180 protein-coding genes, 1 tRNA gene and 1 rRNA gene are annotated in these 217,590 nt (G+C 73.8%); 86 read left to right on the top strand and 96 right to left on the bottom strand.

The genetic code is table 11. The features are described from left to right. The coding region (locus AB0C87_RS23260; protein WP_360579448.1) for an AAA family ATPase at nucleotides 1-681 on the top strand (681 nt) is incomplete at its 5' end. A gap of 43 nt (nucleotides 682-724) precedes the next feature. Further along, on the top strand, nucleotides 725-1,369 hold the full coding sequence (locus AB0C87_RS23265) for an SDR family oxidoreductase (RefSeq protein WP_345175965.1): 645 nt from the start codon (nucleotides 725-727) through the stop codon (nucleotides 1,367-1,369). A gap of 4 nt (nucleotides 1,370-1,373) precedes the next feature. Here the strand turns inward: AB0C87_RS23265 and AB0C87_RS23270 are convergent, their stop codons facing one another. Next, entirely contained in the window at nucleotides 1,374-1,685 is a 312-nt protein-coding gene (locus AB0C87_RS23270; protein WP_345175967.1) for a metalloregulator ArsR/SmtB family transcription factor, read from the bottom strand. Between the two features lie 260 nt (nucleotides 1,686-1,945). Here AB0C87_RS23270 and AB0C87_RS23275 point away from each other — a divergent pair, with 260 nt between their 5' ends. Next, nucleotides 1,946-3,571 (top strand): AMP-binding protein, encoded by a 1,626-nt coding sequence (locus tag AB0C87_RS23275; protein ID WP_353834293.1) that lies wholly within the window; start codon nucleotides 1,946-1,948, stop codon nucleotides 3,569-3,571. A 100-nt stretch (nucleotides 3,572-3,671) separates the two neighbouring features. Here the strand turns inward: AB0C87_RS23275 and AB0C87_RS23280 are convergent, their stop codons facing one another. The 8 genes from AB0C87_RS23280 to AB0C87_RS23315 are packed head-to-tail and all read right to left on the bottom strand — an operon-like array spanning nucleotide 3,672 to nucleotide 12,713. Continuing rightward, nucleotides 3,672-4,418: an ATP-binding cassette domain-containing protein gene (locus AB0C87_RS23280; RefSeq protein WP_179848675.1), complete on the bottom strand. Its 747-nt coding sequence runs from the start codon at nucleotides 4,416-4,418 to the stop codon at nucleotides 3,672-3,674. Further along, nucleotides 4,415-5,449, bottom strand: a complete 1,035-nt coding sequence (locus AB0C87_RS23285) for an ABC transporter permease (protein ID WP_345175971.1) — start codon at nucleotides 5,447-5,449, stop codon at nucleotides 4,415-4,417. The genes AB0C87_RS23280 and AB0C87_RS23285 overlap by 4 nt, the downstream gene beginning before the upstream one ends. Nucleotides 5,450-5,464: 15 nt before the next feature. Next, nucleotides 5,465-6,598, bottom strand: a complete 1,134-nt coding sequence (locus AB0C87_RS23290) for a sugar ABC transporter substrate-binding protein (protein WP_345175973.1) — start codon at nucleotides 6,596-6,598, stop codon at nucleotides 5,465-5,467. 1 nt (nucleotide 6,599) lies between these two features. Further along, a complete protein-coding gene (locus AB0C87_RS23295) occupies nucleotides 6,600-7,760 on the bottom strand; it encodes an aldose epimerase family protein (RefSeq protein WP_345175975.1) in 1,161 nt (386 codons plus the stop codon). A 45-nt stretch (nucleotides 7,761-7,805) separates the two neighbouring features. After that, nucleotides 7,806-9,299 (bottom strand): L-arabinose isomerase, encoded by a 1,494-nt coding sequence (gene araA / locus AB0C87_RS23300; protein ID WP_345175977.1) that lies wholly within the window; start codon nucleotides 9,297-9,299, stop codon nucleotides 7,806-7,808. Between the two features lie 23 nt (nucleotides 9,300-9,322). Continuing rightward, nucleotides 9,323-9,997, bottom strand: a complete 675-nt coding sequence (locus AB0C87_RS23305) for an L-ribulose-5-phosphate 4-epimerase (RefSeq protein ID WP_360579451.1) — start codon at nucleotides 9,995-9,997, stop codon at nucleotides 9,323-9,325. After that, nucleotides 9,997-11,682, bottom strand: a complete 1,686-nt coding sequence (locus AB0C87_RS23310) for a ribulokinase (RefSeq protein WP_360579453.1) — start codon at nucleotides 11,680-11,682, stop codon at nucleotides 9,997-9,999. The genes AB0C87_RS23305 and AB0C87_RS23310 overlap by 1 nt, the downstream gene beginning before the upstream one ends. An 8-nt stretch (nucleotides 11,683-11,690) precedes the next feature. Beyond that, nucleotides 11,691-12,713 (bottom strand): LacI family DNA-binding transcriptional regulator, encoded by a 1,023-nt coding sequence (locus AB0C87_RS23315; protein WP_360579455.1) that lies wholly within the window; start codon nucleotides 12,711-12,713, stop codon nucleotides 11,691-11,693. Between the two features lie 286 nt (nucleotides 12,714-12,999). On the opposite strand from AB0C87_RS23315, the gene fdhA reads away from it, so the two are divergent. Next, a complete protein-coding gene (gene fdhA, locus AB0C87_RS23320; protein ID WP_345175982.1) occupies nucleotides 13,000-14,214 on the top strand; it encodes a formaldehyde dehydrogenase, glutathione-independent in 1,215 nt (404 codons plus the stop codon). Between the two features lie 178 nt (nucleotides 14,215-14,392). Here fdhA and AB0C87_RS23325 read toward each other — a convergent pair whose 3' ends face one another. From AB0C87_RS23325 to AB0C87_RS23340, 4 genes are all read right to left on the bottom strand, one after another. Continuing rightward, on the bottom strand, nucleotides 14,393-15,202 hold the full coding sequence (locus AB0C87_RS23325) for a tRNA(His) guanylyltransferase Thg1 family protein (protein ID WP_360579458.1): 810 nt from the start codon (nucleotides 15,200-15,202) through the stop codon (nucleotides 14,393-14,395). A 407-nt stretch (nucleotides 15,203-15,609) separates the two neighbouring features. After that, nucleotides 15,610-16,227 (bottom strand): TetR/AcrR family transcriptional regulator, encoded by a 618-nt coding sequence (locus AB0C87_RS23330; RefSeq protein WP_345175987.1) that lies wholly within the window; start codon nucleotides 16,225-16,227, stop codon nucleotides 15,610-15,612. Nucleotides 16,228-16,332: 105 nt separating this feature from the next. Continuing rightward, a complete protein-coding gene (locus AB0C87_RS23335) occupies nucleotides 16,333-17,562 on the bottom strand; it encodes an acyl-CoA dehydrogenase family protein (RefSeq protein ID WP_345175988.1) in 1,230 nt (409 codons plus the stop codon). A gap of 121 nt (nucleotides 17,563-17,683) precedes the next feature. After that, nucleotides 17,684-19,120, bottom strand: a complete 1,437-nt coding sequence (locus tag AB0C87_RS23340; RefSeq protein WP_345175990.1) for a helix-turn-helix domain-containing protein — start codon at nucleotides 19,118-19,120, stop codon at nucleotides 17,684-17,686. A gap of 150 nt (nucleotides 19,121-19,270) precedes the next feature. On the opposite strand from AB0C87_RS23340, the gene aceA reads away from it, so the two are divergent. The 5 genes from aceA to AB0C87_RS23365 all read left to right on the top strand — a co-directional run bounded on the left by aceA (nucleotide 19,271) and on the right by AB0C87_RS23365 (nucleotide 25,007). Further along, entirely contained in the window at nucleotides 19,271-20,554 is a 1,284-nt protein-coding gene (gene aceA / locus AB0C87_RS23345; protein WP_345175993.1) for an isocitrate lyase, read from the top strand. A gap of 238 nt (nucleotides 20,555-20,792) precedes the next feature. Continuing rightward, a complete protein-coding gene (locus tag AB0C87_RS23350) occupies nucleotides 20,793-22,310 on the top strand; it encodes a M1 family metallopeptidase (protein ID WP_360579460.1) in 1,518 nt (505 codons plus the stop codon). Between the two features lie 104 nt (nucleotides 22,311-22,414). Further along, the gene (locus AB0C87_RS23355) at nucleotides 22,415-23,203 is read left to right on the top strand and encodes an ABC-2 family transporter protein (RefSeq protein WP_345175996.1); all 789 of its coding nucleotides are present in this window, start codon (nucleotides 22,415-22,417) and stop codon (nucleotides 23,201-23,203) included. Further along, the gene (locus AB0C87_RS23360; RefSeq protein WP_345175999.1) at nucleotides 23,196-24,014 is read left to right on the top strand and encodes an ABC-2 family transporter protein; all 819 of its coding nucleotides are present in this window, start codon (nucleotides 23,196-23,198) and stop codon (nucleotides 24,012-24,014) included. Before AB0C87_RS23355 ends, AB0C87_RS23360 begins: the two co-directional genes overlap by 8 nt. Nucleotides 24,015-24,026: 12 nt before the next feature. Continuing rightward, nucleotides 24,027-25,007: an ATP-binding cassette domain-containing protein gene (locus AB0C87_RS23365; protein WP_345176355.1), complete on the top strand. Its 981-nt coding sequence runs from the start codon at nucleotides 24,027-24,029 to the stop codon at nucleotides 25,005-25,007. Here AB0C87_RS23365 and AB0C87_RS23370 read toward each other — a convergent pair. Next, the gene (locus AB0C87_RS23370) at nucleotides 24,956-25,621 is read right to left on the bottom strand and encodes a response regulator (protein WP_360579463.1); all 666 of its coding nucleotides are present in this window, start codon (nucleotides 25,619-25,621) and stop codon (nucleotides 24,956-24,958) included. The two genes, AB0C87_RS23365 and AB0C87_RS23370, sit on opposite strands and share 52 nt — an antisense overlap. Further along, on the bottom strand, nucleotides 25,618-27,246 hold the full coding sequence (locus AB0C87_RS23375) for a sensor histidine kinase (protein WP_345176004.1): 1,629 nt from the start codon (nucleotides 27,244-27,246) through the stop codon (nucleotides 25,618-25,620). The genes AB0C87_RS23370 and AB0C87_RS23375 overlap by 4 nt, the downstream gene beginning before the upstream one ends. A gap of 212 nt (nucleotides 27,247-27,458) precedes the next feature. Between AB0C87_RS23375 and AB0C87_RS23380 the strand changes: the two genes are divergently transcribed. The 3 genes from AB0C87_RS23380 to AB0C87_RS23390 all read left to right on the top strand — a co-directional run bounded on the left by AB0C87_RS23380 (nucleotide 27,459) and on the right by AB0C87_RS23390 (nucleotide 30,316). After that, on the top strand, nucleotides 27,459-28,250 hold the full coding sequence (locus AB0C87_RS23380; RefSeq protein ID WP_345176006.1) for an ABC transporter ATP-binding protein: 792 nt from the start codon (nucleotides 27,459-27,461) through the stop codon (nucleotides 28,248-28,250). Continuing rightward, nucleotides 28,240-29,181, top strand: a complete 942-nt coding sequence (locus tag AB0C87_RS23385; RefSeq protein ID WP_345176009.1) for an ABC transporter permease — start codon at nucleotides 28,240-28,242, stop codon at nucleotides 29,179-29,181. The genes AB0C87_RS23380 and AB0C87_RS23385 overlap by 11 nt, the downstream gene beginning before the upstream one ends. 79 nt (nucleotides 29,182-29,260) lie before the next feature. After that, on the top strand, nucleotides 29,261-30,316 hold the full coding sequence (locus AB0C87_RS23390; protein ID WP_345176010.1) for an ABC transporter substrate-binding protein: 1,056 nt from the start codon (nucleotides 29,261-29,263) through the stop codon (nucleotides 30,314-30,316). 65 nt (nucleotides 30,317-30,381) lie between these two features. Here AB0C87_RS23390 and AB0C87_RS23395 read toward each other — a convergent pair whose 3' ends face one another. Continuing rightward, entirely contained in the window at nucleotides 30,382-30,852 is a 471-nt protein-coding gene (locus tag AB0C87_RS23395) for a hypothetical protein (RefSeq protein WP_345176012.1), read from the bottom strand. Nucleotides 30,853-31,033: 181 nt separating this feature from the next. On the opposite strand from AB0C87_RS23395, the gene AB0C87_RS23400 reads away from it, so the two are divergent. Both AB0C87_RS23400 and AB0C87_RS23405 read left to right on the top strand, forming a co-directional pair. Continuing rightward, nucleotides 31,034-31,744 carry a hypothetical protein gene (locus AB0C87_RS23400; protein WP_345176014.1) on the top strand — a complete coding sequence of 237 codons (711 nt, stop codon included), beginning with the start codon at nucleotides 31,034-31,036 and terminating at the stop codon, nucleotides 31,742-31,744. A gap of 4 nt (nucleotides 31,745-31,748) precedes the next feature. Next, nucleotides 31,749-32,414 carry a hypothetical protein gene (locus tag AB0C87_RS23405; RefSeq protein ID WP_345176015.1) on the top strand — a complete coding sequence of 222 codons (666 nt, stop codon included), beginning with the start codon at nucleotides 31,749-31,751 and terminating at the stop codon, nucleotides 32,412-32,414. Between the two features lie 57 nt (nucleotides 32,415-32,471). On the opposite strand, the gene AB0C87_RS23410 is transcribed toward AB0C87_RS23405, so the two are convergent. After that, nucleotides 32,472-33,890, bottom strand: coding sequence for an alpha/beta fold hydrolase (locus AB0C87_RS23410; RefSeq protein WP_360579467.1), 1,419 nt, complete (start codon nucleotides 33,888-33,890; stop codon nucleotides 32,472-32,474). 161 nt (nucleotides 33,891-34,051) lie between these two features. On the opposite strand from AB0C87_RS23410, the gene AB0C87_RS23415 reads away from it, so the two are divergent. The 3 genes from AB0C87_RS23415 (at nucleotide 34,052) to AB0C87_RS23425 (ending at nucleotide 37,198) form a co-directional block, all read left to right on the top strand. Continuing rightward, nucleotides 34,052-35,461, top strand: coding sequence for an aldehyde dehydrogenase family protein (locus tag AB0C87_RS23415; RefSeq protein ID WP_360579469.1), 1,410 nt, complete (start codon nucleotides 34,052-34,054; stop codon nucleotides 35,459-35,461). A gap of 96 nt (nucleotides 35,462-35,557) precedes the next feature. Continuing rightward, nucleotides 35,558-36,307 (top strand): hypothetical protein, encoded by a 750-nt coding sequence (locus AB0C87_RS23420; RefSeq protein WP_345176023.1) that lies wholly within the window; start codon nucleotides 35,558-35,560, stop codon nucleotides 36,305-36,307. A gap of 36 nt (nucleotides 36,308-36,343) precedes the next feature. Then, complete coding sequence (locus tag AB0C87_RS23425; RefSeq protein ID WP_360579471.1) at nucleotides 36,344-37,198, top strand: AraC family transcriptional regulator; 855 nt, start codon at nucleotides 36,344-36,346, stop codon at nucleotides 37,196-37,198. 11 nt (nucleotides 37,199-37,209) lie between these two features. On the opposite strand, the gene AB0C87_RS23430 is transcribed toward AB0C87_RS23425, so the two are convergent. The 3 genes from AB0C87_RS23430 to AB0C87_RS23440 all read right to left on the bottom strand — a co-directional run bounded on the left by AB0C87_RS23430 (nucleotide 37,210) and on the right by AB0C87_RS23440 (nucleotide 39,624). Further along, a complete protein-coding gene (locus tag AB0C87_RS23430) occupies nucleotides 37,210-37,539 on the bottom strand; it encodes a multidrug efflux SMR transporter (protein WP_345176028.1) in 330 nt (109 codons plus the stop codon). Next, on the bottom strand, nucleotides 37,539-38,405 hold the full coding sequence (locus tag AB0C87_RS23435) for an LLM class flavin-dependent oxidoreductase (protein WP_345176031.1): 867 nt from the start codon (nucleotides 38,403-38,405) through the stop codon (nucleotides 37,539-37,541). Before AB0C87_RS23435 ends, AB0C87_RS23430 begins: the two co-directional genes overlap by 1 nt. Nucleotides 38,406-38,475: 70 nt before the next feature. Beyond that, nucleotides 38,476-39,624, bottom strand: coding sequence for a helix-turn-helix domain-containing protein (locus AB0C87_RS23440; protein WP_345176032.1), 1,149 nt, complete (start codon nucleotides 39,622-39,624; stop codon nucleotides 38,476-38,478). A 126-nt stretch (nucleotides 39,625-39,750) separates the two neighbouring features. Here AB0C87_RS23440 and AB0C87_RS23445 point away from each other — a divergent pair, with 126 nt between their 5' ends. Continuing rightward, nucleotides 39,751-40,545 carry a class II aldolase/adducin family protein gene (locus AB0C87_RS23445; protein WP_345176034.1) on the top strand — a complete coding sequence of 265 codons (795 nt, stop codon included), beginning with the start codon at nucleotides 39,751-39,753 and terminating at the stop codon, nucleotides 40,543-40,545. On the opposite strand, the gene AB0C87_RS23450 is transcribed toward AB0C87_RS23445, so the two are convergent. Then, nucleotides 40,514-41,065, bottom strand: a complete 552-nt coding sequence (locus AB0C87_RS23450; RefSeq protein WP_345176037.1) for a MarR family transcriptional regulator — start codon at nucleotides 41,063-41,065, stop codon at nucleotides 40,514-40,516. The genes AB0C87_RS23445 and AB0C87_RS23450 overlap by 32 nt on opposite strands. Nucleotides 41,066-41,120: 55 nt before the next feature. On the opposite strand from AB0C87_RS23450, the gene AB0C87_RS23455 reads away from it, so the two are divergent. Further along, a complete protein-coding gene (locus AB0C87_RS23455; RefSeq protein WP_345176041.1) occupies nucleotides 41,121-41,522 on the top strand; it encodes a VOC family protein in 402 nt (133 codons plus the stop codon). Here AB0C87_RS23455 and AB0C87_RS23460 read toward each other — a convergent pair. Then, complete coding sequence (locus AB0C87_RS23460; RefSeq protein ID WP_345176043.1) at nucleotides 41,516-42,937, bottom strand: ATP-binding protein; 1,422 nt, start codon at nucleotides 42,935-42,937, stop codon at nucleotides 41,516-41,518. The genes AB0C87_RS23455 and AB0C87_RS23460 overlap by 7 nt on opposite strands. After that, nucleotides 42,934-44,583 carry an FAD-dependent oxidoreductase gene (locus tag AB0C87_RS23465; protein WP_345176045.1) on the bottom strand — a complete coding sequence of 550 codons (1,650 nt, stop codon included), beginning with the start codon at nucleotides 44,581-44,583 and terminating at the stop codon, nucleotides 42,934-42,936. Before AB0C87_RS23465 ends, AB0C87_RS23460 begins: the two co-directional genes overlap by 4 nt. A gap of 128 nt (nucleotides 44,584-44,711) precedes the next feature. On the opposite strand from AB0C87_RS23465, the gene AB0C87_RS23470 reads away from it, so the two are divergent. Beyond that, the gene (locus tag AB0C87_RS23470; protein WP_345176048.1) at nucleotides 44,712-45,767 is read left to right on the top strand and encodes a Gfo/Idh/MocA family oxidoreductase; all 1,056 of its coding nucleotides are present in this window, start codon (nucleotides 44,712-44,714) and stop codon (nucleotides 45,765-45,767) included. Nucleotides 45,768-45,792: 25 nt separating this feature from the next. Here AB0C87_RS23470 and AB0C87_RS23475 read toward each other — a convergent pair whose 3' ends face one another. The 7 genes from AB0C87_RS23475 to AB0C87_RS23505 all read right to left on the bottom strand — a co-directional run bounded on the left by AB0C87_RS23475 (nucleotide 45,793) and on the right by AB0C87_RS23505 (nucleotide 53,788). Next, entirely contained in the window at nucleotides 45,793-46,815 is a 1,023-nt protein-coding gene (locus AB0C87_RS23475) for a hypothetical protein (protein WP_345176050.1), read from the bottom strand. A 196-nt stretch (nucleotides 46,816-47,011) separates the two neighbouring features. Continuing rightward, the gene (locus AB0C87_RS23480) at nucleotides 47,012-47,452 is read right to left on the bottom strand and encodes an HNH endonuclease (protein WP_345176053.1); all 441 of its coding nucleotides are present in this window, start codon (nucleotides 47,450-47,452) and stop codon (nucleotides 47,012-47,014) included. 25 nt (nucleotides 47,453-47,477) lie between these two features. Next, nucleotides 47,478-47,548 (bottom strand) — tRNA-Asn (locus AB0C87_RS23485). 92 nt (nucleotides 47,549-47,640) lie between these two features. Further along, nucleotides 47,641-48,642 carry a GNAT family N-acetyltransferase gene (locus AB0C87_RS23490; RefSeq protein WP_360579474.1) on the bottom strand — a complete coding sequence of 334 codons (1,002 nt, stop codon included), beginning with the start codon at nucleotides 48,640-48,642 and terminating at the stop codon, nucleotides 47,641-47,643. Between the two features lie 79 nt (nucleotides 48,643-48,721). After that, nucleotides 48,722-49,708: a methylmalonyl Co-A mutase-associated GTPase MeaB gene (meaB, locus tag AB0C87_RS23495; protein WP_360579476.1), complete on the bottom strand. Its 987-nt coding sequence runs from the start codon at nucleotides 49,706-49,708 to the stop codon at nucleotides 48,722-48,724. A 37-nt stretch (nucleotides 49,709-49,745) separates the two neighbouring features. After that, entirely contained in the window at nucleotides 49,746-51,968 is a 2,223-nt protein-coding gene (gene scpA / locus AB0C87_RS23500) for a methylmalonyl-CoA mutase (protein ID WP_360579478.1), read from the bottom strand. Continuing rightward, a complete protein-coding gene (locus AB0C87_RS23505) occupies nucleotides 51,965-53,788 on the bottom strand; it encodes a methylmalonyl-CoA mutase subunit beta (RefSeq protein WP_360579479.1) in 1,824 nt (607 codons plus the stop codon). Before AB0C87_RS23505 ends, scpA begins: the two co-directional genes overlap by 4 nt. 116 nt (nucleotides 53,789-53,904) lie before the next feature. Between AB0C87_RS23505 and AB0C87_RS23510 the strand changes: the two genes are divergently transcribed. From AB0C87_RS23510 to AB0C87_RS23520, 3 genes are all read left to right on the top strand, one after another. After that, complete coding sequence (locus tag AB0C87_RS23510) at nucleotides 53,905-55,083, top strand: acyl-CoA dehydrogenase family protein (protein WP_360579481.1); 1,179 nt, start codon at nucleotides 53,905-53,907, stop codon at nucleotides 55,081-55,083. Between the two features lie 137 nt (nucleotides 55,084-55,220). After that, nucleotides 55,221-55,430: an HGxxPAAW family protein gene (locus AB0C87_RS23515; RefSeq protein ID WP_345176068.1), complete on the top strand. Its 210-nt coding sequence runs from the start codon at nucleotides 55,221-55,223 to the stop codon at nucleotides 55,428-55,430. A gap of 2 nt (nucleotides 55,431-55,432) precedes the next feature. After that, complete coding sequence (locus tag AB0C87_RS23520) at nucleotides 55,433-55,615, top strand: hypothetical protein (RefSeq protein WP_021600299.1); 183 nt, start codon at nucleotides 55,433-55,435, stop codon at nucleotides 55,613-55,615. Nucleotides 55,616-55,658: 43 nt separating this feature from the next. Here AB0C87_RS23520 and AB0C87_RS23525 read toward each other — a convergent pair whose 3' ends face one another. Next, nucleotides 55,659-55,787: a hypothetical protein gene (locus AB0C87_RS23525; RefSeq protein ID WP_360579484.1), complete on the bottom strand. Its 129-nt coding sequence runs from the start codon at nucleotides 55,785-55,787 to the stop codon at nucleotides 55,659-55,661. A gap of 165 nt (nucleotides 55,788-55,952) precedes the next feature. Here AB0C87_RS23525 and AB0C87_RS23530 point away from each other — a divergent pair, with 165 nt between their 5' ends. Beyond that, nucleotides 55,953-57,041, top strand: coding sequence for a glutamate--cysteine ligase (locus tag AB0C87_RS23530; RefSeq protein ID WP_360579486.1), 1,089 nt, complete (start codon nucleotides 55,953-55,955; stop codon nucleotides 57,039-57,041). Between the two features lie 211 nt (nucleotides 57,042-57,252). Next, on the top strand, nucleotides 57,253-58,227 hold the full coding sequence (locus AB0C87_RS23535) for an anti-sigma factor RsbA family regulatory protein (RefSeq protein ID WP_353834614.1): 975 nt from the start codon (nucleotides 57,253-57,255) through the stop codon (nucleotides 58,225-58,227). Here the strand turns inward: AB0C87_RS23535 and AB0C87_RS23540 are convergent. Together AB0C87_RS23540 and AB0C87_RS23545 are read right to left on the bottom strand one after the other, a co-directional pair. After that, entirely contained in the window at nucleotides 58,220-59,137 is a 918-nt protein-coding gene (locus AB0C87_RS23540; RefSeq protein ID WP_360579488.1) for a phosphotransferase, read from the bottom strand. The two genes, AB0C87_RS23535 and AB0C87_RS23540, sit on opposite strands and share 8 nt — an antisense overlap. After that, nucleotides 59,058-60,005: an EamA family transporter gene (locus AB0C87_RS23545; RefSeq protein WP_353834616.1), complete on the bottom strand. Its 948-nt coding sequence runs from the start codon at nucleotides 60,003-60,005 to the stop codon at nucleotides 59,058-59,060. Before AB0C87_RS23545 ends, AB0C87_RS23540 begins: the two co-directional genes overlap by 80 nt. Nucleotides 60,006-60,080: 75 nt before the next feature. Between AB0C87_RS23545 and AB0C87_RS23550 the strand changes: the two genes are divergently transcribed. Continuing rightward, nucleotides 60,081-61,001, top strand: a complete 921-nt coding sequence (locus AB0C87_RS23550; protein ID WP_345176088.1) for a LysR family transcriptional regulator — start codon at nucleotides 60,081-60,083, stop codon at nucleotides 60,999-61,001. Here the strand turns inward: AB0C87_RS23550 and AB0C87_RS23555 are convergent. Then, complete coding sequence (locus tag AB0C87_RS23555) at nucleotides 60,996-61,526, bottom strand: DUF2269 family protein (RefSeq protein WP_345176091.1); 531 nt, start codon at nucleotides 61,524-61,526, stop codon at nucleotides 60,996-60,998. The two genes, AB0C87_RS23550 and AB0C87_RS23555, sit on opposite strands and share 6 nt — an antisense overlap. Before the next feature lie 268 nt (nucleotides 61,527-61,794). On the opposite strand from AB0C87_RS23555, the gene AB0C87_RS23560 reads away from it, so the two are divergent. The 5 genes from AB0C87_RS23560 (at nucleotide 61,795) to AB0C87_RS23580 (ending at nucleotide 66,798) form a co-directional block, all read left to right on the top strand. Then, nucleotides 61,795-62,238: a hypothetical protein gene (locus AB0C87_RS23560; protein WP_345176092.1), complete on the top strand. Its 444-nt coding sequence runs from the start codon at nucleotides 61,795-61,797 to the stop codon at nucleotides 62,236-62,238. A 64-nt stretch (nucleotides 62,239-62,302) separates the two neighbouring features. Beyond that, nucleotides 62,303-62,932, top strand: coding sequence for a GNAT family N-acetyltransferase (locus tag AB0C87_RS23565; RefSeq protein WP_360579491.1), 630 nt, complete (start codon nucleotides 62,303-62,305; stop codon nucleotides 62,930-62,932). Nucleotides 62,933-63,227: 295 nt separating this feature from the next. Beyond that, on the top strand, nucleotides 63,228-64,010 hold the full coding sequence (locus tag AB0C87_RS23570) for an SAM-dependent methyltransferase (RefSeq protein ID WP_345176095.1): 783 nt from the start codon (nucleotides 63,228-63,230) through the stop codon (nucleotides 64,008-64,010). A 199-nt stretch (nucleotides 64,011-64,209) separates the two neighbouring features. Beyond that, entirely contained in the window at nucleotides 64,210-65,517 is a 1,308-nt protein-coding gene (locus AB0C87_RS23575) for an acyltransferase (protein ID WP_345176098.1), read from the top strand. Between the two features lie 84 nt (nucleotides 65,518-65,601). Beyond that, the gene (locus AB0C87_RS23580; protein WP_345176100.1) at nucleotides 65,602-66,798 is read left to right on the top strand and encodes a helix-turn-helix domain-containing protein; all 1,197 of its coding nucleotides are present in this window, start codon (nucleotides 65,602-65,604) and stop codon (nucleotides 66,796-66,798) included. Nucleotides 66,799-66,805: 7 nt separating this feature from the next. Here the strand turns inward: AB0C87_RS23580 and ligA are convergent, their stop codons facing one another. Genes ligA through AB0C87_RS23595 form a run of 3 tightly spaced genes read right to left on the bottom strand, consistent with a single transcriptional unit; the run spans nucleotide 66,806 to nucleotide 70,764 of the window. Continuing rightward, the gene (gene ligA / locus AB0C87_RS23585; RefSeq protein ID WP_360579493.1) at nucleotides 66,806-68,875 is read right to left on the bottom strand and encodes an NAD-dependent DNA ligase LigA; all 2,070 of its coding nucleotides are present in this window, start codon (nucleotides 68,873-68,875) and stop codon (nucleotides 66,806-66,808) included. Between the two features lie 39 nt (nucleotides 68,876-68,914). Further along, nucleotides 68,915-69,814 (bottom strand): alpha/beta hydrolase-fold protein, encoded by a 900-nt coding sequence (locus AB0C87_RS23590; RefSeq protein WP_360579495.1) that lies wholly within the window; start codon nucleotides 69,812-69,814, stop codon nucleotides 68,915-68,917. A gap of 11 nt (nucleotides 69,815-69,825) precedes the next feature. Continuing rightward, the gene (locus AB0C87_RS23595) at nucleotides 69,826-70,764 is read right to left on the bottom strand and encodes a DMT family transporter (protein ID WP_345176109.1); all 939 of its coding nucleotides are present in this window, start codon (nucleotides 70,762-70,764) and stop codon (nucleotides 69,826-69,828) included. A gap of 136 nt (nucleotides 70,765-70,900) precedes the next feature. On the opposite strand from AB0C87_RS23595, the gene pfkB reads away from it, so the two are divergent. The 7 genes from pfkB to AB0C87_RS23630 all read left to right on the top strand — a co-directional run bounded on the left by pfkB (nucleotide 70,901) and on the right by AB0C87_RS23630 (nucleotide 76,082). Then, nucleotides 70,901-71,839 (top strand): 1-phosphofructokinase, encoded by a 939-nt coding sequence (gene pfkB, locus AB0C87_RS23600; RefSeq protein ID WP_345176111.1) that lies wholly within the window; start codon nucleotides 70,901-70,903, stop codon nucleotides 71,837-71,839. A 45-nt stretch (nucleotides 71,840-71,884) separates the two neighbouring features. Then, nucleotides 71,885-73,093: a PTS mannitol transporter subunit IICB gene (locus AB0C87_RS23605; RefSeq protein ID WP_345176114.1), complete on the top strand. Its 1,209-nt coding sequence runs from the start codon at nucleotides 71,885-71,887 to the stop codon at nucleotides 73,091-73,093. 17 nt (nucleotides 73,094-73,110) lie between these two features. Continuing rightward, nucleotides 73,111-73,410 (top strand): PTS lactose transporter subunit IIB, encoded by a 300-nt coding sequence (locus AB0C87_RS23610; RefSeq protein ID WP_360579497.1) that lies wholly within the window; start codon nucleotides 73,111-73,113, stop codon nucleotides 73,408-73,410. Next, nucleotides 73,394-73,882: a PTS sugar transporter subunit IIA gene (locus AB0C87_RS23615; protein ID WP_360579499.1), complete on the top strand. Its 489-nt coding sequence runs from the start codon at nucleotides 73,394-73,396 to the stop codon at nucleotides 73,880-73,882. The genes AB0C87_RS23610 and AB0C87_RS23615 overlap by 17 nt, the downstream gene beginning before the upstream one ends. Then, nucleotides 73,879-74,919: a zinc-dependent dehydrogenase gene (locus tag AB0C87_RS23620; RefSeq protein ID WP_360579501.1), complete on the top strand. Its 1,041-nt coding sequence runs from the start codon at nucleotides 73,879-73,881 to the stop codon at nucleotides 74,917-74,919. Before AB0C87_RS23615 ends, AB0C87_RS23620 begins: the two co-directional genes overlap by 4 nt. A gap of 9 nt (nucleotides 74,920-74,928) precedes the next feature. Continuing rightward, a complete protein-coding gene (locus AB0C87_RS23625) occupies nucleotides 74,929-75,207 on the top strand; it encodes an HPr family phosphocarrier protein (RefSeq protein ID WP_345176127.1) in 279 nt (92 codons plus the stop codon). A 113-nt stretch (nucleotides 75,208-75,320) separates the two neighbouring features. Continuing rightward, nucleotides 75,321-76,082 carry a DeoR/GlpR family DNA-binding transcription regulator gene (locus AB0C87_RS23630; protein ID WP_345176129.1) on the top strand — a complete coding sequence of 254 codons (762 nt, stop codon included), beginning with the start codon at nucleotides 75,321-75,323 and terminating at the stop codon, nucleotides 76,080-76,082. A 39-nt stretch (nucleotides 76,083-76,121) separates the two neighbouring features. Here AB0C87_RS23630 and AB0C87_RS23635 read toward each other — a convergent pair whose 3' ends face one another. Genes AB0C87_RS23635 through AB0C87_RS23655 form a run of 5 tightly spaced genes read right to left on the bottom strand, consistent with a single transcriptional unit; the run spans nucleotide 76,122 to nucleotide 80,904 of the window. After that, nucleotides 76,122-77,435: an ABC transporter substrate-binding protein gene (locus AB0C87_RS23635; protein WP_345176131.1), complete on the bottom strand. Its 1,314-nt coding sequence runs from the start codon at nucleotides 77,433-77,435 to the stop codon at nucleotides 76,122-76,124. Continuing rightward, nucleotides 77,353-78,543 carry a branched-chain amino acid ABC transporter permease gene (locus tag AB0C87_RS23640; protein ID WP_345176134.1) on the bottom strand — a complete coding sequence of 397 codons (1,191 nt, stop codon included), beginning with the start codon at nucleotides 78,541-78,543 and terminating at the stop codon, nucleotides 77,353-77,355. Before AB0C87_RS23640 ends, AB0C87_RS23635 begins: the two co-directional genes overlap by 83 nt. Nucleotides 78,544-78,546: 3 nt before the next feature. After that, a complete protein-coding gene (locus AB0C87_RS23645; RefSeq protein WP_353835667.1) occupies nucleotides 78,547-79,425 on the bottom strand; it encodes a branched-chain amino acid ABC transporter permease in 879 nt (292 codons plus the stop codon). Further along, nucleotides 79,425-80,132 (bottom strand): ABC transporter ATP-binding protein, encoded by a 708-nt coding sequence (locus AB0C87_RS23650; RefSeq protein WP_360579504.1) that lies wholly within the window; start codon nucleotides 80,130-80,132, stop codon nucleotides 79,425-79,427. Before AB0C87_RS23650 ends, AB0C87_RS23645 begins: the two co-directional genes overlap by 1 nt. Continuing rightward, nucleotides 80,125-80,904 (bottom strand): ABC transporter ATP-binding protein, encoded by a 780-nt coding sequence (locus AB0C87_RS23655; protein ID WP_345176143.1) that lies wholly within the window; start codon nucleotides 80,902-80,904, stop codon nucleotides 80,125-80,127. Before AB0C87_RS23655 ends, AB0C87_RS23650 begins: the two co-directional genes overlap by 8 nt. Nucleotides 80,905-81,140: 236 nt before the next feature. Between AB0C87_RS23655 and AB0C87_RS23660 the strand changes: the two genes are divergently transcribed. Next, on the top strand, nucleotides 81,141-81,743 hold the full coding sequence (locus AB0C87_RS23660; RefSeq protein ID WP_353835670.1) for a TetR family transcriptional regulator: 603 nt from the start codon (nucleotides 81,141-81,143) through the stop codon (nucleotides 81,741-81,743). A gap of 18 nt (nucleotides 81,744-81,761) precedes the next feature. On the opposite strand, the gene AB0C87_RS23665 is transcribed toward AB0C87_RS23660, so the two are convergent. Further along, nucleotides 81,762-83,408 (bottom strand): long-chain fatty acid--CoA ligase, encoded by a 1,647-nt coding sequence (locus AB0C87_RS23665; RefSeq protein ID WP_360359285.1) that lies wholly within the window; start codon nucleotides 83,406-83,408, stop codon nucleotides 81,762-81,764. 555 nt (nucleotides 83,409-83,963) lie between these two features. Between AB0C87_RS23665 and AB0C87_RS23670 the strand changes: the two genes are divergently transcribed. From AB0C87_RS23670 to AB0C87_RS23680, 3 genes are all read left to right on the top strand, one after another. After that, nucleotides 83,964-84,827 carry a PHB depolymerase family esterase gene (locus AB0C87_RS23670; RefSeq protein ID WP_360579507.1) on the top strand — a complete coding sequence of 288 codons (864 nt, stop codon included), beginning with the start codon at nucleotides 83,964-83,966 and terminating at the stop codon, nucleotides 84,825-84,827. 84 nt (nucleotides 84,828-84,911) lie between these two features. Further along, nucleotides 84,912-85,196: a trypco2 family protein gene (locus AB0C87_RS23675; protein WP_353835673.1), complete on the top strand. Its 285-nt coding sequence runs from the start codon at nucleotides 84,912-84,914 to the stop codon at nucleotides 85,194-85,196. Next, nucleotides 85,193-90,202 carry a trypsin-like peptidase domain-containing protein gene (locus tag AB0C87_RS23680; RefSeq protein ID WP_360579509.1) on the top strand — a complete coding sequence of 1,670 codons (5,010 nt, stop codon included), beginning with the start codon at nucleotides 85,193-85,195 and terminating at the stop codon, nucleotides 90,200-90,202. The genes AB0C87_RS23675 and AB0C87_RS23680 overlap by 4 nt, the downstream gene beginning before the upstream one ends. Before the next feature lie 12 nt (nucleotides 90,203-90,214). On the opposite strand, the gene AB0C87_RS23685 is transcribed toward AB0C87_RS23680, so the two are convergent. The 4 genes from AB0C87_RS23685 to AB0C87_RS23700 form a co-directional block, all read right to left on the bottom strand. Further along, nucleotides 90,215-90,424: an MbtH family protein gene (locus AB0C87_RS23685; protein ID WP_345176156.1), complete on the bottom strand. Its 210-nt coding sequence runs from the start codon at nucleotides 90,422-90,424 to the stop codon at nucleotides 90,215-90,217. A 14-nt stretch (nucleotides 90,425-90,438) separates the two neighbouring features. Next, nucleotides 90,439-91,707 carry a lysine N(6)-hydroxylase/L-ornithine N(5)-oxygenase family protein gene (locus tag AB0C87_RS23690; RefSeq protein WP_345176159.1) on the bottom strand — a complete coding sequence of 423 codons (1,269 nt, stop codon included), beginning with the start codon at nucleotides 91,705-91,707 and terminating at the stop codon, nucleotides 90,439-90,441. A gap of 14 nt (nucleotides 91,708-91,721) precedes the next feature. Beyond that, nucleotides 91,722-92,741: an iron-siderophore ABC transporter substrate-binding protein gene (locus tag AB0C87_RS23695; RefSeq protein ID WP_360579511.1), complete on the bottom strand. Its 1,020-nt coding sequence runs from the start codon at nucleotides 92,739-92,741 to the stop codon at nucleotides 91,722-91,724. A gap of 103 nt (nucleotides 92,742-92,844) precedes the next feature. Continuing rightward, the gene (locus tag AB0C87_RS23700) at nucleotides 92,845-104,847 is read right to left on the bottom strand and encodes an amino acid adenylation domain-containing protein (RefSeq protein ID WP_360579513.1); all 12,003 of its coding nucleotides are present in this window, start codon (nucleotides 104,845-104,847) and stop codon (nucleotides 92,845-92,847) included. Nucleotides 104,848-104,965: 118 nt separating this feature from the next. Here AB0C87_RS23700 and AB0C87_RS23705 point away from each other — a divergent pair, with 118 nt between their 5' ends. The 5 genes from AB0C87_RS23705 (at nucleotide 104,966) to AB0C87_RS23725 (ending at nucleotide 111,170) form a co-directional block, all read left to right on the top strand. Further along, nucleotides 104,966-106,276: a salicylate synthase gene (locus tag AB0C87_RS23705; RefSeq protein ID WP_360579515.1), complete on the top strand. Its 1,311-nt coding sequence runs from the start codon at nucleotides 104,966-104,968 to the stop codon at nucleotides 106,274-106,276. Nucleotides 106,277-106,300: 24 nt separating this feature from the next. Next, nucleotides 106,301-107,083, top strand: a complete 783-nt coding sequence (locus AB0C87_RS23710; RefSeq protein ID WP_360579517.1) for a DNA-formamidopyrimidine glycosylase family protein — start codon at nucleotides 106,301-106,303, stop codon at nucleotides 107,081-107,083. Between the two features lie 78 nt (nucleotides 107,084-107,161). Continuing rightward, a complete protein-coding gene (locus AB0C87_RS23715) occupies nucleotides 107,162-107,779 on the top strand; it encodes an exonuclease (RefSeq protein WP_360579519.1) in 618 nt (205 codons plus the stop codon). Between the two features lie 489 nt (nucleotides 107,780-108,268). Then, nucleotides 108,269-109,897: a TROVE domain-containing protein gene (locus tag AB0C87_RS23720; protein WP_360579521.1), complete on the top strand. Its 1,629-nt coding sequence runs from the start codon at nucleotides 108,269-108,271 to the stop codon at nucleotides 109,895-109,897. A 349-nt stretch (nucleotides 109,898-110,246) separates the two neighbouring features. Beyond that, nucleotides 110,247-111,170, top strand: a complete 924-nt coding sequence (locus AB0C87_RS23725; RefSeq protein ID WP_345176176.1) for a hypothetical protein — start codon at nucleotides 110,247-110,249, stop codon at nucleotides 111,168-111,170. Nucleotides 111,171-111,286: 116 nt separating this feature from the next. Here the strand turns inward: AB0C87_RS23725 and AB0C87_RS23730 are convergent, their stop codons facing one another. The 4 genes from AB0C87_RS23730 to panD form a co-directional block, all read right to left on the bottom strand. Further along, nucleotides 111,287-111,916 carry a dihydrofolate reductase family protein gene (locus tag AB0C87_RS23730; protein ID WP_360579523.1) on the bottom strand — a complete coding sequence of 210 codons (630 nt, stop codon included), beginning with the start codon at nucleotides 111,914-111,916 and terminating at the stop codon, nucleotides 111,287-111,289. A 160-nt stretch (nucleotides 111,917-112,076) separates the two neighbouring features. Beyond that, on the bottom strand, nucleotides 112,077-115,622 hold the full coding sequence (locus tag AB0C87_RS23735) for a serine/threonine-protein kinase (protein WP_360579525.1): 3,546 nt from the start codon (nucleotides 115,620-115,622) through the stop codon (nucleotides 112,077-112,079). Between the two features lie 105 nt (nucleotides 115,623-115,727). After that, nucleotides 115,728-117,296, bottom strand: coding sequence for an AMP-binding protein (locus tag AB0C87_RS23740; RefSeq protein ID WP_360579527.1), 1,569 nt, complete (start codon nucleotides 117,294-117,296; stop codon nucleotides 115,728-115,730). A gap of 2 nt (nucleotides 117,297-117,298) precedes the next feature. Then, nucleotides 117,299-117,700, bottom strand: coding sequence for an aspartate 1-decarboxylase (gene panD / locus AB0C87_RS23745; protein ID WP_345176184.1), 402 nt, complete (start codon nucleotides 117,698-117,700; stop codon nucleotides 117,299-117,301). Nucleotides 117,701-117,774: 74 nt separating this feature from the next. On the opposite strand from panD, the gene entS reads away from it, so the two are divergent. Then, entirely contained in the window at nucleotides 117,775-119,022 is a 1,248-nt protein-coding gene (gene entS, locus AB0C87_RS23750) for an enterobactin transporter EntS (RefSeq protein WP_353834088.1), read from the top strand. A gap of 8 nt (nucleotides 119,023-119,030) precedes the next feature. Here entS and AB0C87_RS23755 read toward each other — a convergent pair whose 3' ends face one another. The 3 genes from AB0C87_RS23755 to AB0C87_RS23765 are packed head-to-tail and all read right to left on the bottom strand — an operon-like array spanning nucleotide 119,031 to nucleotide 124,520. Then, complete coding sequence (locus AB0C87_RS23755; RefSeq protein ID WP_360579530.1) at nucleotides 119,031-122,405, bottom strand: amino acid adenylation domain-containing protein; 3,375 nt, start codon at nucleotides 122,403-122,405, stop codon at nucleotides 119,031-119,033. Between the two features lie 52 nt (nucleotides 122,406-122,457). Further along, on the bottom strand, nucleotides 122,458-123,474 hold the full coding sequence (locus AB0C87_RS23760) for an iron chelate uptake ABC transporter family permease subunit (protein ID WP_360355907.1): 1,017 nt from the start codon (nucleotides 123,472-123,474) through the stop codon (nucleotides 122,458-122,460). Then, nucleotides 123,471-124,520 (bottom strand): iron chelate uptake ABC transporter family permease subunit, encoded by a 1,050-nt coding sequence (locus AB0C87_RS23765; RefSeq protein WP_345176193.1) that lies wholly within the window; start codon nucleotides 124,518-124,520, stop codon nucleotides 123,471-123,473. The genes AB0C87_RS23760 and AB0C87_RS23765 overlap by 4 nt, the downstream gene beginning before the upstream one ends. A 126-nt stretch (nucleotides 124,521-124,646) precedes the next feature. On the opposite strand from AB0C87_RS23765, the gene AB0C87_RS23770 reads away from it, so the two are divergent. The 5 genes from AB0C87_RS23770 to AB0C87_RS23790 all read left to right on the top strand — a co-directional run bounded on the left by AB0C87_RS23770 (nucleotide 124,647) and on the right by AB0C87_RS23790 (nucleotide 129,102). Then, nucleotides 124,647-125,321, top strand: coding sequence for a TetR family transcriptional regulator (locus AB0C87_RS23770; protein ID WP_345176195.1), 675 nt, complete (start codon nucleotides 124,647-124,649; stop codon nucleotides 125,319-125,321). Continuing rightward, on the top strand, nucleotides 125,314-126,216 hold the full coding sequence (locus AB0C87_RS23775) for an ABC transporter ATP-binding protein (RefSeq protein ID WP_345176197.1): 903 nt from the start codon (nucleotides 125,314-125,316) through the stop codon (nucleotides 126,214-126,216). The genes AB0C87_RS23770 and AB0C87_RS23775 overlap by 8 nt, the downstream gene beginning before the upstream one ends. Beyond that, nucleotides 126,213-127,850, top strand: coding sequence for an ABC transporter permease (locus AB0C87_RS23780; protein ID WP_345176199.1), 1,638 nt, complete (start codon nucleotides 126,213-126,215; stop codon nucleotides 127,848-127,850). Before AB0C87_RS23775 ends, AB0C87_RS23780 begins: the two co-directional genes overlap by 4 nt. A gap of 112 nt (nucleotides 127,851-127,962) precedes the next feature. After that, nucleotides 127,963-128,358 (top strand): STAS domain-containing protein, encoded by a 396-nt coding sequence (locus AB0C87_RS23785; RefSeq protein WP_345176202.1) that lies wholly within the window; start codon nucleotides 127,963-127,965, stop codon nucleotides 128,356-128,358. Nucleotides 128,359-128,472: 114 nt separating this feature from the next. Next, nucleotides 128,473-129,102, top strand: coding sequence for a TetR family transcriptional regulator (locus AB0C87_RS23790; protein WP_360579533.1), 630 nt, complete (start codon nucleotides 128,473-128,475; stop codon nucleotides 129,100-129,102). 22 nt (nucleotides 129,103-129,124) lie between these two features. Here the strand turns inward: AB0C87_RS23790 and AB0C87_RS23795 are convergent, their stop codons facing one another. The 10 genes from AB0C87_RS23795 to AB0C87_RS23840 form a co-directional block, all read right to left on the bottom strand. Further along, the gene (locus AB0C87_RS23795; protein ID WP_360579535.1) at nucleotides 129,125-130,891 is read right to left on the bottom strand and encodes an ATP-binding protein; all 1,767 of its coding nucleotides are present in this window, start codon (nucleotides 130,889-130,891) and stop codon (nucleotides 129,125-129,127) included. Between the two features lie 301 nt (nucleotides 130,892-131,192). Further along, the gene (locus tag AB0C87_RS23800) at nucleotides 131,193-131,867 is read right to left on the bottom strand and encodes a response regulator transcription factor (protein ID WP_345176208.1); all 675 of its coding nucleotides are present in this window, start codon (nucleotides 131,865-131,867) and stop codon (nucleotides 131,193-131,195) included. Beyond that, complete coding sequence (locus tag AB0C87_RS23805) at nucleotides 131,858-133,675, bottom strand: histidine kinase (RefSeq protein ID WP_360579537.1); 1,818 nt, start codon at nucleotides 133,673-133,675, stop codon at nucleotides 131,858-131,860. The genes AB0C87_RS23800 and AB0C87_RS23805 overlap by 10 nt, the downstream gene beginning before the upstream one ends. 284 nt (nucleotides 133,676-133,959) lie before the next feature. Then, nucleotides 133,960-134,919, bottom strand: coding sequence for an aldo/keto reductase (locus tag AB0C87_RS23810; RefSeq protein WP_360579539.1), 960 nt, complete (start codon nucleotides 134,917-134,919; stop codon nucleotides 133,960-133,962). An 8-nt stretch (nucleotides 134,920-134,927) separates the two neighbouring features. Beyond that, nucleotides 134,928-136,034, bottom strand: coding sequence for a zinc-binding dehydrogenase (locus AB0C87_RS23815; RefSeq protein ID WP_353833879.1), 1,107 nt, complete (start codon nucleotides 136,032-136,034; stop codon nucleotides 134,928-134,930). A 14-nt stretch (nucleotides 136,035-136,048) separates the two neighbouring features. Beyond that, nucleotides 136,049-136,921: a branched-chain amino acid ABC transporter permease gene (locus AB0C87_RS23820; protein ID WP_345176217.1), complete on the bottom strand. Its 873-nt coding sequence runs from the start codon at nucleotides 136,919-136,921 to the stop codon at nucleotides 136,049-136,051. Nucleotides 136,922-136,984: 63 nt separating this feature from the next. Then, entirely contained in the window at nucleotides 136,985-138,139 is a 1,155-nt protein-coding gene (locus AB0C87_RS23825; RefSeq protein WP_345176219.1) for an ABC transporter substrate-binding protein, read from the bottom strand. Nucleotides 138,140-138,189: 50 nt separating this feature from the next. After that, nucleotides 138,190-139,947 (bottom strand): ATP-binding cassette domain-containing protein, encoded by a 1,758-nt coding sequence (locus tag AB0C87_RS23830; RefSeq protein WP_360579542.1) that lies wholly within the window; start codon nucleotides 139,945-139,947, stop codon nucleotides 138,190-138,192. Then, entirely contained in the window at nucleotides 139,944-140,696 is a 753-nt protein-coding gene (locus AB0C87_RS23835) for an ATP-binding cassette domain-containing protein (RefSeq protein ID WP_360579544.1), read from the bottom strand. Before AB0C87_RS23835 ends, AB0C87_RS23830 begins: the two co-directional genes overlap by 4 nt. After that, on the bottom strand, nucleotides 140,696-141,643 hold the full coding sequence (locus AB0C87_RS23840) for an alpha/beta hydrolase (RefSeq protein WP_360579546.1): 948 nt from the start codon (nucleotides 141,641-141,643) through the stop codon (nucleotides 140,696-140,698). The genes AB0C87_RS23835 and AB0C87_RS23840 overlap by 1 nt, the downstream gene beginning before the upstream one ends. Before the next feature lie 117 nt (nucleotides 141,644-141,760). Between AB0C87_RS23840 and AB0C87_RS23845 the strand changes: the two genes are divergently transcribed. Continuing rightward, complete coding sequence (locus tag AB0C87_RS23845; RefSeq protein WP_360579548.1) at nucleotides 141,761-143,134, top strand: amidohydrolase family protein; 1,374 nt, start codon at nucleotides 141,761-141,763, stop codon at nucleotides 143,132-143,134. A gap of 11 nt (nucleotides 143,135-143,145) precedes the next feature. Here the strand turns inward: AB0C87_RS23845 and AB0C87_RS23850 are convergent, their stop codons facing one another. Beyond that, a complete protein-coding gene (locus AB0C87_RS23850; RefSeq protein WP_360579550.1) occupies nucleotides 143,146-144,141 on the bottom strand; it encodes an aldo/keto reductase in 996 nt (331 codons plus the stop codon). Between the two features lie 102 nt (nucleotides 144,142-144,243). On the opposite strand from AB0C87_RS23850, the gene AB0C87_RS23855 reads away from it, so the two are divergent. Then, on the top strand, nucleotides 144,244-145,230 hold the full coding sequence (locus AB0C87_RS23855) for a methyltransferase dimerization domain-containing protein (protein WP_360579552.1): 987 nt from the start codon (nucleotides 144,244-144,246) through the stop codon (nucleotides 145,228-145,230). Then, nucleotides 145,227-145,964, top strand: coding sequence for a glucose 1-dehydrogenase (locus AB0C87_RS23860; protein ID WP_353833873.1), 738 nt, complete (start codon nucleotides 145,227-145,229; stop codon nucleotides 145,962-145,964). Before AB0C87_RS23855 ends, AB0C87_RS23860 begins: the two co-directional genes overlap by 4 nt. Nucleotides 145,965-146,060: 96 nt before the next feature. Here AB0C87_RS23860 and AB0C87_RS23865 read toward each other — a convergent pair whose 3' ends face one another. After that, a complete protein-coding gene (locus AB0C87_RS23865; RefSeq protein WP_345176238.1) occupies nucleotides 146,061-146,741 on the bottom strand; it encodes a GntR family transcriptional regulator in 681 nt (226 codons plus the stop codon). A 52-nt stretch (nucleotides 146,742-146,793) separates the two neighbouring features. Beyond that, the gene (locus AB0C87_RS23870) at nucleotides 146,794-147,525 is read right to left on the bottom strand and encodes an alpha/beta fold hydrolase (RefSeq protein WP_353833872.1); all 732 of its coding nucleotides are present in this window, start codon (nucleotides 147,523-147,525) and stop codon (nucleotides 146,794-146,796) included. Between the two features lie 203 nt (nucleotides 147,526-147,728). Between AB0C87_RS23870 and AB0C87_RS23875 the strand changes: the two genes are divergently transcribed. From AB0C87_RS23875 to hpaD, 4 genes are all read left to right on the top strand, one after another. Beyond that, nucleotides 147,729-149,159, top strand: a complete 1,431-nt coding sequence (locus tag AB0C87_RS23875) for a fumarylacetoacetate hydrolase family protein (RefSeq protein WP_353833871.1) — start codon at nucleotides 147,729-147,731, stop codon at nucleotides 149,157-149,159. A 78-nt stretch (nucleotides 149,160-149,237) separates the two neighbouring features. After that, the gene (dapA, locus tag AB0C87_RS23880) at nucleotides 149,238-150,158 is read left to right on the top strand and encodes a 4-hydroxy-tetrahydrodipicolinate synthase (protein ID WP_353833870.1); all 921 of its coding nucleotides are present in this window, start codon (nucleotides 149,238-149,240) and stop codon (nucleotides 150,156-150,158) included. Nucleotides 150,159-150,200: 42 nt separating this feature from the next. Beyond that, nucleotides 150,201-151,709: a 5-carboxymethyl-2-hydroxymuconate semialdehyde dehydrogenase gene (gene hpaE, locus AB0C87_RS23885; RefSeq protein WP_345176247.1), complete on the top strand. Its 1,509-nt coding sequence runs from the start codon at nucleotides 150,201-150,203 to the stop codon at nucleotides 151,707-151,709. Next, nucleotides 151,706-152,719, top strand: coding sequence for a 3,4-dihydroxyphenylacetate 2,3-dioxygenase (gene hpaD, locus AB0C87_RS23890; protein ID WP_353833869.1), 1,014 nt, complete (start codon nucleotides 151,706-151,708; stop codon nucleotides 152,717-152,719). Before hpaE ends, hpaD begins: the two co-directional genes overlap by 4 nt. A gap of 18 nt (nucleotides 152,720-152,737) precedes the next feature. Here the strand turns inward: hpaD and dinB are convergent, their stop codons facing one another. The 3 genes from dinB to AB0C87_RS23905 all read right to left on the bottom strand — a co-directional run bounded on the left by dinB (nucleotide 152,738) and on the right by AB0C87_RS23905 (nucleotide 158,085). Next, the gene (gene dinB / locus AB0C87_RS23895; RefSeq protein WP_345176252.1) at nucleotides 152,738-153,913 is read right to left on the bottom strand and encodes a DNA polymerase IV; all 1,176 of its coding nucleotides are present in this window, start codon (nucleotides 153,911-153,913) and stop codon (nucleotides 152,738-152,740) included. 102 nt (nucleotides 153,914-154,015) lie between these two features. Beyond that, entirely contained in the window at nucleotides 154,016-156,901 is a 2,886-nt protein-coding gene (locus AB0C87_RS23900) for a glycoside hydrolase family 48 protein (protein ID WP_360579556.1), read from the bottom strand. A 146-nt stretch (nucleotides 156,902-157,047) separates the two neighbouring features. Continuing rightward, nucleotides 157,048-158,085: a LacI family DNA-binding transcriptional regulator gene (locus AB0C87_RS23905; protein WP_345176258.1), complete on the bottom strand. Its 1,038-nt coding sequence runs from the start codon at nucleotides 158,083-158,085 to the stop codon at nucleotides 157,048-157,050. 292 nt (nucleotides 158,086-158,377) lie between these two features. Here AB0C87_RS23905 and AB0C87_RS23910 point away from each other — a divergent pair, with 292 nt between their 5' ends. Then, complete coding sequence (locus tag AB0C87_RS23910; RefSeq protein ID WP_345176259.1) at nucleotides 158,378-159,871, top strand: cellulase family glycosylhydrolase; 1,494 nt, start codon at nucleotides 158,378-158,380, stop codon at nucleotides 159,869-159,871. A gap of 43 nt (nucleotides 159,872-159,914) precedes the next feature. Beyond that, entirely contained in the window at nucleotides 159,915-161,645 is a 1,731-nt protein-coding gene (locus tag AB0C87_RS23915) for a glycoside hydrolase family 6 protein (RefSeq protein WP_345176261.1), read from the top strand. Nucleotides 161,646-161,776: 131 nt separating this feature from the next. On the opposite strand, the gene AB0C87_RS23920 is transcribed toward AB0C87_RS23915, so the two are convergent. The 4 genes from AB0C87_RS23920 to AB0C87_RS23935 form a co-directional block, all read right to left on the bottom strand. Beyond that, nucleotides 161,777-162,844, bottom strand: a complete 1,068-nt coding sequence (locus AB0C87_RS23920) for a lytic polysaccharide monooxygenase (RefSeq protein WP_360579558.1) — start codon at nucleotides 162,842-162,844, stop codon at nucleotides 161,777-161,779. A 122-nt stretch (nucleotides 162,845-162,966) separates the two neighbouring features. Further along, on the bottom strand, nucleotides 162,967-163,794 hold the full coding sequence (locus AB0C87_RS23925) for a carbohydrate ABC transporter permease (RefSeq protein WP_345176264.1): 828 nt from the start codon (nucleotides 163,792-163,794) through the stop codon (nucleotides 162,967-162,969). Beyond that, entirely contained in the window at nucleotides 163,791-164,795 is a 1,005-nt protein-coding gene (locus AB0C87_RS23930) for a sugar ABC transporter permease (protein WP_345176267.1), read from the bottom strand. Before AB0C87_RS23930 ends, AB0C87_RS23925 begins: the two co-directional genes overlap by 4 nt. After that, nucleotides 164,792-166,090: an extracellular solute-binding protein gene (locus AB0C87_RS23935; protein ID WP_360579560.1), complete on the bottom strand. Its 1,299-nt coding sequence runs from the start codon at nucleotides 166,088-166,090 to the stop codon at nucleotides 164,792-164,794. Before AB0C87_RS23935 ends, AB0C87_RS23930 begins: the two co-directional genes overlap by 4 nt. A gap of 265 nt (nucleotides 166,091-166,355) precedes the next feature. Here AB0C87_RS23935 and AB0C87_RS23940 point away from each other — a divergent pair, with 265 nt between their 5' ends. From AB0C87_RS23940 to AB0C87_RS23950, 3 genes are read left to right on the top strand one after another with little or no spacing between them, the layout of a single operon-like run. Continuing rightward, on the top strand, nucleotides 166,356-167,417 hold the full coding sequence (locus AB0C87_RS23940; RefSeq protein WP_345176360.1) for a LacI family DNA-binding transcriptional regulator: 1,062 nt from the start codon (nucleotides 166,356-166,358) through the stop codon (nucleotides 167,415-167,417). Beyond that, nucleotides 167,414-169,735 carry a glycoside hydrolase family 3 N-terminal domain-containing protein gene (locus tag AB0C87_RS23945; protein WP_345176272.1) on the top strand — a complete coding sequence of 774 codons (2,322 nt, stop codon included), beginning with the start codon at nucleotides 167,414-167,416 and terminating at the stop codon, nucleotides 169,733-169,735. Before AB0C87_RS23940 ends, AB0C87_RS23945 begins: the two co-directional genes overlap by 4 nt. Beyond that, nucleotides 169,732-171,255, top strand: a complete 1,524-nt coding sequence (locus AB0C87_RS23950; protein WP_345176274.1) for a glycoside hydrolase family 43 protein — start codon at nucleotides 169,732-169,734, stop codon at nucleotides 171,253-171,255. Before AB0C87_RS23945 ends, AB0C87_RS23950 begins: the two co-directional genes overlap by 4 nt. Here the strand turns inward: AB0C87_RS23950 and AB0C87_RS23955 are convergent. Next, the gene (locus AB0C87_RS23955; RefSeq protein WP_345176276.1) at nucleotides 171,252-172,457 is read right to left on the bottom strand and encodes an ROK family transcriptional regulator; all 1,206 of its coding nucleotides are present in this window, start codon (nucleotides 172,455-172,457) and stop codon (nucleotides 171,252-171,254) included. The two genes, AB0C87_RS23950 and AB0C87_RS23955, sit on opposite strands and share 4 nt — an antisense overlap. 92 nt (nucleotides 172,458-172,549) lie before the next feature. On the opposite strand from AB0C87_RS23955, the gene xylB reads away from it, so the two are divergent. Both xylB and xylA read left to right on the top strand, forming a co-directional pair. Then, nucleotides 172,550-173,932 carry a xylulokinase gene (xylB, locus tag AB0C87_RS23960; protein WP_345176279.1) on the top strand — a complete coding sequence of 461 codons (1,383 nt, stop codon included), beginning with the start codon at nucleotides 172,550-172,552 and terminating at the stop codon, nucleotides 173,930-173,932. A 13-nt stretch (nucleotides 173,933-173,945) separates the two neighbouring features. Then, the gene (gene xylA, locus AB0C87_RS23965) at nucleotides 173,946-175,103 is read left to right on the top strand and encodes a xylose isomerase (protein ID WP_345176281.1); all 1,158 of its coding nucleotides are present in this window, start codon (nucleotides 173,946-173,948) and stop codon (nucleotides 175,101-175,103) included. A gap of 35 nt (nucleotides 175,104-175,138) precedes the next feature. On the opposite strand, the gene AB0C87_RS23970 is transcribed toward xylA, so the two are convergent. From AB0C87_RS23970 to AB0C87_RS23985, 4 genes are read right to left on the bottom strand one after another with little or no spacing between them, the layout of a single operon-like run. Then, a complete protein-coding gene (locus AB0C87_RS23970; RefSeq protein ID WP_360579563.1) occupies nucleotides 175,139-176,347 on the bottom strand; it encodes an ABC transporter permease in 1,209 nt (402 codons plus the stop codon). Further along, nucleotides 176,344-177,030, bottom strand: a complete 687-nt coding sequence (locus AB0C87_RS23975) for an ABC transporter ATP-binding protein (RefSeq protein ID WP_345176286.1) — start codon at nucleotides 177,028-177,030, stop codon at nucleotides 176,344-176,346. Before AB0C87_RS23975 ends, AB0C87_RS23970 begins: the two co-directional genes overlap by 4 nt. Continuing rightward, entirely contained in the window at nucleotides 177,027-178,070 is a 1,044-nt protein-coding gene (locus AB0C87_RS23980) for a peptidoglycan-binding protein (RefSeq protein WP_345176288.1), read from the bottom strand. Before AB0C87_RS23980 ends, AB0C87_RS23975 begins: the two co-directional genes overlap by 4 nt. Next, entirely contained in the window at nucleotides 178,070-178,612 is a 543-nt protein-coding gene (locus AB0C87_RS23985; protein WP_360579564.1) for a hypothetical protein, read from the bottom strand. Before AB0C87_RS23985 ends, AB0C87_RS23980 begins: the two co-directional genes overlap by 1 nt. Nucleotides 178,613-178,792: 180 nt before the next feature. On the opposite strand from AB0C87_RS23985, the gene AB0C87_RS23990 reads away from it, so the two are divergent. Together AB0C87_RS23990 and AB0C87_RS23995 are read left to right on the top strand one after the other, a co-directional pair. Then, nucleotides 178,793-179,449, top strand: a complete 657-nt coding sequence (locus AB0C87_RS23990; RefSeq protein WP_179834554.1) for a response regulator transcription factor — start codon at nucleotides 178,793-178,795, stop codon at nucleotides 179,447-179,449. Beyond that, on the top strand, nucleotides 179,446-180,669 hold the full coding sequence (locus tag AB0C87_RS23995) for a HAMP domain-containing sensor histidine kinase (RefSeq protein ID WP_345176293.1): 1,224 nt from the start codon (nucleotides 179,446-179,448) through the stop codon (nucleotides 180,667-180,669). The genes AB0C87_RS23990 and AB0C87_RS23995 overlap by 4 nt, the downstream gene beginning before the upstream one ends. On the opposite strand, the gene AB0C87_RS24000 is transcribed toward AB0C87_RS23995, so the two are convergent. Together AB0C87_RS24000 and AB0C87_RS24005 are read right to left on the bottom strand one after the other, a co-directional pair. Next, a complete protein-coding gene (locus AB0C87_RS24000) occupies nucleotides 180,652-181,722 on the bottom strand; it encodes a hypothetical protein (RefSeq protein ID WP_360579566.1) in 1,071 nt (356 codons plus the stop codon). The two genes, AB0C87_RS23995 and AB0C87_RS24000, sit on opposite strands and share 18 nt — an antisense overlap. A gap of 68 nt (nucleotides 181,723-181,790) precedes the next feature. Continuing rightward, nucleotides 181,791-182,756, bottom strand: coding sequence for a sensor histidine kinase (locus AB0C87_RS24005; protein WP_345176297.1), 966 nt, complete (start codon nucleotides 182,754-182,756; stop codon nucleotides 181,791-181,793). A gap of 228 nt (nucleotides 182,757-182,984) precedes the next feature. Between AB0C87_RS24005 and AB0C87_RS24010 the strand changes: the two genes are divergently transcribed. Continuing rightward, entirely contained in the window at nucleotides 182,985-183,488 is a 504-nt protein-coding gene (locus tag AB0C87_RS24010) for a DUF664 domain-containing protein (RefSeq protein ID WP_360579568.1), read from the top strand. Here AB0C87_RS24010 and AB0C87_RS24015 read toward each other — a convergent pair. The 5 genes from AB0C87_RS24015 to AB0C87_RS24035 form a co-directional block, all read right to left on the bottom strand. Continuing rightward, entirely contained in the window at nucleotides 183,461-184,795 is a 1,335-nt protein-coding gene (locus tag AB0C87_RS24015) for a glycosyltransferase family 4 protein (protein WP_360579570.1), read from the bottom strand. The genes AB0C87_RS24010 and AB0C87_RS24015 overlap by 28 nt on opposite strands. 60 nt (nucleotides 184,796-184,855) lie before the next feature. Further along, nucleotides 184,856-186,049: an Ig-like domain-containing protein gene (locus AB0C87_RS24020; RefSeq protein WP_345176301.1), complete on the bottom strand. Its 1,194-nt coding sequence runs from the start codon at nucleotides 186,047-186,049 to the stop codon at nucleotides 184,856-184,858. A 193-nt stretch (nucleotides 186,050-186,242) separates the two neighbouring features. Then, nucleotides 186,243-187,385, bottom strand: coding sequence for an Ig-like domain-containing protein (locus tag AB0C87_RS24025; protein ID WP_345176363.1), 1,143 nt, complete (start codon nucleotides 187,383-187,385; stop codon nucleotides 186,243-186,245). A 209-nt stretch (nucleotides 187,386-187,594) separates the two neighbouring features. Further along, nucleotides 187,595-188,302 carry a VC0807 family protein gene (locus AB0C87_RS24030; protein WP_353834489.1) on the bottom strand — a complete coding sequence of 236 codons (708 nt, stop codon included), beginning with the start codon at nucleotides 188,300-188,302 and terminating at the stop codon, nucleotides 187,595-187,597. A gap of 306 nt (nucleotides 188,303-188,608) precedes the next feature. Further along, nucleotides 188,609-189,535 carry a LysR family transcriptional regulator gene (locus AB0C87_RS24035; RefSeq protein ID WP_345176304.1) on the bottom strand — a complete coding sequence of 309 codons (927 nt, stop codon included), beginning with the start codon at nucleotides 189,533-189,535 and terminating at the stop codon, nucleotides 188,609-188,611. Between the two features lie 145 nt (nucleotides 189,536-189,680). Between AB0C87_RS24035 and AB0C87_RS24040 the strand changes: the two genes are divergently transcribed. Then, a complete protein-coding gene (locus AB0C87_RS24040; RefSeq protein ID WP_345176307.1) occupies nucleotides 189,681-191,015 on the top strand; it encodes a pyridoxal phosphate-dependent aminotransferase in 1,335 nt (444 codons plus the stop codon). A gap of 283 nt (nucleotides 191,016-191,298) precedes the next feature. Continuing rightward, nucleotides 191,299-191,871, top strand: a complete 573-nt coding sequence (locus tag AB0C87_RS24045; RefSeq protein WP_345176309.1) for a hypothetical protein — start codon at nucleotides 191,299-191,301, stop codon at nucleotides 191,869-191,871. A gap of 28 nt (nucleotides 191,872-191,899) precedes the next feature. Here AB0C87_RS24045 and AB0C87_RS24050 read toward each other — a convergent pair whose 3' ends face one another. Further along, nucleotides 191,900-193,474: a Na+/H+ antiporter gene (locus tag AB0C87_RS24050; protein ID WP_360579573.1), complete on the bottom strand. Its 1,575-nt coding sequence runs from the start codon at nucleotides 193,472-193,474 to the stop codon at nucleotides 191,900-191,902. 221 nt (nucleotides 193,475-193,695) lie between these two features. Between AB0C87_RS24050 and AB0C87_RS24055 the strand changes: the two genes are divergently transcribed. From AB0C87_RS24055 to AB0C87_RS24080, 6 genes are all read left to right on the top strand, one after another. After that, nucleotides 193,696-194,247, top strand: coding sequence for a CGNR zinc finger domain-containing protein (locus AB0C87_RS24055; protein WP_345176313.1), 552 nt, complete (start codon nucleotides 193,696-193,698; stop codon nucleotides 194,245-194,247). Nucleotides 194,248-194,645: 398 nt separating this feature from the next. After that, the gene (locus tag AB0C87_RS24060) at nucleotides 194,646-195,680 is read left to right on the top strand and encodes a GDP-mannose 4,6-dehydratase (protein ID WP_345176365.1); all 1,035 of its coding nucleotides are present in this window, start codon (nucleotides 194,646-194,648) and stop codon (nucleotides 195,678-195,680) included. A 32-nt stretch (nucleotides 195,681-195,712) separates the two neighbouring features. After that, on the top strand, nucleotides 195,713-195,976 hold the full coding sequence (locus AB0C87_RS24065) for a UBP-type zinc finger domain-containing protein (protein WP_345176315.1): 264 nt from the start codon (nucleotides 195,713-195,715) through the stop codon (nucleotides 195,974-195,976). After that, nucleotides 195,976-197,532 carry an MFS transporter gene (locus AB0C87_RS24070; protein WP_345176317.1) on the top strand — a complete coding sequence of 519 codons (1,557 nt, stop codon included), beginning with the start codon at nucleotides 195,976-195,978 and terminating at the stop codon, nucleotides 197,530-197,532. Before AB0C87_RS24065 ends, AB0C87_RS24070 begins: the two co-directional genes overlap by 1 nt. 81 nt (nucleotides 197,533-197,613) lie before the next feature. Next, complete coding sequence (locus tag AB0C87_RS24075; protein WP_345176319.1) at nucleotides 197,614-198,495, top strand: LysR family transcriptional regulator; 882 nt, start codon at nucleotides 197,614-197,616, stop codon at nucleotides 198,493-198,495. An 82-nt stretch (nucleotides 198,496-198,577) separates the two neighbouring features. Continuing rightward, entirely contained in the window at nucleotides 198,578-200,173 is a 1,596-nt protein-coding gene (locus AB0C87_RS24080) for a Na+/H+ antiporter (protein ID WP_353835000.1), read from the top strand. A gap of 53 nt (nucleotides 200,174-200,226) precedes the next feature. On the opposite strand, the gene AB0C87_RS24085 is transcribed toward AB0C87_RS24080, so the two are convergent. Further along, nucleotides 200,227-201,141 (bottom strand): Lrp/AsnC family transcriptional regulator, encoded by a 915-nt coding sequence (locus tag AB0C87_RS24085; RefSeq protein WP_185024146.1) that lies wholly within the window; start codon nucleotides 201,139-201,141, stop codon nucleotides 200,227-200,229. A 110-nt stretch (nucleotides 201,142-201,251) separates the two neighbouring features. Between AB0C87_RS24085 and AB0C87_RS24090 the strand changes: the two genes are divergently transcribed. From AB0C87_RS24090 to AB0C87_RS24115, 6 genes are all read left to right on the top strand, one after another. Next, nucleotides 201,252-201,503 carry a hypothetical protein gene (locus AB0C87_RS24090; protein WP_345176325.1) on the top strand — a complete coding sequence of 84 codons (252 nt, stop codon included), beginning with the start codon at nucleotides 201,252-201,254 and terminating at the stop codon, nucleotides 201,501-201,503. Between the two features lie 355 nt (nucleotides 201,504-201,858). After that, nucleotides 201,859-203,295 carry a GuaB1 family IMP dehydrogenase-related protein gene (locus tag AB0C87_RS24095; RefSeq protein WP_345176327.1) on the top strand — a complete coding sequence of 479 codons (1,437 nt, stop codon included), beginning with the start codon at nucleotides 201,859-201,861 and terminating at the stop codon, nucleotides 203,293-203,295. 136 nt (nucleotides 203,296-203,431) lie between these two features. Next, nucleotides 203,432-204,064, top strand: coding sequence for a hypothetical protein (locus AB0C87_RS24100; protein ID WP_353834999.1), 633 nt, complete (start codon nucleotides 203,432-203,434; stop codon nucleotides 204,062-204,064). Nucleotides 204,065-204,104: 40 nt separating this feature from the next. Then, a complete protein-coding gene (locus tag AB0C87_RS24105; protein WP_345176333.1) occupies nucleotides 204,105-205,583 on the top strand; it encodes an LCP family protein in 1,479 nt (492 codons plus the stop codon). A 126-nt stretch (nucleotides 205,584-205,709) separates the two neighbouring features. After that, on the top strand, nucleotides 205,710-206,768 hold the full coding sequence (locus AB0C87_RS24110) for an enolase C-terminal domain-like protein (RefSeq protein WP_360361900.1): 1,059 nt from the start codon (nucleotides 205,710-205,712) through the stop codon (nucleotides 206,766-206,768). Next, nucleotides 206,765-207,331, top strand: coding sequence for an AAA family ATPase (locus AB0C87_RS24115; protein ID WP_353834997.1), 567 nt, complete (start codon nucleotides 206,765-206,767; stop codon nucleotides 207,329-207,331). Before AB0C87_RS24110 ends, AB0C87_RS24115 begins: the two co-directional genes overlap by 4 nt. Before the next feature lie 90 nt (nucleotides 207,332-207,421). Here the strand turns inward: AB0C87_RS24115 and AB0C87_RS24120 are convergent, their stop codons facing one another. The 6 genes from AB0C87_RS24120 to AB0C87_RS24145 all read right to left on the bottom strand — a co-directional run bounded on the left by AB0C87_RS24120 (nucleotide 207,422) and on the right by AB0C87_RS24145 (nucleotide 215,389). After that, nucleotides 207,422-207,601, bottom strand: a complete 180-nt coding sequence (locus AB0C87_RS24120) for a hypothetical protein (protein WP_345176340.1) — start codon at nucleotides 207,599-207,601, stop codon at nucleotides 207,422-207,424. Nucleotides 207,602-207,746: 145 nt separating this feature from the next. Continuing rightward, nucleotides 207,747-208,871, bottom strand: a complete 1,125-nt coding sequence (locus AB0C87_RS24125; protein WP_360579577.1) for an RDD family protein — start codon at nucleotides 208,869-208,871, stop codon at nucleotides 207,747-207,749. A 93-nt stretch (nucleotides 208,872-208,964) separates the two neighbouring features. Continuing rightward, a complete protein-coding gene (locus AB0C87_RS24130; protein ID WP_360579579.1) occupies nucleotides 208,965-210,119 on the bottom strand; it encodes an acyl-CoA dehydrogenase in 1,155 nt (384 codons plus the stop codon). Beyond that, on the bottom strand, nucleotides 210,116-212,077 hold the full coding sequence (locus AB0C87_RS24135; RefSeq protein ID WP_360579581.1) for a biotin carboxylase N-terminal domain-containing protein: 1,962 nt from the start codon (nucleotides 212,075-212,077) through the stop codon (nucleotides 210,116-210,118). The genes AB0C87_RS24130 and AB0C87_RS24135 overlap by 4 nt, the downstream gene beginning before the upstream one ends. 10 nt (nucleotides 212,078-212,087) lie before the next feature. Next, entirely contained in the window at nucleotides 212,088-213,620 is a 1,533-nt protein-coding gene (locus tag AB0C87_RS24140) for a carboxyl transferase domain-containing protein (RefSeq protein WP_345176368.1), read from the bottom strand. 56 nt (nucleotides 213,621-213,676) lie between these two features. Further along, nucleotides 213,677-215,389 carry an acyclic terpene utilization AtuA family protein gene (locus tag AB0C87_RS24145; protein WP_360579582.1) on the bottom strand — a complete coding sequence of 571 codons (1,713 nt, stop codon included), beginning with the start codon at nucleotides 215,387-215,389 and terminating at the stop codon, nucleotides 213,677-213,679. A 101-nt stretch (nucleotides 215,390-215,490) separates the two neighbouring features. Here AB0C87_RS24145 and AB0C87_RS24150 point away from each other — a divergent pair, with 101 nt between their 5' ends. Continuing rightward, complete coding sequence (locus AB0C87_RS24150) at nucleotides 215,491-216,099, top strand: TetR/AcrR family transcriptional regulator (protein ID WP_345176371.1); 609 nt, start codon at nucleotides 215,491-215,493, stop codon at nucleotides 216,097-216,099. A 280-nt stretch (nucleotides 216,100-216,379) separates the two neighbouring features. Here AB0C87_RS24150 and AB0C87_RS24155 read toward each other — a convergent pair whose 3' ends face one another. After that, nucleotides 216,380-216,772 (bottom strand): VOC family protein, encoded by a 393-nt coding sequence (locus AB0C87_RS24155; RefSeq protein ID WP_360579584.1) that lies wholly within the window; start codon nucleotides 216,770-216,772, stop codon nucleotides 216,380-216,382. A gap of 123 nt (nucleotides 216,773-216,895) precedes the next feature. Between AB0C87_RS24155 and AB0C87_RS24160 the strand changes: the two genes are divergently transcribed. Further along, nucleotides 216,896-217,210, top strand: a complete 315-nt coding sequence (locus tag AB0C87_RS24160) for a YciI family protein (RefSeq protein WP_345176353.1) — start codon at nucleotides 216,896-216,898, stop codon at nucleotides 217,208-217,210. An 88-nt stretch (nucleotides 217,211-217,298) separates the two neighbouring features. On the opposite strand, the gene rrf is transcribed toward AB0C87_RS24160, so the two are convergent. Then, nucleotides 217,299-217,415 (bottom strand): 5S ribosomal RNA (rrf, locus tag AB0C87_RS24165). Nucleotides 217,416-217,590 lie beyond the last annotated feature (175 nt).

The following is a 217,590-nucleotide window of genomic DNA, read 5'->3' on the forward strand; positions in this document are numbered from 1 at the left end:
CCGTTCTCGGTGGTGCTGTTCGATGAGATCGAGAAGGCCCACCAGGACATCTTCAACTCGCTGCTGCAGATCCTGGAGGACGGTCGTCTGACCGATGCCCAGGGGCGGGTGGTGGACTTCAAGAACACCGTGATCATCATGACGACCAACCTTGGGTCCAAGGACATCTCCAAGGGCGTGTCGATGGGGTTCGCGCGGCAGAACGACGAGCAGGGCTCCTATGAGCGGATGAAGGCCAAGGTGTCGGAGGAGCTCAAGCAGCACTTCCGGCCCGAGTTCCTCAACCGTGTCGATGACACGGTGGTGTTCCACCAGCTCACGCCCAAGGAGATCATCCAGATCGTGGATCTGATGATCGCCAAGGTCGACCAGCGGCTCCACGACCGCGACATGGGCATCGAGCTGCGCCAGGAGGCCAAGGACCTGCTGGCGATCCGGGGCTACGACCCGGTGCTGGGAGCGCGGCCGCTGCGCCGCACCATCCAGCGCGAGATCGAGGACACCCTGTCGGAGAAGATCCTCTACAACGAGCTCAAGCCCGGCCAGATCGTCATCGTCGGCACCGAGGGCTTCGACCCCGACAACACCGACACCGCCGAGAACGCCAAGTTCACCTTCAAGGGCGTGCCCAAGTCCACGTCAGTGCCCGACGCGCCGTCCCCGGGCACGGTCGCGCGTTAGCCGCACGGTGCAGGCACGGGAAGCAGACCCGCGGCGCGCGCTCGTGATCGGAGGGCTGGGCGCGATCGGCGGCGCCGTGGCCCGGCGGTTGGGGGGCGCCGGGTGGGAGTGCCTGGTGGCGTCGCGGTCGCCGCGGGCCGACATCGGCCTCGACATCGAAGACGAGGCCTCGGTCGTCGCGGCGGCGGCGGCGTGCCCCCCGCTGGACGCGCTCGTCGTCGCCACGAACCTGGAGCCGAGCGCCTCGCTCGCCGAGCTGACCGGGCGGCACGCGACGGCGATGTTCGCCACGCATGTCACCGGTCCGCTCCTGTTCATCAGGAGCGCACGTCATCTGCTGGCGAAGGGGTCGAGCATCGTCTTCCTCTCGTCCCCGGCCGCCTACCGCGGAAGCTACGACCCGTGTTACGCGGCGGCGAAAGGGGCCACGATCGCCCTGGTCCGGACGCTGGCGAAGGAACTCGCGCCGGACGTCCGGGTCAACGCCCTGTCCCCCAGCATCGTCGAGGACTCCCCCGTGGCCCGGCGCATGACACCCGACTTCCGGGCCCGCCATCGCGAGGCCTCCCTGCTGGAGCGGACCCTGTCGATGGACGAGTGCGCCGACGCCGTCGTCTTCCTCGTCTCCCATCCGCACGTGACGGGGGCGACCCTGCATCTGAACGGCGGCGAGTTCCTCGGGGCCTGACGGGCTACTTGTCCTCGAACTCGGCTTCCAGCGCGTCCAGATGCTGGGTCCAGAACCCGCGGAAGCGCTCCAGCCACGTGTCGATCTCCCGCAGGGTCGCGGAGTCGACGGCGTAGAGGCGGTGGGCACCCCGCGCCCGGACCGTCGCGAGCCCGCTCTCCCGCAGCACGCGCAGGTGCTGGGACACCCCCGGCTGCGAGATCCCGAACTCGGCCTGGATGACCGCGGCGATGGCGCCGGAGGTCTGCTCGCCGTCGGCGAGCAGCTCCAGGATCCGGCGCCTCACCGGGTCTCCCAGGACATCGAACACGTGCATCACGCTATTATTTCGACGCGACTTATATAAGTCAATGGCTAAACAATGCGGCGGGTCCCGGCACCGGGCCGGAGCCGAGGCCGGTTGCGGCCAGGGCCGCCGGCGCGGGACGCCGCGGCCGGGGCGCCGGTCCACTACCACGGCACGCCCGTCGCGGCTATATTTTTTTGTAGCGCACCCGCTGACCGCGCTCATTCCAGCGCGACGCCTCCGGCGCACCGGCCGGGGCGTTCGCCCGCCGTGGATGGAGAGGTGGCCCGATGGAGCTCAGCGCCTCCGCGCACGTCGACACGTTCTGCCGCGACAACCTGCCTCCCCGCGACGAATGGCCCGACTTCGACTTCACGATCCCGGAGGTCGCCTACCCCGACCGGCTCAACTGCGCGCACGTCCTGCTGGACGAGACGGTGAGGGCGGTGGGCGCCGACCGGCCCTGCCTGCGCACCCCCGGCGGCCTCCTGTGGACCTACGGCGACGTGCTGCGGCGGGCGAACCAGGTGGCCCGCGTGCTGGTCGACGACCTCGGGCTGGTGCCCGGCAACCGCGTGCTGCTGCGCGGGCCGAACAACCCGTGGCTCGCCGCGGCCTGGCTCGGCGTGCTCAAGGCGGGCGGCGTGGTGATCACGACCATGCCGATGCTGCGCGCGCGGGAGCTGACGACCATCGCCGAGCTGGCCGGGCCGAGCCTGGCGCTGTGCGACCACCGCTTCCTGGACGACCTGGCCGCGGCGCGGACTCCCGGGATGCGGACCGTGCCCTACGGCTCGGACGACGCCGGCGACCTGGTGTCCCGGGCGGCGACCAAGGACGGCGTCTTCGAGGACGTCGACACCGCGGCCGACGACGTCGCGCTGCTGGCGTTCACCTCGGGCACCACCGGACGCCCCAAGGCCACGATGCACTTCCACCGCGACGTGCTGGCGATCGCCGACACCTTCTCCCGGCACCTCCTCAAGCCCGTTCCGGACGACGTCTTCGCCGCGTCGCCGCCGCTGGGGTTCACCTACGGGCTGGGCGGGCTGCTGGTGTTCCCGCTCCGGGCGGGCGCCTCGGCCCTGCTGGTCGAGAAGGCGGCCCCGGCCGAGCTCGCCGAGATCACGGCCGGGCACGGCGTGACGGTGCTGTTCACCGCGCCGACGACCTACCGCGCCATCCTGGCCGCCGGGCTGGCCGGGCGGCTGGCCGGGGTGCGGCGCTGCGTCTCGGCGGGCGAGCACCTCCCGGCGGCGGTGTGGAGGGCGTTCCACGAGGAGACGGGCGTGCGGATCATCGACGGGATCGGCTCGACGGAGATGCTGCACATCTTCGTCGCGGCCGCCGACGACGACATCAGGCCCGGCGCGACGGGCGTCCCGGTCCCCGGCTACCGGGCGGCCGTGGTCGACGCCGCCGGCCGGCCGGTGCCGGACGGGACCCCCGGGCAGCTCGCGGTGCGCGGCCCGACCGGCTGCCGCTACCTCGCCGACACCCGGCAGAAGGCCTACGTCCAGGACGGGTGGAACATCACCGGCGACACCTACGTCCGCGACGCCGACGGCTACTTCTGGTACCAGGCCCGCAGCGACGACATGATCATCTCGTCCGGCTACAACATCGCCGGACCCGAGGTCGAGCAGGCGCTGATCGAGCATCCGGACGTGCTCGAATGCGGAGTGGTCGGCGCCCCCGATCCCGACCGCGGCGCCGTGGTGACGGCGTTCGTGGTGCTGCGCGACGGGGTCGAGGGGGACGCGGACAAGGCCGCCGAGCTGCAGGACTTCACCAAGCGGACGATCGCCCCGTACAAGTACCCGAGGTCGGTCCGGTTCGTCGGCGAACTCCCCCGCACCACCACCGGCAAGCTCCAGCGCTTCCCCCTGCGGGAGATCGTCGGAGGCGCCCGGTAGGGGCCGGAGCGGCGGCGCCGGTGCCCGCATCCGGCGGGCGCGGTCGCGCCGGCGGGTCACGCCTCCGGGCCGGGCTCGGCGCGCCCGGCCCGAAGGGCGTCTACAGTCCCCGGCCGCGCCGGTAGTCGGCGACGACCAGGTCGGTCAGCTCCTGCAGGGACGTCTCGGACGTCGGCCTGTCGAAGGAGATCCGGCCGTGCTGCAGCAGGTTGACCCGGTCGCACACGTCGAGGACCTGCGCGTAGTTGTGCGCGATGATGATGATCGACACCTCGCCGCGCTCCTTGAGGTCGCGGACGAGGTCGAGGATCATCGTGCCCTCCTTGGCGCCCATCGCGGCCAGCGGCTCGTCGAGCAGCAGGATGCGGGCGTCGGAGTAGACCGAGCGGGCGACCGCGATCGCCTGCCGCTGGCCGCCGGACAGCTTGGCGACCTCGACGTCCACCGACGGGATCCGCACCCCCATGTCGGCCAGCTGGCGGGCGGCCCGCCGGCGCATCGCGCGGTTGCTGAGCAGCGGCCAGCGCACCAGCTCCCGGTTGAGGAACATGTTGTGGTAGACGCTGAGCTCGTTGACCAGAGCGAGGTCCTGGTAGACGGTGTCGACGCCGAGAGAGCGGGCGTGGTCCACCGAGCGCGGGCTCACCTCCGTCCCGTCGATGAGGATGCGTCCGGAGTCCGGCCGCTGGAAACCGCTGATGATCTTGATGAGGGTGGACTTCCCGGCGCCGTTGTCGCCGATGAGGCCGAGCACCTCGCCCTTGCCGAGGCGCAGCGTGACGTCGGCGAGGGCCTCCACGCCGCCGAAGCGCTTGCTGATGCCCTCCACCCGCAGAGCGTCGCTCATGAGCGCCCCGCCCTTCGCAACCGGGCCAGGTGGACGTTCAGCACCATCGAGATGATGATCGCCGACCCGAGGATGATGTTGAACGGGTTGGCGCTGATCCCGATGAGGTTGAAGCCGTTCTGCATCTCGGCCAGCACCAGCGCGCCGAGCAGCGCGCCGACCACGGTCCCCGAGCCGCCGGCCAGGGCGGTGCCGCCGATGACCGCCGCCGAGACCGCGATGAACATCGCGTTCGACCCGCCCGAGCTCGGATCGATGGAGCCGACCCGGAAGGCCTCCAGGATGCCGGCGAACGCGCCGAGCGCCCCGGTGAGCATGAAGTTGCCGATCTTGATACGGCCGGTGCGGATGCCCGCCTCCGCGGCGCCGAGCGGGTTGCCGCCGGTCGCGACCGTGTGCAGTCCCCACCGGGTGCGGGTGAGCACCAGGTGGAAGAAGACCACGATCACCAGGCACCAGGTCAGCTCCGCCCAGGGGGCGCGCCCGAACCAGCCCGCCAGGCCGTCGGCCGCTTCGGGGATCTGCGCCGGGTAGGCGTGGGAGGTGGTGAGCATGATGCCCTGCACCAGGAACATCGAGCCGAGGGTGGCGACGAACGACGGCACCCTCAGCACAACTGTCACCAGCCCGTTGCCGAGCCCGATGAGCGCCCCGGCGAGGACCGCGAGCACGATCGCGATGATCGGGTAGACGCCGGAGAAGTCGACCATGTAGTGCATGAGGAAGGGCGCCAGCGCGAAGACCATGCCGACCGACAGGTCGATCTCGCCGCTGACGAGCAGGAACACCTCGCCGACCGCGATGATGGCGTAGGGCGCGGTGCCCTGGGAGACGTTGACCAGGTTGTCGTGGCTCAGGAAGACCGACTTGGCGGTCTGGAAGTAGATCAGCAGTCCGAGCGCCACCAGGAGGATGGTCGCCTCCCGGCGGCGCAGGAACGCGTCGGTGGCGAGGCCGGGCAGCCCCCGGGCACGCCGCCGCGGTGGCGTGCCCGGGGCCGCTGCCTGGTCCCGTACGGTGCTCTCGCTCACTCCGTCCTCCTCGTGTCAGACGTGAGCGATGGCGCCGGACCGCGGCACCAGCTGCTGGGCCGGGCTGGACCCCTCGTACCGTGTCTTGGTCGACAGGTACGGGCCGACGGTCTGCTTGTTGACGAAGGTCAGGCCGGTGTTGGTCATCGGGGGGAAGACCAGCCCGCCGGACAGCTTGTAGAACCAGAGGGCCATCACCGGCAGGAATCCCTGCAGGTACGGCTGCTGGTCGATGGTGAAGTCCAGGTCCCCGGACTTGACGGCGGCCAGCGTGCCCGGGGTGAGGTCGAACCCGCCCGCGACCACGCCCTTGCCCTTGAGGCCGTACTTCTGCATGACCTTGCCGATGGCCTCGGTCGAGCCGGCGTCCACCGCGAACATGCCCTTGATGTCCTTGTGGCCCTGGGCGTAGGCGTCGACGGTCGACAGTTCCTTGGGCACCTCGGCGCCGGTGGCCACCGAGGTGAACTTGATCGGCTTGCCGGACGCCTTGATGGCGTCCTGGGCGCCGTCGATGCGCGGCTGGATGTTGAGCGAGCCCGGGGTGGCGATGAAGCCGACCGCGTCTCCCCCGGACATCAGCCCCGCGATCTTGGCGCCGAGCTGGTAGCCGGAGGTGTACAGGTCCTGGCCGATGTAGGAGAGCCGGCTGCTGCCGGGGTCGTCCTTGGCGCCGTCGGCGTTGTAGGACACCACCGGGATCCCGGCCTTCAGCGCGTTGTCCACCGGCTGCCGGAAGGCGGCCTTGTCCACCACGGCGACCGCGAGCCCGTCGGCCTTGCCGGAGATGGCCGCGTTGGTGGCGCTGACCATCTCCGGCACCGCCGAGTTCTGCGAGCCCGTCCATTGGAACGAGCAGCCCAGCAGGGCGCAGGCGTCCTGCGCGCCGTACTGCGTCGGCGTGAAGAACGGGTTCGTGGTGACGTGGTTGACGAACACGAACTTCCAGTTCGGCGTCTTCGGGAAGTGCCCGGGCCCGCCCGCTGCCGAGGACGAGCTCTTGTTGTCCGAGGAGCAGGCGGCCAGCAGCGCCGAAGCGGCCGCCGTCGCGCTGACCAGGCCGGCGCCGCTGAGCAGCCGGCGCCGGGTGGGCTCGCTCAGGCCGAGAGTGTCGACGGCCTCCTCGACCGCCGGATCGATGCGCTCCATGTCAGGCTCCGAACTGGTAGACGGTCGTGGAGTGGTAGGTCTGGCCGGGGTCGAGCTCCGTCGAGGGGAAGCCCGCCTGGTTCGGCGAGTCGGGGAAGTGCTGGGTCTCCAGCGCGAACCCGTCGCCCTGCCGGTAGACGCGGCCGCCGGTGCCGACCAGCGTGCCGTCGAGGAAGTTGCCCGAGTAGAACTGGAGCCCGGGCTGGTCGGTGGAGATGGCCAGGGTGCGGCCGCTGGCGGGATCCTGGACGCGCGCCGCGACCTTCCAGCCGGAGCCGTCGAGGGCGAAGTTGTGGTCGTAGCCCTGGCCGTGGAGGAGCTGGTCGAAGCCGGTCCGGATGCGGGCGCCGATCGCGGTGGGCCGGGTGAAGTCCAGCGGGGTGCCGTGCACCGGGGCGATCCGGCCGGTCGGGATGAGCTCCGCCGAGCCGACGGGGGTGTACCGGGAACCGTTGATCTGGAGCCGGTGGTCGTAGACCGTGCCGCTGCCCTCTCCCGACAGGTTGAAGTAGGAGTGGTTGGTGAGGTTGACGACGGTCGGCTTGTCGGTGGTGGCGCGGTAGTCGAACCGGATGGCGTTGTGCCGCGTGACGGAGATGGTGACGTCGGTCTTGAGGGTGCCGGGGAATCCCTGGTCGCCGTCAGGGCTGGTGTGGGACAGCCGGAGCGCGACGCCGCCGCCGGTCGTGACCGGGATCGCGGACCAGACGCGCTGGTCGAAGCCGGTCGTGCCGCCGTGCAGCGTGTTCCCGTTGTTGTTGGTGGTCAGCTGGTACGCGTGCCCGTCGAGCGTGAACCGGCCCTTGGCGATGCGGTTGCCGTACCGGCCGATGAGCGCCCCGAAGTAGGTGCTGTTCTTGGTGAGGTAGTCGGAGAGGGTCGGGAAGCCCAGGGTGACGTTGGCGAGCCTGCCGTGCCGGTCGGGCGTCTCGATGGTCTGGATGATGCCGCCGTAGGTGATCACCCGGATGCGCATCGAGCCGTTGGTCAGGGTGTAGCGCCAGACCTTGGTGCCGTCGGGCATCGTGCCGAACAGGTCCTTGCCGATCCCGGGCTTGAGGTGGCGGCCGGACGCCGTGGACGAGGGGGCGAATCCGCCGATCGCGGCGCCGGCGAGCACGGCCAGCGCGACCAGCCTTACCGCGAAGCGTGATCTGGTCATGGGACGGGTTTCCTCACAGATCTCGGGGGTGGGGGGTCCTGGCGGCTAGAAGCCTTGCGCCAGGCGGTGGTACGCCTGGTTCCAGCGCATCTCGCGGCGGAACCGGGCGACGTCGGTCTCGCCGTCGATGACGAGCAGTTCCACGCCCGTCATCTCGGCGAGGTCGGTCAGGATCTCGATGGTGACCGCCTGGGACAGCACCGTGTGGTGCGGTCCCCCGGCCGACAGCCACGCCTCGGTCGAGGTGCGGAAGTCCGGGCGGGGCGCCCACACGGCCCGGGCCACCGGCAGCCGTGGCAGCGGCTCGGGGGGTGTCACCAGGTCGATCTCGTTGGCGACCAGCCGGAACCGGTCGCCGAGGTCGGCCAGCCCGACGACGAGACCCGGTCCCGGCGCCGCGTCGAACACGAGCCGGACCGGGTCCTGCCGTCCCCCGATGGACAGCGGGTGCACCTCGCAGGCGGGCACGCCGGCGGCGATGGAGGGGCAGACCTCCAGCATGTGGGCGCCCAGGACGAGCTCCCTGCCCGGCACGAGGTGGTAGGTGTAGTCCTCCATGAAGGAGGTGCCGCCGGGCAGTCCCGCGGCGGCGCTCTTGAGGGCCCGCAGCAGCAGGGCCGTCTTCCAGTCCCCCTCGGCGCCGAAGCCGTGGCCGTCGGCCATCAGGCGCTGCACGGCGATGCCCGGCAGCTGCGTCAGCCCGCCGAGGTCCTCGAAGTTGGTGGTGAACGCCTGGTAGGACCCGGCGGTGAGGAAGTCGCGCAGCCCGAGCTCGATGCGCGCGGCGTCGCGCAGCGCCGGGTGCCGTTCGCCGCCGGACCGCAGTTCCGGGACGACGGCGTACGCCTGCTCGTACTCCTCGGCGAGCTCGCCGACCCGGTGGTCCGGCACCGCGTCGACGGCCGCGACGAGGTCGTTCACGCCGAAGGCGCTGACCGAGGCGCCGAACCGGATCTGCGCTTCGACCTTGTCGCCCTCGGTGACGGCGACGTCCCGCATGTTGTCGCCGAAGCGGGCGAGCCGCAGCGTCCGCAGGTCGGCGCAGCCCCGGGCGGCCCGGACCCACGAGGCGATCCGCGCGCGCACCGCGGGGTCGGTGGTGTGCCCGGCCACCGTGGTGCGCGCCGTGCCGAGCCGGGTCTGGACGTGGGCGTGCTCCCGGTCGCCGTGCGCGGCCTGGTTGAGGTTCATGAAGTCCATGTCGATGCTCGCCCACGGCAGCGCCACGTTCGCCTGGGTGTGCAGGTGCAGCAGCGGCTTGAGCAGGGCGTTCAACCCGGCGATCCACATCTTGGCGGGCGAGAACGTGTGCATCCAGGTGATGACCCCGACGCAGTCGTCGTCCGCGCTCGCCTGGAGCATCGTCCGCCGGATGGCCTCCGCGCCGGTGAGCACCGGGCGCCACCGCACCGCCGCCGGGATGCCCGGATCCTCGTCCAGGGCCCGGGCGATCCGCTGCGACTGCTCGGCGACCTGGCGGAGCGTGTCCTCGCCGTACAAGGACTGGCTTCCGGTGAGGAACCAGATGGTCGGTGCCATCGCTGGGCTGCTCCCTTCGCGGGTCAAGGACGCTGTCCGTAGACGTTCTGGTAGCGGTGGTGCAGGCGGTCGATGTCCTCGGGCCGCAGCGGGACGGGGTCGCCGAGCTGGCGGGCGAGGTGCACCGCGCGCGCCGCGTCCTCGCACATCACCGCGGCCTTGACCGCGGCCCGCGCGTCCGCGCCGATGGTGAAGACGCCGTGGTTGCGCATGATCACCGCTGGGGAGCGGTGGCCCCGGAGCGTGCCGACGACGCCGCGCCCGATCGAGTCGTCGCCGATGGGCGCGAAGGGGCCGAGGGGGATCTCCGCGCCGAACTCGTCGGCCATGGCCGTGAGGACGCAGGGCACCGGCTCCCCGCGCGCGGCCCAGGCGCAGGCGTACGCGGAGTGCGTGTGCACCACCCCGCCGACCTCGGGCATGTGCCGGTAGACGTAGGCGTGCGCGGCGGTGTCGCTCGAAGGCCGCAGTTCGCCCTCGACGACCCCGCCTTCGAGGTCGCAGACCACCATCGCCTCCGGGGACAGGTCGTCGTACGAGACGCCGCTGGGTTTGATCACCATCAGGTCGCGGCCGGGCACCCGGGCGGAGACGTTGCCGGCCGTCCACACGACGAGTCCGTACCTGACGAGTTCGGCGTGCAGATCGCTGACGGTCCGCCGCAGCGCGCGGACCGCCTCGTCGTGCGTGCCGGGCATCACAGGTCCCCTTCCGAGCCGAGCGCGTCGTTGCGCAGCCGGCGCAGCCGGTGCAGGATCTCGCTGCTCCCGCCGCCCCGGGCCGCGAAGTGGTCGTGCAGTTCGCGGTACTCCGCGTAGAGGAGGTCGTAGGCGCGGGACCGGACCGGATCCGGCGCGTAGGCCGCGGTGACCACCCGGCCCATCGCCGCCGAGGCCTCGGGCACGTCCCGGTAGGCGCCCGCCGCGACCGCGGCGTGGATGGCGGCGCCGAGCGCCGGCGCCTGGTCGGAGGCCGCGATGGAGACCGGCCGGCGCAGGACGTCGGCGTAGGTCTGCATCAGCGCCGCGTTGCGTTTCAGCCCGCCGGCGACGACGAACTCCTCGACCGGGACCCCGGCCGCCTCGAAGGCCTCGACGATGACCCGGGTGCCGTAGGCCGTCGCCTCCATGAGCGCGCGGTAGACCTCCTCCGGCCGGGTGGCCAGGGTCATTCCCGCGATCACGCCCGACAGGTGGTGGTCGACCAGGACCGAGCGGTTGCCGCCCATCCAGTCCAGGGCCACCAGCCCGTGCGAGCCGACGGGCGCGTCCGCGGACGCCGCCGCCAGTTCGGCGTGGTCCCGTCCGGTCATGCGGGTCCACCAGGCGAAGACGTCGCCGACCGCGCTCTGCCCGGCCTCGTAGCCGTAGGCCCCGGCGGTGATGCCGCCGTCCACGACGCCGCAGATTCCCGGCACCTCGGCGAGGACCGCGCTGTTGACCACGTGGCAGGTCGACGTCCCCATGATCGCCAGCAGCCTGCCGTCGCCGACCGCGCGGGCGGCCGGCGCGGTCACATGGGCGTCGACGTTCCCGGCGGCCACCGCGACGCCCTCCGGCAGGCCGGTCAGGCGGGCCGCCTCGGCGGTCAGCGTCCCCACCCGCGACCCCAGCGGGGAGAGCGGATGGGCCAGCCGCGTGGCCGCGAAGTCGGCGAAGCCGGGGTGCAGCGCGGCCAGGTAGCCGGCGGAAGGGTAGCCGCCGTCCTGGTAGAGGCCCTTGTAGCCGGCCGTGCAGGCGTTGCGCGTCTCGCAGCCGGCCAGCTGCCAGACGATCCAGTCCGCCGCCTCGACCCAGCGCTCCGTAAGCCGGTAGGTGTCCGGGTCCTCCTCCAGGACTTGCAGCGCCTTGGCGAACTGCCACTCCGAGGAGACCCGCCCTCCGTACCGCGCGATCCACTTCTCCCCGCGCTCGTGCGCCAGCGCGGTGATGCGGTCGGCCTGCGGCTGCGCCGCATGGTGCTTCCACAGCTTCGGCCAGGCGTGCGGCCGGGCGGACGTCTCCGGGAGCTCGCACAGCGGGGTGCCGTCCGACCGGACGGGAAGCACCGTGCAGGACGTGAAGTCGGTGCCGATCCCGATGATGCGCGCCGGGTCCACCCCGGCCTCGGCGACGGCCGCGGGGACGGCGGTGCTGAGCACTGCCCGCCAGTCCGCGGGACTCTGCAGCGCCCAGTCGGGCGGGAGCGGCTCCCCCGTGCCGGGCAGGGCACTCTCGATCACCGCGTCGGCGTAGTCGTGGACGGCGCCGCCGAGCTCGGCGCCGTCGGCGACCCGGACGACGACCGCCCGGCCGGACAGCGTGCCGAAGTCGACGCCGACGACGCAGGCGGCCTGCTCGTTGTTAGCGCTCACAATTTCCTCATCGCTGGAGTACGGGGGCATCGGTCGGGTCAGGGGCGCGGGGCCGGCCGGGCGCTGGACCTCACCACCAGCTCCGGCGGGATCAGCACATTCCCCGGCGGCCCCGGGGAGCCGCCCAGGCGCTGCACCAGCAGCTCCAGCGAACGGCGGCCGAGCTCGCCGAAGTCCTGGCGCACCGTGGACAGCGGCGGGATGAAGTAGGCGGCCTCCGGGATGTCGTCGAAGCCGACCACGCCGACGTCCTCGGGAACCCGGCGGCCGGCCTCGTGCAGGGCGCGCAGGACGCCCAGGGCCATGTGGTCGTTGGCGCAGAACACGGCCGTGACCGCGGGGTCCTCCGCGAGCCGCCGGCCGGCCTCGTAGCCCGACCGGGCGCTCCAGTCACCGGTCAGCGTCTCCGGCACCGCCGCTCCGGCCTCGGTCAGGGTCGCGCGCCAGCCGTCGGCCCGGCCGACCGCGTCGAGCCAGGTCACGGGGCCCGCGACGTGGTGGACGGTGCGGTGCCCGAGATCGAGCAGGTGGCGGGTGGCCGCCACGGCGCCGGCGCGCTGGTCGATGGCCGCCATCGGAACCCCCGCGGTCGGCCCGCACCCGGCCCCCACCAGCGGCACGAGCCGGCCGGCCTGCGCCAGCACGTCGTTGGTCGAGATGTGCGGGGCGATCACCACGACGCCTTCGACGGCCTGCTCCGCCAGCCGTCCGACCGCGTCCAGCAGGGCGCGCTGCGTGATCGCCCGCAGGCTGACGATGCTGACGAAGAAGTCGGCGTTCCGGGCGGCCTGCTCGATGCCGTGCAGCATCGAGGCCGGGCCGTAGAGCGTGGACTCGAAGCTGACCACGCCGAGCGTCCTGGAGCGCCGGGTCACCAGGGTCCGGGCCGCCGAGTTCGGCCGGTAGCCGAGCTCGGCGATGGCCGCCAGCACCCGGGCGCGGGTCCGCGCCGAGACGTTCGGGTGGTCGTTGACCACCCGCGACACCGTCTGGTGCGACACCCCCGCCAGCTGGGCGACGTCGGCCATGATCGGTGGATTCGACGAGCCGTGGTCCGCCACCGTCTCCTCCTCCGCCCTCGCGCCGGCGCCCGGCATCTGATGCGTAGGGCCGATTGTGAGCGTGAACATTTCGTCCGTCAAGACCCAGAACGCAAGCTTTCACCGCCGGGCCCGCGAGGTCCGGGCTCCTGGCGCTCGCGCAAGAAAAACGGACTAAAAGCACGAAACCGGGTACATCTCGGACGTACCCATTGTGGACACCCGTGACGTCCGAGGACGGGGGCGACGAGCACGGGCCGCCGTTCCGGGCGCCTGCGAGCCGACCCTCCACCTGGAAGGAGAGGACGTGGCTGACACCAATCGAGGCGTCGTGTACCAGGGGCCGGGCGAGGTCACGGTCGAGGACCTGGACTTCCCCAAGCTCGAACTGGCCGAACAGGGCGGGCGCAAGCTGCAGCACGGCGTCATCCTGAAGGTCCTGGCGACCAATATCTGCGGCTCCGACCAGCACATGGTGCGCGGCCGGACGACCGCGCCCGCCGGGCTGACGCTCGGCCACGAGATCACCGGCGAGGTGATCGAGACGGGCCGGGACGTCGAGTTCATCAAGGAGGGCGACCTCGTCAGCGTCCCGTTCAACATCGCGTGCGGCCGCTGCCGCAACTGCAAGGAACGCAACACCGGCGTGTGCGAGAACGTCAACCGGGAGCGCCCGGGCGCCGCCTACGGCTACGTCGACATGGGCGGCTGGCACGGCGGCCAGGCCGCGTACGCGGTCGTCCCGTACGCCGACTTCAACCTGCTCAAGTTCCCGGCCGACCGCGACACCGTGATGGAGAAGCTGCCCGACCTGGCGATGCTGTCGGACATCTTCCCCACCGGATACCACGGCGCCTACACCGCCGGCGTCACGACCGGTTCGACCGTGTACGTGGCGGGCGCGGGACCGGTCGGCCTCGCGAGCGCCACCGCCTGCCTGCTGCTCGGCGCCGCCGTCGTCATCGTCGGCGACATGAACGCGCAGCGGCTGGAGCAGGCCCGCGGCTTCGGCTGCGAGACGATCGACCTGTCGGAGCACGGCGACGTCGGCGCGCAGATCGAGCAGATCCTCGGCGTCCCCGAGGTGGACGCCTCCGTCGACTGCGTCGGGTTCGAGGCGCGCGGCCAGGGGCACGAGGGAGCGAGGACGGAGCAGCCGGCGACCGTCCTCAACACGCTCATGGAGGTCACCCGCACCGCCGGCGGGCTCGGCATCCCCGGCCTGTACGTCACCGGGGACCCGGGCGCGTCGGACGAGAACGCGAGGGTGGGCCAGCTCGGGCTGCGGATCGGCCTCGGCTGGGCCAAGTCGCAGTACATCGTCACGGGCCAGTGCCCGGTGATGAAGTACAACCGGCAGCTGATGATGGCGATCCTTCACGACCGGGTGCAGATCGCCCAGAACGTCAACGCGTCGGTCATCCCGCTCGAGCAGGCGCCGCAGGGCTACGCCGAGTTCGACCGGGGCGCGGCGCGCAAGTACATCCTCGACCCGCACGGCCTGGTGGGGGCCGCGGCCTAGCTTCGACGGCGATGCGCGGCACCGCCGCCATGGCGGCGGTGTGCGGATTCACCGCAGAGCGACCCGGCGCCGGGCGACGACCAACCGACGGCCGTCGCCCGGCTCCCGGAGCCTGCCGTCCGCGGCGCGCGTCGGCTGGCGGGACTCGTTCACTCGCCTGGCCTCCAGAAGGTGCGGGTCAGTCCCGGCGCTCCCCGGCCAGCGCGGGAAGCGGCGGGACGGTTTCAGCGAGCCAACCGCCGGCGTCGGCGGTGAAGTGCGGGGCGGCGTCGGTCTCCCACCACGACCGGATCGCCGTGGTCGTCACCTGGTCCCCGGTCCGGCGGTCGGTGTAGGTCACCGGCCGCTCCCCCGTCCGCCGCACCGTGACCCGCCCGCGCTTGCAGCCTGCCGGGTAGTCGTTCCAGTTCACCCCGGCCTCGCTCCACAGCAGCTCCTGCATCTCGCCGGTGCCGATCTTGTGGAGCCGCTTGTGGGAGAAGTGCGCCTGCGCCGCCATCGAGATGCTGTTCCGGACGGCGTCGCGCTGCCGCCACAGGAAGTAGTTCGCGACGTCCACCTGGCCCGGGATCGTGAACACCCGCGCGTCGAACGTCGCCCGGGACGCCGGCGGCGCACCACTCGCGGGCGCGTACGCGTCGTTGAACGCGACCGTCGCCGTCGACGCCGCGACCGAGGCCATCTTCTGGATCACCCCGCCGAACCACGGCTCCGTGCCCGTCCCCGCGAAGTCGCTCAGCAGCACCGAGCACTCGTCGGACTGGGTGAAGGCGAACACCGCACCCGACATGTCCGCGCAGAGGGCCTCGGCGACGGTGTTCATCGCGGCCATGACGGCGTCGTCGAACGGCCGGTCCGCGTGCCGGAGGAACGAATGGAACGACCGGCCGTCGACCCGCACGACCGTGTAGGTGCGGCGCGGCAGGATCGTGCGGGTGGCCTGCTCGTACGCCTTCATCCGGTCACCGAGCGCCGTGGTGTCACTCACCGGCCACTCCAGCGGTGAGGCGGCGGGCCGCCGGGGTCGGTGTTGGACGGCGGGGCGGTGGAGGCGCCGGGATCTTCGGCCATTCTTTGTCCTTTGGCGGCGGCAGGGTCTCATGGGGGTTACGGCTTTTTATCAGCGTTTGCGCCCAGCCCCCAGTCATTCCTCCGGGCTCGACGGCTCGTCCACCGTGCGGGTGGTCGTCGCTTCGGGGCTCTCGGTTTCCGTTCCGGGCGGTCGGCGGGGCGGTAACCAGTACTCGGCGGCTCTGCCCGGCCCGCCGCGGCGGCCTGGGAAGCGGTGCGATTCCTCGTCTGGTTCGCCGACAGCGCAGGCCTGGTCGGCTCGCCGCGCGGGGCGTTCGAGACGTTCTGGGGCCCGGCAGACCGGACGCTTCCGGAGCCGTTGGATCAGGGGTAGTTCTTGGGGCCGTACATGCGCAGGACGAGCGCATGCAGGTTGGTGCGGAACTCTTCGAGCGTCTCGGGCGAGATGGCGGACTCGTCCGGGGCGGCCCGGGCCGGTGAGTGGTCGCTGTGCAGCATCCCGCCGGTGATGAAGCCCGCGACCGACCAGATGATCGTCCAGGTGACGAAGTCGGTCTGGACGTCCTCCGGCGCCATGGGGCCGACCGCGTCGGTGACCATGGTGATGATCGGTCCGCGGTATCGGACGTCGAGTTCGGCGGTGGCCGACGCGTCGCCCATCCAGCGGTGCATCCACAGCATCGAGGTGTGCGGGTTGCTGACGTGGAAGTCCAGGTAGGCGTCCGCCAACTCGGTCAGCCCCGCCGGCGTGCGAGGAGTCGAGGCCAGCGCGGCCTGCACCATTTGCACCTCGGCCTCATGCACTCGCAGCATCACGGTCTTGTACAGCTCGGTCTTGCCGCCCGTGAGCGCCGTGAGCGTGGCGGTGTCCACCCCGGCGGCTTCGGCCACCAGCTCGACCGGGGTCCCGTCGAAGCCAAGCTCGGCGAAGAGCCTGGTAGCGACGTCGACGATCCGCTCCACGGCGAGGTTCTCCTCCACACACCCAACGTAACCGATGAGGTGCGGGGGTGTGGAGCCGGGAAGACGGCCGGGGCGCCTGGGCGTCTTCGAGCAGGCGGCCCGGCCGTCTGTACAGGTCGGCTGCTACCTGACGGGGAGGCCCGTGACGGTGCGGCCGATCACCAGGCGCTGGATCTCCGAGGTGCCCTCGAAGATGGTGAAGATCTTGGAGTCGCGGTGCATGCGCTCGACCGGGTACTCGCGGGTGTAGCCGTTGCCGCCGAGGATCTGGATGGCCTCCTCGGTGACGTGGACCGACATCTCGCTGGCCATCAGCTTGGCCATCGAGCCCTCGGCGTTCTCGAAGTCCTTGCCGGTGCGGGCCATCCAGGCGGCCCGCCACACCATGAGGCGGGCGGCGTCCAGGCGGCACTTCATGTCGGCCAGCTTGAAGGCGACGGCCTGGAAGTCTCCGATCTTCCTGCCGAACTGCTCGCGCTCCCGCGCGTACTCGAGGGCGTAGTCGTAGGCGGCGCGGCCGACGCCGAGGGCCATGGCCCCGACGGCCGGGCGGGTCGTCTCGAAGGTCTTCATCGCGGCCTGGCCCTTGGAGCTCTTGCCCTCGCGGCTGCGCGCGATGCGCTCGTCGAACCGGTCCTTGCCGCCGACGATCAGGTGGGACGGGATCCGGACGTCGTCCAGGATCACCTCGGCGGTGTGGGAGGCGCGGATGCCGTGCTTCTTGAACTTCTGGCCCTGCCGCAGGCCCGGGGTGTTCGGCGGGACGATGAAACTGGCCTGCCCGCGGCTGCCGAGGTCGGGGTGCACCGAGGCGACGATCACGTGGACGTCGGCGATGCCGCCGTTGGTCGCCCAGGTCTTGGTGCCGTTCAGCACCCACTCGTCCTTGGCCTCGTCGAACACGGCGCGGGTGCGGATCGAGCCGACGTCGCTGCCCGCGTCGGGCTCGGAGGCGCAGAACGCGCCGAGCTTGATGTCGTCGGCGCTGCCGAACATCTGCGGCACCCACTCGCTGACCTGCTCCGGGGTGCCCACGGCGGCGACGGACGCGGCGGCGAGGCCGGTTCCCACGATCGACAGGGCGATGCCCGCGTCGCCCCAGAACAGCTCCTCGAACGCCACCGGGATGCCGAGCCCGGTCGGCTCCAGCCACTGGGTGGCGAAGAAGTCGAGCGAGTAGATGCCGACCTTGGACGCCTCCTGGATCAGCGGCCAGGGGGTCTCCTCGCGCTCGTCCCACTCCTCCGCGGCGGGGCGGATGACGTCCTTGGCGAACTCGTGCACCCAGTCCCTGACCTCGCGAACGTCCTCGCTGGGCTCCAGCGAGAACGGCGTCTGCTCCGCGCTCGTCATGATTAATTGACCCTCTCTCCAATATCGCGTGTTACCAACGGTAGCACCATTCGGAGTTACCACGGGTAACACGCGGGCGGGCGCCGCCGTCCGCGCCGGGCCACGGGTCAGGACACGCCTGTCACTCGGCGGCGTGCCGGTCCAGGAACTCGTAGACGTCGGCCTCGTCGACACCGGGGAACGCCCCCGGCGGGAGGACCGAGAGGACGTGCGAGTGGGCGCGCGCCGACGGCCACGCCATCCCCTCCCACCGGTCCGACAGCGCCTTCGGGGGACGCTGGCAGCAGTCGCCGTCCGGGCAGGCCGACCTGACCCGCCGGGTCGTCTCCCGGCCGCGGAACCAGCGGGAGTCCTCGAACCGGACGCCCAGCGTGATCGCGAAGTCGCGCTCGTGACTGGGGTCGATGTGCGACAGGCACCAGTACGTCCCGTTCGGGGTGTCGGTGTACTGGTAGTAGACGGAGAAGCGGTCCGCGGCGCCGAACACGTGCCGCCCGGCCCACTCCCGGCACATCCGCTGGCCCTCGATCGCGCCGTCCTCGTCCTGGGGGAAGGCCAGGCCGTCGTTGGCGTACGCCTTGTAGATCGTGCCGTTCTCGTCGTTCTTGGTGAAGTGCAGCTGGAGGTCGAGGTGGTGGGTCGCGACGTTGGTGAAGCGGTGCGCGGCCATCTCGTAGGAGACGGAGAAGACGTCCGCCAGGTCCTCCACCGACAGCTCCCGGGCGGCCTTGGCCTCCTGCAGGAACGGGACGACACTGCGCTCGGGCATCAGGATCGCGGCGCCGAAGTAGTTGGCCTCGACGCGCTGGCGCAGGAAGTCGGCGAAGTCGCGCGGCTGGTCGTGGTCGAGGGCGATGTGCCCGAGGGTCTGGAGCAGGATCGTCCGCGGCGTGTGCATGCCGAGCTGCTCGCGCTCCAGGTAGATCCGCCGGTTGCGCAGGTCGGTGATCGACCGGACCGAGCGCGGCAGGTCCTGGACGTACTGGAGGCTGAAGCCGAAGTGCCCGACCAGCGTCATCAGCAGCCCCTGCGAGACCGCGCCGCGCCGGTACCCGACCGCGTCGAGGGTCTGGGACGCGACGTGCTCGATGTCGGCGAAGTGGTTGCCGCGCTCGTGCATCTGGCGGCGCAGCTCGGCGTTGGCCTTGCGGGCCTCCTCGGGGCTCGCGGTGGGCTTGGTGCGGCTGCGCCGGAGCTCGCCGTACAGCGCGAGGATGTGCTCGATGACCTCGTTCGGCATGCGCTTGCCGACCTTCAGGTGCGACAGGCCGAGCGTCCGGTACAGCGGGTCGCGCTGCGCCTCCTCCAGCTGGATCTCCAGCTGGGCGCGCCGGCTGGGGGGCTGGCGGCGCAGGAGCTCCTCCACCGGGCATTCCAGCGCGGCGGCGAGGGCCTGCAGCAGCGACAGCTTGGGCTCGCGCCGCCCGTTCTCCAGCAGGGAGAGCTGGGACGGGGCGCGGCCCACGCGCTCGCCGAGCTCCGACAGCGTCAGGCCGCGGGCGCGCCGCAGATGGCGGAGCCGCTGCCCGAACGTGACGAGATCAACGTCGCTCGTCAAGTTGAGAGGTTCTTCTGTCCGCAAGGTCGTCACAGCTTCATCATAGCGGAAATATCGCACTTCTTTCGTTACTCGCCAGTTCATAACGGGCTTGCACCGGGGGCATAGTCGTGAGCAAGCACCCAGGGGACGACACGGAAGGGCGAGAAGATGAGCGACAGTCGCCTCAAGGGCGCAGCCGAGGAGCTGCAGCGGCAGTGGGAGTCCGACCCGCGTTGGAAGGGCGTCGAGCGGACCTACACGGCCGAGGACGTCGTCCGGATCCGCGGATCGGTCCAGGAGGAGCACACTCTCGCGCGTCTCGGCGCCGAGCGGCTCTGGACCCTCCTGCACGAGGAGGACTACGTCCACTCCCTCGGCGCGCTGACCGGGCTGCAGGCCGTCCAGCAGGTCAAGGCCGGCCTGAAGGCCATCTACCTGTCCGGCTGGCAGGTCGCGGCGGACGCCAACCTGGCGGGCCAGACCTACCCGGACCAGAGCATCTACCCGGCGAACTCGGTTCCGGCCGTCGTGCGCCGCATCAACAACGCGCTGCTGCGCGCCGACCAGGTGCAGTGGGCCGAGGGTGAGGGCGACACGCACTTCCTCGCCCCGATCGTGGCCGACGCCGAGGCCGGCTTCGGCGGCGTGCTGAACGCCTTCGAGCTGATGAAGGGCATGATCGCCGCGGGCGCCGCGGGCGTGCACTGGGAGGACCAGCTGGCCTCCGAGAAGAAGTGCGGCCACCTCGGCGGCAAGGTCCTCATCCCGACCTCGCAGCACGTCAAGACCCTCAACACGGCCCGCCTCGCGGCGGACATCTCCAACGTGCCGTCTCTGATCATCGCGCGGACCGACGCCGAGGCCGCGACCCTGATCACGACGGACGTGGACGAGCGCGACCGCGAGTTCACCACCGGCGAGCGCACCGCCGAGGGCTTCTACCGCGTCCGCAACGGCATCGAGCCCTGCATCGCCCGCGCCAAGGCCTACGCGCCGTACTCCGACCTCATCTGGATGGAGACCGGCACCCCGGACCTGGAGCAGGCGCGCCGGTTCGCCGAGGCCGTGAAGGCCGAGTACCCGGACCAGATGCTGGCCTACAACTGCTCGCCCTCCTTCAACTGGAAGGCGCACCTGGACGACGCGACCATCGCCAAGTTCCAGCGCGAGCTCGGCCACATGGGCTTCAAGTTCCAGTTCATCACCCTGGCCGGGTTTCACGCGCTCAACTACGGCATGTTCGACCTGGCGCACGGCTACGCCCGCGAGGGCATGACCGCCTACGTCGACCTCCAGGAGCGCGAGTTCGCGGCGGCCGAGAAGGGCTTCACCGCGGTCAAGCACCAGCGCGAGGCCGGCACCGGCTACTTCGACATGGTCAGCACCGCGATCAACCCGGACTCCTCCACCACCGCGCTGAAGGGCTCGACGGAAGAGGGCCAGTTCCACTGACCCACGCCGGCCGGCGCCGCCGGCCCCGCTCTCCGGCCTGATCCCCAGGACCCCTAAGGCCCCCGCGTTCCTACACCCGCGGGGGCCTTACGGCGTCCCGGCACACCCCCGCGCCGTCCCTCTCACCACCCTCGTGCGTCCCTCACGTTCCGGCCACATTCGGCAACGGATCTCGACAAACGCCGCCGGGCGGGCGCATCGTGAGCCCCGCTAGTCGATCTCTCTGAGAGGACCCCTGATGGCGCGTGACCCCCGGTTCATCCGGTCCCGGGCGATCCCCGGCTGGATGCTTCCGCTCGCCGTCGCCGCGGTGAGCGTCGTCGCGCTCGCGCCCGCCGCCTCCGCGGACGGGCAGGGCCAGTACGGGCGCTTCACCCCCGGCGCCCCCGGCGTCGGCGACTCCTACTTCCCGTTGGAGGGCAACGGCGGCTACGACGTCCGCCACTACTCGCTGGACCTGCGCTACGACCCCGACTACGACCAGCTCGACGGCACCGTGACCGTGACCGCGCGCGCCACCCAGAACCTGTCGCGGTTCGACCTCGACCTGTCCGGGATGGACGTCGACAAGGTCTGGGTCGACCACGGCCAGGCCCGCTACCAGCGGCGCGGCCAGGAGCTGGTCATCACGCCCCGGCACGGGCTGCGCAAGGGCCGGACCTTCACCGCGGTCATCAGGTACGGCGGCGTGCCGCAGACCATCGTGGGCTCGCCGATCGTCTTCGGGTCCCCCTACGGCTTCCTGCACACCCCCGACGGCGCGTTCGTCGGTGGCGAGCCGAACGGCGCCAGCACCTGGTTCCCCGTCAACGACCACCCGAGCGACAAGGCCACCTACGACTACACGATCACGGTGCCGAAGGGCCTGACGGCCGTCGCCAACGGCCGCCCGGCGGGGCACCGCTCCGCCGTCGCGGGCTTCAGCCGCCGCGCGTCCAAGACCCCCGCCGAGGTCTTCAAGTGGCGCGAGGACAGCCCGATGGCCAGCTACCTCACCACGATCGACATCGGCAGGTGGGACGTGAGGCAGGGCCGGACGCCGCGCGGCGTCCCCAACTACACGGCCGTCGACCCCGAGCTGCTCGCCGCCCAGCCGGACGCGGTGAGCTTCTTCTACGACACCACCAGCGAGGTCACCGACCTCTGGTCCAAGACGTTCGGGGAGTACGCGTTCGGCAGCACCGGCGCGATCGCCGACGACGCCCGCTTCAACGGCCAGCCGCTCGGGTTCTCCCTGGAGACGCAGAGCAAGCCCGTGTACTCGGCCGTGCGGAGCACCGGCACGATCGCGCACGAGCTGGCGCACCAGTGGTACGGCGACGCGGTCTCGCCCGCGCGGTGGAAGGACGTCTGGCTGAACGAGAGCTTCGCCACCTGGGCCGCGTGGTACTACACCGAGGTGCGCGGCGGCCGCTCCGTGCACGACGCGGCCCGCGCCACCTACGCCGCCCGCCCGTTCCCCGACGCGGCGGGACGCCCGTACTGGTCGGTGCTGACCGCCGACCCGCAGCGCGACACCATGTTCAACGACCGCGTGTACAGCGGCGGCGGCATGATGCTGCAGTTCCTCCGGGAGAAGATCGGTGACGACAGGTTCTTCACCCTGCTCCGGACGTGGTACGCGCAGCACAAGTACGGCAACGCCAGGACCGAGCAGTTCACGGCGCTGGCGCAGCGGGTCGCCGGGCAGGACCTGAGCGGGTTCTTCAAGGACTGGCTCTACTCCCCCGTCAAGCCCGAGATCCCGCAGGGCTGAGCACGTCCCGCACGTGGACCGGCCCCCGGCGCGACCCGCCGGGGGCCCGTCTATGTGCGAAAGTACGTGGTCGCGGGTGGGGCGCCCGTCTAGGCTTCCGGCAAGTGGGCGTCCTTCCGTGGGTGTGGTGGTACGGGTTCCGCCGTCACACCGCCTATCCGCTCGGGTCCCTGACCGAGTCGCTCACCAACATGATGTTCGGCTTCCTGCGCGCCTACGTTCTGCTGGCGCTGTGGGAGGTCCGGCCGTCGCTCGGCGGGTACACGGCCGCCGACGCCGTGACCTTCTGCTTCGTCACCCAGGCGCTGATCGGGCCGGTGCAGATCTTCGGCGGGATGGAGCTGACCGAGCGCATCCGCAACGGCGACGTCGCGATCGACCTGCACCGCCCCGCCGGGCTGCAGAGCTGGTGGCTGGCCCACGACCTCGGCCGCGCCGCGAGCTCGCTGGTGCTGCGCTCGGGACCGCCGCTGCTGGCGGGCGCCCTGGCGTTCCCGTTCCGCTGGCCGGGTCCGGCGCACCTGGCCGCGTTCGCGGTGGCGCTGGTCCTGGCGACGTTGGTGAGCTTCGGGCTGCGCTACCTGGTGGCGATGGGGATGTTCTGGCTGCACGACGACCGGGGTTTGAGCGCCGTCACGCTCGTGATGTCGCTGTTCTTCTCCGGGATGATCCTGCCGCTCGTCGTGTTCCCCGGGCGGCTCGGCCGGACCGCCGAGCTCCTGCCGTGGGCGGCGCAGATCCAGGTGCCGGCGGACGTGTTCCTCGGCCGGTACGGCGGCGCCGGCCTGGCCGGCGCGCTGGCGTTCCAGGCGGGGTGGGCGGCCGTCCTGCTCGGGGCGGGCGCGCTGGCGACGCGGGCGGCGCGGCGCAGGCTGGTGGTCCACGGTGGCTGACCCCGCGGCGCCCGGCGCGCTGCGCGTGTACGGGCTGCTCGCCTGGACGTGGATCCGGGCGGCGGCGCAGTACCCGGTGTCGATGGTGCTGCTGGGCCTGGCCACGGCGGTCGTCTCCGTCCTGGACGCGGTCGCCATCATGGTGCTGTTCTCGCGGGCGCCGCGCATCGCCGGGTTCGGCGTGTCCGAGGTCCTGTTCCTGTACGGCACGTCGGCCCTGTCCTTCGCGCTCTCCGACATCGTCCTCGGGTCGACCGAGCGGCTCGGGGCGCACGTGCGGGAGGGGACGCTGGACGCGATGCTGGTGCGCCCGGTGAGCCCGCTGGTCCAGATCGCGACGGAGGGGTTCACGCCGCGGCGGCTCGGCAAGCTCGTCCCGGCCGTGCTGGTGCTCGGGTACGCGCTCGGCCGCCTGGACGTCCACTGGACGCCGGGCCGGCTCGCGATGGTCCCGGTCATGGTGCTGTCCGGGGCGGCGATCTTCGGCGGGCTGTGGGTGCTGACGGCCGCGGTCCAGTTCGTGCTCGTCGACAGCCACGGGGCGAGCAAGTCGCTCACCTACGGCGGCGCGTTCCTCACCCAGTACCCGATGACCGTGTTCGCCCGCGACCTGGTCCGCGGGGTGACGTTCGTCGTGCCGCTGGCGTTCGTGAACTGGCAGCCCGCGCTGTACGTCCTGGACCGTCCGGACCCGCTCGGGCTGCCGGGCGCGGCGCGGTTCGCCTCCCCGGCGGTCGCCGCGGCGCTGTGCGCGGCGGCGGCGGCCGCGTGGCGGGCCGGCCTGCGCCACTACCGATCGACAGGGAGCTGATTGCCGGTGCCGATGATCGAGGCCGAGGACGTGGCCAAGGCCTTCACCGTGCGGACACGCTCGGGCGTCCTGCGGCGGGGGCGCAGGACGGTGCGCGCGGTGGACGGGGTGTCGTTCACGGTGGAGCGGGGCGAGTTCGTCGGCTACCTCGGCCCGAACGGGGCGGGGAAGTCGACGACGATCAAGATGCTGACCGGGATCCTCACCGCGTCGTCGGGCACCCTGCGGGTGTGCGGGCTGGACCCGTCGCGGCGCCGCACGACGCTCGCGCGCCGCATCGGGGTGGTGTTCGGGCAGCGGACGACGCTGTGGTGGGACCTGCCGCTGCGCGCCAGCCTGGCGCTCGTCCGCCGGCTCTACCGGGTCGAGGCGGCCGCGCACCGGGAGCGCCTGGCGGAGCTGACCGCGCTGCTGGAGCTGGAGCCGTTCCTGGACACCCCGGTCCGGCAGCTCAGCCTCGGCCAGCGGATGCGGGGCGACCTCGCGGCGGCGCTGCTGCACGACCCGGAACTGCTCGTCCTGGACGAGCCGACGATCGGCCTGGACGTGGTGAGCAAGGCGACCGTCCGCGGATTCCTGGAACGCGTCAACGCCGAGCGCGGCACCACGGTCCTGCTGACCACGCACGATCTCGGCGACATCGAGCGGCTCTGCCGCCGCGTCCTGATCATCGACCACGGCCGGCTCGCCTACGACGGCGGGCTGGAGGAGCTGCGCCGCACCGTGGACGCCGACCGGCTGCTGGTCGTGGAGCTCGCGCGGCCGGCCCCGCCGATCACGCTGGACGGGATCGAGGCGGAGCGGGTCGAGGGGCCGCGGCAGTGGCTCCGGCTGCCGAACGCGGCGAACGCGGCGGCCGTGGTCGCCGCGCTGGCCCGCGACCACGACATCCGCGACATCTCCCTGCGGGAGGCGGGCATCGAGGACGTCCTCGCCGGCCTCTACCGGGGCGACCACGCGTACTGGTGCTCCGGCCGGCCCGTGGCGCCGTAGCGCAGCGTCACCACGACCCGCCCGGCCTCGGCGAGCGCCGCGAGGTAGCGCTGGGCGGTGGCGCGGGAGATGCCGACCTCGTCGGCGATCTCGGCCGCGGACCGCGGCTCCTCCGCCCGCCGCAATGCGTCGCAGACCAGCCGCGTCGTCACCGGCGACCGGCCCTTGGGCGCGGGCGCGCGGGCGTGCAGCGGCGCGTACAGGGCGCGGACCGCGCCGTCGAGGTCCTCCTGGGACAGCTCGCTCCCGCCCGCGAGGGCGTCCCGGTACCGGGCGTAGGCGGTGAGGCGGTCGTTCAGCGCGGCGGCGGTGAACGGCTTGATCAGGTAGTGCAGGGCGCCGTGCCGGAAGGCCTCGCGCACGGCGCGGGGGTCGGCGGCGGCCGTCGCCATGATGACGTCGGCGTCCAGGTCGGGCAGCAGGGTGAGGCCCGAGGCGTCCGGCAGGTAGACGTCCAGCAGGACGAGGGCGGGCCGCAGCTCGGCGGCCATGGACCTGGCCTGGGTGGCGGAGTGCGCGAGCCCGGCGACGGCGAACCCCCGCAGCGCCGCCACGAACCCGGCGTGGACCTGCGCCACGCGGAAGTCGTCGTCCACCACGAGCACGTCGATCATCGCACCGCCTCCGCGCCCAGCACCCCGGGGAGGCGGGCGACCGCCACGGCCCCGCAGCCGCCGGGACCGCCCGTTCCCGCGTCCACGAACGTCACGTCGCCGCCGCGGGCGCGGGCGGTGCGGCGCGCCAGGCCGAGCCCGAGCCCGCGCGAGCGGCCCGCCGCGGCGTCGCGGGTGGAGACGCCGTCGTCGAACACGGCGTCGCGCAGGCCGTCCGGCAGCCCGTCGCCGGAGTCGGTGACGGTGGCGTGCAGGTCGCGGCCGTCGCCGAGCAGCTCGACCTCGACGCGGGCGGGCCGCCGCGGCCCGAGCCGCGCGGCCTCGACGGCGTTGTCGACGAGGTTGCCGACGACGGTCGTCACGTCGAGAGGGTCCGCGACCCGGCCCGGCACGTAGCTGCCGGCGCCGATGTCGAGCCGGACGCCCTTCTCGGCGGCGACGGCGGACTTGGCCGACAGGAACGCCCGCAGGTAGGGGTCCGAGACGGGGTCGGGCAGGTTGTCGGGCGCCGGGGCGCGGCGCGCGGCGTCCTCCATCAGGGTGCCGACGTAGTCGGCGGCCTCCTCGCTGTGGCCGAGCTGGAGCAGGCCCGCGAGGGTGTGCAGCCGGTTGGCGTACTCGTGGCGCTGCGCGCGGAGGGCGTCGAAGAGGGTGCTGACCGAGTCCAGCTCGCGGGCGAGGGTCTCCAGGTCGGTGCGGTCGCGCAGGGTGATGACGGCGCCGAGGTCGCGGCGGTGCCTGCGGACCTCCCGCCGGTTGACGACCAGGACGCGCTCCCCCGCGGTGACGAACAGGTTCGCGGCGTCGCGGCGTCCCGTGAGGACGTCGCGCAGCGTCCCCTCCGCGGCGAGATCCCCGGCGGGGGCGCCGCGCTTGAGGGCGACGCCGAGCAGCCGGGACGCCTCGTCGTTGCAGACCGCGATCCGGCCCGCGGTGTCGACGGCCACGACGCCCTCGCCGACGCCGTGCAGCACCGCCTCCCGCTCGTGGACGAGCTCCACCAGCTCGTAGGGTTCGAGGCCGAGCGTCTGCCGCTTCAGCCGGCGGCCGATCGCGACCGAGGCGACCACGCCGAGCAGGACGGCGCCCGCGACGAACAGCGACATCTCGCGCAGCACGTGGCCGAGCTCCCGGTCGATGGCGCGGGCGTCGAACCCGACGCTGACCTCGCCGAGGATCCGCCCGTCCGGGCCGTACAGCGGCACCTTGCCGCGCGCGGACAGTCCGAGCGTGCCGCGCTCGACGCGGACGACCTCCCGCCCGGCCAGGGCGTCGGAGGGGTCGGTGCTCACGTGCCTGCCGAGCTCCAGCGGGTTCGGGTGGGACATCCGCAGGCCGCGGTTGTCGGTCACCACGACGAACAGCGCCCCCGTCCGGGCCCGGACGCGTTCGGCGCGGTCCTGCACGAGCCCGGCGCGGTCGCCGGCGGCGACCGCCGACGCGATCCGCGGGTCGGCGGCGACGCTGCGCGCCACCGTGAGGGCCCGCTGGCCGTACTGGTCGCGGAGCCGGCCGTCGAGCATCCAGGCGACCAGCCCGTACCCGAGGACCGCCACCACCACGACCACTCCGACCTGCAGGATCAGCACCTGGCGGGCGAAGGTGATGCGGGGCCGGACGGACATGACGTGCACCGTAGACCATGCCGGCCCGGCCGCCCAGCCCCCGGGCGAGCAGAACGAGCAAAACCCTGCGTATCGCGCTTAACGAGGGGATTCGCGGCTTGCGAGCACATCGCGGGCAAGGGTTCCGGTGACGCGCGCCACATCCGTACGGTGCCGCCGTGTCCACATCAGCATCATCCAAGCGAGACGGGGCCGGGCGACCGGCCGGGCCCGTGATCGAACTGCACGGCGCCACCAAGCGCTTCCGGTCGGCGGGCGGCGTCCACACGGCGGTCAGGGACCTGCACATGGCCGTGGGGCCGGGCGAGTTCGTCGCCGTGGTCGGCCCGACCGGCTGCGGGAAGTCGACCACCCTGTCCCTGGTCTCCGGACTGGAGCCGGCGTCCGCCGGCCGGGTCCTGGTCCACGGCAGGCCCGTGGACGGGATCCCCGACGGGGTCGGCTACATGTTCCAGAACGACGCCGTCCTCCCGTGGCGGTCCGTCCTGGACAACGTCGCGGCGGGGCCCCGCTACCGGGGCGCCTCCAAGCGGGAGGCGCGCGACCGCGCCCGGGACTGGGTCGCGCGGGTCGGCCTCGCCGGCTTCGAGGGCTACTACCCCCACCAGCTGTCGGGCGGGATGCGCAAGCGCGTCGCGCTGGCGCAGACCCTCGTCAACGAGCCGTCCGTGCTGCTCATGGACGAGCCCTTCTCCGCCCTGGACGTCCAGACCCGCGGCCTCATGCAGGACGAGCTGCTGCGCCTGTGGTCGGGGTCCGGCGCCGCCGTCGTGTTCGTCACGCACGACCTGGAGGAGGCGCTCGTGCTGTCCGACCGGGTCGTGGTCATGACCGCGGGCCCCGCGACGATCAAGAGCGTGTTCGAGGTGCCGCTGGAGCGGCCGCGCGACGCCGAGGAGGTCCGGCTCACCGGCGGTTTCCTCGACATCTACCGCGAGGTGTGGGACTCGCTGCGCGAAGAGGTCCAGATCACCCGCGAGAGAGGGGCCGGCCATGCGGCGTGAGACGAGGACGCGCGAGGCGGAGACCGCCCCGGCGGCGGAGACCGCCGACCGGCCCGTGCCCGCTCCGGACGACGCCGTTCCGGAGGACCGGAGCGAGCACGGCGACGTGGCCGCGATCGCGCGGCTGCGCACGGCCGGGCTGCGCCGCACCCTCGGCATCACCGCCGTCCGGGTCGCGCTCGTGGTGGTCTGGCTCGGGTCGTGGGAGCTGGCCGCGCGCAACTGGATCGACCCGTTCTACTACTCGATGCCGTCGAAGATCTGGGAGCGGCTCGTCGACTGGTTCACCGAGGGCACCTCGCAGGGGTCGATCTGGGAGCAGATCTCGGTCACGCTCCAGGAGGCGGTCGCGGGCTTCGCGCTCGGCGCCGCGGGCGGCGTCGTGCTCGGCATCGTGCTCGGCCGGAGCCGGTTCCTGTCGGACGTGTGCGCCCCGTTCATCAAGGCCGTCAACGCGATCCCGCGCATCATCCTGGCCTCGCTGTTCATCATCTGGTTCGGCCTCGGCATGCAGTCCAAGATCGCCACGGCGTTCGTGCTGGTGTTCTTCGCGGTCTTCTTCAACGCCTTCCAGGGCGCCCGCGAGGTCGACCGGAACCTCGTCAACAACGCGCGGATCCTCGGCGCGGGGCGGACGCAGGTGCTGTGGACGATCGTGGTGCCGAGCGCCACCTCGTGGATCCTCGCCTCGCTGCACTCGGCGTTCGGATTCGCCATCATCGGCGCGGTCGTCGGCGAGTACACCGGCGCCGACCGGGGCCTCGGCCTGCTCATCAACCACTCCCAGGGCACCTTCGACGCCGCCGGGATCTACGCCGGAATGATCATCATCACGGTGCTGGCGCTGCTCGCCGAGTACCTGCTCACGCTGCTGGAGGGCCGGCTGCTGCGCTGGCGCCCCGCCGCGTCCGGGCACGACGTCCAGATCTGACCCCGCCCGACCCCGCCCGACCTCGCCCGGCCCCGCCCCCGGGCCTTCCCACCCCCATCGCACGACCAGGAGAACCGCCATGCCCACCACCTCCGTCCGGGCCGGCGCAGCCGCGCTCGCCGCCCTCACCGCCCTGTCGTCCCTGTCCGCCTGCCGCGACTCCCGCGCCGGTTCCGGCTCGGACGGCGGCTCCGGCGGCACGGTCAAAATCATGATCGGCGGCATCGACAAGGTCATCTACCTGCCCGCCAAGCTGACCGAGCAGCTCGGCTACTTCAAGGAGCAGGGCCTGGACGTCCAGCTGCTCACCGAGCCCGCCGGGGCGCAGGCCGAGAACGTGCTCATCTCCGGGGACGTCCAGGGCGTCGTCGGCTTCTACGACCACGCCATCCATCTCCAGACCAAGGGCAAGTGCGTGCAGAGCGTCGTGCAGATGGCGGACGTGCCCGGCGAGGCGGAGATGGTCTCGGCGTCCAAGGCGGGCTCCCTGACCTCCCCGGCCGGGTTCAAGGGCAAGAAGCTCGGCGTGACCAGCCCGGGCTCGTCCACCGACTTCATCACCCGCGCGCTGGCCGTGCGCAACGGCGTCAAGACCTCCGACTACACGACGGTGAAGGCGGGCGCGGGCCAGACCTTCATCGCCACGATGGAGAACGGCGGCATCGACGCCGGCATGACGACCGACCCGACCATCGCCAAGCTCGTCAGCACCGGCAAGGCCAAGGTCATGGTCGAGATGCGCACCGAGGAGGGCACCCGCCGGGCGCTCGGCGGCCTGTACCCGTCCAGCTCGCTCTACATGGACTGCGCGTACGTGAAGTCGCACGGCGAGACCGTGCAGAAGCTCGCCAACGCCTTCGTCAAGACGCTCGGCTGGATCAAGCAGCACAAGCCCGCGGAGATCGCGGCGAAGATGCCGAAGGACTACGCGGGCGGCGATCCGGCGCTGTACGAGAAGGCGATCGGCGACTCGATCAGCATGTTCAACGGGGACGGCGTGATGAAGCCGGACGCCGCCGAGAACGTCCTGAAGGTGCTGGCGCAGTTCTCCCCCGAGGTCGCGGAGAAGAAGGGGCAGATCGACCTGGCCGAGACCTACACCACGCGTTTCGTCAGCAACGCGAAGCAGGGCTGATCGTGCCCGTCTGACCCGAACGGACGCGGTGACGCGGGCCGGGCCTCGCGCGGAGGCCCGGCCCGTCAGCGTCCCATGGCGGAGGAGAAGTCCGCGTCGGCGGGATCCTCCCGTCGCCCCGACCCCCAGCGCCGCGGCGCCCAGGCGGGCATCAGCAGCGCGAATCCCATCATCCCGTACACGCCGGACCCGAGCAGCATGCGCAGGCCGAAGTCCATGTCGCCGGCGGGCGGCACCCTTCCGGGCAGGTCGAGGGCGTGGCCGGGGTCGACCAGGAAGTAGGCGGACGCGCCGAGCAGCGCCAGCGCCGGCACCAGCGAGACCAGCGGCGACGCCCACCGCGCGACGATGACGACGCCCGTCACCAGGCCCACGGCGGCGAGCAGGGCGAACGCGCCGTAGATGCGCGTCCGGTCGGTGATCTCCTGCCCGGTGCCGTCGAAGGACTGCCCGGCCTGGACGTACCCCCAGGCCGCCCCGTACACCAGCGCGGGGGTGAGCAGGACGCCGAGGACGAGGCCGAACGCGTGGCGCACCGCGCATCACATCCATTCGAACGCGCCCGCCGCGGGGCGCGGGGTTCCGGTAGCGCCCCAATCACAACACGCGCGCCGGTGACGCCGCAGGAAATCCGTACCGTTTTATGGTGGTTCGTTTTGAACGCCTTTGGCTGGGCATCGCCGTCTCATTCGATCCGACAGCACGTTGGAGGAAACAATGTCGACCGCGATTTGGGTCGTCGTCGCCCTGGTGGTCGTCGCCGTTCTCGCCGCGGCCGGGTACCTCGCCACGACCCGGTCACGCACGGCGCGGCTCAGGCGGCGGTTCGGTCCCGAGTACGACCGGGTCCTGGAGCGCGAGGGCGGCCGCGCGGCCGCCGAGCGGGAGCTGCGCTCCCGCGAGCAGCGCCACCAGGAGCTGGAGCTGCGCGACCTCGACCCCCGGCGCCGCGAGGAGTACCGCGAGCAGTGGGTCCGCGTCCAGGAACGCTTCGTCGACGCCCCCGAGGCGGCGGTCGAGCAGGCCGACCAGCTCGTCACGGTGGTGATGGGCGAGCGCGGCTACCCCACGCACGGCTTCGAGGAGAAGGTCGCCCACCTGTCGGTCGAGCACGGCCGCACGCTGGACCACTACCGGCGGGCCCACACCATCAGCGGGAAGGCCGCGACCAAGGAGGCCTCCACCGAGGACCTGCGCCAGGCGATGGTCCACTACCGCGCCCTGTTCGAGGAGCTGCTCGCCCCGCACGGCGAGGGCCACCACGGCAAGGGCGAGGAGCACACCCCGGGGAACCCCGCGAAGCACGCCGCTCCGCACGCCGAGCAGCACGCCGCGGAGCGCACCGACGACCACGCCGGCAAGCACGCCGCCGCCCCCGCCGGCCCTGCCGCCGGGCAGCGCGGCGACGACCGAACCATGAGGAGCTGACCCGATGGAGCACAGGCGACCCGAGACCGGAACGCCCGCGGCCGCCGGGCCGCTCACCGGCGAGCGCGCAGGCGCCGCGGGAACGGCGGAACCCGGGACGACCGACGACCGGCACGTCGCCGGACCCGCACCGACCGCCCCCGGCGGGCAGGCGCCCGAGACCGTGCCGGACACGGTCCCGGACCAGGTGCCGGCCCACCGCGGCACGGACCGCGCCAGGACCCCCGTCAGGGACGCGGGCGCGATCAAGACCCCGAGCCAGGAGGCCAACCAGGTCAAGGCGTCCAGCCGGGACACCGACCCGATCGGGACCCCCGTCCAGAACGGCGAGCCCAAGCACGCCGCTCCCCAGCGGCCGGGCGCCGTCCCCGGCGCCCCGGGCACCGCGTCCGGCGGCGTTCAGGAGAAGCTGATCGACCCGGCCGAGGCCGAGCGGTTCCGGGAGCGGTGGCACGAGGTCCAGGCCGCCTTCGTCGACGACCCGGGCGAGTCGGTGCGCAAGGCGGACGGCCTGGCCTCCGAGGCCGTCGACGCCCTCGGGCGCGCGCTGGCCGCGCACCGGCGCTCGCTCACCGCGGCGCTGGACGGCGGCGAGGCCGCCGACACCGAGCGCCTCCGGCTGGCGCTGCGCGGCTACCGCGACCTCATGGACCGCATCTTCGCCGCCTGACGCGGCGAAAAGGGCGCCCCCGCGGAATCGCGGGGGCGCCCTTTTCGCCTTTCGGGATCAGCCGTTCAGGAACCGGTAGACCGCCTCGCGGCCCTGGGTCCCGCGCTCGCGGTTCTGGATGGAGTGGGAGGCGCCCTTCACCACGACGAGCGTGCCGCGCGGGGCGTAGCGCAGTTCTTCGCGCGCCCACTCCAGCGGCGTGGACAGGTCGCGGTCGCCGTTCACCAGCAGGACCGGGACCGACAGCCCGGCGCGGCGCGGTTCGGCCGTGTGCCGCGCCCACGGCCAGTGCAGGCACTCCTGGACGAACCCGCCGCCGACCGCCGTGTCCGCGGTGAACGGCCAGGTCGCCCGGGCCGGCAGGTGCCTGCGCGCCCGCTCCAGCGCGGCCTTCCGCACGCCCGGCGGCGTCTCGGACGTCCCCCACGGGAACCGGCCGTCCCCGCAGATCGTCGCGATGTGCAGGCCCGAGCTGTACTCGGCCGGGTCCTCGCCGCCGGAGTCGAGCGCCCGGAGCAGGCGGTCCAGGTGCGCGGCGTCGCCGTGGCGGGCGTCGTGGACCGCCGAGACGACGTCCCCCAGCCCGCCAAGGGCGCCGGCGTCCCGGTAGGTGGGGTCGAGGAACTCGTAGGTCACCAGCATGTCCCAGATCCGCACGGCGTCCTGGCGGTGCCGTGCGAGCCAGGCCAGGTCGCGGGCGGGGTCGAAGCCGCAGGCGGGCGCGGCGGCGCAGGCCTCGCGCAGGACGCGCGCGGTGGCCCGCAGCCCGGTGAGGTAGAGCATGTCGTCGCCCTGCGGGTCGACGAACGGGAGCACCGAGTCGAGGACGAGCTTTCTGACGCCGGCCGGATGGGACGCGGCGTAGGCGGCGCCGGTCATGGTCCCGTAGGACACGCCGTCCACGGTCCAGCTCCGCACGCCGAGCGCGCGGCGCAGCAGGTCGAGGTCGCCGACCGTCTGCTCGGTGGTGAAGTAGTGCCGCCGGCCGCCGAGGACGCCGGCGCACTCCCTCACCGCGCCGGGCGTGGGCGGCTCGATGTCACTGCCGCCCACCTGCGCCTGGAGCCGCGGGCAGTCGACGGCGCCGAACTCCCCCGTGCCGCGCTGGTCGATCATGACGAACCGGTAGTTCCTCGCCAGCTCCGGCAGGCGCTTGGAGATGCCGGAGACGAAGGGAACGCCGGGCTGCCCCGGGCCACCGGTCAGGAACATCAGGACGCCCTTGGGCGCGCGCGCCTCGTCCGCCGCCGCGACCTGGAGCCTCAGGGTCCGGCCGCCCGCGGGGTGGCGGTGGTCGAGGGGCACGGTCAGGAACGAGCAGGTGAAGCCGGGCTGCCCGGCGCAGGGCCTGGAGTCGGTCAGCCGGGGCGCGGCCGGCCGGGCGGGGGGCGCTTGGGGTGCCGCGGACGCCGTCGCCCCGCCCGCTCCGAGGAGCGCGAGGGTGAGGGCTAACACCGCTGAGCAACGTGGTCGCATGGGGGGATCCTCCCTCCGGACTCCCGCGCTCGCCGGGATGTCGCCGGATCCGGTCATGTCGCCGCCCGCCACCCGGCGCCGCGCCCCGGCGGCTCTCGTCAGGACGGCGGCGAGGGTGAATACTGAATCCCGTTCGGTAAATCCGTGAGCGGAGGACCCAGGTGTCCGAGAACTTCTCGATGACCATCGACGGCCGGGCCGTGACGGCGCCCGGCGCCTTCGGCGTGATCGATCCGGCGACCGGCGAGGTCGCCGAGCAGGCCCCCGACGCGTCCCGGGAGCAGCTCGACGCGGCGATGGCCGCGGCGCAGGCCGCCTACGCCGGGTGGCGCCGCGACGAGGCCGCGCGCCGCGAGGCGCTGCTCGCCGCGGCCGAGGTCATGTTCGCCAGGTCCGAGGAGATCGGCCGGATCCTCACGCTGGAGCAGGGCAAGCCCCTGGCCGACGCGACCATGGAGGTCGTCGGCGCGGGCGTGTGGCTGAAGTACTTCGCCGGCCTGGAGATGCCCCGCGAGGTCATCCAGGACGACGCCGGCGCGCGGGTGGAGGTCGTGCGCCGCCCGATGGGCGTGGTCGCCGCGATCACCCCGTGGAACTACCCGCTGCTCCTGGCCGTCTGGAAGCTCGCCCCGGCGCTGCTCGCGGGCAACACGATGGTCCTCAAGCCGTCCCCCTTCACGCCGCTGTCGAGCCTGAAGCTCGGCGAGGTGCTGCGCGACGTCCTGCCGCCCGGCGTGCTGAACGTCGTCACCGGCGGCGACGAGCTCGGCGCCTGGATGACCGGCCACGAGGTGCCCCGCAAGATCAGTTTCACCGGCAGCGTCGCGACCGGCAAGCGCGTCGCGGCCGCGGCGGCGCCCGACCTGAAGCGCGTCACGCTGGAGCTCGGCGGCAACGACCCGGCGATCCTGCTCGACGACGCCGACCCGGCCGCGGTCGCCGACCGGCTGTTCGGCGCCGCGTTCCAGAACAACGGCCAGGTCTGCTCGGCGATCAAGCGCGTGTACGTCCCGGAGGCCCTCTACGGGGACGTGGTGGACGCGCTCGCCGAGCGGGCGAAGGCCGCACGGGTCGGCAACGGGATGGACGAGGGCGTCCAGTACGGGCCGATCAACAACCGGCCGCAGTACGAGCGGGTCGGCGAGCTGGTCGCCGACGCGCTCGCGGGCGGCGCCCGCGCGGCGGCGGGCGGCGGGCCGATCGACGGGCCCGGCTACTTCTTCGAGCCGACGATCCTCGCCGACGTCTCCGACGGCGCCCGGATCGTGGACGAGGAGCAGTTCGGCCCCGCACTGCCGGTCATCAAGTACACCGACCTGGAGGACGCCGTCGCGCGCGCCAACGGCACCCACTTCGGGCTGTCCGGATCGGTGTGGGGAACCGACGCCGACCGGGCCGCCGAGGTCGCCGGGCGGCTGGAGTGCGGCACCGCGTGGGTCAACACCCACCTGGCCCTCGCCCCCCACCAGCCGTTCGGCGGCTTCAAGTGGAGCGGCGTCGGCGTGGAGAACGGCCCGTGGGGCCTGTACGGGTTCACCGAGCTCCAGGTGATCCACCGCTCGAAGGGCTGAGCGCCCCGGGCGGGGCCCGGCGGCCGGGCCCCGCCCGGCGTGGCACACTTTCCGGACGGGGAGCGTGGATCACCGCACCGACCCTGGAGGACCCGGATGCACACCTGGGACGTCATGCGGCAGGACGACCTCGGCAACGTCTTCCGCGTCGCGGCGCACGACTCCCGCATCTCCGCGCTGGCCCAGGCCATGGTCCTGGAGAGCGGCGTCCGGCACCGGCAGATGTACTGGGTGGACGGCCCGCCCGGCCCCGCCGTGCGCACCAACCGCGACCTGTACCTGGTGTTCCTCCATCTCGGGCAGGAGGCGAGGGCGGCCTCGTGGTCGCTGTCGGCGTTCCTGCGCTCGCTGTGGAAGGTCGGCGCCGTGCTCGCCGACCAGGCGCGGCTGGAGCCCGACGACGTGGCGGCGATGTTCGCGGCGGCCGCCGTCACGCCGCCCGCCTCCTTCGACCCCGCCTGGAGCGGCAAGGACCTGTCGCTGCCCGGAGACGAGCCGGAGGGGTACGCCGACTGGGAGCGCGTCCTGCTCTCCCAGATCGCCGATCTGGAGGACTTCCTGGCCGCTCCTCCGGGCCCGCAGGCCCGGTTCGGCGTGGAGGCCCCCCGCCCTCCGGGTTCTGGGGCCCGCGCCACCCCGGCCCGCTGGTACAACTTCGACCCGGCGACCTACCTCGAGTGCGCCGTGGCGGGCAGCCTCGGCGGATGGGACGCGGCCGACGGCGCCCGCGTGCCGCTGCCGGCCGGCCCCGGCGAGCCGCCGGCGCGCTCCTACGTCCGCGCGCTCACCACGATGAGCTGGAGCGATCTGGCCCGCATCGCGGTCTGCGGGCAGATGTACGAGTAGCCCGCCCTGTCGCCCCCGCGTGGTAGGACTGGCCTCATGAGCGAGCGGCCGGTCGAGTTCGGCGACCGGGGCGGCTGGTGCCTGGCGAGGGGCCGCCCCCACCCGGCGCTGCGCCCGTTCCTGCGCTCCTACGACGGCTACTGGGAGACGGAGTCCGTGCCGTCCCGGATGCGGACCCTGCCCACCCGCACCACCGTGGTGATCCTCAACCTGGGCCCGCCGCTCCACCTGGAGGTCCCCGACCCGGGGGTGCGCGAGCGCGCGTACGGGTCGTTCGTCGCGGGGATGCACGACGGCCACGGCATGTACCTCAGCCCAGGCGGGCAGCGCGGCATCCAGCTCGACGTGACCCCGCTCGGCGCCTACACGCTGCTCGGCGTCCCGATGGCGCGGCTCACCAACGCCGCCGCCGAGCTGCCCGACCTGCTGGGCCGGGAGGCGCGGACGCTGGTCGAGCGGCTCGCCGACGCGCGCACCTGGGGCGCCCGGTTCGCCGTCCTGGACGCCTTCCTGCTGCGCCGCCTCGACGCCGGTCCCGTCCCCGACCGGGAGGTGGCCCGGGCGTGGCGGCTGCTGGACGGGGACCCCTCCCTGCCGGTCGCCGACCTCGCCGCCGACGTCGGCTGGAGCCGCAAGCACCTCACCCACCGGTTCCGGGAGCAGGCCGGGCTGCCGCCCAAGGTGATGGCGCGGGTGCTGCGCTTCCAGCGCGCCGTCGGGCTGCTCCGAGGCGGCGCCGGGCCCGCCGAGGCCGCGTTCGCGTGCGGCTACTACGACCAGGCCCATCTCAACCGCGACTTTCGCGCCCTGGCGGGCTGCACGCCCACCGAACTGGTCGGCGGCCCGCCGGAGCCGCGGAGCGTCTCCGCGCCGGCCGGGGCCTCCGCCTGAGCCGGCCGGGGTCAGCTCTGGTGGACGCCGCCGCCCAGGTTCATCACGATGACGCCGAGCACGATGATGACGGCGCCGGCGATGGTCAGCGGTCTGACCGGCTCGTCGAACAGCACGACGCCGCCCGCGAACGCGCCGATCGTGCCGAGCGCGGACCAGATGGCGTAGACGGGCCCGACGTTCAGCGACGTCAGCGCCCTGGCCATGAGGACGAAGGAGATCAGGTACCCGGCCACCACGATCAGCGAGGGCCCCAGCCGGGTGAAGCCTTCGGAGGCGCGCATCGCCAGCGTCGCCGTGACCTCGAAGGCGATCGCGAGGCCGAGCAGGACGAAGGGCATCAGCGGGCCTCGCCGTGCTCGGCGGCGATCGCCTCGAAGACCTTCATGTCCGCCGCGAACGGCGAGCCGGGGCGGGGCCAGTGCAGCGCGATCTCGGTGATGCCGAGTTCGGCGTAGCGGCCGGCCAGGTCGGCGAACGCGCCGGTCGACTCCAGCCAGGGCTCCTCGTTGAAGCCGGTCAGCAGGACGAGGTCGTCGAGGCGGCGGCCCTCGGCGTCGCACGCGGCGCGCAGGGCCTCCAGCCGGGAGCGGACGATGCCGTACGGCTCGTCCCCCTCGCCGTGGGCGCTGGTCACCCAGCCCGTGCCGTACCGGGCGGCGAGCCGCATCCCGCGCGGCCCGTCCCCCGCGATGACGAACGGCACGCGGGGGCGCTGGACGCAGCCGGGCTCCTGCACGACCTCGCGCGCGGTGTAGTACTCCCCGGCGAACGAGGTCTCGGGGCCGGTCAGCAGGCGGTCCAGCAGTTCCACCCACTCGGCGAAGCGGGAGGCGCGCTCGCCCGGGCTCCAGTCGTCGCCGAGGATCCCGGCGTCGGACGCGCGGCGCGTGCCGCCCGCCCCGACGCCGACGGTCAGGCGCCCGCCGCTCACGTGGTCGATCGTCTTGATCGCGTGCGCGGTCGGCACGGGATGCCGGAAGTTCGGCGAGGTCACCAGCGTGCCGATCCGGACGCGGGAGGTGACCGCCGCGGCGGCGGCGAGCGTGGTGTAGGCGTCGTACCAGGGCGTCGTGCCGCGCCAGGCGATGTGGTCGTACACCCACGCGTGCCGGAACCCGAGGTCCTCGGCACGCCGCCACGGCTCCCCGGCCTCCGGCCAGGACAGCATGGGCCACATCACGGCGCCGATCCTCGGTGCGGTCACCGGCTCCTCCGTTCTCTCCGGCGCCCCCCGCGGAACGCCAACACCAATAGATACATGCCATCGCCGCGGTTCACGCACCGGACCGCGCAAGCCACCGGTGCAGGGCCCACCACCAGTTCGCGGTCCGGGAGACCGCCGCGCCCGCACCGGGGTCGAGCAGGGGCCGCCCGGCCAGCTCCTGGAAGCGGCGGATCCGGTACTTCACGGTGTTCCCGTGGACGTGCAGCGCCGCGGCCGTCGGCTCGATCCGGCCGCCGTGGTCGAGGTAGGCCAGCGCGGTCTCGGCCAGTTCCCGGTGGAACGGCTCGGCGGGGTCGAGGCCCGGCAGCAGCGCGCCGGCGAGCAGGCCGCCGAGTTCCGGCTCGGCCTCGGTGGCGGTGAGCAGCGCGAGGTCGGCCAGCTCCCGCATCCCGGTGAGCCCGGCGGCGGCGCCCGCGCGCAGCGCCCGCCGTCCGAGCGCGTACATCGGCGCGACCTCGCCGGGACGGGCGGGCGGGGCGGCCACCAGCAGCGGGCCGGAAGGCCCGGCGACCGGGTCCCGCGGTCCGGGCAGCCGGGCGACGAGGGCCGCGAGCCGCCCGTCGACGAGCCCGCACAGGCTCGGCCCGCCGGCGGTGAGCGCCGCCTCCAGCCGTCCCGCCACGGCGGGGTCGCTGACGTCGGAGACCACGCAGTGGTAGGCGGCGCGGGCGTCGAGCGGGGCGAGCACGGGGACGGACTCGCCGTGCAGCAGCTGCCGGAGCATCTGGAGGCGCCCCTCGCGGACGGTCCGCGCCATCTCCAGCTCGGCGACCCGGTGCGCGTGGACCATCCGCTGCACCAGCGCGGTGGTGATCTCGTCGATGCGGGTCACGCCGTCCAGCAGCGCCGCGTCCGGGACGCCCCTGCGGCGGCCGTCGGCGACGAGGGCCCGGACGAGGTGGGCGCGGCCCGCCTGGAAGCCGTCCAGGAACGCCGCGACGGGCACGCCCTGCCGGGCCCGGTCCGAGCCGAGCCGCTCCGCCGCCGCGAGCGCCTCCTCGCTCGGCTCGCCGTCCTCCAGCGCGGTGAGCACGCCGTGCACCAGGGCGCGGGTGTGCCGCCTGGTCTCCTCCTCCGGCAGCGCCGCCACCAGCTCCGACCGGCCGCGGGCGGCGCGGACCGTCGCCTCCAGCAGCACCGGATCGTCGGTGTGCTCGATCAGCAACCGCAGGAACCGGTCGCCTGCGCTGGGCTCCATCCCTCCATTGTGCGGCCCGGTTGTCCGTTCCGGACAACCGGGCGTGCGGGCGTTGGGCGCCGCCGGTCTAGCCGGGAGGGCCGGCCATGGTGTTCGGTGGTCGGGAGACGAGCCAAGGAGTGCGCGATGTCCGACGAGGAAGAGTTCCTGGAGAAGCTGCCGACCGACCTGATCTTCCGGCTGCCGCCCACCTTCGACGACGTCGCGGACGAGCGCCGGCACCGCAAGGAGAGGCTCGCCGCCGCGCTGCGCGTCTTCGGCAAGTTCGGCTTCGAGGAGGGCGTGGCCGGGCACATCACCGCCCGCGACCCGGAGCGCACCGACCATTTCTGGGTGAACCCGTTCGGCATGTCGTTCAAGCACATCCGGGTCAGCGACCTGATCCTGGTGAACCACGAGGGCAAGGTCGTCGAGGGGCGCTACCCGGTCAACGAGGCGGCGTTCGCGATCCACTCGCAGGTGCACCAGGCGCGCCCGGACGTGGTGGCGGCCGCGCACAGCCACTCCACCCACGGGCGGGCGATCTCCGCTCTCGGGCAGAAGCTGGAGCCCATCACGCAGGACGTGTGCGCGTTCTACCAGGACCACGGCCTGTTCGACGACTACACCGGCGTCGTCACCGACCTGGAGGAGGGCAAGCGCATCGCCGCCGCCCTCGGCGGCCACAAGGCCGTCATCCTGCGCAACCACGGCCTGCTCACCGTCGGCGACACCGTGGACGCCGCCGCGTGGTGGTTCATCACGATGGAGCGCTCCTGCCAGGTGCAGCTGCTGGCCAAGGCGGCGGGGCAGGTCGTCCCGATCGAGCACGACAACGCCGTCCTGACCCACGAGCAGATCGGCAACGACCTGGTCGGCTGGATCAACTACCAGCCCCTCTACGACCAGATCACCCGCGAGCAGCCCGACCTGTTCGAGTAGGCGGCCCCTCCCCCGGCCCCGGCCCCGGCGCGCTCGGCGGCGCCGGGGCCTTCGCGTCCGCCGGCCGCGCCCGCGGGTCGTGGTGGGCGAGCAGGACGCGGGCGATGCGCTCCAGGGCGGCCCGGTCGTCCGGGGTGAGCGGCGCCAGCAGCTCGTCGTCCAGCCCGGCCGCGCGGCGGGTGACCTCGTCCAGCTCGGCGCGGCCCTCGGCGGTCGGCTCGACCACGTAGCGGCGGCGGTCGGCCGGGTCGCGCTCGCGGCGGACGAGCCCGGCCTCCTCCAGCCGGCCCACGACCTCGACGAGGTCGCTCGGGTCGATGCGCAGCCGGACGGCCAGGTCGCGCTGCGAGGCGGGCGCGGCGTCGTCCAGCGCGGACAGGACGGCGAAGTGCCAGAGGCCGAGGCCGTGCTCGTCCAACATGCGGCCCATCCGCGCCCGTCCGGCCCGCCCGACCTGGGCGAGCACGAACGCGGTGATCCCGAGCAGGCGGGGCGGCAGGGGCCCGGCGGTCTCGTCCATCCGCCTATTGTAGGGTTTCCCCAATCATTGGTGAGCACCCACGATTGGGGACGGCATGGACGCGCTGTATCCGCGCCTTCTGGTGGACGACTTCCGAGCCTGCGCGGCCTTCTACGAGGCGGCGCTGCGCGCGCTGCTCGGGATCGAGCCGGTCAAGCTGATCCCGGAGGCCGAGTACGCGAACTGGGACCTGCGGGGCGAGGCCGCGCTGGTCGTGATGGGGCGCGCGCGGATGGCCGAGGCCGTCGGCACCGCGGACCTGCCCGCGCCGTCCGGGCAGGACGGCTCGATGCTGGTGCTGCGCGTGGACGACGTCGGCGCGGCGGCCGGGACGCTCCGCGGGCTCGGCGCCGTCCAGGTCGCCGGGCCGCGGGACCGCCCCGAGTGGGGGCCGGGGCTGCGCACCGCCCATCTGCGCGACCCCGGCGGGAACCTGCTGGAGCTCCAGTCCTACTGAGCGGGCTCCTCGGCGGGCTCGGTGAGCGGGAGCAGGACCTGGAACCGGGTGTCGCCGGGCAGCGACTCCACCCGGATGTCGCCGCCGTGCCGGCCCGCGACGATGCGCCAGGAGATGTCGAGGCCGAGCCCCGTGCCCTGCCCCACCGGCTTGGTGGTGAAGAACGGCGTGAAGATGCGGTCGAGGTCCTCCTCGGGGATGCCGATCCCCGTGTCGGCGATCTCCACCAGCGCGTAGTCGTCCTCGCGGGCGGTGCGGATCGTCAGCGTGCCGCTGCCCTGCATCGCCTGCAGCGCGTTGACGATCAGGTTGGTCCACACCTGGTTCAGCTCGGCCGCGTAGACCGGGACGGGCGGCAAGGTCTCGTCGTAGACGGTCTTGACCGTCACGCCGTCGCCGAACTTGCGCTTGAGCATGGTGAGCGTGCTGTCCAGCAGCTCGCGCAGGTCGGTGCGCCGGTAGGGCGCGCGGTCGAGCTGGGAGTACTGCCGGGCCGAGTCCAGCAGCGCGGTGATGCGGCCCATCGCCTCGGAGATCTCCGCCTGGAGCTGGGTCACCTCCATCACCTCGGCCAGCCAGCGGATCGCGGCGGGCAGGTGGCCGCCCGCCGCCCGCTCGACCTCCTCGGCCTGCTCGATGCCGATCCCGGCGGCCACCAGGCCCGGCGCGAGGTCCCAGGCGTCCTCGACGCCGTGCTCCTCCAGCCAGTCGCCGAGCTCGTCCTCGGCGTCGCTGACCTCCAGCGGGCTGCGTCGCCCGCCGGGCGCGGCCGGCAGCGCCGGGCGCAGCGACACCAGCGCGCTCAGATGGGTGCAGTCGACGCCCTGCGCGGCGAGGTCGGCGAGGCTCTTCTGCGCGCCGATCAGCCGGTCGCCGAGCTCGGCGCTGGCCCGCGCCGCGGCGGCGGCCGGGTTGTTCAGCTCGTGGGTGAGGCCCGCGGTGATGGTGCCGAGCGCGGTGAGGCGCTCGCGCTGGTCGACGACCCGCCGCGCGTTGGTCATCCCGAAGAAGACGCCCTCCAGCAGGTGCGTGGCCATCGGGAACCACTTGCGGACCATCTTGGCGAACTTGTACGCCGGCAGCACGAAGACCCGTGTGGGGCGCGTCGCGCGCAGCGAGTGCTGGTACCTCTGCTCGATCTTGTCGCCCAGGTACGCCTGCACCGCCCCGCCGTAGGTGCCGGGCCGGTCGGTCCGGCTGACCTGCGCCACGTGGCCCCGGACGTTCTGGGTCATCACCATCTCGCCGTCGAGCAGCACGTAGAGGAACTCCGCGGCGTCGCCCTGGGCGCAGATGATCCCGTCCCGCGGGTAGTCCGCGACCGTCCCGCAGGCCGACAGCCAGCCGAGCTTCTCGTCGTCGAGGTCCTCGAAGAGGAACAGCTCCCGCAGCTGCTCCGGTGACGCGGTGTTCATGCCTGCTCCAGGTAACGGTGGACCAACGCGACGGCCATCGCGCCGTCGCCGACCGCGGACGCCACCCGCTTCATCGACTCCGCGCGGACGTCGCCCGCCGCGAACACCCCGGGGACGCTGGTCTCCAGGTGGTAGGGCTGGCGGGCGAGCGGCCACCCGGCGGGGCGGCGGCCCCCGCCGACGAGGTCGGGCCCGGTCAGGACGTATCCGCGCGCGTCGCGCTCGACGAAGCCGTCCAGCCACTGCGTGCCCGGCTCCGCGCCGATGAACACGAACAGCCAGTGCGCGTCGATGGTCTTCTTCCCGCCCGGCCACGCGAACGTGAGGCGTTCCAGCCGGTCGGCGCCCTCCGCCGCGCACACCGTCTTGCCGGTGTGCACCTCGATGTTGGGCGTCGCCGCGATCTGCTCGACCAGGTAGTGCGACATCGACTTCTCCAGGCCCTCGGCCCGGACGATGATGTGCACCTTCCTGGCGTACTTGGCCAGGTGCACGGCCGCCTGGCCCGCGGAGTTGGCGCCGCCGACGACGGCGACCTCCTCGTCCGCGCAGGACGGCGCCTCGGTGAGCGCGGCGCCGTAGTACACGCCGCGCCCGACGAAGTCGTCCACGCCCTGCGCGTTGAGGCGCCGGTAGGAGACGCCGGTGGCGAGGATGACGGCGTGCGCGGCGATCTCCGTCCCGTCCGACAGCCGCGCCACCCGGGCCGTGCCCCGCGCCTCCAGGGAGGTGACCTCGCCGGCCTGCAGCAGCTCGGCGCCGAACCGGTCGGCCTGGCGGCGGGCCCGGTCGGCGAGCTGCGCGCCGCTCACCCCGTCGGGGAAGCCGAGGTAGTTCTCGATGCGGGAGCTCTGCCCGGCCTGGCCGCCGAGGGCGCGGCGCTCCACGACCACCGTCCTCAGGCCCTCGGACGCCCCGTACACGGCCGCGCCGAGGCCGGACGGGCCGCCGCCGACGACGATCAGGTCGTAGAAGCCGGTGGACGGGGTGCTCGGCAGGCCGACCGCGGCGGCCAGCTCGGCGTCGGACGGGGCCGACAGCGTCTTTCCGTCCGCGGTGACGATCAGCGGCAGCTCCGGGCACGCCGCCGCCGTGACCAGCTGGGCGCCCTCGGGGTCGCCGTCCATCAGCCAGGTGTAGGGCACCTGGTGGCGGGCCAGGAAGTCGCGGACCTCGTAGCAGCGGGACGACCAGCGGTGCCCCACCACCCGCAGCTCGCCCGGCGGGCGCCGGTCGACGCGCGCCCAGGCGTCGAGCTGCTCGTCGATCACCGGGTAGAACTTCTCCTCCGGCGGGTTCCACGGCTTCAGCATGTAGTGGTCGAGGTCGACGTCGTTGATAGCGCGGATCGCCGCGTCGGTGTCGGCGTAGGCGGTGAGCAGGATCCGGCGCGCGAACGGGAACAGGTCCATGGCGCGTTCCAGGAACTCCACGCCGTCCATCCCGGGCATCCGGTAGTCGGCGAGCAGCACGGCCGTGTCGTCGCCGCGCAGCCGCAGTTCGCCCAGCGCCTCCAGCGCCTGCCCGCCCGACTCGGCGCGCACGATCCGGTACCCCTCGGCGTACCGGCGGCGCAGGTCCCGCGCCACGGCCCGGGACACGCCCGGGTCGTCGTCGACCGTCAGCAGCACTGGTTTGGACAACATGTCCCCCTCGTTCCGACACAACCCCGTACGAAAGCCTACGTGGATCCGGCGCCTGGCGCGCGGGCCCCGCACCGCCGATCGGGGCCCCGCCGCCCCGCCGCCGCCGCGACATCGGTCATGATCGGCACATGGACCTGCGCGTTGCTCTGATCGGATACGGCACCGGCGGCTCGGTGTTCCACGCCCCGCTGATCTCGTCCGTCCCGGGGATGCGGCTGGCCGCGGTCGTCACCGGCGCCCCGGAGCGGCAGCGGGCCGTGCGCGAGCGGTACCCGGAGGCCGAGGTCCTCGACAGCGTGGACCGGCTGTGGGGGGCCTCGGGCGCCTGCGACCTGGTGGTGGTCACCGCCCCCAACCGGCAGCACGTGCCGCTGGCCCGGACGGCGCTGACCTCGGGCCTGCCCGTCGTCGTGGACAAGCCCGTCGCGGCCACCTCGGCCGACGCCCGCTCCCTCGCCGCGCTGAGCGCCGTCCGGGGCCTGCCGGTCTTCCCCTTCCACAACCGCCGCTGGGACGGCGACTTCCAGACGGTGCGGCGGCTGGCCTCCTCCGGCGCCCTCGGCGACGTCCGGCGCCTGGAGTCCCGCTTCGAGCGCTGGCGGCCGCAGGTCAGGGAGAGCTGGAAGGAGAGCGCCGACCCCCGCGACGCGGGCGGCATCCTGTTCGACCTCGGCTCCCACCTCGTCGACCAGGCCATCGCGCTGCTCGGCCCCCCGGACCGGGTCTACGCCGAGATCGACACCCGCCGCCCCGGAGCCACGGCCGCCGACGACGTGTTCGTGGCCCTGACCCACCCGGGCGGCGCCCGGTCGCACCTCTGGATGAGCGCCACCGCGGCCAGCCCCGGGCCGCGCTTCCGGGTCCTCGGCAGCGACGCGGCGTACGCGGTCTCGGGCATGGACGTCCAGGAGGAGCAGCTCCGCGCGGGCCTCACCCCCAAGGACCCCGGCTACGGCATCGCTCCGCCCGGGTCCAGCGGCATGCTCGGCGTCCCCGGGCACGAGGCGCCGGAGCCCACGGCCGCCGGGGCCTACCACGACTTCTACGCCGGCGTCCTGCGCACCCTGCGGGACGGCGCGCCGCCCCCGGTCACGCTCGCCGAGGCGATCACCGGGCTGGAGGTCATCGAGGCCGCCGCCCGCTCCGCCCGCGAGTCCGCCGTCGTCGAACCCGGCGACCGGTGAGAAGCCGGGGAGGGGCGCGGACCCGTCAGAGCACGGAGACGTGGACGTGGTCGAAGTGGTTCTGGGTGACGCTGCCGCGGTCCTCCATCTGGCTCCAGCCGCCGCTGCCGCGCATGTCGTAGATGCGCTGCTTCCAGATGACGTACTTGATGCCGAGGCGGGACGCGTTGTCGATCACGTACTGGGCGACCCGGTCGCCGTGCGCCTGGGCGGACGCGCTCGGCATCCTGCCGCCGGTGCTCTCCATGAAGTCGCATGCCCGGCCCGAGCCGTGGTCCTGCGGGTCGCCGGGCCGCGCGCAGCCGATGGTGGGGAAGGCGCCGAACTTCCCGTCGATCTCCAGCAGCACGGTGCGCATCCGCGCGGTCATGGAGTTGCCGACGATCGGGGACTTCGCGCCGCTCGCCCCGTCCGGGCGGCCGCCGCCGGCGGGGGCGGTGGTGCGGGTCGTCTCCGGCTTGTACTTGGCGAGGAGCTTCTTGACGCGGGCGCGCTGGCCCTCCAGGTCGTCGATCTCCTTCTTGACCGCGTCCAGCTTCTTCCTGGCCGTCGCCTGCGACTGGACCGCCTTGGCGCTCAGCGTCTCCAGGTTCTGGATGCGGCGGCCGTTGTTGCGCGTGATGTGCTCGATCACGGCGGCGTCGCGGACGGCGGCGCCCGGCTCGGCCGAGGAGATCATCGGGATCACGTCGAGGCGGCCGGTCATGTAGGTGGTGGACGCCAGGCGGGCGATGTCGACGCGGGCGGCGTCGTACTCGCGGCCGGCCCGGGTCGCGTCCGCGCCCGCGCGCTCGGCGGCCTTCTTCGCCTCTTCGAGGGAGACCAGCTCGCCCCGGTACTCCTTGGAGAGCTTCTCCGAGCGCGCCTTGAGCTTGGCGTACTCCTTCTTCAGGTCCTTCGGCTGCTGCGGGAGAGCCGCCGCGCTGCCCGAAACCGGCGGCAGCGCCGCCGAGACGCCCGCCGCGAGCGCCAGCGCCGCCAGGCGCTTCGCCGTTCCTCGCCCGCGCGGGGGGCGGGGAGTCCTGCCGGGGGGATCGAGGGCCGCCACAGATCTCTCCTAGATAACAAAGCTCAAGATTGGCGGCACATTACCACAATCGCCCTATTTACCTCACAAGCTTCACAAAACACACACCGTCACGCGCGGACTACCGGACGGCGCCGCGCCGGGAGGCCGAGGGCCGGACCACCCGGTGCGGTCCGGCCCCTCCCCCGGGCACGCCGGGCGGACCCAGCGCCCCCCGTCACGGCCCGACGAGCTCCTCCCAGCGCGGCACCCGCGGCGACGACAGCAGCCGCAGCCCGGCCTCGGCGAGCGTCCGGTCGCCCTTGCGGTTGTTGCACCTGCCGCACGCCAGGACGGTGTTCTCCCAGGTGTCCGCGCCGCCGCGGGACTGCGGGTGGACGTGGTCGATCGTGTTGCCGCGCTTCCCGCAGTAGCAGCAGCGGCCCCCGTCGCGCAGATACACGCCGCGCTTGGTCCAGGGCGGGCGCCTGCCGTGCCTCCAGCGCATCGCGACGTAGCGGACGAGCCGCAGGACCCGCGGAACCGGGAAGCGGCCGAAGGTGCGGCCCTCCTCCGCCTCCTCGACCACGGCCACCTCGCGCACCAGCATGCGGATGGCGTGCCGCAGATCGACCCTCTGCATGGGTTCGTACGACGCGTTCAGGACGAGCACGTTCACCGCGTCACCTCCCTGGCCCGTGCCGCTCCCCCGCCAGGATTCGAACCTGGATATCCGCATTAACAGTGCGGCGTTCTGCCGTTGAACTACGAGGAAATGCTTCGGCAATTCTCCGCCTTCCGGGCATTTCCCGGAAGACCTCCCTGAGAATGCCCAGCGGCGGGCCGCGGGGGCAACGTGTTTTCCGGTCAGCGACCGGAGGCGGGGAGGTCGGACACGGCCGCCTGGTACTCCAGGGACTCGCGCTCCAGCCGGAAGCCGAGCTCCTCGTTCACGGCGAGCATGTGAGCGTTGTCGCCGGAATTGTCCGTTTCGATCTCCCGCACGCCGGGGCACTCCTCCCCCAGCCAGCGCAGCATCGCCGCCTTCACCCAGATGCCGAGCCGCCTGCCGCGGTGCTCGGGCAGCACCGCCGTGTCGTACTGCGCCGCGCGCCCGGCGCACCCGGCCGGCACCACGACCTCGGTGAACCCGGCGATGACGCCTCCCGACAGCGCCGCGACCGTGTAGAGGTCGTCGCCGCGCTTGGCGACGATCTCGGCCATCTCGCGGACGCGGTGCGCGTCCCAGGGCGTCCCCTCGTACTCGGCGAAGTCGGCCATGGCGTGCTTGGCGCGGGCGAGGGCGTCGGCGTGCTCGTCCGGCACCACGCCCCGCCAGCGCGCGAGCCGGTACCCGGCGGGCGCCGCGGCCAGCAGCCGCGCCACGCGCTCGGCGGGCACGTCGTCCAGCCGCAGCAACATGCCGCGCAGGGTCAGCACGCACTCGAAGCCGTGCGACTCCAGGAACGGGACGGCCGGGGTGCCCGCGAGGACCTGCGCGATCACGCTGGAGCGGCCGTCGGCGCGCAGACCCTCCGCGGCCGCGGCGAGGAGCCGGGCGCCGAGGCCGCGGCGCCGGTACTCGGGGCGGACCTGGATGTCGACCTCGCCGGGACGATCGGCGCCCGGCTCGCCGGGCAGCCGGAGCGCCGCCACCGCGGCCAGGGGCGCCTCCGCCCCGGGTCCGCCGGCGACCGCCGCCCACAGCCGCTGCCGCGCGGCGGTCTCCGCGCCGAGCAGCAGCCGCGCCGTGCGCTCCGGGTCGGGCGCGGGTTCGCCGTCCGGTTCGGCGGCGTGAACGGCGGCCAGCACCGAGTGCCACCCCCGGATCTGCGCGTCCGTCGGATCATCGAGCGCGATGACGTCCATCCGACTTTTGTACCTGATCCCCGCGCGCCGTGACCGGGACCTGGGACAACCCAAGGTTTCGGACATACGGGAACCCCGTTCAGCGGTCCCGCGAGAACGCCTCCAGGATGCGCTCGGCGGCCAGCGCGGGCGTCAGCGTCCCCTCCGCGACGTCCCGCTCCAGGCCGGGTGCGGCCTCCCGGACGCCGGGGTGCCCGCGCAGGTCGGACAGCAGCCGGTCGCGGACCAGGGCCCACATCCAGCCCACCTGCTGGCGGCGCCGCCGGGCCTCCAGCTCGCCGGACTCACGGAGCCGGTCCTGGTGCCGGACGATGGCGTCCCACACCTCGTCCAGCCCGGTCCCCTCCTTGGCGCTGCACGTCAGGACCGGGGTGGCGCGGACGCGCTCGTCGCTGCGCAGCAGCCGCAGCGCGCCCGCCAGTTCGCGGGCGGCGCGCTCGGCCTCTGTCCTGTGCTCGCCGTCGGCCTTGTTCACCGCGATGACGTCGGCCAGCTCCAGGACGCCCTTCTTGATCCCCTGGAGCTGGTCGCCGGTGCGGGCGAGGGTGAGGAACAGGAAGGAGTCGACCATCTCGGCGACGGCCGTCTCGGACTGCCCGACGCCGACCGTCTCGACCAGGACGACGTCGTACCCGGCGGCCTCCATGACCACCATCGCCTCGCGGGTGGCCTTCGCGACGCCCCCGAGCGTCCCGGCGGTGGGCGAGGGGCGGATGAACGCGGACGGGTCGGTGGCGAGGCGGTGCATGCGGGTCTTGTCGCCGAGGATGCTGCCGCCCGTCCGGGTGGAGGACGGGTCCACGGCGAGGACCGCGACTTTCCCGCCCTCCCCCGTCAGCCGGGTGCCGAGCGCGTCGATGAACGTGGACTTGCCGACCCCGGGCACGCCGGTGATCCCGACGCGGCGGGCGCCCCCGGCGTGCGGGGTCAGCTCGACCAGCAGTTTCTGCGCCAGCTCCCGGTGGTCCGGGCGGGCCGACTCCACGAGCGTGATCGCCCGCGCGATCCACGCCCGCGACCCGTCCAGCACCCCGGCCGCGTAGTCGTCGAGGCCCGGCGCGCTCACGGCGCGCCCCCTTCTCCCGTCACTTCCGCGCCGCCCCTCAGGCGCGCTCGGGCGCGGCGTGCCCGAGCGCGGCGGTGAGCTGCTCCAGCAGGCCGATCGCCGCGTCCGCCAGGACGGTGCCGGGCCCGAAGATCGCCGAGGCGCCGGCCGCGCGCAGCTCCTCGAAGTCGCCGGGCGGGATGACGCCGCCGACGACGATCATGATGTCGTCGCGGCCCAGCGCGGCGAGCTCCTCGCGCAGCGCGGGGACCAGCGTCAGGTGGCCCGCGGCGAGCGAGTTGACCCCGACGATGTGCACGTCGGCCTCGACGGCCTGCAGCGCCACCTCGGCGGGGGTCTGGAACAGCGGGCCCACGTCGACGTCGAAGCCGAGGTCGGCGAACCCGGTCGCGATCACCTTCTGCCCGCGGTCGTGGCCGTCCTGCCCCATCTTGGCCACGAGGATGCGGGGGCGGCGGCCCTCGGCCTCCTCGAACGCGGCCGTCGCGGCCCGCGCCCGCTCGATGCCCGTCACCTGGCCCGCCTCCTCCCGGTACACACCGGAGATCGTACGGATCTGCGCCGCGTGCCGCCCGTAGGCCCGCTCCAGGGCGTCGGAGATCTCGCCGACGGTCGCCTTGGCCCGGGCGGCGTCGATGGCGAGCGCGAGCAGGTTGTGCTCCAGGCCCCGCGGGCGGGTGCCCTCCTCGGCGGCCTCGGCGGCGCGGGTGAGGGCCTCCAGCGCGGCCCGCGCCGCGGTCTCGTCACGCTCCTCGCGCAGCCGGCGCAGCTTGTCGATCTGCTGCGCGCGCACGGAGGCGTTGTCGACCTTCAGGACCTCGATCTCCTGCTCGACGTCGGGCCGGTACTTGTTGACGCCGATGACGGGCTGCCGGCCCGAGTCGATGCGGGCCTGGGTGCGGGCGGCGGCCTCCTCGATGCGCAGCTTGGGAAGCCCCTCGTCGATCGCCTTGGCCATGCCGCCGGCCTGCTCGACCTCGGTGATGTGTCCCCAGGCGCGGCGGGCGAGGTCGTAGGTGAGGCGCTCCACGTAGGCGCTGCCGCCCCAGGGGTCGATGGTCCGGGTGGTCCCGGACTCCTGCTGCAGGACGAGCTGGGTGTTGCGGGCGATCCGGGCCGAGAAGTCGGTCGGCAGCGCGAGGGCCTCGTCCAGCGCGTTGGTGTGCAGGGACTGGGTGTGGCCCTGGGTGGCGGCCATGGCCTCGATGCAGGTGCGGGCGACGTTGTTGAACACGTCCTGCGCGGTCAGCGACCACCCGGACGTCTGCGAGTGCGTCCGGAGCGACAGCGACTTGGGGTTGCGCGGCTCGAACGTCTTCACCAGCCGCGCCCACAGCAGCCGCGCGGCGCGCAGCTTGGCGACCTCCATGAAGAAGTTCATCCCGATCGCCCAGAAGAACGACAGGCGCGGCGCGAACGCGTCGATGTCGAGGCCCGCCTCGCGCCCGGCGCGGATGTACTCGACGCCGTCGGCGAGCGTGTAGGCGAGCTCCAGGTCGGCGGTCGCCCCGGCCTCCTGGATGTGGTAGCCGGAGATCGAGATGGAGTTGTACTTCGGCATCCGCCGCGAGGTGTACTCGAAGATGTCGGAGATGATCCGCATGGACGGCTGCGGCGGGTAGATGTAGGTGTTGCGGACCATGAACTCCTTGAGGATGTCGTTCTGGATGGTCCCCGCGAGCGCCTCCGGCTCCACCCCCTGCTCCTGCGCGGCGGCGATGTAGAGCGCGAGGACGGGCAGGACGGCGCCGTTCATGGTCATCGACACGCTCATCCGGTCCAGCGGGATGCCGTCGAAGAGCTGCCGCATGTCGTAGATGGAGTCGATCGCCACCCCGGCCATGCCGACGTCGCCGGCCACGCGCGGGTGGTCGGAGTCGTAGCCGCGGTGCGTGGCCAGGTCGAAGGCCACCGACAGGCCCTTCTGCCCGGCCGCGAGGTTGCGGCGGTAGAAGGCGTTGGACTCCTCGGCGGTGGAGAAGCCGGCGTACTGCCGGATCGTCCACGGCTGGGTCGCGTACATCGCCGGGTAGGGGCCGCGCAGGAACGGCGCGATGCCCGGGTAGGTGCCGAGGAAGTCGAGCCCGGCCAGGTCGTCGCCGGTGTAGAGGGGCTTGACGCCGATGCCCTCCGGCGTGTCCCAGGTCTGGGCCTCGGGGTCGGCTCCGGTGGCGTCGGCGACCGCGGCGCGCCACCGCTTGGCGGCCTCGTCGGCGGGGGGCGCCGTCCCGAGGTCGACCTCGGTGAAGTCGGGGATCATTCGTTCACTCCCAGATCGTGGAGGGTGGTCTCCAGCACCTCGACCGCGTCGCATCCCGCGTGCACGCGGGCGTCGACCCCCTCGTAGGTTCCCTTACCCGCCAGCCAGACCTTCACAGCACCCGCGTCGCGCAGGATCCGGGCCGCCTCCACGGCCCTCTCCTCGTAGAGGGCGTCGCTGGAGCAGATGCAGGCGACCGCGGCGCCGGACGCCCCGAACTCCTCGGGGGCGCCGGTGACCGTCTCGATCCCGCCCGCCTGGAAGAGGTTGGCGGCGAACGACGCGCGCGCCGTGTGGACGGCGATCGGCCCGAGCGTCGCGAGGAAGACCTTCGGACGGGCGCCGGTCGCCTCCGCGTGGGCGTCGGAGCGGTCGCGAAGGGCCTCGAAGTCCTGCGCGTACGCGACGACCGGGAGGCCGCCGCCGGGCGCCCGGGGCGCGGGGTCGCGCCGGGGCGGCGTCTCGGCGAGGTCGGGGAACTCGCTGACGCCGGTGATCGGCGCCTTGCGGCGGGCGATGTCCTCGCGGCGCCGCTCCCAGGTGGCGGCGAGGCGGCGGGCGACGAGGCCCGAGTCGAGGGCGGCGGCCAGGCCCCCGGCCTTCTCGATCTCGGTGAACCAGGCCCAGGCCGCCTGGGCGAGGCCCTCGGTGAGGCTCTCGGCGTACCAGGAGCCGCCCGCCGGGTCGACGACGCGGGCGAGGCTCGACTCCTCCAGCAGCAGCGTCTGGGTGTTGCGGGCGATGCGGCGGGCGAAGCCGTCGGGCAGGCCGAGGCGGGCGTCGAACGGCTGGACGGTGACCGCGTCCGCGCCGCCGACCCCGGCGGCGAACGTCGCGATGGTGGTGCGCAGCATGTTCACCCACGGGTCGCGGCGCGTCATCATCGCCGAGGAGGTGACCGCGTGGACGCGCGCGGCGGTGCCCTCGGCGGCGCCGCTGACCTCCGCCACCCGCGCCCACAGGCGGCGCGCGGCGCGGAGCTTGGCGATCGAGGAGAACTGGTCGGCGCTGACGGCGAGGCGGAACTCGATCTGCCCGAACGCCTCGTCCACGCTCAGCCCGGCGCCGGTCAGGGCGCGCAGGTACGCGACGCCGGCGGCGACGGCGGCGCCCAGTTCCTCGGCGTCGCCGCCGCCCGCGTCGTGGTACGGGGTCCCGTCGGCGACGACCGCGCGCAGCCGGGGGAACTCGCGGGCGCAGCGGACGGCGAGCGCGGCGGCCTCGTCCAGCGACCCCGGCGCGCCGGTTCGCGCCGCGAGGCCGAGCGGGTCGGCGCCGAGGTTGCCGGACGCCTCGGCCGCGTTCCCGCGCTCGGCGACCAGGGCCAGGAACGCCCGCGCGGCCTCGCCCGCCGACGCTCCCGCGTCCAGCACCACCGGGGCCAGGTCGAGCAGGACGCCGCGCAGCGCCTCGGGCAGCGCGGCCACCGGCAGGCCGCCCTCGCCGAGCCGCAGCCAGACGGAGGTGGCGCCGTTCTCCAGGTCGGCGAGGATCGCCTCGCGGGTGACGGCCGGGTCGGGGTGGGCGTGCCGCTGCCGGACGTCCCACCCGGCGATGCCCTCGCCGTCGGGGCGCACCTCGCGCACGTAGGGGGCCAGCCCGGGACGTCCCGGCGGCGCGTCGTCGCGCGTGTAGAGCGCGGCGATCGGCACCCCGTCGTAGGAGTCGCGGGTCAGCAGGCCCTCGATCTCGTCGAGGGGGGTGTCCTCGCTCGCCGCGCCGGACCTGCGCAGCACCCCCTTCACCATCTCCCGCCACCGGTCGCGGTCGGCCGCGGGGAAGGCGGCGGCCAGTTCGAGTTCTTCAGGCGGCACCGTCATGTCCTGGATGGTAGGTGAGCGGCCGAATCCGGCTCGGGACCGGGTCCCGCTGACCAGTACGCGGCGCGCGCCGCGGGCCCGGGTTAGCGGTGCGCCGTCCGGGAAGAGGGGTGGTCATGACCCTGGAGACACTCCCCGGCGACCTGTACCACATGCAGGAACTCCTCGACGGACGGGAGAAGGAGATCCTCGGGCGGGTGCGCGGCTTTCTGGAGGCGAAGGTCGCGCCGATCGCGAACGACTGCTGGGCGCGGGCGGAGTTCCCCTTCGACCTGATCCCGCAGTATGGAGAGCTCGGCATCGCGGGCCTGGCCTACGACGAGTGCCCGGGCGACAAGCCGAGCAGCCTGCTCACCGGGTTCCTCGCGATGGACATGGCCCGGGTGGACCCGTCCATGGCGACGTTCTTCGGGGTGCACGCCGGGCTCGCGATGGGCAGCATCGGGCGGTGCGGCTCCCCGGAGCAGCGCGAGCGGTGGCTGCCCGCGATGGGGCGGATGGAGAGGATCGGCGCGTTCGCGCTCACCGAGCCGGACGGCGGCTCGGACGTCGCGCTGGGCCTGCGGACCACCGCGCGGCGCGACGGCGACCACTGGGTCCTGAACGGCGCGAAGCGCTGGATCGGCAACGCCACCTTCGCCGACCACACCGTCGTGTGGGCCAGGGACGAGGCCGACGACCAGGTGAAGGGGTTCGTCGTCGCGAAGGGCACGCCCGGGTTCACCGCGACCCGGATCGAGAACAAGATCGCTCTGCGGACCGTGCAGAACGCCGACATCCTCCTGGAGGACTGCCGGGTCCCCGAGTCCGACCGGCTGGCCGGGGCGAACGGCTTCCGGGACACCGCCGCGATCCTGCGCCAGACCCGCAGCGGCGTCGCCTGGCAGGCCGTCGGGGTGATGCTCGCCGCGTACGAGATCGCCCGCGACTACGCGGTGGGACGCGAGCAGTTCGGGCGGCCGATCGCCAAGTTCCAGCTCGTCCAGGACCTTCTGGTCGGGATGCTCGGCAACGCCACCGCCTCGCTCGGCATGGTGGTACGGCTCGCCCAGCTCCAGGACGAGGGCCTCTACCGCGACGAGCACTCCGCGCTCGCCAAGGCGTACTGCACCAGCCGCATGCGCGAGGCGGTCGGCTGGGCGCGCGAGCTGATGGCGGGCAACGGGATCGTGCTGGACTACGGCATCGGCCGGTTCGTCGCCGACGCCGAGGCGCTCTACTCCTACGAGGGCACCCGGGAGATCAACACTCTGATCGTCGGCCGCGCGGCGACCGGTCTGGGGGCGTTCGTCTGATCCGTCCGTCCCGGCGGCGGCCCCTCCCCGGCCACGGCTGATCTTCAGGTACCCCCGAAGGCCCCGTGGCTAGGGGCGTTGCTAGAGTTCGGCGTCGTAGCCCCCAGCCCCCGAACCGTGCAAGGGAAGACGAACGCATGTCGACTGGCAGCCACGCCGGGCGTCCCAAGTCCTGGGTCGCCGTGGCCATCATCTTCACCGGTTTCGCCGTCGGCGGCGTCGGCGTCACCCTGGGCCCCGACTGGGTCGTGTTCGGGGTGGGCGCCGCGCTCGTCGCGATCGGCGGCGTCATCGCCCTGGCCGTCGACATCATGACCGACGTCGTCGTCGACGAGCCCCGGGCGTAGCAGTGTTCGGCCGGCCTCCGATCGAGGAGCGGATCGCCGCGCGGCAGCGCGAGCGCGGGCCGCTCAAGCCGGGGACCGTCTTCCCGCACGGCCCCGCCAAGATGCTGTTCTTCTTCGGCATCGGCGTGGTCGTCGTCACGCACCTCATCGCGCTGTCGATGTACTTCGTGGACCCCGGCCCCTGAGGGGCGGACAGGGTCCGCGCGCGGCACGCGCCGACGGCCCGTCTCAGCGGCCCCGATCCGAGCCGTTGGGCGGGCCGTTGCGCTTGTCGCCTAGGTAGAACAGCCCCGCCAGGACGAACACGGCGGCGGCCACCAGGATGACGAGCATGCCGATCGGAGTCGAGCCAGGCACCGGATCTCACCTCTTCCCTTCCGCTGCGTCTCCCCGGACGGTGCCCGCTGAGCGGCGGGTCAAAAGAGGGTCAAGAAGATCCCTTACTACCCATTCGGGCCGTCCGGCAGGTGCGCGAGGCGCGGCGGCGACGTAGCTTCGAAGGCCCGAGCCAGAGGTGGTGGGATGGCCCTGCGATTCGGAATCGAGGAAGAGTACTTCGTCGTCGATCCCGTCTCCCGGAAGCTCGTCCCCCGTGCCGCCGCGGTGGTGCGCCGGGCGGGCGCGGCGCTGGGCGAGCGCGCCTCCACCGAACTCGTCGCCTACCTCGCCGAGGCCAAGACCTCGCCGTGCGACGACCTGGACAAGCTCGGCGAGCAGATCCGCTCGATGCGGGCGGTGATGGCCGCCGCCGCGGCGGCCGAGGGCGTCCGCCTCGCCGCGACCGGGACGCCCGTGCTGGGGGAGCTCGTGCCCGCCCCGATCACGCGCGGCGCCCGCTACGCCGAGAGCCTCGCCTTCTACCGCGGCCTGGACGACGAGCAGAGCATCTGCTCGTGCCACGTCCACGTGGAGATGCCGGACCGCGAGCGCGCCGTCCAGGTCAGCAACCATCTGCGCCCCTGGCTGCCGACGCTGCTGGCCCTGGCGGCGAACTCGCCGTACTGGGCCGGACGCGACACCGGCCACGCCTGCTGGCGGGCGTTGGCCTGGGCGCGGTGGCCGGTGGCGGGGCCGCCGCCCTACTTCGCGTCCGCGGGCCACTACGACGACCTCGTCGGGGCGCTGCTCGAATGCGGGGCCCTGATGGACTCCGGGACGATCTTCTGGGACGTCCGGCCGTCGGCCCGGCTGCCCACGATCGAGGTCCGGCTCGCGGACGTCGCCCCGACGGCCGGGGAGGCGGCGGTGTTCGCCGCGCTGGTCCGGGCGCTGGTGCAGGTGTCGTCCGACCTGGTGGACGCCGGCGAGCGGGCGCCCGACCCGCCCCCGGAGACGCTGCGCGCCGCCTACTGGCTGGCGGCGCGGCACGGTCCGGCCGGGCGGGGGCTGGACGTGCGCACGGGCCGGCCCGCGACGTTCGGCGAGCAGGCCGGGGACCTGCTCGCGCACGTGCGGCCCGCGCTGCGCGGCGCCGGCGACCTCGACGCCGTCGCCCGCGGGGTGCGGCGCCTGGTCGCCGGCGGGACGGGCGCGGAGTTGCAGCGCGGCGCCCACCGCAGGCGCGGGCGGCTGACCGACGTCGTCGACGCGGTCATGCTGCCCGGTCAATGACCCCCCGGTCATGGGGCTGCCGGGGGCCTCGGTCGTCATTGGTCCGGATATTGTCTGTTTTCGGAGGGCGCCTCGCGGGTACCGCTGGATCGGAACATCAGATCGGCTGACCTCGGGGGATGTCCGCATGGCCCTGCTCGTACGGCTTCCCTCCTGCGCGTATTCTCGATCGAATGCACGAGACAGCGGCACCGGACGGAGCGACCGAACGATGAGCCTCAGCCCCGGCGGAACGGGCGTGGCACGCGAGGACGCGTTCATCCACCCCGCGCTCTTCTACCGCGGCGACGAGGAGTACCTCGCCGGAACCGTGCCGTTCATCCGCGCCGGGCTCGACGCGGGAGAGCCGGTGGCCGTGGCGGTGCCCGCCGTCCGCATGGCGCAGCTGGGCGACGCCCTCGGCGCGGCCGCCGACCGGGTGAGCTGGATCGACATGGCGAAGGCGGGCCGCAATCCCGGCCGCATCATCCCGGGAGTGCTGCGGCACTTCGCCGACCGGCACGCCGGTGGCCGGGTGCGGATCATCGGCGAGCCGATCTGGCCCGGCCGCTCGGCGACCGAGTACCCCGCCTGCGCGCAGCACGAGGCCCTGATCAACCTTGCTTTCGCGGGGCGCGAGGCCACCATCCTGTGCCCCTACGACGAGGCCCGGCTGGACCCGGTGGCGCTCACCGACGCCCGCGCCACCCATCCGGTCGTGATCGACCGGTCCGGGACGCACCCGAGCGCCGACTACGCGCCGCACCGCGTCATCGGCGACTACAACCTGCCGCTGCCCGAGCCGGCCGAGGCCGCCGGGGCGGTCGCGATGAGCTTCGACATCGACGCGCTCCCCCTCGTCCGCGAGTTCGCCTGCCGCTGGGGGGCGAAGTTCGGCCTCGGCACCGGCGCGGTCGGCGACCTGGAGCTCGCCGTGAACGAGCTGGCCGCCAACTCCTGCCTGCACGGCGGGGGCACGGGCACGGCGCGCCTCTGGGTCGAGGACGAGCACGTGGTCTGCGAGGTCAGCGACGCCGGGACGATCAGCGACCCGCTCGCGGGCCGCCGCCCGGCGGACATGAGCCCGAACGGCGGCCGCGGCATCCTCATGGTCAACCACCTCGCCGACCTGGTCCGCGTCCACACCGGACCGGAGGGCACCACGATCCGCGTCTACATGCGCACCGTGAGCCCCGGCCTCAGCTGAGCGCCCGGCCGATCCCCGCGAGCGTCTCGGCGAGCAGCGCGTCCCGCCCGGTGGACGCCGCGTACTCGGCCAGCGTCGCCGTGAGGTTCAGCGCCAAGGCGCGCGCGGCGGTTTCCTGCTCCGGCGGCACCGTCCCGTACTCCGCGAGGAGCGCCTCCCGCGCGGCGCCGCCGAACCCCGCGTAGGCCAGCGACAGGTCCACGGCGGGCGCGCCGAGGCAGACGTCCCCCCAGTCGATCACTCCCGCCGCACGGCCTGCGGGGGTGAGCAGGAGGTGCCGGACGTGCAGGTCCCCGTGGACGACCACCGGGTCGCCGCCCGGCGCGTCCCAGCCCTCGGCCGCGGCCAGGAACTCCTCGACGGCCGGATCCGGCCTCCACACCCCTCGGGCGGCGATCGCGTCGAGGCGGCCGCGGGTCCGCGCCGCGCGCCCGGCGGGGTCGGCGCGTCCCATCGGGTCGACCGGCAGCCCCTCCCCCGCCTCTCGGACCAGGGCCGGGTCGTGCAGGGCCCGCAGGAAGGCGCCGGTCTCGGCGGCGAGGGCGACCCGGTCCTCGTCCGGCGGCCTCACCTCGGCGAGTTCGCGCCCGGGGATGCGCCGCGCGCCCCAGAACGGCCAGGGGAAGTCGTCCGCCGGCTCCCCGAGGAAGCGCGGCACGGGCACCGGCAGCGGCAGCCGGGGCGCGAGGACGGGCAGCACGGCGGTCTCGCGCTCGACCCCCGCCAGGGCCATCCGCCGGCGCGGGAAGCGGAACACCCAGTCGCCGCCGACGAGCAGGACGGTGTTGTCCCAGCCCGTGGCGAGGCGCTCCACCGGGGCGCCGCGGAGCTCAGGGAACCTCCGCCCGATCAGCGTGCTCGCCAGTTCGGGCGTCACCTCGTGCTCGGGAGCCCACTCCGGAGTCGTCACGCGGAGGAACGCTACCCCTGCCGGCCAGCCAGAGCGCGGCGACGACGAGGCCGCAGCCGGCGAGCTGCGCGGGACCGGGCCGCTCGCCGAGGACCATCGCGCCGAGGGCGACCGCCAGCACCGGCTGGAGCAGCAGGAGGGCCCCGGCGACGTCGGCGCCCAGCCGGGGCAGCGCCGCGCCGATCAGCACCCACCCGCACACCTGCCCCGTCATCGACAGCGCGGCGAGCCAGCCGAGAGCGGGCCATCCCGGCGCGAGGTCGATCCCCTGCCAGGGGCCTCCGATAGCGGCGGAGGCCGCCCCCGCGCCCAGCGTCGACAGCAGGACCGGCTGCGCCCGGTGCTCCTGGCCGCGACCGGCGAGACGGGTGAGGAAGAGGTAGCCGCCGTAGGCGAGCCCGGCGCCCGCGCCGAACAGCGACCCGAGCACCGGGTCCGTCCCGTCCGTGCCGTGCCCCGCGACGCCGGCGGCCAGCGCGACGCCGCCCATCAGCGCCGGCACGGCCGCCGCGAAGGCCCGCGAGGGCCGCTCTCCGAACACCGCGAACGCCAGCAGCGGGACCACGACGACCTGGACGTTCACCAGCACGGTCGCGATGCCCGCGCCGACGCCGTCGATCGACGCGCCCCACAGCACGAAGTCGGCGCCGAGCACCAGCCCCGCGAGGACGTCGAGCCCGGCGCGGCGCCGCGGCCCCGCCCCGCGCCGCTCCCAGCGCGCCAGGAGCGCCAGCACCGGCAGCGCGAGCGCGCACCGGAAGAACGCCGCCGTCCCGGGCGAGACGCCGGACAGCCGGAACAGGATCGCCGACGCCGAGATGAACGCGGCGCCGGAGGTCAGAAGCAGCCGCGGATCGATCCGTCGCATGCGCACCACGCTGCCGTCCAGCGACTGATTAGCACAAGCGAATATTGCTTAGCGAAAAACAGTAGTATCGCTACCGTGACGCTGAATGTGGAACGCCTGCGCGCCCTGCACGCCGTGGCCGTGCACGGTTCGATCGCGGCCGCCGCCGCGGCCATGCACGTGACGCCCTCGGGGGTGTCCCAGCAGCTCTCCAAGCTGGAGCGCGAGACGGGCCACACCCTGCTCGAACCGCGGGGCCGGGGCGTCCGGCTCACCCGGGCCGGGCACGTCCTGGCCGGGCACGCCGAGCGGGTGATGGCCCAGCTGGCCGCCGCCGCGGCCGAGCTCGACGGGCTCCGCGAGGCCGCCGTCGGGCCGCTGCGGCTCGGGGCGTTCGTGACCGCGGCGCGCTCGGTGCTGCCCGCCGCGCTCACCGCCCTGCGCGAGCGGCATCCCGACCTCGTCCCGACCCTGCTGGAGGCGAACACCGACGAGATCCTGCCCGCGCTCACCCGCGGCGACGTCGACGTCGCCGTCGTCGAGAGCTGGGACACCCTGGTCACGCCGTTCCCCGCGTCGGTGGCCCACGTCCTGCTGTCCTCCGACGTCATCGACCTCGCGCTGCCGGCCGGGCACCCGCTGGCCCGGCGCCGCGCGGTCGCCCTGAGCGAGCTGCGCGGGATGCGCTGGGCCTCGTGGACGGCGGGCGGCAGCTGCGACCAGCAGCTCGTGCAGACGCTCCGCGAGCACAACGTGGAGCCCGACATCGCCTGCAACGTCGCCGACTACCCCACCCAGCTGGCCTTCGTGGCGGCCGACCTCGCCGCCGCGCTCATCCCCCGGCTCGGCCGCGACCCGATCCCGCGCGGGGTCCGCGTCGTCGCGACCAGGCCCGCCGTGCACCGCAAGATCTACGCGGCGTGGCGGGCCGGGGCGGACCGGCCGGCGGTCCGGGCGTGCGTGGAGGCGCTGCAGGCCGTCGCCGAGCGCCTGCCGGACGGCCGGCCCGGCTCATGACCGGGCGCGCCGCCGCCCGACGCGGCCGCGGGGCTTGAACACCGAGAGGGCGGTGGCGGAGAGCAGCATCGCCAGCTGGCAGGAGACCACCGCCACCTGCTCCCACTGCCGCCCGGCGGCGGGGGCCGCCCCGCCGGCGGTCGCGTCCGCCATCGCCTCGGGCGTGAACAGCAGCATCCCGGCGAGGATCACCAGGACCAGCAGCACCAGCTTGGCGAGCACCCAGTAGTGCCGTGCCAGCCCCCACGGGCTGCCGGTGGCGAGCGCGACGCCGCTGGCCAGGGCGGTGAGGCTGAGCGGAATGCCTCCCCCGAACACCAGCACGCTCATCAGGCGGTAGGCGGAGTTCGCGAGCACGGGGTCCGCGGTCAGCGCGGCGGTGAGGTTGAGCAGCACGAGGCCCCACACCTCCCCCAGCAGCGCGACGGAGGCGACGACGTGCACGACGGTGACGGTCTTGCGGACCGAGGGTCCCGGCCGCCACCACTGCCCGGCGGCCTCCGGCCGCGACTGGAAGGTCGACATCCGAGCGCTCCCGGTTCTCTCGACGACGCTCCGATCGTGCGACGGCGGCACCGGAGGCGTCGTCGGCCGTGCGGAGGCTTCCGCCCTGCCACGCCCGGGGCAGTCGCCCGCGGGGGCCTGCTCCACGCGCGGTATCCCCTCGGCGCCCCATCCCTCTCGGAGCCCCATCCCGCGCCGGAAGGCCGAGACTTGACCCGGCGATCAGTTGCGGAGGCGAATCGGCGGGAATGATGCCCTTCGCCCGACTTCCGATCGCTTTGGGGACACGATGCGTCTTCTTGCTCGCGCTCACCAGATGCCCGTCCGGCTGGCCGTCGGCGCGTTCGTCCTGAACTCGGGCCTGTCGAAGCTCCAGGGACTGGACGCGGCGGCCGACGAGATCCACGGGACGGCGAAGACCGCCTACCCGTTCCTGGAGTCGCAGGACCCGCGGGACTTCACCCGCGCGCTCGGCAGGGCGGAGGTCGCCCTCGGCGCAGCGCTGCTCGTGCCGCTGGTGCCCTCGCTCGTCGCGGGCGCGGCGCTCACCGCGTTCTCGGCCGGGTTGACCGGCCTGTACCTGCGGCTGCCCGGCATGCGCCAGGAGGGCGGGCTGCGCCCCTCTCCGCAGGGGATCCCGCTCGCCAAGGACACCTGGCTGGTCGGGGTCGGCGCCTCGCTCGTCCTGGAGGAGCTGGTGAGGCCGCGCTCCGAGCGCCGCCGCCGCCGATGACCCTCCTTGACGCGGGGCCGCGCCCGCGGTGAGGATCGGCGCGTCCCCCCGAGGAGGCCGCGCCATGACGTCCGAGCCCCGCCCGTCCCCTCTCGTCCGCGTGGCGGACGGCACCGACGCCGCACCGATCGCGGCCGTCCTCGGGCGCGCCTTCGACGACGACCCGGTCTGGCGCTGGCTCCTGCCCGACGACGCCTCCCGCGTGCGGCGGATGACCGCGCTGTTCGGCATCCTGCTGCGGCAGGTGCACCTCCCCCACGGGGCGACCGAGACCACCGGGCGCCGGGACGGGGCCGAGGCCGCCGCCCTGTGGGACCCACCCGGCCTGTGGAGCGTGCCGCTGCGTCTGCAGGCGGCCTACGCCGTGCCGCTGCTGCGCATCCTGGGCGCCAGGACGCCCGCCACCCTCCGCGCGCTCAGCGCGATCGAGAAGCACCACCCGCGCGAGCCGCACTGGTATCTGGCGGTGCTCGGCACCGACCCCCCGGCGCAGGGCAACGGCCTGGGCGCGGCCCTGCTGCGATCACGGCTCGACCGCTGCGACGCCGAGGGCCTGCCCGCCTACCTGGAGTCCTCGAAAGAGCAGAACGTGCCCTACTACGAGCGGTTCGGCTTCCAGGTGACGCGCGAGCTGCCGCTGCCGGGCAAGGGGTGCCCGCCGGTCTGGCTCATGTGGCGCGCCCCCGGAGGGTGACTCCGCAGGGTCCTCCACCGCGAATCGACATCTTCGGTTAAGTGCCTGTCATGGCCGGAAAAGGCCAGTCGCGCGACCGCGCCCGCGCCCGGACGCGCCCGCACGCCGATCGTTCGCCGCAGCACCGGACGATGATGCGCCAAACCCCGCTGACCCGATGCGGCCACGTGCCCGGCGGGTTTCGGACGGTCCATCGGATGCGGCCGCCTCCGGACCCGCCGCGGCCGCCTACCGTCGTAAGCGAGCCATTGCACCGATCCCCTCTGGTGAAGGCGACAGGTGAAGCACCATGCCCATGGCCGGCACGAGGGCGCCGGAGAACACCCCTCTCGCCCTGCACAGGCCGGGTCCGGCGCGCGTCCAGGACTACCTCCTCGGCGGCAAGGACAACTACGCGTCCGACCGCGACCTCGCCCAGCGGATCCTGCGGGTCCTGCCGCAGGCCGCGGCGGCCGCCCGCGCCGCCCGCCGCTTCCTCGCCGGCTCCGTCGCGCAGCTCGCCGGACGCGGCGTGCGGCAGTTCGTCGACCTCGGCTGCGGCCTGCCGAGGACGGACAACCTGCACCAGATGGCCGCGGGCCGCGCCGGCGGCGCCCGCGTCGTCTACGTCGACCACGACCCGCTCGTCATCGCCCACGCCCGCGCGCTGCTCATCGACGGCGGCAACGTCGCGGCGCTGCGGGCCGACATCCGCGACCCGGCCGCCGTCATGGGCAGCCCCGAGGTGCGGCGGCTCATCGACCCGGCCGAACCGGTCGCGCTGGTGTTCTCCAGCGTCCTGCACTTCGTGGACGGCGCCGCCGACCTCGTCGCCGACCTCGCGGCGTCCACGGCCCCCGGCAGCGCGCTGGTCGTCTCGCACGCCACCGCCGACTTCGCCCCCGGCGCCGTCACGGAGGCCGCGCGGCTCTACGGCGAGGCGACGTCGGTCCCGGTGCGTCCGCGCGGCGGCGCGGAGATCGCGCGGCTGCTCGGGCCGTTCCGCCCGCTGCCCCCCGGGCTGACGCCGCTCACCCCCGAGGGACCCACCGGCCCCCGCGACGAACCGGTCCTCTACGGCGCCGTCGGCGTCCGCTGACAGCGATGTGGTGTTGATCACATTTTTCGGATAAGCCCGGCGCGGACGGCGCGCTCCGGCTGGCCGCGACCGCCCTGCTCTCGCCGCGCCTCCGGCGTCCGCGCCCCGTGACACAGCGTCAGCCGACGGATGCCCCGATTAAGAGAAATCTCATTTGCCCGTTAGAAACGGTAACGGTTCGGCCCCTATCGTGGCCCGGATGCCGACGAACACCCTGACTCCGCATGACACGACGATCGGCGCTCCCCCCGCGAAGGCACCGCGCATGGGCTGGCTGGACGCGCTGCGCGGCCTCGCGGCCCTGGTGGTGGTGTTCGAGCACTCCCTGGACGTGCTCCTGCCCGAGGTCCGCCGGGCGACCGGCCCGTGGTTCGACTTCGGCCGGTACGGGGTCTTCGTGTTCTTCCTCGTCAGCGGCTACGTGGTGCCGTTCTCCCTGGAGCGGCGCGGCAGCGTCCGGCAGTTCTGGACCGGACGGCTCTTCCGCCTGTACCCGGCGTGGGGCGTGTCGGTGGTGCTGGCGCTGCTGCTCAGCGCGGCCGGCCTCTCCTACGGCCTGCCCGCGGCGATCGGCGACCGGCCCTGGGCGTCCGCGCTGGCGCACCTGACGATGCTGCAGGACCTCCTGGGCGTCCCGAACGTCGTCAACGTCTTCTGGACGCTGTCCTACGAGATGGTCTTCTACCTCCTCGTGACGGCGATGTTCGTCGCCGGCGTGCACCGCGCCAGCGCCCGGGTCGCCCTAGGCTTCGGCGTGGGCGCGGCCATCCTCGGCGTCGCGCTGCCGTCCGGGCTGCTGGCCTCCCGGTGGCCGGGCGGGACGGTCCTCGCCGCCGCGCTGATGCTCGCCGGCGGCCTGGCCGCCATGGTCAGCCGGCACCGCGGGCTGCGGCGGGCGGGCGTCGCGGTGGTGGCCGCGCTGGCCCTCGTCCTGCTCGTGCTGAACAGCCGCATCGGCGCCATCGAGAGCCTGTGCATCATCGCCACCATGTTCGCCGGGACCGCGATCCGCGGCATCCAGGACGGGCGGCTCCGGCTCGGGCCCGCCGCGGCGATGGTGGCGATCGTCCCGGCCCTGACGCTGGCGGCGGGCATGCGCACGCCGACCAGCTGGGCGCTGCACGCCAACCCGAACCCCCTCGGCCCGGACTGGTCCATCGCCGTGGGCGCCGCGTGGCTGACGTTCCTGGCCGGGCTCGCCCTGCGGAACCGCTCCATGCCGCGCGTGCTCGTGTGGCTGGGGCTGGTCAGCTACTCGGTCTACCTGCTGCACCCGCTGGTCATCCAGGCGGTCTGGCACGCCGCCGGACGCGACACCTGGGGGCTGTCGGCACCGGTCCGGGCGGTCTGGGGCGTGGTGCTGCTGGCGACCGTCCTCACCTCGGCGGCGCTGGCGCACCGCTACGTCGAGCGGCCCGCGCAGAACCTCGGCCGCCGCCTGACGGCACGGCGACGCTCCCCCGTGGCGCCCGCCGCCGCCTCCGCACCGCAGCCCGCCCACCCCTGACCGTCCCCTCCGGCGGGTGATGACAGCGTTCGCTTTCTTGCCTAGGGTGATTCGCCCGAGCCCACCCCGCCGATCGGACAACGGATGACCGAAGGGCCGATGCCCGCCGAGCTGCCCGACGTGCTGCGGCAGCATCTCCAGGCCGCCGTGGACGAGATGGAGCGGGAGATCCGCGACCAGGTCCCCGAGTACGCGGGCGCCGACGGCGGCGAGTACGCCCGGAAGGTGGAGCGGACGGTCAGCGACACCGTCGCGTTCTTCGTGGACTCCGTCGACCATCCCACCGCGGACGCACGCAAGATCACCGAGCTGTACATGCGGCTCGGCGAGGAGGAGGCGCGGCAGGGCAGGAGCCTGGCCGCGCTGCAGAACGCGATGCGGGTGAGCAGCCAGGTCGCCTGCCGCCGGTTCATCAAGGACGCCTACCGGCTCGGCTGGTCGCGCGAGACGCTCGGCCGGCTCACGGACTCGCTGTTCATGCTGCTGGCGCGGGCCGCGGACGCCGCCGCGCAGGGCTACGCCCGCGCGCAGGGCCAGCTGGCGACCGAGCGGGAGCGCCGCCGCGACCGGCTCCGCGACCTGCTGGTCGCCGAGCCCCCGCCCGGGCACGAGACGATCGCCGAGCTGGCGGTCGCGGCCCGCTGGGAGCTGCCGAAGAGCATCGCGCTCGTGGCGCTGCCGGCGGGCGCGCCCGCCGGCGCCCGGATCCTGCCGCCCGCGGTGCTGGCCGACTGGGAGGCGCCCGTCCCGTTCCTCGTGGTGCCCGACCCGGAGGGCCCCGGCCAGGACCGGCTGTGGCCGGCGCTGCGCAGGCTCGGCACCTCGGCGCTCGGCCCGACCGTCCCGATCGGGCAGGGCGCGCTCTCGCTGCGCTGGGCCCGGCACGCCCTGACCCTGGCGGAACGGGGGCTGCTGCCGGACGAGGGCCCCGTCCGGTGCGTCGACCACATCGCGTCGCTGGCCACGCTCGCGGCGGACGAACTGGTCGGCGCGACCGCCGAAGCCGCCCTCGGGCCGCTGCTGGAGCTGCCTCCGCCGCGCCGGCAGCCGCTCGCCGAGACCCTGCTGACCTACCTGCAGTGCGGCGACAACGCGGTGACCGCCGCGGAGCGGCTGCACATCCACGAGCAGACCGTCCGGTACCGGCTGCGGCGCATCACCGAGCTGACCGGCGGCCGCTTCACCGAGCCGGACGGACGGCTCGACCTCATGCTGATGCTGAGCTGGCTGGTGCGGACGGGCCGCGCCGACCGGACGGGCCGGGCCGAGCCGACGGCGTAGCCGCGGCTCACAGGAACGCGGCGACGCGGGCGGCGAGCTCCTCCGGCGTGACGATCTCGATGCCGAGCCGCTCGGCCTTGGCCCTCTTCGACCCCGCCTTCTCCCCCGCGACCACCAGGGACGTGCGGGCCGACACTGACGAGGACGCCGTGCCTCCGGCGCGCTCGACCAGCTCGTTCACCTGGTCGCGCGACAGGCCGCCGAGCGGCCCGGACATCGCGCCGGTGACGACGACCGACATCCCGGCGAGGGGCAGGTCCGGAGCGCCCGCCCCGGCCTCCCGCCCGGCCGGGCCCGCGGCGCCCGGCTCGGTCATGGTGACCCCGGCGGCGGCGAGCTTGTCGATCAGCGGGGCCAGCTCGGCGATCTCGGCCACCAGGACCGCGGCGCGCTCCGGCCCGACGCCCTCGACCTCCTGGAGGGCCTCGGCGTCCGCGGCGCGGATCGCGTCCATCGTGCCGAAGTGGCGGGCGATGCGGCGCGACATCGACCGGCCGGTGCCGCGCACGCCGAGCGCGCAGAAGACCTTGCTCAGCGGCTTGGCCTTCGCGCCCTCGATCGCGGCGAGTAGGGCCGTGGTGCTGGTCTCGCCCATCCGCTCCAGGGCGATGACCTGGTCGTAGGTGAGGGTGAACAGGTCGGCGAAGTCGGTGATCAGCCCCTCGCGGATGAGCTGGTCGATGCGGCCCTCGCCGAGGCCCTCGATGTCGAACTGGTCGCGGGCCACCGCGTAGCGGACCGACACGACGGCGTGGCAGGCGCGGCCCCGCACGCACCGCCAGCGCTGCTGGGAGGCGTCGATCCCGTCGCCGCAGCGCGGGCAGGCCGCGGGGATCTCGACGGGCCGCTCCCGCCCGGTGCGCAGGTGGACGACGGGGGCCTCCACGCGCGGGATGACGTCGCCCGCCTTGTAGACGGTGACGTGATCGCCGATCATCAGTCCGCGCCGCTCGATGTCGGCGGCGTTGTGCAGGGTCGCGTAGGTGACGGTGGAGCCGTCCACCTCGACGGGCTCCAGGACGGCGCGGGGCGCGATGACCCCGGTGCGGCCGACGTTCCACTCCACGTCCAGCAGCCGGGTGATCTTCTCGACCGCGGGAAGCTTGTAGGCGATCGCCCAGCGCGGGGCGCGCGAGGACAGGCCGGCGTCGGCCTGGTCGGCCGCCGCGTCCGCCTTGACCACGATGCCGTCGATGCCGAAGTCGAGCTCGGCGCGCAGCGCGGCGATCTCCTCGATCCGCTCCAGCACCCGCTCGATCGACGTCGCGGTGATCCCCGGGGCGGACGTCGCGGCCGTGGTGTTCGCGCCGAGGCCGGCGACCAGCTCCATGACCCGGCTGTGCGGCAGGTCGCGCAGGCGCGCGGCCGTCTCGCCGTCGGTGCCGTCCGCCGGCAGCGCGCCGTAGGTGAAGAAGGTCATCTCGACCTCGTAGGGGTGGTCCCTGGTGCGCAGGGTTCCGGCGGCGGCGCTGCGCGGGTTGGCGAACGTCGTTCCCACGGCGGCGGTGCGGGCGGCGTTGGCGGCCTCGAACTGGGCCCGCGTCATCAGCACCTCGCCGCGCAGCTCGACGGTGAGCGGCCGCGAGAGGCGCCCCGGCAGGCCGAGGATCATGCCGGTGCAGTGGGAGACGTCGTCGCCCGCGGCGCCGTCGCCCCGCGTCACCAGCCGGACGAGCCGCCCGTCGCGGTACCGGGCGGAGATCGCCATGCCGTCCAGCTTCGGCTCGACGCTCCACGCCGCGACCTCGCGGCCGAGCCGGCGGGCCAGGCGCGCCGCCCACGTCCGCAGGCCCTCTTCGGAGAACACGTTGTCCAGGCTCAGCATCGGGACGGTGTGCGGGACGTCGCCGACCACCGCTCCCCCGGCGACCTTGCCCGTCGGGGACTCGGGCAGCACCTCGTCCGGATGCTCGGCCTCGTAGGCGGCGATGCCGCGCACCAGCCGGTCGAAGGCGTCGTCGTCGAGCGGCGAGTCGCCCTCGCCGTAGTAGGCGGCGGAGGCGGCGACGGCGGTCTGGACGGCGGCGGCGTAGGCCGCCCGGTCACCGATCTCGGTGCGGGCCGGGGTGTCGCTCATGACGCCATCATGCCCGGTCCCCCCGAGATCTCCAGGCGGTCAGCGGGGGCTCAGACGGTGCCCGAGAAACGCCAGTTCGCGGCGGAGCTGCCGACGCCAGAAGGCCGCGTCGTGGCATCCGCCCTCCAGCCCGCCCTCGGGGCGGACCCGGTCGCGGAAATCGCGCACCCGGTCGGCGAACGGGTCGCTGGTCCCGCAGTCGACGCGCAGCGGGACGCCCTTCAGCTCTTCGAGCGCGGCGAAGACGTCGTGGCGCTGGTAGTCCGCCGCGCCGTCGAACGAGCGGCGGTTCGTGGCGACCGCGTCCTCGTAGGAGGCGAACAGGGCCGGGGACGCGGCGACCACGGCGGCCGTGCGGGCGCGGCCGAGGCGGCGGGCCAGCACGAGGGCTCCGTAGCCGCCCATCGACCAGCCGATGGCGCCCACGCGGTCGGTGCGGGCGCCGCGGTCCCGCAGCCGCGGCAGCAGCTCGTCCACGATCATGCCGAGGGGGTCGTCGCCGGAGGCGCGCGGATGCCAGTAGGTGTCCCGGCCGCCGTCCACGCTCACGAGGGTGAACGGGGGGACGCCGCCGTTGGCGACCGCGTCGGGCAGGTAGTGGTCCAGGGCCAGGTTCCGCACGAGGGAGGAGCCGTCCTCGCCGGTGCCGTGCAGGGCGACGACCACCGGCAGGCCGCGCGGCGACCGGTTCGCGGCGGGCGGGACGACGGTCGCGGTGACGGTCGTGCGGCGGTGCGCGGAACGCCAGGTCATCGTCTCGACCCGGACGGACGCGGGGGGCGGCGCCGGCACGTCCCCGCACCTGCCGAGCGCGCGGTCCAGCCGGACCTTGCCGGGCAGGGCCCCGCTCTCCACCAGCGCGTAGCCGGCGCCGCCCGTGGCCGCGGCGGCGCCGAGGCCGCCGAGCCCGCCGAGGACGAGGGCGCGTCGGGTAAGCAAAGAGGGTCCTTTCAGGAGGCTCCGGGCACCGTATCGCCCTCGCGGGACGCGTGGGCCGACCGCGACAGCAGCGCGACTCCCCCGGTGAGCAGGAGCACGCTGAACGACAGGGCCGTGAGCGCCGCGGCCGTCCGGGGCGGCAGCGTCTGGAAGGCGAAGGCGGCCACGAGGTAGGACGCGATGGGGTTCGTCATCGTCATCGCGGTCATGGCGGCGGGCAGCGATCCGGCCGCGAACGCCCGCTGCTCGATGACCAGGCCGAGCAGCGTGCTGCCGGCCAGCGCGTAGCCGGGCCAGTCCACCGCGGTGGCCGCGACCCCGCGGTCGACCAGGTCGGCGGTGGTGAGTTTGATCAGCACGGCGGTCGCCGCGAAGCACAGGCCGGCGCAGACGCCGAGCAGCGCGGCCCGCACCGGCCCCCTGCGCAGCCATGCCGCCCGCGACAGGACGAGGATGACCGGCGCGGCGACGAGCCCGGCGAGCAGGATCCGCGGCCGGGACGGCTCGCCCTGGGGCGGGATCGCGCCCGGGACCGTGAACAGGACGGCGAGGCCCGCGGTGACGGCGATGCCTCCGAACAGGTCGAGCCGCGCGGGCCGGCGTCCCGTGCCGATCGTGCCGAGCACGATCGTGAAGACCAGCTGGGTGACCAGCAGCGGCTGGACGACGGCCGTCGAGCCGAAGTGCAGGGCGACGGCCTGCGCGCAGAACCCGCCGAGGTTGACCCCCCACCCGGTGAGCCACACGGGGTCGCGGACCAGCCGGCGGATCAGCCCGTGGGCGGCGGACGCGTCCGAGACGCCGTGCACGGCACGCCGCGCGGCCCGGTACTGCAGGGCCGCCGCCGCGGCGAACAGGAACGCCGCGAGCAGGCTGAAGCAGACCGACCAGGCCATCAGCCCGTCCCGCTCCGGCTCACAGTGCCCCTCCCGCCTCGCGCATCCCGCCACAGATCATCCTTCCCGCCGCCGGACGGGACGACCACGGGGGCCCGTCCGCTCTTGACCCGGACGCAAAACGGATCTAAAACAAGAGAAACAAACTCAAACAGAAGGGAAGCCACATGGAGCCGGGAGCGGTCGGCGCATGATCGTGACGGTGACGCTCAACCCGAGCCTCGACCGCACGATCGAGGTGGACGTGCTGACCCGCGGCGCGGTCATCAGGGCCAGGTCCGCGCGGCTGGACCCGGGCGGCAAGGGCGTCAACGTGTCCCGGGCGCTGCTGGCCAACGACGTCGCGTCCGCCGCCGTGGTCGCGGTGGGCGGCGCCGACGGCGACCAGCTGCGCCGCCTGCTGGAGACCGAGGGCCTGCGCGTGCACGCCGTCCGCGCCCGCGGGCGGACCCGGTCCAACGTCACGATCGTCGAGCCCGGCGGCGTCGTCACCAAGCTGAACGAGCCCGGCGGCCCGCTGTCGCCCGGGGAGCTGGACGAGGTCGGCGCCGCGGTGGCCGCCGCGGCCGGCTCCGCCCGCTGGGTGGTCGGCTGCGGCAGCCTGCCGCCCGGCGTCCCTGACGGCACCTACGCGCGGATGTGCCGCCGGTTCTCGGCGGGCGGCGTCCGCGTCGCGGTCGACACCAGCGGCCCGGCGCTGCGCGCCGCCGTCGCCGCCGCGCCCGACCTCGTCAAACCGAACCGGGAGGAGCTCGCGGAGGCCGCGGGCGGCCCGGTCGACACCGTGGCCGACGCGGTCGAGGCGGCCGGGCGGCTGCGGGCGTGGGGGGCCCGCGCCGTCCTGGTCAGCCTGGGCGCGCAGGGCGCGGTGCTCGTCGACGACGACGGCGTCCTCACCGGCGAGGCGCCCGTCGCCCACCCGCGCAGCACCGTCGGGGCCGGCGACGCCCTGCTCGCCGGGTTCCTCGCCGCGGGCGCCCGCGGGCCCCGCGCGCTCGCCGAGGGCCTCGCCTGGGGCGCGGCGGCCGTGCGGCTGCCCGCCAGCCGGATGCCCGGCTCCGCCGACGTGCGGCGCGACATCGTCCGCATCCACCCGCACCCCGACCTCGCCCGCCCCCTCCTCGCCTGACCCCGCGAAACACCCACCCCCACCCCCGAACGACAGGAGGCCGAGATGGCCACCGCCTACACCCCGGAGCCCGCCGGGCGCGGGATCCGCGCGAACGTCCAGCGGCTCGGCGGCCGGATGGCCGCGATGGTGATGCCGAACATCGGCGCGTTCATCGCCTGGGGCCTGATCACCGCCCTGTTCATCCCGACCGGCTGGCTGCCGAACAAGGAGCTCGGCGAGCTGGTCGACCCGATGATCAAGTTTCTGCTGCCGCTGCTGATCGGCTACACCGGCGGCCGGATGGTGCACGGCCAGCGCGGCGCCGTCGTCGGCGCGGTCGCCACCGTGGGCATCGTCGTCGGCGCCGAGGTGCCGATGTTCCTCGGCGCGATGATCACCGGCCCGCTCGCCGCGTACCTGCTGCGGCTGTTCGACGGCCTCGTGCGGGACCGCGTCCGGACCGGGTTCGAGATGCTGGTCGACAACTTCTCCGCCGGGATCGTCGGCGCCGCGATGGCCGTCGCGGGCAACCGGCTCATCGGCCCGGTCATGAACACCTTCACCGAATGGGCCGGGGACGGCGTGGGGTGGCTGGTCGACCACGACCTGCTGCCGCTCACGTCCCTGCTCATCGAACCGGCGAAGGTGCTGTTCCTCAACAACGCCGTCAACCACGGGGTGCTCGGTCCGCTCGGCGTCCAGCAGGCCGCCGAGCACGGCAGGTCCGTGCTGTTCATGCTGGAGTCCAATCCGGGGCCGGGCCTCGGCGTCCTGCTCGCCTACTGGTTCTTCGGGCCGCGGCGGCTGCGCCCGAGCGTCCCGGCGGCCGCCGTCATCCACTTCTTCGGCGGCATCCACGAGATCTACTTCCCCTACGTCCTGATGAAGCCGCGGATGATCCTCGCCGCGATGGCGGGCGGCGTGACCGGAGTGGCGATCTTCGTGGCCACGGGCGCCGGGCTCGTGGCGACCCCCTCGCCCGGCAGCATCTTCGCCTACCTGGCGCAGACGCCCCGCGGCGCCGGCAACTGGATCGGCGTCTACTCCGGCCTGATCGCCTCCGCGGCCGTCTCCTTCGGCGTCGGCGCCGCGCTGCTCGGCTTCGGCAGGCTGGCCGAGTCCGACCCCGAGGGCGGGGACGCGGCCGGGGAGGCGGACGGCGCCACCGAAGCGGGCGCCGCCGAGGAGACCACCACCGAGCCGAGCACCGCCGGGCAGGCGCCCCCGAAGGAGCCCGCCGACGGCGCCGCGCGGGAAACGACCGCCCACTGACGGAAGGCGCACCAACGATGAACGGCAAGGACATCCGCAAACTCGTCATCGCCTGCGACGCGGGCATGGGCAGCAGCGTCATGCTCGCCGGGCAGCTCCGCAAGGCACTGCGCAAGCAGGACGTCGCGGTCGAGCACACGCCCGTCGACGCGATCCCCGGCGACGCCGACGTGGTCGTCTGCCACAGCGGGCTCGCGGCCCGCGCCCGGCGCGGCGCCGGCGGCGCACCGGTGATCCCGTTCGAGGTCTACCTCGGCGACCCGGCCGTCGACCGGCTGGTCAAGGCGATCAAGGACGGCGGTGAGGTCGGTGCCTGACGGCGCCGCCGGCCTGCTGGCCCCGGACGCGATCCGGCTGGACGCGCGGGCCCGCGACCGCGACGACGCCGTCCGGGTCTGCGGGCGGGTGCTCGTGGACGCGGGCGCCGTCGAGCCCGGCTACATCGACGCGATGCTGGAGCGGGAACGCTCCATCTCCACCTACCTCGGCGAGGGCGTGGCGATCCCGCACGGCACGTCCGGGGGCCGCGGCCTCATCCGCCGCGACGCCCTCGCCGTCGTCCGCTTCCCCGACGGGACGGACTGGAACGGCGAGACCGTCACCGTCTGCGTCGCGATCGCGGCGCGCGGCGACGGCCACATGGAGATCCTCGCCGAGCTGGCCCAGGTCCTCATGGACCCGGGCCGGGCCCGCACGCTGCGCGAGGCCACCGCCGCCGAGCAGGTCCTCGCCCTGCTCGCCCCGCCGGCCGAGGACGAGCAACCGACACGACAGGGACACACCGCATGAAGGTCGCCCGCTTCTACGCCCCCGCCGACATCCGCCTGGAGGACGCCCCCGAACCCGAGCCCGGCCCGGGCGAGCTGAAGATCCGCGTCCGCGGCTGCTCGACCTGCGGCACCGACGTCAAGATCTCCCGGTTCGGGCACCACCACATCGCCCCGCCGCGGGTGATGGGCCACGAGATCGCCGGCGAGGTCGTGGAGGCCGGGGCCGGCGCCGGGGACTGGGCCCCGGGCGACCGCGTGCAGGTGATCGCGGCGATCCCGTGCGGGCGGTGCGCCGAGTGCCGCCGCGGCCGGATGACGGTCTGCGCCGCGCAGGAGTCGATGGGATACCACTACGACGGCGGGTTCGCCGAGTACACGATCGTCCCGGCGAAGGTGCTCGCGGTCGGCGGGGTGAACCGGATCCCCGACGGCGTCTCGTTCGCCGAGGCGTCGGTGGCCGAACCGCTCGCCTGCGTGCTGAACGGCCAGGAGCTCGCCCGGGTCGGCGAGGGCGACGACGTCGTGGTGTTCGGGTCGGGCCCGGTCGGCTGCCTGCACGTGCGGGTCGCGCGGGCCCGCGGCGCCGCCCGCGTGTTCCTCGTGGAGGTCAACGCCGAGCGGCTGCACCGGGCCGCCGCGCTCGTCAAGCCGGACGCCGCGCTCGACGCGGGCGCGGGCGACGTCGTCGAGGAGATCCTCGAACGCACCGGCGGGCGCGGCGCCGACGTGGCGATCACCGCCGCCGCGTCGGCCGCCGCGCAGGGCCTGGCGCAGCGGCTCGTCGCGCCCGGCGGCCGGGTCAGCCTGTTCGGCGGCCTGCCCAAGGACGACCCGGTCGTCCCCGTCGACGCCAACCGCGTCCACTACCGGGAGCTGTCCCTGGTCGGCGCGAACGGGTCGAGCCCCGCGCACAACGCCCGCGCGCTGGAGATGATCGGGTCCGGACGGGTCCCCGTCGAGGACCTCATCACCCACCGGCTCCCGCTGGACGCCCTGCACGACGCCCTCGACCTGGTCACCCGGGGCGCCGCGATCAAAGTCACCATCGAACCCTGAGGAGACGCCATGCCCGAACGGAGCGTCGTCGTCGCCGCGGCGCAGGGGCTGCACGCCCGCCCGGCGCAGTTGTTCGTCCAGGCGGCGGCGCGGCAGCCGGTGCCGGTGTCCATCCGGGTCGGGGACGGCGCGCCCGTCCCCGCGAGCAGCATCCTCGGCGTGCTGTCGCTCGGCGCGCGGCACGGTACGGAGGTGACGCTGTCCGCCGAGGGGGACGGGGCCGGGGGCGCGCTGGAGGAGCTCGCCGGCCTGCTCGCCCGCGACCTGGACGCCGAGCAGCCCGCCTGACCGGTCCCGCGGACCCGGCGCGGCGGACCGGCGGGATCGGCACGGCTCGGCACGGCGGACTCGGCACAATGGGGACGCACCGCGACGCAGACGGAACGGGTGGGACGACGGTCATGTACGCCGAGGAACGGCAGCAGGCGATCCTTGCGCTGGCGCGCTCGAAGGGCCGGGTGGACGTGGTCGCGCTCGCCGAGGAGTTCTCGGTCACGACCGAGACGATCCGCCGCGACCTGACGGTGCTGGAGCGGGCCGGGACGGTCCGGCGCGTGCACGGCGGCGCGATGCCCGTCGAGCGGCTCGGCTTCGAGCCGGAGCTGGCGGCGCGGGACGCGGTGATGACGGAGGAGAAGCAGCGCATCGCCAAGGCGGCGCTGGAGGAGCTGCCCGCCGACGGGTCGGTCATCGTGGACGCCGGGACGACCACCGCGCGGTTCGTCCAGCTGCTGCCGACCGACCGCGAGCTGACCGTGATCGTGAACTCGCCGCCGCACGCGGCGGTGCTGGCGACCCGCCCGAACCTCACCGTGATCATCCTCGGCGGGCGGGTGCGCGGCCGCACGCTCGCCACGGTGGACGACTGGGTGCTGCGCCCGCTCGCCGACCTGTGGGTGGACGTGGCGTTCATGGCCACCAACGGCTGCTCGGTCGAGCGCGGGCTGACCACCTCCGACCAGGCCGAGGCCGCGGTGAAGCGGGCGATGATCGCCTCGTCCCGGCGGCGGGTGCTGCTCGCCGACCGCACCAAGATCGGGCACGACCACCTCGTGCGGTTCGGCGGCCTCTCCGACATCGACGTGCTGATCACCGACACCGGGCTGGACACCGACCTCGCCGCCGACCTCGCGGCCGCGGGCCCGGAGGTCGTCCGGGCCTGACGCCGCCCCGCGCCGCGACGCGCGGGGCGGCGGGGCCGGTCAGCCCGCGGCGGGGATGCCGTTGGCGGGCGCCTGCGGCTGCGGGGTCGTGTAGGGCTGGATCGGCCCGTCGCCGTCGTCGGTGGTCAGCGGCTGCCCCTGGGGCACGACGTTCTGCCCCTTGACCGTGCCGATGACCGCCCCGGTGTACCCGGCGTGCGAGTCCGCGCCGTAGGCGAACGGGACGACGCCCGGCCCAGTGAAGCGCGACTTCTCCAGCGCCTCCACGACGCCCTTGCGGGTCGGGTTCTTCCCGGCCGCCTGGAGCGCCTGCACGAAGGTGTAGGCGACCGACATCCCGTAGACGATGTTGCCGTTGAACGGCAGCTTCGGGATGTACCGGTCGTGGATCTTCTTGAACAGCGCCGTCCAGCTGTTGGAGGCGTCGCCCGGCGCGGCGAGGTAGCCGTCGGTCACCATGCCCTGGATGAGCGGGCTGCCCTCGACCTCGCTGCCGCCCTTCTTGGCGAAGCTCTCCAGCAGCCCCGTGAGGGTGATCGGGTCGGATCCGACGTTGCTGACGACGAACGTCGGCTTGTAGTTCAGCTTCAGCGCGGCGAGCCGGAACAGCGCCGTGTAGGTGGGGATGCTGAACAGCACGACGACGTCGGCCTTGGACTGCGCGATCGCCTGCGCCTGCGCGCCGATGTCGGTGCTGCCCGGCTGGTAGGACTGCCGGGACACGACCTGGTCCTTGGGGATGTACTTGTCGAGGCCCTTCACCCCGTCCTGCCCGAAGTCGTCGTTCTGGAAGAAGTAGGCGACCTTCTTGCCCGCGTAGGCCTTCTTGACGTGGTCGCCGAGGATCTTGCCTTCGCGGATGTAGTCGACCTGCCAGCCGAACGTCTGCGGGTGCTTGTCCGGCTGGTCCCAGCAGCCGCATCCGGACGCGACGAACAGGTCGGGGACGCGCTGGGCGTTCAGGTAGTCGACCACCTTGGAGTGCGTGGGCGTGCCGAGCCCGTTGAAGATCGCGAAGACCCTGTCCTGCAGGACGAGCTTCTGCGTCACGCTCACGGTCTGCGTCGGGTTGTAGGCGTCGTCCGCGTACTTGTAGACGATCTTGCGTCCGTGCACGCCGCCGTTCGCGTTCACGTAGTCGAAGAACGCCTTGGACGCCGCGGAGTTGGCGCTGTAGCCGGGCGCGGCCGGCCCGGTCAGCGGCTGGTGGCTGCCGATCGTGACGGTGGTGGCGGTCACTCCGGGCGCCGCCGACCCGCCGCCCCCTCCGTCACCGCCGCAGCCGCTCGCCGCGACCGCCAGCGTCGCCGCGGTCGTCAGGGCGAGCGCCCGCATCGTCCGGGGTCGCTTCATCTGCTCCTCCTGGGTGCGTTGTGGTGGGCCCCGATGTGTCGCTCGGCGCCGGACCGCGCGGCCCGGGAGCCCGGCCGCGCGTCCCGCGCACCCGGCGCCGGACGGCGCCGCCGATGCCGCGCAGCCCTCCCTGGACGCCGCGCGGGAAGGCCAGCGTCACCGCGATGAGGACGAGGCCGTACACGGCGAGGGGCAGGTTCGACGCGATGTTGTGCGAGAGGCCGGACGAGGACGACAGGTCCGCCGCCCAGGTCGGCACGTAGACCAGGATCAGCGCGCCCCACACCGCGCCCGGCAGGCTGCCGAGCCCGCCGATGACGATCGCGGCGATGAGCTGGAGGGACAGCGTGAGCGGGAACGCGCCCGGCGCGGCCAGCGTGGCGACCACGGCGAGCAGCCCGCCGGCGAGCCCGGCGCAGGCCGCCGAGACGACGGTGGCGGCGATCCGCAGCCGGGCGACCCGGACGCCGCTCAGCGCGGCGGCGATCTCGTCGTCGCGGCTGGCGCGCAGCGTCCGCCCGAACCGGCCGCGGGTCAGGTTGGCGAGCAGGAACAGGGTGACGACGGCGCCGAGGCAGCAGATCCACGCCTGCCAGCGCTCCAGCGGGAACGTCTCGCCGAGCGCGGCGGGCGGGACCGGCGGGACGATCGTCAGCCCGTTCTGGCCGCCGAGCGCTCCGGTGAGGGGCTCGTAGTTGGCGAGGCCGGGCAGCCCGACGGCGAAGGCGAGGGTGGCGCCGGCCAGGTAGGGGCCGTGCAGCCGGGCGGCGACGGCGCCGACCGCCGCCCCCGCGAGGGCGGTGGCCCCGGCCGCCGCCGGCAGGACCGCCGCGAGCGGCCAGCCCCAGTGCCCGATGACCAGCGCGGCCGTGTAGGCGCCGACCGCCATGAACGCGCCGTGCCCGAGGGAGATCTGCCCGCCGAGCCCGGTCAGCACCGTCAGGCCGGCGGCCGCGCAGGTGAGGTAGGCGGCCTGCGCGATCTGCAGGTCCCGGTAGGGGGCGGCGGCCGTGGTCAGGACGTACAGGGCGGCGAGCGCGAGGGCGGCGCCGGCCGCGTGCCGGGTCAGGGTGGAGCGGCTCAGGGCGCTTCGCACGGAGGCGGCCACGGGTCACACCCTCCGTCCGGGGCTCGTCGCGAACAGGCCGTTCGGTCTGATCATCAGGACGGTGATGAGGGCGGCGAGCGCCCCGAGGGCGACCAGCTCCGAGCCGAGGTAGCCGGACACGTAGCTGAGGGCGCAGCCGAGCAGCAGCCCGCCGGTGACGGCGCCCGCCGGGCTGTCCAGCCCGCCGATCACGGCGGCGGTGAACCCGAAGACCAGCATCGCGTCGAACTGGGCGGGCCCGACGAACACCGACGGGGCGATCAGCACCCCGGCGAGGGACCCGACGAGCGCGGCGAGCGCCCAGCCGAGGGTCAGCATCCGGCCGACGCGGACGCCCTGGAGCCGGGCGATCTCGGGCGCGAACGCCGAGGCGCGCAGCCGCAGCCCGAGGTCGGTGCGGACGAACAGCAGTGTCAGCAGCACCATGACCGCGGCGACGGCGCCGATGACGAACAGGTCGAACGGCGACAGCAGCAGCCGCGTCCCGCCGGCGGACAGGCCCTTGATGGTGAAGGCGGGCGGATAGGAGTGCGGGGTGTCCCCCCAGATCATGCCCGCGGCCGCCTGCAGCAGAACCAGCAGCCCGAGGGTGACGATCACCGCGTTCAGCGGCGGCTTGTCCTCGACGGGCCGCACCACGACCCGCTCGACGACCGCGCCCAGCACCAGCCCGGACGCCAGGGCGGCGCCGAGCGCGAGCCAGTAGGAGCCGCCCGCGTCGATGACGCTCCAGGCGAGGAACGTCGTGAACATCAGCATGCCGCCCTGCGCGAAGTTCACGACGCGGGTGGAGCGCCAGATCAGCACCAGGGCGAGGGCGACCGCCGCGAACACCGCCCCGGAGGTGATCCCGGCGAGGGTGAGATTGAGGAAGCGCACCATCAGAACCCCAGGTAGGCGTGGCGGAGGCGGTCGTCGGCGGCGATGGCGGAGGCCGTCTCGTCCGCTACGACGGAGCCGAGGTCCAGGACGACGGCGCGGTCGGCGACCGACAGCGCGCTGCGCGCGTTCTGCTCGACGAGCAGCACGGTCCGGCCGTCCTCGTCGCACAGCCGCCGCAGCACGGCCATCAGCTGGGCGACCACCCGAGGCGCGAGGCCGAGGGACGGCTCGTCCACCAGCAGCAGCCGCGGCGCGCCGGTCAGCGCCCGGGCCAGCGCGAGCATCTGCCGCTCGCCGCCGGACAGGGTGGCGGCGGCGCGGAACCGGCGCTCGGCGAGCGCCGGGAACAGCGCGTACATGTCGGCGACGCGGCGCGCGAGGGCCGCGCGGTCGCGCCGCCACAGCCCGCCGAGCCGCAGGTTGTCCTGCACGGTCAGCTCGGTGATGACGCCGCCGCTCTGCGGGACGTGCGCGACGCCGAGCCGGACGATCTCCTCGACCGCCGTCCGGGTGATGTCCGCGCCGTCGAGCTCGACGCGTCCCGAGCGGGGGCGCAGGAGGCCGGAGACGGCGCGCAGCAGCGTGGTCTTCCCCGCGCCGTTCGCACCGAGCACGGCGGTCAGCGAGCCCTCGTCCACCCTGAGGCCGACGCCGTCGAGCGCCCGCACCGCGCCGTAGGAGACCGTGAGGTCCTTCACCTCAAGCACCGCCGACCTCCTCGCCGAGGTAGGCGTCGAGGACGGCCGGGTCGTCGCGCACGCGCTCCGGCGGGCCGCTCGCGATGACCCTGCCGAAGTCCAGCACGACGACCTGGTCGCAGACGCCCATGACGAGGTCCATGTGGTGCTCGACGAGGACGACGGCGGGCCCGCCGCGCAGCCCGCGGATCAGCCCGGCCAGCTCGTCCATCTCGGTCGCGGACAGTCCGGCGGCGGGCTCGTCCAGCAGCAGCAGGTCGGGCTCGGCAACGAGCGCGCGGGCCAGCGCGACCCGCTTCTGCACGCCGTAGGGCAGTTCCCCCGGCAGCCGTGCGGCCTCGCCGGCGACGCCCAGCTCCGCGAGCCGGGCCGTGGCCCGCTCGCGCAGCGCCGCCTCGTCGCGGTCGGCGCGCGGAAGCGCGAGGAGGCCGGACCAGAACCCGGCCCTGGCGTGCGGGTCGGCGCCGACCATCACGTTCTCCAGCACGGTCAGCCCCGGGAACAGCCCGAGGCCCTGGAGGGTGCGGGCGATGCCGAGCCGCGTCAGGTCGTGCGGCCGATGCCGGCCGAGGACCCGGCCCCGCCAGCGCACCTCGCCCGCTTCCGGCCGGACGAACCCGCACACGACGTTGAAGAGGGTCGTCTTGCCCGCGCCGTTCGGGCCGATCACCCCGGTGACCCGGCCCTGGGGCGCCGTGAGCGACACCCCGTCCAATGCGACCAGTCCGGCGAAGCGGACGGTCACCGTTCGAAGTTCCAGAGTCGCGGAGGAGCCGGACATGTCGCCTCACCTCGCCGATAATTCAGCGCGAATCCCCCGAGGCCCAAATGCACATACCGACTGGTCGGATTCACCGAAGATAGAATCAGCGGGCGCTCCGGTCAACAGCCGATTCGGGCGGTCCCGGCGCACGCCGCGGCGGATCCCCGCCGGGCGGTAGGCTGATCGGCGATCTGCGGGCGGCCGCGCCGGGGCGGCACGAGACCCCGGGGCGCTCCCGGACGGAGGTGGTGTCGATGGCGCAGGCGCCCGCGGGCCGGACCGCCGGCACCCTGCCGCTGCCCGACCGGCTGCTGGCCGTGGCGACCCGGATGTTCGCCGAGAAGGGCTTCGAGAACACCTCGGTCCAGGAGATCGTGAACGCCGCCGGGGTGACCAAGGGGGCCATGTACCACTACTTCGGCTCCAAGGACGACCTGCTCTACGAGATCTACCACCGGCTCCTCGGCCTGCAGACCTCCCGGCTGGAGCAGATCGCCAGCGGTCCCGGCACGGCCGCCGAGCGGCTCCGCGCCGCCGCCGTCGACGTCCTCAACACCTCGTTCCTCTACCTGGACGACTTCACCGTCTTCTTCCGCTCGACGCACCTGCTCTCCCGCGACCGCCGGGAGGCCGTGCGGGCCGAGCGGCGCCGCTACCACGAGCGCTTCCGCGCCCTGGTCGAGGAGGGCCAGCGCGAGGGCACGTTCCGCACCGAGACGCCCGCCGACATCGCCGTCCACTTCTTCTTCGGCACCGTCCACCAGATCGGCGCCTGGTACCGCCCGGGCGGCCGCCTCAAGACGGCCGCCATCAGCGAGCACTACGTGGACCTGTTCCTGCACGGCCTGGAGAAGTAGCGGACGGCCCGCCGGCCGTCAGCGCTCCACGTGCTCGATCTCGAGCGCCGCGTCCCGGTGCCGGGCGCGCAGGGGCTTCTTGTCGAACTTCCCGACCGTGGTCTTCGGGATCTCCTCCAGGAACGTCCAGTACTCGGGGACCTGCCAGCGGGCGACCTTGTCCGCGAGGAACGACGCCAGCTCACCGGGGGTGGCGGACGCGTCCGAGCGCAGGACGACGCAGGCGAGGGGGCGCTCGTCCCAGCGGGGGTCGGGGACGCCGATGACGGCGGCCTCCGCCACGGCGGGATGGGCCATGAGGTGGTTCTCCAGCTCCACCGAGGAGATCCACTCGCCGCCCGACTTGATGACGTCCTTCGCGCGGTCGGTGATCTGGTAGAAGCCTCGGTCGTCGATGGTGCCGATGTCGCCGGTGCGCAGCCAGCCGTCGTCGAACTTCTCCGGCGCGGGGTCGCGGTGGTAGGCGCCGGTGATCCACGGACCGCGCACCTCGATCTCGCCGACGGACTCGCCGTCCCACGGCAGCTCGGCGCCGGAGTCGTCCACGATGCGCATCTCGACGCCGGCGGCGACGCGGCCGGACTTCAGCCGCCAGTACATGTCCTCGTCGGTGCCGGGCTCGACGCCGGGCGGCGGGAACGCCATGCCGCCGAGCGGGCTCGTCTCGGTCATCCCCCAGCCCTGGATGATGCGCAGCCCGTACCTTCGCTCGAAGCGCTCCAGCAGGACGCGGGGCGCGGCGGCGCCGCCGGAGGTGCCCGCCCGCAGCGACGACAGGTCGATCTCCTCCCGCTCCCCGAGGGCCAGGATCCCGTTCCAGATCGTCGGGACGGCGGAGGCGAGCGTGCTGCGCTCGGCGGCGACGAACCTCACGAGGTGCTCCGGCTGCATGAACGGCCCCGGCATGTGCAGCGTCGCCCCGGACAGGAACGCCCCGTACGGCAGGCCCCAGGCGTTGACGTGGAACATCGGCACGATCGTCAGGACGCGGTCGGCCTCGGTGATGCCCACCAGCGACGCCGACTGCACGGCCATCGCGTGCAGGAACGTGGAGCGGTGCGAGTACACCACGCCCTTCGGGTCGCCCGTGGTGCCGCTGGTGTAGCACATCGACGCGGCGGAGCGCTCGTCCACCTCCGGCCACGCGTACCCGGGCTCCTCCGCGGCGAGCAGCTCGTGGTAGCGCAGGACGGGGGCCCCGTTGCCGTTGGCCTCCAGGGCCGACGCGTCGCCGTCCCCGACGACGACGAACGCCTCGACGGCGGGCAGCTCGCGCACGACGCGCGCCAGGAGCGGGACGAGGCTGTCGTCGACGATGACGACCTGGTCGTCGGCGTGGTTGATGATGTGCGAGAGCTGCTCGGGGAACAGCCGGATGTTCAGCGTGTGCAGGACCGCCCCCATGGCGGGCACCGCGAAGTACGCCTCCAGGTGCTCCTGGTTGTTCCAGCAGAACGTCGCCACCCGGTCGCCGGGACGGACGCCCAGCCTGGCCAGGGCGGACGCGAGCCGCTCGGCGTTGCCGGCGATCCGCGCGAAGGTGGCGCGCCGGGGCTCGCCGCCGCCCGTCCAGGTCACGCACTCGCTGCGCCCGTAGACGCGCGCCCCGTGCCGCAGGATCGCGGCGACCGACAGCGGAAAGTCCTGCATCGTGCTGAGGATCATGGCTTTTCTCCGAGAGGCCCGCGGCGGCGACAGGAACGGTCGACCGCACGCAATTTCGCACATACCGACCGGTCGGTTCACCATATTTTCGACAACGCCCCGCCGTCAACGATCCCTCGCGGGACGCCCCGCCCGGCGCCGCCTTCCGCGCGTGGACGGGCTCCCGCCGCCGCGGCCCGGCCCTGAACGCGGGAGGGCCGGGCGGTCCCGCGTGCGTCCGCCCCGGCGCCGCGGAACCGCCCGGCCCTCCGTCCTGCCACCGGTGAGTGCGGCTGACGCGCGGGCTCCCCTCCTCGCAGCCCGCCGGCACCGCCGTGCCCCGGTTCCCACCTCCCACAGCGCCCGCGTCCCACGGCATGTCACACATGTCAGCGCCGCGCTGGTCCACCTGGGACGACGCCGCACGACCTCCCTCGACGGACCAGTTCCAGCCGCCGCCGCGGCGTGACCCGCCCCGCGCGGGAGCTTCCGTGCGCGCCCGCCGCCAAAAAGGGCCGGACTTTTCTGCGCGCCGGTGCGTAGCCCGGCGAGGCGCGGCGGGCGTTAGATCACGCTATGAAGATCGCCGTGCGGGCGGCGATGATCGTGGCGCTCCTCGCGACGCTCATCGCCCACCCCCTGCCCGCCGGAGCGTCCGAGGACGCCCCGGGAACGTCGAAGCACACCATTCCCATGGGCGACTGGAACCGCCCCTACCTGCTGCACGTCCCGCCCGGAAGCGAGGCCGGGGGGCCGCTGCCGCTGATCGTCGCGCTGCACGGCGGTCTGAACGACGCCGAGTACGTCCGCAGGCAGAGCGGGCTCGACGGGGTCGCCGACCGCCACGGCTACGCCGTCGCCTACCCCGACGGGCTCCTCGGCACCTGGAACGCCGGGGCCTGCTGCTGGTTCGCCCGCTGGACCGGCGTCGACGACGTCGCGTTCCTCGACAAGCTGATCGACACGCTGGTGCGGCAGGGCGTCGCCGACCCCCGCCGCGTCTTCGTGACCGGTTTCTCCAACGGCGGCGGCATGGCGTACCGGTACGCGTGCGAACGGTCGGACAGGATCGCCGGGATCGCCGTGGTCTCCGGCGCGCTCGCGATCGGCTGCACGCCCGGAGAGCCGGTGTCGGTGCTGGCCTTCCACGGGACGTGGGACCCGTCCGTCCCCTATGACGGCGGCGGGAACATGGACGCGGACGTCCATTTCCCCTTCATCCCCGTCAGGTTCCTCATGGAGTTCTGGAGATGGGTGGACAAGCTGCCCGCGCTCTCGCGGCCGGTGCCGGACGGGCCGGACGACTGCGTCGGCACGGGCCCGGGCCCCGTCGTCGTCGCGCTGTGCACCAGGCAGCGCGGTGGCCACGAATGGCCGGATTACGCCAGCGAGCTCATGGCCAGGTTCTTCGCGGACAGGCCGTCCCTGCCGAAGACGTGACCTCCGTTGAATTCCAGTCGTGCCGCTACTAAGCGCTAAACTCTCCCCACTTACGAGTAATGGGGAGCAATGCAGGAAATCGGCTTGGCAGAGGCAGTCAAAGCGATCCGCGACGACCTGGCGCGGGCTCAGCTTGAGGGCGCCGACGAGGAGATCCGCTTCAGCGTGGGGCCGGTCGAGGTCGAGTTCGAGGTCGCCGTGGTCCGGGAGGGCGGCGCCAACGGCAAGGTGAAGGTCTGGGTGGTCGAGGTCGGCGCCTCGGGCAAGCTCGCGCAGACCACCACGCACCGGGTGGCGGTCACGCTCAATCCGCACGTCGACGGCAAGCCGATCGAGGTGGGTGACCGGCTCCGCAAGCCCGGCCGGTGATCCCTGACGAACCACGCTGGCGCACCGTCGAGGTGCTCGTCGGGGAGGGCGAGGAGGGCTACGGCACCGGCTACCGGATCTCCTCCGGGCTGGTGCTCACCTGCCGGCACGTGGTGGCCGCCCCCGGGCCGGTGGCGGTCCGGCTCGCCACGCCGGACGAGTCGGTCTCCGTCGCCGCCGAGCGGATCTGGACCGCCGAGGGCGCCGAGGTCGACCTGGCGCTGCTGCGGGTGGCGGACGGCCCGCTGCCCGCGGTGGCCCCTGCGGTGCTGGCGGACGTCGACCCCTGGAGCACCGGGCGCGCCCGGTTCGTCTCGTGGGGCTTCCCCGCCTCCCACGACCGCGAGAGCGAGCTCGGCGGCGTCCGCGACGTCGACCAGGTGGACGGCGACGTCCTCCTCGGCGCCAACGTCAAGACGGGCCTGCTCGACCTGCACCGCGACGACGCCCCGCTGCGCGCCGGCCGCCGGTACCGGGGGCTGTCCGGAGGCCCCGTCCTGGTCGGCGGCAAGCTGGTCGGCGTCGTGCGCTGGGCCGAGCCCGACGGGCCGCTGACCGCCTCCCGCGTCTTCAGCGCCGCCGGACCGCACCGGCCGCGGACCGCCGGCGAGTTCGTCGAGCCCCAGCCGAGCCGGGAGAGGCTGAACGCGCTCCTCGACGGTGAGGGCGTGCGGCTGGACCCGGGGCCCGCGGGGCCGTCGGCGCCCCTGCGCCGGTCCCGGTACTGGTCGACCATCACCAAGCTCCGGGCCCGCTGCCCCGACCCCGCCGACCGGGACGCCGAGCTCGGCCGGCTCCAGGAGTTCGCCACGAGCGGCACGCCCTACCTGTGGCTGGTGGGCGAGCCCTGGGCCGGCAAGACGACGCTCGCCGCCGCCTTCGCCGGGGACCCCGCCCCCGACGTCGTCACGGTCGCGTTCTTCGTGTCCCGGTCGGCCGGCTCGCGGCTGGCCGACTACCGGGCCGCGCTCGCCGACCAGCTGGCCCCGCTGGTCGGCGAGACGCCCACACCCGGCGTCGTGCCGACCGCGTTCGACCTGGACGACCTGTGGCAGCGCGCGGTCGAGCGGGTCACCGCCGACGGCCGCCACCTCATGCTCATCGTGGACGGGCTCGACGAGGACGACCACGTGCGGCACCGCGAGAGCAGCGTCGCGGCCCAGCTCCCCGAGTACGTGCCGCCCGGCAGCCATGTGCTGGTGACCAGCAGGCACTTCCCCGAGGTGCCCGCCGACGTCCCGGACGGCCATCCGCTGCGCGGGTGCGAGCGCCGCACGCTCGCCGCCAACGAAGCCTCGCGGGCCTCGCGCAACGCCGCCGAGCGCGACCTGCAGCAGCACCTGCGCGACCGGACGAGCCGCGAGGTGCTCGGGCTGCTGGCGGCGTCCGGCGGCGGGCTGGCCGACGAGGACATCGCCCGGCTCACCGGCCTGGACCTCTACGACGTCCGGGAACTGGTCGAGCAGACCATCGCCCGCCTGGTCGAGCGCCGGGAGGACGACGGCGGGGGCCGCTACTCCTTCGCCCACGACCTGATCCGGGAGACCACCACCGAGCGCCTCGGCGCCGAGGCGATGGCGGGCTTCTGGGCGCGGGTGCTCGACTGGGCCGAGACCTACCGGGCCGGCGGCTGGCCCGCCGACACCCCTCTGTACCTCCTGGACCGGTTCCCGCAGGCGCTGGCCGACGACGGGGACCTGGAGCGCCTGCTGCGGCTCAACGAGCCCGACCGCTGGAGCCGCCTGCTGGAGCGGACGGGGACGGTGGAGCCGGCCGTGCTGACGCTGACCGACTCGATCCGGCTGCTCCTCGCGGCGGACTCGCCCGACCTCGCCGTGGTCTACGTGCTGGCCCTGTGGCGCGACCAGCTGCGCCTGCCCGTGCGCGTCCACCCCGAGGTCATCGCGGTGGCCTGGACCGAGCTCGGCGAGCTGGAGCGCGCCGAGCGGATGGCCCGCGACATCACCGTCGCCTCGATCAAGGCCAACATCCTGATCTCCATGGCGGAGGCGGCGGGACGGGCGGGCGCCGAGACCGAGGCGGCGCTGTGGCTCCAGGAGGCGGAGCTGCTGGCGGGCGGAATCCTGAGCGGGGTGCGCAGGGCCCGGACCCTGGCCCGGATCGCGCTGGCCCTCGGCCCCGGCTTCACCCGCGCCGAGACCCTCCTGGACGAGGCCACCCGGCTCTTCACCTCCGTGGTTCCGTCCCGGCACCGGCGCCGGGAGCTGATGACGGACATGGCCTGCGACGCCGCCCGCGCCGGGCTGTGCGACTCGGTGGAGCGGATCGCCCGCTCGTTCGCCGACCGCAAGTACCAGTGGCCGATCATCGCGGCCGCCGCCCGCGCCGCCGCCGAGCAGGGCCTGCGGGAGGACGCCGAGCGCCTCGCGGAGCTCCTCGGGCCCGACGACCTGCGGTGGGACACGTTCGCCGAGCTCGTGCGGCTGCTGGCCGACCGGGGCGAGTTCACGGCGGCGCTGGAGCTGGTGGGGACGTCGGTCAACGGGGCGCGGGCGCTCGCCCGGGCGCTCGGCGGCATCGCGCGGGCGCGGGCGCTGCGCGGCGATCGGGCCGCCGCGCGGGCGGTGCTCGCGACCGCGATCGAGACGGTCGCGGCCAAGGGCGGCGCGTCCCGCCAGGCGGCGCTCGGCGAGCTGCTCGACTCCGCCGTGGAGGCGGGGCTGCTCGACGAGGCCGAGAGGCTCATGGCGCTGCTGGAAGGCCATCGCCGGGCACTCGGCGCGGCCCGCACCGCGATCGGCGCCCTCGACGCCGGCGACCCGGACACCGCGGTCCGGCTGATGAGGACGGCCGCCGACCTCGCCGGGCTCCAGCCGCGGCGCCAGTGGGCGCCCCTGGTCGAGGCGGCCCCCGGCGCCGCGGCGGAGGGCGACCCGGAATCGGCGCGCGGCCTGCTGACCCTCGCGCTGACCGTGGCCGAGGGGACGTCCCCCAAGGCGGCGCGGGCGGTCAACCTGCTGATCAAGTCGCATGTCGCCGAGCTCCAGGGAGCCTCCGGCGTGCTGGAGGCGGGCATCGACGCGGCGCTGCGCCTCCCCTCCCAGCAGGACCTGCCGGCGGAGACGGCGAGGATCGCCGCGGAGCTCGGCCTCACGGAGGAGGCCGTCCGGGCGGCGCTCTTCGTCGTCGACGTGCACGAGCGCAACACCCTGCTCGGGACGGTCGCGGAGCGGGCCGCGCGGGACGGCCGCCTGGAGGTCGTCCACCGCGCGCTGGCGGGCATGAGCCGCACCCGCAAGCAGCTGTTCGCGAGCGTCAACGCCGCAGGGGAACTGGCCAAGGCGGGCCGGATCGGCGACGCCGAAGACCTGGTCGGACGGGTCCGGAACGGCTTCCGCCGGGCCACCGGCCTGGCCCGGCTCGCCCGGATCGTCGCGGCCCGGGGCGACCGCGACCAGGCCGTCTCCTACCTCCTGGCGGCCGAGCAGCTCGCGCCCGCGGGCTCGGTGCGGCACCTGACCCGGTTCGAGATCACGGCCGCCGCCGTGGCCGCGGCCCGGCGGGGCCGCTACGGGGAGGCGGAGCGGATCGCCGCCGTCGTCGACAGCCCCCGGCGGCAGGCCTCGGCGCTGGCCGAACTCGCCGAGACCGCCTACCGCGCGGGTGCCTACCCCCGCGTGGCGCGGTTCCTGAGCGCAGCCGAGGAGCTGCTCGGCGACATGGACGACGACTCCCGCGACGCCGTCGCGACGGAGCTGGCGGCGGCCGCGGCCCGGGTCACCGACCTCGACGCGGCGCGGCGGCTGGTCGCGCTCGTCTCGGATCCGGCCATGAGGCTGTCCGCGCTGACCGAGGTCGCGCGCGCCGCCCACGGCTTCGGGAACGCCGCCGAGGCGGGGCGGCTGCTGGCCGAGGCGGAGAAGCGGCTCGCCGGGTTCGACGCCGACTCCAGCGAGGGGGTGGCGACCGAGCTGGCGGCGGCGGCCGTGGAGATCGGCGACCTGGAGCTGGCGGAGCGGCTCGCGAGCGGCCTGGCCGACCCGCGGCTGCGGGTGGAGGTCCTGCTGGCGGTCTGCCGGGCGAGCGCCGAGCGGTTGCGGGCCCTGCGCCGCCGGGTCGTCCGCGAGGCGCGCGGGGTGCGCAACATGCGGATCCGCGGCGAGCTGATCGGCCGGCTGGCCGCCGCCGTCGCGGCGACGGGCAACGCGAACCTGGCGGGCAGGACGATGGACGACGCCGAGACGGCCGTCCGGACCATCGCGATCACCAATGCCGAGCCGCGGTGCCGCGGGCTCGTGGAGCTGGCCCTGCTCGCCGACGCGATCGGCGACGCCGAACGCGCGCGGCGCCTGCTGCGCGAGGCCGAGCAGCTCGCCGCCACCTACGTGGACGAACAGCGCCACCAGCGGGCCCTGTCGCACATCGCCGGCGCCGCCGCGCAGCTCGGGCTGCTGGACGAGGCGGAGCGGGTGACGGAGATCATGCGGGCGTCGCGGCTGCCGTTCCCCGCGTGGCCCACCATGACGGCCGTCGCGGAGCGGGCCGCGGCCCTGGGCGACACCGCCCGCGCCGTCCGGCTCATCGAGGGGGCGCTGCGGATCGCCCGCAGCGTGCGCGACCCCAAGGTCCGCGGCGCGACCTTCGCCGGCGTCGCCGCCGCCGCGCTGCGGGCGGGACTGCCCGAGCAGGCCCGGGGCATCCTCGGCGAGGAGCCGCAGCACCACCACCGGCAGAGCCCGATCCTGCGGGACATCGCGCTGGCCACCGCGGCGGCGGGACGGCTGCCGGAGGCCGAGCTGATGGTCGCCCAGATCCGGTCGCCCGCCCGCCGCCGGGAGGCGTTCGAGGGCGTCATCGCCCACCTGGTGGAGCGCGGCGACCGCGCCGAGGCCGAGCGCCTCATCGTCCAGGGCATCCGGGAGGACGGCTGGCTGCCGCCCCCCGCCGTCATGATGGCGGCCCTGCCGGAGGTGGTCCCGCCGCTCGGCAACGTCCTGCCCCGCATGGCCGCGTTCGAGGAGGCGGCCAGGGCCGAGCGGGCGTGACCGCCGGCGGGCTCACGGCGTCTCGGCGGCCAGGCTCCGCGGGCGGATGTCCTTCCAGTTATCCATGACGTACCCGATGCAGCCGGACCGGGACTCGGGGCCGTGGACCGTCGTCCAGCCGGCGGGGACGTCGGCGAACGCCGGCCACAGGGAGTGCTGGCCCTCGGCGTTGGCGAGGACCAGGAACGTGCCGTCGGGGTCGTCGAACGGGTTGGTCGTCATGCTCTTTCCTTCCTCTAGACGCCGGGGGTGACGCGGGCGGACCGCCGCGCCATGGACCGCACGATCTCCCCGGTGCGCACGGCGGTCATGGACAGCAGCGAGGAGGCGATCCCGTGGCTGTGCTCGGTCGCCCCCTGCAGGTAGACGCCCCATTCGGGGCCGGGCTCGGTGGCGATGCGGTAGTCGCGCTCGACGACCGGGCGCCCGTCCGGGCCGGTGCGGCAGTGCGCGCCCGCCTCGCCGAGCAGGTCGAACGGGTCGCGTTCGCGGTACCCGGTGGCGTAGACGACGGCGTCGGCCTCCAGGTCGGCTACCTCGCCGGTCGGCAGGAACGCGACCCGGACCCGCGTCCCGCCGGAGCCGCCGTCGGCGACGTCCAGGACGCGGGAGACGTTGAGGATGCGCAGCCGCTCGGCGCCCGCGACCTTCTCGGCGTAGGCGCGCCGGTACAGCTCGTCGATGAGGTCGAGGTCCACCACGGAGTAGTTGGTGTTGCGCGAGTACTCGAACAGCATGCGCTTCACGTCGCCGGGCGCGGCGTAGTAGTGGTCGACGGCCTCGGGGTCGAAGATGCGGTTGGCGAACGCGCTGTCGTCGGCGGGCGAGTACCCGTACCGCGCGAAGACCGCGCACACCTCGGCGCGGGTGAAGGTGCGGTGCAGGTACTCGACGGCCTCGGCGGCGCTCTGCCCGGCGCCGACCACGACGATGCGGCGCGGGTCCCAGTCGCCGCGCTCGGCGAGCCGGGTCAGCAGGTCCTCGGTGTGCCAGATCCGCTCCCCCGCCTGGACCCCCTGCGGCAGGACGGGTTCGAGCCCCGCGCCGATGACGACGTTGCGGGCGAGGTGCGTCTCCAGTTCGTCGCCGCGGCGCACGACGACCTCCAGGACCTCGTCGTCGTGCGGGCGGAGCGCGACGACCTCCGTCCCGTAGCGGACACGGTCCTCGAACGCGGCGGCGGCCCATTCGAGGTAGTCGTGGAACTCCAGCCGCGTCGGGAACATCGTCTTGTGGTTGACGAAGTCGACCAGGCGGCCCCGGGCGTGCAGGTAGGCCAGGAACGAGTACGGGCTCGCGGGGTTCCGCAGCGACGCCAGGTCCTTGAGGAAGTGGACCTGCATGGTGGCGCCGTCGATCAGCATGCCGCGGTGCCAGCCGAACCCGGGCTGCTTCTCGAAGAACACCGCGTCCGCGCCGCCGTGCTCCTCCTCCAGCGCGACGGCGAGCGCCAGGTTGGACGGGCCGAACCCGATGCCGACGACGTCGCGGACGGGGGTGTGCATGCGCTCCTCCGGCATCAGGCGGGCCCGGCCGCGCTCGCGGCCTTGGCGATCTGCGGGACGACCTGGTCGATCACGTAGGGGACGGCGAGCGGGGTGGGGGTGCGCAGCGGCCAGAACGACTTCAGGTCCAGCGCCACGTAGGAGCCGCGCCTGACGGCGCCGAGCCCGGCGAACAGCTTGTTGCCCTCGATCTTCTTCTGCGTGGCGGGGTCGTCGTTGTAGTGGCTGAGCAGGACGTCCACGTCCAGGACGGAGACCTTCTCCATGCTCAGCTCGGCGGCGAACCCGTCGCCGGGCAGCTTCTCCAGCGACTCGGGGAGCGTCATGCCGAACTGCTGGAGCAGCTTCACGCTCGTGTCGTCGCCGGACTTCATCACGCCGATGTTGCCGTTGGGGAAGACGCTGGTGAACGCGAACTCCTTGCCGGCCAGCTCGGGGTGCTTCGCCTTCACTCCCGCGATCTTCGTCTCGACGTCGGCGACGAGCTTCCGGCCGTCCTCGGGGCGGCCGATCGCGGCGGCGACCTGCCGGGTGATCTGCTGCCAGGAGTCCTCGGCGGGGCCGTTCTGGTAGGCGAGCGTCGGCGCGAGCTTGGAGAGCTTGTCGTACTCCTTGTCGATGGCGAAGTCGCCGGCGGCGAGGATCAGGTCGGGCCGCAGCGCGGCGACCTCCTCCAGGTTGAAGCCCGCCTCGCCCTGCTTGAGCAGCTTCGGCCTGTCCCCGGTCAGCTTCGGCGCGCTCCAGGGGGTCAGGCCGTCGGGCTGGACGCCGGTGAGCTCGGCCATGCCGACGGGGGCGACGCCGAGGGCGAGCAGTGCGTCCTGGTCGACCTCGCCGAGCGCGACGATCCGCTTCGGGGCGGACTTCACCGTCGCGGAGCCGAGCTTGTGGGCGACGGTGACCGGGAACGCCCCGGCCGCGGCGCCGGAGCCGCCGGAGCCGCCGGCCGGCTCGTCGTCGCCGCAGGCGGCGGCCGCGGCGAGTCCCAGGACGAGCGCGGCGGCGGCGGTCAGGCGCCGCATCGTGGTGCGCATAGCGGACCTTCCATGTTCGGGGGCGGGAAGCCGGAGAGTGTTGATCAGGAATATTAGGTTAGCCTTACCTAACTAGGCAATGGCCGGACGGGTATGAGCCGCCTCACTCCCGCGGTGCCGTCCCGCCGGCGGGCGCGAGCCGGGCGAGCAGGCCCGCCACGGTGGGCGCGGCCATCAGGGTCGAGATCCTCAGGTCCGCGCAGCCGGGCTCCCGCCGCACGCGCCGCACCAGCCTCATCGCGAGCAGCGAGTGCCCGCCGAGGTCGAAGAAGTCGTCGTCCGGGCCGACCTCGGGGACCCCGAGCTCCTCGGCGAAGATCCGGCACAGGGACGCCTCCCGGTCGTCGTCCCGGCGCGCCGCCTCCGGGGGCGCCTCGGCGGTCACGGCGCGGGCGGTCAGGACCGCCGGCAGCGCGCCGACCCTGACGCCGGGATCGTCGGCGACGGCCGCGAGCAGCGCGATCAGGCCGTCCGCCAGCGCGGCGACCGTGGCGCGGTCGAACAGGTCGGCGGAGTAGTCGACGACGAGCCGGAGCCCGTCAGGGCCCTCCCGGAAGATGAAGTCCAGGTCGAACTTCGCGGCGCCCGGCCCGAACAGCGCCTCCCGCTGCTCCAGGCCGGGGAACCGCACGTCGCCGACCCCCTGGTTCTCGTAGCCGACCATCACCTGGAACAGCGGGTTGCGGCCCGGCACGCGGCGCGGGCGCAGCGCCTCCACGACCGCCTCGAACGGCAGGTCCTGGTGGGCGAGCCCGGCGAGGACGGCCTCCCGGACGCGGGCGAGCAGCTCCGCGAACGCCGGGTCGCCGGACACGTCGGCGCGCAGGACCAGCGTGTTCACGAAGAAGCCGACGAGGTCTCGCGCGGCCTCCTCGGTGCGTCCCGCGACGGGGCTGCCGAGGGGGATGTCGTCGCCCGCGCCCGTGCGGTGCAGCAGCGCCGCCACGGCGGCCTGGCAGACCATGAACATGCTGGCGTTCGCGTCCCGGGCGACACGCCCGAGCCGGCCGGTGAGGCCGGGCGGCAGGTCGGCGGTCAGGGTGCCGCCGCGCTGCCCGACGGTGCCGGGGCGCGGCCGGTCCACCGGCAGCGGGATCTCCTCGGGCAGGTCCGCCAGGGCCCGCGCCCAGTGGTCGAGCTGCCGGGCGTGGACGCTGCCGGGATCGGACGGGTCGCCGAGCAGCTCCCGCTGCCACAGGGCATGGTCGGCGTACTGCACGGGCGGCGGCTCCCAAGACGGCTCCTTGCCCTCCAGCCGCGCCGCGTACGCCTCCGCCACGTCGCGGGCGAACGGCCCGAACGACCATTCGTCGAACGCGATGTGGTGGAAGACGGCGAGCAGCAGGTGCTCCCGCTCGCCCTCCGGGAAGACCGCGACCCGCAGGGGGATCTCCTTGGAGAGGTCGAACGGCCTGGCGATGACGTCCTCGGGGGCGCAGGTCGCCGTCTCCAGGACGGGCCGCGCCTCGTCCGGGGCGAGGATCCGCTGGTAGGGCACCCCGCCGTGCTCGGCGAAGACCGTCCGGAGGCTCTCGTGCCGGGCGGTGACGTCGCCGATCGCCGCCTCCAGGGCCGCGAGGTCGAGGTCGCCTCGCAGGCGGACCGCGAGCGGCAGATGGTAGGCGTCGCGGGGCCCGTCGTCCTCGCGGAGCATCTGGTCCAGCATCCACAGCCGCCGCTGTGCGGACGACAGCGGCACGCGCTCGGGCCGCTCCCGCGGTTCCAGGACGGGCCGGGCCCGCGCCTCGGCGCCGCGGTGAAGGCGTCCGGCCAGTTCCGCGACGGTCGGCGCCTCGAACAGGTCGCGGATGGCGAGCTCGGCGCCGAGCACCGCCCGCGCCCTGCCGACGAGCCTCGTCGCGAGCAGCGAGTGGCCGCCGAGGTCGAAGAAGTCGTCGTCGATCCCGGCGCCGGGCGCGTCCAGGACCTCGGCGAACAGCGTGCACAGCAGGCGCTCGACGGGCGTGCGCGGGGCCCGGCCCGCGCGGCGCGCGCCGTCCCGCCCGGGATCGGGCAGGGCGCGCCGGTCGAGCTTGCCGTTCACCGTGAGCGGCAGCGCGTCCAGCGTCATGATCGCGCTCGGCACCATGTATCCGGGCAGGCGCGCCTTGAGGCTCTCGCGGACCCGCGCGGCCAGCACGCCGTGGTCGCGTGCGGCGACCGGATCGTTCGCGTACGAGGCGGGCGCGCGTCCGGGCTCGGCGGGCGGGCACGCCGCTCCCCCGCCGAACACGGCGTCATAGCGGCCGGGCCGGTCGGACGGCGTGAGCACGACGTCCGGGAACAGCGCGTGCAGCGTCTCGGGCTCGATCCCCTCCGGGGCCGAGGCCAGCGCCGCGCGCGCCTCGTCCGCCGGGGCCCCTTCGCGCAGCGCCCGCAGCGCCGCGACCTCGCCCGACGACCTCGGGTCGGGGACGCCCCGGACCCGCAGCGGCCCCGCGGGCCTGGCGCGGAGGTCGTCGAGGGTGGTCCAGTCGACGGCCGGGGTCGGCGGGGCCGGGGGCGCGTCCTTGTGCAGGACGACGTCGTAGCGGTGGCGGGTCAGTTCGTTGTGGTGGGCGCCGCGCTTGACGAGGACGTCCACGCGGGACGGGCCGTCCAGCGCGGTGAAGAAGGCGGGGTCGAGGAGGAGCTCCTTCTCCAGGCGGACGGCGCGCTCGATCGCGTCGAGGTCGCCGCCGCCGCCGCGTCCGAGCTGGACCGCGGCGTGCAGGCAGCGGACCGTGCGCAGGTCGCGGACGTCCCCGACGAAGAGCGCGCCGCCCGGGGCGAGCAGGCGCATCGCCTTGGCGACGACGTCCTCCAGGTAGGCGGCGCCGGGGAAGTACTGCACCACCGAGTTGATCACGATGGTGTCGAAGTGGCCTTCGGGCAGGCCTCCGGTGTCGTGCGCGGGCCGGCAGCTGAGGCGGACGGGCGAACCGGGGCCGACGGCCTGCCAGTCCCGGGACGCGGGCTCCACGGGGCCGCCGAGGTCCGCGCGGAGCTTGGCGATGACCGGCTCGGAGAAGTCGGTGCCCCAGTACTCCTCGCTGCCGGGCGCGAGGCGGGTGAGGAGGAGGCCGGCGCCGACGCCGATCTCCAGGACGCGGCGCGGGCCGAGCGCGCGGATGCGCTCGACGGTGGTCGCGCGCCACTCGCGCATGTCGTCCAGCGGGATGGGGGCGCCGTCGTAGCTGCTGTCCCAGCCCGCGAACTCCTCGGCGTGCACGACCGTCCCGACCTCGGTGTACTCGGTGTCGTAGATCTGCCGCCACTCGGCGAGCTGTTCTTCGGCCGCGCCGTCGCGGGAGCCGTCCGGGACGACGTAGCCGACCAGGCGCTTCACCCCGGGGACGTCAGTCTCGACCGCGACGACGGCGGCCTGGCCGACGCCGGGCTCGGCGGCGAGGGCGGTCTCGATCTCCTCCAGCTCGACCCGGTAGCCGCGGATCTTCACCTGGTCGTCGGTGCGGCCGAGGAAGTCGATGTTGCCGTCGGCGCGGACGCGCACGAGGTCGCCCGTCCGGTACATCCGGGATCCGGGCGGGCCGGAGGGGTCGGCGACGAAGCGCTCGGCGGTCAGGTCGGCGCGGCCGAGGTAGCCGCGCGCCAGCCCGGCGCCCGCGATGTACAGCTCGCCCGGCGCGCCCGGCGGGACGGGGCGCAGCCAGGCGTCCAGGACGTACCCGCGGGTGTTCCAGATCGGCTTGCCGACCGTCGGTGTCGCGCTGTCCCCCGTCCCGCCGCCGAGGGTGTTGATCGTGTACTCGGTCGGGCCGTAGAGGTTGTAGCCGAGGACGCCGTCGGCGCGCGCGAGCCGCTCCCACACCGACGCCGGGACGGCCTCGCCGCCGAGGAGGACGAGGGGCGGCCGGTGCCCGCCGTCGAGGAGCCCCTCCTCCAGGAGCTGCTGGGCGTAGGTCGGCGTCACGTTGATGACGTCGATCTCGTGCTGCCGCAGGTAGGCGGTGAGGGCTTGGGCGTCGCGGCGGAGGTCCTCGTCGCAGACGTGCACCTCGTGGCCTTCGACGAGCCAGAGCAGCTCCTCCCACGACATGTCGAAGGAGAAGGAGACGGTGTGGGCGATGCGGAGGCGGCGCCCCGCCGACGCGACCACCGGGTCGAAGATGTTGGCGCGGTGGTTGAACTGCATGTTGGTGAGGCCCCGGTAGGGCGTCACCACGCCCTTGGGCCGCCCGGTGGAGCCCGACGTGTAGATGACGTAGGCGGGGTGGTCGAGCCTGCGGGGCGTGCCGGGCGCGAAGCCGGGGACCTCGTCCGGTTCCAGGTCGTGGCCGGGCTGCGCCGCGAGGGCCTGGGCGGTCGCCGGGTCGTCCAGCGCGAGGGTGGCCCCGGAGTGCGCGAGGCCGGCGGCGATGTCGCGGTGCGAGACCAGGCAGACGGGCGCCGCGTCCTTGAGCATGAAGTCGAGCCGGTCGGCCGGGTAGTCCAGTTCCAGCGGCAGGTAGGCGGCGCCCGTGCGCAGGACGGCGAACAGGGCGACGACCATCCGCGCCGAGCGCGGCAGGGCGAGCGCGACGACCTTCTCGGGACCGGCGCCGTTGGCCAGCAGGAGCCGCGCGAGCCGGTTCACCTCGGCGTTCAGCTCGCCGTAGGTGAGGCGGACGTCCGGGAGGGACACGAGCGCGGGGTCGCCGGGCCGCTCGGCGGCGCGCTCGGCGAGCAGCTCCGCGACCGTCAGCTCGGGCACGGGGTGCCGCGCCTCGTCCCAGTCGCGCCGGAGCCGGTCGTGCTCCGGCGGGAGGAGGGGGTCGAGCCGGTGGCACGAGGTCTCGGGCGCTTCGGCGAGGCGCCTCAGGACCCGCACGTAGCGGTCGGTGACGCGTTCGGCCTCGGCTTCGGTGAACGCGTCGCCCCGGTACATGACGCGCAGACCGGCGTCCGGCTCGACGACCATGGTGATCGGGTAGTGGGTGGCGTCGCGGACCGCGCGGCCGAGGACCCGCAGGTCACCGTCCGGTCCGAAGGCGCGGCCGGTCGGCATCCCCGGGAAGTTCTGGAAGACGAACAGCGTGTCGAAGAGGGTGCCGAGCCCGGTGGCGCGCTGGACGTCGGCGAGGGCGACGAAGGAGTGGTCGAACAGCTCGGACTGCGCGGCCTGGACCCGGTCGAGGACGGTGGCGAGGGCGTCCGCCGGGCCCGCCTGCACGCGGACGGGGACGGTGTTGAACAGCAGGCCGACCATCGACTCGACGCCGTCCACGTCGGGGTGGCGTCCGGAGACCGAGGCGCCGAAGACGACGTCGTCGCGCCCGGTCAGGCCCATGAGGACCAGGCCCCACGCGGTCTGGAAGAGGGTTCCGGGCGTGACGCCCCGCTCCCGTGCGACCTCGTCCAGGCGCTCGGCGAGGCCGGCGGGCAGCGCGCGGTGCACCTCTCCGGCGCCCGCGAGGTCGGCGGGCGCGTCGACCAGGCCCGGCCGGACGAGGGCGGGCTCGTCGAAGCCGTCGAGCGCGCGGCGCCAGGCGTCCGCCGCGGCGGTCCTGTCGCGGCCGTTCACCCAGTCGAGGAACGCGCGGAAGGGCGGGACGGGGCGGCGGGCCTCGGAGGCGGCGTCGGTGTAGGCGCCGAGCAGCGAGGTGACGAGCAGGCCGCCGGACCAGCCGTCCAGCAGGATCAGCTCGGAGGTGAGGACCAGCCGGTGGTCGTCCTCGGCCAGGCGGGCGATGGCGAAGCGGATCAGCGGCGGCGCGGCGGGGTCGAACGGCGCGGCGCGCTGGGCGTCGACGAACGCCTCCAGGTCCTGCGGGGCCACGTCGGCGTGCGTCCACGGGGTCTCGAAGTCGTCCGGGACGAACTGGACCGCGCGGTCGCCGTCGGTCCGGAACCCGGCGCGGAGATTCGGGAACTTCTCCAGCGTGGCACGCACGGCCCGCGCCATCCGCTCGGGGTCGACCGGTCCTGACAGCGTCACCACGGCCTGCTGGACGTAGATGTCGCGGTCCTCACCGGCCAGCATCAGGTGGTAGAGCAGGCCCTCCTGGAGCGGCGATAGCGGAAGCTCACCGGCCGGGTCCCCCGTCCGGGCGGGCTTGGTCTCCTCGGAGGGCGCGGCGGCCCGGGCGAGGGCCTCGACGGTCCGCAGCCGGAAGACGTCCCGGACGGTGAACGACAGGCCGGCGCGGCGTGCGCGGGCGACGAGGAGCGCCGCGCTGATGCTGTCGCCCCCGGTGCGGAAGAAGTCGTCGTCGGCGCCCACGGAGTCGCGGCCGAGGACGGTCGCGGCGAGGCGGGCGAGGACGCGTTCGGGCCCGGTGGCCGGGGCCCGCCCGCCCGCCGGGCGTCCGGGCTCGAGCAGGGCGCGCCGGTCGACCTTCCCGTTCGGGTTGAGGGGAAGCTCGTCCAGGACGACCAGTTCGGCGGGGACGAGATAGTCGGGCAGCACCGCTCGCAGCGCGGTGTCGAGCGCCCCCGGTTCGACGTCGCCCGTGACGTAGCCGACGAGGCGGGATCCGTGCGCGGCGACGGCGGCGCGCCGCACCCCGGGCAGGGCGGCGAGCGCGGACTCCACCTCCCCCGGCTCGATCCGGAAGCCGCGGATCGTGAGCTGCTCGTCGGCGCGGCCGAGGAAGTCCAGCCCGCCGTCCGGGCGGCGCCGGACGCGGTCCCCGGTGCGGTAGAGGCGGGAGCCGGGCGGGCCGAACGGGTTCGCGACGAAGCGCTCGGCCGTGCGGGCGGGGTCGCCGAGGTATCCGCGCGCCAGGCCGTCGCCCGCGAGGTACAGCTCCCCGACGGGCACCTCGCGGAGCGCGGCGTCCAGCACGTGAGCGCGGGTGTTGGCGATGGGCCGCAGCCCGCCCGCCTCGGCGATGAGACTGTCCCCGGCGGCCTCCGAGCATCCGTACAGGTTGACCAGCCGTCCCGGGACCTGCTCGGCGAGCGCGCTGGGGAGCGCCTCGCCGCTGCTGATCCAGGTGGTGACCGAGGGCGGCAGGCCGTTGTCCGCGAGGACCGCCAAGAGGCTCGGGACGAGCGTGACGAGGCCGACGCCGTGGCGGTCGACGAAGTCGCCGAGCGCGACGGCGTCGGCGGCCGTCTCGGCGTCGGCGATGACGACCGTGTCGCCCGCGACCAGGCCGCCGAGCAGTTCGGTCGTCCCGTCGATGAACGCGGGCGAGCTCTTGGCGGCGCGGACGCCGGGCGCGGCGAGGCCGGCGCCCCAGGCGAGGCGGTTGGCGAGGGCGCGCTGGGTGCCGGCGACGGCCTTGGGCGTCCCGGTGGAGCCGGAGGTGAAGACGACGTAGGACGTGTGGTCGGGGCGGACGTCGGGGCGTTCGCGGCGGGGTGCGTCCCGCGGCGGCTCGTCGCGTCCGAGCACCAGCAGCGGCCGGACGGCGTCGAGCATCGCGGCGACGCGGGCGGGCGGGTACGACAGGTCGATCGGCAGGTAGGCGGCCCCCGTCTTCAGCACCGCGTACAGGGCGACGGCGAACTCGTCGGAGCGGGGCAGCGCGAGCGCGACGACCCGCTCGGGGCCCGCCCCGGCGGCGGCGAGGCGGTCGGCGAGCGCCTCGGCGCGGCGGTCGAGGTCGGCGTAGGTGAGGGCGGTGTCGCCGAAGACCACGGCGGTCCTGTGCGGGGTCCGCTCCACCTGCGCCTCGATAAGCCCGGCGGCCGTCCGGACGGGGAACTCCCGCGCGGTGTCGGGGTGCTCGACGGGCGCGCCGAGGGAGGACAGCCGCCGGCCGGGGTCCGCGGTGACCTGGGCGAGCAGTGCGCCGAGGTCGTCGGTCAACCGCTCGACGGTCGAAGCGTCAAACAGGTCGGCGGCGAACGCGGCGAACCCCTCGATCTCGTCGTCGCCCTCCGCGAAGTACAGGTCGAGGTCGAACTTCACGCCGCCGGTCTCCGGCAGGAACGGCTCGGCGCGCACGCCGGGCAGCGCGAGCCGCACGTCCTCCAGCCTCTGGTGGACGATCATCACCTGGAACAGGGGGCTGCGGGCGAGGGAGCGTTCGGGCGCGAGCCGCTCGACGACCCGCTCGAAGGGGACGTCGGCGCGGGAGAACGCGGCGAGGTCGGCGGCCCGGACGCGCCGGAGCAGCTCGGCGAAGGTCGGATCGCCGGACAGGTCGGTACGCAGCACCAGCGGGTTGACGAAGACGCCGACCAGGTCGGCGAGGTCGTCGTCGGCGCGCCCGGCGATCGGGGAGCCGACGGCGACGTCGTCGCCCGCGCCGGACCGCTGGAGCAGCGCGGCGACGGCGGCGTGCAGCACCATGAACACGCTGGCGCCGGTGTCGCGCGCGAGGCGCCGCGCCCCCTCCGCCGGGAGCCGGAACGGCACCAGCCCGCCGCGGCGGCTCGCCTCGGCCGGGCGGGGCCGGTCGAACGGCAGGACCGTCTCCTCGGGAAGCCCGGAGAGCGCGTCCGCCCAGAAGTCGAGCTGCGGCGCCGTGCCGGGGGACACCTCGCGCTGCCAGGCCGCGTAGTCGGCGTACTGGACGGGCAGCGGCTCCCAGCCGGGGGCCCGTCCGTCCCGGCGGGCCTCGTAGGCGCGGGCCAGGTCGGCCAGCAACGGTGTGAACGACCATTCGTCGGCGGCGGCGTGGTGCAGGAGGAGGATCAGCGACCAGCCGGCGTCGCCCGTCCGGACGAGGGTGCCGCGGACGGGGAGGTCGCGCCCGATGTCGAAGACGTGCGCGGTGGCGGCCTTCTCGATGGCCGCGAGCCCTTCCGGCGTCTCGTCCCGCGCGTCGACGACGGCGAGGCCGGCGGGGACGTCCGGGTCGAGGACGCGCTGGACGGGCAGGCCGTCCGGTCCCTCGACGAGGAGCGTGCGCAGCGCCTCGTGGCGGGCCACGACATCGCCGAACGCCCGGTCGAGGGCGTCCTCGTCGACCGGGCCGTGCAGGCGGATCCCGAGCGGCAGCGAGTAGGACGCCGACGGGCCGCGGAGCCGCTCCTCCAGCCAGAGGCCGCGCTGCGCCGCCGACGCGGGGACGATCTCGGGCCGCGCGACGTCGCGGACGCGGACGGCGCCGGTCGCGACCAGGCGGGGCGCGAGCGCGGCGACGGTCGGCGCCTCGAACACGTCCGCGATCGACGGCTCGGCGCCGAGGACGGTCCGGGCCCTGGCGGCGAGGCGCGCCGCGAGCAGCGAGTGCCCGCCGAGCGCGAAGAAGTCGTCGTCGATGCCGACGCCCTCGACGCCGAGCAGCTCGGCGAAGATCGCGCACAGGGCGGCCTCGCGGGCGTCGCGCGGCGCCCGTCCCGACACCTCGGCCTCGGGCGCGGGCAGCGCGGCGCGGTCGAGCTTGCCGTTGACCGTGCGGGGCAGTTCCTCCAGGGCGATCAGGGCGGACGGCACCATGTACTCGGGCAGCGCGCCGGCGAGCGCGTCGCGCAGGGCTGCTCCGTCCGGTCCCTCGGCGGGGACGTAGTAGCCGACCAGACGGGGATCGCCGGGGCGGTCCTCGCGGACGACGACCGCGGCCTGCGCGACGCCCGGCTGCGCGGCGAGCACGGCCTGCGCCTCGGCGGGCTCGATCCGGAACCCGCGGATCTTCACCTGGTCGTCGGTGCGGCCGAGGTACTCGACGGACCCGTCGCGGGCGCGCCGCGCGAGGTCGCCCGTCCGGTACATCCGGGATCCGGGCGGGCCGGACGGGTCGGCGACGAAGCGCTCCGCGGTCAGGTCGGGGCGGCCGGCGTAGCCGCGGGCGAGCTGCGCGCCCGCCAGGTACAGCTCGCCGGGGACACCCGGCGGGACCGGGCGGAGGCCCGCGTCCAGGATGTGGGCGCGGGTGTTCCAGAAGGGCGTGCCGATGCCGTCCGCGGGAAGGTCCGCGGACGTCGCCCAGATCGTCGCCTCGGTCGGCCCGTACATGTTGGTGGCGAGCGGGGCCGACTCCGCGAGCGACGCCGCGAGGGCGGGCGGCAGCGCCTCACCGCCGACCAGGACGCGCAGCCCCTTCAACGCTTGCGGGTCGAGCGTGCCGAGCAGCGACGGGGTGCCCTGGACGATCGTCGCGTCCGCCAGGAGCCCGGCGAGAGCGGCCGGGTCGCGGACCGTGTCACGGCCCGCGAGGACGACCGTCGCGCCGCTGATCAGCGGGACGAACAGTTCCAGGGCGGCGATGTCGAAGGCGACGGTCGTGACGGCGACGAGCCGGTCGCCGGCGCCGAGGTCCAGCCGGGCACGGGTGGTGAGCAGGAAGTTCGTGAGCGCGCCGTGCGGGATCGCCACGCCCTTGGGGCGGCCGGTGGAGCCGGAGGTGTAGATGACGTAGGCGAGGTCGTCCGGACGCGGAGGTGCCGTGCGGGTGTTTCTGCCATCGCGGAGGTTGGTGCCGAGCACCAGGAGTTCGGTGGCTCCAGGGAGCAGCGGCGCGGTGTCGCGGGTGACGATCGCGCAGAGGGGCCCGGCGTCGTCCAGCATGTAGGCGAGCCGGTCGGCGGGATGGTCGAGGTCCAGCGGCAGGTAGGCGGCGCCCGCCTTCAGGACCCCGAGGAGGGCGACGACGAGATCGGGCGTGCGCGGCAGCGCGAGCGCGACGACGCTCTCCGGCCCGGCGCCCCGGGCGCGCAGCTCGGCCGCGAGCGCGGACGCCCGCTCGTCCATCTCGGCGTAGGTGAGAGCCGCGCCGCCCGCCTCGATCGCCGTGGCCTCCGGAGTGCGGGCCGCCTGCTCCTCGAACAGGGCGACGACGTCGGTCGCGGGCAGGGCCCGGTCGGTGGCGTTCGCCGCGCCGATCAGGGCGCGCTCGTCCGCGCTCATGACCTCCAGCGCGCCGATGGGCCTGTCGGGGCCGGCCAGCGCGTCGCGGAGAAGCGTCTCCAGGTGGGCCAGCAGCGCGTCGATGCGCTCGTCCTCGAACAGCTCGCGCCGGAACGTCGCCTCGACCGTCATCCCCTGCGGCCGGACGAACGCCTCCAGCGACAGGTCGAAGTGCGTCGTGCCGTTGTGGACGTGCGTCCAGCTCGACGTGATGCCGGGCAGGTCCAGCTCGCCGATCTCCTGGGCGAGGAACAGCAGCATCGTGTCGAAGAACGCCGAGCGCCCCCGTCCGCGCGCCGGCCTCAGCTCCTGGACGAGCCTGTCGTAGGGCGCCGCCTGGTGCGCGAAGGCCTCGGCGACCGTGCGGCCCACCCGGCGCAGCGCCTCCCGGAACGTCGGCGTCCCGCTCAGGTCGGCGCGCAGCACGAGCGTGTTGCCGAAGTTCCCGACGAGCCGCTCGACCTCGGCGTGCTCGCGGTTCATCACCGACGAACCGATCGCCACGTCCACCGAGCCGGTGTAGCGGTGCAGCAGGACCGCGTACGCGGCCGTCATCACCATGTACGGGGTGAGGTTCTCCTCCGCGGCGAGCTTGCGCATGCCCTCGGTCACGTCGTCCTCGAAGCGGCGCGCCCGCCGTCCACCGCGCTCGGACACGACCGCGCTCCGCGGACGGTCCGCGGGCAGGTCGAGCGGGGCCGGGGGCGGATCGAGGCGTTCCCGCCAGTACGCGAGATCGTCCTCGGCGACGGGCCGCCGCTGCTCCCACTCGGCGTAGTCGGCGTACTGGACGTCCAGCGAGGGCAGCCCGTCCGGGGCCCCGGTGACGGCCGCGCGGTAGAGCGCTGAGAGGTCGCGCGAGAGCGAACCCCAGGTCATGCCGTCCCAGGCGATGTGATGCACGACGAGCACCAGCGCGTGCTCGTGTTCACCCAGCCGAAGCAGTTCCAGCCGGATCGGCCGCTCGGCCCGCAGGTCGAAGGGCAGCGCCGCCAGCTCCGCCGCCCGCGCCCCGGCGTCCGCGCACCGGACCGGCGGCAGGTCGAGCGAGTCGTCCTCCGTGACGATCTGCACCGCCCGCTGATCGGGGCCCTCCGCGTAGACGGTGCGGAGCACGGCGTGCCGCCGGACCAGCGCCCGCAGCGCCTCGCGGAGGGCCCCGGCGTCGAGCGGGCCGGACATGCGGATCAGCAGGCAGACGTTGTAGGCGGGGCTCTCCGGGAAGGCGCGGTGGTGCAGCCACATGCTCTGCTGCGCGTGGGACAGGGGGGCCGGTCCGTCCGAGCCCCGGGGGGCGAGCCGGGCGGTGTCCGTGCCCAGCCCGGCCTCGGCCATCATCCGCCGCATCAGTTCGCGCCGCCGCGCCGCCGTCGTCTGCTCCACGCTCAACTCTTCCGTCGTCGGGCTTCGCCACCGCGAGTTAGGTTAGCCTTGCCTATAAAAATCATGCAAGGTTAGCCTTACCTAAGTTTGACCTTCCGGCCGCGAAGAGGGAGCTGCCTTGTCCACTGGTCTGCGCACCGATGCGAACCCCGCCGAGCTGGTCGTCGAGCATCCCTCGGCGCCGCTCGCCCTCATGGCCCGCCTGGCCGGATCGGGCCTGTTCGGCGACTACGTCGTCTACGAGCGGCCCGGCTCCTGGACGTTCGCGGGAGGCATGCTCGCCGAGATCGTCCTCGACGCCGGCGCCGTCCACGCCCGCTGGCCGGGCCACGCTCCCCTCACCCGCCCCTGGACGGGCCGCCCTGCCGACGCCCTCCGCGACACGTTCGCCGCCGCGCCCCTGCCCGTCTGGAACGCCTACGGCTGGATCGCGTTCGAGTGCGCCGCCGCCCGCCCCTCCGGACGGCTCGCCCACCTGATCGTCCCCCGCACGGAGGTGCGGGCCGAGAACGGCCGCGTCACCGTCACTAGCACGGACGAAGCGGACATAGAGCAGGTCACCAAGCTCCTGGCCAGGCCGAACGGCCACCCGGTCGGCGAGCCTTCGCCCGTCGACGTCAGCGCCGGCGGAGCCCCCTACCGCGATCGCGTCGCCGAGGCCGTGGCCGAGATCCACGCGGGCCGCTACCAGAAGGTCATCGTGTCGCGCCGCCTGGACGTCCCCCACCCGGTCGACGTCGTCTCGACCTACGTCCGCGGCCGGGAGGCCAACACCCCGGCCCGCTCCTTCCTGCTCGACCTGGGCGGATTCCAGGCCACCGGGTTCAGCCCCGAGGTGCTCGCGAGCGTCGACTCCGCAGGGCACGTCATGACCCAGCCCCTCGCAGGCACCCGCGCCTTCGGCCTCGGCGCCGACACCGACGCCCGCACCCGCCACGACCTGGAGACCGATCCCAAGGAGATCTACGAGCACGCCGTCTCGGTCAGGACGTCCCAGGAAGAGCTCTACCGGGTCTGCGACCCGGAGACCGTCCGCGTGACCGGCTTCATGACGGTGAAGGAACGCGGCAGCGTCCAGCACCTGGGCTCCAGCGTCAGCGGCACCCTCTCCCCCGGCCGCACCGCATGGGACGCCCTGGACGCGCTCTTCCCGGGCGTCACCGCGTCCGGCATCCCGAAACCCGAGGCGATCGAGGCCATCACCCGCCTGGAGGAGCGCCGCGGCCTGTACTCGGGCGCCGTCGTCACCGTCTCCCACGACGGCGCGCTGGACTCCGCCCTCGTCCTCCGCGCCCTCTACGCCGAGAACGGCCAGGCGTGGCTGCGCGCCGGCGCGGGCATCGTCAGCGCCTCGACCCCCGACCGCGAATACGAGGAGACCTGCGAGAAGCTCTCCAGCATCGCGCCGCACGTCGTCCCGCAGACCTGACCCGCCAGCGGGTAGGGACCCGCCATGCCGGAACTTCCCGACGTCGAAGGCTTCCGCCGGGTGCTCGCCGAGCACACCGGCGAGCCGATCGCCTCAGTGTCGGTGCTCGACCCCGGCGTCCTGCGCGGAGTCACCGCCCGGCGCCTGAGCACCGCGCTGCGCGGCCACCGCTTCGAGGAACCGCACCGCCACGGCAAGTGGCTGCTGGCCCCGGCGCAGGGCCCGGTCGTCCTGCTCCACTTCGGCATGACGGGCTCGCTCACCTGGCACCACCCGGACGAGCCGCGCCACCGCCACGACCGCGTCATCTGGAGGCTCCCCGACGGCGAACTCCGCTTCCGCGACATGCGCAAACTCCAGGGCGTCCACCTGGCCGCCGACGACAGGCAGGCAGACGAGACCCTCGGAAACCTCGGCCCGGACGCCCTGGACCTCTCCCGCGACGACCTGGCCGCCACCCTCGGCGCCCACCGAGGCCGCCTGAAGACCACCCTCACGGACCAGACGGTCACCGCCGGCCTGGGCAACCTCCTGGCCGACGAGATCTGCTGGCGAGCCCGCATCAACCCCCTGCGCCCCGCCCGCGCCCTGACCGCCTCAGAAGTCACCACCCTCCACAGAGCGATGCGCCGCGTCCTCCGCGCCTCCATCAAGGCCGAACGGGTCCCACCCCGAAGAACCTGGCTGACCGGAGCCCGAGACACCCCGGCCCCCACCTGCCCCCGCTGCGGCACCTCTCTGGAGAGCCGCCGCCTCTCCGGCCGCAGAACCGTCTGGTGCCCCACCTGCCAACCCCGTGAACCGTGACAAGCCGATTGACGTCTCAACCGCGATGACGCTGGGCCTGACGCGGGATCATGTTCGGAGCTGTCAAGGAGGTCGAGGATGGGCAAGCCTGAGGTGTACATCTCGGTTGACGTTGAGGCCGACGGGCCGATTCCTGGGCCTTACTCCATGCTGAGCTTTGGCATGAGCGCCTGCGGGACCTTTGACGGGCGCGCGTTCAAGCCGGCCGATCCTGCCGAGACCACGTTCTACGCGGAACTGAAACCGATCAGCGACGCCTACGTCCCTGAGGCGCTGGCCGTCAGCGGCCTGGACCGCGACCACCTCGCGATCGAGGGCCGTGATCCGGGTGAGGCGATGAACGCGGCGACCGCCTGGGTGACCGCGGTGGCCAGCGCGGCGGATGCCTCGCCGGTGTTCGTGGCCTATCCGCTCGGCTTCGACTGGATGTTCCTGTACTGGTACTGGACGCGGTTCACCGACGCGGGATCTCCGTTCGGCCACTCCCGGCACCTGGATCTCAAGAGCATGTACGCCGCCAAGGCCGGCACTCCGATCACCCGCTCGACCAAACGCCAGATGCCCGCCGAGCTGCTGTCCGACCGACCGCACACGCACAATGCGCTGGATGACGCCATCGAGCAGGCGGAGCTGTTCCACAATTTGGTCCGCTGGGCCGGGCCCCCGCGTCGGCCAAGCGAGGACCTTCCGGAGTGACGCGCGATCAGCGGGCGGCTACGCGCGGGGTGTCGAGTGCATGGCCTGGACCATGACCGCCTCACCGTCGGAACCGGGCGATATTCGGATGCGAGCCGTTTCGGAGCGGGCTACCTTTTGATCAGCGCGTCGGGTCCGGTGCGCGCACGGGTCGAAGACCGTCGGTTATCTCTTTCGAATAGACGCAATCCGGTGGTCGTTCCCACATCCGTGCGTGTACCCGGCCCTACGGGCCGAGCGACGCACAGGGGAAGGGCGGGTCGAAGCCCGTCGGTTATCGGATCCAACGGTCGCAGGTTCGAATCCTGCCCACCCGGCAATGCCGGGTGGTAGCTCAGCCAGGAAGAGCATTGGACTTAAAACCCCGGTGGACGCCACCACATCCGCCCTCCCCTGTGCGCTTGCTCCTCCCCCACATCCGCCCCTGAGGCGGGTCGAATTCCTTGGAGGCCCTTGATGGCCCGTGACCCTCTTGCTTCGGTTTCCACCGTGCAGACGCCGCAGAGCCGGCCGATTCCCGGCCGTGAGACCGAGCAGGTCCGCAACAACGCCGGCGGCTACGGGTTCGCCAAGGACCTGTGGACGCGGCTGGAGGACTTCCTCATCCTCGGCACCACCGGCGGCACGTACTACGTCGGCGAAGACAGGCTCACTGCGGACAACGCGCAGGTCGTGTTCGACGCCATCGCCGCGGACGGCGTCCGGGTCGTCGACCTCGCGACGGCGATCTCTGCGGCGCGTCCGCCGCGTGCTCCGAAGAACCGTCCCGCGCTTTTCGTCATGGCCGCCGCCGCGGCGCGCGGCGACGCCGGCACCCGGCAGGCCGTGAAGGCATCGCTGGCGCAGGTCGCGCGGACCACGGACCATCTCGCGTCGTTCTTCGGCTACTGGAAGAACCTCGGCGGCAAGGCCACCGGCAGCGGCACGGCGCCTGTGATCGGGCGGGCGATGCGGACCGCGCTCGCGTCGTGGTTCCTCAACGGCGACGTCGACCAGGTCGCGTGGCGAGTGTGCAAGGCTCGACAGCGCAGGACCCCGGCCGGGGAGGCGTTCGCGCTGCGGGACGCGCTCCGCATCGCGCACCCCAAGGCCGACTCGCCGGCGCGGCGTGCGCTGTTCGGATGGATCGCCGGGAACGTCTCCGACGATGACGTCCGCGCGCGGGTGCCCGCAGTGGACGCGTTCCTCGCCGCGCAGGCCGTCACCGGCCCGGTCGACGCGATCGACGTGGTGCGGTCCCGGGGCGTGCCGTGGGAGTTCCTCCCGGACGCGGTTCTCACCGAGCCGGGCGTGTGGGACGAGCTCGTCGACACGATCGGGATGACCGCGCTGCTTCGGAACCTGTCCCGGATGACTCGGATCGGGACGCTGACGCCAATGGGTGACGCGACCCGGCGCGCCGCGGACCGGCTCACCGACGCCGGCGCGCTCGCGAAGGCCCGGATCCACCCGATGGACCTGTTCCTCGCCCTGCGCGTGTACGGGAGCGGTCGCGCACAGCCGCACCCGCGCGCGGACGTGCAGCACTGGTCGCCGGTCCCGGCCATCCTGGACGCGCTCGAAGAGGCGTACGAGCTGTCGTTCGGGCACATGGAGCCGTCCGGTCGGCGCCTGCTGGTGGCGGTGGACTCCTCCGGGTCCATGAGCTTCCGCAACATCACCTCGGGCGGTGCGCCGCTCGGGTCCTGCTACGAGGTCGCGAACGCGATGGCGGTCATCCTGAACCGGATCGAGCGCGGCAACTGCCACGTCATCGACGTCGACACCCAGGTCCGCGCGTCCCAGGTGACGGCGCGCACGAACCTGCGGGAGATCTCCCGTTGGCGTCCGTCGGGCGGCGGCACGGATCTGTCGCAGCCGTTCCAGTGGGCGCAGCATCAGCGTCTTGAGGTGGACGGGATGGTGCTGTTCACCGACAACGAGACGTGGGCTGGACGGCAGCACGCGTCGCAGGCTCTGGACGCCTACCGCCAGACCGTGAACGGCGACGTTCGGGTCCTGCTCGCGGCGATGGCCGCGAACGGGCACACCATTGGCGACCCCCGCGACGAAGGCGTGCTGCACATGGCGGGCCTGGACGCGTCGCTGCCGATGGTCGTGAACGGCTACATTCGTTGAATTTCCGGGGTAGACGGCGGTCTGCCCCGGATATGAATTCGAAGGCATCTCGCGAGCACCATTCTCAATTCTCGGCTCGATATTCACCGTCTATCCGCGAATTCAGCTCTGGTAGACTAACGTTGCGACCATAAAACTGAAGAGCCTTCCCGGCTCTTGAGTTGCTCCGCATAGCGGGCGCGACCAGGACCGGGAGAACGTCCCGAGATCCTCCTGGCGCGCCCCACAAACCAAAGGGGATCTCGTGAATTGCAAGAGAGAGCGCCGGCGAGGCTCGCTCGCGGCGTTTCGCAGGTGTTGGCGGTCGCTGACAAGCGACCTCCACGGCGCGGACAGAAAGGCGCTCACGATGGCGGTATTCGCCAATTCAGTGGGTGCTCTCAACGGCTGTCTCCTGGTAGCCATCGGCGTTACCAAGCATGTCGGACCGGTGACGGCGGCGCTTGTCTCCGTCATCTTCGGGACGGCGGTCTTCTGGTACTTCTTTCGGCCGTCGTTGTGGTGCCGTTGGGCCGTCTGGAAGCAGGCCCTTCTGCTGGGCGCCGCTCTGGGAGCGAACAACATGTCGTTCCAGTTCGTTCTTCGATGGGTTCGGCTGGAGGTCATGCAACCGCTGTCGTTCTTGTTCACCGTGGTCTTCACGCTCGGCGGCGATGTCTACCAGGACATCCGGCAGAAGACCTACTCGACCGCCTTGTGGCCGGTTCTCGCGGTACTGGGGACATGGGCCCTCACAAGGGATACCGTCGGCGGCTCGGGCGGGAACTTCTTTTCGGACGCCGCACCGGGGGTCCATGTCCTGGGCCAGCAGATTCCCAGCTGGATTCCGGGTATCGGCGTCCTGACCGCCACGGCGGCCACGTACGCCTACTCCCAGAAGCGGCTGGAGATGCTCGATGGGGAGATCAAGGCAAAGGCCAACACCCTTTGCGGATTTCCCGCCCTCGGCATCCTCGCGGTGGGCGCGTGGACTCTGGAAGGCGGCTGGGAGGGCATGACCGCCGGCCGTTGGCCGTACTTGCTGCTCTGTGCGGTCAGCGCGGTCTTCGGTGCGCTGTTCAGCGGCGTCGTTCTGGTGAAGGCCTATGAGCACGGTCTCCTGGCGTCCACCAACGCGATGCTCCTACCGCTGCGGAACCTTCTGGGAACCGCGGTGGGCATGCTCGTGGCACAAACCGTTCCCGGCCTCTTGGGGCTGGGGGCGATCGTCCTGATCCTCATCGCCTCCTGCGGGGCGACGAAGATCCAGATCCGGAAGTCCGGGTCTGCGTGATCTGACGGCGGGGAGGTCCACCTCCCCGCCGTTCGGCGAGACGGAGCTCTCGGCCTCCGCTGCGATCGACGGCGACGGCGAGAGCGCCCACCACCCCCGACGGGCGAGGAGGCGGCTCAGACCCCGCGGTCGGGGACGGTCATGTCGCCCGTCTCGGGCGTCCCGTCGGCCAGGCCGTAGCGCAGGTACACGGTGCCGTTCGGGGCGGCTGCCGGCGGTTCGAGGAGGGTGACGTTCATGAGTACCGCCCCACCGTCGAAGACCTTCTTCCCGACGCCGAGCACGATCGGGTACACCCAGAGGTCGAGGCGGTCGAAGAGCTTCTCGCGCAGAAGGGTCTGCACCAGGTTCAGGCTCCCGACGACCTTCACGTGCTCGTGCCGGTCACGGATCTCGCGGACCGCGCCGGCCAGGTCCGGGCCGAGCTGCGTGGAGTCGGCCCAGGAGAGGTCCGGCCTGCCTCGGGAGGCCACGTACTTCGGGACGCTGTTGAAGAGCGCGGCGATCTCGTTGTCCTCGCCTCTCTGGTGCGGCCAGTAGGCGGCGAAGATCTCGTACGTCCGCCGACCGAGCAGGAGGGCGTCCGTGCCCTCGTACGCGGCGACGACCTGTGCGCCGGCGGCCTCGTCCATCAAGGGCGCCTGCCACCCGCCGAACGGGAACCCCACCGGATCCTCGTCGGGGCCGCCGGGTGACTGGGCAACGAGGTCGAGCGTTGCGAACAGCTCTATGTGGATGAGGCCCATGTTCCGCTCCCGTAGATCGGTTGGTTGTGGGGTCGGGAGGTAGACCTGCTTCAACTCCGTACCCGCACGTCCGGCTCCAGGAACAGCACATGCCGAACCGTCTTGAGGGGGGCCGGCGATCAGGGGGCGGTGCAGCCACCGCCCTCTGATCATTTGGCCCTCAGCGGGGGCAGGTGGGGCGGTAGTCGAGGGTGGGGAGGTTCTGTTTCCACTCCTTCTTTGTCAGGCCGCCGGAGGTGTTCCGGCAGAGGGCCGCCCTGGTCAGGGCGGGGGCCAGGTCGTGGGTGAGGACGGTGCCGGCTTCGGCGGCGCTCGTGAGGGTCCTGCCGTCCGAGGAGAAGGCCAGGGCGCCGATCTCCGTCTGGTGGCCGGTCAGGGGCAGGGCGTAGGGGCGGCCGGATTCGATCTCCCACAAGCGGATCTGGCCCAGTTCGTCGCCGGTGGCGAGAAGGGTGCCGTCCGGGGAGATCGCGGCGGTCGTGACGTAGCTCTTGTGGCCGCGCAGGATCAGGCCGCGTGAACGGAGTGTCCTGCCGTCGGTGAGGAGGACTTTCTGGTCCGCCTCGGTTCCCTCGGCGCTCACGATCGTCCGGCCGTCGCGGCTCATGGTGAGAAGGGTGTTGAAGAAGGTGTCCTCGGTTCTGGCCAGGACGCGGCCGGACGGGTACTCGATCATGCCGGACTTGCCGTCCGTCATGAGGGCCTTGCCGTCCGGGCGGAAGACGATGCGTTTGACGAAGGTGTCGGCTGAGGACGCCAGCGCGCGGATCAGCCGGAACGTCTTCGCGTCCCAGAACTGGAGTTCTCCCGCAGTGCCGCGGCGGACCAGGAGGGCCAGGCCGCGGCCGTCCGGGGACATGGCCATGGCCTGGATCCTGTCGGCGGGCCGGGGCAGCGTCACATCGCCGAGCTTCGCGAACTTCTCGGCGTCGGTGACGGTGACCGTGCGGGCGTTCTTGTAGACGGCGAGTCGCCTCCCATCGGCGCTGAGGGCGAGGTCGTTGCCGTTCCCGGAGTACAGGTAGTCGGACGAGAGGTTGAATCCCCGGTCGACGGCACGCCTGCGCCGGACGTCCCAGAAGTGCACCGAGCCTCCGCCGCGGTACGCCATGGTCGAGGCGTCCGCGGAGATGGTCGCGTTCTGGACCAGACTGCCTCCCTGGACGACCTGGGTGCTCAGGAAGGTGCTGATGTCGAGGGACGAGACCTGGCCGGTCGCCGGTTCGATGCAGCGCAGCGCCCGCTTCTCCACGATCCGGACCAGGGCGCAGTCCGCGTTCGGCGCGTACCGGATCATGGGTGCGGACGGGGCGACGCCGCCGCCCTTGAGCCGCCACATGGTCCTGGCCTGCGCCAGGTATCCGCCGTCCTCGCTGAAGGCCAGGGAGGAGTAGGAGTTCGCGGGTCCGAGCCTCAGGTACTGCTCGTCCGCGCCCAGCTTCCAGAGCAGGATCTCTGTCTTCCTGCCCGTGGCCGGGGCGGCGGCGACGGCGAGCAGCGAGCCGTCCGGGCTCAGTTTGGCCGCGCTGGCGTATCTCCCCTTGAGCGCCTTGTTGAGGCGGGGCAGCGCGATCGTCGCCTTGGCCGCCAGCTGGTCGACGTGCACCGCGCCCTGCGGCGTGACGCCCGCGACGAGCTGGTCGCCCGCGTCGGCCGTGAGGATCTCGGCGCCGTCCTTCGGGCGCGTCCAGCTCAGCGGGACCTGCCGGAGGGTCCGCAGGTCCCAGACGGTGCGGGCGTCGCGGTTGCCGGCGAGCAGGAGGTGCCCGGACGGGCTCAGGTCGATCCCGTCGAAGATCTTCGCGTCGGTGCCGGCCCGGCCGACGGGGAGCCTGCCGCGTTCCTTGCCGGACGTGGTGTCCCAGACGCGGGCCGTCCCGTCGCCCGCCCAGGTGATCATGGTGCGCGCGTCGTCGGTGACGACGAGATCAAGGGTGTCGGCGCCGGTGATGGTGAAGGCGTGCAGTCTGGCGTGGGTGTCGATGTTCCAGACACTGGCCTTTCCGCCGTCCACGACGGCGAGGACGCGGCCGCCCGGCGACGGCTGGCGCCGGGTCGTGGCGCTCACGCCGGGCGGGATGAAGACGTCGCTCTCCCACTGGTAGCGAAGAGCGACCAGCGCCTCCCTGGTCTCCTTGGTGTTGGAGAGGGCGCCGGCGGCGATGGCCAGGCGGCGGGCGGTTCTCGGGGCGCTCTTGCGGGTGGCCATCGCCACGGCCGCGAGGCGGCGGGCCTCCGCGTCGTCGCGCTGCCGTGCGACGGTGCGGCTCTGCTGGAAGACGGCCACGCCCGCGACGAGCGTCGCCAGCAACAGGACGGCGAGGACGCCGGAGACCGCCGTCCGCAGCGTGGAGCGGCGGCGGACGGACGCGCGCCCGGCGTCCAGGAAAGCCTGCTCCAGCGTGTTCGGGCGCAGGGCGCGGCCGCCGCCGACGGCCCAGGTCATCGCGCGTTCGAGCCGGGTCCCCTGGAGGACGTCGCCGGACTTGCGTCCGTGCGCGTCCCACAGCCGCGCTCCCTCGGCGAGTTCCTGGTGGACCTCCAGGCCCGGCCGTTCGGCGGCGGCCCAGTCGCGCAGCCGCGGCCATGCGCGCAGCAGCGCCGGGGAGGCGAGGGTGACGCGCTGCCCGTCCCAGGCGAGCAGCCCCGCCTGGGTGAACGCCGAAAGGACGGCGTCGATGACCGGCTCCGGCGTGCGGCCGTCGCCGAACTCGGCGCGGGCCGCCGGGCGGACGAGGTCGTCTTCGGCCGCCGCCATCCGCAGCAGGAGCTGCGGGACGGCCTGCTGCGCCTCCGGGCCGAGGCTCCGCATCACCTCTTCGGCGCGCTCGCCCAGCGGCGGAGACGCGGCCTTGGGCATGCGGACGGCGCGGGCCTCCCGCTCGCCCTGCTCCAGGAGGTCCGCGTCGGGGCGCCCGCCGAGCAGGTCGAGCAGGAGGCCCGGGGCGTCGGGACGCCGTTCCGGGTCCTTGGCCAGCGCGGCCTCGACCATGGGCCTCAGCCGCTCGGGGACCGCCGCGGTGTCCGGTTCGGTGGTCAGCACGGAGTGCATCAGCTTGGGCAGGGACTCGCCGCTGAACGGGGTGCGGCCGGACGCCGCGAACAGGATCGTGGCGCCCCAGGCCCAGACGTCGACGGCGGGCCCGGGACTCTTCCCCTGGAACACCTCGGGCGCCATGTACCGGGGCGTCCCCTTCATTCCGGTCGCGCTCTGGGACATGTCCTCGGTGCGGGCGATGCCGAAGTCGATGACGCGGGGACCGTCCGGTCCCAGCAGCACGTTCGCGGGTTTCAGGTCGCGGTGGACGACGCCCGCCCGGTGCACGGTGGTCAGCGCGGTCGCGATCCCGACCGCCAGCCTGTAGAGGTCGTCGGGCTTGTAGGGGCCGTCCTCGTCGACCGCCTGCTGGAGGGTCGGGCCCGCGACGTACTCGCTGACGACGTAGGGGACGGCGTTGTCCAGGTCGACGGCGAGGACGCGCGCCGTGCAGAACTGCGCGACGCGCCGCACCGCCTCGACCTCGCGGACGAACAGGTCGCGGTGCCGTGCGGAGTAGTCGCCGTGGAGCGTCTTGACCGCGACCCGCGCGCCGTCCGGCCCGTACGCCTCGTACACGACGCCCTGGCCGCCGGCGCCGAGACGCCCCGCGAGGAGGTAGTCACCGAGCCTCGTCGGATCACCGGGTCCCAGCGGATCGGGTGCCACAGACGTCTCCCAAGTCTAATAGACATAATTGTCTATTAGGATGCCGAGACCTCCGGCGGTGTTCGCGGGAAACGGTGAACGCCGGGCGGCGAACCGGTGGCGGTCTCATCGGAGGCGGGCGGCGAGCGCCTTCTTGCTGATCTTGCCGACCGGCGTCCGGGGGAACACGGCGGCCGTCTCCAGGCGGTCGGGGTGCTTGTAGGCGGCGACGCCCCGCACGCGGAGGAAGTCCTTCACCTCGCGCAGGCCGGGCGCCCTCTCCCCCTCCCTGATGATCAGGAAGGCGCAGGTGCGCTCTCCCATGACCGGGTCGGGGACGCCGACCACGGCCGCGTCGTGGACCGCCGAGTGGGCCAGGAGGTGGCTCTCCAGCTCCTCGGCGGAGACCTTGTCGCCGCCCCGGTTGATCTGGTCCTTCTCACGGCCTTCGACGATGAGGTGCCCGGAGGGCAGCTCTCTGACCAGGTCGCCCGTGCGGTAGAAGCCGTCCGGGGTGAAGGAGCGGGCGTTGTGCTCCGGGGCGCGGTAGTAGCCGCGCAGGGTGTACGGGCCCCGGGTGAGGAGTTCGCCCACTTCGCCCGGAGCCACCCGCTTGCCGTCCTCGTCCACGACGCGGATCTCGTCCGCCGGGGAGAGGGGGCGGCCCTGCGTCCGTTCGACCAGGTCGCGCGGGTCGTCCAGGCGGGTGTAGTTGAGGAGGCCCTCGGCCATGCCGAAGACCTGCTGGACCTGGCAGCCCAGGGCGTCCGGGATCTCGGCGGCGCGCTCCGCGGCGAGCTTGGCGCCGCCCACCTGGAGCAGGCGCAGGGACGAGACGTCCTCGTCCGACCAGGTCACGGCGTCCAGCCAGAGGAGGGCGATCGGGGGGACGACCGCGCAGACGGTGGCGCGCTCGCGCTCGATGAGGGGGAACGCCTCGTCCGGGGACCCGGAGGGCGACAGGACGACCGTGCCGCCCGTGGCGAAGACGCCGAGGATTCCGGGGCAGGCCAGGGCGAAGTTGTGCGCGGCCGGGAGCACGACCAGGTAGACGGTGCCGCGGTCGAAGCCGCACAGGTCGGCGCTGGCCTCCAGGTTGTAGACGTAGTCGCGGTGCGTCCGGGGGATCAGTTTCGGGAGGCCGGTGGTGCCGCCCGAAAGGAGGAAGACGCCCACGTCGGACGGATCGGGGACGGGGGCCGCCACCGGATCGGCGTCGACGGAGGCCAGAGGGGTGAACTCCTCGGCGTCGCCCTCGACGACGACGTGCTCCACGGGGAGCGTTCGCGCCAGCTCGCGGTAGTCGAAGTCGCCGTCGCGGTCGGCGCAGACGTAGGCGCGGGCCTCGGAGAGCTCGCAGAGGTAGCGGATCTCGCTCTCGCGGTGCGCGGGGAGCGCCAGCACGGGCGCGGCGCCGATGCGGACGAGGGCGAGGAACGCGACGACGAAGCCCGCGGTGTTCGGGAGCTGGACGACCACGCGGTCGCCGCGGCGGAGGCCGAGGGCGAGGAGGCCGGCGGCGGTGCGGGCGGCACGGGCGTCCAGGTCGGCGTAGGTGAGGCGGTCGTCGCCTGCGACGAGGGCGGTGGCGGACGGGTCGCCGCGCAGGACGTCGCCGAGGAGGCGGTCGGTCCAGTAGCCCTCGGCCTTGTAGCGGGCTTCGAGGTCGGCGGGCCAGGGGGTGAGGCCGTCCATGGTCACCGCCCGGCGAGCTGGGCGGGGGCGCCGGGGACCGGCTCGGACGGGTCGGAGCCGAGGGCGACGACGCGGTTCGCGGCGTCGACATGGACGACGCGGGGCTCGTGCCGGGAGGGGTCCTCCACGCCGGCGTAGGTGATGATGATCACCATGTCGCCGGGCTGGACGAGGCGGGCCGCCGCGCCGTTGACGCCGATGACCCCGCTGCCGGCCTCGCCGGTGATGGCGTAGGTGACCAGGCGGGCGCCGTTGTCGATGTCGACGAGGTGGACCTGCTCGCCCTCCACGATGTCGGCCGCGGCCATCAGGTCGGCGTCGATCGTCAGCGAGCCCACGTAGTGCAGGTCCGCCTGGGTGACGGTCGCCCGGTGGATCTTCCCGTTCATCAGCGTCCGCTGCACGGCTCCTCTTTCCTCACGATCAACTAAGGCTAGGCTAACCTTAGTCACTCGATCGGCAGAGGAGAAGCCCGAGGATGCTCCGGCGACTGGTCATCGACGTCGGGCCGCTGCGCGACAGCAGGCCGTTCCGCAACGTGTTCATCGCCCGCACCGTCTCGGTCTTCGGGATCGGCATGCTGGCCGTGGCCCTCCCGGTGCAGGTGTACGACCTCACCGGGTCCACCGTGCACGTGGGCGGGGTCTCGGCCGCCGAGGGGTTCGCGCTCCTCGCCGGGTTCCTGTGGGGCGGGGTCCTGGCCGACCGGCACGACCGGCGGCGCCTGATGCTGCGGGCGCGCGCGGCGGCCGGGATCGGGTTCGTCCTGCTGGCGCTCAACGCGTTCCTGCCCTCCCCCTCGCTGGCGGCCCTGTACGCGCTGGCGGCATGGGACGGGCTGATGACCGGCGTCAGCATCACCGCGCTGCTGGCCGCGACGCCCGCGCTGGTCGCGCCCGACAAGCTCGTCGCGGCGGGGGCGCTCAACGCGCTGACCGTCCGGCTCGGGTCGATGGCGTCCCCCGCGCTCGGCGGGCTCGTGGTGTCGGCGTTCGGCGTGGGCTGGAACTACGCGGCCGCGGCCGCGGGGACGCTCGGCACGCTCGCGCTGCTGACCGGGCTGCCGCGCCTCCAGCCCGCCGCGCAGGAGCAGGCGGACGCCAATCCGCTGAAGGCCGTCTGGGACGGGTTCCGCTTCGTCGCCTCGCATCGGGTCGTCGGCTCGCTGATGCTCCTCGGCCTGCTGTTCATGGTCGCGGGCGGCATCCCCGTCCTGATGCCGGCGTTCGCGACCCGGAGCCTGGACGGAGGCGCGACCACGGTCGGGCTGCTGTTCGCGGCGCCCGCGTGCGGCGCGGTGCTGGCGTCCCTGACGAGCGGCTGGGTCGGACAGGCCAGGGCACCCGGCCTGGCGCTGCTCGTCGCGTCCGTCTCCGGCTTCGCCGCGCTCGCGTGTCTCGGTCTGGCCCGTCACCCGGCGCTCGCCGTCGCGATCCTGTTCGGGTACGGGTTCGTCCAGTCGATCGAGGAGATCCTGCGGTACGGGCTGATCCAGTCCCACACACCCGACTCGCACCTCGGACGGGTGAACGCGCTGTGGTCGGCGCAGGAGACGGGCGGCGGCGCGATCGGCTCGCTCGGCGCCGGGGCGCTCGGCCGCTACCTCGCCCCGGGCGCCGCCATCGTCCTGTACGGGACGGTCAGCGCCGTCCTCGCCCTGGCGCTGGCGCTGACCCTCACCGGGCTCCGGACCGCGACGCTGCGGCCGGAGCCCGAGCCCGGCTGACCCGCGGCTCACCCGAGGCGCGCGGTCAGCTCCTCCTCGGTCATGGCCTCGACCTCCAGCCAGATGGCGGCGACGGACTCCAGCCGTCCCGGCGTCTCCTCCAGCTCGGTGAACCGGCGGCAGATCCGCGCGACCGTCCGCTCGGCGAACAGGACGCGGACGGGCAGCGCCGTCGTGTCGAGCGCCTCCCGCAGCCGCGCGAGCACGGTGGTGGCGAGGACGGAGTCGCCGCCGAGGGCGAAGAAGTCGGCGTCCGCGCCGACGCGCTCCCTCCCCAGCACCTCGGCGACGATCCGGGCCAGCACCTTCTCCAGTGACGTCGCGGGCTCGGCGTAGGGCGCGGCCGCCTCACCGGCCTCGGCGGCGGCCAGGGCCGCGAGCGCCTTGCGGTCGACCTTGCCGTTCGCGGTGAGCGGCAGCTCGTCCACGCGCACGAGCAGTTCCGGGACCATGTGGGGGGGCAGCAGGTCGCGGGCGCGGGCGAGCACGGCGTCCCGGTCGGTCCCGCCGGGCGCCGCCACGGCGGCGGCGAGGCGGCCGCCGGCGAGGAGCGCGACGGCGCGCTCCACGGCGGGGTGGCCGCGCAGCGCGGCCTCGACCTCGCCGAGCTCGATCCGGAATCCGCGCACCTTGACCTGGTGGTCGCGGCGGCCGAGGAACTCGATGGTCCCGTCGGGGCGGTAGCGGGCCAGGTCGCCGGTCCGGTACCAGCGCGTGCCCTCCCAGAGGACGAACCGGTCGGCGGTCCGGGCCGGGTCGCCGACGTAGCCGTCCGCGACGCCGGCGCCGCCGATCCACAGCTCTCCGGTGGCCCAGTCGGGGCGGTCGCGGCCCCGCTCGTCCACCACCCGGCACGCGACCCCGCGCAGCGGCACCCCGTAGGGGACGGCGTGCCAGTCGGCGGGGACGTCGCCCGCGACCTCCTGCACTGTCGAGTGGATCGCCGTCTCGGTCGTGCCGCCGAGCGCCACGAAGCGGCAGCCGGGGGCGCGCTCCCGGAGCAGGCCGGGAAGGTGCGTCCCCACCCAGTCGCCGCCGAGCAGGACGAGCCGCAGGCTCTCCGCCCGCCCCGCGCGCAGCAGCATCTCCAGGACGGACGGGACGCAGTTCAGCACGGTCACCGACCAGCGCCGCACCAGTCCGCTCCACCGGGCGGCGTCGCGCCGCTCGTCCTCGTCCGGGACGACGACCGCGCCGCCCGCGTGCCAGGCGGCGAACAGGTCGAACACCGACAGGTCGAAGTCGAGCGCCGACACGGCGAACGTGACGTCGTCCCGCCCGATGGCGAACCGCTCGACGAGGTCGCCGATGGTGTTCATCGCCGCGCCGTGCGAGACCTCCACGCCCTTGGGCTCGCCCGTCGAACCGGAGGTGAACAGCACGTAGGCGGCCTGGTCGGGGCGCACCGCGACCGGTCCGGGCAGCGGATCGGCCTCGGCGACGCCGTCCGGCGTGAGCGAGGCGGCGACGCCGGCGCTCGCGCGGATCCTCGCCCGCCGCGCCTCCGGCTGCTCCGGGCCGATCGGGACGTAGGCGGCGCCGGCCGCGAGCACCCCGAGCGCGGCGGCGGCCTGGCCGGGCCCCTTCGGAAGCTCGATGGAGACGCGGTCGCCGGGGCGGACTCCTCCGGCCGCCAGCGCCGACGCGATCCGCAGGGCGCGGCCGGCGAGCTCGCCGTAGGTCATCGTCCCGCCGTCGCCCCAGTGCAGGGCCGGGGCGTCCGGGCGGCGCGCGGCGTGCGCGAAGAAGCCCTCGGTCAGCGTGCGCGGCGGCGGCGCGGGCGTGGCGTTCAGCCCGTGCCGGACGCGGAGCCGGTCGGGCGCGGCGGCGACGGCGAGGGGCGCGTCCCAGTCGGCGCCGGGCGCGCCGAGCCGGGTGACCGCGGCGGTGTAGGCGTCGAACATCGCCTCCGCGACGCCGTCCGGGAACGCGGGCAGGCGCACGTCCCAGTTCAGCAGCAGGCCGCCGGACACCTCGGTCACCTGCGCGTCCAGCAGCACCTGCGGCCCCTGCGAGATGATCCATCCGGGTTCGCCGAACAGCTCGCGGACGCGGTCGCCGAACAGCTCGCCGAGGTTGAGGGCGCTGGTGTAGACGATCGGGGCGAGCACCTGCTCCCCGCGCAGCCGCGACAGGTCCCGCAGCACCTCCAGCCCCGAGTAGTCGCTGTGCGCGCCGGCCGTGTGCAGGTTCGCCTGGAGCGCGCGGGCCCGCCCGGCGAACGGGAGGTCCTCGGTGAGGTCGGCCTCCAGCATGATGGATCCGGTGAAGTCGCCGACGACCTTGTCGACGTCGGGGTGGACGGGCTCGCGGTGGAACAGCGGCAGGTTGAGCAGGAACCGCGGCGTCGCCGACCAGGCGCCGATCACCTCGGCGAACACCGCCGCGAGCGCCATGGCGGGGGTGACGCCCTCGGCGTGGGCGCGGGCGATGAAGCGGTCCTTGGCGTCCGGCGGCAGCCAGTGGTGCCTGCGCTCGACGCGGTCCCCCGGCTCCGCGACGACCGGCAGCTCGGGCGGGCCGGGAAGGTCGGCGAGGCGGCCGGCCCACCAGCGGCGGTCGGCGGCGCGGGCCTGCGCGCGGGGGTCCTCGGCGAGGTAGCGGGCGTAGCCGTAGCGGATCGGCGCGAGGGTCTCGCCCTCGTACAGGGCGGCGAGGTCGGCCAGCATGACGCGGTAGCTCATCGCGTCGGCGGCGACCATGTCGACGTCCAGGTGGAGGCGCGCCGCGCCGCCCGGGAGGAGGCTGAGCCGGGCGTCGAAGACGCGGCCGTCCTCGATGGGGAGCCGCTGCCGCGACATCTCGTCCCGGACGCGCTCCAGCTCGGCGTCCGGGTCGTCCGACGAGCGCAGGTCGTGGACGGTGACGAGCGGACCGGGACGTTCGGGCAGGATCTGCTGCGTCCCGTCGTCGCGGACGGCCGCGCGCAGCATCGGATGGCGCCGCACCAGGGCGCCCACGGCCGACTCGAAGCGGGACGGGTCGATCGCGCGCCCGTCCAGTTCGACGTACAGGTGGGCGGCGACGGACCCGAGCTCCTGCCCGGAGTCGCGGCCGATCCAGTACGCGTGCTGCATCAGCGCCAGCGCGAAGGGCTCGTCGGGTTCGACGGCGGCCTCGACGGCGTCCGCGCCTGCTTCGAGGGCGGGCCCTGCCGACGCCTCCACCTGGCCCTTCTCGGCGAGCAGTTCCCACCAACCGGAGAGCGTCGGGCGTTCGGCCAGCTCGGCGAAGCGGATCTCGACGCCGCGGCGCCGGAGCCGGCCGGTGAGCTGCATGAGCCGGATCGAGTCCATGCCCAGCTCGATGAGGTTGTCGTCCGCCTCCGCGCGCTCGCCCAGCACCTCGGCCAGCGCGGCGTGGAGCTCATCCCAGGTCAGCACGGAACTCCTCTCAACTTAGGTAAGGCTAACCTAATTGCGATGATCGGCTCCGTCAACGCCGCCCGGACACCGACAGCAGCCAAGCCAGGTACACGCCGCCGAGGACGCCGGTGACGACGCCGACCGGCACCGCGACCGGCAGGTGCAGCGCGATGAGGTCCGCGCTCGCCAGCAGCGCCGCGCCGGTCAGCGCGGCGGGCAGCAGCTGCGCGCCGGGCCGCCGGGTCAGCCGCCGCGCGAGCTGCGGGGCGGCGAGCGCCACGAACGGGACGGGCCCGGCCGCCGCGGTCGCCGCCGCGACGAGGCCCACCCCGGCGACCGTCAGCAGCGCCCGCGTGCGCTGCACGGGCACGCCGAGCGCCCGTGCGGCGTCGTCGCCGAGCTCTCCCATGCCGAGGGGCCGGGCGAGCAGCAGCGCCGCGGGGACGAGCACGGCCAGCGCGAGCGCGAGCGGGACGGCCTGGTCCCAGTCCCGCCCGTTCAGGCTGCCGGTCAGCCAGAACGCGGCCTCGTAGGCGTCGCGCAGTTCGGCGCGGGTGATGAGGTAGGAGTTGAGCGCCTCCAGCATCGCGGCCGCCGCGACGCCGATCAGCACCAGCCGGACGCCGTGCACGCCCCCGCCCCGCCGGTAGGCGACCAGGTACACCGCGAGCGCCGTCAGCACCGCGCCCGCGACCGAGCTGGCGGTGATCGCGACGGCGCCGCCGCCGAGCACCAGGATCTGCAGCAGCGCGCCGGTCGCCGAGCCGGTGGTGAAGCCGATGAGGTCGGGGCTGCCGAGCGGGTTGCGGGAGATGCTCTGGAAGACGGCCCCGGAAAGGCCGAGCGCCAGACCGGCGAGCAGGCCGGTGACGGCGCGGGGCAGGCGCAGGGTCGTGACGATGAACTCGGTGGCGGGGTCGCCCCTGCCGAGCAGGACGCGCACCACGTCCGGCGGCGCGACGGGGAACTCCCCCGAGCCGACGACGAGGACGGCGGCGCACGCCGCGACCGCCGCCAGCGCTCCGCACACCGCCGCCGAGCGCGGCTCCCACCGCAGCGACGCCCCGGCCGCCCGGATGACTCTCATAGGTCGCGCGTCCTCCCCCTCCGGACCATCACCGCGAACAGCGGCGCCCCGAGGAACGCGGTGACGATGCCGGTCTCCAGCTCTCCGGGCGCGACGACGCGGCCGAGGATGTCCGCGCCGAGCAGCAGGACGGGCGCCAGCAGCAGCGAGTAGGGCAGGACGAGCCGCTGGTCCGGGCCCACCGCCGTCCGGACGATGAAGGGGACGGCCAGCCCGAGGAAGGTGATGGGCCCGGCCGCCGCCGTGGCCGCCCCGCACAGCAGCACCACCGCGAGCGCCCCGAGCGCCCTGGTCCTGCCGGGACGGGAGCCGAGGGCGCGGCCCGCGTCCTCGCCCAGGCCGAGGGCGTTCAGCGGGCGGGCGAGCGCCAGCGCGAGCAGCGTGCCGGCGACGATGAACGGCAGGACGCGCAGGAAGACCGGCACGTCGCGGCCGCCGAGCGTGCCGACCTGCCAGAACCGGAATCCGCCGAAGGTGCGCGGGGTGAACAGCATCACGCCGGCCGTCACCGCGCTGAAGACGGCGTTGACGGCCGCCCCGGCGAGCACCAGCCGCGCCGGGGAGGCGCCGCCGCGCCCCCGGGCGCCGATCAGGTGGACCAGGGCCGCCGCGCCCGCCGCTCCCAGGAAGGCCGCCCACACGTAGACGAGCAGGTCGTCCACGCGGAACGCGCCGATCACGAGGACGACCGCGAGGGCCGCGCCGCCGTTCACGCCGAGCAGGCCCGGCTCGGCGAGCGGGTTGCGGGTGAGCGCCTGCATCACGGCGCCCGCCAGCCCGAGCGCCATGCCGACGACGACGCCGAGGAGCGTGCGGGGCAGCCGCAGCTCGTGGACGATCAGCTGCGCCCGGGAGCCGTCGTCCGGGGAGAGCACGCCGGGAAGCACGTCCGCGAGCGGGACGTCCCCGGCGCCGATCGCGAGGCTCGCCCCGGCCGTCAGCAGCAGCACCGCCGCCAGCAGGCCGAGCCACCACGGATGCGCGATGCGCGACGGCCCCCGCCGTTCGGGGGCTTTCGGCGGGCGTTCTCGCACGGGGGGAGGCACGCAGGTAAGGCTAGCCTAAGCTAACTCGCCCCCTCAATGTCCGGTTCCGCCGCTCACTCCCATTGACAATACAGGCGTATGGTATACGTTCGTATTGGAAGTTGAACGTTCGTATTGGAGGCGGGGATGGCGAGATCCGGCCGGGCCGCGGGCCCGGCGCCCGAGGACCTGACGGCGCGGGCCAAGATCCGGGACGCGGCGCTGCTCCAGTTCGCCGAGCACGGCACGAAGGGCGCGACGTTCCGCGGCATCGCCGAGGCCGCCGGGGTGTCGGTGGGCCTCGTCCAGCACCACTTCGGATCGAAGGAGGAACTGCGCGAGGCGTGCGACGCCTACGCGCTCGACACGGTCCGCGAGCTGAGCTCGACGGTCTCCGGCGAGGCGATGGGCGACCCCGGCTTCCTGGCCGCGACCGTCCGGACCGACCTGCCCGTCCGGCGCTACCTGGCCCGCGCGCTCGTCGACGGCTCGGCGGCGGCGGCGCGCATGTTCGACGACCTGGTCGCGGTCACCGAGCGGTACATGACCGACCCGCCGCCCGGAACCGCGCCGCCCACCACGCGCGACGCGCGGGCCTACGCCGCCGCGATCGTCGCGATGACGACGGGGATCGAGGTGCTGCACCAGCACCTCAGCCGGGTCCTCGGCACCGACACCTTCACCCCCGGGGGATCGCTGCGGCTGCGCCGCGCGGTCCTGGAGATCTTCGACGACCGGTTGCTCGACCGGGAGACCGTCGCGCGCGCCCACGCGGCGATGGACCGGTACGAGGCCGGCCTCAAGGGAGACGACGATGACTGACGTGGTCCGGGCCGCGGGCCTGGTCAAGACGTTCGGCCCGACGCGCGCGCTCGACGGCCTCGACCTGCGCGTGGCGCCCGGCGAGGTGCACGGCTTCCTCGGCCCGAACGGCGCCGGGAAGTCCACGGCCATCCGCGTCCTGCTCGGGCTGATGCGCGCCGACTCCGGCACCGCGAGCCTGCTCGGCGGCGACCCGTGGCGCGACGCCACCGCTCTGCATCGCCGCATCGCCTACGTCCCGGGCGACGTCACGCTGTGGCCGAACCTGTCCGGCGGCGAGGTCATCGACCTGCTCGGACGGCTGCGCGGCGGGCTCGACGGGAACCGGCGCGACGAGCTGCTCGGCCGCTTCGAGCTCGACCCGAAGAAGAAGGGCCGCGCCTACTCCAAGGGGAACCGGCAGAAGGTCGCCCTCGTCGCCGCGTTCGCGTCCGACGCGGAGCTGCTCATCCTGGACGAGCCCACCTCCGGCCTCGACCCGCTCATGGAGGAGGTCTTCCAGGAGTGCGTCCGCGAGGAGAGGCGCGCCGGGCGCACCGTCCTGCTGTCGAGCCACATCCTCAGCGAGGTCGAGGCGCTCTGCGACCGCGTCACCATCATCCGCAAGGGCCGGACGGTCGAGACCGGCACCCTCGACGAGCTGCGGCACCTGACCCGCACGTCGATCCACGCCGAGCTCGCCGCCGCCCCGGACGGCGTCCCGCTGCCGGGGGCGCACGACGTCCGCATCGACGGCACCACCATCGCGTTCGAGGTCGACACCCCCGAGCTGGACGCCGCGCTCAAGGAGCTCACCCGGATCGGCGTGCGCACCCTGACGAGCCGGCCGCCCACGCTCGAAGAGCTGTTCCTGCGCCACTACGAGGACGACCTCGCCGGAGGGACCGCGTCATGACCGCCACGACCCTGCACGCCCCGGCGCGGGCCGCCAGCCGCGACGGCGGCCTCGCGGGCACCGGCATGCTGATGAAGATCTGGCTGCGCCGCGACCGCGTCATGGCGCCCGCCTGGATCTACGGGCTGACCGCGCTCGTCTCCGGCACCGTCTACAGCTTCAAGCACGAGTACGACACGCCCGCGGCGCTCGCGAGCTTCGCGCGCGGCATCAACGACAACCCCTCCACGCGGGCGCTCTACGGGCCCGTCCTGAACGACGGCGGCTTCGCGGGGCTCAGCGCGTGGCGGATCGGCGCCACCGGCGCCGCGCTCACCTGCGTCATGTGCGTCCTGCTGGTCGTCCGGCACACCCGCGCCGAGGAGGAGGCCGGGCGGCTGGAGCTGGTCGGCGCGGCGGCGGTCGGGCGCCGCGCGCCGCTCACCGCGGCGCTGCTGACCGCCGTGACCGCCGCCGGCGCGCTGGCGGCGGTGGCCGCGCTCGTCATGATCCTCTTCGGGATGCCGGCGGCCGGATCGGTCGCGTTCGGCCTGTCGTGGTTCGGCGCGGGCCTCGTGTTCTCCGGCGTCGCGGCGCTCACCGCCCAGCTCGCCGAGACCTCCCGGCTGGCCAACGGCCTGGCGTTCGCCGTCCTCGGCGCGTCCTACCTGCTGCGCGGCGTGGCCGACGCGGGCTCGGCGCACTGGCTGTCGTGGCTGTCGCCGATCGGCTGGGCGCAGCGCGTCCGGCCGTGCGCGGACGAGCAGTGGGCCGTCCTGCTGCTTCCCCTCGCCGCGTTCGCGCTGCTGACCACCGCCGCCTACGTGCTGACCGAGCGGCGCGACCTCGGCGCCGGGGTCCTCGCCCCCTCCCTCGGCCCCGCGCACGCCCCGCCGTCCCTGCGCGGCCCCTTCACCCTGTGGTGGCGGCTGCAGCGCGGCACGCTGCTCGGCTGGACCGCCGGGTTCCTGGTGTACGGCCTGGCCATCGGCGGCGTCGCGGACGGCGTCGGCGACCTGGTCAACGGCAGTGACGCCGTGCTGGACGACATCCGCAAGATGGGCGGCCAGCAGGACATCGCGGACGCGTTCCTCGCCACGGCCATGGGACTCATGGCGCTGTTCACCGCGGCCTACGCGGTGCAGAGCGTCCTGCGGCTGCGCGCCGAGGAGAGCGGCGGGCGCCTGGAGCCGGTGCTCGCGACCGCCGTCGGCCGCACCCGCTGGGCCGTGGCCGGCCTGGCGAACACCGTCGCGGGGACGGTGGTCATGCTCGCCGCCACCGGCCTGTCCGTGGGACTGGTCCACGGCGCCCGCTCCGGCGACCTGACCGGTCAGATCCCGCGCCAGCTCGGCGCGGCGCTGGCCCAGCTCCCGGCGGTCTGGGTCGTCGCCGCCACCGCGATGCTGCTGTTCGGCGCCCTCCCGCGCGCGGCGTCCGCAGGATGGGGGATCCTCGCCGTCTTCCTGCTCCTCGGCCAGGTGGGACCGCTGCTGGGACTCCCGCAGGCGGTGATGGACCTGTCCCCCTTCACCCACACCCCGAAGCTGCCCGGGGGTGACGCCGACCTGCTCCCCCTCCTCGCGCTCACCGCGGCGGCGGCCGCCCTGACCGCGGCCGGACTGGCCGCCTTCCGCCGCCGCGACGTCGCCTGAGGCCCGCCCGGCCGGGGTTCCCGGGCGGGCGCCGGCAGGCCCGCCCGGGAATCGGCATGACCTCCCCTTTCACGGGTACTCCGCAACCTTGCGACTACGGGAGGTGATCGTCATGTCCATCGGAGCCGGCCAGACGCCGGAGGGGACCCCCATCGATCCGCTGCGGCTCCGCAGCGACGTCCGCGGCCCCTGCCTGCTCGTCGAGGCGGAGGGGGAGCTCACGATCCTCACGGCCGACGCGCTGCGCGAGCACGTCCTGGCCGACATGCGGGCCCTGGGCGGGCCGCCGCTGATCGTCCTGGACGTCGGCGAGGTGACCTTCTGCGACTCCTCGGGACTGAACGCGATGATCACTCTCTGGAAGGCCGCCCACGCGGCCGGGGGCGAGTTCGTCCTCGCCCGCCCGGAGCGCCGGTTCCGCACGATCATCGAACGCAGCGGCCTGGACCGGCACCTCATCGCCCACCCGACCACCGAGCAGGCCCTCGACGCGCTGTCCGCACGCTGAACCCGCGGGCGGCTCGCCCACGCCGCGACCCCACCCCCGCTGCTCCTCTCCCCCTCGCCGCCCGCGCCCTCCGCTCGGACGGGCGGAGGCGCGGCGGCTAGAGTCGGCCGCACGATGACGAGCGACGACGAACTCCTGCGGAACCTGCTCACCGGCGGCCCCGAGAGCGAGCCGCAGACCGACCGCATCCTCGACGCCGCCCTGCGGTCCTTCGAGACCTACGGGCCGCGCCGCACCACCATGGACGACGTCGCGCGCGAGTCCGGCCTCGGCCGCGCCACGATCTACCGCCGCTTCCCCACCAAGAACGACCTCGTCACCGGCGTCCTGCTCCGGGAGGCGCGGCGCTTCTTCGCCGAGCTGGACGAGGCCGTCGCGGCGCTGCCCACCCTGGAGGAGCGCCTCGTCGAGGGCTTCGCCGTCACCCTGCGCATCAGCCGGGAGCAGCGGCTCATGACGCGCCTCATGGTCGTCGAACCCGAACTGTTCCTGCCGCACTCCACGATCAAGGCCGGGCCCCTGCTCGCCGCCGCCCGCGGCTACCTCGCCGGCCGGCTGCGCACCGCGCAGCGCCTCGGCGCCGCCCCGGCGGACGTCGACCCCGAGGTCGTCGCGGAGATCCTGGTCCGCCTCACGCACTCCCTCGTCCTCACCCCGGACGGCCACATCCCCCTCGACGACGCGGGCGCCCGCGACTTCGCCCGCCGCTACCTCCTGCCGATCGTCCGCAACACCCCCTCCTGACCGGCGCCGGGCCACGGCGGGGTCAGGCGCCCTCTCCGGACGGCAGGACGATGCGGACCGCGGTGCCCCCACCGGGCGGGCTCTCGACGGTGACGCTCCCCCGCAGCGCGCGGACGCGGTCGGTGAGGCCCGCCAGGCCGCCGCCCGGGTCCGGGGCGGCGCCGCCGACACCGTCGTCGCGGACCTCGGCGGCGATCCCGTCCGGCCCCGGGCGGACCGTCAGGTGGATCGCGTCGGCCCGGGCGTGCTTGACGGCGTTGGTGAGGGCCTCGCAGAGCGCGAAGTAGAGCGTCGACTCGATCTCGGGCGGGAACCGGCCCGCGGGCATGTCGAGATGGACGGGCACGGGCGTGCGGGTGGCGACCAGCTCCATCGCCGGGGCCAGCCCGGCGTCGGCGAGGATCGCCGGGTGCATGCCGCGGGCCAGGGCCTCCAGCTCGGCGACCGCCTCGGCCAGCTCGCCGCGGCAGGTCCGGGCCTGCTCGCGGGCCCGCGGGTCGGCCGCCGCGGCCTCCAGCCGGGCGAGCATCTCCTCCAGGGCGTGGAGCCGCTGCTGCGCGCTGTACTTCAGGTCGGCGGCGAGCCGCTCGCGCTCGGCCGCCTGGATCCGCACCAGACGCTCGCGCGCCTCGCGCGCCCGCTCCAGGTTGGCCTGCGCGGCGGCCTGGAGACGGACGGTCTCCAGCGCGCGGCCACCCGCGACCAGCGCCGCCTCGACGAGCGGCTCGTGGTCGCGGAGCGCGGCGGCGAGGTCGACGGTGGCGAGGGGCTCGCCGCCGGACGTGCGGACCCGGTGCCGCCAGCGCCCCGCCGCGCCTCCGGGCGCGTCGCGCATGCGGCGGCCGTCCACGTCGACGTAGCCGCCGTCCGCCCACATCCACAGGTCCAGGGTGCCGTCGCCCAGGACGGCGCGGAGCGCGTCGCGGACGCGCGCCACCGACACGGGGCCTGCGAGCAGGCGCTGCATCCGCTCGGCGACGGTCAGCTCGGCCAGCCGGGCGCGCAGCGCGGTGCCGAGGAACGCCAGCGGCAGCACCGTCGCGAAGACGCCCTGGAAGAGGTAGACGTCCAGCACGTCCGCGAGGTCGGCGTCGCTGCCGATGAGCGTGCTCTGGACCACCAGGGCGCCGCTGACGCCGAACGTCACGGCGACCGCGACGGGAACGGTGAGCGCGCGGTCCAGCCGCCCCGTGCGCGGCAGGCGGGCCACCAGGATCACCACGAGCGCGCCGGCCAGCACCGTCATCGCGCCCGCCATGGCCTGCTGGACGCCGTGGAACACCCCGTGCTCGGGACGCAGCGCCGGCCAGGTCGCCGAGGCCGCGAAGCCGTTCCAGGCCGGACGGGAGACGGCGCACAGCAGCGCCTGCCCGCCGATCATGATCACGACGGCGGCGGCGGTCCAGAGCCTCGCGGCGGCGCCCTCCAGCCGCCCGGCCGGGTACAGCAGCACGCCGATGCCGACGGCCAGGAAGAACACCGACTGGGCGAACACCGACACCAGCGGAGCCGCGCCCGTGTTCCAGGCCGCCGCCCAGGTGACGGCCCACGAGGCGGCCGCGACGACGAACGCCGCGCCGGTGCGCCGGGCGGTCCGCCCCGCCGCGAACAGCCCGCCCGCGACGGCGAACCCGCCGCAGCAGACCAGGGTGACGGCGGCGGCGACGGGCTGGGCCCACCAGTGCGGCCAGCCGAAGGCCAGCGCCGCGGCCGCGACCGCCGCGCCCGAGGCCAGGGCGCGGCGCACCCGCGCGCCGAGCCACGGCGGCCACCGGGAGACGCGCCTCACCGCGATCCTTCCGTGTCGTCCCGGGAAACCACCGTCCGGGACGGGGGTTTTCCCGGATGCGCGCCCAGAGCGGCGCCGGGATTATGGGAGCGTGCCGGGAACGGCCGCGTCACGCGCCCGCTTTCGGGGGCGTGGCGCCTCGCGGTGGCGTGCGGGGGCCACCACCGGGGTCACCTGACGCGACCGGACTCGCACGGACAGTTTTCCCCACCGCCGCCGTGCGGCGCGAGGGGCCGTTACCCGATCGATGCGCGGGCGCGGGCGCACGCGACGACCGTCGCCCCCGGGTGCCGGGTCGCGGTCAGCGGATCTCGGCGGCGCGCAGCCAGGTCAGGACGGCGAGCACCCGCTTGTTGCTGTCCTGGGGGCCGGGCGCCCCGCCGGGCGTGGTGATCTTGAGCTTGGCGAAGATGGCCCGCACGTGGTCCTCGACCGTCCGGGCGGACAGGTGCAGCCGCTTGCCGATGCCGGCGTTGGAGTGCCCCTCCGCCATCAGCGCCAGGACCTCCCGCTCGCGTCCCGACAACCGGGACAGCTCCTGCTCGCGGTGCCGCGCCTCGACCAGCCGGGTCACCACGTCGGGGTCGATGACGACCTCGCCGCGGCCGACCCGCTCCAGCGCCGAACGCAGGTTCTCCACGTCCGTGACGTGGTCCTTCAGCAGGTATCCGACGCCGCGCGGCCGGCCGCGGAACAGCTCCATCGCCTGCGGGGTCTCGTTGAAGGCCGACAGGACCAGGACGCCGAGGCCGGGGTGGCGCTCCAGGAGCCGGCGCGCGGCGACGACGCCTTCGTCGGTGAACGTGGGCGGCATGTGCAGGTCGAGGATGGCGACGTCGGGCGGGTCGTCCGCGACGCGGGCCAGCAGCTCCTCGCCCGACCCGGCGGACGCCACCACGTCGATCCCGACGGTGGTGAGGAGGGTGACCAGAGCCTGCCGGAAGATCCCGCTGTCCTCCGCCACGGCTACTCGCATGGGAGGTCCATCCTTACCGTCAGGCCCGCGCGGGGGCCGCCGCCGATTTCCATCTCACCGCGCAGCGCCCTGATCCGGCCGGACGGACCGGCCAGGTCGGCGACGGGATCGGCGGCGGGGCCTCCGGGGCGGGCGCCGTCGAGCCCGACCTCGGCGACCACACGTCCGCCCTCCTCGCCGACCCGCACGAGGACCCGGGTGGCACGCGCGCCCTCGACAGCGTACGACAGCGTCTCGCACAGCGCGGAGTAAAGCGTGGACTCGATCTCGCGGGAGAACCGGCGCGGGGTGACGTCGAGCGCGACCCGGGTGCCGAGCCGCTCGGCGACGACCTCCAGCGCCGGGCCGAGACCGTCCTGGACGAGCAGCGCCGGCTGCACCTCCCGGGCCAGCGCCCGCAGCTGGGCGAGGGCCTCCTTCAGCTCGGCGCGGCAGGCGCGGGCGTGCTCCTTGACGGCCGGGTCGCCGGTGACGGCCTCCAGCGTGCCGAGCATCGCGCCGAGCGCGAGCAGCCGCTGCTGCGCGCCGTCGTGCAGGTCGCGGGCGAGCCGCTCGCGCTCGGCGGCCTCGGCCCGCACGAGGCGCCGGTAGGCCGCCCTGACCTGTTCGAGGCCCGCCTGGACGCCGGCCTGCAGCCGCGCGGTCTCCAGCGCCCGGCCGCCCGCGGCGAGCGCGGCCTCGACGAGGGAGCCGTGGTCGCGCAGCGCGCCGCCGAGCTCGACGACGGCGAGCGGCTCCCCGGACGCGCCGCGCACGCGGTGCCGCCAGCGCCCTCCCTCCCCGGCGGGATCGCCCCGCGCCTCGTCGGCCGCGCCGTCCGTCTCCGGGCCCAGGTCGACGGGGCGCCCGGCGGTGTCGACGTAGCCGCCCTCGGTCGGCGCCCAGAACCACAGCTCCAGGGTCGGGTCGTGCAGGACGTCGCGCAGCGCGTCGCGGATCCTCTCCACCGACACCGGAGCGGTCAGCCGGAGCATGCGGCCCGCGACGGCCAGCTCCGCGATGCGGACCCGCAGCCCGGACGCCAGCAGCGTCAGCGGCACGAGCACGACGACCGCGCCCTGCACCACGTAGACGTGCAGCAGGTCGTCCAGCGGGATCGACGCCTCCATGATCGGCTTCTGGGTGAACGCGGCCGAGACGCCGACGAACCCGATCGCGACCGTCACGGGCAGAGCGACCAGGCGCCGCAGCCGGCCCATCCGCGGCAGCCGCAGCAGGAGGACGACGGCGAACGACAGGGCGAGCAGGAGGTACAGCGCGGCGGACACCTGGAGGACGACCTTGAAGACCTCCAGGTCGGGGTAGAGGGCGGGCCACCACACCGACTCTCCCCGGAACGCCGCCCATTCCGGCTCGGAGGTGACCCACAGCGCCGTGGGGCAGCCCCACAGGACGAGGCACGCCGCGCCCGTCCAGATCCGGTCCGCCAGGTACTCCAGGCGCCCGCCCGGGTAGAGCAGGACGCCGACGGCGAGCGCGAGGTAGAAGTCGGCCTGGGCGTAGGGCGACATGATGGGCCCGATGGTCGCGTCCCAGCTCGCGGCCCAGTTGACCGCCCAGCACACCGACGCGGCCGCGAACAGCAGCCCGGTGCGGCGGGTGCGGGGCCCGGTCGCGAGCAGCACGCCCACCAGCGCGATGGCGGCGCAGCTGGCCGCCGTGATCGCGGCGGCGGCCGGATGGCCGCGCCAGTACGGCCAGCCCGCGAGGAGCGCCAGCCCCGCGACCGCCGCCCCGGCGACGAGGGCGCGCCTCGTCTCCGTCCCGAACCACGGAGGCGACCTGCGCCTGCGTGGCGCGGAAATCACCACGACCATCCTTTCCATGCTGGGTCCTCGGGCCGCGTCCCGCCACCGCGAACCCACGGGACGCGGGCCCGTGCTTCCCCGGGCCCGTGCTTCCCCGGGCCCGTGCTTCTCCAGGACCGCGGGCCCCGCCGGCGGGCGCACCGGCATCCTCCCCGACGCGGGGCCCGTCCCCGGGGCGGCGTTACCCGATCGATGCGCGAGGCGTGCCGGCGATCACCGGGGCGTCAGGCGGCGCGCGTCCGGACCGCCCCCCGCCGGTCCGGACGCGGCTCACCGCCCGCGGCTCACGGGCCTTCGGGGTCCACGACGTCGCGGTCCGCCCAGAAGGGCTCCATCAGGGCCCGCAGACGCTCCGCGCCGACGCGCTCGAGCACGTCCAGCGCCGCGATGTTGTCGGTCAGCTGCCGCATGCCGCTGGCGCCGAAGAGGACGGTCGCGGTCGCGGGATGCGTGAGCGTGAAGGCGATGCACAACTGCGCCGGCGTGGCGTCCAGCTCGGCGCCGAGCGCGGCGATGCCCCCGGCGGCCTCCTGGATGCGGGAGCGGATCCCGCCCGGGTCCCGTCCGATCTGCCGGGACGGCTCGATGTTCCCGGCGAGGATGCCGCCCTCCAGGACGTCCGACGCCTGCATGGCCACGCCCTCGGCGAAGACGGCGGCGAACGGCTCGCCGTCGGGGATGGATCGCCGGCACGGGCTGTACTTCAGCTGAGCGAGCTGCGGGCCCGGGGAGCCCGCGGCGAGGGCGTGCCCGCGGATCGTCCGGATGGCCGTTGCGGACCAGTTGTTGACGCCCCAGCAGCCGATTAGCCCCTCCTTCTCCAGCGCGGCGAGGTCCTCGGCGAGCCGCCGCAGGTCGATGTCGTCGCGGCGGATGTCGCCGAGGACGGCCACGTCCGCGTGGTCGGCGCCGACGCGGAACAGCGCCCCCGTGAGCTGGTCGCGCAGCGTCCGCCCGGGGTACCCCTCCAGCCACAGCTTGGTGGACAGCAGGTAGTCGTCACGGGCGATCCCGGCGGCGCGCACGATCGCGGAGAACAGCACGTCGGTGAACACCGGCGGGTGGCCGGGCATCCCGTAGACGGCGACGTCGAAGAGGTCGAGGCCGGAGTCGACGGCGTGGCGGACCATGGCGACGGAGTCGGCGAAGTCCATCCGGTCGTAGGTGTGCCAGGAGCCGAGGGACAGCACGGACGCCTCGGGCCCGGCGGCGCCGAGCCGGCGGCGGGGAATCTGCGTGGGCACGGGGTTTCCTATCGGTTGGGATTGATGACGGCCTTGACCTGCTCCTGCCGCGCCATCGCCGCGAGCGCGCCGGACGCGTCGCCGAGGCCGCCGGGGGCGCCGAACAGGTCGTCCCAGGCGAAGCGGTCCTGGAACCTGCGCAGGAACTCGACGGAGCGGTGCAGGTCGCCGACGTCGCCGTTCAGCGAGCCGAGCACGTCCAGCTCCTTACCCATGATCGCGCCGAGGGCGAGCGGCTCGGGCCGCGGGCCGGTGCTGCCGACGACGACGAACCGGCCGCCGAACGCGGCCATGCCGACCGCCTCGGCGCCGACGCCGGGCGCCCCGGCGAGGTCGAGGACCAGCTCGGCGCCGCGGCCCTGGGTGGCCTCCATGACGGCCGCGACGCGGGAGTCGGCGTCGCCGTCCAGCCCGACGGTCAGGTCGGCCCCGAAGCGGCGGGCCAGCTCCAGGCGCGCGTCGGGCGCGCCGATCGTGATGACCCGGCCGGCGCCGGACACGCTCGCCACGGCCGTGGCGACGATCCCGAGCGCGCCCGCGCCCTGGACGGCGACGGTCGATCCGGGCCGCACTCCCCCGGCGCGGTCGAAGGCGTGCAGGACGGTCTTGACCGCGCAGCCGGCCGAGGCCGCCCAGGTGTCCTTCACGTCGTCGGGCAGGACGAGCTTGAGCGCTCCGGGCGTCACGTAGTTGTGGCCCGCGAGCCCGCCGGTGGCGTAGGGGAACCGGTCGGCGCGCAGGAGGAAGCCGTAGCCGCGCTCGGCGCAGGCGACGGGGTTGCGCAGCACGGTGCAGCCGTAGCAGTGGCCGCAGACCGACTCCGACCAGCCGATGCGGTCGCCGACCCTGACGTCGCGGCCGAGGGCGTCGCGGGTGCCGGTCCCGACGGCGCAGACGGTGCCCGTCATCTCGTGGCCGAGGACGATCGGCAGCATCTCCGGGAACGTCATGGCGCCGGACCACAGGTGCACGTCCGTCGCGCACAGGGTGGCGCAGTCGACCCGGACGACCGCGGCGCCGGGCTCGCACTCGGCGGGCAGCGGCAGTTCCTCGAGGCTCAGTTCGGCGCCGTGCTCGCGGAGCACGGCGGCCCGGGTGGAGGCCGGTTGTGGCATCTTCGCTCGTTTCTCTATCGGCTGTGCGCGGTGTCCCAGACCTCGCGGCGGCTGCGCCACCACAGGAGCACGAGGATCACCAGGAAGGGCACGACGCCCTGGTACTTCTGGATGGAGCTGAGGGAGGACGACAGGCCCTCCAGGCAGCCCAGGACGAGACCGCCGACGAGCGTCAGCGGCAGGCTGCGGAACGCGCCGACCATCGCGACGGCCAGCGCCGTGCTGATCAGCCCGGCCAGGGTGGCGTAGTCGCCGCCGAGCCGGGGCGCGACGAGCACGATGACCAGCATCGTGATCGCCCCGACGCCGGACCAGACCCCCACGGCGAGCAGCGGGGCGGGGATGCCGACGACCTCGGCGGTGCTCGGCCGCTCGGACAGGGCCTGCAGCTTCAGCCCGAGCCGCGTGCGGGTCAGCATGAGCCCGACGGCGAGCGTGATGAGCAGCGCGAACCCCAGCGACACCAGCACCGACTGCGGGACGACCACGCCGCCGACCGTGAAGACCGGGTCGGCGAACGGGGACGGGAAGCGGTGCGCGCCGGTGCTGTTGCCGCCGAACAGGCGCAGCCCGATCGCGGTGAGCGCCACGTAGAGCGCGACGGTGACGGCGGCCTTGGTCCGCTCGCGGTGCCCGGCGAACCAGCGGACGAGCGCGGCGCCGAGCAGCCCGGACAGCAGCGCGGCGGTGACGGCGCCGGCGAGCAGGGCCGGCCAGACGTTCAGGCCCTTGTCGGTGAGCGACACCATCACGAAGGCGCCCATGGCGCCGACCGCCGTCATCGCGAAGTTGACCACCGCGACGAGCCGGTAGGTCAGCACGACGCACAGGCCGAGCAGGGCGTAACCGCCGCCGCTGGTCAGCCCGGCGATCACAGAGTTCACCATCGGATACCTCCGGGTGGGGCCGGGCGCGCGCGGGAGTGCCGCGCGCGCCCGGCGGCGGGACGGCTACTTCTTGGTCGGGACGGTGAAGCCGCCGGGCAGCACCTTCCAGCCGCCCTTGTCCGCCTTGACGAACTGGCTGCCCTTGATGGGGCTGTGCTCGCCGCCTGGCCCGAACACCCACGGGCTCCCGGCCATCGGGTAGTCGATCGGCTTCATCTCCTTGAACGCCTTGGTGACCGACTCGCGGGTGATGTCGCCCTTGATGCCCTTGAGGACCTGAACGAACACGTCCGCGGCCATGACGGCGCCCTGGCTGAACGCCGTCTTCTGGATGCCGTTCCGGTCGACGAGCCTGGACCAGCGCTCGTTGCCCGGCAGGGTCGGGTCGGTGTAGGGCTGCCACTCGGTGCCCGCGTAGGCGTTCATGTCCGCCGGGATCACCTTGGCGTTGGCGTCGGTGTAGCTGTTGGCCGCGAGGATGAAGTCGACGTTCTGCATGCCCTGGGTCCTGGCCTGCGCGAACCAGGGCCCGACGGTCGCGTTGTAGAGGACCGCCTGGCAGCCGGCGTTCTTGTCCGCCACGAGGTAGCGGGTCGGGTCGCCCTGCCCGACGGCGAGGTTCTTGTGGGCGAGGGACTTGCCGGTGAGGTCGCTCCACGCCTTGATGGCGTTCTCGATGCCGCCGCCGCTTCCGGGCAGGACGGTGTAGTCGATGCAGACCTTGTCGTGCTTGAGCGTCTCGGACGCGTAGTACAGCATCGCCGTGGTCAGCGCGTAGGGGCCGGGGTTCACGGGGGCGATGTTGGGGCTGGTGAAGCAGGACGGGTCGACGCCGACCGCGGGGATCGAGACGATCTTCTCCTTGCTGTAGGTGGCGCGGTTGAGGCCGCAGTCCACGGCGCTGGACGAGCCGGCCAGGGCGACCACGCCCTCGGACTTGATCAGCTCGCGGGCGGCCTGGCCAGCGCGCGCCGGGTCCATCGCGTCGTCCTTGGCGACCAGCCGCAGCTTGCGGCCGTTGATGCCACCCGCGGCGTTGACCTCGTCGAACACCGCCTTGACGGCCTTGGGGACCTCCGGGGTCTGGAACAGCCCGGTGATGCCGTTGATCGAACCGACCTTGATCGGGCCGTCGGACCCGCCGGAGGACCGGCATCCGGCGGCGGTGAGTGAGAGGGCGAGCGCGGCCGCGGCCGCCGTCGTGAAAGTGCGCTTCATCGCTGAGGCCCTTGCTTCGCGGGGAGGGGTGGGTGAGGGGTACGGGACGGTCAGGACGCCGGGACGTCGGCGGCGCCGAGGTAGGCGGCCCGGACGGCGGGGTCCTCCAGGACCTCGCCGGTGGGGCCGGAGGCGATGACGTGGCCGAAGTCCAGGACCGTGACCTGCTCGCAGGTGGCCTGGACGAGCTCCATGTCGTGCTCGACGAGCAGGACCGAGACCCCGAACGCCGCGGGCACGGCCGCCAGGCGCCTGGCGAGGCGCAGCGACTCGGCGGCGGACTGGCCGGCGGCGGGCTCGTCCAGCAGCGCGACCTTCGGCCGCGCCGCGACCGCGGCGGCGACGTCCAGGAGGCGCCGGGTGCCGGCGTCGACGATCGACACCGGGACCTGGCCGGGCGGGCAGCCGAAGAACTCCAGCAGCTCGTCGGCCTCGGCCCGCGGCAGCCGCCGGCCGGCGCCGATCGTCAGGTAGTCGTACAGGCTGAGCTCGGGCGCGATCGCGGTGGTCTGGAAGGTGCGGCGAAGGCCGAGCACGGCGCGGCGGCTCGGCCCGAGTCCGTCCAGCCGCCGCCCGGCCAGCTCGACCGCGCCCCCGTAGCCCGCGACGAAACCGCTGACCGCCGCGATGAACGTCGACTTTCCGGCGCCGTTCGGGCCGATGAGCCCGACGACCGCGCCCTCGGGGACGGTCAGGTCGACGGCGTCCAGCGCCACGACCTCGCCGAACTTGACGGTGAGCCCCTGAACCGCCAGCACCGGTGCGCGGTCGCCGGTGGGCCCGGGCGCGGGCGCCGGGAGGGATCCGGCCTCCTTGGCGGCGGGCGCGTCCTCGGGGGCGGGCGCGTCCTCGGCCTCCTTGAGGATCTTCCGGGCGTCGCGCTCCCGCCTGCGCATCCGGGTCAGGTCGGTCTGGCTGAGCCCGCTGCGCAGCGCGAGCAGGGCGCCGGCGCCGAACAGCACGCCGCCGAAGTCCTGCGGCAGCGAGACCTTCTCCATGATCGTCGCCATCACCGCGCCGAAGATCCCGCCGAGCACGGCGCCCTCCGGGTGGTGCGGGCCGATCATGATGGCGACGGCGAACAGCGCGAGGGACTGGCCCATCGCGAAGTTCTGCGGGACCACCAGGCTCAGCTGGCCGACCAGCAGCCCGCCGCCGATCCCGGCGACGAACGCGCTGATCGCGAACGCGGCGAGCTTGCCGCGCGCCACCGAGACGCCGTGCGCCGCGGCGGACCGCTCGGAGTGCCGCAGCTCGTACCAGGACAGCCCGAGCCGGGTCCGGCCGATGATCCCGAGGGCGACGGCCAGCACGGTGAACACGATCACCGTGAAGACGAAGTAGCCGCCGTCGGTGTCGAAGGGGGCGGGCCGCTCCAGCATCGTCAGGTCGGCCGCGCCGGGGAACGGGTTGACGTTCAGCACGATGTCGGTGCTGACCGCGAACCCGAAGGTGACGACGGCGAGGTTGACGCCGCGGATGCGCAGCGCGGGCAGTCCGATGGCGACGCCGACGGGGACGGCGGCCAGGCCGCCGAGGAGCAGCCACAGGTAGAAGCCGCCCGGCGCGTCCGCCACGTTCAGCCGCAGCACCACCCAGGCGCCGATCGCGGCGAACGACATCTGGCACAGCGACATGACGCCGGCCCGTCCGACGATCACCCCGAAGCTCTGCATGATCACCGCGCTGATCACGGCGCTGATCGCCAGGTAGATCCAGTACGGCGGCAGGACCAGCGGGAGCAGCGCGCAGGCGAGCACCGCGATGCCGAGACCGGTGCCGAGGCCGCGCTTGTCGACCAGGTTCATCGAGGCCCGCCCTCCGCCGCCCCGGCGCCCGCGCCGGCGGCGCCGACCGGCGGCCCGCCGAAGTAGAGCCGGTGCAGGCGCCGCTCGTCGCCGCGCAGCTCGCCGCACGGCCCGGAGAAGACCCCGCGTCCCTTGCGCAGGACGTGGGCGTGGGTGCCGACGTCCAGCGCGAGGTTCGCGAACTGCTCGATCAGCACGACCGCGATGCCCATCCCGGCCAGCTCGCCGACCGTGGACATCAGCCGGCGCACCACCAGCGGGGCGAGGCCGAGCGACATCTCGTCGATCAGCACGACCTTGGGAGCCGAGACCAGGGCCCGGCCGAGCACGACCATCTGCTGCTCGCCGCCGGACAGATACCCGGCCTGCAGGCTCCGCCTCTTCTCCAGCTCCGGGAAGAGCCGGTAGACGGTGCCGAGGTCGCCGTCGCCCCGCTGGGAGACGATGAGGTTCTGCTCGACGGTGAGCGTGCGGAACGTGGTGCGGGCCTGCTCGACGTAGCCGAGGCCGGCGCGGGCCCGCTTGTAGGGGGCGAGTCTCTCGATGGCGGCGCCGTCCAGCCGGATGGTGCCGGACCTGACGGGGGCCAGGCCGGCGATGCCGTCCATCAGCGTCGTCTTGCCGGCGCCGTTCGCGCCGAGGATCACGGTGACCGCGCCCGGCGCGGCGTCGAGCGTGACCTCGTGCACGACCGGGACCTCGGCCCGGTCCACGCCGACGCCGTCGAGGGCGAGAGCCGGAGCGGTCATCACTCGCCGTCCGTGCTGAAGGCCGAGCGCAGGGCGGCGGCCGTCCGGGCCTGGGCGTCCTTCGCCACCGACAGCTCGGTGGCGAGCGGGCCGAAGAACGCGTGGATCATGCCGTCGTAGCGGACGAGGTCGGTCTGGACGCCCGCGTCCTTGAGCCGCACCGCGTACTCCTCGCCCTCGTCGCGGAGCACGTCGCACTCGGCTTCGAGGACGAGCGCCCGGCACAGCCCGGCAAAGCTCTTGGCCCGCAGGGGCAGCAGGTAGGGGTCCTCCAGGTCGCGCTCGTCCTTGGGGTAGGTGGTGAAGAACCAGTCCATGCTGGCCTTGGAGAGGAAGTAGCCCTCGGCGTACTCGCGGTAGGAGGCGCGCCCCTCGTCGGGGTGGCCGAGGACCGGGGAGACGAGCACCTGCAGAGCCAGCTCCGGCCCGCCGAGGTCGCGCGCCTTGAGCGCGACGACGGCGGCGAGGTTGCCGCCCGCGCTCTCGCCGCCCACGGCGACGCGGGAGGGGTCGGCGCCGATGCGCTCGCCGTGCTCGGCGACCCAGCGGACGGCGGCGTAGGCGTCGTCGGCCGCGGCCGGGAACGGGTTCTCGGGGGCCAGCCGGTAGTCGACGGACATCACCACGACGCCCGCGGCGGCGCAGACGGCGCGGCAGGAGTACTCGTTCTCGTCGAGGCCGCCGATCGTCCACCCGCCCCCGTGGAACCAGACGAACGCCGGGAAGGGGCCCTCCCCCTCGGGGGTGTAGACCCGGACGGGGATGTCTCCGGCCGGACCGGGGATCGCGGTGTCGGCCACGGAGCCCACGGGCGGGAGGTCGTCCGGCACCGCCCACATCCGGCGGAACCCCTCCCGCATGGCCGCCGCGTCCAGCGGGGCGCCGCCGCTCGGGTCCTCGGCGGGGGTGCGGTCGATGATCCGCTGCGCCTCGGGATCCAGGGGCATCGTTTACCTCCGAAGGCCCGGTGTGCCCGCGCCTCCCGGCCGGGCACTCCAAAATCGTATCTGATTCCGTGTACGTTAATTGCAGCCCATCGACGGTGTCCAGAGTTGGAGCAGGATATGCCGGATGTTTCCGCCGCCGACCTCGTCCTGACCGGTGGCCGGGTCCACACGGTCGACGCCCGCGACCGCATCGCGCAGGCGGTCGCCGTGCGCGGCGGCCGCATCGCCCGCGTGGGCACGGCGGGCGAGGTCGCGCCCCTGATCGGCCCCCGGACCCGCGTCGTCCGGCTGGACGGCCGCTCGGTGCTGCCGGGCATCAACGACTCGCACCTGCACGGAGTGTGGCTCGGCGCCATGTGGCCGAACCTGCTGATGGACCAGCTGGCCGCCTCCGGCGGGCACGCGCACGAGGCGCCGTCCCGGCTGGAGACCGCCGGGGACCGGCGCCGCGCGATCCTGCGCACCGCCGACCTGCTGGCCTCGCTCGGGATCACCAGCTACACCGAGCCCGGCCTCGGCCCGGGCGAGGACGGCGGCCCGAGCGGCTGCTTCGGCTCGGACGCCCTGCACGACTACGCCGACCTGGCCGCCGAGGGCCGGCTGAAGGCCCGCGTCACCGCGCTGATGCTGTTCGGGGAGCTGGACGGCCGCAGCACAACGGAGGATCTGCTGGGGGGCCTGCGCGACTTCAGGCCGCCCGCCGGCGTCCCGGGCCGGTTCCGGGTCGCGGGCGTGAAGATCTTCGCCGACGGCATCCCCCCGATGCGCAGCGCCTGGACCGACCGCCCCTACACCGACGGCTCGCACGGCGCCCTGCTGGTCGACGGCGGCTCCGACGCCGAGCGGGAGGCGGCCCTGCGGACGATGATCGACGCGGCGCACGACGCCGGGCACCAGATCGGCGTGCACGCCACGGGCGACCGCGCGACGCGCGTCGTGGCGGACGCGCTCGCGGCGGCCCTGGCCCGGGACGGCCGGGACGCCCGGCACTACGTCATCCACGGCGACCTGCTCTCCCCCGCGACGCTGACCGTCCTCGCCTCGAACCGGATCGGGCTGAACACCCAGGCGGGCATCCCGGTGGCCACCGAGCCGATGCTCGCGGCGGCGCTCGGGCAGGACGCCCTGCGGGACGCCTGGCCGCTGCGGGACGCGCTCGACGCGGGCGTCCCGCTGTGCCTCAGCTCCGACTCCCCCGTCCTCACCCCGGACTGGCGCGCGGGGATGGCCGCGGCGGTCACCCGCCGCGGCCTCGACGGCTCCGTGCGGGGCGCGGCGCAGCGGCTCGCGGTGGCCGAGGCGCTGCGGGCGTACACCGCCGCGCCCGCCCGGCAGGACGGGGAGGAGGACGTCAAGGGCTCCGTCGAGCCGGGCAAGGCCGCCGACCTGTGCGTGCTCGGCGGCGACCTGTTCGGCGTGGAGCCCCGGGACCTGCCCTCGCTGCCGGTGACGATGACCGTCCTCGACGGCGAGGTCGTCTACGAGGCCTAGGGCGCGCGGCGTCAGGCGCGAACGGGAGCGTCGGCGCCCCACGACGCCGACGGGTCGACCACGTCCTTGTCCAGCCACAGCCCGGCGAGGGCGGCGCGCAGCTCGTCGCCGCGCCGGGCGCACAGGGCCAGGGCGGCGAGGTTGTCCTCCAGCTGCGCCGCCCTCGTGACCCCGACCAGGACGTTCGCCACCGCGGGGTTGGCCAGGCAGTAGGCGATGGAGAGCTGCGCGGGCGTGGCGCCGAACCGGTCGGCGATCCTCCGGACCTCGGGCACGACGGCGCGGATCCGGTCGCGGATCCCTCCCGGGTCGGCGCCGATCTTGCGCTCGGGGTGCGGCTTCCCGGCGAGGATGCCGCCCTCCAGGACGTCCGACGCCTGCAGGGCGAGGCCCTCGCCGGTGAACAGCCCGCCGAAGGGCGCCCCCTCGGGCACCGAGCGGCGGACCAGGCTGTACTTCAGCTGGGCGAACGAGGGCGGCACGAGGCCCTCGGAGGCGGCGAAACGGCAGGCGAACAGCACGTCACCGGCAGACCAGTTGTTGACGCCCCAGTGCGCGAACCTGCCCGCGCGGACCTGCTCCGCCACGTCCGTCACCACGGCGCGCAGGTCGGGGCGCTCCGCGAAGTCGCCGACCACGACCATGTCGGCGCGGTCGACGCCGATCCGGCCGAGGGAGACCTCCATCTGTTCGGCGAACGAGGACGCGGGGTACTCCCAGAGCCAGAGCTTGCCGCACAGCAGATAGTCCTCGCGCGCGAGCCCGGCGTCGCGGACGGCCTGCCCGAACAGCACGTCCGTCTGGGCGTTCTCCGCGTGCGGGCCGAAGTCGTAGTGGGCGACGTCGAACAGGTCGACGCCGCGGTCGACGGCGAGGCGCAGCAGCTCGGCCGCGTCGTCGCGGTCCATGCGGTCCCAGGTGTTCCAGGAGCCGAGCGCCAGGAGCGGGACCTCCGGTCCGCCCACGCCGAGGCGCCTGCGCGGCGCCCGTTCTGCGAACTCCATCATGACCTCCGATGAGGAAGATCGGCCGTGGGCCGGGTCCCCTGGCCGCTGATGCAACGATCGTATAGCATCTGGCATATTCTTACCGCGAAGGAGACCACTTCCATGGCGCATTCCTCACCGGACCCCTCGGGCATCCTCGGCGTCGCCACCGGCTACATGGCCGCCAAGCAGCTGTTCGCGGCGAGCGAGGCGGGCGTGTTCGCCGCGCTCGCGGGCGGGCCGGCCACCGCGGCCGAGCTGGCCGGCCGGGCGGGGATGCCGGAGCGCACCGCCCGGATCCTCGGCGACGCGCTCGCCGGCCTCGGACTGCTGGCGCGGGAGAGCGGCCGCTACGCCAACTCCCCCGCCGCCGCGGCCTACCTGTCCGGCGAGGGCGACGGCGTCGACCTGCGCCCCTTCCTGGCCTTCCTGGACGCGATCAGCTACCCGCACTGGCTCGGCTTCGGCGCCACCGCGGCCAGCGCCGAGCCGCGGCCCCTGGACCTCGCCGGCGACCGGATGCAGACGTTCATGAACGGCGTGATGACCTACAACGCGCTGCACGCCAGGATGCTCGCGGAGAACTTCGACTTCACCCGGTACTCCCGGATCCTGGACTACGGCGGCCTGTCCGCCGCGTTCCTCGTCGAGGCGCTCCGCTCGGCCCGGCAGGCGCACGGGACGTTCCTCGCGCCCGGCCAGTTCACCGAGTTCGCCCGCAAGGCCCTGCTCGACGCCGGGCTCGGCGGGCGCAGCGAGGTCGTGGAAGCCGACCCGCTCACCGGCGACGTCCCCGAGGGGTTCGACCTCGTCCTGCTGGAGCACGTCGTCCACCGCTTCGACGCCGAGCGGAACCAGGAGATGATCCGGCGGGCCCGGCGCGCCGCGGCCCCCGGCGGCATGCTCGTCCTGCTCGACTTCTTCCTGGACGACGACCCCGACCAGCGGGTCATCGACGCGCTGCACGCGGGCGAGTACCTCGTCATCGACGGCACCGTCGTCTATCCCGAGGCCGAGGTGCGCGGCTGGCTGACCGCCGCGGGCTGGGAGCCGGTCGAGACCCGTGCCCTGCCCGCCAGCCCCCGGGTCATCATCGCGGAGGCCCGGTGAGCGCCGGGCGCGCCGTCCTCGTCACCGGCGGCGCCAGCGGCATCGGCCGCGCCGTCGCCGCCGCGTTCGCCGCGGCCGGCGACCGGGTGGCGATCGCCGACCGGGACACCGGAGCCGCCGCGCGCGCCGCCGGGGAACTGGGCGTCCGCGCCGTCGCCATGGACGTCACCGACGCCGGCTCCGTCTCCGCCGGGGTCGCCGAGGCGACCGGGGCGCTCGGCCCGATCGAGGTGCTGGTCAACAACGCCGGCGTGGTGGCGGGCGGCGGCCCGCTGACCTCCCTGCCCCTGGAGGTGTTCGACACGGTCGTCGCGGTCAACCTGCGCGGCACGTTCACCGTCACCCAGGTGGTCGCCGGCCAGATGATCCAGAACGGCACGCGCGGCCGCATCGTCAACATCAGCTCGATCGGCGCCCGCCAGCCCACCGCGGGCCTCGGCCACTACGAGGCCACCAAGGCGGCCGTGGACGCCCTCACCCGCACCGCCGCCCTGGAGCTCGCCGGCCACGGCATCCGGGTCAACGGCGTCGCGCCGGGGCCCGTCCACACGCCGATGACGGCCGGGCTGATGGACGACCCGCAGGCCCGCGCCGCCTGGGAGTCCCGCATTCCGCTCGGCAGGATCGCCACGACCGGCGACATCGCCCCGCTGGTGCTGTTCCTCGCCTCCGGCCAGGCCGACCACATCACCGGCGCGGTGATCCAGGTGGACGGCGGCCAGTTGCTCGTGTAGCCGCGCGGAAGCACGCCGGCCCGCACCGGCGTCCGGGACCCGAACGCGCCGTTCCCCATCACTCGCCCGGTGGGAACGGCGCGTTCGGCTCTCAGGTCACTTGTGCGGGACGGGGTGCGCGCTGTGGAGGGCGTCGGCGGTGGCGTTCTTGTGCGCGCAGGCGATGCGCTCGATCTCGGCCGGGTCGCCGCCGCCGGCGATGAGGTCGAGGATCTGCCCGTGCTCGACCACGGAGCGGCGGGCGCGGCCGGGGACGTAGCTGAAGGTCGAGCGGCGCATGTGGTCCAGCCGCGTCCACTCGGCCTCGAGCAGGGAGCGCAGGTGCGCGTCCGGGCAGTGCTCGTAGATCGAGAAGTGGAACTCGCGGTTGAGCGCGGTGAACGCGGTCGGGTCGAACTCCTCCAGCGCCTCCACCATCCGGTCGTTGATCTTGCGGGAGGCGTCGATGTGCGCGGCCGTCATGAGCGGCGCGGAGATCGCGGTGGCGTAGCCCTCCAGCCGGGCGAGGATCTGCAGCGTGTGCTCGACCTGCTCGGCGTCGAAGACCGCGACGCGGGCGCCGACGTTGCGCACCACCTCCACGAGCCCGTCGGACTGCAGCCGGCGCAGCGCCTCGCGCAGCGGGATCGTGCTGACCCCGGTCTCCTGGGCGAGCTGGTTGATCACCAGCCGGTATCCGGGCACGTAGGTGCCTTCGAGGATGCGCGACCGCAGCAGCTCGTAGCAGAACTCGGCCTTGCTCTCCTTGGTCTGGTCCTGCTTCTTCGCGGCACTCACCCGGTTCTCCTCATCCTCGGCCCGCGCCCCCCGGACGTGTTCGCCGGCCCGGTCACCGCGACAGCGCGTCCAGGACGGCCACACGCCAGTGCGGCCCGCCCAGCACCTCGTGGTGGGCGCCGGGCACGGTGACCAGTTCCGCCTCGCCGAGCTCCTCGGCGAGCCGGCCGATTCCTCGTGTCAGCTCATCATTCTCTCCGACGACGAAGACGGGAAGAACCTTCGCGTTCCACGGACCGCCCTCGAACGGCGTCGCGCGCAGGCCCTCGACGCAGAGCGCGAGCCCGGCGGCGCGGTCGCCCTGCGCCCTGACCATGGCCGCGATGGCGCCGGTGAACGGGTCGTCGCACTCCGCGCCCTCCCGGACGGCGCGGCGGAACGCGTCGATGTCGACGGCGCTGAAGGGCTCGACAGGGCTCAACCCGCCGAGGACAGAGCGTTCCACCCGTCCCGGGGCGGCCGACGGCAGCTCCCACGCGATCCTGGCGCCCAGGGAGTAGCCGACCACGTCGAACGTCCCGGCCCCCGCCCGGTCCACGGCGGACACCAGGGCGGCGGCGACCGCGGGCGCGGCGGCCGCGTCCGGCGAGGCCGGCGCCGGGCTCTCGCCGTGGCCGGGCAGGTCCGGGACGAGGACGGTCCGCCCGACGGCGGTCAGGGCGCCGACCATCCCGGTCTCGATCCAGTCGGCCCGCCCGTCGGAGCCGAAGCCGTGGACGAGCAGCACGGGCGGGGCGTCCGCCGGGCTGTCCGGCGTGAACGTGCGAACGGCGAGGTCGCGCATCCGTCAAGCACCTCCTAGAGGATTTCGCATACGATTTTCGATCATACTGCACGGGGACTTCGTCTCCCGTCGCGTCCGGCCCTCGATTGGAACGATCGAAGTCAGGACGGCCCTACCCTCGTCATCGTGCATGACTTCATATACGATTTCCTTGTGACCTCGTCCGCGGGGTCCGGCCCCGTCCCGTCACAGGAGAGAGCCCCGTGCCGCACCCCCTGGGCAACCGGCCCTCGAAGATCATCGCCGTGCACCTCAACTTCCCCTCCCGGGCGAGGGAGCGCGGCCGGATCCCCGCCGAGCCGTCCTACTTCCTCAAGCCGCCGTCCTCGCTCGCCGGGACGGGCGACCCGCTGAACCGCCCCGCGGGATGCGAGCTGATGACCTTCGAGGGCGAGATCGCCCTGGTCGTCGGGCGGCGCGCGCACCGCGTGGCGCCGGCGGACGCCTGGGAGCACGTCGGCTGGGTGACGGCCGCCAACGACGCCGGCGTCCACGACCTGCGCTACGCCGACCGGGGCTCCAACCTGCGCTCCAAGGGCTCGGACGGCTTCACCCCCATCGGCCCGCGGCTCCTCGACGCGCGGGACCTGGACCCGCGCGCGCTGCGCGTCCGCACCTGGGTGAACGGAGAGGTCGTCCAGGACGACACCAGCGACACCCTTCTGTTCCCCTTCGCCGACCTGGTCGCCGACCTCTCCCGGCTCGTCACCCTCGAAGCCGGGGACGTCATCCTCACCGGCACGCCCGCCGGCGCCTCGGTCGCCTCCCCCGGCGACGTCGTCGAGGTCGAGGTGACCGCAGGATCCGCCACCACCGGACGCCTGTCCAACCCGGTCGTGGACGCGGATCCGCTCCCCCAGTGGGGCGCCATGCCGAAGGTGGACGACGCCGTCCGGGCCGACGCCTGGGGCCCGGCCTACGTGCGCGAGCCCGTCCTGGACAAGGCGACCGCGACCGCGCTGCGGAGCCTGTCGACCGCCACGCTCAGTGCCCAGATGCGCAAGCGCGGCCTGCAGCACATGTCCGTCGACGGCGTCCACCCGGCCGGCGGGGACGCGGTGAAGATGGTCGGGATCGCGCACACACTGCGCTACCTGCCGCTCCGCGAGGACCTGTTCGAGCGGTACGGCGGCGGCATGAACGCCCAGAAGCGGGCCGTGGAGGAACTGCGTCCGGGCCAGGTGCTGGTCATGGACGCGCGCCGCGACGCCTCCTCCGGGACGATCGGCGACATCCTCGCGCTGCGGGCCCTGCGGCGCGGCGCGGCCGGGGTCGTCACCGACGGCGGGCTCCGCGACAGCGCCGCCGTGGCCGGACTGGACCTGCCGGTCTTCCACGCGGGCGCGCACCCGGCCGTGCTCGGGCGGCGCCACGTCCCCTGGGACACCGGGCTGCCGATCGCCTGCGGCGGCGCGCTCGTCCAGCCGGGCGACGTCCTGGTCGGCGACGCCGACGGCGTCGTCGTCATCCCGCCGGACCTCGTGCGCGGGCTCGCCGAGGACGCCGCCGAGCAGGAGGCGCAGGAGCGCTTCATCGCCGAGCGCGTCGCCGCCGGCGAGCCCGTCGAGGGCCTGTACCCGCTCGGTCCGCGCTGGCGGGAGGCCTACCTGGCCTGGCGCCGCGACGGGCGCTGACCCGCCCCCACAGCAGTACCCGCCTCACAGCAGTACCCGACTCACAGCCGAACCGCCCGCCAACCGAGGAGCGATGAGTTGAAGTTCCGCACCGATCCGGCCGCGATCCGCGGGTCGATCGCGCCCGTCGTCACACCGTTCACCGCGGAGGGCGGCGTCGACCACGACGCGCTGCGCGGGCTGATCCGCTGGCAGCTGGAGTCCGGCTCGCACGGGATCTCGCTGGGCGGCTCCACCGGGGAGCCGAGCAGCCAGACCGCCGCCGAGCGGATCGCGGCGATCCGCACCGCCGCCGGCGAGGTCGCGGACCGCGTCCCGTTCCTGCCCGGCACCGGCTCGGCCAGGCTGGAGGAGACGCTGGAGATCACCGCCGCGGCCCGCGACGCCGGCGCCGACGCCGCCCTGGTGATCACCCCGTACTACGCGCGGCCCACCCAGCAGGCCCTGTACGACTGGTACGCGGCCGTGGCGCGGGAGTTCCCCGACCTGCCACTGGTGATCTACAACGTGCCGTCCCGGACGGCCGTGGACATCGCGCCCGAGACCGTCCGCCGGCTGTTCGCCGACTTCGACAACGTCGTCGGGATCAAGGAGACGACCAAGGACTTCGAGCACTTCTCCCGCGTCCTGCACGCCTGCGGGCCCGAGCTGCTCGTCTGGTCCGGCATCGAGCTGCTGTGCCTGCCGCTGCTCGCCCTCGGCGGCGCCGGGTTCGTCAGCGCCGTCGCCAACCTCGCGCCCGCCGCGGTCGCCCGCATGTACGAGCTGTGGACGGCCGGCGACCACGCCGCCGCCCGCGACCTGCACTACCGGCTGCACCCCCTCGTGGACCTGCTGTTCGTCGAGACGAACCCGGCCCCCGCCAAGTGGGTGCTGGAGCGGCGGGGCCGCCTCCCCTCCGGGCACGTCCGGCCGCCGCTCGCCCCGCCCTCCGCCGAGGCGCAGGCGCGCATCCGCGCGCTGCTCGACCAGGGCGGCGACCTCACCGCGGGGATCTGACCCCGCCGCCCAGCCTCCCGCACCGAACCGGAAGAGAGCACGATGCCCCTCCCCTCCTCCCCCGCCCGCCCGGCCGGGCTGCCGGACCGCATCCGGCACTGGATCGGCGGCGCCTTCGCCGACAGCGCCGACGGCGCGGTCTTCGACGTCGCCGACCCCGTGACCAACACCCCCTACGCCACCGCCGCGGCGGGCGGGGCCGCCGACGTCGACCGGGCCGTGGCCGCGGCCCGCGCGGCGTTCCCCGGCTGGGCCGCGCTCGGCAACCGCGAGCGCGCCTCGATCCTCGTCCGCGTCGCCGACGCCGTCGAGGCGCGCGAGGACCGGCTCGCCGAGCTGGAGTCCTTCGACTCCGGACTGCCGATCACCCAGGCCCGCGGCCAGGCCCGGCGCGCCGCCGAGAACTTCCGCTACTTCGCCGACGTGATCGTCGCGCTCGGCGAGGAGGCCTACCGGGTCGGCGACACCCAGCTCAACTACGTCGTCCGGACGCCCGCGGGCGTCGCCGGGCTGATCACCCCGTGGAACACCCCGTTCATGCTGGAGAGCTGGAAACTCGCCCCGGCGCTGGCGTCCGGCTGCACGCTCGTGCTGAAGCCCGCCGAGTGGACGCCGCTGTCGGCGGGCCTGTGGCCGGAGATCCTCACCGAGGCGGGCGTGCCCGCCGGGGTGGTCAACATCGTGCACGGCGTCGGCGAGGCCGCCGGGCAGGCGCTCGTCGACCACCCGGACGTGCCGCTGCTGTCGTTCACCGGCTCCACCGAGACCGGACGGCACATCATGCGGTGCTCCGCCGACGGCCTGAAAGCGCTGTCCATGGAGCTCGGCGGCAAGTCCCCCGTCGTCGTGTTCGCCGACGCCGACCTGGACGCCGCGCTCGACTCGGTCGTGTTCGGCGTCTTCTCGCTCAACGGGGAGCGCTGCACGGCCGGGTCCCGCGTGCTCGTGGAACGCCCCGTCTACGAGGAGTTCACCCGGCGGCTCGCCGAGCGCGCCGAGAAGGTGCGGGTCGGGCCGCCGTCCGACCCCGCCACCGAGGTCGGCGCCCTCGTCCACCCCGAGCACTACGCGCGGGTGCTGGAGTACGTCGAGGTCGGCCGGCGGGAGGGCCGGCTGATCGCGGGCGGCGGCCGCCCGGGGCACCTGCCGGAGGGCAACTACCTGCAGCCCGCCGTGTTCGCCGACGTCCCGCGGGACGCCCGGATCTTCCAGGAGGAGATCTTCGGCCCGGTCGTGGCCGTCGCGCCCTTCGACGACGAGGCCGAGGCGGTGGAGCTGGCCAACGCCACCCGCTACGGGCTCGCCGCCTACGTGTGGACCGACGACCTGCGCCGCGGCCACCGCATCGCCCACGGGGTCGCCTCGGGTATGGTCTGGATCAACTCGCACAACGTCCGTGACCTGCGCACTCCCTTCGGAGGGGTGAAGGACTCCGGGCTCGGCCGTGAGGGCGGCGCGCACAGCATCGACTTCTTCTCCGAATCCAAGATCGTGCACGTCATGCTCGGCGAGGTGCACACGCCCCGCTTCGGCGCCCAGGAGCCACGATGACCACACCCCCCGACGTGATCCGCTCCGCGTACGCGCAACTGGCCGTCACGGACCTGGCCGCCGCCCGCTGGTTCTGGGTCGACATGCTGGGCCTGCACGTCCAGCACGAGGACGCCGGCGCGCTGTACCTGCGCGGCACCGACGAGCTGACCCACCACTCCCTCGTCCTGCGTTCCGGGCCCGTCGCCGCCCTGGACCACATCGCCTACCGGGTCCGGACGCCCGAGGACGTCGACCGGGCCGAGCGGTTCTTCGCCTCCCTCGGCCGGCCCGTCCGGCGGGTCCCCGCCGGGGCCGGGACCCACGGGGTCGGGGACGCCGTCCGCGTCGTCGACCCGCTCGGCTTCACCGTGGAGTTCTTCCACGACATCGCGCGCGGGGAGCGCCTCATCCAGCGCTACGACCTGCACCGCGGCGCGCAGATCGCGCGCCTGGACCACTTCAACATCTGCACGCCCGACATCCCCGCCGCCTACGAGCACTACAAGTCCCTCGGCTTCGGCTGCTCGGAGACGATCGAGGGCGACGAGCACGAGCTCTACGCGGCGTGGATGTACCGCAAGCAGACCGTGCACGACGTCGCGTTCACCGGCGGCGCCGGCCCCCGGCTGCACCACGTCGGGATGGCGACGCACGAGTCCCACCAGGTGCTGCGCACCGCCGACGTGTTCGGCTCGCTGCGCAAGGAGCACCACATCGAGCGCGGCCCCGGGCGGCACGGCGTGTCCAACGCCTTCTACGTGTACCTCCGCGACCCCGACGGGCACCGGGTCGAGATCTACACCTCGGACTACTACACGGGCGACCCGGACCACGAGACGTTCCGGTGGAACGTGCACGACGACCGCCGCCGCGACTTCTGGGGCAACGCGGTGATCGAGTCCTGGTACAAGGAGGCCAGCCCCGTCCTCGACCTGGACGGCCGCCTCCAGCCGATCGCGGAGTCGGCGCTGGACGAGTCCGCCGTCCAGGTCGGCGCGGACGGCCTCGGGATCGTCGAGCCGTCCTGACCGCGGGGGCGCGCCGTCTCAGTCGGGAAGCAGCGGCACCGGGTCGCCCTGGTCCCGGCCGAGGAGCACGGCGCGGGTGATGGCGGACTGGCCGAACCGGTCGCGGACGCCGTCGACCGCGCCGTCCACCGCCATCGCCTGGTCGAACGGCAGGGTGAGCTGGACGGCGCCGTCGTCGTGCAGGTTGCCCAGCGAGAGGCCGATCAGCGTCAGGCCGCGCTCGTCGATCATCGGGCGGGCGGCGGCGAGCAGGCCCCGCGCCGCCGCCAGGAGCACGGGGGTCTCGGCGGTGGCCTGGGCCAGCGTGTGCGAGCGCGTGGCCCGGGCGTAGTCGCCGAACCGCAGCCGGAGGGTGACCGTCCGGCAGACGCGGCGGGCCTTGCGCAGCCGCCCGCCGAGCCGGTCGGCCAGCCCGACGAGCATCGCGTCCAGCTCCGCCGCCGACCGGGCACGGCGGCCGAGCGCCCGCTGCGCCCCCATCGACCGCCGCCGCACGCCCGTCCGCACGGGGCGCGGGTCGCGGTTGTGCGCCAGCGCGTACAGGTGGCGGCCCGCCCCCGGGCCGAGCATCGACACCAGCGTGGACTCCGGCATCGCGGCCACGTCCCCGACCGTCGTCACGCCGAACCCGGCGAGCTTGGCCGCCGTCGCGGGCCCCACGCCCCACAGCCGCCGCACCGGCAGCGGGCGCAGGAACTCCAGTTCGCCGTCCGGCGGCACCACCAGCAGCCCGTCGGGCTTGGCGACGCCGCTGGCGACCTTGGCGAGGAACTTGGTGCGCGCGACCCCGACCGTGATCGGCAGCCCGACCTCCTCGGCGATCTCGCGCCGCAGCCGGACGGCCACCTCCGGCGGGGGGCGGCGCAGCCCGTCGGCGTCGAGGAACGCCTCGTCGATCGACAGGCCCTCCACCAGCGGCGTCGTGGCCCGGAACACCGCGAAGACCGCCTTGCTCGCCGCGCTGTAGGCGCTCATGCGCGGCCGGACGACGACCGCCCGCGGGCACAGCCGGCGGGCCTGCCCGCCGCTCATCGCCGTCCGCACGCCGCACGCCCTGGCCTCGTAGCTCGCCGCCAGGACCACGCCCGTCCCGACGATCACCGGCCGCCCCCGCAGGGCGGGATCGTCCCGCTGCTCGACCGACGCGTAGAACGCGTCCAGGTCGGCATGCAGGATCGTCGCACCGGCGGACACGAACATATGTTCGCATACACGGGCGTCGCGCCTGGTGGCGGGCCCCTTGGACGAGCGGAGAGCCCGTCGCGACAGGCGTCGCGACGGGCCCTCGCGCGTTGGTCACCCGAGGAGGCGGCCGTAGTCGGCCATGGCCAGGGCTATGTCCGCCTGGGCCCAGAAGCGGTGGTAGGTGAACACCGGCGCCGTCGAACTCTGGCCGCTGGCGTACGCCCACGCGCGCGCGTAGTCGGGGTCGCTCTTGTAGAAGGAACGGATGGACATGAAGGTCGAGCTGGAGTTGATCGGGTCGCCGTTCGGCATCTTGCCGCTCCAGCCGGAGGGGACGTAGACCGGGTCGGCGAGGCGCTTGTAGTCGGACCTGGTCTCCTGGACGGAGACGCCCTTGGCGTCGGTGTGCTTCCAGATGGCGTCGAGCAGGTCCTTGGCGGCCTGCTTGGCGGCGGCGTCACCGGACTTGGCGGCGTAGTACGTCAGCGTCTTGGCGTACGCGGCGGCCACGCCGACGTCGTCGGTGTAGTCCTGCACCGAGACGTGCAGCCCGGTGTTGGCGGGCGGCATCCCGGTGGCGGTCGACCAGTTCGCGTCCGGCTGCCCCGTCCACTTGAGGGTGGAAGGGATCTTGATCCCGCCCGTGGACGGGTCGACCGTCGTCTGCGACAGCGCCCAGGCGACCCACTTGTCGAGAACCGCCTTGGCGGACGCGTCGCCGGAGACCTGGTAGTACTCGGCCACGCGCTCCATCGACCACGCCTGGAAGCCGAACCACTGGTTGCTCGGCGGGTCGTGGTAGACGGGCTGCCAGTCGTAGGCCATGCCGAAGAACTCGGTCAGTCCGGTCGGCGGCGTGCTGTAGCTGCCCTCCCAGCTGTTGGTGACGCCTCCGGCGATCGCGCCCTCGGCGGACTGGAGCCACTTGTAGAGCTGGAGCTGCCGGGTGAGGCTCTTGCTCCAGTCGGCCTTGGCCGTCGCGCCCTTGGGCGCGAGCGCGGCGTCGTTCACCAGCGCGTAGGCGGCCAGGGGGTTCTGGTAGCCGAAGTGCGAGGCGCCGTCGCCGATGCGCCAGGCCCAGCCGGCGTTCGTGTCGTTCGCGCCGCCCCACGCGTAGTACCAGGACAGCAGGTAGTGCTCGCTGTCCTTGCCCGACCCGGCCGGGCAGGACGAGGGCGAGTGGCAGTCGCCGATCTTCTTGAAGTACTTGTCGAAGAACGAGTAGCGCAGGTAGTCGCCCATCTTGCCCGCCTTGGCCACGGTGGCCGAGACGTCGCCCGACTTGCCCTGGTCCTTGGCCCAGGCGTTCGCCCAGTACGCGGCCTGAATGGCGCGCGCGTCGGCGTCCGGCGCGTCGGTGAACTTCCACTGCTTGGCGTAGGAGGAGTCCTTGATGAACAGGTCGAGGTACCCGTTGGGGCCGCCGAAGGCGAACTTGTCGCACGTCGGCTGCGGAACGGTCTCGAACACCGACTCCTGCGAACCGCGCTGGTAGGTGTTGATGTAGGAGGGGCCGTCCGCGCTCGGGCCCTGCTCGCAGCCGCCGCCGGGGGTGTTGCCGTACCCGTAGACGTTGTCCACGTCCTGCAGCCAGTGCATGCCGTAGATGTCGTCGGTGCCGTAGGCGGACTTCAGCTCGCTCGCGATCGGGTCCTGGCCGACCGGGACGTTGCCGTCGATCAGCGACGGGTAGTCGCTCACCGCGGGATGCTCGGCGGCGTAGGTGGCGGGCTTGGAGGCGTTGTAGAAGGAGTTCGTCGGCTGGTCCGCGTGCGTCGGGATCATGTACTTCTCCATCAGCGCCCAGGAGGCGTTGAAGGGGGCCCAGTTCTGCGTGACCTTGCCGTACATGGCCTCCAGCCAGATGAGGTAGCTGTAGGCCTCCGACGTCGTCTCGTGACCGTGGTCGGGGGCCTCGACCATGAACGTCTCCACCGAGTGGTACGGGATGCCCTCGGGGCTGAAGTAGCCGTTCGCCGGGTCCTTGATCTTGTTGTACTGGTCGAGGAACCGCTGGGTGTAGGCGTCGCCGGAGGTCGACACCTCGGTGGCGGTGACCTTGGCGGCCGTGTAGCCGGACGCGGCGGAGGTGAACGTCGCCTGGCCCGTCCCGGAGGCGTCCGCGGTGATCGTCACGTTCTGGGCGGTGGACCAGTTCTGCGGCGTGAAGGTCAGCGTCCCGCCGCCGGTCACCGACAGGCCGGAGTTGCCCGCCGTCCGGGTCGTCGTCACGGTGACCGAGCCGGAGGGGGCCTCCGACAGCTTCACCGCGTAGGCGGCCTTCGCGCCCTGCGCGACGGTCAGCGCGGTGGGGCTCGCCACGACGCTCGCCGCCGCCGTCACCGTGACGCCCACCGGCGCGGACTCGGCCGTCGCGCCGGTGCTGTCGGTGACCCTGGCGTAGAGCGAGTACGAGCCGGCCGCCGCGGGCGTCCAGTTCAGCCCGTACGGGGCCGTGGTGTCGGCCGCGCCGAGGGACCCGTCCTGGTCGAAGAACTCGACCTTGGAGACGGTCGCGCCGGAGCCGGCCGCCGCGGTGGCGGCGATCGGCACCGAGGCGCCCACCGAGTACGTCGCGCCGGCGGACGGGCTCGTCAGCGCCACCGTCGGGGCGGACGAGCTCTGGTTGCACGGCGTGCCGTTGAGGCTGAACGCGGTGGGGTCGGTGTTCGTCCCGCTGTAGGTGAACTGCGCGCCGACGTTCACCGAGGCGCCGGAGGCGAGCGCCCTGTTCCAGCTCTCGTTCTCGGCGGTGACCTGCTGGCCCGACTGCGACCACTTCGCCGACCAGCCGCTCGCCAGCTTCTGGTTCCCCGAGTAGGAGTAGGTCAGCTTCCAACCGTCCAGCGCGTCACCCTGGTTGGTGATGTCGATGCTCGCGGTGAAGCCGCTCCCCCAGTCGTTCTTCTTGTAGACGACCTTGCACGCGACCGCGGCGGCGTGGGCCGGGGCCATCACGCCCAGTCCGCCGCAGAGCAGGGCAAGCACCGCGCCCACGGCCGTTAACCCGCGCCATCTTTGCTGTCTTCTCACCTGTGTTCCTTCCTGTCGCGCCCGGTGTCCGGGCATGGCGGTCTCCACCGCCGGCGGAGCACGGCGGTGGTGGTGCCGGGGAGGGCGGGGGCCGCGCCGGCCCCGGTCCGTCAGCCGGACTCCCGGATGATCAACTTGGTGCGCAGCACGACGCCGCGCTCGGTGTTCGGCCGGCCTCCGGTGCAGGCGCGCAGTTCGCGCGCCAGGCGGGCGCCGAGGTCCTCGGCCGGCTGCCGGACGGTCGTCAGCCGGGGGCGGACCTGCTGGGCCACCGGAGCGTCGTCGAACCCGACGACCGCGACGTCGTCGGGGACGCGGCGGCCCGCCCGGCGCAGCGCGCTCAGCGCGCCGACCGCCATCTGGTCGGACGCGGCGAGCACGGCGTCGACGTCCGGCCGGCGCTCCAGCAGGCGGCGCATCGCCCGCTCGCCGGACAGCCGGCCGAAGTCGCCCTGGCAGACCAGCCCGTTGACGCCGATCCCGGCCTCGCGCGCCGCGAGCCGGTAGCCGGCCAGGCGGTCCACGGCGGCGCCCATGTCGGCCGGCCCGGCGATGGTGCCGATCCGGCGGCGGCCCGAGGCGAGGAGGTGCCGGACGGCGGCGTGCGCGCCGCCCTGGTTGTCGACGTCGACGTACGGCAGCGCCACCTCGTCGAGCGGGCGCCCGGCGAGCACCACGGGAGCGCCGGCGGCGGCCTGCACGAGGGGGGCGACCTGGTCGCGGCGGGCGCCGACGAGCAGCACGCCCTCGGCCCGGCCGCCGCGCAGGTAGCCGGTGGTCGCCCGCCACTCGTCGGCCCGGCCGGCCATGAGGACGACGAGCGGCGCGCGGCCGCCGAGCTCGCGGCGCACGCCCCACAGCAGGCGCGCGAAGAACGGGTCGCCGAGGACGCGGCAGCCGTCCTCGCAGACGACGGCGGCGACGGTGCCGGAGGACTCCCGGTCGGGAGGGCCGCTGCGGCGCCGGACGTAGCCGAGCCGCTCGACCGCCGCCTCGACCTGGAGGCGGGCCGCCCTGCTGACGCGCGCGGACCCGTTCAGCACGCGGGACGCGGTGGCCGGCGACACGCCGGCGAGCTGCGCGACGTGGGCGAGGGTGGGCGGTCGGTCGGGGAGGGCGGGATCGTGCGGGGGGTGGGTGACGGTCACGCTTTCGGCACTCCCTTCGGGGGTTCCCGGCCTTTCGAGGGGGTGGACCGGGTCGGGAGTAGTGGGAGCGCTCCCAAGAATCTGATCGGACGCGCATCGTGTCAAGGGTCGCGAGGAAACCGAATTCGGGGCCGCCCGCACCCGCCGCTCACCGCGCGCGCAAGGCGCCGTGAAAGTTCGTGAAAGGAATGGAACAAGGCTTCCCTCCCGCGTCCGGGGCGTTCTACGTTCACCGCAGTCCAGGAGTGGGAGCGCTCCCAAGCTCAATCGTCCGACGTGAAGGCGGAGATCCATGAGATCGCTTTCCCCGCGCACCGCGGCGGTGGCCGCGCTGACCGGCGCGATCTGCGCGGCGGGCTCGCTCGTCGCGGGAACCGGGACCGTGCTCGGCGCGCGGCCGGCCCGCGCCGCGGTCGCCTGCGAGGTCGGCTACACCACCAACGACTGGGGCACCGGATTCACCGCCGCCGTCACGATCACCAACCGGGGCCCGGCCGTGACCGGCTGGACGCTGACCTACTCCTACACCGGGAACCAGCGCCTCACCGGCGGCTGGAACGGCCGGTGGACGCAGTCGGGCACGACCGTCACCGTCGCCAACGAGAGCTGGAACGCGGCCCTCGCCACGGGCGCGACCGTGCAGGCCGGGGCGCAGTTCTCCTACAGCGGCGCGAACGCCGCGCCGACCGCCTTCGCGCTCAACGGGACGGCCTGCAACGGCGACGGCGAGCCCACCACCGAACCCCCGACGACTCCCCCGCCCGGCGGTCCCGCGCCCAAGCTGAAGGTCTCCGGCAACACGTTCGTGAACGCCGCCGGCGCCGCGGTTCGCCTCCGCGGGGTGAACCGGTCCGGCGGCGAGTTCGCCTGCGTCCAGGGCAACGGGATATGGGACGGCCCGATGGACGCGGCCTCCGTCGCCGCGATCAGGAAGTGGAATGTCAACGCGGTCCGGGTGCCGCTCAACTCCGACTGCTGGCTGGGCTTGGACAACGTCGAGCCCGCCTACCGCGGAACCGCCTACCAGAACGCCGTCAGGAATTACGTGGGGCTGCTCGAAGAGAACGGCATCACGCCCATCCTGGAACTGCACTGGAGCCGCGGATTGTGGACGGGCTATGACAGCCATTGCCAGACCGCAGCCGCGGAATGCCAGAAACCGATGCCGGACGCCCAGTACGCACCGGAATTCTGGAAGCAACTCGCCACCGCCTACAAGGGCGACACGGCGGTCGTGTTCGACCTGTTCAACGAGCCGTACCCGAACAACCTCCAGGTCATGGACTACGCCCAGTCATGGAGGTGCTGGCGCGACGGCGGCTCGGCCTGCACGGGCCTGACCTACGAGGCGGCCGGGATGCAGGACCTCCTCGACGCCGTCCGCTCCACCGGCGCGCAGAACGTCGTCATGGTCGCGGGCAGCAGCTACTCCAACGACCTCGGCCAGTGGCTCGCGCAGAAGCCGTCCGACCCCACCGGGAACCTGGCGGCCGCGTGGCACTCCTACAACTTCAACTACTGCAAGGACGCGTCCTGCTGGGACCAGCAGATCGCGCCCGTCGCCGCGCAGGTCCCGCTCGTCGCCGGCGAGATCGGCGAGAACACCTGCGGCCACTCCTACGTCGACGCGCTCATGTCCTGGCTGGACGCGCGCGGAGCGTCCTACCTCGGCTGGACGTGGAACACCTGGGACTGCTCCGGCGGCCCGTCGCTGATCAGCTCCTACGACGGCACCCCGACCGCGTACGGCGCCGGACTGCGCGACCGCCTGCGCTCCGCCCCCTGACCCACTGCAAGAGAGCCCACCCCAACCAGATGGAGGAATCCGGATGAAACACCCCTCCGCGCGCGGCGGCCGCGGCGCCCTGCGCCGCGGCACGGCGGCCGCCTCGGCGGCCCTGCTGCTCGCCTCAGGCACGGTCGCGCTGGCCCAGGCCCAGGCCAGCGCGGCCGCCGGCTGCAAGGTCGACTACACGACGAACGACTGGGGCACGGGCTTCACCGCCTCCGTGACGGTCACCAACCTCGGCGACCCGATCAGCGGCGGCTGGACGCTGGAGTGGGACTTCGCCGGCAACCAGCAGGTGACCTCGGGCTGGAACGGGACGTTCGCCCAGTCCGGCAAGCACGTCACCGTGAAGAGCCCGAGCTGGGCCCAGACGCTGGCGACCAACGCGACGGCCAACCCCGGCTTCCAGGGCACCTACTCCGGCGCCAACCAGGCGCCCGCCCAGTTCAAGCTGAACGGGACCGTCTGCACCGGGTCGGCGGGACCGACCGACCCGCCCACGGACCCGCCCACCGATCCGCCTCCGGGCAACCGCGTCGACAACCCCTACGCCGGGGTGAAGGCGTACGTGAACCCCGAGTGGTCGGCCAAGGCCGCGGCCGAGCCGGGCGGCAGCGCGGTCTCCGGCCAGCCGACCGGCGTGTGGCTGGACAGGATCGCCGCGATCCAGGGGGCGAACGGCTCCATGGGCCTGCGCGCCCACCTCGACAAGGCCCTCGACCAGGGCGCCGGTGTGGTCCAGCTCGTCGTCTACGACCTGCCCGGGCGTGACTGCTCCGCGCTGGCCTCCAACGGCGAACTCGGGCCGAACGACCTCGACAAGTACAAGACGCAGTTCATCGACCCGATCGCGCAGATCCTCGGCGACGCGAAGTACGCGGGCCTGCGGATCGTCACGGTCGTGGAGATCGACTCGCTGCCGAACCTCATCACCAACGCCGGTGGCCGGCCGACGGCCACCCCCGCCTGCGACACGATGAAGGCCAACGGCAACTACGAGAAGGGCATCGCCTACGCGCTGCAGAAGCTCGGCGCCATCTCCAACGTCTACAACTACCTCGACGTGGGCCACCACGGCTGGATCGGCTGGGACGACAACTTCGGCCCGACCGCGCAGCTGCTCGCGACCGTCGCGCAGGCGTCCGGCTCCAAGAACAACGTCGCCGGGTTCATCACCAACACCGCCAACTACGGGGCCCTGCAGGAGCCCTACTTCACCATCAACGACACCGTGAACGGCACGTCCGTCCGGCAGTCCAAGTGGGTCGACTGGAACCGGTACGTCGACGAGCTCTCCTACGCGCAGGCGTTCCGGCAGGAACTCGTCAAGGACGGGTTCGACTCGGGCATCGGCATGCTCATCGACACGAGCCGCAACGGCTGGGGCGGCGCGAACCGCCCGACCGGTCCCGGCCCGAAGACCAGCGTGGACGCCTACGTGGACGGCAGCCGGACCGACCGGCGCATCCACCTCGGCAACTGGTGCAACCAGGCGGGCGCGGGCCTCGGCGAGCGGCCCAAGGCGGCCCCCGCCGCGGGCATCGACGCCTACGTGTGGATGAAGCCCCCGGGTGAGTCGGACGGCGCCAGCAAGGAGATCCCGAACGACGAGGGCAAGGGCTTCGACCGGATGTGCGACCCCACGTACACCGGCAACCCGCGCAACAACAACAACATGAGCGGCGCGCTGGCGGACGCCCCGCTCTCCGGGCACTGGTTCTCCGCCCAGTTCCAGGAGCTGCTCAAGAACGCCAACCCGCCCGTCCGGTAACCGGCCACCACGGAAACGGCCCCGTGACCCGCTCCGGTCACGGGGCCTCTTCCGTCCTGGAGGCGGGCCCCGAAAGGGAACGGCCCGCGGCGTCCCCTGTCGGACGCCGCGGGCCGCGTTCTGCCCGGGCCTCAGGAAGTCATGCAGTGCGGTTCGAGCGCGGTCGGTGAGCCCGGCGCCTTCACCGTGAACCCGAACGTGGTCGACGCCCCCACGGCGAGAGCGCCGTTGTAGTTCGCGTTCTTGACCATGACGTCTGGACCGGACTGCGTGAAGCCGCCGTTCCAGAGGCTGTCGACGGTCTCGCCGTTGGCGAAGGTGAAGTGGGCCATCCAGCCGCCCAGCGGGAGCGTGCCGGTGTTGGTGACGGTGATCTCGCCCTGGTAGCCGCCGTTCCAGCTGCCGACGGAGCGGTACCCGGCCTTGCAGACCTTGCCCGGGTCGCCGGGCGGGTCGGTCGGCGGGTCGGTCGGGCCGCCGCCGTCCTCGCCGACGCCCGTCACCTCGCCGTTGCCTCCGTCGAAGACCACGTCGGAGCAGCCGTAGAACGTCTCGTTGCTGTCCGAGCGCTGCCACACGGTGTACAGGAGGTGGCGGCCGCTCTTGCCGGACGGCAGCCTCGCGTTCCAGTGGTAGTAGGCGTCCTCGCTGCCGGGCGAGCCGACGCTCGGCGGGTCGGTGACGCTGTAGAACGGCTGGTCCTCCAGGTCGTCCCAGCTGAGGGGCCTGGTCGGGCTCCAGCTGTCCTTCGTGACGTAGGTGCGGAACGTTCCGGGATGGGCCGCCCACTTGTTGTACCGGAACTCGATGTCGGCGCCGGAGGTCAGGTGCGTGACCGGCCAGTCGTCGCGGGCGAGGTCGTAGCCGCCGAAGTCGTAGACGACCGCGCCCCCGCTGCACAGCTTCCCGTCGGGGATGAAGCCGCGGGTGCGGCCCGCCCCGTCCGAGCGCAGGACGGCGAACCAGTTGTAGAGCGAGTTGGGGCCGCTCTGCGCGACCGCCGCCGCGCAGGCCGGGTTGTGCGGGACGATCTGCCCGGTCGGGCTCAGGCCGTCCTTCCAGCACAGGTAGGTGCGGCTGCCGGGCACCATCATCGCGCCGTGCGCGGACGCCGGCGCGGCCGTCAGCAGCGCGCCGGCGATCATCGCGGGGCCGAGCACCGCCCCCGCGGCCAGTGCCCTTCGTCTTCGCTTGCCCATGTTCCTCCCGTCACCGGGCCAGAGAGTGCTGTCCAGCGGACGCTAACTCCGCCTCGCAGGGCTCGTGAACGGGCCTTTCAGGCTTTCATCGGCCGCCGGGGGCGCGGGCGCGGAGGCGGGGCTCAGCCCTTCGTCGCGCCCGCGGTGAGCCCTCCGATCAGCTGGCGCTCGGCCACCGCGTAGAAGGCGATGGCGGGCGCCATCGCCAGCACGATGTAGGCGATGACGAGCGCGTAGTTCGTCGAGTACTGCCCCTGGAACTGCTGGATGCCCACGGGGATCGTCTGCCATTTCGGATCGGCCAGCACCAGCAGCGGGAGGAAGAAGTTGTTCCAGCTCGTCACGATGGCCAGGACCGACACGGTGCCGAGGGCGGGCCTCGCCATCGGCAGCAGGATGCGCCAGAAGAACCCGAACCGGGTGCAGCCGTCCATGATCGCCGCCTCCTCCAGCTCCGCCGGGATCGTCCGGAAGAACGAGCGCAGGATGATGATCGTGATGGGCAGCGCGAACGCGGCCTGCGGCAGGATGACGCCGAGCGGGTTGTCCAGCAGCCCGAACGAGCGCAGCAGGACGAACAGCGGCAGCACCGCCACCGCCGGCGGGAACATCAGGCCGGCCGCGAACAGCGTGAAGAAGAACTCGCGGCCCCGGAAGGCGTAGCGGGCGAACGCGAAGGCCGCGAGCGCCGCCGCCGCGACCGTGAGCAGCGTGGTGGCGACGGCGATCATCACGCTGTTGCCGAGCTGCCGCCAGAAGTCGCCGGACGACAGGATGCCGGTGTAGTTCGACGTCTTCCAGGGCGAGGGCAGCCCGACCGGATCCGTGGTGAGGTCGCCCGTGGTCTTGAAGCCGGAGACGACCGCGTACAGCAGCGGCACGACGATGAAGGAGCCGAGCACCCACACCAGGGTGTGCCGGGACGCGCTGCGCGCGAGGCCCGCCCTCATGGGCGGCCTCCCGCGGAGGTGACGGCGCCCTGCAGGTCGCGGCGCAGCGCATAGCGCTGGTAGAGCAGGGAGAAGACCATGCTGATGAGGAACATGGCCACGCTGATCGCGCTCGCGTAGCCCATCTGGTACCGCTTGAACCCGAACTGGAACATGGTGACGGCCATCGTCTCCGTGGAATGCGTCGGCCCGCCGGTCGTGATGACCCACACGAGGTCGAACAACTGGATCGAGCCGATGACGGACAGGAACACGCTGATCCGCAGCGTCGGCGCGAGCAGCGGCAGCGTGACGCCGCGGAACCGCCGCCACGGCCCGGCCCCGTCGATCGAGGCCGCCTCCAGCACCTCGGCGGGGACGCCCTGCAGCCCGGCGAGGTAGATCATCATGTGGAAGCCGAAGTACTTCCAGGTCATGACGGCGAACAGGGTGGGCAGCGCGGTGTCCGGGTCGGAGAACCACCGGCCGGCGAGGCCGCCGACGAGGGGCAGGTCCCCGACGAGCGTGTCGGCGAGCCCGGTGCCCGGCAGGAAGATGATGCCGAACAGCACTCCGGCGATCACCTCGGACAGGATGTAGGGCGCGAAGAAGACCGCCCGGTAGACCGCGCGGCCGCGCATCCGCTGGTTGAGCAGGACGGCCGTGCCGAGCGCGATCGGCAGCTGGACGGCGATCGACAGGATGACCATGACCAGGCCGCGCCACAGGTCGCCGCGGAAGACGGGGTCGCCGGCCAGCTTCCGGTAGTTGTCCAGGCCGGCGAAGTCCTCCGGCCGGCCGAAGCCGCCCCAGGTGAAGAAGCTCGTGTAGAACGCGACGAAGATCGGGATCAGCACGAAGAAGAGGAACAGCAGCAGCGCCGGGAGGAGGAACCAGGTGGCGGACATCCAGCCGCGCAGCCGCCGCCCCGTCGGCGCGCCGCGGGCCCGCCCCCGCGGGGCCCGCACGGCGGGCCGCGGCCGGTCGCCGGTCGTGGCGGAGCCCCGGATCGTGTGGGTCATTGGCTCTTGGCCGCCTTGGTCACCTGCTGGGCGACCTCTTCCGGGGTCCCCTTGCCGCCGACGAGGGCCGCGACGCTGTCGTTGACCTGCTGCCCGACGGCGGGCGGGAAGGCCTGGTCCAGGTAGAGCTGGAACCCGCTGGAGCCGTCCAGCGCCTGCGCGACCTGCTTGCGGTTCGGGTCGTCCAGCGCGCTCTCGGCTCCCTTGACGACCGGCATGAAGGCGCCCGAGGAGACGAGCTTGCGCTCGTTCTCGCCGTTCATCAGGAACGTCAGGAAGTCCAGCGCCTCCTTGGGGGCGTCCTTGCTGAGCGCGTGGCCGTTGCCGCCGCCGAACACGTCGGTGACGGCTCCCTGGCCTCCGTCGACGGTCGGGAAGGGGAACCAGCCGAGGTCGTCGCCGATGCCCTTGCCGGAGGCGTCCTTCTCCACCGAGGGCGCCCACTGCCCCATCAGCTCCATGCCGGCCTTCCCCGCGCCCATGGTGGCGGCCTGGCCGCCCGGCGCGTCATAGCCGGCGTTCTGGAAGCCGCTCTGGAAGGGCTGGAGGTCGACCAGTTCCTTGAGGTGCTGCCCGGCCTGGACGAACGCCGGGCCGGTGAAGTCGTTCGACTTGGCGGCCTGCTCCAGCGCGGTCATGCCGCCGACGCGCATCGCGAGGTAGGCCCAGTAGTAGTGGCCGGGCCACTTGTCCTTCCCGGCCAGCGCGATGGGGGCGACACCGGCGCCCTTGAGCTTGCGGACGGCGTCCAGGAGCTCCGCCCAGGTCTTGGGGGTGCCCTTGATCCCGGCCTTGGCGAAGTGCCGCTTGTTGTACCAGAAGCCCACCATGCCCATGTCGTACGGGACGGCGTAGGTCTTGCCGTCGAACTGGTACGCCTTCTGCGACACCGGGGTGATGGTGCCGAGCAGGCTCGCCCCGTCCGAGGTGAGGTCCTTCACCAGCCCCGCGTCGATCTGCTGCTTGAGCACGCCGCCGCCCCAGGTCACGAAGACGTCCGGCAGCTTCCCCGAGGCGACCAGCGCGGTCATCTTCGACTTGTAGGCCTCGTTCTCCAGGTTGGTGAGCTTGATCCTGACGTTCGGGTGCGACGCCTCGTAGGCCTTGGCGATCTGCGGATAGAGCGACTTGGACGGTTCGGTGGTCGCGATGTCCATCCACTCGACGGTCACCTTCCCTCCCGACTCGGAACCGCCGTCGCCGCAGGCGGCGACCAGGGGCGCGGCGGCGGCCAGCACGGCGCCCGCGGAGACTGCGGTGAGGAGGGAACGGCGCGACAGCGGTGGGATGCCCATGATGGCCTCCTGGATCGGGGGTGGCTCGGCCTGGAGCGGCGGGGCGGGACCGCTCTTCGAAACATTTCGAAAATCTTCGGGCTTGCCGTTGCCGTGGAACTCTAAGAAAGGGCCCCCTCACGGTCAAGGCTTCTGCGGCGAGTGACCGAAATCGAACGTCCGAGAAGGCGTGGACGGGGGCTAGGAGAGCGCGAAACATTGCGATACTGTTCGCAATCGTTTCCTCGGGGAGGAGAGAAGCGTGCCCGTGCGCACCACCGACGAGATGCCGGACCCCCCGTCCCGGCCGACCCTGGCGCTGATCGCCTCCGAGGCGGGGGTGTCCCCCGCCACGGTCTCCAAGGTCCTCAACGGCCGCACCGACGTGGCCGCCGCGACCCGCGAGCGCGTGGAGGCGCTGCTGCGCACCCACAACTATCCGGGGCCCGGCGGGTCCCGGCGCGCCCGCAGGTCCGGGCTGATCGACCTGGTCCTGGCCGGTCTGGACAGCCCGTGGGCGGTGGAGATCCTGCGCGGGGTGGAGGCCGAGTGCGCCGAGCACGGCACCGGCGTCGTCGTCTCGCTGGTGCGCGAGGACGACGCCCGCCCGCCGAGCTGGCAGAACCTGCCCGCGCTGCACCACAGCGACGGGGTGATCCTGGTGACGTCCCGGATGACGCGGCGCCAGCGCGAGCAGCTGGAGCGGGCCGGCGTCGGGCTCGTCCTGGTCGACCCGGTGAACCTGCCGGACACCGAGATCGCCAGCGTCGGCGCCACCAACTGGGCCGGCGGGCTCGCCGCGACCGAGCACCTGATCGGGCTCGGCCACCGCCGCATCGCGATGATCGGCGGGCCCGCCGACATGCTCTGCACGCAGGCCCGGGTCGACGGCTACCGGACGGCCCTGGAGCGGGCCGGGATCGAGGTCGACCGGGAGCTCGTCCGGTACGGCGACTTCCACCACCAGGGCGGGTACGCCCGCACCCGCGAGCTGCTCGCGCTGCCCGAGCCGCCCACCGCGGTCTTCGCGGGCAGCGACGAGCAGGCCATGGGCGCCTACCAGGCGGCCCGGCTCGCCGGGCTGCGCATCCCCGAGGACCTGAGCGTCGTCGGCTTCGACGACCTGCCGACCTGCGAGTGGCTGTCTCCGCCGCTGACGACCGTCCGTCAGCCGCTGGAGGAGATGGGCCGCGTCGCGGCCCGCACCCTGCTCCAGCTGCTGGACGGGCGGCCGCCGCTGACCCCCCGCGTGGAGCTGGCCACCGACCTGCGCGTGCGCGCCTCCACCGCGCCGCCGCCCTCCGCCCCGCCGTCCCGCACACCGCCGTCCCCCACGGAGGAGCGATGACCGAAGCCGTCCCGGCCCCGAGCGCGATCCGCGGGCCCTGGCAGGATCCCGGGCTGCCGGTCGCCGAGCGGGTCGCCGGCCTGCTGGCCCGGATGACCCCCGAGGAGAAGGCGGGGCAGCTCGCCGGCTTCTGGGCGATGCCGGCCGAGCCGGGCGAGCCGGTGGCGCCGATGGAGGACGACTCCCACGAGACCGCCCCGCGCCTGGAGGAGATCCTGGACTGCGGTCTCGGCCAGCTCACCCGTGTGTTCGGCACCCTCCCGGTCGCGGCCGCCGAGGGCGCCGCCCGGCTCCGCGAGCTGCAGGGCCGGGTGGCCGCCGCCAACCGGTTCGGCCTCCCGGCGATCGCGCACGAGGAGTGCCTCAACGGCTTCATGACGTGGGGCGCCACCGTGTTCCCCAGCCCGCCCGCGTGGGGCGCCACCTTCGACCCCGACCTGGTCGGCGAGATGGCCGCGGCGATCGGCGCGAGCCTGCGGGCGGCGGGCGTCCACCAGGGCCTCGCGCCGGTGCTCGACGTCGTCCGCGACGCCCGCTGGGGCCGCACGGAGGAGTGCATCGGCGAGGACCCGTACCTCGTCGGGGTCCTCGGCACGGCCTACGTGAGGGCCTTGGAACGATCCGGCATCGTCACCACGCTCAAGCACTTCGCCGGCTACTCCGCCTCCCGCGCCGGCCGGAACATGGCGCCGACGCCGATCGGCCCGCGCGAGTTCGCCGACGTCGTGCTGGAGCCGTTCGTGATGGCGCTGCGCGACGGCGGCGCCCGCTCGGTCATGCACTCCTACACCGACGTGGACGGGATGCCCGCCGCGGCCGACGAGCGCCTGCTGACCGGCCTGCTGCGCGAGCGGCTGGGTTTCGCGGGCGTCGTCGTCGCCGACTACTTCGGCATCTCGTTCCTGGAGAGCCGGCACCGGGTGGCCGGATCCCGGGGCGAGGCCGCCGCGCTGGCGCTGCGCGCCGGGATCGACATGGAGCTGCCGACCGTCCGCTGCTACGGCGCACCGCTGATCGAGATGGTCCGGCGGGGCGACGTGCCCGAGGAACTGCTCGACCGCGCCGCCGGTCGCGTCCTGGCGCTGAAGGCCGAACTCGGCCTGCTGGACGGCGCGCCCGTCCCGGACGAGGGAGCGGAGCTCGACTTCGACCCTCCGGAGCACAGGGCGCTGGCGCGGCGGCTGGCCGAGGAGTCGGTCGTCCTGCTGGCGAACGACGGCGTGCTTCCGCTGCGCTCCGGCGAGGGGGTGGTGCTGGCGGGGCCGCTGGCGGACGACCCGTTCGCGATGCTGGGCTGCTACACGTTCCCGAGCCACGTCGGCCGCCGGCATCCGGAGATGCCGCTCGGCGTGCGGATCCCGACGCTGGCGGACGCGCTGCGCGCCGAGCTGCCCGGCGTGCGGGTCGCGGGCTCGGGCGACGTGTTCGTCGCCGAGGACGCCGACATCGAGGCCGCGGTCGCGGCGGCGCGCGAGGCCGAGGTGTGCGTGCTCGCCCTCGGCGACCGGGCGGGGCTCTTCGGCCGCGGCACGTCCGGCGAGGGCTGCGACGCCGAGACGCTCGCGCTGCCGGGACGGCAGGCCGAGCTGGCCGCCGCCGTCCTGGACACCGGCACGCCCACGGTCATCGTGATGCTGACCGGGCGCCCCTACGCGATCGAGGCCCTCGCCGACCGGGCCGCCGCCGTCGTGCAGGCGTTCTTCCCCGGCGAGGAGGGCGGCGGGGCCGTCGCGGGGATCCTGTCGGGCCGCGTCGAGCCGTCGGGGCGGATGCCGATCAGCGTGCCCCGGCGCGCGTCCGGCCCGCCGGTCACCTACCTGCGGTCGCTGATGGACGGCGGGCACGACTGGAGCGCGGTCGACCCCGTCCCCCTCTACCCGTTCGGCCACGGCCTGACCTGGACGTCGTTCGAGTACGAGGACCTGCGCGTGGACGAACGGGCGGCGACCGACGGGACGGTGACGGTCAGCGCGGTCGTCCGGAACACCGGGGGGCGCGCCGGGACGGAGGTGGCGCAGCTGTACCTGTCCGACCCGGTGGCCTCGGTGGTGCGGCCCGCCCGCTGGCTCGCCGGATGGGCCAGGGTCCGGCTGGAGCCGGGCGAGGCCGCGCGGGTCGCGTTCCGGGTGCACGCCGACCGGACCTCCTTCACCGGCCCGGACCTGCGGCGCATCGTCGAGCCCGGCGTCGTCGAGGTCTGCGTGGGACGGTCGAGCGCCGACCTGCCGCTGCGCGGCGCGTTCACGCTCGACGGGCCCGTCCGCGAGCTCGGCCCGGACCGGGTCCTCACCGTCCCGGTGGAGGTGACGCCGCTGTGATCGCTTTCGACAACCCGATCCTGCCAGGCTGCCATCCCGACCCGACGGTCTGCCGCGTGGGCGACGACTTCTACCTCGTGACGTCCACCTTCGAGTGGTTCCCCGGACTGCCGGTCTTCCACAGCCGCGATCTCGTGCACTGGCGTCAGATCGGGCACGCGCTGGACCGGGCCGGGCAGCTGCCGCTGGACGGCGTCCCGGCGTCGGGCGGCCTGTACGCGCCGACGCTGCGCCATCACAACGGCACCTTCTACCTGGTCTGCACGCTGGTGGACGGGACGCGCTGGTCCGGGCACTTCGTGATGACGGCGTCCGATCCCGCCGGGCCGTGGTCGGACGCGCACCGCCTGGACGGCGACGGCATCGACCCGTCCCTGTTCTTCGACGACGACGGCCGCGCGTGGTGCACCGGCACCCGGCCGACCGGACGCTACGAGGGCCACACCGAGATCTGGCTGCGCGAGTTCGACCCGTCCGCCCTCGCCCTGACCGGCGAGGAGCACGTGATCTGGGACGGCGCGGTGAAGGGGGCGATCTGGTCCGAGGGCTCCCACCTCTACAAGATCGGCGGCCGGTACGTGCTGCTCACGGCCGAGGGCGGCACCGCCCGCGACCACGCCGTGATGGTCGCCCGCGCCGACGACGTCACGGGCCCCTACGAGGGGAACCCGCGCAACCCGGTGCTGACGCACCGCGACCTCGGCGCCGGGCATCCGATCGTCGGGGCCGGGCACGCCGACCTCGTGGACACGCCCGACGGCGAATGGTGGATGGTGCTGCTCGCGATGCGCCCGCACCACCGCGACCGGTGCGCCCTCGGCCGGGAGACGTTCCTGACCCGGGTCACCTGGGAGGACGGCTGGCCGGTCACCGGCGGGCGCATCGAGCCGCGCCACGCCGCCCCGATGCTGGCGCCGCAGCCGTGGCCGGCCGCCCCGGCGTGCGACCACTTCGACGAGCCCGAACTGGGCCCTGCCTGGAACATGCTGCGGACGCCCCGGGAACGCTGGTGGAGCCTGACGGAGCGCCCCGGGCACCTGCGGTTGCGCGCCCGTCCGGAGACCCTCGCGGACGCGGCCAACCCGTCGTTCCTCGGACGCCGCCAGCAGCACCACGCCTTCGCCGCGTTCACCTCGCTCGACTTCGCCCCGGCCGGTGAGGAGCGGGCCGGGCTCGCCCTCGTGCAGAACAGCGACTTCCACGTCCTGCTCGTGTCCACGAGCCAGGGGCTGCGCCTGGTCGGACGAGAGCGCGGGAACGAGACCGTGCTCGCCGCGGGTCCTCGCGTCTCGGGGCCCGTCCGGCTGGGCTTCGAGGCGCACGGACGCTGGTACCAGGCGTACTACGGCGCGGCGCCGGGCGAGTGGACTCCGTTCGGTCCCCTGGTGGACGGCGACGACCTCAGCAGCCAGGTCGCAGGCGGTTTCACCGGCGCCTACATCGGCCTCTACGCCACGTCCAACGGCCGGACGGGCGGCGGCCACGCCGACTTCGCCTGGTTCGAGTACCGCCCGCTCTAGAGGAGCAGCGCGGGGTCGGCGATCACGCGTTCCACGACGAGGCCCGCGGCGCCGAGGACCGCGGCGCCCTCCGCCAGGCCGGACACCTCGACCGGAGGCACGCCGCGCCGCAGCGAGCCCGGCCCCTCCGCGAGGACGCCCTCCAGCGGGGGCCGGATCCAGGCGGCCAGCGGGGAGAACACCCCGCCGAGCACGATGGTGTCCGGGTCGATCAGGTTGACGGCCGAGGCCAGCGCGCCACCGAGCGCGCGGCCCGCCCGGGCCACCGCGTCGAGCGCCGCCGCGTCGCCGCCGCTCAGCCGGTCGACCAGCCGGCCCACCGAGCCCTCGGGCCCGGCGGCCGGCCGCGTCACCGGCAGGCCCGCCGCGCGCAGCATCGCCTCCTGCCCGGCGATCTGCTCCAGGCAGCCGCGCCCGCCGCAGGAGCAGGCGGGGCCGGACGGGTCGGCGACCAGATGCCCGAGCTCGCCCGCGAAGCCGTGCGCGCCGCGGAAGACCCGCCCGTCCACGACGATGCCGGCGCCGATCCCGATCTCGCCCGAGACGTGCACGAAGTCGCCGAACCGGGCGCCGCCGCCGAACCACAGCTCGCCCAGGGCGGCGAGGTTGGCCTCGTTGTCGTACTCGGCGGGCAGCGCCGTGGCGAGGCCGGGGGCGCCGGTGACGGGGACGTCCGTCCAGCCGAGGTTCGGGGCGTGCCGCACCACCCCGTTCTCGCGGTCGAGCAGGCCGGGCAGGGCGACCGCGGCGCCGGCGACGGTCAGGCCCTGCCCGGCGGCCGCGGCGACCGCCTCGCCCGCCAGCGCGGACAGCGCGGCGAGCACGGCGCCGGGCTCGCGCCCGCGGTTGTCGGAGCTGACGACGTGCCGGTAGCGGACCTGCTTGGCGAGGTCGAGGACGCAGGCGGCGAGGTAGTCGACGTTGACCTCCAGGCCGAGCCCGGCCGCGCCGTCGCCGTGGACGGACACGCCCACGCCGGGACGTCCGCGCTCCCCCTCGCGCACCGGCGCGCCGTCCCGCACCAGGCCCGCGCCCTCCAGCAGGGAGACGAGGTTGGACACCGTCGTCTTGGTGAAGCCGGTGAGCTCGGCCAGGCGCGCCCGCGTCACCGGCTGGTGGCGGGCCACGTGCTCCAGGACGACGGCGAGGTTCCGCTCCCGCATCGTCGCGTGCCGGACGGGGGCGTTGGCGGACTTCGTCATGGAAGAACCCTAAATGAAGCACGTGTATAGGCAGGGCAGAGGCCCTCTGCTAGGTTATTTAGTCCAAGCTCTTTACGAAAGGCGGGACCCGGATGCCCGAGAGCCTGGTCGCGGGCGTCGACTCCTCGACGCAGTCGACGAAGGCCGTGCTGTGCCGCGCCGCGGACGGCGCCGTGGTCGCGGCCGCCTCCGCCCCGCATCCGGACGGCACCGAATGCCACCCCGACCACTGGTGGCGCGCGCTGGGCCAGGTCAGGGAACTGCTCGAACGCGCCGACGCGGTGGCGGTCGCCGCGCAGCAGCACGGCATGGTCGCGCTCGACGGCGCCGGCGAGCCCGTCCGGCCCGCCCTGCTCTGGAACGACACGCGCTCGGCGCCGCAGGCCCGCGCCCTCGTCGAGGAGCTCGGCGGCGCGAAGGCCTGGGCGGAGCGGACCGGCAGCGTGCCGCTCGCGTCGTTCACGGTGACCAAGCTGCGCTGGATGGCCGAGCACGAGCCCGGCCACGCGCGCCGCACCGAGCAGGTCATGCTCCCGCACGACTGGCTGACGCTGCGGCTCGGCGCGTCCGAGCCGGTGACCGACCGGGGGGACGCGTCCGGGACCGGCTACTGGTCCCCCGCGACCGGCGCGTACCTGCCGGACCTGCTGCGCGCGGCGCTCGGGCACGAGGCCCGGACGCCCCGCGTCGCCGCTCCCGGCGAGCGCGTCGGCGAGACGGCCTGGGGCGCGGCGCTCGGCCCCGGCACCGGCGACAACATGGGCGCCGCGCTCGGGCTCGGGCTGGAGCCCGGCGACGTCGTCGTGTCGATCGGCACCTCCGGCACGGCGTTCGCGGTCGCCTCGGAGCCCGCGGCCGACGCCTCCGGGCTGGTCGCCGGGTTCGCCGACGCCACCGGCCGGTACCTGCCCCTGGTCTGCACGCTGAACGCCGCGCGGATCCTGTCGGCCGCCGCCGCGATGACCGGGGCCTCGCTGGAGGAGCTGTCCGCGCTGGCCCTCGCCGCCGAGCCCGGCGCGGGCGGCCTGACGCTGCTCCCCTACCTGGACGGCGAGCGCACCCCCGACCGGCCGGACGCCAGCGGCGTGCTCGCGGGGCTCACCACCGCCAACGCCACGCGGGAGAACCTCGCGCGGGCCGCCGTGGAGGCGCTGCTGTGCTCGCTCGCCGACGCCGTCGACCACCTCGCCGCGCAGGGCGTCCGGCCGCGCCGCGTCCTGCTGATCGGGGGCGGCGCCCGCGCCGAGGCCGTCCGCGCCCTCGCCCCCGCGATCTTCGGGACGCCGGTGACCGTCCCCGAGCCCGCCGAGTACGTCGCGCTCGGCGCCGCACGCCAGGCGGCCTGGGCCCTGGCCGGGACGCCCCGGCCGCCCGCCTGGCCGGCGCCGCCCGCGACCGAGCACACCGCCGACCGCACCGACGCCGGGGTCCGCGCACGCTACGCGGCGCTGCGCGACACCGCCCCGCAGATCTGAGGGAGAGAACCCCATGAGCGACTACACGCCCACGCCCGAGGACCGCTTCTCGTTCGGCGTCTGGACCGTCGGCTGGCAGGGCGTCGACGTGTTCGGCCCCGGCACCCGGCCGCCGATGCCCGCCGACCGCGCCGTCCGCGAGCTGGCCGCGATCGGCGCCTACGGCGTGAACTTCCACGACAACGACGTGTTCGACTTCGACGCCTCGCCCGCCGAGCGGCAGGGCGCGATCGACGCGTTCCGCAAGGCCCTCGACGAGACCGGCCTGGTCGTCACCACCGCCACCACGAACCTGTTCGGCCACCCGATCTTCAAGGACGGCGCGTTCACCGCCAACGACCGCGACGTCCGCCGCTTCGCGCTGCGCAAGGTCATGGACAACCTGGACCTGGCCGCCGAGCTGGGCGCCCGGACCTATGTCTGCTGGGGCGGGCGGGAGGGCGCCGAGTCCGGGGCCGCCAAGGACGTCCGGGCCGCGCTGGACCGCTACAAGGAGGCGTTCGACGTCCTCGGCGCCTACGTCGCCGACCAGGGCTACGACCTGCGCTTCGCGATCGAGCCGAAGCCGAACGAGCCGCGCGGCGACATCCTGCTCCCCACGATCGGCCACGCGCTCGCGTTCATCCAGACCCTGGAGCGCCCCGACACCGTCGGCCTGAACCCCGAGGTCGGGCACGAGGAGATGGCCGGGCTGAACTACGCGCACGGCCTGGCCCAGGCGCTGTGGCAGGGCAAGCTGTTCCACATCGACCTCAACGGGCAGCACGGCCCCCGCTACGACCAGGACCTGCGGTTCGGCGCCGGGAACGCGCGCGGCGCGTTCTGGGTCGTCGACCTGATCGACCAGAGCGACTACGACGGCCCGGTCCACTTCGACTTCAAGCCGCCGCGCACCGAGGACGACCGGGGCGTGTGGGAGTCGGCGGCCGCGTGCATGCGCAACTGGCTGATCCTGCGCGAGAAGGTCCGCGCGTTCCGCGCCGACCCCGACGTCCAGGACGCCCTGCGCGAGGCCAAGCTGGACGAGCTCGCCCAGCCCACGCTGGCCGACGGCGAGGACTGGCGCTCCGTCCGCGACGCCACCGCCGACGCCGAGGCCCTCGGCGCCCGCCGCACCGCCTTCGAGCACCTCGACCAGCTCGCCCTGGAGCACCTCTACGGCGTGCGCTGATTTCTCAGGGGCAGCGGCCCCGTGGCACGTCGTGGTCACGGGGCCGCCAGTGCTTCCGTGGGGGCCAGGCGGGCTGCGCGTAGTGCGGGGTAGAGACCCGCGACGCCACCGATGACGAGGGTGGCGAAGATGCCGCCGGCCATCGCCCACACCGGGACGACGGTCGGCCAGCCCTGCGTCACGGCGAAGACGGCGGTGACCACGATGCCCGCGGCCACGCCCCCCACGCCGCCCAGCACGGCCAGCATCTGCGACTCGGCGAGGAACTGGAGCCGGATCTGGCCCCGGGTCGCGCCGAGGCTGCGGCGCAGGCCGATCTCGGCGCGGCGCTCCAGCACGGAGATCACCATCGTGTTGGCGACGCCGACGCCGCCGACCAGCAGCGCGACGCCGCCGAGGCCGAGGAGCAGCCCGGTGAACGCCCGGTCGCCGGCCTGCTGCGCGGCCAGCGCGTCCGAGGGCCGGCTGACCTCGACCTCGTTCGGGGCCTGCGGGTTCGCGGTCGCCGCGAGCAGGTCCCGCACCTTCTCCACGGCGTCCTCGCGGGCCCGCGTGTAGACGGTGGTCGGGTGGCCGTCGAAGCCGAGGCGGGACGCGGCGGCGTCCCAGCCGACGAGCGCGGCCGAGTCCAGCTCCGGCGCCAGCCCGTTCGGCTCCAGGACGCCGACGACGGTGAACCACTGGGAGCCGAGCCACACCTGCGTGTTCGGCGTCGAGACGCCGAGCCGGTCGGCCGCCGCCGACCCGAGGACGACGGCGGGGTACTGCGCCGTCCCCGCGTTGAGCCAGGTGCCGGCGGCCATGGTGAGGCCGACGGTCCGCGGCAGGTCGAGGCGGGCCGCCAGGACGCTGATGCCGCCGCTCTCCCCTTCCGGGATGTGGTCGTTGCGGTAGACGGAGGTGTCCTCCAGCTTCGCCGTCGCCGACGCCGACCGCACGTCCGGCATCCGCGCCACCATGCCGACCGACTCCTCGGGCAGCGCGGCGTCCCCGCCGAACAGGTCGCGGCCCGGGCCGACCGTGAGCAGGTTCGTGCCGAGCCGGTCGAGGGTGGCCTGCAGCTGCGCCCGGCTGGACGTCGAGATGCCGACCACGCCGATCATCGCGGCGATGCCGATCGCGATGCCGAGGGCGGACAGGAACACCCGCGTCGGCCGGGACCTGAGGCCGGCGGCGCCGACGCGCAGCACGTCGCCGGGGCCGAGCCTCGCCGGGGCGTCCCCGGAGGCGGTCCTCCCGCTCACGGCGCCCCCACCCGTGCGTCGTCGTGCACGATCCTGCCGTCGCGCATCCGCACCTGCCGGGGCAGCAGCGCCGCGATGTCCCGGTCGTGCGTGATCAGGACGACGGTGGTCCCGCCGCCGGACAGCTCGCGCAGCAGGTCCAGGACGCCCGCGCCCGACGCCGAGTCCAGCGCGCCGGTCGGTTCGTCGGCCAGCAGCAGCGCGGGCTCCCCCACCACGGCGCGGGCGATCGCGACCCGCTGCCTCTCGCCGCCCGACAGCTGGTGCGGCCGGTGGCCGAGCCGGTGGCCGAGCCCGACGCGCTCCAGCGCGTGGCGGGCCCGGCGGCGCCGCTGCGGCTGCGGAACGCCCGCGTACAGGAGCCCGTCGGCGACGTTGTCGAGCGCGCTCACGCCCGCGGCGAGGTGGAACTGCTGGAACACGAAGCCGATCCGCCGGGCGCGCAGCGCGGACAGGCGCCGGTCCGTGAGCCGCGACACGTCCCCGCCCTCGACGAGGACGGTGCCGGCGCTCGGCCGGTCGAGCGTGCCGAGCAGGTGCAGCATCGTCGACTTCCCCGATCCGGACGGCCCGACGATCGCGAGGAGCTCGCGCTCCGCGACGGTCAGCGACACCGCGTCGAGCGCGGTGACCCCGCCCGGATAGGTCTTGGTGACCTCCCTGAGCTCCACGACCGGGCTCATGCCGGCACCCCGACCTTCATGGCCTCCGCGAGGCCCGGTCCGGAGATCTCGACCCGGCCCCCGGCGAACACCCCGGTCTCGACGGGCACCGTGCGGACCCGCCCGTCCTGGACGACCTGGACGGCGTAGCCGCCGTCGCCCCGGGCGATCAGCGCGCCGACCGGCACGGCGAGGACGCCGGGATGCCGGTTCGCGGTGAGGTGCACCTCGACGGGCGCCTTGTCGTAGGAGCCGAGCTTCGCGCGGCCGGCGACCGCGATCTCGACCTCCACGGTGGTCGGCTGGTCCTGCGCCCCCTCCTTGGCGACCTTCCCGACCGAGGAGATCCGCCCCGTGACGGTGTCTCCGGACGGCAGTTCGATCTCCACTTCCGCGCCCTTCCTCGCGAGCCGCTGGTACTCGACGTCCAGGTCGACGGACACGACCCGGGTCGTGCCGGTGTAGGTGAGGACGGGCCCGCCGACGCGGTCGCCGACGTTCGCCTTGCGCTCGGCGATCCGGATCCGGCCGGACGCGACGACGGCCGCGCCGGGGGCGACCCGGCCGGTCTCGCCGACGCCGAGGGCGTCCTGCCAGCGCCGCACGGCCGCCGCGGTGGCGGCGTCGTAGGTCCTGTCGACGGTGAACCCTGTGTAGCCGAGTGCCCGCAGGTTCCGTTCGAGCTGCAGGACGTCGGAGCCCTTCGTCCCCTCGGCGAGCGTCCTGTACAGCGGCAGCCTGCCGTACAGCAGCGGCACCGGCCTGTCGTCGACCCGGTACACCGCCCTGCCCCTGGAGACGACCGAGCCGGGACCCGCCAGCCACGTGAGGGTCCCGCGCCCGGCGCCGGCGACGGTGCGGGTCCCGCCGTAGCCGAGCGTGCCGTCCACGTCCTGCGTCTCGGTGAGCGTGGTGCGCTCGATCGCCGCCGTCGCGGGCGGGAGGGCGCTGCGGGCGGCGGCGGTGTCGCCGCCGCCGCCGAGGCCGACCGTCGCGAGCCCCGCGCCGCCGGCCACGACCGCCCCGGCCGCGCCGAGGACGATGGTGCGCGTCCTGGCCACTAGTCGCCGCCCCGGCTCGTCACGGGTCCCTTGCCGCCGTCGGGCGAGAACTTGGCGCAGACCTTCTGCGCGTTCTTGAACTTCTGGCTCTCGGGGTTCACCCCCGTGCCCTTCCCGGCCTGGATCTTGATGCCGCCGTCCGGCTCGGGGTCGGGGAACGCGCCGATGCCGTTGTCGCGCATGCACTTGGCGAACGCGCGCATCTTCGCCAGTTCCTCGGGCTTCGGCTTGGGCGGCTTGCCGCCGTTCGGCATCAGGTGCGCGCACTTCTTCTGCGCCGCCTGGATCTTGCCGTCGGTCTCCGGCCCGCCGCCCTTGCGGGGGCCGCCCGGCCTGGCGGACGCCCGGATCTCGATCCGTCCGTTCTTCGGGTCGGGCATGTCCACCCCGTTGGCGCGCATGCACCGGGCGAACTCGCGCATCTTCTGGTCGTCGCTTGCGGCCTTGGCGGTGCCGCCCCCGCCGTCCCCGCCCCCGCAGCCCTGCGCGCCGATGGCCAGGGCGGGGGCGAGCGCCAGCGCGGCGAGCATACGTCGTCGCATCGGGTCGTCTCCTCGTCGTCTCCGCCGGGCGGTGCGCCGGCGGCGACCGCAAGTCCAGCCTCCGGCCGGTAACCCCGGCGTAACCGGATCGCGTTATGCCGGCGTTACGCCCGCTGCCCGAAGCTGGGGCGGCGGGACGCGCCGGGGGGCGGGTCCGAAGGAGCGGCAGGGGTGGCGGACGTGCGGGTACTGATCGCCGAGGACGAGCGGATGCTCGCCGACTCGATCGCCGAGGGGTTGCGGGCGGAGGCCCTCGCCGTGGACGTGGTCTACGACGGGGACGCCGCGCTGGAGCGGCTCGGCGTGCACGACTACGACGTGCTCGTCCTCGACCGGGACCTGCCGGTCGTGCACGGCGACGACGTGTGCCGCGCGGTGGTGGAGTCCGGCGCGCTCGTGCGGGTGCTGATGCTCACCGCCGCCGTCACCGTCCCGGCCCGGGTCGACGGGCTGCGCATCGGCGCCGACGACTACCTCACCAAGCCGTTCGCGTTCGAGGAGCTGGTGGCGCGGATCCTCGCGCTCGGCCGGCGGGCCCGCCCGGCGGCCCCGCCGGCGCTGGAGCGCGCCGGGATCCGGGTCGACCCGTCCCGCCAGGAGGTGTACCGCGACGGCCGGTACGTCCACCTGGCGCGCAAGGAGTTCGGGCTGCTGGCCGAGCTGCTGCGCGCCGACGGGACGATCGTGTCCGCCGAGCGGCTGCTGGAGAAGGTGTGGGACGAGCACACCGACCCGTTCACCAACACCGTCCGGGTGACGCTGATGAAGCTGCGCCGCAAGCTCGGCGATCCCCCGGTCATCGAGACCGTCCCGGGAGTGGGGTACCGGATCCCATGAGCGCCGCGAGCACCGCGGGGTTCGCCGGCCGACTGCGGCCGACGATCCGCCTGCGGCTGACCATCCTCTACACGGGCCTGTTCCTCGGCGCGGGCATCGTGCTGCTCGGCCTGACCTACCTTCTCGTCCAGAACAGTCTCCAGAGGCAGGGGGAACCCGCGCAGGACCGCGTCTTCACGGCCGCGGGACCCGCGGCCGTGAAGGAGGCCGCTCCGATGCCCGGGAAGGAGTCGGACCTCACCGTGCGGCGCGTGCAGGGCGCCCTGATCAAGGGGCGTGCGGACTACCAGCGGGAAACTCTCAACGCGCTGCTCACCCAGGGCGGGATCGCGCTCGGCCTGGTGGGCGCGGCGGGGCTCGGCTTCGGCTGGCTTCTCGCCGACCGGGCCCTGCGCCCCGTGCACGCGATCACCGAGACGGCCCGCCGCGTCGCGCGCAGCCACGACCTCACCGAGCGGATCGCCTACGAGGGCCCGCGCGACGACGTCAAGGAGCTGGCCGACACCTTCGACACCATGCTCGGCCGGCTGGCGCGGGCGTTCGACGGGCAGCGCCGGTTCGTCGCGAACGCCTCCCACGAGCTGCGCACCCCCCTCGCCATCAACCGGACGCTGGTCGACGTGGCGGTGCGGCGCCCGGACGCCACCGACGACGTCAAGCGGCTCGGCGAGTCGCTGCTGGTCGTCAACGGCAGGCACGAGCGGCTCATCGACGGGCTGCTCACCCTCGCCGGGACCGAGAACGTCGTGGTCGACGCCGGGCCGCTCGACCTCGCGGACGTCGCCGGGCACGTCCTGCGGCAGGCCGCCGCCGAGGCGGAGGGCCGCGGCGTGACAGCGGACCGCCTGCTCGGCCCGGCTCCCGCCTCCGGCGATCCGGTGCTGGTGGAGCGGCTCGTGCAGAACCTGGTGGAGAACGCGATCCGGCACAACCGCGACGGCGGCGAGGTGCACGTCGCCACCCGGGTCCGCGACGGCTGGGCCGAGCTCACGGTCGCCAACACCGGCCCGACGGTCCCCGCCTACGAGATCGAGACGATCTTCGAGCCGTTCCGGAGGCTCGGCAACGACCGGGTGCGCTCCGACCGCGGCTCGGGCCTCGGACTGTCGATCGTCCGGGCGACCGCGACGGCCCACGGCGGCACGGTGACCGCGTCGCCGCGCCCCGGGGGCGGCCTCGTCGTGACCGTCCGGCTGCCGGCGTCAAGCCCTCCGGGCTGAGGCGGCCCCCTCGGCCGGGGCGGTCGTCCGCGGGCGCAGCGCGGACACGGCCAGGGCGACGACCGCCCCGGCGAGCGCCCACCCTGCCAGCACCCAAAGCGCGTGCGCCGTGGCGTTGCCTGAGAAGTAGACGGTGTTGCGGACGGCGGTGGTGGCCGCGCCGGTAGGAAGCCACCCGCCGATCGAGCGCCAGAACGGCGGCAGGAGCGCGACCGGGTAGGCGCCGCCGGCGCTGGGATTGCCGAGGACGACGAACAGCAGGATCGCCAGGCCGATCCCGACGAGCCCGAACAGCGTCTGGAGCGCGGCGGTGGCGGCCGCCGCGGCGAAGACCACGAGCGCCCCGATCCCCCAGAGCGGGAAGAAGTGGCCCGGAAGGGCACCGAGGAGTGGACCGGCGATGAGGGCGCCGCCGAGCCCCGACACGACCGCGTACAGGGCGAGCGCCCCCATCCGGATGACCGTGCGGCGCGCGTTGGCCGGGCGGGCGCCGCCCGCGACCGCGAGGATCGCCGCCGCCAGGTAGCCGCCCACGACCCAGCCGATGACGAGGTAGAAGGAGGACAGGCCCCGGCCGTCCTTGGGGCCGGGCGGCCGGATGTCGACGACCGTCACCTGCCGGCCCTGGGCGGTCTCCAGCCGGTGCGCCACGTCGGTCGCGGTACCGGCGAGCGCCGGGCCGGCGGCGGAGGCGACCAGGAGCGTGTCGGTGCCGCCGCGCGGGTTCACGATGATCGCCGCGTCGACGTCCCGGTGCAGGATGTCGCGGCGGGCCTGCTGCGCGCCGGGCGCCGTGCGGGCCTTCAGCGGTGCGCCCTCCAGCGCGTTCACCCGCGCGACGACCTGGCCCGCCACGGCCGGCGGCGCGACCACCGCGACGGGGACGCGGTGCGGAGCCGGCGAATGGAACGCGCCGATGTAGGACAGGATGAACCCGAACTGCAGCAGCAGGACCCCGCTGATCAGGGCGAACGCGCGGAGCGTCACCGCGTCGCGCAGTTCTGCCGCGAACCCGCGGTCGGGCGGGCGCCGGTCGGGCGCGGGAGTGCTCATGCCGGTCGCCTACCCATTCGGTGGCCCGCCAACTGCGCGGACGCCCGGCTCAGGCACCGGGACCCGGGTCAGGCACCGGCGCCGCCGCAGGTGTCGGTGTCGGTGTCGCGCAGGGTCGGGGTGTGCAGCCGGACCGTGGTGCCGCTCGGCCCGGACCGCACGTCGAGGTGGTCGCAGATCTGCCGGGCGAGCCAGATGCCGTCGCCCGGCCGCGGATCGAGCGTCGGCGGGTGGAGGCCGATGAAGGGATCGAGGGACGCGGTGGCGGGCAGGTCGACGTCGCAGACGACCTCCCCGGGCCGGCCCCACAGCGCGACGCTCGGGCGGCGGCCCCCGGCGCCGGGCACGCCGGTGAGCATCTCGCCGACCGCCGCCGCGAAGATCATTAAGCGCTCACCGGACAGCCCGAGCAGCGCCGTCTCCAGCACGACGGTGTGCCGCATCCGGGCCAGGTCGCCGGTGAACGGCACGGTGACGGCGTCGTCCGGGCGGGCGGCCAGCGGCGCCGCCCGGTCGCGGACGAAGGCGACCGGCTCGGTGTACCCCGGGCTCGCGGCCACGTCGGTGCCGTCCACCATGTGCGGGTGGGTGCGCAGGGCGTTGCCGACGATCTCCGGTTCGAGGGTGCGGGCGTCGTAGGGGCAGACCATGTGGATGCCGGTGCCGGCCAGGACCGCGTTGAGGGCGGAGTCCATGCACTCCCACGCCTCGACCTGCCGGGCCGACCGTCCGGCCCACACGGGCTCGGCGAGGATGCGGACGCGCGCGGCGCCGGGATGCCGGTGCCGGTAGCCGGTGAACGCGGCGACGCGCTGCGGCGGGCGTCGTCCGAAGGACGCGGACTCGGCGTAGTCGACGTTGCGGGCGTGCCGGCCGAGGGCGGTCCGCACCAGGCCGAGATTGACGGGCGTGGTGGTCACCAGCACCGGCTCCTCCCGCCGGAGCCCCTCGTCGATGAACGGGACCGCCATCCGTAAGAATTCGTCGTCGCTGGAGTAGACGCAGCCTTGGTGCACGAACGCGGAGCCGTTCACCCCCGGTCCCCCTTCCAACGGCACGGGTGCGCGCCGTCACGCCGTGGTCCGCGGGCGCGCCCCGGCGGGCGGGTCGTCGCCGCGGCAGATGACCTCCCGATCGACTACAGTCAGGATCGTATCGATCACAAGGAGTATCAAGCGGAACGCCGAAATCCCGCTCCCGACGCGTCCGGATGCGGGGGCCGGAGCCTGGAGGCCTGGCCGGGCCACGGTAGCGTCGGACCAATGACCAGTGCTGAACTGCTCACCGACGCGTTCGACCGGATCCGGCAGGTCGTCCACGGGGCGGTCGGAGGCCTCAGCGGGCCGCAGCTCGCCCGCCGCCCCGCCGAGGACGCCAACTCGATCGCGTGGCTCGTCTGGCACCTCACCCGTATCCAGGACGACCACGTCGCCGGGGTCGCCGGCACCGACCAGGTGTGGACGCGGGACGGCTGGGCCGACCGTTTCGCCCTTCCGTTCGACGCCTCCGACACCGGATACGGCCACACTCCGGACGACGTCGCCGCCGTCCGGGTGGAGGCCGACCTGCTCACGGGCTATCACGACGCCGTCCACGCCCGGACCGTCCGATACGTGTCCGCGCTGACCGACGCCGACCTCCCCCGGATCGTCGACCGGGCGTGGGATCCGCCGGTCACGCTGGCGGTCCGGCTGGTCAGCGTGGTCTCCGACGACCTCCAGCACGCGGGCCAGGCCGCCTACGTGCGCGGCCTGCTCAGGGGCTGACGCCGGCCCGCCGGGCCCGCCGCGGGCGGGGCGGCGGGGACGAGCTCGCGGATCAGGCGGGACCACCGGGGGCCGATCCGGTCCAGGTGGTGGGCCCGCGCGGACCGCAGGGCCGCCTCGCCCAGGCGGTCCCGCAGGCCGGAGTCCGTGATCACCGCGCGGAGCGCCGCGGTCAGGGCGTCCACGTCCCCCGCGGGGACGAGCAGCCCGTCCCGGCCGTGGACGATCATCTCGGCCGGCCCGGTCGGGCAGTCGAACGCCACGACCGCCAGCCCCATCCCCATGGCCTCGATGACGACCATGGGCATGCCCTCGCGGCGCGACGACAGCGCGTAGACCGCCGCCCGCCCCATCTCCCCGTGCAGGTCCCGGGTGCGGGGGCACAGCTCGGCCCGCCCGCCGAGGCCGAGGTCGTCGATCAGCGCGCGGAGCCGGTCGCGCCGGGGCCCGCCCCCGAAGACCCGCAGGGTCCAGTCCGGGTGCTCGGCGGCGATCGGCACGAACGCGCGCAGGAGCACGTCGAAACCCTTGGCGTGGACGAGCCTCCCGGCCGCCACGACGACCTTGTGCACGCGCTGCGACGGCCGCTCCGGCAGCGCGGGCGCGGCGTTCGGGATGCGGACGACGCGCACGGGGGACCCCGCGAGCGCCGCCTCGTACTCGGCGCGGTCGGCCTCGGTGAGCGTGGTGACGACGTCGAGCCGGCGGTAGGCGCGGACGATCTGCCGCCGGAGGACGGGCCGGTAGGCGCCGAGGTGCATGTGGTCCTGGCCGATCGTCGCCACCCCGGCCGGCGCCAGCTCGGCCGCCAGGAGGTTGAGGGACGGCCTGGTCCCGATGAGCACGTCGGGCGGGGCCGCGCGCCAGACGGCGCGGCGCAGCAGGCACACGTCCGTCCAGAGGCTCATGTGGCGGAACGACGCCTCGTCCGCCGGCGTCAGGAGGCTCGGCAGCCTGGACAGCAGGCGGGCCGAACGCCCCTTGGGCCCCAGGAGGTCGTCGGCGTAGGTGACCGTGACCCCGGCGGGGAGCGGGAAGAAGGGCCTCCGGCTCCGCTTCAGCACGCTGACGATCTCGACGTCGTGGTCGCGGGCCAGGTGGCCGCACAGGTTCAGCACCGTGCGGATCGTCCCGCCCGTCCCGTGGGCGTTCTGCAGCAGGACGCGCACGCGGAGCCGGTCACCGGGCGGCGGCTGGCGCCTTCGCCGCAGCGGGCGCAGCGTCCAGAGCGCCGCGCGGCGCAGGACGCGGTGCGCCCTGCGCCGGAGGCGGCGCCGCAGTCGCAGCGGGTGCGCTGGCTGGTTCACCGGGTCCCCGATCGCCGACGGCCGTGTCCGGGCCGTTCCCGGGGCGGGGCCCGGCCATGGTCAGCCGGTGGTCACGGTTCGGTCGAGGGCGCTGCCCTTCACCCACCGGTCCCACGACATCTGGTAGTAGCTCCAGCCGTTCATCGGGTCCAGCTTGCGCTTGGTGCCGGTGATGATCACCGGGTCGCCGCGGTAGGACCACTGGTAGTACCAGCGGGCGGCGGCGGGCGGGGAGTTGAGGCAGCCATGGCTGACGTTCTGGCGGCCCTGCGCCCAGGTCGTGGCGGCCATCGAGTGGATGTACTCGCCGCTGTTGGAGATCCGCACCGCGTGCGGGATGACCTCCTTGTAGCCGCCGTTGGCCTTGTCGTCGGGCTTGACCCCCATCCACTCCGACGTCATGATCGCCGGATTCTCCTTGCCCATGGTCAGGTGGATGCCGCTGGTGGTGAGGTAGGTGTCGACGCCGTTGACGACGCGGCCGCCGCGGCCGGCGCTGATCCCCCAGCTGCGGATCTTCTTGCCGTTCTTGGTGGCGACGAGCTTGTGCGTCTTGGTGCTGACCTTGACCATGTGCTCGTCGCCGATGCGGAACCCGCGGGTGTAGTCCGTCAAGCCGTAGGTCCTCTTGCCCGACCTCACCCCGGCCAGCTTGGCGGTGAACGTCACCTGCTGGTTGGGCGCCCACCAGGTCCCGTTCTTCGTACGGAAGATCACCGTGGTGTCGTTCAGCCAGTACCAGGCGCCGGTGGCGGGCGTGGTCGACTTGACCTCGAGAGCGCTCTCGACGGCCTTCTTGTCGGCCACCGGCCGGTTGAAGACCACCTGGATCGGCATGCCGACGCCGACCTTCTCGTTCTTGCTCGGCGTGATGTCGACGATGCTGAGCTCGCCGGCGGCCCTGAGCGTGGCGAACACGGCGTTGACGGTGGCCGTCTTGCCCTTGGGGCTCTTGGCGACCGCGGTGACCTGGTACTTGGCACCGGGGCGCAGCGTGCGCGACTTCCAGTTGGTCTTGTCGGCGGCCATCGTGCCGTCCACGGGCTTGCCCTTGAGCGTGACCGAGACCTGTTCGAGCGTCCCGCCCGCGGCGGTGACGACGACACCGTCCTCGGGCCTGGCCTTGGTGTTGCCGTTGCCCGGGTTGATCGTCACCTGCGGGACGCTCGCGTCGCCCTTCTCTCCGACGGTGACGCCGGAGTCCTTCTCTCCTCCGCTGCAGGCCGTCGTGAAGAGGAGGACGACCCCCGCCATTCCCGCGCCAGCCCGAACCCCTGCGGAAAGCCTCCGCTGCACCGTTGACCTCCAGAACCCCGCCGTCTACCAGAGCGACATTAGCGACAAAATTCGACGATCATGCCATGTCCCAGGGTTTTTGCGGGTGGCTGAGATCAAAGCGTTGCAAGACGGAGGTTTCGTCGCCCCTCCCCCGCCCCCGGCAGCCGTCTCAGCGGAGCGCGCTGCCCTCCCGCCACTTGTCGAAGGAGAGCTGCCAGACGCTCCAGCCGTTGTCCCACTCGACCTCGCGGTCGGTCCCGGTCAGCTTGATCACATCGCCGCGCTGCATGACGTCGTAGAACCACTTGGCGTTGGCGGGGCTGACGTTCAGGCAGCCGTGGCTGACGTTCGCCGAGCCCTGGGAGCCGACCGACCACGGCGCGGAGTGCACGTACTCGCCGCTGTTGGAGAAGCGGACCGCGTAGTTCACGACGGTCTTGTAGTAGCCCGCGTCCCCCTCCTTGCGTCCGGGGGACGTCATCGTGACCGGGTTGCCCTTCTCCATCAGGAGGTGGACGCCGCTGGTGGTGGTGAACTCCCGCGTCTGGCCGTTGCCGGCGCTGAACGGCACGGTGCGCAGCTTCTCGCCGTCCCGCGTCACCGTCATGTGGTGGTCGCCGATGTCGCCGGTGGTGATCTGCGCGGCGCCGATGGTGATGGTCGCCCGCGCGTCCTTGGCCCCGTACACGCCGCCGCCCGCGTTGACCCCGGCGAGGTCGGCCTGGAAGCGGACCGTCTGGTGCGGCTGCCAGTACGTCTTGGTCCGGTAGATGACCTGGTCGGAGCCGACCCAGCGCCAGGCGCCCTCGACCGGCTTCTCCGGGCTGACGCGCAGCGTCCGCTCCACCGCGGCCTTGTCGGCGACCGGCCGGTTGAACCGGACGAAGATCGGCATGCCGACGCCGACCTTCTCCCCGGCGAGGTTCGGGGTGATGTCCGCGATCGACAGCGTCTGGGCGGGCTTCAGCGTCGTGAACGAGCTGGTGACCGTGCGGGCCTTGCCGCCCTCGCCGGCCTGGGCCGTGACCGTGTAGGACGTCCCGGGGGTCAGGGTGCGGGTGGAACGCCACGTCTTGCGGCCGTCCCCGTAGCTCCCCGAGATCGCGGCGCCCCCGCCCTGGACGGTGACGTTGCTCAGCTTCGAGCCCGAGGCCTTGACCTCGATCGTGCCGTCCGGCTTGACCTGGGCGGTCCCGTTCGCCGGCGTGATCGTCACGGTCGTGTCCGACCCGCCCGAGGCGAGCTTGCCCTCGCCCCCGATCGAGCAGCCGGTCACGAGCAGCGCCAGCGCTCCCGTCCCGCCGGCCACCACAGGCCCCAACCGACCCTTTGTCACCACTGACTCCCCCAACCTCAAACATTCACCCCGTGTAGGTGAAATCTATCTAAGGATGGAGACGCCCTGAATCACGCCCAGGTTCGGACATCAGCGGAGATTCGCTGCTCAGAGAGGGGCAGAGCACGGTCAGAGCAGGGTGAGAGGAGGACAGAAGGGACGAACGGGGGCCGAAGACGGCGCGGTCAGGCGCCGGCCGCGGGGGCGATCGCGGGGGCGGCCGCCGCAGCGGGCTCGCGGTTGACGTGGCGCACCACGCGCTTGAAGCCCCAGACCGAGATCGCGATGCCGACCGCTCCCAGGCCCGCGACGATGCCGGTGCGGAACCACAGGTACATGCTGATCGACTCGTTGAAGAGCATCCAGAGGCTGACGCCCACGTTCGTGAGCAGCACCGCCGACCAGAGCAGCGAGATCCGCAGGAAGAACTGGTGGACCCGGGCGTTCTTGTAGAACGCGTCGGGGATCGGCGCCATGTCCTTGGCGAGTTTCATCGCGAGCGGCCGCCGGAGCGGCACCGAGGCGAGGAAGGCCATGCTGACGGCGAGCGTGCCGAGGGTCGGCTGGAGGAAGTAGACGACGGCGCTGTGCGTCGCGGCGGCGAGGGCGGCGCGGACGGTCACGCCGACCGCGGCGAGCATGAGCATCCCCGACACCGGGTGCCCGCGCACGTACCGGTAGACGATCCCGCCGTACACCCAGGCGACGGCGGCGACGAGCGCGCCGTTCAGGCCGAGGACCACGAGGGCGGCGTAGAAGACCGCGACGGGGGCGATGACCCCCTCGACGAAGCGCGGGAGCGCGTGCATCAGCAGCGCGGTCACCCGCGGCAGTTCGAAGATGTGGTGGCCACCCGCGGCCCCCTGGCCGTCCTGCGGCTTCGGTGCCCGCACCAGGCCTGGTGGTTCTTCCGCTGTCATGGTCGCCGGTCGTTCCATCGAGCGCTGCGCTCCCCGATCGGTGTGCATGGTCTCGGATGTGCTCACGATTCGCCCCACCGTACGTGATGATCCGCGCGCGTCCGTCCGGTTTCGACGGATCCGTCCCCGCGCAGCCGTTTCCCCTGTTAGTTCGGCCTCGACGCCCCCTTGGTGCGAATCAAGGCCGGATGCGGCCAGGTCCGAACCCGCCTCCCCGGCTTATTTCCGCGTTCCGGCAGAGGTCACGAGGGACTTCTTCCGGGTATCCCCAAACCCTTTTCAGGACTCGGGCGCGGTGATCTGGACCTCTTTCGCGGCCGCGTAGATCGCCCGCAGGGTGACCGCCACGGACGGCCTGCGCACGCTGGCGGTGCGGGTCACGGCGTAGACCTCTCGGGCCAGCCTGCATTCGGGGATGCGCCGGACCGCCACGCCCTGGTCGCCGGCGGCGAGCGCCAGCGCCGGCACCGCGGTGATACCGATGCCGCGGGCCACGAGGCTCAGGATCGTGTGGAGGCCTTCGAACTCCCACGGTACAGGGCGGGCGCCGCCGACCGTGTCCAGAAGCCGCTCGACGGCCTGCCGCGACGGCTCCCCGGCCGGCGCCGCCATCCACGGCTCGTCCCGCAGCCGCTGCAGTTCGACCGGCCGGTCCGGACGGGCCATGGGATGGGTGTCCGGGACGACCAGGACGAGGGGGTCGCGGCGCAGGTGGAAGAACTCCAGCGCCGCGGGCGACTGGTCGGGGACCTTCCCCGTCCAGTCGTCGATCAGCGCGATGTCGACCTCGCCGTTCTGCACCTGGCGGATGCCGGTGCCGGGCGCGGTCTGCCGGAGCACGAACGTGAGCCCGGGATGGTCGCCGAGGCTCTGCGCCAGTGCGGGGGCGAACGCGACGGCCGCGGTCGGGAAGGCGGTGACCACGACCCGGCCCATGGGCGCGTCGGCCTGGGCGGACAGCTCCGCCTCGGCCGTCTCCACGAGGCCGAGGATCTCCTCGGCGCGCTCGGCGAGGCGGCGGCCGGCGTCGGTCAGCTCCGCGCTGCGCGCCGTCCGGTCGAGCAGCGGGACGCGGGCCTCCCGTTCGAGGGCGGCCAGCTGCTGGGAGACCGCCGAGGGCGTGTAGCCCAGGGCGGCGGCGGTGGCGGCGATGCTGCCGCGGCGGGAGAACTCGGCGAGAAGCCGCAGGCGGCGCAGCTCTAGCATCAGCCCATCTTACGGTCAGCATCGGCGAGACTCGCTTGTAATGATGCTCGTTGAGGGCAAGAGTTAGTCGAACCCGGCCGGGTCGCAACACACGGGGATTCCACGATTACCCTCCGTGAATCTGTCATGCCCTAATGGAGTGCTCATGCCCCAGAACCTGCCCTCAGCCGTCCGGCCGCTGTCGTTCGAGCCGCGCCCGGTCCCCCTGTCCGCCACGCTCGCGGTCAACGAGGCGCTCGCCAGCAAGCGCAGGAGGGGGGAGCGCGTGCTTCCCCTCGGCTTCGGAGAAGCCGGGATACCGATACATCCGGCCCTGACCCGCGAGCTCGGCGCCGCCGCGGGCCAGGGGGGTTACGGCCCGGTGGCCGGGAGTGCCGCGCTGCGCGCCGCCGCGGCCGGATACTGGGCCCGCCGCGGGCTGCCCACCGACCCCGCCGCGGTCGTCGCGGGCCCCGGCAGCAAGCCGCTGCTGTTCGCCCTGCTGACCGCGCTGGGCGGCGACGTCGTCGTGGCGGCCCCGAGCTGGGTGAGCTACGCGGCGCAGGCGTCGCTGGCGGGTGTGGAGCCGATCCGGGTGGCGACGCCTCCCGGCGAGGGCGGCGTCCCGAGCCCGGCGCTGCTGGCCGACGCGGTGGTGCGGGCCCGCGCCCGGGGCCGCGACGTGCGGGCCGTCGTGGTGACGCTCCCGGACAACCCGACCGGGACCATCGCCTCCGAGGCCACCGTGCGGCGGCTGTGCGCGGTCGCGCGCGAACAGGACCTGGTCGTCATCTCCGACGAGATCTACCGCGACCTGGTGCACGTGCCCGGCACGACGGTGCCGAGCCCGGCGCGGTACGCCCCCGAGCGGACCGTCGTGACGACCGCGCTGAGCAAGAGCCTGGCGGCCGGCGGATGGCGGATCGGGGTGGCGCGGCTGCCGGACGGGCCGTTCGGCCGGGCGCTGCGCGACAGCCTGCTCGGGGTGGCCAGCGAGATCTGGTCCAGCGCTCCGGCCCCGATGCAGCACGCCGCCGCGTTCGCGTTCGCCGAGCCGCCGGAGCTGGTCGAGCACGTCGACCGCAGCAGGCGCCTGCACGGCGCCGTCGCCGGCGCGGTCGCCGACCGGTTCGCCGCGGCCGGCGCGCGGGTCGTGCGTCCGGAAGCGGCCTTCTACCTCTATCCCGACTTCGGCCCGATGCGGGACAAGCTGGAGGCCGACCACGGCATCCGGACGGGCGCGGACCTCACGCACCTTCTCCTGGAACGGTACGGAATGGGCGTCCTGCCCGGCAGCTCGTTCGGGGACGCCCCGGCGGCGCTGCGCATGCGGGTGGCGCCGAGCCTGCTCTACGGAGAGGACGACGAGCAGCGCCTCGCGGCCCTGGCCTCGCCCGCCCCGGCGTCCCTGCCGTGGATCGCGGCGGCCCTGGACCGTCTGAGCGAGGTGCTCGACGACCTGTCGGCGAGCGTCACGGTGGGTGAGCCGGCGCTCGTCTGAGGGGGGAGCACGGTCCGCGGGCCGCCCGGTCGCCGGGCGGCCCGCGGACCGCTGCGTGAGGCCCCGGGCGCGCACCGTCACGGCGCCGCGAGCAGGGCGGGAGAGGGATCAGCGCCCGGCCCGACCGGCGCGTATAAGCGTGGTGTAAGGTCCAACGACGCACGGGGCGAACGTCGCGAATCGACCGGCGACAGACCATCGGGGGTCCTGTCCGCCCCGCCCGTGGTAAACCCAGGACGAGCGCGAAGTCACGCGGTGATGGAAGAAGGCGAGGGGGCCCGCCATGAGGCATGCACGGGACGGGGCTGCCGCGGCGATGAGCGCCGCTTCCAGGATTCTGGTCGCGCGAGGCAAGAACGAGCCCCAGGAGATGGAGAACCCCGACGTCGCCTGGGGACAGCGCGCCCGTGACGGAGTGTGGGTGCCGACCCGGGACGGGCAGCGGATCCACCTCGGGATCGACGTCGCCGCGGCCGACACCGTCGCCCAGGTGCTGCGCCCGAGCCTGCGGGTCTTCGTCGGAGTGGACGTCGACACCGACATCGTCGCGCAGACGACGGCCGGCGGGGTGCGCCTGCTCACGGTGATCCACGGCCCCGACGCGCCCACGGAGTTCCGGTTCGCGATCTCCCTCGCCGACGGGCTCGCGCTGGAGTCGATGCCGTCCGGCGGCTACGACGTCGTGCACCTGCGGTACGGCGCCACGGTGGGGCGGCTCTACAACCCGTGGGCGAGCGACTCGATGTTCCGCCAGGTGAAGGCCGACTACGCCCTGGACGGCTCGGCCGTCACGATGCGCATCCAGCACACCGACGCCTACTACCCCGTCGTCGCCGACCCCCACTACGAGCGCTGACGCCCCGGCCACGGCGGCGGGACCGGGTTCAGGAGGGCGGCCGCCTCACCGCCACGGGGTCCTCGAAGTCGAGCTCCCGCCCGATCTCGCGGAGCGTCTCGGCGCCGATCCGGCCCTTGCGGTAGAGCGCCTGGAGCCTGGCGCGCTGCGCCATGACCAGCTCGGTGCGGACGCGGCTGCTGTCCGGCGGGCGTGGCCCCTCGGCGCCCTCCCGGTCCAGGAAGTACCGGACGCGTTCGAGGCGCAGTTCGAGCATCTGCCGGAAGGCCTCGGCCGTCTGGTCGTCGACCTCGCCCTCCTCGGCGAGCTCGTCCAGCCGGGCCAGGGCCGCCTGGAGCCCCGCCTTGCGGGCGAGCATCGACTCCGTGCGCCGCCGTTCCGGCTCGATCAGCCCGAGCCGGCGCAGCAGGAGCGGCAGGAGCGGCGCCTGCCCGACCAGCGTGACCAGCACGACGAGCGCGGCGAGCAGGACCAGCAGCCCGCGCTCGCCGCCGAGGCCGATGGGCAGCGACAGCGCGATGGCCAGTGAGATCGCTCCGCGCATGCCGCCGAGGCCGATGACGAGCCGCTCCCGCAGGCCGAGGTCGGCCTGGCTGCGCCGGCCGCCGGGCACCAGCCGGGCGAGCGGCCCGTTGCCGAGCTGCCAGAGCAGCCGGACGCCGATGGCCACGGCCGACACCGCGAGCGCGACCGCCACCACCGTCCCCCAGGTCCGGCCGCCCGGGGCGCGCACGATCTCCCGGATCTCCAGGCCGAGCAGGACGAACAGCGCCGACTCCAGCAGGAAGGTGAGGATCCGCCAGAAGGTGGTGCCGGCCAGGCGCGAGGCGGGCTGCAGGAAACCCTCCCCGTGCGTGCCGATGGAGAACCCCGCGACGACCGTCGCGAGCACTCCGGACGCTCCGAACCGGTCCGCGGGGATGAAGGCGACGTAGGGCGTGACGAGGGAGACGATGATCTGGCTGACGGGATCGCTGATCCAGCGCCGGATCCGGCGGATGACGACGCCGACGAACAGCCCGTAGGCCACGCCGCCGAGCACGATCTGGGCCACCCGGGCCGCACCGTGCGCCACGGTGAAGTCGGTGCCGAGCGCCTCGACCGCCAGACCGAAGATCGTCAGCGCGGCGCCGTCGTTGATCAGGCTCTCGCCCTCCAGGATGGTGACCATCCGCGGCGGCGCGCCCAGCCGCTGCATCACCGCCGTCGCCGCCACCGGGTCGGTGGGCGACACCGCGGCGCCGAACGCCAGCGCGGCGGTCCAGCCGACGTCCGGCAGCAGGACGTGCAGCGTCGCGGCCACCGCGACGGTCGTGACGGTGGTCAGGCCGAAGGCCAGCGCGAAGATGGGCACGGCATCGGCGCGGGCCTCGCGCGGGGCGGTGAAGAACGCCGCGTGGTAGAGCAGCGGCGGCAGGAACCCGAGCAGCACCACCTCGGGCGGGACGACGACCGCGGGCAGCGCCGGCACGAACCCGGCCGCCAGGCCGAGCAGGACGAGCACGATGGCGTCCGGCACGCGCAGCCGCCCGGCCAGCCCGCGAGCCAGCAGGACCACGACGGCGACGGCCAGGAAGACGACGAAGAGCCGGTCCTCCTCCACGGCGATGGTCCTTGCCGGAAAGCGGCGGGGTAGTCGCGGGGGCCGGCCACGGGATGGAACGTTCCGTTCGGATGCCGGCGCCGTGGGCGCCAGCGTGTCCTGGCGGGGTGGGCGCCGACGTGCGCGGTTCCCGTCATAGGGTGGGGGCCACGGGCCGCGTCCCGGCCCCGGCGACGACGCCGGGCGCCCGACCGCCCGGGTCCCCCGAGACTGGAGTCATCGTGATCTTCACTCATGACACCGAGCACGCGCTCGCCGTCGTCGTCGACCTGATCAACACGAGCGCGGCGGCGTCCGGTGCGGAGGAGCTCGGCGGGCTGCCCGGGCTGCGGGAGTTCGTGGACCGCAACGCCTTCAGCGACGTGGGCGAGCTCACCGCCGCCGACCTGGCCCGCGTGCTGGAGCTGCGAAGCCGCTTCCACGCGGTGTTCCGCTCCGGGGACGTCCCCTCCGCCGTCCGGCGGATCAACGAGATCGTCGGCGAGGTCCGCACCACGCCGCATCTGACCGACCACGACGGCTACCACTGGCACGTGCACTTCTTCGCGCCGGGCGCGCCTCTCGGCGAGCACCTGGCCGCCGACTGCGGCATGGCGCTCGCCTACGTGGTCGCCGCGGGCGAACTGGACCGGCTGCGCACCTGCGAGGCCCCGGACTGCTCGCGCGTCCTGGTGGACCTGTCCCGCAACCGCTGCCGCCGGTACTGCGACAGCCGCACCTGCGGCAACCGCATGCACGTCGCCGCCTACCGCGCCCGCCAGCGCGCGGTCTGATCGCAGTGTTCTGGCGCCGGGCGCCTGGGGGCGCCCGACACCAGAACACTGCGGGCGATCACTGCATCGCTCCGGCTCGCCCAGAGGCTCGCTGCGCGATCGGTTTCTCGCAGGCTCGAAACTGCCTTCGGACGCGATCGCAACCGTCCAGGCGCGGCCACGGTGGCGGCTCCGGGCTTGTCCGCGGGGTGGCCTAGAGTCTGCCGACGGCGTCCTTGTTGGACGCTGTGACCAGTACCGGGCGGCCGGGGGCGGGCGAACCAGAAGGGAATTCGGTTCAAACGGTGCCCTCCCTCGTCATGGACGTGGCCTGGTCGGTAACCTCATAAATCACGCTCGCGGCGGGTTTGGGCCCGCGGCGGGCCCGCGTCGGACCTATTTCAGCCATGGAGGATCCGCTGTCCAGGCGAGCACTCATCACCGGCATCACCGGACAGGACGGCTCGTATCTGGCCGAGCATCTGCTTGAGCTGGGATACGAGGTCTGGGGCCTGGTGCGGGGGCAGGCGAACCCCCATGTGTCGCGGCTCCGCAAGCACATCGGCGACGTGCAGATCACCACCGGGGACCTGCTGGACCAGGGCAGCCTGATCTCGGCGGTGGAGCGGGTCCGGCCCGACGAGGTCTACAACCTGGGCGCGATCTCCTACGTGCCGATGTCGTGGCAGCAGGCGGAGCTGACCGCCGAGGTCACCGGGATGGGCGTGCTGCGCATGCTGGAGGCCATCCGGGTGGTGTCGGGGATCAGCCCGTCCCGCACGCCGGGCGACGGGCAGATCCGCTTCTACCAGGCGTCGTCCTCGGAGATGTTCGGGATGGTGCGCGAGACGCCGCAGAACGAGAAGACCCCGTTCCACCCGCGCAGCCCCTACGGGGTGGCGAAGAGCTACGGCCACTACATCACGCAGAACTACCGCGAGTCCTACGGCATGTTCGCGGTGAGCGGGATCCTGTTCAACCACGAGTCGCCGCGCCGGGGCGCGGAGTTCGTCACGCGGAAGGTGTCGCTGGGCGCCGCTCGCATCAAGCTGGGCCTGGCGACCGAGCTGCGTCTCGGCAACCTGGAGGCCCGCCGCGACTGGGGCTACGCGGGCGACTACGCCCGAGCGATGCGGATGATGCTGGCGCAGGACTCCCCGGAGGACTACGTCATCGGGACGGGCCAGACCCAGTCGGTGCGCGAGCTGGTGGAGTTCGCCTTCCGCACCGCGGGCCTGGACTGGCAGGACCACGTCGTCCTGGACGCCAAGTACACGCGTCCGGCCGAGGTCGACCTGCTGTGCGCCGACCCGAAGAAGGCCCGCGAGCAGCTCGGCTGGGAGCCCGAGGTGACCTTCGAGGGGCTGGTGACCATGATGGTCGAGTCGGACCTGCGGCTGCTGTCGCGGTCCGCGCGCCCCGAGGACGAGCCGTTCAGCCCCGACCATTGGTAATCCGGTTACCACGGCCGTGGCACGATTCAGGTATGGCCACCTGTGAGCACGTGCAGTCCCTTCCGATCGAGGATCCGTCCCCGAACACACCCCAGGGATGCGAGGACTGCCTCAGAGAGGGAACACGCTGGGTCCACCTGCGGCTCTGCCTGAGCTGCGGCCATGTCGGATGCTGCGATTCCTCGCCCATGCGGCACGCCAGCGGGCACTTCCACAAGGAGGGGCACCCGATCGTCCGCTCGTTCGAGCCGGGCGAGGACTGGCGCTGGTGCTTCGTCGACGAACTGATCGTCTGATGCCGGACGTCCGGCTGGGCACCGGGCCGGGACGCTGGATCCTGCTGGCGACGGTGCTCGGATCGAGCGTGGCGTTCCTCGACTCCACCGTCGTGAACGTGGCGCTGCCCAGGCTGGCCCGCGACCTGAACGCCGACATGGCCGGGCTCCAGTGGACGGTGAACGCCTACACGCTCACGCTCGCGGGCTTCATCCTGCTGGGCGGCTCCCTCGGGGACCGGTTCGGACGCCGCCGGATCTTCCTCATCGGCACGGTGTGGTTCGCGGTCGCCTCGGTGCTGTGCGGCGTGGCGCCGAACGTCGAGACGCTGGTCATGGCGCGGGCGCTGCAGGGCGTGGGCGGAGCGCTGCTCACCCCGGGCTCGCTGGCGATCATCCAGGCGTCGTTCACGGCCGACGACCGCCCCCGCGCGGTCGGCGCCTGGTCGGGCCTCGGCGGCGTCGCCGGCGCGATCGGCCCGTTCCTGGGCGGCTGGCTCGTGGAGGCGGCCGGATGGCGGTGGGTGTTCCTGCTGAACGTTCCGCTCGCCGCCGTCGTGGTGCTGGTCGCGGTCCGGCACGTCCCCGAGAGCGTCGACCCGCAGGCCCACGGGCGCTTCGACGTGCTCGGCGCGGCCCTGGCGGCGCTGGCCCTGGCGGGGACGACGTACGCGCTGACGGAGGCGCCCGGCGGGGGCGCGTCCCCGCCGGTCATCGCCGCCGCCGCGATCGCCGGGCTGGCGGCGGCCGTCGCGTTCGTGCTGCTCGAACGTCTCCGCGGGCGGCCGCGCAGACGGGCGGACCGCGAGGCGCCACAGCCGATGCTGCCGCTGGACGTGTTCTCCTCGCGGCAGTTCTCAGCCGTCAACGTCGTCACGTTCATCATGTACGGCGGGATGGGCGTGATGTTCTTCCTGTTCGTCCTGAACCTCCAGGTCGTCACCGGGTTCTCGCCCATCGCGGCCGGGACGGCGCTGCTGCCGGTCACCGTGCTGATGCTGCTGCTGTCGGCCCGAGCGGGCGCGCTCGCGCAGAAGATCGGCCCTCGGCTGCCGATGACCGTCGGCCTGGTCGTGGCGGCCCTCGGGATGCTCCTGGTGGGCCGGATCGGCGCGGACGCCTCCTACGTCCGGGACGTCCTGCCGGCCGTGGTGGTGTTCGGGCTGGGGCTGGCGGCGGTGGTCGCGCCGCTGACCGCCACGGTCCTGGCGACCGCCGACGTCCGCCACGCGGGGGTGGCCAGCGGCGTCAACAACGCGGTGGCGCGGGCCGCCGGCCTGCTGGCGGTGGCGGCGATCCCGCCCCTGGCGGGGCTGACGGGCGACGCCTTCAAGAACCCGGTGGACTTCTCGCACGGGTACCGGCTGGCGATGATCACATGCGCCGGTCTCCTGGCGGCGGGGGCCGTGCTGTCCTTCCTCACCGTCGGCGACGACGCGCTGCGGACGCCGTCCGGGGAACCGGTCCAGCCGGAATGCCGGCGCCAGTGCGGGGTGGGCGCGCCGCAGCTGCAGCCCGAGCCGGAGACCGTCCCGGCCGGGCGCGCCGGGAGCACCCCGCCCGGACCCGGGGGCTGATCGCCGGACCGGTCCGCTGATTCCCGGTCCTAATCCGGCTATGTCCAGGACCGGAGCGGTTCGTTGGCATACGGTCAGTGCATGAATCTGCGGCAGCTGCGCTATGTCGTGGCGACCGCCGACCATGGCACGATGACGTCGGCGGCCCAAGCCCTCTACGTGGCCCAGCCCGCGCTGTCGCGGGCGGTACGCGAACTGGAGCGCGAGCTCGGCCTGGAGCTGTTCGCGCGGTCCGGGCGCGGGGTCGTCCTCACGCCCGCCGGGGAGCAGGTCGTCCGGCAGGCCCGGGTCGCCCTGGACGCCGTCGACGCGATCGAGGGACTGGCGGTCACGCGCGCCGACGGGCGCGGCGCGGAGCTGCGCATCGCGGTCACCGCGTCGCTGGAGCCGGAGCTGACCGGCGGCCTCATCCCCCGCTTCGCGCGCGACCAGCCCGCCGTGCGGGTCCGGGTGGTGCGCTGCGCGGACCGCGACCAGATCGCGGCGGTGCTGCGCGGGGGCCGCGCCGACCTGGCGCTGACCGACCTCCCCGTCCCCGGCGACATGACCGCGCACCCGTTCGAGCAGCGCGAGGTGGTGCTGATCTCCCCGCGCGCGCTGAAGGTCCGCGAACCGGTGCCGCCCGCCGCGCTGGACGGCATGCGGCTCGTCCTGCCCGCCCGCGGCGGCGCCCGCCGCGCGGAGATCGACACGATGCTGCGGCGGATCGGCGCGCGGCCGGTCGCCGCGGTGGAGTCCGACGAGCGCGGCGCGTGGCTCGGCTGGGTCCGCGCCGGGCGGGGCTCCTTACTCTGGTACCGCAACCAGATCGACGACACCGAAGGGGTGACGGTCCGCTCCTTCATGCCGCCGCTCACCCGCATGATCGGCCTCGTGCACGCGCACCGCCGGCTGCCGCCCGCCGCCCGCGACTTCCTGACCTTCGCCAAGCAGGCGCCGCACCGCGACGACCAGGCCCGCTGACCGCGCCCCGGCCCGGTTCCTCCCGGTCCGGCCGGGCCGCCCGCGCGACGCCGGTACCACCCGGTCATGCCATGATTCGGCGGTGGGAACGACGCACGCACTCTGGCTGCTGGCCGTACCGGTCGGCGCCCTGATGGTGGCCGCGGCCGCGCGGCGCCTCGGCCTGTCGGCGCCGCTGGTCCTGGTGATCGCGGGGCTCGCCTTCTCCTTCGTCCCGGGGGTCCCGGAATTCGAGCTCGAACCCGAGTTCGTGCTGTTCGTGTTCCTGCCGCCGCTGCTGTTCTCCGCGGCGTGGAACAGCTCGTTCACCAACCTTCGGCAGAACGTCTGGTCCATCGGCCTGCTGTCGGTGGGGCTGGTGCTGTTCACGACCTTCGCCGTGGGCTACGTGGCGCATCTGATCGTTCCCGACCTGCCGCTGGCGGCGGCGTTCGTGCTCGGCGCGATCGTGGCGCCGCCGGACGCGGTGGCCGCGGTGAGCATCGCGCAGCGCCTCGGCCTGCCCCGCCGGACGGTCACGGTCCTCGTCGGGGAGAGCCTGTTCAACGACGCGACGGCCCTGACCGCGTTCCGGGTGGCGCTGATCGCGGCGACGGGCGCCGGGTTCACCCTCCTGGACGGCGTCGGACGCTTCCTGTTCGCCGCCGTCGTGGGCGCGGCGGTCGGGCTGATGCTCGGGCCGCCGCTGCACTGGCTGCGGACCCGGCTGAACGATCCGCTGGTCGAGAACGGCGTCGCGCTGGTGGCCCCCTTCGCCGCCTACCTCCTCGCCGAGACCGCGCACGCCTCCGGAGTGATCGCCGTGGTGGTCAGCGGCCTGTACCTGGGCAACCGGGAGACCCAGTCCGCGGCGGTGACCCGCCTGATCGGGCACTCCTTCTGGAAGGTCATGGTCTTCCTCCTGGAGTCGGTGGTCTTCCTGCTCATCGGCCTGCAGCTGCCCCCGATCGTCCACGAGATGTCGGGACGGAGCTGGCAGGAGCTGGCCTGGTGGTCGACCGCGGTGTTCGCCGTCACGGTCGCGGCCCGGTTCGTGTGGGTGTTCCCCGCCTCGCAGGTCCCGCGGCTGCTGTCGCGGCGGGAGCGGGCGGTGCCGAGCGTGGGCTGGCGCGGCCTGGTCGTGGTGTCGTGGGCCGGGATGCGCGGGGTGGTCTCGCTCGCCGCCGCGTTCGCGATCCCGTTCGTCGCCTCGGGCGACACGCCGTTCCCGGGGCGCGACCTGATCCTGTTCCTGACGTTCACCACCGTCCTCGGGACGCTGCTGGTGCAGGGGCTGACGTTCCCCGCGCTGATCCGCGCGCTCGGCATCGGCGGGGACCGGGAGCGCTACGCCGACACCGTCGCTCTGGCGGGCGCGCAGCACGCCGCCGCGCAGGCCGCGCTGGAGCGGCTGGAGGAGCTGAACGCCGAGGAGCGGCTCGACGCGTCGGTCGTGGAGCGGCTGCGGCAGCTCGCCGAGCACCGGCAGCTGCGCGCCTGGGAGCGGCTCGGGGGCGGGACGGGCCCGGAGGGCGAGGAGGTGCCGACGGCGACGTACCGGCGCCTGCGGCGGGAGATGCTGATGGCCGAGCGCCGGGTCTTCGTGCGGATGCGGGACGAGCGCCGCATCGACGACGAGGTCCTGGCCCGCGTCATGCACGAGCTGGACCTGGAGGAGGTCGCCCTCAGCCGCGACTAGCGGGGGCCCTCGGCCCGGCCACGGTCGCGCCGTGGCCGGGCCGAGGGCCGCGCTCAGACCGCCCCGTTGAGGGGCTGCTCGGGCAGTTGGACGGCGTAGGACTCCTTCACCACGTCGAGGTGGTGCCAGGACTCCCGTACCGTCACCCCGGACACCGACCGGATGGCGTCGAACACGGCCACCAGCTCGGCGCGCGAGGCCGCTTCGACCTGCCCGACGATGTCGTAGCGGCCGAAGCCGGTCGCCAGGTAGCGGACGCCGTCCTGGGCGGCGACCGCGTCGGCGACCTTGCGGAGCCCGCCCGTCACCACCAGCCCGAACCCGCCGAGCTCCGCGGCGCCGAGCGCCAGGGGGTCGGCGAGGCCGGTCACCTGGATGACGCCGGTGCGCATGAGCCTGACCACCCGGGCCCGGGTGGCGGCCTGCGAGAGGCCGATGACGTGCGCGAGCCGGGTGTAGGGGGCGCGGCCGTCGCGCTGCAGCTCGTGCAGCAGCCGCCAGTCGATGTCGTCGAGGGTGACCTCGCCGAGCTCGCGCACCACCGCGTGCGTGTCGCGCACGGTGGACACCGACCGGAACACCTCGGCCGCGCGGACGCCGGCGACGGACCTGATGTGGTCCACCTCGGCCGCGAGCGCGGCGTCGTCGCGGGTGCGCACCTGGGCGACCAGGTCGTACGGGCCCGCGGTCAGCGCGGTGAAGCTGACCGCGGCGCGCTCGGCGACGGTCTCGGCCACCTCCCTCGCCGAGCCGGCCACGGTGACCGACACGTGCCCGATCGCCTCCGCGCCGACGACGGCGGCGTGCACGATGCCGACGACGCGGACGACCTGGGTTTCGAGAAGGTGCTGCACCCGTGCCCGCACCGCCGTGCGGGAAAGCCCGACGCGATCGGCCAGCGCCTGGAACGTCGCCCTGCCATCCCGCTGGAGCTCGCGGACGAGCACGGCGTCGACCGCATCCAGCACGGCTCTCCTCCTCGACATGTGATGAATCGTTTTGCCAGCAACTGCAAGATCATTCCATTTCAGGACGGTATGACGTCAAATATTGATCTTGCTCGTGTTCGCCCTGCCCGATGGCCGTCGAAGCGTCGGTGACCGGTTCCGGGCGGCGACGTTTTAAATGCCGCAGAAACCGGTACGAAAGCGCAACGCTGCCGAGCCCGCGCCGCTCGCACGGCGCGACGCCGCCCGGGCGGTGGACGCGCCGGACGGCCGTGGCCGCTCCGGCGATCGCGGCCCGGTCGGGGCGGCCGGCGGCGCGGGCGGGCATGGCCGACCGGGACGACGTGCGTGACCTGCATGCGCTTCTCCCGGTGTTCTTCTGACCCACCCCCTACGGCGGATCCGCCGTCCGCGCGAGGCACATGTAAGAAAAGTGCATCGGGGGCGCAGTTACGTCAAGAGGTAACTTTACAGAGAGCCAAGCCTCACGTTGCACCGTTTTGCATCAGGTGCACGGGCCCACTTTCGTTATCCCTGCAAGGAGGGGGGAAGACGGGCTGAGACGACACTCGACGCCCTCCCGGGACACAGTGTCATCACCCCTGGTCACGGGCTTTGCCCGCGGTCCGGGGCGGTCCGGGGCGTCCGGCCGCCGGCCTCGGCGGGAGCACGGCCGGGTATCGCCGAGAATGTACGGTGGCCCAGCCACTGCGAACGCGATTGGTGTGTAGTACTGCCGTGCGCCTGCTGAACGATGAGCGTTCCGCTCACGATCTCACCTACAACGACGTCTTCATGGTCCCCCGCCGCTCCTCCGTCGGGTCGCGCCTGGAGGTCGACCTGGCCACCTCGGACGGCAGCGGGACCACCATCCCGCTCGTGGTGGCCAACATGACGGCCGTGTCCGGCCGCCGGATGGCCGAGACCGCCGCCCGGCGCGGCGGCGTCGCGGTCCTCCCCCAGGACATCCCGGTCGACGTCGTCGCCGAGGTCATCGAGTGGGTCAAGGGTCGCGACCTGGTGGTGGACACCGCGATCCGGCTGGACCCCTCCAGCACGGCCGGCGACGCGCTGGCGCTGCTGCCGAAACGGGCGCACAACGCCGTGATCGTCGTCGAGGACGACCGTCCGGTGGGCGTCGTCACCGAGGCCGACTGCATGGGCGTGGACCGGTTCGCCCAGCTCCGCGACATCATGTCCCGCGACCTGGTCACGCTGCCCGCCGGCGTCGACCCGCGGGAGGCGTTCAACCGGCTGCACGAGCGCGGCCACCGGCTCGCCCCCGTCGTGGACGCCGAGGGCCGCCTCGCCGGCGTCCTCACCCGCACCGGCGCGCTGCGCGCCACGCTCTACCGGCCGGCCGTGGACGCCGCCGGCCGGCTGCGCGTCGCCGCGGCGGTGGGCGTGAACGGCGACGTCGCCGGCAAGGCCAAGGCGCTGCTGGAGGCGGGCGCCGACCTGATCGTCGTCGACACCGCGCACGGCCACCAGGACAAGATGATCAGCGCGCTCGCCGCGGTCCGGGCGCTGGACCCCGCCGTCCCGGTCGTCGCCGGGAACGTGGTGACCGCCGAGGGCACCCGCGAGCTGATCGAGGCGGGCGCCGACATCGTCAAGGTCGGCGTCGGCCCCGGCGCGATGTGCACCACCCGGATGATGACGGGCGTCGGCCGCCCGCAGTTCTCCGCGGTGCTGGAGTGCGCCGCCGAGGCGCGCCGGCTCGGCCGCCACGTGTGGGCGGACGGCGGCGTCCGGCACCCGCGCGACGTCGCGCTGGCACTCGCCGCGGGCGCCGCGAACGTGATGGTGGGCTCGTGGTTCGCCGGCACCTACGAGTCGCCGGGCGACCTGCAGCGGGCCGCCGACGGGCGGCTCTACAAGGAGAGCTTCGGCATGGCCTCCGCCCGGGCGGTGCGGCTGCGCACCGCCGAGGACTCCCCCTTCGACCGGGCCCGCAAGGCCCTGTTCGAGGAGGGCATCTCCACCTCCCGGATGTTCCTGGACCCGCAGCGGCCCGGCGTCGAGGACCTGATCGACTCGATCGTGGCGGGGCTGCGCAGCTCGTGCACCTACGCGGGCGCGCGGACCCTGGAGGAGTTCCACGAGCGCGCCGTGGTCGGGATCCAGAGCCCGTCCGGCTACGCCGAGGGCAAGCCGCTGTCCAGCAGCTGGTAAAGGGCGCCCCCGCGGATCGCCGGGCGTCCCCGCATTTCGCGACACGCCGCCGCCTTCGCGCCCCGATCAGCTCGCTGACCTGCACTCTCTTACGTCAGGAACGGAGAGGGGTCTCCGTCCCTGGAGGGGGCGCAGCATGGTCGACGGCGGGTCGGTCGGAGCCGGGGCGCGGCCGCTGCCGCAGGAGGGGCGGGGCCCGGCGGCCCGGGACCGCGAGCGGGGGCGCCGGGCGCGGGAGGCGGCGCTGCGGGAGCTGGCCGAGGCGCTGGTGATCGCCGCGGTCTCCCCCGCCCTGCCGGGCATCGCGCACCTGCGGGCCGGGCGCGTCCGGCTCGGCGCGGCGCTGCTGACCGTCCAGGCGCTGGCGCTGACCGCGGCGGCCCTCGCCGCCGGGCACGGCCGCCCGCTCCTGCTGCACGCGGCGGCGAGGCCCGCGTGGCTGGCGGCGCTGACGGCCGGCTGCGTGGTCGTCGCGGCCCTGTGGGCGGGGCTGATCGTCCATTCCTACGCGGTGCTGCTCCCGGCCGGGCTGTCGCCGCTGTGGCGGCTCGCGGGCGGCACGACGGTGGCGGTCCTGTGCCTGCTGGTGATCGTCCCGCCGCTGACGGCCGCCCACGCGCTGGCGCCCTGCCCACTACGTGATCATCCGTACGGGTCCCCGAACGGCGGCGGATTCACTATCCTGACGATCTGCACCAAAGGCCACACCCGCTCGCATGCGATCGACTCTTACGCAACCTTTGCCCGGTTCGACGCGTCCATAATGTGAGCCGAGGCTTAATTCACTGTGGGTGGGAATCGGAGCGTACATGGGTCGGTCGCCAAGTGGGCGTGCCCGGAACAGGGACGATGAGGGTGCCTCCGGCGGAGCCGGGGGCCTCCCCCGCGCGCTGGCACTGACGCTCGCGTCCGCCCTGGTCTGGGGCGTCGCGCATTTCGTCACGGGCCGCCGGATCGCCGGCGGGATACTGCTCGCGCTGTACGTGGCGATCGTCGCCGCCCTCGCGGGCGCCGCCACGTTCTACCGCTCCGATCTGGTGCACTACGCCGTCCAGCCCGCGGTGCTGCAGCGGACCTCCGCCGCGATCATCGCGCTCGGCGTGCTGTGGATCCTCGTCGTCGTCCGCTCCTACCTGCTGCTGCGCCCGACCCGCCTCGCCGCGGGCGCCCGGACGCTCGGCGCGGCCGCCGTCGCGGTGATGTGCGCCGCCGTCGCGGTGCCGGTGGCGTGGTCGGCGCACAGCACCTACGTGTACCGCGACGCGCTGACCAGCATCTTCCGCACCGGAAGCGAGAACGGCAAGCCGGTCGACACCGCGGACCCGTTCAACGGCCAGCCGCGCGTCAACATCCTGCTGCTCGGCGGCGACTCCGCCGCCGACCGCACCGGCGTGCGCACCGACAGCGTGACCCTCGCCAGCGTCGACACCAAGACGGGCGACACGGTGCTGCTGAGCCTGCCGCGGAACCTGGAGCGGTTCCCGATGCCGCCCGGCCCGGCCCGCGACCGGTTCCCCTACGGCTTCACCGGTGACGGCCCGCAGAACCCGGGCCTGCTCAACGAGGTCTACGAGTACGCCGAGAACCACCCCGACGTGGTGCCCGGCGTCGCCAAGAAGCGCCGCGGCCCCGAGCTGCTGAAGGCCACCGTCGCCGGAGTCCTCGGCCTGCGCGTGGACTACTACATCCTCGTCGACATGTTCGGCTTCGCCGACATCGTCGACGCCATGGGCGGCGTCAAGCTCAAGATCACCGAGCCGATCCCGTACGGCCTGCAGGGGGGCGTCCTGCAGCCCGGCTACCGGACGCTGAAGGGCAAGGAGGCCCTCTGGTACGGGCGGTCCCGCACCAACAGCAGCGACTACGTGCGGATGAGCCGGCAGAAGTGCCTGATGCGGGCGATCGCCGAGCAGGCCGACCCGCAGACCGTGCTCACCAGCTTCGACAAGCTCGCCGCGGCGGCCAAGCGGACGCTGTCGACCGACATCCCGCAGGAACTGCTGCCCGCGCTGATGAAGCTGTCGAACCGGGTCAAGAACGGCGCGCAGATCAGGAGCCTGCAGTTCGTCCCGCCGCTGATCTACACGGGGAACCCGGACTTCGAGAAGATCCGCACCCTGGCGGCCGACGCCGTCAACAGCGAGCCGCGCCAGGTCAGCGCCAAGCCGAGCGGCACGCCCACGGCCTCGCCGACGGCTTCGCCCACCGCCTCGCCCGACGGGCAGGACGGCGGCGAGCCGGCCAAGCCGAGCTCCAAGCCGGTGTCGCTGGAGAGCAGCTGCCCGTGACCGGACGGCCCGGCCCGCGGCCGGCGCCCGTCCCGCCGCGGCGGTCCTGACCCGCGTGGATTGTCCTTCCTGGTCCGGGGAGGAGGGATCATTGAGGAACGACCCCTACTTCGAAGGGCTGGTGCGGTGCCTCGGATCCACGGCTGCGACGCCTTCCGCGTGGCGATGCCGCGCGGGCGGCGGCCGGAGAGCGTCCTCGTCCGCCTGGCCGGCGACGACGCCGTCGGCTGGGGCGAGATGGCCGTCCGGGACGGAGCCGGGGACCCCGGCGCGGCATGGGCGGACATCGAGACGCGCATGGGGCCGGCCCTGATCGGGCTCGACTGGGACCGCCCCGAGGACGTGTCCGCCGCCGCCGACCTCGGCGCGCGGGAGGCCGCGGCGGCCGTCGACACGGCCTGCTGGGACCTGTGGTGCCGGACCCGCGGGCTGCCGCTCGCGCACGCGCTCGGCGGCACCCGCACCTCGATCGTCACAGGCGCGCGGATCACCCCCGAGCCGGCGATCGACACCGTCACGGCCCGGGTCAACAGGGCCGTTGGAGCGGGCCACACCCGCGTCACGCTGGACGTCAGGCCGGGGTGGGACATCGAGCCCGTCCGCGCGATCCGGCAGGCGTACCCGGCCCTGGCGCTCGTCGCCGACGCGGGACACGCCTATACCGAGTCGCCGGAGCACCTGGCGGCGCTGGAGGCGCTGGACGCCTACGGCCTGGCGGCGATCGAGCGCCCCTTCGCCGGCGGCGACCTCGCCGCGCACGCCCGGCTCCAGGCGCGGGTGGGCACCGCCGTGGCCCCGGACGTGGGCGATCTGGAGACGCTGGACGCGGCCCTGTCGCTGGAGGCGGGCCGTGCGCTGCACCTGCGCCTCGACCGGCTCGGCGGGCTGACCGCGGCCCGCAGCGCCCACGACCTCGCCTACGCGGCGGGATGGGACGTGTGGTGCAGCGGCTGCGGCGCGTTCGGCATCGGGCAGGCCGCCGCGGTGGCGCTCGCGGCCCTGCCGGGGTGCACGCTGCCGAGCGACGTGTCCGACCCGGCAGGCGGCCCGGTGTTCGTGACGCCGCCGGTGCGCTCGTCCGGCGGCGTCGTCGGCGTCCCGCTCACGCAGCCGGGCCTCGGCCACGAGATCGACGAGGCGCGCATCGAGCGGCTGGCGACCCGCCGGCTGCGCCTGTCGACGTGACGCCCGCCCCGGCCTGGGTGGTGGCGGGGCCGCCCGGCTCCGGCAAGACCACGGTCTCGGACCTGCTGCTGCGGCGGCTGCGCCCCGTCCCGGCGCTGCTGGACAAGGACACGATGTTCGGGCCGTTCGTGGAGGCGACCCTCGCGACCTTCTCCCGCGATCCGGGCGAGCGCGAGGGCCCCTGGTACGACGAACACGTCAAGCCGCACGAGTACGCGGGGATGACCGCCACCGCGCGGGAGATCCGGTCGCACGGCTGCCCGGTGCTGCTGAGCGGCCCGTTCACCGGCCACATCCGGGACGCGGCGCGCTGGAGCGCGTGGGTGGCGTCCCTCGGCGGGCCGCCGGTGAGGCTGGTCTGGATCCGGACGGACGCCGCGACCCTCCGGCACCGGCTGGAGCGGCGGGGCTCGCCCCGCGACGCCGGCAAGCTGGCGGCGTTCGACGCGTTCGTCGCCCGGATGCTGCCGGGGACGCCGCCTCCGGTGCCCCACACGGCCGTGGACAACCGCCTCGGCGCGCCCGTGCCGCTGGAGGCGCAACTGGACGCCCTGGCGGAGTGAAGCGGCGGAGTGACGATCTGGCGGAGACCGTGCGGTCTCCGCCAGATGGCCGCCCGCCGGAAGGACCGCCGGGCGGGAACGGCCGTCGCGTCAGCCGTTGATGTTGATGTTGATGTTCTTGTTGACGTTGTGCTCACAGCAGCAGTGGTGGTCGTGGCCCTTCATCGGCTCGCCGGACGCCGTGGCGGCCGACGCCGTCGCGGACAGGCCGGTCATCCCGGCCATCGTCGTCCCGGCGGCGAGAACCAGAACCGCAAGACACCTCTTCATGATCATCCCTTTCGCTCCGGCATCCGGTACTTGCGTTGCGATCGTCCCCGACACATGCTCTATGTAACGTAATGACTACTAAGAGTGAGCAAAGGTCGAGGTGGGGTGATTCAGTAGGACTTCGACGGTTCCGAATCCCGGGCGACTACTGCTGGGGCGGCGGCATGTACTGCTGCGGCGGCTCGTGCTGCCCCGGCTGGCCGTACCCGGGCTGGCCGTACCCGGGCTGCGCGTAGGGGCCGGGCTGCGCGTAGGGGTCGTAGTGGGGCGCGGGCGGCGGGAGGGCGGGCTGCTCCGGCTGCGGGGGCAGCGGCTGCCGCCGGGCGGACCGGCGATCCTGGTAGGCGTTCCGGAGCCGGCCCCCGACGCGCTTGCCCGCCTGGCCGACCTGCTGCGCCCGTTCGCTCTGCACCGCGTCCTGCATCCGGGCGGCGGACCTCCGGCCCAGATCCTGCATCTGCCGGGCGCGCTCGGACTGCAGGGCGCGCTGCATCGATTCGGCCTGGGCGAGGCGGGCGGCGTTCTCACGAACAGCCTGCCCCGCGACCTGGCCCGCCGCCTGCGTGCCGTCCCAGGCGATGACGGCGCCCTGCCGCGCGGCCTGGGCCGCGCGGCGGTAGCCGTCCGCGCGGACGAGGGACGTCCCCGCCAGCAGGTCGGCGAGGCCCCGGCGGCGGGCGCCGACGAGGGTCGGCGCGCTGTTGGCCAGGAACACCGCGACGGCGACCAGCCAGGTGACGAGGGACAGGAAGAAGAGCCCGTGCAGGAGGAGGATCCACGCGGTGCAGTACAGGCCGGTGCCGCCCGCCGTGGTCACCAGGGACCGGCGCAGCGCCCGGGACTTGGCGGACCTGGCGTTCTCCACGCGCAGGTCGAGCACGGCCTTGCCGACGGTCCGGCCGGCGAAGGCCTGCCCCGCGAACTGGTGCAGGAACTCGATCAGGATGAGCAGGAGCAGCGCCTGCTCGACGGCGCTGACGGCCGTGTTCCAGATGCTCGTCCCGAAGTTCTCGGCGGCCTGCCGGACGTCGCCGCCGGACAGCAGGAGCCCGCCCGCCGCGGACAGGGCGTCGCCCCAGAGCCCGTCCCCGAGGAGTCCGTTCAGCCGTCCCCACGTCATCGTGCCGAGGAGGCCCGCGGCGCAGGCGAGCAGGGCGGTGTCGATGCTCCAGGCCGCCAGGCGGCGGCCGCGCGGGGCCGCGGCGGGAGGCGGCGGCGCGTGCGGGACGGGCTCGGCGGCGGGCGGCGGAACGGGTGGCGGACCGTACACGTGAGTCCCTCAGGTCGCGATCTTCATTTTTGATCAAAGCGCGGGAACGGCAGGAGTCTAGGCCGCCCGGCCCCGCCGCCGCCACCGAAGCGGTCAGTAGGACTTGGGCAGCCCCAGGGAGTGCTGTGCGACGTAGTTGAGGATCATCTCGCGGCTGACCGGGGCGATGCGCATGAGCCGGACGACGCCGGCGAGCATCCCGACGCCGTACTCGGTGGTGAGGCCGTTGCCGCCGTGGGTCTGGATGGCCTGGTCGACGCAGTGGATCGCGGCCTCGGCGGTGGCGTACTTGGCCATGTTCGCCGCCTCGCAGGCGCCGGCGTCGTCGCCCTCGTCGTAGAGCCACGCGGCCTTCTGCCCCATCAGCCGGGCCAGCTCCAGCTCGATCTTGGCGGCGGCGAGCGGGTGCGCGATGCCCTGGTGCGCGCCGATCGGCGTTCTGAACACCTGCCGCGACGCGGCGTAGGCGGTCGCCTTGCCGAGCGCGAGGCGGCCGATCCCGGCGCCCATCGCGGCGGCCATGATGCGCTCGGGGTTGAGGCCGGCGAACAGCTGCAGCAGGCCGCCGTCCTCGTCGCCGACGAGCGCGTCGTAGGGCAGCCGGACGTCGTCGAGGTGGCAGACGAACTGCTTCTCCGGCGACACGATCTCCATGTCGATCGGGGTGAAGGTGAACCCGGGCGCGGTGGTCGGGACGATGAACAGCGACGGCCGCAGGTTGCCCTTCTGGTCCTGCGTGCGGGAGACGAACAGCACGGCGTCCGACTCGTCCACGCCGGAGATGAACGTCTTCTGCCCGTTCAGCACCCACCCGTCGCCGTCGCGGCGCGCCGTGGTGGTGATGCGGTGCGCGTTGGAGCCGGCGTCGGGCTCGGTGATCGCGAACGCCATCTTCACCGAACCGTCGGCGAAGCGCGGCAGCCAGTGCTTCCTCTGGTCCTCGGTGCCGGACCGGGCGATGATCGTCGCGCAGATCGCCGGGGAGACGACCATGAGCAGCAGCGGGCAGCCCGCGGCCGCCAGCTCCTCGCACACGGCGGCGAGGTCGCCGATGCCTCCGCCTCCGCCGCCGTACTCCTCCGGCACGTTGACGCCGAGGTAGCCGAGGCGCCCGGCCTCGGCCCACAGCTCGTCGGTCTTCTGTCCGGATCTGGCCTTCTCCACGTAGTAGGAGGAGCCGTACTCGCCGCCCAGTTCGGCGACCGCGGCGCGCAGGGCCCGCCGCTCCTCGGTCTCGACGAAGCTCATTCGGGGGTCCCTTCGATGACGGCGAGGACGGCGCCGGACTCGACCTGCTGCCCCGCGGTGACGTTCAGTTCGGCGACGGTCCCGGCGGACGGCGCGGCGATGCGGTGCTCCATCTTCATCGCCTCCAGGACGACGAGGGTCTGCCCTTCGGCGACGTCCGCGCCCGGTTCGGTCTCGACGCGGACGACGGTGCCGGGCATGGGGGCCAGGAGGGAGCCCGGGGCGATCCGGCCGCTCGGGTCGGCGAACCGCGGAACGGCGACGAGGGCGACCGGGCCGAGGCGCGAGTCGACGTGCACCGCGTCCCCGGCGGCGGTCACGGCGAAGGCCTCGCGGAGGCCGTCGCGGTCGAGGACGACGCGGTCCGGAGCGGCGGACACCAGCGACGTGCCCGGGCACAGCTCGGAGGTCAGACCGTCCCTGTCCAGCCGGTAGTCGACGTCCACCGGGCCGCCGGGCCCCTGGAACGTCCTGCGCTGCGGCTGGGACCGCACGTTGCGCCAGCCCGACGGGAGGCCGCCGAGCACCGCGGCGCCCTCCCGGCTCGCGGCCGCCTGGGCGAGCGCGGCGGCCAGCGCGCACATCCGGACCGCGGCCTCGTCCGCGAGGGGCGCGGCCAGGGTGTCCAGGCCGACGCGGTCGAGGTAGCCGGTGTCGGTGGCGCCGTCCAGGAACCCCGGCTCCTCCAGGATCCGGACGAGCAGGTCGCGGTTGGTGGTGAGGCCGTGGATGCGGGCGCCGCGCAGCGCCGCCGCCAGCCGGCGCGCGGCGGCGGCCCGGGACGGCGCCCACGCGATCACCTTGGCGAGCATCGGGTCGTAGTGGACGCCGACCTCGGCGCCGCTCTCCACGCCGCTGTCGAGCCGCAGCCCGTACGCCGCCGGCACGGCGAACTCGGCGTCCGCCCCCGGCACCTCGAAGGTGTGCAGCGTGCCGCTGGCGGGCCGCCAGTCGTGCGCGGGGTCCTCGGCGTAGAGGCGCACCTCGATGGCGTGACCGCGCGCCTCCGGCGGCGCGGCCGGAAGGCGGGCGCCCTCGGCGACCTCGATCTGCAGCCGGACGAGGTCCACCCCGTACACGCACTCGGTGACCGGGTGCTCGACCTGGAGCCGGGTGTTGACCTCCAGGAAGGAGAAGCCTCCGTCGCGCGCCAGCATGAACTCGACCGTGCCCGCGCCGGTGTACCCGATGGCGCGCGCCGCGCTCGCCGCCGCCCCGCACAGCCGCGCGCGCAGCTCGGGACCGACCGCCGGGGACGGCGCCTCCTCGATGATCTTCTGGTGGCGGCGCTGGATGGAGCACTCGCGCTCGCCGAGCGTCCAGACCGTCCCGTGCGCGTCGGCGAGGATCTGCACCTCGATGTGGCGGGCGTCCTCCAGCAGCGGCTCGCAGAACACGGTCGGGTCGCCGAACGCCGACTCCGCCTCCCTGCGCGCCCCCGCGACGGCGCTCTCCAGCTCCTCGAGCGTCCTGACGACGCGCATGCCGCGCCCGCCGCCGCCCGCGGACGCCTTGACCAGCAGCGGCAGGTCCGCGTCGCCGACCCGGACGGGGTCGAGCTCGGGCAGCACCGGGACGCCCGCCGCGGCCATCAGCTTCTTGGCCTCGATCTTGGAGCCCATCGCGGCGATCGCCTCGGGAGGCGGGCCGATCCAGGTCAGGCCGGCGTCGACGACCGCCCGCGCGAAGTCCGCGTTCTCCGACAGGAACCCGTAGCCCGGGTGGACGGCGTCGGCCCCGGCGCGCTCCGCCACGGCGAGGAGCCGCTCCACCGACAGGTAGGTCTCCGACGGGGACGCGCCGGGCAGCCGCCCGGCCACGTCCGCCTCCCGGACGTGCGGCGCGGCGGCGTCGGGGTCGGAGTGGACGGCGACCGTCCCGACGCCGAGGTCCCGGCAGGCGCGCAGGACGCGGCGGGCGATCTCGCCGCGGTTGGCGACCAGCACTCTTTTGATCATTGTTCGACACTCACATCCGGAAGACGCCGAAGCCCTCGGCGCCGCGCACGGGGGCGTTGTGGACGACGGACAGGCACAGGCCGAGGACGGTCCGGGTGTCGCGGGGATCGATCACCCCGTCGTCGTAGAGCCGCCCGGACAGGAAGAACGGCAGCGACTCGGCCTCGATCTGCGCCTCGACCATCTCCCGCATCGCGCGGTCCTGGTCCTCGTCGTAGGCCTGCCCGCGCGCCTGCGCCGCCTGGCGCGCCACGATGGACAGGACGCCCGCGAGCTGCTGCGGCCCCATCACCGCCGACTTGGCGCTCGGCCAGGCGAACAGGAACCGCGGGTCGTACGCGCGGCCGCACATGCCGTAGTTGCCCGCCCCGTACGAGGCGCCCATGATGATCGAGATGTGCGGGACCCTGCTGTTGGCCACCGCGTTGATCATCAGGGCGCCGTGCTTGATGATCCCGGCCTGCTCGTACTCCCTGCCGACCATGTAGCCGGTCGTGTTGTGCAAGAACAGCAGCGGGGTGTCGCGCTGGTTCGCGAGCTGGATGAACTGCGCCGCCTTCTGCGCCTCGTCCCCGAACAGCACGCCCTGCGCGTTCGCGAGGATCCCGATCGGGTAGCCGTGGACGCGCGTCCAGCCGGTGACCAGGCTCGTCCCGTACAGCGGCTTGAACTCGTCGAACCGCGACCCGTCGGCGATCCGCGCGATGACCTCGCGCGGATCGAAGGGGACCTTCAGGTCCTCGGGGACGATCCCGGCCAGTTCCTCGGCGTCGTAGAGCGGCTCCTCGACCGGGCCCGGCGCGGGTCCGAGCTTGCGGTGGTTGAGGTTCGCGACGATCCGGCGTCCGAGGCGCAGCGCGTCCTCCTCGTCCGCCGCCATGTAGTCGGCGAGCCCGGAGGCGCGCGCGTGCATCTCGGCGCCGCCGAGCTCCTCGTCGTCGGCCTCCTCGCCGGTCGCCATCTTCACCAGCGGCGGCCCGCCGAGGAACACCTTCGCGCGCTCCCTGACCATGACGACGTGGTCGCACATGCCCGGGATGTAGGCGCCGCCCGCCGTGGAGTTGCCGAACACGAGCGCGATCGTGGGGATCCCCGCGGCCGACAGCCGGGTGAGGTCGCGGAACATGCGGCCGCCCGGGATGAAGATCTCCTTCTGCGTCGGCAGGTCCGCGCCGCCCGACTCGACCAGGTTGATGACGGGCAGCCGGTTCTCCAGCGCGATGTCGGACGCCCGGAAGCTCTTCTTCACCGTCCACGGGTTGCTGGCCCCGCCCCGCACCGTCGGGTCGTTCGCCACGATCATGCACTCGACGCCCTCGACGACGCCGATGCCGGTGACGACGCTCGCGCCGACCGGGAAGTCGCTCCCCCACGCGGCGAGGGGGCTCAGTTCGAGGAACGGCGAGTCGGGGTCGAGCAGCAGCTCGATGCGCTCGCGGGCGAGGAGCTTGCCGCGCCCGCGGTGCCGCTCGACGTACTTGCGGCCGCCTCCTTCCAGGGCCTTGGCGTGCTCGGCGTCCAGGGCCGCCAGCTTCTCCAGCATGGCCGCGCGGCGCTCCCGGAACTCCGGGCTCCGCGCGTCCAGGGTGCTCTTGAGGGTCACAGAACTGCCTCCGGGATGTCGACGAGGCGGGACCGCAGCCACTCCCCCAGGGCCTTGCCCTGAGGGTCGAACCGGGTCGAGGCGGACACGCCCTCCTGCAGCAGCCCTTCGACCACGAAGTTCACCGCACGGAGGTTGGGCAGCACATGCCGGCGGACGGTGTGCTCGCGGGTCTCCGGCAGCAGCTCGCGGAGCCTTTCCGTGGTCAGGAAGGGCTCCAGCCAGCGCCACTGCGCGTCGGTGCGGGCCCACACGCCGATGTTGGCGTCCCCGCCCTTGTCTCCGCTCCGCGCCCCGGCGACACGGCCGAGCGGCGCCCGGACGGCGGCTCCCGGTGGGACGCCTCCGGCGGGCGGGGCCTCGGCGGGGGCTTCGAGGTCGCGCACGTGCGGAGCCGCGGCGATGGCGATGCGCTCGCCCTCGTGGGTCACCGCGACATGCTCGACGGCCTCGTTCGGGACGTAGGCGGGCGTGTAGACGCCGTAAGGGCCGCCCTTTCCCGGCGGGGAGGTCATGGTGAAGCCCGGATAGCCGGCGAGGGCGAGTTCCACGACGGCGCCGCTGAACGCGCGGCCGACCTTCTCCGGGTCCGGGTCGAGGACGGCGCAGCGGAGCAGGGCGGTGGCCTCCCCCTGCGTGGCCGGGTCCGGCCCGGGGGCGCCGATGAGCGTCCATTCGACGCGAGACGGCCGGCCCTTCGTGAAGGCGGCCTCCAGTTGCGCCTTTACGAGCTCGGCCTTGGCCTCGATGTCCAGGCCGGTGAGGACGAAGGTCATCTCGTTGCGGTGCCCGCCCAGGTGGTTCAGGCACACCTTGGTGGTCGGCGGCGGCGGAAGGCCCCGGACGCCGCTGATCCGCACCCGGTCGGGCCCGTCCTGCGCCGGGGCGATCGTGTCGAACCGCGTCGTCACGTCCGGGCCGGCGTAGGCGGGCGCGCCGATCTCGTACAGGAGCTGGGCCGTGACGGTCTCGACCGTGACGGCGCCGCCCGTCCCGTCGTGCTTGGTGATCACGCTGGACCCGTCGGGATGGATCTCGGCGATCGGAAAGCCCGGCGCCTTTACATTGTAGATTTCTTGGAAGAAGGCGTAGTTGCCGCCGGTCGCCTGCGCGCCGCACTCCAGGACGTGCCCGGCGACCGTCGCGCCCGCGAGCGCGTCCCAGTCGTCGCGCGCCCAGCCGAAGTGCGCGGCGGCCGGGCCCACGACCAGGGACGCGTCGGTGACGCGTCCGGTCACCACCACGTCCGCGCCGGCCCGCAGGCACTCGGCGATCCCCCAGGCGCCCAGGTAGGCGTTGGCGGTGAGCGGCCGCCCGCGGCGGGCGTCCGCCAGGCCGAGCTCATCCGCCCGGGGCAGCAGGTCGTCGCCCTCCACATGGGCGATCCGCACGTCGATCCCGAGCCGGGCGGCCAGCTCGCGCAGCCGGGCCGCCAGCCCCCGCGGGTTGAGCCCGCCGGCGTTCGCGACGATCGTGGTGCCGCGCTCCGCGGCCAGGCCGAGGGACTCCTCCATCTGCCGCAGGAACGTCGCGGCGTACCCGGCGTCCGGGTCCTTCATCTTCCCGCGCCCGAGGATCAGCATCGTCAGCTCGGCCAGGTAGTCGCCGGTGAGGACGTCCAGCGGCCCGCCCTCCAGCATCTCCCGCACCGCGGAGAAGCGGTCGCCGTAGAAGCCCGAGGCGTTCCCGACCCGCAGCGGTTGGCTCATGGCCAGAACCCTGCCAGCCCGCCTCTAAAAAATCAATCACGCATGATTGTTTCTCCGCCTGATCGTTTGGTTGACTGGAGGCCACCGACTTCGAGGACTCCATGACCGCCCAGGCACTCCCCCGCGAACCGCAGCAGGACCGCAGCCGTGCCACGCGGCGGCGCCTCCTGGAGGCCGCCATCGGCTGCCTCGCCTCCGTGGGCTGGGCGGGCACGACGGTGGCGGTGGTCGCCGAGCGCGCGGGCGTCTCCCGCGGCGCCGCCCAGCACCACTTCCCCACCCGCGAGGAACTGGTGACGGCGGCGGTCGAGTACGGCTCGGACGTGCGGATGGCGCAGATGCGCGAGCGCCTCGACGCGCTCGCCGACCGCCGTCCCTCCACGCTGGACGTCGTCACGCTCCTCGGCGAGATGTACACGACCCCACTCTTCCGCGCCGCGCTCCAGCTGTGGGTCGCGGCCAGTTCGGACGAGCAGCTCCGCGCGCAGGTCGTCCCCCTGGAGGCGCGGGTCGGGCGCGAGGCGCACCGCCTCACCGTGGAGGCGCTGGGCGCGGACGAGTCGGTCCCCGGCGTCCGGGAGACGGTTCAGGCGACCCTCGACCTGGTCCGCGGCCTCGGCTTGGCCGACCTGCTCACCGACGACTCGGCACGCCGCACCCGCCTGCTGCACCAGTGGGCCACCACGCTCGACCAGGCGCTCGGCCGCTGATCCTCGGACAGCGCACGGTCCAAGGGAGACCGCCCACAGCGGGTCTCGCCGCCGACTGGGGCCCACCGAGGTGAGGACCGCCGCGATGCGCGGAAGGTCCTCGTACGGGGGTTCAGCGGGGCCGCTGGCCGGGCGGAGGCGGCGGGCCCGAGGGTCTGAGCGCCGGCCCGCCACGCCTCAAAGCCCGCATCGATCTGGTCGAAGGCGTCCCTGGTTCTGCCGGTGCCAGTCAAGCCTGGCTGACGAACCGCTCAGTCCAGGCGATCGCCAAACGCGCAGCCTAACGGTGGCAGACGATCTCCAAAGTGACGCCGTCGTGACCTTCCCAGAAGGTGGCGTAGTAGGTGGGGCCGTACTGCGGGAACTCCTGGGGCTCGTAGAGCACGTTCGCGCCCCGCTTGACCGCCCATTCATGCAGACGGTCGACCTCCTCCCGAGTCTTCACCATGAAAGCGAGGTGCTGGAGACCCGGACGGTGGCGCGAGTAGTCACCGTCCTCCAATGCCGGATAGAAGAACAGGTACGTGCCTGGCTTGCCGCCCGCCGGGCGGTAGGAGAACTCCTCCTCGGTGGCGAAGAAGGTTTCGAAGCCGACCAGGGGCATCAACTCGTCGTAGTACGCCTTGGCTTGGCCGAGGTCGCGGACATTTACGCCAAGGTGGCCTAGGGGCATCTGCCGATCATAGGCGCCGGGCTCGCCTACACGATCGCCGCTACCGCATCGACGAACGACCGGTGACCGTGCCGCCCACTGGCAGACTTGTCCGGAGATCGGACGACCATCGGGGAGCATACGATGCTGCATCTGCTGCGCCTGGAGTACACGAGGTCGGAGGAGGACGCCGAACCCCATGTCGCCGCCCATGTGGCGTTTCTCGAACGGCATCATGGCGCGGGCACGTTCCTGCTGTCCGGCCAGACTGTTCCCTCGTCGGAGGGTGGCCTCATCATCGTCGCCGGCGTCGACCGGCAGGAGGCGGAGAAGATCGCCGCCGAAGACCCCTTCGTGAAGGCCGGCGTCGCGCTCTACGACATCACCACCATCGCGCCTGGACGCGCCCACCCGGCACTGGCCGCCCTCACAGGCGGACGGAGTGTCCCTCCGGCATAGCGGCCGGGCAATGCGAAAAAGGCCCTGGGAAGCAGGCACGAAATGAGAAAGGCCCCGCCGGTAACGGCGGGGCCTTTCTACAATATGTGTCCGGCGGCGTCCTACTCTCCCACACGGTCTCCCATGCAGTACCATCGGCGCTGAAGGGCTTAACTTCCGGGTTCGGGATGGGACCGGGTGTTTCCCCCTCGCCAAAACCACCGAACGTCTCAACGCACCACCCGCAGGGTGGGCAAATCAACGTCCAAGCCAATCGGCTCGGTATCCAATTATCAAACAAAGTCTACGGGAACCCAGTTGTTTTCTGGGAACCACACAGGGACGCGAACATCTCTCGCAGCGACTCACTCTGAACGTTCAGTGTGTTCAAGCCACTCGGC

The organism is Actinomadura sp. NPDC048021 (genome assembly GCF_040653135.1).
GTDB classification, from domain to species: Bacteria; Actinomycetota; Actinomycetes; order Streptosporangiales; family Streptosporangiaceae; genus Spirillospora; species Spirillospora verrucosospora.

Excerpts from the sequence above, each read along its gene's own strand:
- AB0C87_RS23505 (WP_360579479.1), bottom strand. The coding sequence starts at position 53,788 with ATGACGGTGCCGCCTGAAGAACTCGAACTGGCCGCCGCCTTCCCCGCG.
- AB0C87_RS24155 (WP_360579584.1), bottom strand. The coding sequence starts at position 216,772 with ATGCCCCTAGGCCACCTTGGCGTAAATGTCCGCGACCTCGGCCAAGCC.
- AB0C87_RS23820 (WP_345176217.1), bottom strand. The coding sequence starts at position 136,921 with ATGGTGAACTCTGTGATCGCCGGGCTGACCAGCGGCGGCGGTTACGCC.
- AB0C87_RS23465 (WP_345176045.1), bottom strand. The coding sequence starts at position 44,583 with ATGTTGTCCAAACCAGTGCTGCTGACGGTCGACGACGACCCGGGCGTG.
- AB0C87_RS23610 (WP_360579497.1), top strand. The coding sequence starts at position 73,111 with ATGAACGGCAAGGACATCCGCAAACTCGTCATCGCCTGCGACGCGGGC.
- AB0C87_RS23400 (WP_345176014.1), top strand. The coding sequence starts at position 31,034 with ATGTCGACCGCGATTTGGGTCGTCGTCGCCCTGGTGGTCGTCGCCGTT.
- AB0C87_RS24130 (WP_360579579.1), bottom strand. The coding sequence starts at position 210,119 with ATGAGCTTCGTCGAGACCGAGGAGCGGCGGGCCCTGCGCGCCGCGGTC.
- AB0C87_RS24045 (WP_345176309.1), top strand. The coding sequence starts at position 191,299 with ATGAGGCATGCACGGGACGGGGCTGCCGCGGCGATGAGCGCCGCTTCC.
- AB0C87_RS23915 (WP_345176261.1), top strand. The coding sequence starts at position 159,915 with ATGAAACACCCCTCCGCGCGCGGCGGCCGCGGCGCCCTGCGCCGCGGC.
- AB0C87_RS24010 (WP_360579568.1), top strand. The coding sequence starts at position 182,985 with ATGACCAGTGCTGAACTGCTCACCGACGCGTTCGACCGGATCCGGCAG.
- AB0C87_RS24075 (WP_345176319.1), top strand. The coding sequence starts at position 197,614 with ATGAATCTGCGGCAGCTGCGCTATGTCGTGGCGACCGCCGACCATGGC.
- AB0C87_RS23725 (WP_345176176.1), top strand. The coding sequence starts at position 110,247 with ATGGCGGTATTCGCCAATTCAGTGGGTGCTCTCAACGGCTGTCTCCTG.
- AB0C87_RS23470 (WP_345176048.1), top strand. The coding sequence starts at position 44,712 with ATGGACCTGCGCGTTGCTCTGATCGGATACGGCACCGGCGGCTCGGTG.
- scpA (WP_360579478.1), bottom strand. The coding sequence starts at position 51,968 with ATGATCCCCGACTTCACCGAGGTCGACCTCGGGACGGCGCCCCCCGCC.
- AB0C87_RS23780 (WP_345176199.1), top strand. The coding sequence starts at position 126,213 with ATGACCGCCACGACCCTGCACGCCCCGGCGCGGGCCGCCAGCCGCGAC.
- AB0C87_RS24040 (WP_345176307.1), top strand. The coding sequence starts at position 189,681 with ATGCCCCAGAACCTGCCCTCAGCCGTCCGGCCGCTGTCGTTCGAGCCG.
- AB0C87_RS23430 (WP_345176028.1), bottom strand. The coding sequence starts at position 37,539 with ATGCCCTTCGTCCTGCTCGGCCTCGCGATCGCCTTCGAGGTCACGGCG.
- hpaE (WP_345176247.1), top strand. The coding sequence starts at position 150,201 with ATGCCCCTCCCCTCCTCCCCCGCCCGCCCGGCCGGGCTGCCGGACCGC.
- AB0C87_RS23835 (WP_360579544.1), bottom strand. The coding sequence starts at position 140,696 with ATGACCGCTCCGGCTCTCGCCCTCGACGGCGTCGGCGTGGACCGGGCC.
- AB0C87_RS23635 (WP_345176131.1), bottom strand. The coding sequence starts at position 77,435 with ATGAAGCGACCCCGGACGATGCGGGCGCTCGCCCTGACGACCGCGGCG.
- AB0C87_RS23935 (WP_360579560.1), bottom strand. The coding sequence starts at position 166,090 with ATGGGCATCCCACCGCTGTCGCGCCGTTCCCTCCTCACCGCAGTCTCC.
- AB0C87_RS23800 (WP_345176208.1), bottom strand. The coding sequence starts at position 131,867 with ATGCGAGTAGCCGTGGCGGAGGACAGCGGGATCTTCCGGCAGGCTCTG.
- AB0C87_RS23830 (WP_360579542.1), bottom strand. The coding sequence starts at position 139,947 with ATGAACCTGGTCGACAAGCGCGGCCTCGGCACCGGTCTCGGCATCGCG.
- AB0C87_RS23945 (WP_345176272.1), top strand. The coding sequence starts at position 167,414 with ATGACCGAAGCCGTCCCGGCCCCGAGCGCGATCCGCGGGCCCTGGCAG.
- AB0C87_RS23910 (WP_345176259.1), top strand. The coding sequence starts at position 158,378 with ATGAGATCGCTTTCCCCGCGCACCGCGGCGGTGGCCGCGCTGACCGGC.
- AB0C87_RS23955 (WP_345176276.1), bottom strand. The coding sequence starts at position 172,457 with ATGACGAAGTCCGCCAACGCCCCCGTCCGGCACGCGACGATGCGGGAG.
- AB0C87_RS23630 (WP_345176129.1), top strand. The coding sequence starts at position 75,321 with ATGTACGCCGAGGAACGGCAGCAGGCGATCCTTGCGCTGGCGCGCTCG.
- araA (WP_345175977.1), bottom strand. The coding sequence starts at position 9,299 with ATGGCACCGACCATCTGGTTCCTCACCGGAAGCCAGTCCTTGTACGGC.
- AB0C87_RS23840 (WP_360579546.1), bottom strand. The coding sequence starts at position 141,643 with ATGCCCCTGGATCCCGAGGCGCAGCGGATCATCGACCGCACCCCCGCC.
- AB0C87_RS23390 (WP_345176010.1), top strand. The coding sequence starts at position 29,261 with ATGCCCACCACCTCCGTCCGGGCCGGCGCAGCCGCGCTCGCCGCCCTC.
- AB0C87_RS23335 (WP_345175988.1), bottom strand. The coding sequence starts at position 17,562 with ATGACGAGCGCGGAGCAGACGCCGTTCTCGCTGGAGCCCAGCGAGGAC.
- AB0C87_RS24090 (WP_345176325.1), top strand. The coding sequence starts at position 201,252 with ATGGCCGTCGAAGCGTCGGTGACCGGTTCCGGGCGGCGACGTTTTAAA.
- AB0C87_RS24140 (WP_345176368.1), bottom strand. The coding sequence starts at position 213,620 with ATGCTGGAGAAGCTGGCGGCCCTGGACGCCGAGCACGCCAAGGCCCTG.
- AB0C87_RS23845 (WP_360579548.1), top strand. The coding sequence starts at position 141,761 with ATGCCGGATGTTTCCGCCGCCGACCTCGTCCTGACCGGTGGCCGGGTC.
- AB0C87_RS24035 (WP_345176304.1), bottom strand. The coding sequence starts at position 189,535 with ATGCTAGAGCTGCGCCGCCTGCGGCTTCTCGCCGAGTTCTCCCGCCGC.
- AB0C87_RS23770 (WP_345176195.1), top strand. The coding sequence starts at position 124,647 with ATGGCGAGATCCGGCCGGGCCGCGGGCCCGGCGCCCGAGGACCTGACG.
- AB0C87_RS23310 (WP_360579453.1), bottom strand. The coding sequence starts at position 11,682 with ATGCCCCCGTACTCCAGCGATGAGGAAATTGTGAGCGCTAACAACGAG.
- AB0C87_RS23985 (WP_360579564.1), bottom strand. The coding sequence starts at position 178,612 with ATGCGACGACGTATGCTCGCCGCGCTGGCGCTCGCCCCCGCCCTGGCC.
- AB0C87_RS23695 (WP_360579511.1), bottom strand. The coding sequence starts at position 92,741 with ATGCGCACCACGATGCGGCGCCTGACCGCCGCCGCCGCGCTCGTCCTG.
- AB0C87_RS23785 (WP_345176202.1), top strand. The coding sequence starts at position 127,963 with ATGTCCATCGGAGCCGGCCAGACGCCGGAGGGGACCCCCATCGATCCG.
- AB0C87_RS23420 (WP_345176023.1), top strand. The coding sequence starts at position 35,558 with ATGCACACCTGGGACGTCATGCGGCAGGACGACCTCGGCAACGTCTTC.
- AB0C87_RS23410 (WP_360579467.1), bottom strand. The coding sequence starts at position 33,890 with ATGCGACCACGTTGCTCAGCGGTGTTAGCCCTCACCCTCGCGCTCCTC.
- AB0C87_RS23855 (WP_360579552.1), top strand. The coding sequence starts at position 144,244 with ATGGCGCATTCCTCACCGGACCCCTCGGGCATCCTCGGCGTCGCCACC.
- AB0C87_RS23270 (WP_345175967.1), bottom strand. The coding sequence starts at position 1,685 with ATGCACGTGTTCGATGTCCTGGGAGACCCGGTGAGGCGCCGGATCCTG.
- AB0C87_RS23280 (WP_179848675.1), bottom strand. The coding sequence starts at position 4,418 with ATGAGCGACGCTCTGCGGGTGGAGGGCATCAGCAAGCGCTTCGGCGGC.
- AB0C87_RS24145 (WP_360579582.1), bottom strand. The coding sequence starts at position 215,389 with ATGAGCCAACCGCTGCGGGTCGGGAACGCCTCGGGCTTCTACGGCGAC.
- AB0C87_RS23290 (WP_345175973.1), bottom strand. The coding sequence starts at position 6,598 with ATGGAGCGCATCGATCCGGCGGTCGAGGAGGCCGTCGACACTCTCGGC.
- AB0C87_RS23710 (WP_360579517.1), top strand. The coding sequence starts at position 106,301 with ATGCCGGAACTTCCCGACGTCGAAGGCTTCCGCCGGGTGCTCGCCGAG.
- AB0C87_RS23515 (WP_345176068.1), top strand. The coding sequence starts at position 55,221 with ATGTCGACTGGCAGCCACGCCGGGCGTCCCAAGTCCTGGGTCGCCGTG.
- AB0C87_RS23370 (WP_360579463.1), bottom strand. The coding sequence starts at position 25,621 with ATGATCGACGTGCTCGTGGTGGACGACGACTTCCGCGTGGCGCAGGTC.
- AB0C87_RS24070 (WP_345176317.1), top strand. The coding sequence starts at position 195,976 with ATGCCGGACGTCCGGCTGGGCACCGGGCCGGGACGCTGGATCCTGCTG.
- AB0C87_RS23815 (WP_353833879.1), bottom strand. The coding sequence starts at position 136,034 with ATGCCACAACCGGCCTCCACCCGGGCCGCCGTGCTCCGCGAGCACGGC.
- AB0C87_RS24160 (WP_345176353.1), top strand. The coding sequence starts at position 216,896 with ATGCTGCATCTGCTGCGCCTGGAGTACACGAGGTCGGAGGAGGACGCC.
- AB0C87_RS23365 (WP_345176355.1), top strand. The coding sequence starts at position 24,027 with ATGATCGAGGCCGAGGACGTGGCCAAGGCCTTCACCGTGCGGACACGC.
- AB0C87_RS23685 (WP_345176156.1), bottom strand. The coding sequence starts at position 90,424 with ATGACGACCAACCCGTTCGACGACCCCGACGGCACGTTCCTGGTCCTC.
- AB0C87_RS23920 (WP_360579558.1), bottom strand. The coding sequence starts at position 162,844 with ATGGGCAAGCGAAGACGAAGGGCACTGGCCGCGGGGGCGGTGCTCGGC.
- ligA (WP_360579493.1), bottom strand. The coding sequence starts at position 68,875 with ATGAGCGACACCCCGGCCCGCACCGAGATCGGTGACCGGGCGGCCTAC.
- xylA (WP_345176281.1), top strand. The coding sequence starts at position 173,946 with ATGAGCGACTACACGCCCACGCCCGAGGACCGCTTCTCGTTCGGCGTC.
- AB0C87_RS23850 (WP_360579550.1), bottom strand. The coding sequence starts at position 144,141 with ATGATGGAGTTCGCAGAACGGGCGCCGCGCAGGCGCCTCGGCGTGGGC.
- AB0C87_RS23560 (WP_345176092.1), top strand. The coding sequence starts at position 61,795 with ATGCGTCTTCTTGCTCGCGCTCACCAGATGCCCGTCCGGCTGGCCGTC.
- AB0C87_RS23575 (WP_345176098.1), top strand. The coding sequence starts at position 64,210 with ATGCCGACGAACACCCTGACTCCGCATGACACGACGATCGGCGCTCCC.
- AB0C87_RS23535 (WP_353834614.1), top strand. The coding sequence starts at position 57,253 with ATGAGCCTCAGCCCCGGCGGAACGGGCGTGGCACGCGAGGACGCGTTC.
- AB0C87_RS23620 (WP_360579501.1), top strand. The coding sequence starts at position 73,879 with ATGAAGGTCGCCCGCTTCTACGCCCCCGCCGACATCCGCCTGGAGGAC.
- AB0C87_RS23440 (WP_345176032.1), bottom strand. The coding sequence starts at position 39,624 with ATGGAGCCCAGCGCAGGCGACCGGTTCCTGCGGTTGCTGATCGAGCAC.
- AB0C87_RS23625 (WP_345176127.1), top strand. The coding sequence starts at position 74,929 with ATGCCCGAACGGAGCGTCGTCGTCGCCGCGGCGCAGGGGCTGCACGCC.
- AB0C87_RS23490 (WP_360579474.1), bottom strand. The coding sequence starts at position 48,642 with ATGGACGTCATCGCGCTCGATGATCCGACGGACGCGCAGATCCGGGGG.
- AB0C87_RS23665 (WP_360359285.1), bottom strand. The coding sequence starts at position 83,408 with ATGATCCTCAGCACGATGCAGGACTTTCCGCTGTCGGTCGCCGCGATC.
- AB0C87_RS23530 (WP_360579486.1), top strand. The coding sequence starts at position 55,953 with ATGGCCCTGCGATTCGGAATCGAGGAAGAGTACTTCGTCGTCGATCCC.
- AB0C87_RS23375 (WP_345176004.1), bottom strand. The coding sequence starts at position 27,246 with ATGTCCGTCCGGCCCCGCATCACCTTCGCCCGCCAGGTGCTGATCCTG.
- AB0C87_RS24020 (WP_345176301.1), bottom strand. The coding sequence starts at position 186,049 with ATGGCGGGGGTCGTCCTCCTCTTCACGACGGCCTGCAGCGGAGGAGAG.
- AB0C87_RS23730 (WP_360579523.1), bottom strand. The coding sequence starts at position 111,916 with ATGGGCCTCATCCACATAGAGCTGTTCGCAACGCTCGACCTCGTTGCC.
- AB0C87_RS24105 (WP_345176333.1), top strand. The coding sequence starts at position 204,105 with ATGGGTCGGTCGCCAAGTGGGCGTGCCCGGAACAGGGACGATGAGGGT.
- AB0C87_RS23655 (WP_345176143.1), bottom strand. The coding sequence starts at position 80,904 with ATGTCCGGCTCCTCCGCGACTCTGGAACTTCGAACGGTGACCGTCCGC.
- AB0C87_RS24100 (WP_353834999.1), top strand. The coding sequence starts at position 203,432 with ATGGTCGACGGCGGGTCGGTCGGAGCCGGGGCGCGGCCGCTGCCGCAG.
- AB0C87_RS23510 (WP_360579481.1), top strand. The coding sequence starts at position 53,905 with ATGACCCTGGAGACACTCCCCGGCGACCTGTACCACATGCAGGAACTC.
- AB0C87_RS23740 (WP_360579527.1), bottom strand. The coding sequence starts at position 117,296 with ATGGACGGCCTCACCCCCTGGCCCGCCGACCTCGAAGCCCGCTACAAG.
- AB0C87_RS23305 (WP_360579451.1), bottom strand. The coding sequence starts at position 9,997 with ATGCCCGGCACGCACGACGAGGCGGTCCGCGCGCTGCGGCGGACCGTC.
- AB0C87_RS24120 (WP_345176340.1), bottom strand. The coding sequence starts at position 207,601 with ATGAAGAGGTGTCTTGCGGTTCTGGTTCTCGCCGCCGGGACGACGATG.
- AB0C87_RS23580 (WP_345176100.1), top strand. The coding sequence starts at position 65,602 with ATGACCGAAGGGCCGATGCCCGCCGAGCTGCCCGACGTGCTGCGGCAG.
- AB0C87_RS23670 (WP_360579507.1), top strand. The coding sequence starts at position 83,964 with ATGAAGATCGCCGTGCGGGCGGCGATGATCGTGGCGCTCCTCGCGACG.
- AB0C87_RS23295 (WP_345175975.1), bottom strand. The coding sequence starts at position 7,760 with ATGACCAGATCACGCTTCGCGGTAAGGCTGGTCGCGCTGGCCGTGCTC.
- AB0C87_RS24000 (WP_360579566.1), bottom strand. The coding sequence starts at position 181,722 with ATGAGCACTCCCGCGCCCGACCGGCGCCCGCCCGACCGCGGGTTCGCG.
- entS (WP_353834088.1), top strand. The coding sequence starts at position 117,775 with ATGCTCCGGCGACTGGTCATCGACGTCGGGCCGCTGCGCGACAGCAGG.
- pfkB (WP_345176111.1), top strand. The coding sequence starts at position 70,901 with ATGATCGTGACGGTGACGCTCAACCCGAGCCTCGACCGCACGATCGAG.
- AB0C87_RS23445 (WP_345176034.1), top strand. The coding sequence starts at position 39,751 with ATGTCCGACGAGGAAGAGTTCCTGGAGAAGCTGCCGACCGACCTGATC.
- AB0C87_RS23455 (WP_345176041.1), top strand. The coding sequence starts at position 41,121 with ATGGACGCGCTGTATCCGCGCCTTCTGGTGGACGACTTCCGAGCCTGC.
- AB0C87_RS24150 (WP_345176371.1), top strand. The coding sequence starts at position 215,491 with ATGACCGCCCAGGCACTCCCCCGCGAACCGCAGCAGGACCGCAGCCGT.
- AB0C87_RS23995 (WP_345176293.1), top strand. The coding sequence starts at position 179,446 with ATGAGCGCCGCGAGCACCGCGGGGTTCGCCGGCCGACTGCGGCCGACG.
- AB0C87_RS23460 (WP_345176043.1), bottom strand. The coding sequence starts at position 42,937 with ATGAACACCGCGTCACCGGAGCAGCTGCGGGAGCTGTTCCTCTTCGAG.
- AB0C87_RS24135 (WP_360579581.1), bottom strand. The coding sequence starts at position 212,077 with ATGATCAAAAGAGTGCTGGTCGCCAACCGCGGCGAGATCGCCCGCCGC.
- AB0C87_RS23775 (WP_345176197.1), top strand. The coding sequence starts at position 125,314 with ATGACTGACGTGGTCCGGGCCGCGGGCCTGGTCAAGACGTTCGGCCCG.
- AB0C87_RS23570 (WP_345176095.1), top strand. The coding sequence starts at position 63,228 with ATGGCCGGCACGAGGGCGCCGGAGAACACCCCTCTCGCCCTGCACAGG.
- AB0C87_RS23645 (WP_353835667.1), bottom strand. The coding sequence starts at position 79,425 with ATGGTGCGCTTCCTCAATCTCACCCTCGCCGGGATCACCTCCGGGGCG.
- AB0C87_RS23825 (WP_345176219.1), bottom strand. The coding sequence starts at position 138,139 with ATGAAGCGCACTTTCACGACGGCGGCCGCGGCCGCGCTCGCCCTCTCA.
- AB0C87_RS23690 (WP_345176159.1), bottom strand. The coding sequence starts at position 91,707 with ATGCACACCCCCGTCCGCGACGTCGTCGGCATCGGGTTCGGCCCGTCC.
- AB0C87_RS23350 (WP_360579460.1), top strand. The coding sequence starts at position 20,793 with ATGGCGCGTGACCCCCGGTTCATCCGGTCCCGGGCGATCCCCGGCTGG.
- xylB (WP_345176279.1), top strand. The coding sequence starts at position 172,550 with ATGCCCGAGAGCCTGGTCGCGGGCGTCGACTCCTCGACGCAGTCGACG.
- AB0C87_RS23565 (WP_360579491.1), top strand. The coding sequence starts at position 62,303 with ATGACGTCCGAGCCCCGCCCGTCCCCTCTCGTCCGCGTGGCGGACGGC.
- AB0C87_RS24065 (WP_345176315.1), top strand. The coding sequence starts at position 195,713 with ATGGCCACCTGTGAGCACGTGCAGTCCCTTCCGATCGAGGATCCGTCC.
- AB0C87_RS23605 (WP_345176114.1), top strand. The coding sequence starts at position 71,885 with ATGGCCACCGCCTACACCCCGGAGCCCGCCGGGCGCGGGATCCGCGCG.
- AB0C87_RS23275 (WP_353834293.1), top strand. The coding sequence starts at position 1,946 with ATGGAGCTCAGCGCCTCCGCGCACGTCGACACGTTCTGCCGCGACAAC.
- AB0C87_RS23555 (WP_345176091.1), bottom strand. The coding sequence starts at position 61,526 with ATGTCGACCTTCCAGTCGCGGCCGGAGGCCGCCGGGCAGTGGTGGCGG.
- AB0C87_RS23870 (WP_353833872.1), bottom strand. The coding sequence starts at position 147,525 with ATGCGCGACCTCGCCGTTCGCACGTTCACGCCGGACAGCCCGGCGGAC.
- AB0C87_RS23425 (WP_360579471.1), top strand. The coding sequence starts at position 36,344 with ATGAGCGAGCGGCCGGTCGAGTTCGGCGACCGGGGCGGCTGGTGCCTG.
- hpaD (WP_353833869.1), top strand. The coding sequence starts at position 151,706 with ATGACCACACCCCCCGACGTGATCCGCTCCGCGTACGCGCAACTGGCC.
- AB0C87_RS23715 (WP_360579519.1), top strand. The coding sequence starts at position 107,162 with ATGGGCAAGCCTGAGGTGTACATCTCGGTTGACGTTGAGGCCGACGGG.
- AB0C87_RS23930 (WP_345176267.1), bottom strand. The coding sequence starts at position 164,795 with ATGACCCACACGATCCGGGGCTCCGCCACGACCGGCGACCGGCCGCGG.
- AB0C87_RS23760 (WP_360355907.1), bottom strand. The coding sequence starts at position 123,474 with ATGAGAGTCATCCGGGCGGCCGGGGCGTCGCTGCGGTGGGAGCCGCGC.
- AB0C87_RS23450 (WP_345176037.1), bottom strand. The coding sequence starts at position 41,065 with ATGGACGAGACCGCCGGGCCCCTGCCGCCCCGCCTGCTCGGGATCACC.
- AB0C87_RS23790 (WP_360579533.1), top strand. The coding sequence starts at position 128,473 with ATGACGAGCGACGACGAACTCCTGCGGAACCTGCTCACCGGCGGCCCC.
- AB0C87_RS23660 (WP_353835670.1), top strand. The coding sequence starts at position 81,141 with ATGGCGCAGGCGCCCGCGGGCCGGACCGCCGGCACCCTGCCGCTGCCC.
- aceA (WP_345175993.1), top strand. The coding sequence starts at position 19,271 with ATGAGCGACAGTCGCCTCAAGGGCGCAGCCGAGGAGCTGCAGCGGCAG.
- AB0C87_RS23925 (WP_345176264.1), bottom strand. The coding sequence starts at position 163,794 with ATGAGGGCGGGCCTCGCGCGCAGCGCGTCCCGGCACACCCTGGTGTGG.
- AB0C87_RS23940 (WP_345176360.1), top strand. The coding sequence starts at position 166,356 with ATGCCGGACCCCCCGTCCCGGCCGACCCTGGCGCTGATCGCCTCCGAG.
- AB0C87_RS23405 (WP_345176015.1), top strand. The coding sequence starts at position 31,749 with ATGGAGCACAGGCGACCCGAGACCGGAACGCCCGCGGCCGCCGGGCCG.
- AB0C87_RS23975 (WP_345176286.1), bottom strand. The coding sequence starts at position 177,030 with ATGAGCCCGGTCGTGGAGCTCAGGGAGGTCACCAAGACCTATCCGGGC.
- AB0C87_RS23385 (WP_345176009.1), top strand. The coding sequence starts at position 28,240 with ATGCGGCGTGAGACGAGGACGCGCGAGGCGGAGACCGCCCCGGCGGCG.
- AB0C87_RS23545 (WP_353834616.1), bottom strand. The coding sequence starts at position 60,005 with ATGCGACGGATCGATCCGCGGCTGCTTCTGACCTCCGGCGCCGCGTTC.